206 protein-coding genes (2 of these 206 only partly in view) are annotated in these 230,686 nt (G+C 62.8%); 127 read left to right on the top strand and 79 right to left on the bottom strand.

Annotation, left to right across the window (positions count from 1 at the left end; all coding sequences use genetic code 11):
* From tssF to U5A65_RS14615, 13 genes are all read left to right on the top strand, one after another.
* Positions 1–1,523, top strand: the 3' portion of a protein-coding gene (tssF, locus tag U5A65_RS14675) for a type VI secretion system baseplate subunit TssF (RefSeq protein ID WP_321935729.1). It extends 202 nt beyond the left edge of the window; 1,523 of the gene's 1,725 nt are visible here — the last part of the coding sequence; the start codon falls outside the window, past its left edge; its stop codon occupies positions 1,521–1,523.
* Positions 1,520–2,470: a type VI secretion system baseplate subunit TssG gene (gene tssG, locus U5A65_RS14670; RefSeq protein ID WP_321946678.1), complete on the top strand. Its 951-nt coding sequence runs from the start codon at positions 1,520–1,522 to the stop codon at positions 2,468–2,470. Before tssF ends, tssG begins: the two co-directional genes overlap by 4 nt.
* A gap of 69 nt (positions 2,471–2,539) precedes the next feature.
* Entirely contained in the window at positions 2,540–5,179 is a 2,640-nt protein-coding gene (gene tssH / locus U5A65_RS14665; RefSeq protein ID WP_321946677.1) for a type VI secretion system ATPase TssH, read from the top strand.
* A gap of 98 nt (positions 5,180–5,277) precedes the next feature.
* Positions 5,278–7,929, top strand: a complete 2,652-nt coding sequence (locus U5A65_RS14660; RefSeq protein ID WP_321946676.1) for a type VI secretion system Vgr family protein — start codon at positions 5,278–5,280, stop codon at positions 7,927–7,929.
* Between the two features lie 2 nt (positions 7,930–7,931).
* Positions 7,932–10,634, top strand: coding sequence for a DUF2169 domain-containing protein (locus U5A65_RS14655; RefSeq protein WP_321946675.1), 2,703 nt, complete (start codon positions 7,932–7,934; stop codon positions 10,632–10,634).
* A gap of 29 nt (positions 10,635–10,663) precedes the next feature.
* Entirely contained in the window at positions 10,664–11,671 is a 1,008-nt protein-coding gene (locus U5A65_RS14650) for a pentapeptide repeat-containing protein (RefSeq protein ID WP_321946674.1), read from the top strand.
* 16 nt (positions 11,672–11,687) lie between these two features.
* Positions 11,688–12,353, top strand: a complete 666-nt coding sequence (locus tag U5A65_RS14645; protein ID WP_321946673.1) for a DUF3540 domain-containing protein — start codon at positions 11,688–11,690, stop codon at positions 12,351–12,353.
* 9 nt (positions 12,354–12,362) lie between these two features.
* A complete protein-coding gene (locus tag U5A65_RS14640) occupies positions 12,363–12,758 on the top strand; it encodes a DUF4150 domain-containing protein (protein ID WP_321946672.1) in 396 nt (131 codons plus the stop codon).
* Positions 12,759–12,774: 16 nt separating this feature from the next.
* Positions 12,775–13,551, top strand: a complete 777-nt coding sequence (locus tag U5A65_RS14635; protein ID WP_321946671.1) for a hypothetical protein — start codon at positions 12,775–12,777, stop codon at positions 13,549–13,551.
* A 142-nt stretch (positions 13,552–13,693) separates the two neighbouring features.
* Positions 13,694–14,470: a type VI secretion lipoprotein TssJ gene (locus U5A65_RS14630; RefSeq protein ID WP_321910610.1), complete on the top strand. Its 777-nt coding sequence runs from the start codon at positions 13,694–13,696 to the stop codon at positions 14,468–14,470.
* Between the two features lie 17 nt (positions 14,471–14,487).
* Positions 14,488–15,876 (top strand): type VI secretion system baseplate subunit TssK, encoded by a 1,389-nt coding sequence (gene tssK, locus U5A65_RS14625; RefSeq protein WP_321946670.1) that lies wholly within the window; start codon positions 14,488–14,490, stop codon positions 15,874–15,876.
* 1 nt (position 15,877) lies between these two features.
* Positions 15,878–16,576 (top strand): DotU family type IV/VI secretion system protein, encoded by a 699-nt coding sequence (locus tag U5A65_RS14620; protein WP_321946669.1) that lies wholly within the window; start codon positions 15,878–15,880, stop codon positions 16,574–16,576.
* Positions 16,573–20,457, top strand: coding sequence for a type VI secretion protein IcmF/TssM N-terminal domain-containing protein (locus U5A65_RS14615; RefSeq protein ID WP_321946668.1), 3,885 nt, complete (start codon positions 16,573–16,575; stop codon positions 20,455–20,457). The genes U5A65_RS14620 and U5A65_RS14615 overlap by 4 nt, the downstream gene beginning before the upstream one ends.
* Before the next feature lie 19 nt (positions 20,458–20,476).
* Here the strand turns inward: U5A65_RS14615 and tssA are convergent, their stop codons facing one another.
* The 7 genes from tssA to U5A65_RS14580 form a co-directional block, all read right to left on the bottom strand.
* Positions 20,477–22,063 (bottom strand): type VI secretion system protein TssA, encoded by a 1,587-nt coding sequence (gene tssA, locus U5A65_RS14610; protein WP_321946667.1) that lies wholly within the window; start codon positions 22,061–22,063, stop codon positions 20,477–20,479.
* A 143-nt stretch (positions 22,064–22,206) separates the two neighbouring features.
* Positions 22,207–23,508, bottom strand: coding sequence for an MFS transporter (locus U5A65_RS14605; protein ID WP_321946666.1), 1,302 nt, complete (start codon positions 23,506–23,508; stop codon positions 22,207–22,209).
* Positions 23,509–23,671: 163 nt separating this feature from the next.
* Entirely contained in the window at positions 23,672–24,676 is a 1,005-nt protein-coding gene (locus U5A65_RS14600; protein WP_321946665.1) for an AraC family transcriptional regulator, read from the bottom strand.
* A 323-nt stretch (positions 24,677–24,999) separates the two neighbouring features.
* A complete protein-coding gene (locus U5A65_RS14595; RefSeq protein ID WP_321946664.1) occupies positions 25,000–26,949 on the bottom strand; it encodes an alkyl/aryl-sulfatase in 1,950 nt (649 codons plus the stop codon).
* A gap of 193 nt (positions 26,950–27,142) precedes the next feature.
* On the bottom strand, positions 27,143–27,628 hold the full coding sequence (locus U5A65_RS14590; RefSeq protein WP_321910625.1) for a PaaI family thioesterase: 486 nt from the start codon (positions 27,626–27,628) through the stop codon (positions 27,143–27,145).
* Complete coding sequence (locus tag U5A65_RS14585) at positions 27,628–29,334, bottom strand: GMC family oxidoreductase (protein WP_321946663.1); 1,707 nt, start codon at positions 29,332–29,334, stop codon at positions 27,628–27,630. The genes U5A65_RS14590 and U5A65_RS14585 overlap by 1 nt, the downstream gene beginning before the upstream one ends.
* A gap of 273 nt (positions 29,335–29,607) precedes the next feature.
* A complete protein-coding gene (locus U5A65_RS14580; RefSeq protein ID WP_321946662.1) occupies positions 29,608–32,433 on the bottom strand; it encodes a LuxR C-terminal-related transcriptional regulator in 2,826 nt (941 codons plus the stop codon).
* A gap of 553 nt (positions 32,434–32,986) precedes the next feature.
* On the opposite strand from U5A65_RS14580, the gene U5A65_RS14575 reads away from it, so the two are divergent.
* Together U5A65_RS14575 and U5A65_RS14570 are read left to right on the top strand one after the other, a co-directional pair.
* Positions 32,987–34,108, top strand: coding sequence for a porin (locus U5A65_RS14575; protein WP_321935709.1), 1,122 nt, complete (start codon positions 32,987–32,989; stop codon positions 34,106–34,108).
* Between the two features lie 74 nt (positions 34,109–34,182).
* Positions 34,183–34,536, top strand: a complete 354-nt coding sequence (locus U5A65_RS14570; protein WP_321910630.1) for a BON domain-containing protein — start codon at positions 34,183–34,185, stop codon at positions 34,534–34,536.
* Positions 34,537–34,628: 92 nt separating this feature from the next.
* On the opposite strand, the gene U5A65_RS14565 is transcribed toward U5A65_RS14570, so the two are convergent.
* The 3 genes from U5A65_RS14565 to U5A65_RS14555 form a co-directional block, all read right to left on the bottom strand.
* Complete coding sequence (locus U5A65_RS14565) at positions 34,629–36,053, bottom strand: aldehyde dehydrogenase family protein (RefSeq protein WP_321946661.1); 1,425 nt, start codon at positions 36,051–36,053, stop codon at positions 34,629–34,631.
* Positions 36,054–36,199: 146 nt separating this feature from the next.
* Complete coding sequence (locus U5A65_RS14560) at positions 36,200–37,489, bottom strand: MFS transporter (protein WP_321946660.1); 1,290 nt, start codon at positions 37,487–37,489, stop codon at positions 36,200–36,202.
* Positions 37,490–37,526: 37 nt separating this feature from the next.
* Positions 37,527–38,519 (bottom strand): nitronate monooxygenase, encoded by a 993-nt coding sequence (locus U5A65_RS14555; protein ID WP_321946659.1) that lies wholly within the window; start codon positions 38,517–38,519, stop codon positions 37,527–37,529.
* A gap of 250 nt (positions 38,520–38,769) precedes the next feature.
* Between U5A65_RS14555 and U5A65_RS14550 the strand changes: the two genes are divergently transcribed.
* From U5A65_RS14550 to U5A65_RS14520, 7 genes are all read left to right on the top strand, one after another.
* Positions 38,770–39,588: an enoyl-CoA hydratase/isomerase family protein gene (locus tag U5A65_RS14550; protein WP_321910634.1), complete on the top strand. Its 819-nt coding sequence runs from the start codon at positions 38,770–38,772 to the stop codon at positions 39,586–39,588.
* 121 nt (positions 39,589–39,709) lie between these two features.
* Positions 39,710–40,462: a 3-oxoacyl-ACP reductase FabG gene (locus tag U5A65_RS14545; RefSeq protein WP_321946658.1), complete on the top strand. Its 753-nt coding sequence runs from the start codon at positions 39,710–39,712 to the stop codon at positions 40,460–40,462.
* A 42-nt stretch (positions 40,463–40,504) separates the two neighbouring features.
* Positions 40,505–41,653 (top strand): acyl-CoA dehydrogenase family protein, encoded by a 1,149-nt coding sequence (locus U5A65_RS14540; protein ID WP_321910637.1) that lies wholly within the window; start codon positions 40,505–40,507, stop codon positions 41,651–41,653.
* A 9-nt stretch (positions 41,654–41,662) separates the two neighbouring features.
* A complete protein-coding gene (locus tag U5A65_RS14535; protein WP_321935703.1) occupies positions 41,663–42,163 on the top strand; it encodes a MaoC/PaaZ C-terminal domain-containing protein in 501 nt (166 codons plus the stop codon).
* A 14-nt stretch (positions 42,164–42,177) separates the two neighbouring features.
* Positions 42,178–42,972 (top strand): citryl-CoA lyase, encoded by a 795-nt coding sequence (locus U5A65_RS14530; RefSeq protein WP_321946657.1) that lies wholly within the window; start codon positions 42,178–42,180, stop codon positions 42,970–42,972.
* 70 nt (positions 42,973–43,042) lie between these two features.
* The gene (locus U5A65_RS14525) at positions 43,043–44,236 is read left to right on the top strand and encodes an acyl-CoA dehydrogenase family protein (RefSeq protein ID WP_321946656.1); all 1,194 of its coding nucleotides are present in this window, start codon (positions 43,043–43,045) and stop codon (positions 44,234–44,236) included.
* Between the two features lie 9 nt (positions 44,237–44,245).
* A complete protein-coding gene (locus U5A65_RS14520; protein ID WP_321910645.1) occupies positions 44,246–45,397 on the top strand; it encodes an acyl-CoA dehydrogenase in 1,152 nt (383 codons plus the stop codon).
* A gap of 117 nt (positions 45,398–45,514) precedes the next feature.
* On the opposite strand, the gene U5A65_RS14515 is transcribed toward U5A65_RS14520, so the two are convergent.
* The 6 genes from U5A65_RS14515 to U5A65_RS14490 all read right to left on the bottom strand — a co-directional run bounded on the left by U5A65_RS14515 (position 45,515) and on the right by U5A65_RS14490 (position 54,191).
* Entirely contained in the window at positions 45,515–46,252 is a 738-nt protein-coding gene (locus tag U5A65_RS14515; protein WP_321935701.1) for an SDR family oxidoreductase, read from the bottom strand.
* A gap of 35 nt (positions 46,253–46,287) precedes the next feature.
* Entirely contained in the window at positions 46,288–47,058 is a 771-nt protein-coding gene (locus U5A65_RS14510) for an isocitrate lyase/phosphoenolpyruvate mutase family protein (protein ID WP_321946655.1), read from the bottom strand.
* 55 nt (positions 47,059–47,113) lie between these two features.
* Positions 47,114–48,289 carry an MFS transporter gene (locus U5A65_RS14505; protein ID WP_321946654.1) on the bottom strand — a complete coding sequence of 392 codons (1,176 nt, stop codon included), beginning with the start codon at positions 48,287–48,289 and terminating at the stop codon, positions 47,114–47,116.
* Positions 48,290–48,415: 126 nt separating this feature from the next.
* Positions 48,416–49,894 carry an efflux transporter outer membrane subunit gene (locus tag U5A65_RS14500; protein ID WP_321946653.1) on the bottom strand — a complete coding sequence of 493 codons (1,479 nt, stop codon included), beginning with the start codon at positions 49,892–49,894 and terminating at the stop codon, positions 48,416–48,418.
* Positions 49,891–53,079 (bottom strand): efflux RND transporter permease subunit, encoded by a 3,189-nt coding sequence (locus tag U5A65_RS14495; protein WP_321935698.1) that lies wholly within the window; start codon positions 53,077–53,079, stop codon positions 49,891–49,893. Before U5A65_RS14495 ends, U5A65_RS14500 begins: the two co-directional genes overlap by 4 nt.
* Complete coding sequence (locus tag U5A65_RS14490; RefSeq protein WP_321946743.1) at positions 53,076–54,191, bottom strand: efflux RND transporter periplasmic adaptor subunit; 1,116 nt, start codon at positions 54,189–54,191, stop codon at positions 53,076–53,078. Before U5A65_RS14490 ends, U5A65_RS14495 begins: the two co-directional genes overlap by 4 nt.
* A gap of 410 nt (positions 54,192–54,601) precedes the next feature.
* On the opposite strand from U5A65_RS14490, the gene U5A65_RS14485 reads away from it, so the two are divergent.
* Complete coding sequence (locus tag U5A65_RS14485) at positions 54,602–55,117, top strand: helix-turn-helix domain-containing protein (protein ID WP_321910864.1); 516 nt, start codon at positions 54,602–54,604, stop codon at positions 55,115–55,117.
* A 32-nt stretch (positions 55,118–55,149) separates the two neighbouring features.
* Here U5A65_RS14485 and U5A65_RS14480 read toward each other — a convergent pair whose 3' ends face one another.
* Positions 55,150–56,052 carry a LysR family transcriptional regulator gene (locus U5A65_RS14480; protein WP_321910656.1) on the bottom strand — a complete coding sequence of 301 codons (903 nt, stop codon included), beginning with the start codon at positions 56,050–56,052 and terminating at the stop codon, positions 55,150–55,152.
* 133 nt (positions 56,053–56,185) lie between these two features.
* Between U5A65_RS14480 and U5A65_RS14475 the strand changes: the two genes are divergently transcribed.
* On the top strand, positions 56,186–56,689 hold the full coding sequence (locus U5A65_RS14475) for a DUF1993 domain-containing protein (protein WP_321910658.1): 504 nt from the start codon (positions 56,186–56,188) through the stop codon (positions 56,687–56,689).
* Between the two features lie 101 nt (positions 56,690–56,790).
* On the opposite strand, the gene U5A65_RS14470 is transcribed toward U5A65_RS14475, so the two are convergent.
* From U5A65_RS14470 to U5A65_RS14450, 5 genes are all read right to left on the bottom strand, one after another.
* Positions 56,791–57,612 carry an SDR family NAD(P)-dependent oxidoreductase gene (locus tag U5A65_RS14470; protein ID WP_321946652.1) on the bottom strand — a complete coding sequence of 274 codons (822 nt, stop codon included), beginning with the start codon at positions 57,610–57,612 and terminating at the stop codon, positions 56,791–56,793.
* A gap of 28 nt (positions 57,613–57,640) precedes the next feature.
* Positions 57,641–58,057 carry a MaoC family dehydratase gene (locus tag U5A65_RS14465; protein ID WP_321935695.1) on the bottom strand — a complete coding sequence of 139 codons (417 nt, stop codon included), beginning with the start codon at positions 58,055–58,057 and terminating at the stop codon, positions 57,641–57,643.
* A 13-nt stretch (positions 58,058–58,070) separates the two neighbouring features.
* Positions 58,071–58,511, bottom strand: coding sequence for a MaoC family dehydratase N-terminal domain-containing protein (locus U5A65_RS14460; protein WP_321946651.1), 441 nt, complete (start codon positions 58,509–58,511; stop codon positions 58,071–58,073).
* 28 nt (positions 58,512–58,539) lie between these two features.
* Entirely contained in the window at positions 58,540–59,724 is a 1,185-nt protein-coding gene (locus U5A65_RS14455) for a lipid-transfer protein (protein ID WP_321946650.1), read from the bottom strand.
* A 155-nt stretch (positions 59,725–59,879) separates the two neighbouring features.
* Positions 59,880–61,793 (bottom strand): feruloyl-CoA synthase, encoded by a 1,914-nt coding sequence (locus U5A65_RS14450; protein ID WP_321946649.1) that lies wholly within the window; start codon positions 61,791–61,793, stop codon positions 59,880–59,882.
* Positions 61,794–62,378: 585 nt separating this feature from the next.
* Between U5A65_RS14450 and U5A65_RS14445 the strand changes: the two genes are divergently transcribed.
* On the top strand, positions 62,379–63,899 hold the full coding sequence (locus tag U5A65_RS14445) for a DUF1254 domain-containing protein (RefSeq protein ID WP_321946648.1): 1,521 nt from the start codon (positions 62,379–62,381) through the stop codon (positions 63,897–63,899).
* A 54-nt stretch (positions 63,900–63,953) separates the two neighbouring features.
* Here U5A65_RS14445 and U5A65_RS14440 read toward each other — a convergent pair whose 3' ends face one another.
* Positions 63,954–64,706 carry a hypothetical protein gene (locus U5A65_RS14440; protein ID WP_321935690.1) on the bottom strand — a complete coding sequence of 251 codons (753 nt, stop codon included), beginning with the start codon at positions 64,704–64,706 and terminating at the stop codon, positions 63,954–63,956.
* A gap of 18 nt (positions 64,707–64,724) precedes the next feature.
* Positions 64,725–66,185, bottom strand: a complete 1,461-nt coding sequence (locus U5A65_RS14435) for an amino acid permease (protein ID WP_321935689.1) — start codon at positions 66,183–66,185, stop codon at positions 64,725–64,727.
* 187 nt (positions 66,186–66,372) lie between these two features.
* On the opposite strand from U5A65_RS14435, the gene U5A65_RS14430 reads away from it, so the two are divergent.
* Positions 66,373–66,729: a hypothetical protein gene (locus tag U5A65_RS14430; protein WP_321946647.1), complete on the top strand. Its 357-nt coding sequence runs from the start codon at positions 66,373–66,375 to the stop codon at positions 66,727–66,729.
* Positions 66,730–66,821: 92 nt separating this feature from the next.
* Here the strand turns inward: U5A65_RS14430 and U5A65_RS14425 are convergent, their stop codons facing one another.
* The gene (locus U5A65_RS14425; RefSeq protein WP_321910865.1) at positions 66,822–67,118 is read right to left on the bottom strand and encodes a cupredoxin family copper-binding protein; all 297 of its coding nucleotides are present in this window, start codon (positions 67,116–67,118) and stop codon (positions 66,822–66,824) included.
* 86 nt (positions 67,119–67,204) lie between these two features.
* Positions 67,205–68,149 carry a metallophosphoesterase family protein gene (locus tag U5A65_RS14420; RefSeq protein WP_321910867.1) on the bottom strand — a complete coding sequence of 315 codons (945 nt, stop codon included), beginning with the start codon at positions 68,147–68,149 and terminating at the stop codon, positions 67,205–67,207.
* A gap of 187 nt (positions 68,150–68,336) precedes the next feature.
* Here U5A65_RS14420 and U5A65_RS14415 point away from each other — a divergent pair, with 187 nt between their 5' ends.
* The 3 genes from U5A65_RS14415 to U5A65_RS14405 all read left to right on the top strand — a co-directional run bounded on the left by U5A65_RS14415 (position 68,337) and on the right by U5A65_RS14405 (position 70,200).
* Positions 68,337–69,182, top strand: a complete 846-nt coding sequence (locus tag U5A65_RS14415) for a hypothetical protein (RefSeq protein ID WP_415764865.1) — start codon at positions 68,337–68,339, stop codon at positions 69,180–69,182.
* 6 nt (positions 69,183–69,188) lie between these two features.
* Positions 69,189–69,563, top strand: coding sequence for a DUF2158 domain-containing protein (locus U5A65_RS14410; protein WP_321946646.1), 375 nt, complete (start codon positions 69,189–69,191; stop codon positions 69,561–69,563).
* Positions 69,564–69,786: 223 nt separating this feature from the next.
* Complete coding sequence (locus tag U5A65_RS14405) at positions 69,787–70,200, top strand: hypothetical protein (protein ID WP_321910673.1); 414 nt, start codon at positions 69,787–69,789, stop codon at positions 70,198–70,200.
* Here U5A65_RS14405 and U5A65_RS14400 read toward each other — a convergent pair.
* The 3 genes from U5A65_RS14400 to U5A65_RS14390 form a co-directional block, all read right to left on the bottom strand.
* A complete protein-coding gene (locus tag U5A65_RS14400; RefSeq protein ID WP_321946645.1) occupies positions 70,197–71,246 on the bottom strand; it encodes a dienelactone hydrolase family protein in 1,050 nt (349 codons plus the stop codon). The genes U5A65_RS14405 and U5A65_RS14400 overlap by 4 nt on opposite strands.
* 4 nt (positions 71,247–71,250) lie before the next feature.
* Positions 71,251–73,215: a putative bifunctional diguanylate cyclase/phosphodiesterase gene (locus tag U5A65_RS14395; RefSeq protein ID WP_321910676.1), complete on the bottom strand. Its 1,965-nt coding sequence runs from the start codon at positions 73,213–73,215 to the stop codon at positions 71,251–71,253.
* Positions 73,216–73,348: 133 nt separating this feature from the next.
* Complete coding sequence (locus tag U5A65_RS14390) at positions 73,349–74,275, bottom strand: LysR substrate-binding domain-containing protein (RefSeq protein WP_321910678.1); 927 nt, start codon at positions 74,273–74,275, stop codon at positions 73,349–73,351.
* A gap of 126 nt (positions 74,276–74,401) precedes the next feature.
* On the opposite strand from U5A65_RS14390, the gene U5A65_RS14385 reads away from it, so the two are divergent.
* The 6 genes from U5A65_RS14385 (at position 74,402) to U5A65_RS14360 (ending at position 79,499) form a co-directional block, all read left to right on the top strand.
* Positions 74,402–75,061 (top strand): RraA family protein, encoded by a 660-nt coding sequence (locus U5A65_RS14385; protein ID WP_321910680.1) that lies wholly within the window; start codon positions 74,402–74,404, stop codon positions 75,059–75,061.
* Complete coding sequence (locus U5A65_RS14380) at positions 75,058–76,275, top strand: pyridoxal phosphate-dependent aminotransferase (RefSeq protein WP_321946644.1); 1,218 nt, start codon at positions 75,058–75,060, stop codon at positions 76,273–76,275. Before U5A65_RS14385 ends, U5A65_RS14380 begins: the two co-directional genes overlap by 4 nt.
* Positions 76,276–76,277: 2 nt before the next feature.
* The gene (locus tag U5A65_RS14375) at positions 76,278–77,081 is read left to right on the top strand and encodes an alpha/beta hydrolase (RefSeq protein ID WP_321946643.1); all 804 of its coding nucleotides are present in this window, start codon (positions 76,278–76,280) and stop codon (positions 77,079–77,081) included.
* Positions 77,082–77,203: 122 nt separating this feature from the next.
* Positions 77,204–77,434 carry a hypothetical protein gene (locus U5A65_RS14370; RefSeq protein WP_321946642.1) on the top strand — a complete coding sequence of 77 codons (231 nt, stop codon included), beginning with the start codon at positions 77,204–77,206 and terminating at the stop codon, positions 77,432–77,434.
* Positions 77,435–77,541: 107 nt separating this feature from the next.
* Positions 77,542–77,949, top strand: a complete 408-nt coding sequence (locus U5A65_RS14365; RefSeq protein ID WP_321910687.1) for a hypothetical protein — start codon at positions 77,542–77,544, stop codon at positions 77,947–77,949.
* A 197-nt stretch (positions 77,950–78,146) separates the two neighbouring features.
* Positions 78,147–79,499, top strand: a complete 1,353-nt coding sequence (locus tag U5A65_RS14360; protein ID WP_321946641.1) for an MFS transporter — start codon at positions 78,147–78,149, stop codon at positions 79,497–79,499.
* A 24-nt stretch (positions 79,500–79,523) separates the two neighbouring features.
* On the opposite strand, the gene U5A65_RS14355 is transcribed toward U5A65_RS14360, so the two are convergent.
* Both U5A65_RS14355 and U5A65_RS14350 read right to left on the bottom strand, forming a co-directional pair.
* Complete coding sequence (locus U5A65_RS14355) at positions 79,524–80,693, bottom strand: GNAT family N-acetyltransferase (RefSeq protein WP_321946640.1); 1,170 nt, start codon at positions 80,691–80,693, stop codon at positions 79,524–79,526.
* A gap of 35 nt (positions 80,694–80,728) precedes the next feature.
* A complete protein-coding gene (locus U5A65_RS14350) occupies positions 80,729–81,616 on the bottom strand; it encodes a class I SAM-dependent methyltransferase (protein WP_321910691.1) in 888 nt (295 codons plus the stop codon).
* A gap of 410 nt (positions 81,617–82,026) precedes the next feature.
* Here U5A65_RS14350 and U5A65_RS14345 point away from each other — a divergent pair, with 410 nt between their 5' ends.
* Both U5A65_RS14345 and U5A65_RS14340 read left to right on the top strand, forming a co-directional pair.
* Positions 82,027–82,266: a hypothetical protein gene (locus U5A65_RS14345; protein ID WP_321910692.1), complete on the top strand. Its 240-nt coding sequence runs from the start codon at positions 82,027–82,029 to the stop codon at positions 82,264–82,266.
* Positions 82,267–82,317: 51 nt separating this feature from the next.
* Complete coding sequence (locus U5A65_RS14340) at positions 82,318–82,602, top strand: hypothetical protein (protein ID WP_321910694.1); 285 nt, start codon at positions 82,318–82,320, stop codon at positions 82,600–82,602.
* 42 nt (positions 82,603–82,644) lie between these two features.
* Here the strand turns inward: U5A65_RS14340 and U5A65_RS14335 are convergent, their stop codons facing one another.
* Positions 82,645–82,842 (bottom strand): DUF3562 domain-containing protein, encoded by a 198-nt coding sequence (locus U5A65_RS14335; RefSeq protein WP_321910696.1) that lies wholly within the window; start codon positions 82,840–82,842, stop codon positions 82,645–82,647.
* 59 nt (positions 82,843–82,901) lie between these two features.
* Positions 82,902–83,939, bottom strand: a complete 1,038-nt coding sequence (pstS, locus tag U5A65_RS14330; RefSeq protein ID WP_415764858.1) for a phosphate ABC transporter substrate-binding protein PstS — start codon at positions 83,937–83,939, stop codon at positions 82,902–82,904.
* Between the two features lie 344 nt (positions 83,940–84,283).
* Between pstS and U5A65_RS14325 the strand changes: the two genes are divergently transcribed.
* Together U5A65_RS14325 and U5A65_RS14320 are read left to right on the top strand one after the other, a co-directional pair.
* Positions 84,284–85,654, top strand: coding sequence for a hypothetical protein (locus U5A65_RS14325; protein WP_321946639.1), 1,371 nt, complete (start codon positions 84,284–84,286; stop codon positions 85,652–85,654).
* The gene (locus U5A65_RS14320) at positions 85,597–85,992 is read left to right on the top strand and encodes a hypothetical protein (protein ID WP_321946638.1); all 396 of its coding nucleotides are present in this window, start codon (positions 85,597–85,599) and stop codon (positions 85,990–85,992) included. Before U5A65_RS14325 ends, U5A65_RS14320 begins: the two co-directional genes overlap by 58 nt.
* Positions 85,993–86,063: 71 nt before the next feature.
* Here the strand turns inward: U5A65_RS14320 and U5A65_RS14315 are convergent, their stop codons facing one another.
* Entirely contained in the window at positions 86,064–86,951 is an 888-nt protein-coding gene (locus U5A65_RS14315) for an NAD(P)H-binding protein (protein ID WP_321946741.1), read from the bottom strand.
* Between the two features lie 204 nt (positions 86,952–87,155).
* Here U5A65_RS14315 and U5A65_RS14310 point away from each other — a divergent pair, with 204 nt between their 5' ends.
* Positions 87,156–88,052 (top strand): AraC family transcriptional regulator, encoded by an 897-nt coding sequence (locus U5A65_RS14310; protein WP_321946637.1) that lies wholly within the window; start codon positions 87,156–87,158, stop codon positions 88,050–88,052.
* Positions 88,053–88,079: 27 nt separating this feature from the next.
* Here the strand turns inward: U5A65_RS14310 and U5A65_RS14305 are convergent, their stop codons facing one another.
* The 4 genes from U5A65_RS14305 to U5A65_RS14290 form a co-directional block, all read right to left on the bottom strand.
* Positions 88,080–89,063 (bottom strand): MDR family oxidoreductase, encoded by a 984-nt coding sequence (locus U5A65_RS14305; RefSeq protein ID WP_321910706.1) that lies wholly within the window; start codon positions 89,061–89,063, stop codon positions 88,080–88,082.
* Between the two features lie 46 nt (positions 89,064–89,109).
* On the bottom strand, positions 89,110–89,745 hold the full coding sequence (locus tag U5A65_RS14300) for a TetR/AcrR family transcriptional regulator (protein WP_321910708.1): 636 nt from the start codon (positions 89,743–89,745) through the stop codon (positions 89,110–89,112).
* A gap of 55 nt (positions 89,746–89,800) precedes the next feature.
* Positions 89,801–90,817 (bottom strand): SLAC1 anion channel family protein, encoded by a 1,017-nt coding sequence (locus tag U5A65_RS14295; RefSeq protein ID WP_321946636.1) that lies wholly within the window; start codon positions 90,815–90,817, stop codon positions 89,801–89,803.
* 134 nt (positions 90,818–90,951) lie between these two features.
* A complete protein-coding gene (locus tag U5A65_RS14290; protein WP_321910714.1) occupies positions 90,952–91,884 on the bottom strand; it encodes a LysR family transcriptional regulator in 933 nt (310 codons plus the stop codon).
* A gap of 127 nt (positions 91,885–92,011) precedes the next feature.
* Here U5A65_RS14290 and U5A65_RS14285 point away from each other — a divergent pair, with 127 nt between their 5' ends.
* A complete protein-coding gene (locus tag U5A65_RS14285; RefSeq protein WP_321946740.1) occupies positions 92,012–92,815 on the top strand; it encodes a putative hydro-lyase in 804 nt (267 codons plus the stop codon).
* A 48-nt stretch (positions 92,816–92,863) separates the two neighbouring features.
* Positions 92,864–94,159, top strand: coding sequence for an MFS transporter (locus U5A65_RS14280; protein WP_321910719.1), 1,296 nt, complete (start codon positions 92,864–92,866; stop codon positions 94,157–94,159).
* Between the two features lie 14 nt (positions 94,160–94,173).
* On the opposite strand, the gene U5A65_RS14275 is transcribed toward U5A65_RS14280, so the two are convergent.
* Together U5A65_RS14275 and U5A65_RS14270 are read right to left on the bottom strand one after the other, a co-directional pair.
* Entirely contained in the window at positions 94,174–94,761 is a 588-nt protein-coding gene (locus U5A65_RS14275; protein WP_321910721.1) for a flavin reductase family protein, read from the bottom strand.
* A 100-nt stretch (positions 94,762–94,861) separates the two neighbouring features.
* Entirely contained in the window at positions 94,862–95,896 is a 1,035-nt protein-coding gene (locus U5A65_RS14270; RefSeq protein WP_321935674.1) for a LacI family DNA-binding transcriptional regulator, read from the bottom strand.
* A gap of 156 nt (positions 95,897–96,052) precedes the next feature.
* On the opposite strand from U5A65_RS14270, the gene U5A65_RS14265 reads away from it, so the two are divergent.
* Both U5A65_RS14265 and U5A65_RS14260 read left to right on the top strand, forming a co-directional pair.
* Positions 96,053–97,090, top strand: a complete 1,038-nt coding sequence (locus U5A65_RS14265; protein WP_415764918.1) for a sugar ABC transporter substrate-binding protein — start codon at positions 96,053–96,055, stop codon at positions 97,088–97,090.
* A gap of 43 nt (positions 97,091–97,133) precedes the next feature.
* A complete protein-coding gene (locus U5A65_RS14260) occupies positions 97,134–98,132 on the top strand; it encodes a fatty acid desaturase (protein WP_321946634.1) in 999 nt (332 codons plus the stop codon).
* A 14-nt stretch (positions 98,133–98,146) separates the two neighbouring features.
* Here the strand turns inward: U5A65_RS14260 and U5A65_RS14255 are convergent, their stop codons facing one another.
* A complete protein-coding gene (locus U5A65_RS14255; RefSeq protein WP_321910726.1) occupies positions 98,147–99,097 on the bottom strand; it encodes a DMT family transporter in 951 nt (316 codons plus the stop codon).
* A 125-nt stretch (positions 99,098–99,222) separates the two neighbouring features.
* Here U5A65_RS14255 and U5A65_RS14250 point away from each other — a divergent pair, with 125 nt between their 5' ends.
* Positions 99,223–100,029 carry a helix-turn-helix transcriptional regulator gene (locus U5A65_RS14250; protein ID WP_321946633.1) on the top strand — a complete coding sequence of 269 codons (807 nt, stop codon included), beginning with the start codon at positions 99,223–99,225 and terminating at the stop codon, positions 100,027–100,029.
* A gap of 87 nt (positions 100,030–100,116) precedes the next feature.
* On the top strand, positions 100,117–100,335 hold the full coding sequence (locus U5A65_RS14245; RefSeq protein ID WP_321910728.1) for a hypothetical protein: 219 nt from the start codon (positions 100,117–100,119) through the stop codon (positions 100,333–100,335).
* A gap of 84 nt (positions 100,336–100,419) precedes the next feature.
* Here U5A65_RS14245 and U5A65_RS14240 read toward each other — a convergent pair whose 3' ends face one another.
* From U5A65_RS14240 to U5A65_RS14225, 4 genes are all read right to left on the bottom strand, one after another.
* Positions 100,420–101,613: a porin gene (locus U5A65_RS14240; RefSeq protein ID WP_321946739.1), complete on the bottom strand. Its 1,194-nt coding sequence runs from the start codon at positions 101,611–101,613 to the stop codon at positions 100,420–100,422.
* Between the two features lie 131 nt (positions 101,614–101,744).
* Positions 101,745–103,091 (bottom strand): c-type cytochrome, encoded by a 1,347-nt coding sequence (locus U5A65_RS14235; protein ID WP_415764853.1) that lies wholly within the window; start codon positions 103,089–103,091, stop codon positions 101,745–101,747.
* An 8-nt stretch (positions 103,092–103,099) separates the two neighbouring features.
* Positions 103,100–104,875 carry a GMC family oxidoreductase gene (locus U5A65_RS14230; RefSeq protein WP_321935671.1) on the bottom strand — a complete coding sequence of 592 codons (1,776 nt, stop codon included), beginning with the start codon at positions 104,873–104,875 and terminating at the stop codon, positions 103,100–103,102.
* Positions 104,876–105,625 (bottom strand): gluconate 2-dehydrogenase subunit 3 family protein, encoded by a 750-nt coding sequence (locus U5A65_RS14225; protein WP_321910731.1) that lies wholly within the window; start codon positions 105,623–105,625, stop codon positions 104,876–104,878.
* A 310-nt stretch (positions 105,626–105,935) separates the two neighbouring features.
* Between U5A65_RS14225 and U5A65_RS14220 the strand changes: the two genes are divergently transcribed.
* The 9 genes from U5A65_RS14220 (at position 105,936) to U5A65_RS14180 (ending at position 117,456) form a co-directional block, all read left to right on the top strand.
* The gene (locus tag U5A65_RS14220; protein ID WP_321946632.1) at positions 105,936–106,883 is read left to right on the top strand and encodes a dihydrodipicolinate synthase family protein; all 948 of its coding nucleotides are present in this window, start codon (positions 105,936–105,938) and stop codon (positions 106,881–106,883) included.
* A 32-nt stretch (positions 106,884–106,915) separates the two neighbouring features.
* Positions 106,916–108,496: an aldehyde dehydrogenase (NADP(+)) gene (locus U5A65_RS14215; protein ID WP_321946631.1), complete on the top strand. Its 1,581-nt coding sequence runs from the start codon at positions 106,916–106,918 to the stop codon at positions 108,494–108,496.
* 272 nt (positions 108,497–108,768) lie between these two features.
* Positions 108,769–109,869, top strand: a complete 1,101-nt coding sequence (locus U5A65_RS14210) for an ABC transporter substrate-binding protein (RefSeq protein WP_233886549.1) — start codon at positions 108,769–108,771, stop codon at positions 109,867–109,869.
* Between the two features lie 127 nt (positions 109,870–109,996).
* Complete coding sequence (locus tag U5A65_RS14205; protein ID WP_321935667.1) at positions 109,997–111,076, top strand: ABC transporter ATP-binding protein; 1,080 nt, start codon at positions 109,997–109,999, stop codon at positions 111,074–111,076.
* Positions 111,073–111,954: a sugar ABC transporter permease gene (locus U5A65_RS14200; protein WP_321910736.1), complete on the top strand. Its 882-nt coding sequence runs from the start codon at positions 111,073–111,075 to the stop codon at positions 111,952–111,954. The genes U5A65_RS14205 and U5A65_RS14200 overlap by 4 nt, the downstream gene beginning before the upstream one ends.
* Positions 111,954–112,880 (top strand): ABC transporter permease, encoded by a 927-nt coding sequence (locus U5A65_RS14195; RefSeq protein WP_321910738.1) that lies wholly within the window; start codon positions 111,954–111,956, stop codon positions 112,878–112,880. Before U5A65_RS14200 ends, U5A65_RS14195 begins: the two co-directional genes overlap by 1 nt.
* A 44-nt stretch (positions 112,881–112,924) precedes the next feature.
* Entirely contained in the window at positions 112,925–114,676 is a 1,752-nt protein-coding gene (gene araD / locus U5A65_RS14190; RefSeq protein WP_158759603.1) for an L-arabinonate dehydratase, read from the top strand.
* Between the two features lie 119 nt (positions 114,677–114,795).
* Positions 114,796–116,004 (top strand): porin, encoded by a 1,209-nt coding sequence (locus tag U5A65_RS14185; RefSeq protein WP_321910740.1) that lies wholly within the window; start codon positions 114,796–114,798, stop codon positions 116,002–116,004.
* A gap of 261 nt (positions 116,005–116,265) precedes the next feature.
* The gene (locus U5A65_RS14180; protein WP_321946630.1) at positions 116,266–117,456 is read left to right on the top strand and encodes an amidohydrolase family protein; all 1,191 of its coding nucleotides are present in this window, start codon (positions 116,266–116,268) and stop codon (positions 117,454–117,456) included.
* A gap of 76 nt (positions 117,457–117,532) precedes the next feature.
* Here U5A65_RS14180 and U5A65_RS14175 read toward each other — a convergent pair whose 3' ends face one another.
* From U5A65_RS14175 to U5A65_RS14160, 4 genes are all read right to left on the bottom strand, one after another.
* Complete coding sequence (locus tag U5A65_RS14175; RefSeq protein WP_321946629.1) at positions 117,533–118,159, bottom strand: GNAT family N-acetyltransferase; 627 nt, start codon at positions 118,157–118,159, stop codon at positions 117,533–117,535.
* A 153-nt stretch (positions 118,160–118,312) separates the two neighbouring features.
* Positions 118,313–119,686, bottom strand: coding sequence for an NHL repeat-containing protein (locus tag U5A65_RS14170; RefSeq protein ID WP_321946628.1), 1,374 nt, complete (start codon positions 119,684–119,686; stop codon positions 118,313–118,315).
* A 271-nt stretch (positions 119,687–119,957) separates the two neighbouring features.
* Positions 119,958–120,782 (bottom strand): NAD(P)-dependent oxidoreductase, encoded by an 825-nt coding sequence (locus tag U5A65_RS14165; RefSeq protein ID WP_321935662.1) that lies wholly within the window; start codon positions 120,780–120,782, stop codon positions 119,958–119,960.
* 69 nt (positions 120,783–120,851) lie between these two features.
* Entirely contained in the window at positions 120,852–122,108 is a 1,257-nt protein-coding gene (locus U5A65_RS14160; protein ID WP_321910877.1) for an MFS transporter, read from the bottom strand.
* 555 nt (positions 122,109–122,663) lie between these two features.
* Here U5A65_RS14160 and U5A65_RS14155 point away from each other — a divergent pair.
* The 5 genes from U5A65_RS14155 to U5A65_RS14135 all read left to right on the top strand — a co-directional run bounded on the left by U5A65_RS14155 (position 122,664) and on the right by U5A65_RS14135 (position 127,338).
* Entirely contained in the window at positions 122,664–123,398 is a 735-nt protein-coding gene (locus U5A65_RS14155) for a ribonuclease activity regulator RraA (RefSeq protein ID WP_158759609.1), read from the top strand.
* A complete protein-coding gene (locus U5A65_RS14150; RefSeq protein WP_415764848.1) occupies positions 123,395–124,357 on the top strand; it encodes an SMP-30/gluconolactonase/LRE family protein in 963 nt (320 codons plus the stop codon). Before U5A65_RS14155 ends, U5A65_RS14150 begins: the two co-directional genes overlap by 4 nt.
* Positions 124,358–124,394: 37 nt before the next feature.
* Positions 124,395–125,309 carry an aldose epimerase gene (locus tag U5A65_RS14145; protein ID WP_321946627.1) on the top strand — a complete coding sequence of 305 codons (915 nt, stop codon included), beginning with the start codon at positions 124,395–124,397 and terminating at the stop codon, positions 125,307–125,309.
* Between the two features lie 181 nt (positions 125,310–125,490).
* Positions 125,491–126,180 carry a FadR/GntR family transcriptional regulator gene (locus tag U5A65_RS14140; protein WP_254340484.1) on the top strand — a complete coding sequence of 230 codons (690 nt, stop codon included), beginning with the start codon at positions 125,491–125,493 and terminating at the stop codon, positions 126,178–126,180.
* 108 nt (positions 126,181–126,288) lie between these two features.
* Positions 126,289–127,338, top strand: coding sequence for an alpha/beta hydrolase (locus U5A65_RS14135; protein ID WP_321946626.1), 1,050 nt, complete (start codon positions 126,289–126,291; stop codon positions 127,336–127,338).
* A gap of 132 nt (positions 127,339–127,470) precedes the next feature.
* On the opposite strand, the gene U5A65_RS14130 is transcribed toward U5A65_RS14135, so the two are convergent.
* The gene (locus tag U5A65_RS14130) at positions 127,471–128,034 is read right to left on the bottom strand and encodes a phasin family protein (protein ID WP_321910752.1); all 564 of its coding nucleotides are present in this window, start codon (positions 128,032–128,034) and stop codon (positions 127,471–127,473) included.
* A 600-nt stretch (positions 128,035–128,634) separates the two neighbouring features.
* Here U5A65_RS14130 and U5A65_RS14125 point away from each other — a divergent pair.
* The 15 genes from U5A65_RS14125 to U5A65_RS14055 all read left to right on the top strand — a co-directional run bounded on the left by U5A65_RS14125 (position 128,635) and on the right by U5A65_RS14055 (position 148,145).
* Positions 128,635–129,252 carry a cytochrome b gene (locus U5A65_RS14125; RefSeq protein WP_321935658.1) on the top strand — a complete coding sequence of 206 codons (618 nt, stop codon included), beginning with the start codon at positions 128,635–128,637 and terminating at the stop codon, positions 129,250–129,252.
* A 21-nt stretch (positions 129,253–129,273) separates the two neighbouring features.
* Positions 129,274–130,740: a glycosyltransferase gene (locus tag U5A65_RS14120; RefSeq protein ID WP_321946625.1), complete on the top strand. Its 1,467-nt coding sequence runs from the start codon at positions 129,274–129,276 to the stop codon at positions 130,738–130,740.
* Between the two features lie 260 nt (positions 130,741–131,000).
* Complete coding sequence (locus U5A65_RS14115) at positions 131,001–131,171, top strand: hypothetical protein (protein ID WP_321910758.1); 171 nt, start codon at positions 131,001–131,003, stop codon at positions 131,169–131,171.
* A gap of 202 nt (positions 131,172–131,373) precedes the next feature.
* Positions 131,374–132,780 (top strand): circularly permuted type 2 ATP-grasp protein, encoded by a 1,407-nt coding sequence (locus U5A65_RS14110; protein WP_321910760.1) that lies wholly within the window; start codon positions 131,374–131,376, stop codon positions 132,778–132,780.
* Between the two features lie 40 nt (positions 132,781–132,820).
* Positions 132,821–133,774 carry an alpha-E domain-containing protein gene (locus U5A65_RS14105; protein ID WP_321946624.1) on the top strand — a complete coding sequence of 318 codons (954 nt, stop codon included), beginning with the start codon at positions 132,821–132,823 and terminating at the stop codon, positions 133,772–133,774.
* 52 nt (positions 133,775–133,826) lie between these two features.
* Positions 133,827–134,627, top strand: coding sequence for a transglutaminase family protein (locus U5A65_RS14100; RefSeq protein ID WP_321946623.1), 801 nt, complete (start codon positions 133,827–133,829; stop codon positions 134,625–134,627).
* A gap of 53 nt (positions 134,628–134,680) precedes the next feature.
* A complete protein-coding gene (locus tag U5A65_RS14095; protein ID WP_321910765.1) occupies positions 134,681–135,562 on the top strand; it encodes a proteasome-type protease in 882 nt (293 codons plus the stop codon).
* A gap of 114 nt (positions 135,563–135,676) precedes the next feature.
* Positions 135,677–137,374: an acid phosphatase gene (locus U5A65_RS14090; protein ID WP_321946622.1), complete on the top strand. Its 1,698-nt coding sequence runs from the start codon at positions 135,677–135,679 to the stop codon at positions 137,372–137,374.
* An 846-nt stretch (positions 137,375–138,220) separates the two neighbouring features.
* Positions 138,221–141,901, top strand: a complete 3,681-nt coding sequence (locus tag U5A65_RS14085; protein ID WP_321946621.1) for a type VI secretion system Vgr family protein — start codon at positions 138,221–138,223, stop codon at positions 141,899–141,901.
* On the top strand, positions 141,885–143,354 hold the full coding sequence (locus U5A65_RS14080; protein WP_321946620.1) for a hypothetical protein: 1,470 nt from the start codon (positions 141,885–141,887) through the stop codon (positions 143,352–143,354). The genes U5A65_RS14085 and U5A65_RS14080 overlap by 17 nt, the downstream gene beginning before the upstream one ends.
* Positions 143,347–143,637: a PAAR domain-containing protein gene (locus U5A65_RS14075; RefSeq protein WP_321946619.1), complete on the top strand. Its 291-nt coding sequence runs from the start codon at positions 143,347–143,349 to the stop codon at positions 143,635–143,637. Before U5A65_RS14080 ends, U5A65_RS14075 begins: the two co-directional genes overlap by 8 nt.
* A gap of 11 nt (positions 143,638–143,648) precedes the next feature.
* On the top strand, positions 143,649–145,118 hold the full coding sequence (locus U5A65_RS14070; RefSeq protein WP_321946618.1) for a hypothetical protein: 1,470 nt from the start codon (positions 143,649–143,651) through the stop codon (positions 145,116–145,118).
* Entirely contained in the window at positions 145,087–145,557 is a 471-nt protein-coding gene (locus tag U5A65_RS14065; protein WP_321946617.1) for a hypothetical protein, read from the top strand. The genes U5A65_RS14070 and U5A65_RS14065 overlap by 32 nt, the downstream gene beginning before the upstream one ends.
* Positions 145,558–145,570: 13 nt before the next feature.
* The gene (locus tag U5A65_RS14060) at positions 145,571–146,074 is read left to right on the top strand and encodes a hypothetical protein (protein ID WP_321946616.1); all 504 of its coding nucleotides are present in this window, start codon (positions 145,571–145,573) and stop codon (positions 146,072–146,074) included.
* 667 nt (positions 146,075–146,741) lie between these two features.
* Positions 146,742–148,145 carry a sugar efflux transporter gene (locus tag U5A65_RS14055; RefSeq protein WP_321946615.1) on the top strand — a complete coding sequence of 468 codons (1,404 nt, stop codon included), beginning with the start codon at positions 146,742–146,744 and terminating at the stop codon, positions 148,143–148,145.
* A gap of 68 nt (positions 148,146–148,213) precedes the next feature.
* Here U5A65_RS14055 and U5A65_RS14050 read toward each other — a convergent pair whose 3' ends face one another.
* Both U5A65_RS14050 and U5A65_RS14045 read right to left on the bottom strand, forming a co-directional pair.
* The gene (locus tag U5A65_RS14050) at positions 148,214–149,716 is read right to left on the bottom strand and encodes an MFS transporter (protein ID WP_321946614.1); all 1,503 of its coding nucleotides are present in this window, start codon (positions 149,714–149,716) and stop codon (positions 148,214–148,216) included.
* Positions 149,717–149,869: 153 nt separating this feature from the next.
* Positions 149,870–150,349, bottom strand: a complete 480-nt coding sequence (locus U5A65_RS14045) for a hypothetical protein (RefSeq protein ID WP_321910773.1) — start codon at positions 150,347–150,349, stop codon at positions 149,870–149,872.
* Between the two features lie 751 nt (positions 150,350–151,100).
* Between U5A65_RS14045 and U5A65_RS14040 the strand changes: the two genes are divergently transcribed.
* The 5 genes from U5A65_RS14040 to cyoD all read left to right on the top strand — a co-directional run bounded on the left by U5A65_RS14040 (position 151,101) and on the right by cyoD (position 156,847).
* Complete coding sequence (locus U5A65_RS14040; protein ID WP_321910775.1) at positions 151,101–152,645, top strand: NADH-quinone oxidoreductase subunit M; 1,545 nt, start codon at positions 151,101–151,103, stop codon at positions 152,643–152,645.
* Positions 152,646–152,983: 338 nt separating this feature from the next.
* Positions 152,984–153,871 carry a ubiquinol oxidase subunit II gene (cyoA, locus tag U5A65_RS14035; RefSeq protein WP_321910777.1) on the top strand — a complete coding sequence of 296 codons (888 nt, stop codon included), beginning with the start codon at positions 152,984–152,986 and terminating at the stop codon, positions 153,869–153,871.
* 7 nt (positions 153,872–153,878) lie between these two features.
* A complete protein-coding gene (gene cyoB / locus U5A65_RS14030) occupies positions 153,879–155,906 on the top strand; it encodes a cytochrome o ubiquinol oxidase subunit I (protein WP_321910779.1) in 2,028 nt (675 codons plus the stop codon).
* Positions 155,906–156,517, top strand: coding sequence for a cytochrome o ubiquinol oxidase subunit III (gene cyoC, locus U5A65_RS14025; protein ID WP_158759629.1), 612 nt, complete (start codon positions 155,906–155,908; stop codon positions 156,515–156,517). Before cyoB ends, cyoC begins: the two co-directional genes overlap by 1 nt.
* Positions 156,518–156,847: a cytochrome o ubiquinol oxidase subunit IV gene (gene cyoD / locus U5A65_RS14020; protein WP_158759630.1), complete on the top strand. Its 330-nt coding sequence runs from the start codon at positions 156,518–156,520 to the stop codon at positions 156,845–156,847.
* 113 nt (positions 156,848–156,960) lie between these two features.
* Here the strand turns inward: cyoD and U5A65_RS14015 are convergent, their stop codons facing one another.
* Entirely contained in the window at positions 156,961–157,611 is a 651-nt protein-coding gene (locus U5A65_RS14015) for an SGNH/GDSL hydrolase family protein (RefSeq protein WP_321910782.1), read from the bottom strand.
* Positions 157,612–157,741: 130 nt separating this feature from the next.
* Between U5A65_RS14015 and U5A65_RS14010 the strand changes: the two genes are divergently transcribed.
* The 4 genes from U5A65_RS14010 to U5A65_RS13995 all read left to right on the top strand — a co-directional run bounded on the left by U5A65_RS14010 (position 157,742) and on the right by U5A65_RS13995 (position 160,804).
* On the top strand, positions 157,742–158,344 hold the full coding sequence (locus U5A65_RS14010; RefSeq protein ID WP_321910784.1) for a TetR/AcrR family transcriptional regulator: 603 nt from the start codon (positions 157,742–157,744) through the stop codon (positions 158,342–158,344).
* 154 nt (positions 158,345–158,498) lie between these two features.
* A complete protein-coding gene (locus U5A65_RS14005) occupies positions 158,499–159,182 on the top strand; it encodes a type 1 glutamine amidotransferase domain-containing protein (protein WP_321935654.1) in 684 nt (227 codons plus the stop codon).
* A gap of 182 nt (positions 159,183–159,364) precedes the next feature.
* The gene (locus U5A65_RS14000) at positions 159,365–160,462 is read left to right on the top strand and encodes an NADH:flavin oxidoreductase/NADH oxidase (protein ID WP_321910787.1); all 1,098 of its coding nucleotides are present in this window, start codon (positions 159,365–159,367) and stop codon (positions 160,460–160,462) included.
* A gap of 42 nt (positions 160,463–160,504) precedes the next feature.
* Positions 160,505–160,804 (top strand): putative quinol monooxygenase, encoded by a 300-nt coding sequence (locus U5A65_RS13995; protein WP_321935652.1) that lies wholly within the window; start codon positions 160,505–160,507, stop codon positions 160,802–160,804.
* Positions 160,805–160,892: 88 nt separating this feature from the next.
* On the opposite strand, the gene adhP is transcribed toward U5A65_RS13995, so the two are convergent.
* Entirely contained in the window at positions 160,893–161,921 is a 1,029-nt protein-coding gene (gene adhP / locus U5A65_RS13990; RefSeq protein ID WP_321910791.1) for an alcohol dehydrogenase AdhP, read from the bottom strand.
* 228 nt (positions 161,922–162,149) lie between these two features.
* Between adhP and U5A65_RS13985 the strand changes: the two genes are divergently transcribed.
* From U5A65_RS13985 to U5A65_RS13970, 4 genes are all read left to right on the top strand, one after another.
* Complete coding sequence (locus tag U5A65_RS13985; RefSeq protein WP_321946613.1) at positions 162,150–164,504, top strand: tetratricopeptide repeat protein; 2,355 nt, start codon at positions 162,150–162,152, stop codon at positions 164,502–164,504.
* A 213-nt stretch (positions 164,505–164,717) separates the two neighbouring features.
* On the top strand, positions 164,718–170,627 hold the full coding sequence (gene uvrA / locus U5A65_RS13980; RefSeq protein WP_415764831.1) for an excinuclease ABC subunit UvrA: 5,910 nt from the start codon (positions 164,718–164,720) through the stop codon (positions 170,625–170,627).
* Between the two features lie 305 nt (positions 170,628–170,932).
* Positions 170,933–171,163: an H-NS histone family protein gene (locus U5A65_RS13975; protein ID WP_069267441.1), complete on the top strand. Its 231-nt coding sequence runs from the start codon at positions 170,933–170,935 to the stop codon at positions 171,161–171,163.
* Between the two features lie 303 nt (positions 171,164–171,466).
* On the top strand, positions 171,467–172,045 hold the full coding sequence (locus U5A65_RS13970) for an NnrU family protein (protein WP_321910796.1): 579 nt from the start codon (positions 171,467–171,469) through the stop codon (positions 172,043–172,045).
* A 169-nt stretch (positions 172,046–172,214) separates the two neighbouring features.
* Here U5A65_RS13970 and pcaG read toward each other — a convergent pair whose 3' ends face one another.
* Both pcaG and pcaH read right to left on the bottom strand, forming a co-directional pair.
* Complete coding sequence (gene pcaG, locus U5A65_RS13965; protein WP_321935648.1) at positions 172,215–172,802, bottom strand: protocatechuate 3,4-dioxygenase subunit alpha; 588 nt, start codon at positions 172,800–172,802, stop codon at positions 172,215–172,217.
* A gap of 3 nt (positions 172,803–172,805) precedes the next feature.
* Positions 172,806–173,510, bottom strand: a complete 705-nt coding sequence (gene pcaH, locus U5A65_RS13960; RefSeq protein WP_112177053.1) for a protocatechuate 3,4-dioxygenase subunit beta — start codon at positions 173,508–173,510, stop codon at positions 172,806–172,808.
* 140 nt (positions 173,511–173,650) lie between these two features.
* Between pcaH and pcaQ the strand changes: the two genes are divergently transcribed.
* The gene (pcaQ, locus tag U5A65_RS13955; RefSeq protein ID WP_321910804.1) at positions 173,651–174,667 is read left to right on the top strand and encodes a pca operon transcription factor PcaQ; all 1,017 of its coding nucleotides are present in this window, start codon (positions 173,651–173,653) and stop codon (positions 174,665–174,667) included.
* A 37-nt stretch (positions 174,668–174,704) separates the two neighbouring features.
* Here the strand turns inward: pcaQ and U5A65_RS13950 are convergent, their stop codons facing one another.
* Positions 174,705–175,367, bottom strand: coding sequence for an XRE family transcriptional regulator (locus tag U5A65_RS13950; RefSeq protein ID WP_321910805.1), 663 nt, complete (start codon positions 175,365–175,367; stop codon positions 174,705–174,707).
* 359 nt (positions 175,368–175,726) lie between these two features.
* Between U5A65_RS13950 and U5A65_RS13945 the strand changes: the two genes are divergently transcribed.
* Positions 175,727–175,930 (top strand): DUF6900 domain-containing protein, encoded by a 204-nt coding sequence (locus U5A65_RS13945; protein WP_321910806.1) that lies wholly within the window; start codon positions 175,727–175,729, stop codon positions 175,928–175,930.
* A 167-nt stretch (positions 175,931–176,097) separates the two neighbouring features.
* Here U5A65_RS13945 and U5A65_RS13940 read toward each other — a convergent pair whose 3' ends face one another.
* From U5A65_RS13940 to U5A65_RS13930, 3 genes are all read right to left on the bottom strand, one after another.
* Positions 176,098–176,604: a metal-dependent hydrolase gene (locus U5A65_RS13940; protein WP_321910807.1), complete on the bottom strand. Its 507-nt coding sequence runs from the start codon at positions 176,602–176,604 to the stop codon at positions 176,098–176,100.
* A gap of 142 nt (positions 176,605–176,746) precedes the next feature.
* Positions 176,747–177,112, bottom strand: coding sequence for a sugar ABC transporter ATPase (locus tag U5A65_RS13935; protein ID WP_321910808.1), 366 nt, complete (start codon positions 177,110–177,112; stop codon positions 176,747–176,749).
* Positions 177,113–177,296: 184 nt separating this feature from the next.
* Entirely contained in the window at positions 177,297–178,460 is a 1,164-nt protein-coding gene (locus U5A65_RS13930; protein WP_321946611.1) for a porin, read from the bottom strand.
* A gap of 669 nt (positions 178,461–179,129) precedes the next feature.
* Between U5A65_RS13930 and U5A65_RS13925 the strand changes: the two genes are divergently transcribed.
* Positions 179,130–179,651 (top strand): hypothetical protein, encoded by a 522-nt coding sequence (locus U5A65_RS13925; RefSeq protein ID WP_321910810.1) that lies wholly within the window; start codon positions 179,130–179,132, stop codon positions 179,649–179,651.
* Positions 179,652–179,669: 18 nt separating this feature from the next.
* Here U5A65_RS13925 and U5A65_RS13920 read toward each other — a convergent pair whose 3' ends face one another.
* From U5A65_RS13920 to U5A65_RS13880, 9 genes are all read right to left on the bottom strand, one after another.
* Positions 179,670–180,104 carry a hypothetical protein gene (locus tag U5A65_RS13920; protein WP_321910812.1) on the bottom strand — a complete coding sequence of 145 codons (435 nt, stop codon included), beginning with the start codon at positions 180,102–180,104 and terminating at the stop codon, positions 179,670–179,672.
* Between the two features lie 234 nt (positions 180,105–180,338).
* Positions 180,339–180,608, bottom strand: a complete 270-nt coding sequence (locus U5A65_RS13915) for a helix-turn-helix domain-containing protein (protein WP_321946610.1) — start codon at positions 180,606–180,608, stop codon at positions 180,339–180,341.
* A gap of 68 nt (positions 180,609–180,676) precedes the next feature.
* Positions 180,677–180,964 carry a hypothetical protein gene (locus U5A65_RS13910; protein WP_321946609.1) on the bottom strand — a complete coding sequence of 96 codons (288 nt, stop codon included), beginning with the start codon at positions 180,962–180,964 and terminating at the stop codon, positions 180,677–180,679.
* Entirely contained in the window at positions 180,951–181,628 is a 678-nt protein-coding gene (locus U5A65_RS13905; RefSeq protein ID WP_321946608.1) for a hypothetical protein, read from the bottom strand. The genes U5A65_RS13910 and U5A65_RS13905 overlap by 14 nt, the downstream gene beginning before the upstream one ends.
* Complete coding sequence (locus U5A65_RS13900; protein ID WP_321946607.1) at positions 181,625–182,404, bottom strand: hypothetical protein; 780 nt, start codon at positions 182,402–182,404, stop codon at positions 181,625–181,627. The genes U5A65_RS13905 and U5A65_RS13900 overlap by 4 nt, the downstream gene beginning before the upstream one ends.
* Before the next feature lie 5 nt (positions 182,405–182,409).
* Complete coding sequence (locus U5A65_RS13895; protein ID WP_321946606.1) at positions 182,410–183,162, bottom strand: hypothetical protein; 753 nt, start codon at positions 183,160–183,162, stop codon at positions 182,410–182,412.
* 19 nt (positions 183,163–183,181) lie between these two features.
* Entirely contained in the window at positions 183,182–183,502 is a 321-nt protein-coding gene (locus U5A65_RS13890) for a hypothetical protein (RefSeq protein WP_321946605.1), read from the bottom strand.
* A gap of 13 nt (positions 183,503–183,515) precedes the next feature.
* On the bottom strand, positions 183,516–184,211 hold the full coding sequence (locus U5A65_RS13885; RefSeq protein WP_321946604.1) for a hypothetical protein: 696 nt from the start codon (positions 184,209–184,211) through the stop codon (positions 183,516–183,518).
* An 8-nt stretch (positions 184,212–184,219) separates the two neighbouring features.
* Positions 184,220–184,882 (bottom strand): hypothetical protein, encoded by a 663-nt coding sequence (locus U5A65_RS13880; RefSeq protein ID WP_321946603.1) that lies wholly within the window; start codon positions 184,880–184,882, stop codon positions 184,220–184,222.
* A 62-nt stretch (positions 184,883–184,944) separates the two neighbouring features.
* Between U5A65_RS13880 and U5A65_RS13875 the strand changes: the two genes are divergently transcribed.
* Positions 184,945–185,184, top strand: coding sequence for a hypothetical protein (locus tag U5A65_RS13875; RefSeq protein ID WP_321946602.1), 240 nt, complete (start codon positions 184,945–184,947; stop codon positions 185,182–185,184).
* Positions 185,185–185,186: 2 nt separating this feature from the next.
* Here the strand turns inward: U5A65_RS13875 and U5A65_RS13870 are convergent, their stop codons facing one another.
* The 5 genes from U5A65_RS13870 to U5A65_RS13850 all read right to left on the bottom strand — a co-directional run bounded on the left by U5A65_RS13870 (position 185,187) and on the right by U5A65_RS13850 (position 187,884).
* On the bottom strand, positions 185,187–186,242 hold the full coding sequence (locus tag U5A65_RS13870; protein ID WP_321946601.1) for a phage Gp37/Gp68 family protein: 1,056 nt from the start codon (positions 186,240–186,242) through the stop codon (positions 185,187–185,189).
* Positions 186,239–186,469: a hypothetical protein gene (locus U5A65_RS13865; RefSeq protein WP_321946600.1), complete on the bottom strand. Its 231-nt coding sequence runs from the start codon at positions 186,467–186,469 to the stop codon at positions 186,239–186,241. The genes U5A65_RS13870 and U5A65_RS13865 overlap by 4 nt, the downstream gene beginning before the upstream one ends.
* Positions 186,462–187,382, bottom strand: coding sequence for a DNA translocase FtsK (locus tag U5A65_RS13860; RefSeq protein ID WP_321946599.1), 921 nt, complete (start codon positions 187,380–187,382; stop codon positions 186,462–186,464). Before U5A65_RS13860 ends, U5A65_RS13865 begins: the two co-directional genes overlap by 8 nt.
* A gap of 68 nt (positions 187,383–187,450) precedes the next feature.
* Entirely contained in the window at positions 187,451–187,642 is a 192-nt protein-coding gene (locus U5A65_RS13855; RefSeq protein ID WP_321946598.1) for a hypothetical protein, read from the bottom strand.
* 2 nt (positions 187,643–187,644) lie between these two features.
* On the bottom strand, positions 187,645–187,884 hold the full coding sequence (locus U5A65_RS13850; RefSeq protein WP_321946597.1) for a hypothetical protein: 240 nt from the start codon (positions 187,882–187,884) through the stop codon (positions 187,645–187,647).
* A gap of 491 nt (positions 187,885–188,375) precedes the next feature.
* Here U5A65_RS13850 and U5A65_RS13845 point away from each other — a divergent pair, with 491 nt between their 5' ends.
* The 15 genes from U5A65_RS13845 (at position 188,376) to U5A65_RS13775 (ending at position 210,375) form a co-directional block, all read left to right on the top strand.
* Entirely contained in the window at positions 188,376–188,669 is a 294-nt protein-coding gene (locus U5A65_RS13845; RefSeq protein WP_321946596.1) for a hypothetical protein, read from the top strand.
* Positions 188,670–190,106 carry a hypothetical protein gene (locus tag U5A65_RS13840; RefSeq protein ID WP_321946595.1) on the top strand — a complete coding sequence of 479 codons (1,437 nt, stop codon included), beginning with the start codon at positions 188,670–188,672 and terminating at the stop codon, positions 190,104–190,106.
* 1 nt (position 190,107) lies between these two features.
* On the top strand, positions 190,108–191,487 hold the full coding sequence (locus tag U5A65_RS13835) for a phage head spike fiber domain-containing protein (RefSeq protein WP_321946594.1): 1,380 nt from the start codon (positions 190,108–190,110) through the stop codon (positions 191,485–191,487).
* Positions 191,488–191,644: 157 nt separating this feature from the next.
* A complete protein-coding gene (locus tag U5A65_RS13830) occupies positions 191,645–192,352 on the top strand; it encodes a hypothetical protein (protein ID WP_321946593.1) in 708 nt (235 codons plus the stop codon).
* On the top strand, positions 192,349–193,116 hold the full coding sequence (locus tag U5A65_RS13825) for a hypothetical protein (RefSeq protein WP_321946592.1): 768 nt from the start codon (positions 192,349–192,351) through the stop codon (positions 193,114–193,116). The genes U5A65_RS13830 and U5A65_RS13825 overlap by 4 nt, the downstream gene beginning before the upstream one ends.
* On the top strand, positions 193,113–193,586 hold the full coding sequence (locus U5A65_RS13820; RefSeq protein WP_321946591.1) for a hypothetical protein: 474 nt from the start codon (positions 193,113–193,115) through the stop codon (positions 193,584–193,586). The genes U5A65_RS13825 and U5A65_RS13820 overlap by 4 nt, the downstream gene beginning before the upstream one ends.
* A gap of 66 nt (positions 193,587–193,652) precedes the next feature.
* Entirely contained in the window at positions 193,653–195,326 is a 1,674-nt protein-coding gene (locus tag U5A65_RS13815; RefSeq protein ID WP_321946590.1) for a hypothetical protein, read from the top strand.
* A gap of 12 nt (positions 195,327–195,338) precedes the next feature.
* The gene (locus U5A65_RS13810; RefSeq protein ID WP_321946589.1) at positions 195,339–196,115 is read left to right on the top strand and encodes a tail fiber assembly protein; all 777 of its coding nucleotides are present in this window, start codon (positions 195,339–195,341) and stop codon (positions 196,113–196,115) included.
* A gap of 57 nt (positions 196,116–196,172) precedes the next feature.
* Positions 196,173–196,436, top strand: a complete 264-nt coding sequence (locus U5A65_RS13805) for a hypothetical protein (protein ID WP_321946588.1) — start codon at positions 196,173–196,175, stop codon at positions 196,434–196,436.
* Positions 196,402–197,484 (top strand): hypothetical protein, encoded by a 1,083-nt coding sequence (locus tag U5A65_RS13800; RefSeq protein WP_321946587.1) that lies wholly within the window; start codon positions 196,402–196,404, stop codon positions 197,482–197,484. Before U5A65_RS13805 ends, U5A65_RS13800 begins: the two co-directional genes overlap by 35 nt.
* Positions 197,481–198,008 (top strand): hypothetical protein, encoded by a 528-nt coding sequence (locus U5A65_RS13795; RefSeq protein WP_321946586.1) that lies wholly within the window; start codon positions 197,481–197,483, stop codon positions 198,006–198,008. The genes U5A65_RS13800 and U5A65_RS13795 overlap by 4 nt, the downstream gene beginning before the upstream one ends.
* Positions 198,009–198,084: 76 nt before the next feature.
* Positions 198,085–200,397: a hypothetical protein gene (locus tag U5A65_RS13790; RefSeq protein WP_321946585.1), complete on the top strand. Its 2,313-nt coding sequence runs from the start codon at positions 198,085–198,087 to the stop codon at positions 200,395–200,397.
* Positions 200,394–203,030: a hypothetical protein gene (locus U5A65_RS13785; RefSeq protein WP_321946584.1), complete on the top strand. Its 2,637-nt coding sequence runs from the start codon at positions 200,394–200,396 to the stop codon at positions 203,028–203,030. Before U5A65_RS13790 ends, U5A65_RS13785 begins: the two co-directional genes overlap by 4 nt.
* Positions 203,031–203,116: 86 nt before the next feature.
* Complete coding sequence (locus tag U5A65_RS13780) at positions 203,117–209,971, top strand: SNF2-related protein (RefSeq protein WP_321946583.1); 6,855 nt, start codon at positions 203,117–203,119, stop codon at positions 209,969–209,971.
* The gene (locus U5A65_RS13775; RefSeq protein ID WP_321946582.1) at positions 209,968–210,375 is read left to right on the top strand and encodes a hypothetical protein; all 408 of its coding nucleotides are present in this window, start codon (positions 209,968–209,970) and stop codon (positions 210,373–210,375) included. The genes U5A65_RS13780 and U5A65_RS13775 overlap by 4 nt, the downstream gene beginning before the upstream one ends.
* 91 nt (positions 210,376–210,466) lie before the next feature.
* On the opposite strand, the gene U5A65_RS13770 is transcribed toward U5A65_RS13775, so the two are convergent.
* Complete coding sequence (locus U5A65_RS13770) at positions 210,467–211,261, bottom strand: RNA methyltransferase (RefSeq protein ID WP_321946736.1); 795 nt, start codon at positions 211,259–211,261, stop codon at positions 210,467–210,469.
* A 375-nt stretch (positions 211,262–211,636) separates the two neighbouring features.
* Here U5A65_RS13770 and U5A65_RS13765 point away from each other — a divergent pair, with 375 nt between their 5' ends.
* Entirely contained in the window at positions 211,637–212,437 is an 801-nt protein-coding gene (locus U5A65_RS13765; protein WP_321934887.1) for an inositol monophosphatase family protein, read from the top strand.
* Positions 212,438–212,448: 11 nt separating this feature from the next.
* Here the strand turns inward: U5A65_RS13765 and U5A65_RS13760 are convergent, their stop codons facing one another.
* The 3 genes from U5A65_RS13760 to U5A65_RS13750 all read right to left on the bottom strand — a co-directional run bounded on the left by U5A65_RS13760 (position 212,449) and on the right by U5A65_RS13750 (position 213,740).
* Positions 212,449–212,682, bottom strand: coding sequence for a hypothetical protein (locus U5A65_RS13760; RefSeq protein ID WP_321946581.1), 234 nt, complete (start codon positions 212,680–212,682; stop codon positions 212,449–212,451).
* Positions 212,679–213,056: a hypothetical protein gene (locus U5A65_RS13755; protein WP_321946580.1), complete on the bottom strand. Its 378-nt coding sequence runs from the start codon at positions 213,054–213,056 to the stop codon at positions 212,679–212,681. The genes U5A65_RS13760 and U5A65_RS13755 overlap by 4 nt, the downstream gene beginning before the upstream one ends.
* Before the next feature lie 123 nt (positions 213,057–213,179).
* Positions 213,180–213,740, bottom strand: a complete 561-nt coding sequence (locus tag U5A65_RS13750; RefSeq protein ID WP_321946579.1) for a hypothetical protein — start codon at positions 213,738–213,740, stop codon at positions 213,180–213,182.
* Between the two features lie 177 nt (positions 213,741–213,917).
* On the opposite strand from U5A65_RS13750, the gene U5A65_RS13745 reads away from it, so the two are divergent.
* The 19 genes from U5A65_RS13745 (at position 213,918) to U5A65_RS13655 (ending at position 230,433) form a co-directional block, all read left to right on the top strand.
* The gene (locus tag U5A65_RS13745; RefSeq protein ID WP_321946578.1) at positions 213,918–215,459 is read left to right on the top strand and encodes a hypothetical protein; all 1,542 of its coding nucleotides are present in this window, start codon (positions 213,918–213,920) and stop codon (positions 215,457–215,459) included.
* 1 nt (position 215,460) lies between these two features.
* Positions 215,461–216,348 carry a hypothetical protein gene (locus tag U5A65_RS13740; protein WP_321946577.1) on the top strand — a complete coding sequence of 296 codons (888 nt, stop codon included), beginning with the start codon at positions 215,461–215,463 and terminating at the stop codon, positions 216,346–216,348.
* Between the two features lie 2 nt (positions 216,349–216,350).
* The gene (locus tag U5A65_RS13735) at positions 216,351–218,768 is read left to right on the top strand and encodes a transglycosylase SLT domain-containing protein (protein ID WP_321946576.1); all 2,418 of its coding nucleotides are present in this window, start codon (positions 216,351–216,353) and stop codon (positions 218,766–218,768) included.
* 124 nt (positions 218,769–218,892) lie between these two features.
* Positions 218,893–219,339 carry a hypothetical protein gene (locus tag U5A65_RS13730; RefSeq protein ID WP_321946575.1) on the top strand — a complete coding sequence of 149 codons (447 nt, stop codon included), beginning with the start codon at positions 218,893–218,895 and terminating at the stop codon, positions 219,337–219,339.
* Positions 219,339–219,746, top strand: coding sequence for a hypothetical protein (locus U5A65_RS13725; protein ID WP_321946574.1), 408 nt, complete (start codon positions 219,339–219,341; stop codon positions 219,744–219,746). The genes U5A65_RS13730 and U5A65_RS13725 overlap by 1 nt, the downstream gene beginning before the upstream one ends.
* Positions 219,739–220,614 carry a hypothetical protein gene (locus U5A65_RS13720; protein WP_321946573.1) on the top strand — a complete coding sequence of 292 codons (876 nt, stop codon included), beginning with the start codon at positions 219,739–219,741 and terminating at the stop codon, positions 220,612–220,614. Before U5A65_RS13725 ends, U5A65_RS13720 begins: the two co-directional genes overlap by 8 nt.
* The gene (locus tag U5A65_RS13715) at positions 220,611–221,228 is read left to right on the top strand and encodes a hypothetical protein (protein ID WP_321946572.1); all 618 of its coding nucleotides are present in this window, start codon (positions 220,611–220,613) and stop codon (positions 221,226–221,228) included. The genes U5A65_RS13720 and U5A65_RS13715 overlap by 4 nt, the downstream gene beginning before the upstream one ends.
* Before the next feature lie 5 nt (positions 221,229–221,233).
* Positions 221,234–221,731, top strand: a complete 498-nt coding sequence (locus U5A65_RS13710; protein ID WP_321946571.1) for a hypothetical protein — start codon at positions 221,234–221,236, stop codon at positions 221,729–221,731.
* 110 nt (positions 221,732–221,841) lie between these two features.
* On the top strand, positions 221,842–223,476 hold the full coding sequence (locus U5A65_RS13705; RefSeq protein ID WP_321946570.1) for a hypothetical protein: 1,635 nt from the start codon (positions 221,842–221,844) through the stop codon (positions 223,474–223,476).
* 65 nt (positions 223,477–223,541) lie between these two features.
* Positions 223,542–223,883: a hypothetical protein gene (locus U5A65_RS13700; RefSeq protein WP_321946569.1), complete on the top strand. Its 342-nt coding sequence runs from the start codon at positions 223,542–223,544 to the stop codon at positions 223,881–223,883.
* A gap of 31 nt (positions 223,884–223,914) precedes the next feature.
* Positions 223,915–225,537: a hypothetical protein gene (locus tag U5A65_RS13695; RefSeq protein WP_321946568.1), complete on the top strand. Its 1,623-nt coding sequence runs from the start codon at positions 223,915–223,917 to the stop codon at positions 225,535–225,537.
* A gap of 12 nt (positions 225,538–225,549) precedes the next feature.
* Entirely contained in the window at positions 225,550–226,296 is a 747-nt protein-coding gene (locus U5A65_RS13690; RefSeq protein WP_321946567.1) for a hypothetical protein, read from the top strand.
* Positions 226,296–227,126, top strand: coding sequence for a hypothetical protein (locus tag U5A65_RS13685; RefSeq protein WP_321946566.1), 831 nt, complete (start codon positions 226,296–226,298; stop codon positions 227,124–227,126). Before U5A65_RS13690 ends, U5A65_RS13685 begins: the two co-directional genes overlap by 1 nt.
* Positions 227,123–227,899 (top strand): hypothetical protein, encoded by a 777-nt coding sequence (locus U5A65_RS13680; RefSeq protein WP_321946565.1) that lies wholly within the window; start codon positions 227,123–227,125, stop codon positions 227,897–227,899. Before U5A65_RS13685 ends, U5A65_RS13680 begins: the two co-directional genes overlap by 4 nt.
* 58 nt (positions 227,900–227,957) lie before the next feature.
* A complete protein-coding gene (locus U5A65_RS13675; protein ID WP_321946564.1) occupies positions 227,958–228,131 on the top strand; it encodes a hypothetical protein in 174 nt (57 codons plus the stop codon).
* 33 nt (positions 228,132–228,164) lie between these two features.
* Positions 228,165–228,623, top strand: coding sequence for a D-Ala-D-Ala carboxypeptidase family metallohydrolase (locus U5A65_RS13670; protein WP_321946563.1), 459 nt, complete (start codon positions 228,165–228,167; stop codon positions 228,621–228,623).
* A gap of 350 nt (positions 228,624–228,973) precedes the next feature.
* Complete coding sequence (locus U5A65_RS13665; RefSeq protein WP_321946735.1) at positions 228,974–229,720, top strand: hypothetical protein; 747 nt, start codon at positions 228,974–228,976, stop codon at positions 229,718–229,720.
* Positions 229,721–229,796: 76 nt separating this feature from the next.
* Positions 229,797–230,123 carry a hypothetical protein gene (locus U5A65_RS13660; protein WP_321946562.1) on the top strand — a complete coding sequence of 109 codons (327 nt, stop codon included), beginning with the start codon at positions 229,797–229,799 and terminating at the stop codon, positions 230,121–230,123.
* Positions 230,113–230,433: a hypothetical protein gene (locus U5A65_RS13655; RefSeq protein ID WP_321946561.1), complete on the top strand. Its 321-nt coding sequence runs from the start codon at positions 230,113–230,115 to the stop codon at positions 230,431–230,433. Before U5A65_RS13660 ends, U5A65_RS13655 begins: the two co-directional genes overlap by 11 nt.
* Positions 230,434–230,473: 40 nt before the next feature.
* On the opposite strand, the gene U5A65_RS13650 is transcribed toward U5A65_RS13655, so the two are convergent.
* Positions 230,474–230,686 carry the final stretch of a Bro-N domain-containing protein gene (locus tag U5A65_RS13650; RefSeq protein WP_321946560.1) on the bottom strand. It continues 606 nt past the right edge of the window, so only the last 213 of its 819 coding nucleotides appear in the window; its start codon lies off the right edge, out of view; its stop codon occupies positions 230,474–230,476.

Below are 230,686 nucleotides of genomic sequence, written 5' to 3'. Positions count from 1 at the left end.
AACTCACGAATCTGCTGTTTCCGCACTATCTGCGGCCAGTGCCGGCGTCGACCCTGATCGGGTTTTCGGCCAAAGGCCGACGCTCGGGGGCAGCGCGGGTTGCGGCTGGCAGCGAGCTCGCGTCGGTGCCAGTGGACGGCACGTCGTGCCGCTTTCGCACCACCCGCGATCTCGACGTCGAGCCGTTGCAGATCGCCGAAGTGAATCTGTTGAGCCACGCCGGCGCGGCGCCGGTGCTGATGATCGACTTCGAAATGGACGACGGTCTCAGCATCGCGCAGTGGAACGGCGACTCCATCCGTCTGTTCCTGAACGGCGGCTATGTCGCGGCGTCCCGCTTGCTGCTGCTGTTGATGCGCCACGTCACTGATGTGCGTATATCGAGCCATGGAGGCGAGCGGATCTCGGTAGGCGCAAAGAGCTTGCGCGCGAGCGGATTCGACACCGAACTGCTCGCCTGGCCGAGTCACGCGATGAGCGGCTACCGCACGATCCAGGAATTCTTCACGCAGCCCGAGAAATGTCTTTTCGTCGATATCGTTGGGCTCAAAAACTGGTCGGCAAATGCGAAAGGCACGAGCTTCAGCATCGTCATGACGCTCGATGCGCTGCATGGCTGGATGCCGGAGATCAACGCCGAAAGCTTTCTGCTCAACGTGGTTCCGGCAATCAACCTGTTCTCGCACGCCGCAGACCCGATCACGCACGATCATCGCGTCGCGGAATATCGGGTGAATCCGGAAGGACGGGACCGTCGTCACTTTCAGATCTATTCGGTCGATCAGGTGCTCGGGTATCAGCAGGGCAACGCGCGGGAGCGCGTCTACCAGCCCTTCAGCATGTTCCGCCACGACGGACGCGGCACGCAACTCAGTTATCGAACGACGCAGAAAAGCTCCAACGTCGAGCGGGGCAGCGACGTGTATCTGTCGTTGAACTATCCGCCGTCCGAAACGCCGCTGCCCGAGACGCTGTCGATCCGCGTTACCTGTACGAACCGCTCACTGCCGGAGGGTCTGAAAGCGGGCGACATCAACGTCGCGACCAGCACGTCGCCCGATCGGATGAGTTTCGCCAATATTCGCGCGATCACGCCAGCGCAGGATCCGCCGGCGGGCGAAGAACTGTTGTGGTGCCTGCTTTCGCACGTGTCGCTGAATCTGGCGTCGCTGGCGAACGCCGATAGTTTGCGCAAGCTGCTCGGACTTTATGTATTTGCCGGAACGCAAGGCCAGGAATTGGCGAATCGCCGTCGCATCGAAGGTATCGTCGACGTGGCTGCGACTGCAGAAACGCGTCTCGTGGGCCGTGGCGGCACCCGGCGCGGCCAGCTGATCCGCATTCGTTGCCGGGAGGACCATTACGCCGGGATTGGTGATCTGTATCTCTTTGGCTGCGTGCTCGAACGATTTCTCGGCGACCACGCCGGCATCAATTCGTATACACGCGTCGAGCTCGAAGACACGCTTTCAGGGACCGTATTCAAATGGCCACCGAGACTCGGACAACAAGCGATGCTGTGAAGGCGCTGCTTCTCACCAATGGTGAAAAGTACTCCTACTTTCAGGCGATCCGGCTGCTACGGTTGTACGACCGTCACACGGGGCTTCGTCAGGAGAACCTGCGCATCCGGCCGCGGCTCGCGCTCGGCTTTCCCGAGAACGACATCGATCGCATCGAGCCGACGGCGGAAGGCGGGTATCGCATTACGGCGAACTTCTTCGGCCTGTACGGCGTGGCCTCGCCGCTGCCGACCTATTACACCGAAGATCTGCTCGAAGAGGCGCGCGAGGGTCGTCACGTTACGCGTGAGTTCCTCGACATCGTGCATTACGCGATGTACCCGCTGCTCTTCGACGCGTGGGCGAAGTATCGGGTCGAGCAGCGCGTTGTCGAGGATCGTCACGAGGCGTCGCTCAATCAGTTGTATGCGTTCGTTGGCCTGCACGATCCAGACCTGCGCGCCGATCTGCTGCCGGGGAGCGCGGAACTGCTGCGCTACGCGGGCCTGTTCAACCAGCGGCCGCGCTCGGCGCTTGGGCTGAAAACGCTGCTTGCCGATGCGTTCGCGCCCGCCCGCGTCGAGGTCGTGTGCGGCGTGATGCGCCCAGTGCCGATTCCCGACGACCAGCGTTGGCGGCTTGGGGAGGGGCAGAGCTGCCTCGGCGAGGACGCGTGGCTCGGCTCCGAGGTCGACGACTACGAAAGCACGATCAGGGTCGAGTTCAGCGATCTGCCGCAAGCGCTATTTCAACAGATGCTGCCCGGCGGAACCGCGCATGCGCGGCTTGGCTTTTTCACGCGCCACTACCTGACGGATCCGCTCGATGTGGAAGTGGACCTTCAGCTGCGTCGCGACGAAGTGGCCGCTGCGCGCACGGGGCGTGGCCCGTGGTCGCGGCTCGGCTTCGACACCTGGCTCAATCCAGGCGAGGCGGAGCTTGCGACCCGCGTGCAGTACCGCCTTTAAACCGGGCTTCATGCAGGATTCCATTCCCTTTGCTGGCTATTGCTCGAAAGACTAAAAAAAGGACAAACGATGTTGCTCGTTGAACTGAAGCCGCTGGTGGGCCGCCTGAACGGCTTTTGCAAACAGGCGCTCGAAGATGGTGTCGGGCTGTGCGTGTCGCGCGGTCACTACGAGATCACCGTCGAGCATCTGCTGGTGAAGCTCTTCGACGATCATCAGGCCGATATCGCGTTGCTGTTGCGCCAGAACGATGTCGACGTTGCACTGATGCAGCGCGCCGTCAACTTGTCGCTCGAACAGATGAAGACGGGCAACGCGGGGCGGCCCGCGTTCTCGCCGCTCCTGCTCGAATTGCTGCAGGACGCCTGGCTCATCGCATCGGTGGACCTGCAGGAACCGCTTATCCGTTCCGGAGCGGTCTTGCTCGCCTTCCTCGCGCGCCCGACCTACTACGCGACCGGCGACTACGCCGCGCGGCTGCGTGCGTTGAATCGCGAAACGCTGATCCGTGCGTTCGACGCTATCTGCGGCGGCTCGGTCGAGGCCGGCGCGCGTGGGGCGTCGGGTGACAACCCAAGCGATGGTTCGGCGCCCGCGAGCGGCGACGGCAGCGCGATTGCGCGGTTCTGTGAGAACTTCACCGAGAAGGCACGCTCCGGCAAGCTCGATCCGGTGTTCGGTCGCGACGCCGAGATTCGCCAGATGGTCGACATCCTTGCGCGCCGCCGCAAGAACAATCCGATCTGCGTGGGCGACCCGGGGGTCGGCAAGACGGCGGTGGTCGAAGGGCTGGCGCTGCGTGTGATCGAAGGCGACGTGCCCGATTCGCTGAAGGACGTGACGATCCTCGGTCTCGACATGGGCTTGCTGCAGGCTGGCGCGAGTGTGAAGGGCGAGTTCGAGAACCGCCTGAAAGGCGTGATCACCGAGATCAAGGCGTCGGCCAGGCCGATCATCCTGTTCATCGACGAGGCGCACACGCTGATCGGCGCAGGTGGTCAGGCGGGCACTTCCGACGCGGCCAACCTGCTCAAGCCGGCGCTTGCGCGCGGCGAGCTGCGTACGATCGCCGCCACCACGTGGGCCGAGTACAAGAAGTACTTCGAAAAGGACGCGGCGCTCGCGCGGCGCTTCCAGCTCGTCAAGCTCGACGAGCCGGACGTCGACACTGCCGTGCTGATTCTGCGCGGCTTGAAAGCGAAATATGAAGACGTGCATGGGGTCGTGCTGCGCGACGATGCGATAGTCGCGGCCGCCGAGCTGTCGAGCCGCTACATCATGGGACGTCAGCTGCCGGACAAGGCGGTCGACCTGCTCGACACCGCCTGCGCTCGCGTCAAGGTGCTGCAAAGCGCGAAGCCGGACGTGCTGGAAAATACGGAGCGCCGCATCCAGGCCTTGCAGCGCGAGAAGCACGGACTTGAGCGCGATGCGGACAACCAGCAGCCCGTCAATCTCGCGCGCCTGGAAGAGATCGATACTGAGCTTGCGACGCTCACGGCGCAGGCGGACGAATTGCGCGTCTTCTGGGAAAAGCAGCGTGACGCGGCACGCGCGCTGCTGGAAGCGCGTGCGGCACGTCACGCGGCAAAGGCAAGCGATGCACCGGTCGATACGCTGCAAGCGCTGTCCGTGGCGATTACGTCCGCTGCTGAAGCGTTCAAGGCCGCGCAGGGTAGTCAGCCATTGGTCCACGTCGACGTCGATCCAGACGTGGTGGCGCGCGTGATTTCGGACTGGACCGGCATTCCGGTCGGCAAGATGCTGCGCGATCAGGCACAGAGCGTCATGCGCATGGCCGACACGCTGAAGGCGCGCATTCGTGGGCAGGATCACGCGATGGACCAGATCGCGGAAGTGCTCAAGACCGCCAAGTCGGGGCTGAAGGATCCCGATCAGCCGCTGGGCGTGTTCCTGCTCGCCGGACCGTCGGGCGTCGGCAAGACGGAGACGGCGCTGTCGGTGGCGGACATCCTGTTCGGCGACGAAAAGTCGACCACCGTCATCAACATGAGCGAGTTCCAGGAGAAGCACAACGTGAGCCGCCTGATCGGCTCGCCGCCGGGCTACGTGGGCTACGGCGAAGGCGGTGTGCTGACGGAGGCGGTGCGCCAGCGGCCGTATTCGGTCGTGCTGCTCGACGAGGTGGAGAAGGCCCACCTCGACGTGATGAATCTGTTCTACCAGGTGTTCGACAAGGGCATGCTTTCGGATGGCGAGGGCAAGGAGATCGACTTCTCGAACACGGTGATCTTCCTCACGTCGAATCTCGCGACCGATGTGATCACCGAGATGACCGCCGGTGAAGACAAGCCCGATGCGGCGACGCTGCTCTCCGCCGTGCGGCCGATCCTCTCGAATCATTTCAAGCCGGCGCTGCTTGCGCGCATGACGGTGATTCCGTACTTCACCCTGCAGGGCGAGGCGCTGGCGGGCATCGTGCGGCTCAAGCTGGACAAGATCGTGCGGCGCGTTGCGCGTAACAACAAGATGCGCTTCACCTACACCGAAGCGGTGGTCGAGCAGATCACGGCGCGCTGTACGGAAGTCGAAACGGGCGCTCGCAATATCGATTTCATCCTGCGCGGCACGGTGCTGCCGTTGATGTCGCAGGAGATCCTCACGCGTATGGGCGAGGGCTCGGCGTTGCCGGAAGTAGCGCTCGGCGTGGACGAGAGCGGCGATTTTGTTGTGAGTTTTCCGGGCTAGTCGCCGCGCGCAATCAGGCGTTGTCAACCCGACGCCATTGATGTTGGTCGGCGACTCAGCGCCACCAACACCGAAGAAGAACAGGACAGAAAATCAACATGGACTCAGCCGCCAGTCAGATCACCGCCAACAGGCGTTTCGATTTCAGATCGAGCGCATTCGCCAAGGACAACGACAAGTTCGAAGTGGTCGAGATGGAGGGGTTCGAGTCGATTTCGCGCCCCTTTCGATTTACGCTGACTTTGTCGTCCAGCGACGCGGCAATCGATTTCGACTTGATGCTCCGCAATCCCGCGACCTTCACGATCTACGGGCCGGAGAGAACGTTGAGCACGCCCTATCACGGCGTGCTCGCGGAGTTCGAACAGTTGCACCGTGCGGATGGGTACGTGTTTTACCGGGCGGTTCTCGTGCCGAGACTGTGGCGCTTGTCGCTGTACCGGCTCTCGGAAGTCTATCTGCAGGAGCAGACCATTCCGGAGTTGATCGAGAGCATCCTGAAGAAGGCGAAAACAGGCGGGCCTGACGACTTCGAGTTCAATCTGAAAGGAAGCTATCGGCAGCGTAGCTTCGTCTGCCAGTATGAGGAGACTGATCTCGACTTCATCTCGCGGTGGATGGAAAAGGAAGGCATCTACTACTACTTCGATCACTCCGGCAAAGCGGAGAAACTGCTCCTGATCGACGACAAGATCAAGCAAGCGCCGGGCGCGCTGAAGGTCAGCTATCGGCCCGACGACACGCTGGATACAGGTGTCGCGGCTGATTCCGTGCGCAACCTGGTCTGCCGGCAAAAGCCTCTTCCGGAAGCCGTTGTGCTGCAGGATTACAACTACTGCAAGGCTAATGTGGATCTCACCGCGAGAAAAGAAGTGTCGGCGGATGGGTTCGGTGAAGTGACCATATATGGAGAAAACTTCCTCGACGCGGACGAAGGCATTCGCTATGCGAGCCTGCGCGCTGAGGAGATCATTTGCGGCGCGAAGGTTTTTTCCGGTGAGGGAGTAGCGGTGGGATTGCGCAGCGGGTACGCGATAGAACTGACGGGACATTACCGCGGCAGCTTCAACGGCAGCTATCTCGTGACCGAAGTCCATCACGAGGGTTCGCAGGCCGGCGCCCAGCTCAATGGTGTGAGCAATCCGTCCAGTTCAAGCGGACGCAGCAATGAAATCGTGTACCGGAACAGCTTTCGGGCGATTCCCCTCGACATCCAGTTTCGCGCGGAACGGGTGACGGCCAAACCCCGTGTAGCCGGCACGATGAATGCAAAGATCGACAGTGAGGGGAAGGGAGAGTACGCGGATCTCGACGAGTTTGGACAGTACAAGGTGCAGTTGCTGTTCGACAAGACTGACAAGGACCCCAACAAGGGATCGGCACGCTTGCGTATGGCAACGCCGTATTCTGGTACCAACCATGGCATGCATTTTCCTCTGCATAAGGATGCCGAGGTGCTGCTGTCATTCATCGACGGTGATCCGGATCAGCCCGTGATTGTGGGCAGTTTGCCGAATTCGGAAAATCCGAATGTGGTGACGCAGGCAAATGAAAGTCAGAACGTCATCGAGACGGCCGGCGGGAATCGGGTCCAACTCGATGACGCAAAGGGCGACGAGAGTATCTGGCTTCATTCGCCAGCGGGGAAAAGTTCGATCGGCATCGGCTCAACGACGATGGCGGGAGGAGACGGAAGTCTGTGGTTCGGTACGGCCGGCAGTTCCGGAAGCCTGGCCGCAACCACGACGTCATCTATCAGCGGAATCGCGAACTCCGTAGTGGCGGGCGTTAGCAGTAGCGTGACGGCCGGATCAATCAGTCGCAGCTCGTTTGCCGAGAGTGCCATCAGCCGAACCTATACAAGGTGGGTAACCGAAAGCAGCGAGACGGTGGTTGAGGGGGAGTCCTATGAAGCCTGCGGCGATAAATTTTTGAAGGCTGATAAGGGTGTATTGATTTTGGGTGGGATAAAAAACGTCGCCGTAGCGAAAGAAAATAGTGAAATCAGATGGTGTTTTAAACATCTCTCCGGATTTTTTGCATGCTTTGATTTGTTAATGGCTGCGGCTTCGGTAATTGAGTACGCGGCGACAGAGTCTGTCCAGTGGGGAAAAGGTGACAAGGCTGGAGCAACGAGCAAATCGGTCGTCGGTGTGGCGAAGTTCGCTTTGGCACGCGCTCAAAATCTATTTCAACTTAAAAGAAGTTCTAGCGGTAGGCTCGTGAGGACTGGAGCGGAGAATTATAAAAGCAGCCTCTCGCTTAACGAAAATCGTGCGTCTTTAGTATATAAAGATGATTCAATGGGGGGCTCGTGCGCGTTAGCATTGGCATACGACCATGCTTCATTGGAGGTTAATAAAAGTTGGCTGAGGCTAAAAGAAAGTGAAATGTGTCTGCAGTCGTTTTCTCATGATGGTTCACGTTGGAGTGCTATTGATTTTGATAAAAAAGGAATAACTATACAATTCAAGGATCATGACTCATTTCGTAGTGGTTTGGATTTTAGAGAAAAAGAAGCATCTCTGAAGGTTTCAAGTGGTGGGCAGTTGTTTAGCAGCGGTCTTGAGGTCAAGGAAAATGAAATATCGATGGGTTTTAAGTATTTTGGTAAAGAAGTCCTGAGCCCGAGCTCGTTGAAGATCGCAACGCAGGAAGTGTCGATGAATTCGCAAGGGACTATGAATTTAAAAGCAGGCGCGGACATAACCGTGAAAGCCGGGGAAGGTAAGCTGATACAGCTAGGCTAAAGATGAAGATCCTCTGCTCCAATGATCTCGCGATGCATTATCGCAGCCTGCAGTTCGCCCAGCGTAACGCACTCGTGATCGGCATGATGGCGTGCTTCCGGTTCGCACAAACCGGCCGGAATGCGCTGATCCCTGGCAATGAGATGTGGCCGCTCGTCACGCAGGTGTTGGGCGAGGCCGGCCTATTGGATGAGGTATATCCGAAGCCCGCGGGAGAGTACGCGGTCTACGGGGCAGCGTACGCGCCGGAGGGCCGGGCTGTCGAACAACTTCGCGTCAGTGTTTGCCTCGGTTCGTTGAAAAAATCGCTCATCGTGACCGGCAATCGCCAATTCAATGCCATCGGGCTCATGTCGCGGCCGAAGCCGTTCATTCGCATGCCGATCGTTCCCGAGACAGCATTCGGCGGCGACGGCTTTGCGGACAACCCGCGCGGGAAGGGTTATGGCGAAACGGGAGACGCCGACGGCGCAACAGTCTGGCCATTGCCGAATATCGAATATGAATACGGTCGTATTGCAAGCCGTGGTGAACGTATTGCACCCGCTGGTTTCTGGGGGTTCGACATCGCGTCGCCGCCGCGCCAACAGTACCTTGGTACGTGCGACGATCACTGGCTCAAGCATGATTGGCCACACTTGCCAGCCGACACGCGCTCCGAATTGTTTATGAGTGCCGCCCCCGACCAGCGGCTGCGGACCGGCTATTTCTCGGGCAACGAGTCCTTTGAAATCGCCAACATGCACCCGGTGCGGCCGACGCAGAGAGGGGCTCTGCCGGGGCTTCGCGCACGATGCTTTGTCAACCAGAAAACGTCCACTGGCGATTTGCTGAGCGAAGTCACCGCCCATGCAGAGACTGTCTGCCTGTTCCCCGAACTCGACTGCGGGGTCGTAGTCTATCGCGCGATTTTCCATTGCGCGGACGACGAAGCGAGCGACGTGAAGCATATCAAGGCCGTATGGGAGACGTTGAACGAAGTGCCGCTGCCTTTTGAGCACTACCGGGCCGAGTTCGAGCGGGAAATCGGCACTGTGAATGCTGAAGCGGCATCCGCCCAGCCGCTAGCGGGAACCGGTGAGATACAAGCGGAGCAGGCCACCGCTGAGGCGCAGCCGCCCGGTAATGCAGCCGTGAACACGGATACGGAGGCGTCGGCCACGGTAGACGTGGAGCGCGACGCACAGTTTGCAGGCATCCATGCAATGGCTGAACAATTGGACGCGGAGATGCGTGCACTGATGCGGCAGCACAACGTCAGCGACGTTGACCTCGAGAAATTCATGCCCAAGCCGGAACCGGTTGGGCCTGCGCCCACGTTCGAGGAGCTGCAGAGGCAGGGTGACCAGTTGGGTGATGAGCTTCGGTCGTTGATGGAAAAGTACAACCTGACCGATGAGGACGTGAAGAAATTCATACCCGAACCGGAACAGGAGGACACGCCCTCATTTGCTGCAATGGGAAAAATGATGGCAGAACTGAGCGCCGAGACCCGGGCGCTCATGCAAAAGTACAACCTCACTGAAGAGGATCTTAAACGCACGCTGCCGCCAGAAGTCGTGGAAAGCCTGGGTGAAGGTTCGCTTTTGGAACCGCCCGATGTCGATTTCGCTGCGCTCGATATGAGGCAGCCGCCTCCAGCACCTGAGTCGGAACTCCGATCAGGGGCAGTTCCTCCGGCGCGTGCAGCCGCGGAAGATGCCGCCGCCGCTGCACTGACGCGCGAAGACGTTGCAGCCCGCCATGCAACGCGTGGCAGCTTTGCGGGCTATGACCTGACGGGGCTGGACCTTTCCGAACTCGACCTCACGGGTGCGGACTTCTCGGGCGCGACGCTAGATAGAGTCTCGTTTGCAAAGAGCCGGCTTGACGATGCCGTTTTTGCGCGCGCGTTGCTACGCGGAGCCGATTTCAGCGAAGCGACGCTTGAGCGCGCGAGGCTCGATGGCGCTAGCGCCGAGGGCAGCACATTCGCAAAGGCCAATCTGCAAGCCGCGCAACTTGTCGGGGGCGATTTCAGCAGCAGTGACTTTTCGGAGGCTTGCCTCGCGAAGACTGAACTGGATCGGGCAATATTCGACAAGGCCAGGCTGCCTGGTGTGAATGCCGCCTCTTGTCGAGCGCAGCAAACGAGCTTTACCGAGTGTGATTTGAGCGGTGCGAACTTCAGCAACGCAACGCTGCAGAGCGCGAGCTTCAACGAAAGTCGCCTTGCTCAAAGCCGCTTCTGCGGCGCGCTTTGCGAGCACGCCGAGTTCTATGGTGCCGAAGGCCACCAGGCCGATTTCACCGGCGCAGACCTGCGCAAGTCGCGTGCTGACGAGAAGACCTGCTTTGATGAAGCGGACTTTGCGAGCGCGCAGATCGCGCACGCGTGCTGGGACGGTACACAACTGCGCAAAGCGTCGTTCGAAAGTGCAAGGCTCGACCATGCCGACTTCACGCGCGTGCAGGCAAGAGGCGCACAGTTCCGCCTGGCCTCGGCCAAAGGTACCCGCTTTGAGCACGCCGACCTGAGCGGCGCGGAAATGAGCGCCATTAACATGTTCGGCGGCTCGCTGCGCAAAGCCAACCTGAGCGGCACCCGCATGCAGGACGCCAACCTGTATGGCGTGGACTTCGGCGGCACTCAGCCGACGTTCGCGAGCGTCGAGCGAGCAAACATCGACTGCACCATTCTTCAATACCGTCCGCCCGTCATATGAGCCCTACGAATCCAGGTACACGGACGCGCATGGATGCGAACGAGGCACGAGCGGCACTCGCGCGCACCCAACGGATTGACGATGCGGACCTCTCCGGCGCAGATCTGTCGGGTTGCGACCTGTCCGGGTGTCGCCTTTCTAACGTGACGCTCGAAGGCGCAAATCTGCGGCAAGCGAGACTCGACAACGCGGACTTGCGGCAAGTCAGTTTTGCGGGCGCACAGCTCGAAGGCGCGACGGCTCAGCAGGCCCGCTTTGAAGATGTGGACTGGAGTGGCGCTGTCGCGAGCGCTGCGGACATGAGCTTCGCCACCTTCGACGACTGCAACTTTACGCGGACGTCGTTCGCAGGCGCGCGCCTCGCGCGCTGCGACACGAATAGCTGCATTCACGTCGACACGGATTACACGAAAGCTGATCTGTTCCGCTGGTCGGCGTCGCAAGCGGATCTGAGCCGGGCGCAACTGGGCGGGGCATCGCTCGTCAAAGCCTTTTTGCGCGGCGCCAACCTGAACGGTCAGGACTTGCGCAGCTGCGACCTGACCATGACGAGTCTTGATGGGGCCTCCCTTCAGAGGGCGAATCTGGCCGGGATGACGCTCGATAGAACCAGTTTCCTCGGCGCGCAACTCCAGGGCGCGGATCTTCGCGGTGCGCGCGGCCAGTATGTTGGACTGATCCTCGCTGTGCTGACGCAGGCAGACATTGGCGACACGCATTTCGACGGCGCGAATGCGAGTGAAGCCGATTTCGGCGGCGTGCAATCGGGCGGTGCATGCTGGTCGAAATCCGTGCTGCGCCACAGCGTCTGGCGCGCAGCATCGCTTCACGGCGCAAGATTCATTTATTGCGATCTATCGCACGCCGATCTGTCCGACGCCGACTGCTCGGGCGCGGATTTCAGCGGTGCCAATCTTCACTCGCTCGTGCAGAAAGACACGCTCTGGAACGGGGCGAAGCTGGATGGCGCGCGGCAAACCGATCCCGTATTGGCGCGCGCCGAAGCGTGGCAGCCGCCCCACACCGATAAACGCTAAAGAGGGAGAGTCCTTTATGAATCCCGCACTCGTATCAATAACGCGCCCTGGCAGCGATCAAGCTGTCTCGATGACATACGCAACGGTAACTGGTCGTGCCGGTCAGTGGTATTTCCTGCAGACGGCCGATGGCGTCTCGACACGCGCCCTGCGCGCCGACAGTTGCCTGATCGATCCAGACTGCGGAGATCGGGTGCTGGTTTGCACGGGCGGTTCGCATACCGCTTCGTACATTCTTGCCGTCCTTTCGGGCGCAGTTCAGGGTGCCGCCGCAATCGTGCTGCCCGGCGAAGTTTCCCTGCACACGGACGACGGCGTCTTGAGGGTCGAGGCAGACCAGATCGACATGCACGCACGCCGGCGGGTGGAACTGGATGCGCCGGAGATCGGCATGTCGGGGTTGCGTGGCGAGTTCAAGTTTGCCCGGTTCGACGCCACCGTACAGCAGTTGCAAGCCAGTCTGGGTTCCGTGCGCACTCTGGCTCACACGATGACGAATACCGTAGGGCGGCTGATCCTGCGCGCTCGCGACAGCCTGCGCTGGGTCGAGGACACCGATGAAACTCGAGCTGGGCGCGTACGCATGCATGTGGACGAGCGTTTCCACATGTCGGCGCAGCACGCAACGGTACTGGCGGAAGGCCAGGTCAAGATCGACGCCTCGAAAATCGACCTCGGATAGGACGCCATCATGTTTGCAGTTACCGTGGAAGCCGGTCAGTGCATGAGCACACCGGACGTTTGCAAGACGCCCGCGCCGCCGGGGCCACCCGTGCCAGTGCCGTACCCGAACATCGCGATGCCGCAGATGGGCTATCAGCTGACGCAGAAGGTACTGATCGTGGGCAAGCCGGCACTCACGAAGGCGTCTCAAATCCCGAACTCGTCCGGCGACGAACCCGGCGTCGCAGGTGGTGTGGTGTCGGGCAAGGTGATGGCCGAGATGAAATTCACTGCGGGCAGCAAGACAGTCAAGTTCGAAGGCAATGCGGCTGTGCGCCTGAGCGATCCGACTCAGCACAACGGGGGCAACGCGACGGGCACGGTCCTCGCCCCGAGTCAGAACGTCGTAATGGTCATGAGTTGATAATCAGGAACGAGCAATGAAGACCATCTGGATCACAGCATTCGACAAAGAAAAAGACGCCACCCGCGTCGCCGCATTGTCGCAGTTGCTAAAGCAGTACGGCCTCGCGACGCAAGGCCACTTCTGGGTCGACGAACCCGAAAAGCTCGCGTGGCGAGCGGGGCTCGATGCGCTCAATGCCGCGCGAGCCGACCTCTGGCTGATCCTCGCCGACGACGACACGCTCGCCAAGCCTTCAGTCCGCTACGGACTATCGGTGTTCGCTTCGAGCCTGCGCGCAGCGCGCGGTTCGGGCTTTCCCGTTGTGGTGTCAGCGGTGAAGGGTATTGAGGACATGCCCACGCTACTCGGCGACGCGACCGTGCTCGTAGAAAGCCATGCCGCGTGGCCGGCGAAGATCGTCGCGCGCGCGAATCTCGCGAAGGCGAGCGAGCCGCAAGACCATCGCTTCGAGGTGGTCGGCGAAGAGCAGCTCGGCCAGTGGTTCGCCATCGGGCCGCGTAGCGGCGAGTGGCACGGCGTCGTGTTCGGCGTACACGGCGGTGATGCGAAGATCGATTTCCAGGCGGTGGGCCCGCGCGGCAAACTGCCGGAAAAGACTGTGCTCGAATACGCGCAGGAAGGTCTGACGTTGCAGGTCGGAGAGCGAGAGTACACGGCTTGGGCGGTGCGCAACCGGCTTGGCGATGGCGATGCTTACTACGCCCGGGTCAAGGGATCGCCGGAAAGCATTCTTTTCCTGCCCTACACCGAGGACAGCGAGGCCAGCGCAACGATTCTGCCGCTGGTTTGACGCGGCGTTCCCCAGATCGCTTTCGATTCAGTTTTGAATAATGCCGCATATTGGTCTTTCTTCACTGCTTCAGTACACCAGAATATCTGCAAAATTCGTGGCGGCGGGCAACGCTCCACTGCAAAAAAATGAGGCACTGACAATGGCCGAGTCTGTAAAGAAGAGCAGGGCCGCAAAGCGCCTTGAAGCTTGCGCGCGGGTTGCGCGGCCGCTAGCCGGGTTGGCCAGCATCGCGGGTGTGCTCGCGCTCGCCGCATGTGGAAGCACGCCGCCGAAAGATCCGCTCGCCGACGTGAACTGGAGCTATGCCGCCGACTCGATCATTCTGGAGATAAGTGCCGATCCGGCGCTCAACCAGTACGACGGCCAGTCGCACACGCTGCTGCTCGGGATCTACGAATCAGGCGATGCACAAGCCTTCCGCAATCTCACCGCCGAGCCCAGTTCGCTGGCGGATACGATGGCATCCGGCAAGGTGCCACAGGCCTTCAGCCAGTTTTCGCGCTACGTGGTCTCACCAGGTCAGCACTCCTGGCTCATTCTCGATCGAGCGCAGAACACACGCGCGATCGGCGTGGCCGCGGGTTATGCGCAGTTCGGCGTGGCCAATGCGGCTCGGCAATTCGACGTGCCAGTTGTCACCAAAACTTCAGGTTTCATTTTCCGTACGCACAGCCAGTTGCCCGGACCGCTCGTCGTGCGGCTCAACCTGGGCACGCAGGGCATCCTGAACGCCGAAGTCCAGTCCGACGGGCCAGACCCCGCAGCGTTTCAGCACGCGCAGCCGCTCGAAGGCGGCGGCAAGCAAATTCGTTTGAGTGGCGCCGCTCCGGCTAATCCGGATGCAACAGGCGCCACGACAGGCATTCTGGGCGCCGCGAGTGCGCAAGACATGTCGTTTCGCAAGCTCGCTAACTAGCATATCGATCCCATCACATGGACCATAACAAGGGTATCTATTGGCACCAGGGCATGTTCATGCAGCCCCAGCACTTCCAGCTGGCGGCGCTGCACGAACAGTCCCGTAACAAGCCTGTCTTCGAGACAGGCTTGCCGCACTTTTGGGGCGTGGGCGCGCTCGACATCGCGGCGGGCGCGATTGCACGCCAGACCATCGAGGTGCGATCGGCGCGGCTGATCTTTCCGGATCACACGTATGTCGAATTTCCCGGTAACGGGGTGCTGGCGCCGCGCTCGTTCGACGCAAGCTCGATCGGCGAAGGGCGCACGCTGACCGTCTATCTCGGTGTACGCAAACTCGCTGCCGAGGGCAACAACGTCACGTTGTGCGAATCACTCGACGCCGCTGCCGCCGTGCAGACGCGCTATGCGAGTCTCCAGCACCCGCCCGAGGTGCCCGATCTGCACTCGAACGGTCCCGCCGCGCCGGTGCATACGCTCCTGCACGTGCTCAAGATTTTCTTCGAAGGCGAGACCGCCAATCTCGGCCAGTACGATCTCATTCCGATCGCGCAGCTTGCGCGAATGGGCGATACCGTGACGCTCTCGGACCGCTTTGTTCCGCCGTGCCATGCATTGTCCGGGTCCGATACGCTGCTGCGCATCGTTCGCGAGATTCGCGATGACGTGGTCGGGCGCGCGCACCAGTTGCAGGAGCTGAAAAATCCGCGCGAGCTGCAGAAGGCCGAGTTCGATCCAGGCTACATGATGCTGCTGCTCGCCATGCGTACGCTCTCTCGCGCCGCCCCGAGCCTCGTGCATCTTGCGCAGACGGCAACAGTCCATCCGTGGCACCTGTACGGCGAATTGCGCCGCCTGGTGGGCGAACTCAGCGCGTTTTCCGAGCGCTTCGACATGCTCGGCGAGGCGCAGGACGGCACGCCCGGTCTGCCGTCTTACGATCACACCGATCTCTACACGTGCTTCTCGCGCGCGCAGGTGTTGATCGGCTTTTTGCTCGCGGAGATCGCAACCGGACCCGAGCATCTCACGGTGCTCGACTACCGCGATGGCATGTTCGCGGGCGATCTGCCGCGCTCGTTCTTCGACCGGCGCAACCGCTTCTATCTCGTGCTGCGCACAGAGCAACTGGCAGCCCAGGTTGTCGATGGCGCGCTGCACGATGCGCGCCTCGCCAATGCCGCCGACGTCACGCGCCTCGTCACCCATGCGTTGCCGGGGCTCGAACTCATCCATCTGCCGAACGCGCCTCAAGGCATGCCGCGTCGCGCGTCGTCGAATTACTTCCGGATCGAGCAGGTGAGCGAGCTGTGGGATGCCGTCGAACGCGACGAGAACATCGCGCTGCAGTGGCCCGATGCGCCGCAAGATCTGCGTGCCGAAATTGTCGTGCTGCGGAGATAGCGTGAAACTTGCAGACATCTTCATCCCCCTTTTCGCGCAGATGCGTGCATTCGCGCTGTCGCCCTCGTGCGATGCCGAAAGCCTGACCGTGCGGCTCGATGGCGCGATCGCGTCGACGCGGCGCGGCGCGCACGACGCCGGTTTTCAGGAAACCGACATCGACGAGGCGCTGTTCGCCTTCAACGCGTGGGCCGACGAGCTACTGCTCACCACGCAGTGGGACGGCGCCGCGCAATGGCAGCGTCATCTGCTGCAGCGTCGCTACTCGGACGTGAGCAATGCCGGCGTCGTGTTCTACGAGCGACTCGCCAAGCTCACCCCTGCGCAGTTGCCGGTGCGCGAGGTGTTCTACCTGTCTCTCGCGCTGGGTTTTGGCGGCCGTTACGCCTACGACCGCAACCAGAAGACGCTCACCGACATTCGCCGCACCAATCTTGCGATGCTGCTGCCGGACGCCGATCTGCTCAGTGCGTCCGCGCGCGCGTTTCTGTTTCCCGACGGCTATCCGCTCGCTGGCGTTGAGGGGGCGGCGCACGCGCAAACTGCGCGCACGCGTCTCGCCGCACGTTTTTCGCGCTTCTCGGGCCGCAAGCTGACCGCGTACCTCCTTCCGCTTTTCCTGCTGGCGTTGCTGTACGGCGTGTATCACACCGTCGTCGCGCAGTCCGCCGATACGCTTCTTGCGCAGATCCATCTATGAAACTGCTGGGCATCGCATTGCTGTGGTTGTTGACGCTGATCCTGCTGGCGCTCGCCAGCTGGGGCGTCGTCCTCTATTTCGGCTGGCCGCTGTGGGTCGCGCTTGCGATATTCGTCGGCGTATTCGCACTGTACTTTCTGGTGACCTACGTTCGCCGCATGATCGTGATGATGCGCTCGCGCAGCCGTCTCGCGGCCCAGGCGGCGGCTCTCAACAGCGAGGCGGCCGCTGCTTCCCCGGAAACGCTGCTGCGGCGCAAATGGAAAGCTGCCGTCGCCACGTTGCGGCAATCCAGTCTGCGCGGCCAGGGCGACCCGCTGTACGCGCTGCCGTGGTTCATGGTGATCGGTCAGTCTGGCACCGGCAAAACCACGGCCCTCACGCGTGCCCGTCTAGCGTCGCCGATCCAGAAGGTCAGCCAGCAAGCCAGCATTGGCCAGACAGCCAACTGTGACTGGTGGTATTTCGACCGTGCCGTAGTGATCGATTGCGCCGGTCGCTACGTGCAGGCGGAGGACATCGAGCAGGATCGGCGCGAATGGGAGGTCGGCCTCGATCTGCTGGGGCGCTACCGGCCGCGTGAAGGGCTCGACGGGCTCGTGCTCGCGATCAGCGCGGACCGGTTGAACGCTCCGAATGCCGATACCTTCGCCGATGAAGGGCGCATCGTGCGCGCACGCATCGAGCAGCTGATCCGCATGTTCGGCAAGCGCTTTCCGGTCTACGTGCTCGTCACCAAATGCGATCGCCTTTATGGCTTCGAGGAGTGGGCGAAGTCTCTGCCCGCCGACGCGCTCAGTCAGGCGATGGGCTATCTCGCGACGGAGAGCGAGACCGGCGAAACCGCGTTCGTCACTCGCGCGTTCGACTCCATCGGTGCGCGTTTGCAGGCGCTGCGCCTGGCTTTGGTGTCGCGCGAGGCGAAGCCGTCACCCGAATTGCTGATGTTTCCGAGCGAACTGGAGCAATTGCGCAGCGGTCTGACGATGTTTCTCGGCACCTGTCTCGCCGACAGCCCTTATCTCGAGAGGCCGCTGTTGCGCGGCATCTTCTTCAGCAGCGGGCGACAGGAGGGCGGCGCAATGTCGGCGCTGTTGGGGGCGGCCCTGCCACCGTCGCCATCGCACGAGGCCAGCACGGCAGGCGTCTTTCTGCACGATTTTTTCGGCCGCATCCTGCCGCAGGATCGTCACGCCGCCAAGCCGACCGTGCTCGTGCACCAGTGGCGGCGCGTCACGCAGCGCGTGGGCGTGATCGCGTGGACGCTGCTGCTTGCGACATTCGGGATTCTGATCTCGGTTTCCTACGCGGGTAACAAACAGACGCTCGATCTGCTCCGAAGCGCGCGGCCCGACAAAGTCGCCCTCAATGGAAGCCTGTTTCACGACGCAGCCGCGCTGACGTATTCCGCCAACGTTCTGACGCAGGCCGAACAGAATGACCAGCGCTGGCTCTCGGGGCTGCTCGGCAACGGCGCCGGAGTCGCTGCCGTTCAAGCGCGTCTGCATGCCGTGTTCGTGCAGCAGTATCAGCAGGGGATTCAGTCCGCCACGGACCAGACGCAGGAGGCGACGCTGGCGGCGCTATCCGGTTTGGCGCGGCAACCGGGGCAAGCCGTGCAATCGGCGGAGCAGGCGCAGCAGATCTTGAGCCTTGCCCGCTCGGTCGCCCTGCTGCAAGCACGTATCGATGGTGCGGATCGGGCCGCGCTCGAAGCGATGCCGCAGCCTGGCGGCAGTTCGCTCTATCCTGCGCAGCTCAACGAGGAACTCGATTCGCTCAGGCTGTCCTACCTCGCCTGGTCGCCGAAGGATGCCGGCTATCTGCGCGAGCGCCTGAAGCAGCGGCGCGCACTTCTGAATCAGGCAGTCGCGGCCGACCCTCAGCTGACCTGGCTCGTCGGGCTCGTGCCGGACGGGGGCGAGCTGGCGCCAGTGCGCGCGGCGGAGTTCTGGGGGGGCGACGCCCAGCCCGTGAACGCGCTGTACGGTCCTGGCCAGCACACGGTAACGGGCGGCGTAATTGGCGCTGGCGGTACGAGCAGCGCAAGCGTGCCCGAAGCCGCGGTGCCCGCGGCCTTTACCCTCGCGGGCCGCAAACAGATTGACGAACTTGCGGCGCAGATTCGCGCGGCCATTAGCGACCCGGCGCAATTCGACAGACAGCGCGCGGCGTTCGACGGCTGGTATCGCACGCAGCGCGTGATCGCGTGGCGGAACTTCGTCGAAGCGTTTTCGGACAATCCTGGCGGCTACATGGGCGAGGCCGACTGGCGCGCCGCGCTCGGCATGGTGAGCGGGCCCGTGAGTCCGTATTTCCGCCTCATCGCGCGACTCGACGAGGAATTTGCCGGTGAGGACGCCTCTGCGCCGCTGCCCGGCTGGCTGGCTCTCGCACGGCAATTCCAGCAACTGCGCGAGCAGGCGACGCGCGTCGGCGCGGCCAACCACATGGTCAGGGTGGCTGGCGCCATCAACGCGGTCGGCGGTTCGGCGATCAAGGACGTGCTCGCCGGTGCTCCCATGCGCGGTGGCCAGGCGGTGGCCAACAACCTCGGTGCAGTCGATGCGCTGGCCAACTACTTCGCAAACCTGAACAAGCTCGCCATCGACAGCGGCGTGGGCAGCGGCAAGGACTACCAGCTTGCGGCCGATTTCCATCAGTTCGCCGTCAGTGCGCAAGCACAGCCGTCGGAGATGATCAGTGTCTTGCAATCGTTTACGCAGCTTCGCTCGCTCGCCGGCGCGGGCGCGGGTGATGGCGATGGCGATGGCTCTGACGCGCTGACCTGGCGACTGATCCGCGGGCCGTTCGATTTCCTCGCGGCTTATATCGAGCGGCAGGCATCGTGCGAACTGCAGCACAGCTGGGAGTCGAGCGTCGTGTTTCCGTTGCAGGGCGCCACTGACGAGAGCGCGGCGAACGATCAGCTGTTCGGTGCGAAAGGTGCGGTCTGGGCATTTGCCGAGGGGCCGGCCAAGCCGTTCCTCACGCGCAACGCGAGCCGCTATGACGTCGTGCAGACGCAAGGGCTCAGTGTGCCGTTCACGACGGCATTCGTCTCGACGCTCAACGGCGCGTACGCACGCCAGGCCGCGCAGCAGCGGTCGGCCGCGCGCAGCGCTGCGGACAAACAGGCGCAGCAACTTCAGGCGCAGCGCGCCCAACTGGACGCGCAGGCGTCACTCGACCAGCTCGACCGGGCACTTGCGACAGCGAAACAACAGGCTGACGCGGCGCGTGCGTTGACGGTGCCGCTCACGCTCACCGCGCAGCCAACGAACGTCAATGCCGACGCGCAGGCGAAGCCGTACGCGACGATCCTTACCGTGCAATGTGCGTCGGGCCAACAGACACTGAATAACTTCAATTTCCCGGTCAGCACGAGCTTCGCGTGGACGGCTGGGCAGTGCGGCGACACACGCCTGCAGATCAAGATCGGCAACCTGACCTTGACCCGCAGCTATGCGGGGCCGCTTGGCGTCGCGCTATTCCTGCAAGATTTCGCGAACGGCCAGCATCAGTTCGGACCTGGCGATTTTCCGGCGAGTGAAAGCGCGCTCAAGACGCTCAACGTGCAGTCGCTGAGGGTGAGCTTTGCAGTGACAGGTGGGGACCAGGTGAGCGACGCCGCCCAGAAGATCGAGCGCTACGAGGCTCTGCTGAAGACCACGGCGCAGCAAAAGCAGCAGATTCAGGACGCGCTGCTGCAGCGTCAGCAACTCAATATCGCGGATCAGCTCGCCGCGACGAATCCGCCGCTTCCCGCGAACCTGCCGACGGTGGCTGGCAATCCGGTAAGTTTGGCGGAGTTGGGGTTGCCGAAGACGATCGGTGCTTGCTGGAGCGCCCAGGCGCCCCAGATGACGACCGGCTTCTGAGCCGGTCGAGCCCGGCTGGTCAGGTAATCAGGCGCACCGCGATGGCGGCGTTCAGCGGTGCGATGCGCGCGAGCAGGGCCGCCGTCTCCGCTTCGTTCTGCTCGTTGCGGCTGAGGATCGCATAGGCGGCGCGCAGTGCGTCGGCGGTGAGCTCCGGTTCCCACGCCGCCGCGCCGTAGCGATCGATTTCCTCCACGAGCGCGCGAGCGAACGCATCAAGCCGCGCGCCCGGGCGGTTCTCCAGCAGCAGGTCGCACAACGCCGTACGTAGCCGCAGGCGAGTGCCGACTGCCGTGCTCTGGGCAATCCCGTCTTGCAGGCATTGCGAGGCGGCGTGCAGATCGTTGTCAGCGGCGAGCGCACGCGCGCGCGCAAGCACTGCGGCGAGCGGGTCCGGCGCGGCGGCCGTCTGCGTTTGTCCTGCCGACGATGTGAGCGTGCCCAGCCACTCCACAGTGTCGGCATTGGCGAATGGCACCCCGTTGGCAAATTTCAGACGCTCGATGCCTTCCATGCGGGCGACGAACTTCGCGGTCTCATTGCAAACTTCGCGGTGCGCGCTATGCCAGGCGTCACCGAGTTGCGCGAGTGCCATTGCCGCCGCGTGGTTCAGATCGAGCCAGAATGGGTATTGCAGAATCTGTGTCTCGGCAAATGCAACGATGTCTGCATATGCCGCGCGCGACAGCAGCCCACGCAGCGCATCCTGCAATGGTGCAATCGGGCCGGCAAGCTGAGTCTCCGAACCGTTGGCGGCCGGCGCACGCTCGATGCCCGTCCACGCGGCGACGCGCCGTAGCCGGAAGCCAGGTGCGCTGGAAGGCTGGTTCTGCGCGTACCATGAGCCGATAGTCGCAAGGCGATCGAGTGCTTCGTCGATCGCACGGCTTGCACTGTCGATTGAATCGACGGCGAGTGGCGTGAGCGCTTCGGCCTGCAACGCGGGCGCAGGCGCGGCCGCTGGTGCGGCCAAAGGCGTGGGGGCAGGCTTGTACTCAGGCTCGGGTGCCGGTGGCGGCGCAGCGGCGACGATCGGTTGCGGCGCCACAGGCTCTTCCACGGCAACCTGCATGGTGTCCACGAGTGCGCGCAGCGGCTGCATCGACGGCGCGTCGTCGTCCTTTTCGGCTAGCACGCGGTCGATACTCGCGAGCGCAGTGCGCACGTTATCGAGCAGGGCGGGATTCTGCGGCGGCCAGCTCGACCAGTCGCGTTCCGCACCGTCGGCCTTCACCCGGTCGATCAGCCATTGCATGGCGTTGCGCCTCGCACGCATGCGTTGCAACGGCGGATACAGTTCGTCCCAGTAGGTCTGCAGCAGGTCGGCCACCACCTGCACGCCGTCCGCGAAACCCGTCAGGCCTTGGGTCTTGAGCAGGCTGGTCGCCAGATAGGACGCGACGAGCACGTCTTTGCCCTTGTTCGCCAGCAGCGTCGTGGACAGGTCGCTCACGCGGTTCCAGTCGACGCTGCTCGTTGCGGAGGGATTCGAGAGTTTGCCGATTTCGTTCTGCAGCAACTCGAACTCGGGTTCGTCGCGGACATCACTGCCGCACGGTTGCGCGGGAGTGACAGGCAGTTTGCCGAGGCTGGAAAGACTGGACATTGGGTCAGATATCGTTATTGTTCGGGGGCACAGGGCGGCTTACGCCAGAGCCGTTCACCTTTGCCGCCACTATGGCGGGATTTTCCCAGCTAGAGCGCGCAATGCGCCGATGGGACGCGTGACAGCCCAACACTCAAACGTCATCAATGGGTTTTCATGGCCATTTCCCGGTCTCGCTCGGGGAAGAACAAGAGTGCAATAAAACTAACAAGGCATGCAGGCGCGGCATACCAGGCGGCCGCCATGGGATTACCGGTCCACTTGATCAATGAAGTGATGATCAGTTGAACTGTGCCTCCGAACAGTGCCACCCCGAATGCGTATGAAATTGAAAAGCCGCTGGCACGCACCTGGACTGGAAAGGATTCCAGGACCAACACACTGCCCACGCTGCTCAACGGTGCGACAAACACGCTGATTAGCGCCACACCGGCCAGCACCGTGGTTAAGTCATGTGCATGGGTGATGATATGGAATACAGGGAAAATGAGAAGGGTGGTCGCGCCAGCTGCAAACAGCAATAAGGGTTTGCGATTCTGAAGTCTGTCAGCCAGCAGGCCGGTAAGCGGGGCGAATAGCATAAACACGAGACCAAAAACGACCGAGGCAAGAAACCCGGCGATAGCTGGCCAATGCATCACATGTGTCAGGTAACTCGGCATATAAAAGGCAATCGCGTAAGCCGGTATCGTGCGGCCAGCGATCATGAGCGTTGCCAAAGCGAGTGTCTTTCCATGGCTCCTGGAGAGTTCCGCGAGAGGAACCAGCTTGCGATTCGGCGATGCCCGACCAACCATGTCGTCGGGTAGCCGCCGCCGGACGTAAAAGCCGAACGGAACGATTAGCAGGCCAATCAGGAAAGGGACGCGCCAACCCCACGCGGCCAGATTCGCGGCAGACAGGCTGCTGGACATCACGACGCCTAGCGACGCCCCCAGGATTGCCGAGCTCGCCTGGCCGACCAGTTGCCAGCTCACCAGATAATTGCGCCGCCCGAACGGGCTCGCTTCCATGACATAAGACGCCGCGCTGCCGACTTCACCCCCAGCGGCGAGCCCTTGAACCAGACGGCTCAACAGCATGATGACGGGTGCCACGATGCCGACTTGTGAATAAGTCGGGCAAGCTGCAATTGCCGCCGTGCCTGCCGCCATTAGCCAGATGGTCAAGGTCATGGCGGCCCGGCGGCCTGAACGGTCGGCGTAGGCGCCGATGACGATCGAGCCGAGGGGGCGAAACAAAAAGCCGACTCCGAATGTGCCGACTGCCATCAACAGGGAGGACATCGAATTCGTTGATGGAAAGATTTGACCGCCGATCCAGCCCGCGAAGAGCCCAAAGGCAGTGAAATTGAAGATTTCGAGGCAACTGACAAAGGATGTCGCGATGACGACTCTCACAAGGCGACGAGAGGCGAGGGCGGGTGAGGGCAAATGGCTGGTCATTCTGGAAAGGGAATCAACTGATTTCGGCTTTTCGGGCGTCGAAGCATGATTTGCGAGCCGCACCGGGAACGGGTTCTCCGACGAGGGCTATCGTTGCGTTTCGCGTACTTGAAAGCGGGGAAGCAGCAGCAGGTGGAACTGGCGCTCGACTTGACCGGCATGCTCAAGCCGCTTTGTTCAGGGAAGCCTCCCGAAAATCGCGCGGAGCCATGTCAAAAGCGCGTCGAAAAGCGCGCGTGAAGTCGGAGGAACTGGTAAAGCCGAGTCCAAAAGCGATTTCCGTCACCGAAAGATGCTGGCAGCGGGCGAGTTCCTCTGCCGCCTGCTTCAGTCGAAGGTGCCGGATATAAGCGTTCAGTCCACCCTCGTGCTGGAACAGTCGGTACACGCTCGGTCGTGCAAGCTGCAATGCTTGCACCACGCTTTCGGGGGACAGTCCGTCGCTGCGAAGATTCGCCTGAATGTACCTGCGCACACGACCAAACATCGCCGCCCGCACTGCCGATCTCGCGTTTCCGGTTAATCCAGCGTCTTTGCCAAAGGCGGTGACCAGAAGTTCGGCGCCAGCAAGAATGGCACTTCTCGCTGCGCTCGGGTCCATGAACGGGATTTCCCTGCTTAGCGTGGCTGCGTGCTCGACGACCAGTTGGGTGAAGGGCGTTTCATTGCGCATCATCCGTCCGTGGACAGCCTCGGGATCGGGAAAGATCTTCGCCGTGAGCGTGCCCGGCACGAAAAACGAGAGCACATGACAGGTATTTCTGCGCATTCGCACCGGTTGGCCCAGGTCAAGCGCGAGGAACGTTGCTCGAGTGGCCGCTCCAGTGCGCGCAGATGGGCGTGCCGTCACGTTGTCCACGTCTCCTTCCAGAAAAACATGGAACATGAAATCTCGCTTGTTGTCGGTCGAGATACGCGCCAGTGAGCGCTCGAGAATCATCGTCTCGGAGCGGCAGTCGGTGAATGAAAGGTCGTCGCCGACGCCGTATCGGTCAATGGATGCGCGGAATGGCGTCTTGACATCGGATCGGGAGGGGAGAACGTCGATGACGTGGCTGACCCTTTCCCGCCAGGCAAGCAATTGGCGGCTGGGAGGGAGCGACATGACATCGAAATGGCTATGTGCAATACCACTCGAAGGCAATTCCGGCGGCACGTTGTTGGTCAATGTAGTTTACGAATCTATTATTACAATTCCAGTCGCTTGGTCCCCATAATCACCGATGGGAATTGTTAACTAATCATACCAGACCGCCTTGCGGCGACAGCGCATGTCCCGGTGGCTCGTACCGGGATGCACCCGGCGCCTCCTTTCGGAAGACACGGATGGACGGCAACCTGACGGCGGCATCTGAATTGCCTTGGACGGCTTCGAGCGAAGATCAGGGCGCGCTGTGCACTTCAATGCGACAAAAATTGATTGTCAAACCGCGGAGTTAATTCCTGAACTCCGCAGCGCCCCATATCGGCCAGAACTCGCACGAAAGCGAATCAAGGCTCGACAACATTGAACTGCCCGCTAAACGTGTCCAGCGATCCAAGAAGCGAATGAAACACGCTGGCGTCGCCGTTGATCGCCAGTTGGCCTTGCCCGATCGCTTCGGCGAAATTGGTCTCTCCCAGCAGGATGCGGTCGAGCGTTTGCCGCGACATCGACACTTGAGCCTGCACCTGGTGCGTATCGGTCGAGGTCGCGCCTGAACAGGTCAGTGCTCCGTGCTGGACATTCAGCGTATAGCGCCGGCCCGTGTCCGTGAAATGCCAGTCGATGCGGGCATGCATCGTCTGCACCTTCAACCCGTCCAGACGAATCGCCAGATAGTCGAAGAACATCGCGTCGGTCATCGCGCGAACCATGTCGGCGCTTCGCGAACCATAGGCCTTGTCGCGCGGGTTCCCTTCACGCAATTCGCGCGCGCCGAGCAGAAAGGCGTTGCGCCATGTCGCGGATTCCGCCTGAAAGCCCATTTGTTCGAGCGCTGCCGCGCCAAGCTCCCGCGCTTCGCGTAACGTTGGCTGCGCGAACACGAGATGATTCATGACCTGCGCCACCCAGCGATACTCTCCGCGCTCGAAGTCGCGGCGCGCCCGTTCCAGCATCGCATCGGCGCCGCCCATGTATTCGACGTAACGCGCACTGGCCATTTCGGGCGGCAGCGAATTGAGGTTGCTCGGATTGCCGTCATACCAGCTCAGGTAGTGCTGGTAAATCGCCTTGACGTTGTGCGAGACGGTGCCGTAATAGCCATGCGCGTGCCACTGCGCGGCGAGGCTGTCGGGCAAGCGCATATGCTCCGCGATTTCAGACGCGGTGAAGCCATGATTCATCAGGCGCACCGTCTGATCGTGCAGGTACTTGTACAGGTCGCGCTGCTGCTCGATGAACGCGCTCAAGCGTGCGTTGCCCCAGGTCGGCCAGTGGTGCTGGGCGAACACGACGTCGGCCTGCGGAGCATAGCGTTCGAGCGCCTGGGCCAGATAGTGCGACCAGAGCTTTGCATTGCGCACCTGTGCGCCGCGAAGCGGGCAGAGATTATGCAGCGTGCGTGTGCCGTTTTCCGCGAGATTCAGCGCGCGAAACTGCGGAAAGAAGAAGTGCATCTCCGCGGGCGCTTCGCTCTCCGGCGTCAGCTGAAAAACGATCTCCACGCCGTCGACCACATGTGTCTCGCTTTGCTCGCGGATCAACATCGTCGGTGCGATGAGCGTGAGTGTCCCCCGCGGGATGTTCTTGCCGAGGCCCGAATCGATCTGGCAGCAGGCGCTTTTCGCCAGCGTATGGCCGAACTGGAACTGGGCGCGTCGCGCCATCGCCGTGCCGACCATGATCTGTTCGGAGACGGTCTCTTCCATGAAGCCATCTGGCGCGATGATGGCCACCTTGCCGGCCTTCACATCCGCCTCGTCGACGACGCCCTTCACGCCGCCGAAGTGGTCCGTGTGACTGTGACTGTAAATGACGGCGACGACGGGCTTTGCGGGACGGTGTGCGAGGTAGAGGTCGAGCGCGGCGTGCGCGGTTTCCTTGCAGGTGAGCGGGTCGATAATGATCAGGCCCGTGTCGCCTTCGATGATCGTCATGTTCGCAAGATCGAAGCCGCGCACCTGGTAGATGCGCGAGGTCACTTCGAACAGGCCGTGATACCGGTTCAGTCTCGCTTGCCGCCAAAGCGATGGATGCGCTGTCGACGGCGCATCCGTCGCGTCGAGAAAGCCGTAGTCGGCAAGACTCCAGACGAGGCGGCCATAGGCGTCACGCACTTCGGCGTCGGGTATCGTCCCGATGAAGCCGCGTGTGGCTTCTGCTTCATCGAGGCCATCTTCGTGCGGCAATTCAGCAAGCGCTTTCTGGTGGGCGAGAAGGGTGGCTGCAGTTGCCGCGCCGTGTGGGAGCGTATCGGGCGCGCAGTCGGATTGCGAGGCGTTGGAGAGGGTTTGCATGTCGGTATCGCGAGGCATGGAGCGAGGAGGCAGCGAGCGGTCGCGACGCGCCTTCCGCCGGGTTGAATGAGTTGACGGTGCGCTGCCAGTTAGGCATGCCAGGGGGCACAGAGCGCTCGCTGTCGCAATTGCGCCAGGTAGTGCGGCATGGGCGACCCGTCTCCTGTGTGTCTGTGCTTTTCGCGCGGTGGTATCAGGCGTCTGTAGAAGCCAGCGCCGCCTGATGCGGCGCGCCCATATAGAAGACGCCGTTCGCGTGCAAGATGGTGCGGCCATTGGCGGTCGCGACACATGTGGCGTTCGTGAGCCGTCTGCCTGCCTTCACCAGGGTAACGTGCGCTTCGAGCCAGGTGCCGGGCCGTACCGCAGCGATGTAGTCGACGCCAAGGTGAACGGTCGGCGTCGCCATGCAGTTTGTCTCGCGGCGAATAATGGCGCCGAACGCCGTGTCGGCGAACGTCGCGAGGAATCCGCCGTGGGCGATGCCGAGCACGTTGAGGTGTTCAGGCTGCACCCGCACCGCCAGAACCGGCCGCTCGCGGTGCAGAAAAAATCCGCCGCAGGAGGGAATAAAGCCCGTCGACACGCGCAGCGGTTCGAAGCCCTCCGGTACGGAACAGGACAATGTGTCGGCGCGCGCGGGCGTTGCGAGCGAGCCCGACGTAAGCAGCGTGGTCATCAAAAATGCTCCGGATCGGGGAGGGTTAGCGCGGCTTGCGCGAGTGCGCCGACGTTCGCGGCGACTGGCGGCGCTTTGCCGAGCATCAGATCGGCGGCTTTCTCCGCGATCATGATGGTGGGCGCGTTCGTGTTGCCGCTCACGAGCGTCGGCATGATCGACGCGTCGACAACGCGCAAACCGGCCACGCCGCGCACGCGCAACTGCGTATCGACCACGGATTCCGGATCGTTGCCCATCCGGCACGTGCCGACGGGATGGAATGCGGTCTCGGCGCGCGAACGGATCAGCGCGCGGATTGCCTCGTCGCCGCTGTCGTTCGCATGCAGCCAGGCGTCGACCGGATCGCCGCCAAAGCGCCGCAGCGCGGGCTGATCGAGAATCTCTTTGAGCAGACGCACGCCGCGCACGAGCGTATCCATGTCGCGCTCGTCGGTGAGCATGTTCAGGTCGATCACCGGCGCCTCGCGGCAGTCGCCCGAGCGCAGCGTCACCTGGCCGCGGCTATGAGGGCGCAGCAGGCAGACGTGTGCGGAGTAGCCATGGCCGAATTTCATCGGCACGGTGATGGCTGCGTTGGCAAAGTGGACCTGCAGATCGGGCTCCGCCAAGTCGGGACGACTCTTGAAGAAGCCACCCGCTTCGGCGACATTGCTCGTTAGCATGCCTGATCGTTCTCGACGGTAACGCCTGAACTCCTGCCACATACGCAGGCCGCCGCGAAGCGAAACACCGAGCAGATCGCGGCTCGGCACGTTGCGTTGCACGAGCAGCACATCGGCGTGTTCCTGGAGATTCTGCCCGACGGCAGGCGCGTCGCGAACCACATCGATGCCGAGTTCCCGAAGATGCGCCGCAGGCCCGATGCCGGAGGCCATCAGCAGTTGAGGTGTGCCGATCGATCCCGCGCTCAGCACCACTTCGCGGCGTGCCGTGAGCCGCACTTCCTGACCGTCGCGCAAGATGATGACACCCGTCGCGCGACCGTCCTCGACCAGAACACGCATGACCTGCGTATCGATCAGCACGTTCAGGTTTGGCCAGCGGCTGTTTCCGGTTGCGGTGTTGCTGGTTTCGCCGCGATGAAGATACGCGCGCGCCGCGTTCCAGCGTTCGCCGTCGCGCTGCGTGACCTGGTAATAGCCAACGCCCAGTTGCGTCGCGCCGTTGAAATCGGAGTTGTAGGGGTACCCAGCCGCGAGCGCCGCTTCGATGAAGTAGCGCGAGAATGGCCCCGGCGAGCGCAGGTCGACCACCGACAGCGGGCCCGCGCCGCCATGCAGCTCGTCTTCGCTATGGCCGGCTAGGCGCTCGTTGCATTCGGCCCGCTTGAAGTAGGGCAGCACGTCTTGCCACGCCCATCCGCTGCAGCCTTGCGCGGCCCACGAGTCGTAGTCGGCGGCATTGCCGCGGACATACACCATGGCATTGATCGACGAACTGCCGCCGAGGCCCCGGCCGCGCGGCACGCGCACCTGGCGGCCGTCGAAATGCGGCTGCGGCGGTGTGCGGAAGCCGTAATTGAATGGCCCGCGCTTCGGCGCCGTCAACGCGAAGCCGAGCGGCGTGGTGACTTTCGGATGGTGGTCGTGCGTACCGGCTTCCAGCAGTGCAACCGTGTGCGTCGAGCCTTGTGCGAGGCGGCCAGCGATCGCGCAGCCAGCCGAGCCGCCGCCGATCACGATGTAGTCGTAACTAGTGTCCATTGAGCTTCCGCAACGTTGAGCGTGCCGCAACGCACGATTGAGTGAGGCGCCGTTGCGCCCGATACGGCGATGAACAAGTAGACCATCGCCCTGCGTGCGCTGGGCCCACCCGAAAAACAGGGGGCTTTGGCGCGCGTGCGGGTGCGAGTGGTTGTTGCGGGAGGGAGGCGTTGTCGGCCGCGCGGCGGCCGGATGGGTTTGCGCTTTCGGAGGACGCCGTAGCCGGAGCCGTATCACCGGCAGCGCGCAAGTCGGGGTGTCAGCTTCGCCGGGTCACTCTTGCGGCTTCGCGCGCACGAGACCGGGCCCGGAACCCCACTGGATATCGCGAATGCGGTCGAGCGCCTCGTCCCGCCCGCAAACGCCGAGCTTGCCGTAGATGTTCGCGAGGTGCCACTTCACCGTTTCGGGCGAGAGGCCGAGCGTGCGAGCGATCTTCTTGGCCGTGAAGCCTTCTGCGAGCAGGCGCACGACATCCGTCTCGCGCTGGCTCAGCTTCGCGATGCTCGACGACTGCGCGCTTGCGTTGGGCACGGGTTGCTCGCGCGTCGCGCCTTGCGCGGCTCGCGCTTCCAGCCGCTCGACATAGAACGCCACGACGGGATCGTCCGCGCTTTCCTGATTCACGGCGACGATCAGGGCCAGCGCGTCGGGCGCCGCTTCGATCAGCGTGCGGTAGAGCCCCAGACGGTGGCCGCGTTGCAGCGCGTCCAGCGTGTCGACACGCGCGGCGGGTTGCCTTCCCAGCCTGGCGAGCGTGACGGCGCGCTGCATCAACAGGCTGACCAGTTCGCGCTGGCGGCCGTGCGTTCTGCAATAGTCGATTAGCGGGGCGAGCTGCTGTGTGGCGTGTTCGAGGTCGCCCGTCGTGAGGCACCGTTGAATCTTCGCGTTTTGCGCGACGAAATGAATTTCGCTGAACGCAGGATGTGCGTTGCCATGGTGTGCCGCCTCGAGCGCGCCGAGGCGTTCGAGCGCCGCCAGTGCCGCGTTGGATTCGCCAATTGCGAGCCGGCAACTGGCCTGAGCGGCCAGGCTGTGCGCGATCAGACGATCGAGTCCGAGTTGGGTGGCGTATTCTTCGAGCCGTTCCAGATAGCCAAGCGCGTCGAGCCGGTGGCCGCTGCCCCAGTGCGCGGCGGCGAGCGTCATCATGACGCGCAACACAGCATCGGGAAGCGAAACGCGTTCGAGCATATCCACGCGCTGTTCGAGCAGGTCGCGCGCGGCTCGATATTCGTTGCGTTCGACGAGTATTTCGCCAAGCAGCGCGGCAGCGAGGTTTGCCGACTCGTAACAGGCTTTCCCCCTGAGTTCCGCATCGCGCAGCACGGAGCGGTAGATGGGTTCGGCCTGCGCGAAGTCGCCTTCGTATGCATAGGTCAGGCCTACGAAACAGCGTCCGAACAGTGAGCCGGCGATGCTGCCTATGAGCGGCGCACCTTCGACCGTTGCCACGGGTGTATCGAACTGCACATCGCGGGCGCGTTGATATTCGCCGCGTTGCAAATGGAGCCACGTGAACACGTGCCGCGCCATCGTTGCGATGACCTTTTCAGCGGACTCCGGCATCGCCTTGAGCGCTGCTTCGAGCGCCTGCACTGCGTGCACGTCGTCGCGATGTATTTCGAGCCCGGCGCGCAGCACGGTCGCCGAGAATCGCGCCCGCGCATTGCCGGGCGGCAGCGCGGCGTCCAGCGCGTCGAGCGTGGCGGCGCACGCGTCGAATTCCCGCCAGTAGATCTGCACGTGCGCCATCCACGTGCGCAGCGGCAGACTGGCCTGCACGTACTCGGTTGGCAATTCGCGCATCAGGCGCATCAATTTCGCGCGGTCGCCGCAGAGGAACAAAGTCTGCGCGCATTGCTCGAGCATGGCTGCGGCACGCGCTGGCTCGCCGGCGCTCAGCGCGTGGCGAATCGCTTCGTCGAGGTGGCCGTGCTCGTGGAACCACTGGGACGCCTTCGCGTGGACTTCGTGCCGCGCGGCTTCGTCCCAGCCGTTGAAGCGCTCGGTCAGCGAGTCGCGCAGCAGTGGGTGCAGCGCGTACCACGTTTCCCATTCGCTGCGATCGACCGTCGATACGAACAGGTTGTCGGCTTCCAGGCGCTCGAGGGTTTCGTTGACGTTTGCGCCCGCATTCGTTTCGTGGAGCAACGCGGCGCACAGCGAGGCACAAAAGCGGTTGCAGGCGCTGGCGCGAATCAGAAGACCCAGATCCTGGGGGGCGAGACGGTCGAGCACTTCCTCGTCGAAGTACTGGGCGAATGCGCGCGTGTCGCGCAACTGGTTGTGGAAGAACTTGCTCGTGGCGCCGGGCTTCGGTGCACCGCGGCGCCGACGCTTCCACGCGACGGAAAACAACTGGAGCCCCGCCGCCCAGCCGTCGGTCAGTTCGTGCAGGTGCCGCGCGCTCGCGTCGTCAATCGAGCCGAGTTGCCGGTTGAGAAAGAGCACGGACTCTTCTTCTGAAAATCGCAGATCGGCGGGGCCGAATTCGACGACCTGGGCTTCGACACGCAGGCGGTCGAGCGAAACGGGCACGGACGAGCGGGAGGCCAGGACGAGATGCAGGTTGTCCGGCGCGTATTCCAGCAACCACTGCAATGCAGTGTGTATCGCGCGGTCCTTCACGTAGTGAAGATCGTCGAGCACGAGCACGAGTTCGCGTTTATGCCGCGCGATACCGCGCACGAGCGCGATGACGGCACGTTCCGCCGCGGCTTCGCTGTCGCCCGTTTCTTCGAGTTCTTCCGCTTCGAGCGTCATCGTGGGCGAGACAGCAGCGATGCTCTTCGTCACATAGCGCAGCCAGACAGGCAGGCTGTCGTCCTCCGGCGCGAGAGACAGCCATGCCACGTCGTAGCCGAGCGGCATGAGCGAGCGGCACCAGGCGGCGAGCGTGGTCGTCTTGCCGTAGCCGGCGGGCCCCTGAAGCACGAAGCAGCGCTGACGGCGCGCTTCGGTCAGCCTTTTGAGCATCGACTCGCGCGTGACGACACCGCGCACGATACGCGGCGGCACGAGCTTCGTGTCGATGACGGATTTGAGCGGCGCGTCGTTTGCGGCAGACCAGGCGCCAGGTGGACTCTCAGGCATGCGCGAGGGGCGCCGGTCGTCGCGGCGCGGGTCATTCTGAGAAAGCAAATCTAGCATATCCGGACAGCTTTGAAGACCAGGCTTCGCGCGGCCTGGGTGAAGGCGCGGGGCGCGTGCGAGGTCCCGGGGCGGGCGTGCGAACGCGGCGGGACGGGCCTTGCGGACGGTCGTTGCGAGCGGCGGAGCGCCTGCGTGACCGGCCCGAATCATCGGCGCCGCCGTTTCCGAGAATAGGCCGGCTAGCGGTGCGCAAACACCACCGCTTTTTGGGGGGGGCGGCGTCGAGCGCTTGGCCTGCCCTTGGCGCTGGGGCGCAGGAAATCGTGTCAGAAAGGCTGGCTCGGGCGGCCAGCGCCGCGCCGACAGGGTTGGCGATCCGTGCAACGGTCGCGTCCCGCGGGTATTCCAGCCCCCTCACATCAGGTAGGTTTTTGCCGAGTGCTCCCTGAAACACTGCTGTCAGACGGGGCCGGTGCGCCGTAAAAGGGGCGCGCCGGAGGCGTCCGCTTTACCCGATTCCATTCGATGCGGCAAACATAAAGAGGAGACATGCATGCGAGGTTTCAGCAAGGGCAAAGGCATTTGCGGCGTTACGCTGGCCCTGGTGGCAGGCAGTGCGGCGGCGCAGTCGAGCGTCACGCTGTATGGCGTGGCGGACACGTTTTACCAGTACCTCGACAACGGCGGCAAGCATTCGTATTCGATGCGCAGCGGCGGCAACACGGGATCGATGGTGGGCCTGAAGGGCAACGAGGATCTCGGCAACGGCGTGAAGGCCGTATTCGATCTCGAGAATGGTTTCAACGTCAACAACGGTACATTCTTCGCGGACTCGACCGCGTTGTTCTACCGGCAGGCGTGGGTCGGCCTCGCCGCTGACAAATATGGTTCGCTCACTTTCGGCCGCCAGTATCAGCCGACGTTCTGGGCCGTCTATCCGACCGATCCGTTCCGCGCCAACGAGATCCTTTCTCCGCTGTCCGCAGCGGTGCTGGCGGTCGACCGCAACACGCTTTCGACGCAGTCCCCGACCGGGCGCACGAGCAACTCAGTGCTCTACAAGTCGCCAAATGTCGGAGGATTCCAGTTCTACGGCATGTACGGGCTGGCCGCGACGGTCACGCAGCCGGTGCCTGAGAGCATTGGCAACACGCTCGATCTGGCCGCGACCTATTCGGGCTATGGGCTCTACGCCGCCATCGGGTATCAGTTCCAGCATCCTGGCACGGAGACCGTGCCAGGCCTGCCTGCCGCGCTGAACCTCGTCGGTACCGAGCACTTCCTCGGCGCGCTCGGCTACCGCATCGGCATTGTGAATCTGCAGTTCAACTATTCGTACAGCAAACCGAAAGACCCCGCTGCGCATTCTTTGGCCGCGCTGCTGGGAACGGCCAGGTCGAACAGCATCATCGAGTTTGGCGCGACGATCCAGGCGAGCGCGGCCGACACCATCGAGATTGCCGGAATCGAGCGCGACGTGCGCGGCGTGCACGACAACACGATCGGCGTCCAGATCGGCGCGGACCACAGTCTCTCCAAGCGCACGTCGCTGTATATGCGCGCGGGCTACCTGAAGAACAATGGCCAGGCGACGATGAGCTGGCCGGGCATTTCGGTGACGACTGCAGGCACGAATCAGACGCTCGTCGTGCTCGGCATGACCCATCGTTTCTGATTCCGGCAAGTCAGGACTTCTGCCGCTTTGCGCGGCGGGGGAAATTCCAGAGCCAACCACAAGAAGAGACCTACATGAAATTCCATCGAATTGGCGGGTGCGTCGTGGGTGCGTTGATCGTCGCCGCGTCGCTTCACGCTCACGCGCAGAGCAGTGGCGCCGCGCCGGCTGTCGTTGCGTCGGCGGGCGCGTCTACGCCGGTGCAGGCGAAGGCCGCAGACAGGGCATTGCGAAAGCGCGTGCTGACTGCGCTCGGCAAGGCAAAGGGACTCCGTGCCAGCGGCGTGACGGTGCGGGTGAACAATGGCGCCGTCACACTACAAGGATGGGTGCCGGAACAGGCACAGATCGAGCGGGCCGCTGACATCGCGCAGAGCGTGCCTGGCGTGACAGCGGTGAAGAACGAGTTGACGCTGTCGACATTCTGATCGGGGCAGGCGTCATGCGCTGACGCAGCGAAGGGCGAAATGACGAACGGGACCGCGAGGTCCCGTTTTTCATGATCAGTGATCCTGATGAATCACGCCGACGTAATCGACTTGCACTCGAGGAATTCCGCGAGACCGGCTGCGCCGAACTCGCGCCCGTTACCCGAGCGCTTGTAGCCGCCGAATGGCGCGGCAAGGTCGAACGACGCGCCGTTGATCAGCACGGTACCGGCGCGCAGCCTTGCAGCGACGCGCTGCGCGCGGGCCGGATCGCCCGATGCGACGTAGGCGGCAAGGCCATATTCGGTGTCGTTTGCGATTTCGATAGCCTGCGCTTCGCTCGTGTAGGGAGTGATCGCGAGAACCGGCCCGAAGATTTCCTCACGGGCGATCTGCATGTCGTTGCGCACATCCGCGAACACGGTTGGCTTCGCGAAGAAACCCCGTTCGATGCCCTGCGGGCGGCCGGGTCCGCCTGCCACGAGGCGCGCGCCTTCGTCGATGCCGGTCTGAATCATGCGCTGGACTTTTTCGTAGTGCGAGCGGTTCGAGATCGGCCCGAGTTTCGTTGCCGGGTCGTCGGGGTTGCCGACCGCAATCGCGTTTGCCACACCCGCCGCAATCGCGACAGCCTGCTCGTAGAGGCCCGCCGGCACCAGCATGCGGGTCGGCGCGATGCAGGTCTGGCCAGCGTTCATCATGCATTGCATGACACCCGTCGCCACGGCCGTCTTGAGATCGGCGTCGTCGAGAATCACGAGCGGCGACTTGCCGCCAAGTTCCTGTGTCACGCGCTTGACCGTCGGCGCGGCGTTGATCGCGACTTCGACGCCGGCGCGCGTCGAACCGGTAATCGACACGACGTCGACCGACGGATGCGAGGCGAGCCGCGCACCAACGACGCTCCCTTCGCCGAAGATCATGTTGAAGACCCCGGGCGGCGTGTCCGCTTCATGCATGACTTCCGCGAGCATGATCGCGTCGAGCGGGGCGATTTCCGAAGGCTTCAGGACGACCGTGCAGCCCGCGGCGAGGGCGGGCGCGACCTTGGCCATGATCTGGTTCAGCGGCCAGTTCCACGGCGTGATCAGTGCGGCGACGCCGATAGGCTCGCGCACGACGACGCTCCTGCCATGGTCGGTGCTGAACGCGAAATTGCGCAACGTGTCGATGGCCGCGTTCAGGTGGGCGAGGCCGAGCGGCGCTTGCAGAGTGCGTGCGAGCGTGATGGGCGCGCCGATCTCCTTGCGTACCGCCTGTGCCATGTCTTCGAGACGGGCCTGATAAATCCCGGCGATGCGCTCGAGCAACGCAATGCGTGTCTCGCGGCTCGTGGCGGACCAGGCGGGGAACGCCGCCCGTGCCGCACTGACGGCGCGATCGGCGTCGGCGCTCGCGCCCATGGCGAGATAGCCTGCCGGTTCCTCCGTCACGGGGTCGACTCGTTGCAACGGCGTCGCGCCGTCGAGCGGCTCGACCCATGCGCCGCCGATATAAAACTGCTTGAGCGTATTCAAGGCGTACTTCCTTGTGGTTTGAGAAAAGAGGACATGCGCCGCCTTTGCGCGGATGCAAGGACAGGACGCGAAGTGCAGGCGTGTCGATCGCCCGCAAGCGATCGACACGTTCAAAGATGGGGCGCGTGCGGTGCGCGGCCGCCGAGTCAGACCGCCGCAGCGACGGCGACCGGATCGAGGGCTTGCCTCGAACGATCGGGATGCAGCCAGCGCAACGACACGAGCGCGGCGACCACGAGCAGCACGGCGCCGAGGGCGAAGCCAAGCTCGTAAGCCTGTGCCGCGCTGCCGCTGCGCGTCTGCACGAGGTGGCCCATGACCACGGGTGCGATGGCCGCGCCCAGGCTGGAAATGGCGGTCTGGATCGCAACCAGTGCGCCGCGCTGCCCTGCGGGCACGACTTCGGCGAGCAGGGGCGGTGCGAGCGAGAAACAAAGCGTAGGCAACGCGGCTGCGATCGCGTAGAGCATCACCTTCTGAACCGGCGAAAGCGCAGCGAGCAACAACACCGCGTAAAGCAGGCTGCCCGCAACAAATGCGCCCGCAATCAGTTGAGCCCGCGCGCGGCGCGTGGAGATGCCGCGTTCCACCATCCTTTGCGACACCCAGCTCAAGCCGATGTTGATGGGCGAAGCCGTGCCGATGATCAGCGCGAACCAGCGCCCGGAGGCGAGGCTGGAGAATCCCAGGCCTTTTTCGAGGTAGGTGGGCAACCACGCAATCCCCTGGCCAAGCGACCAGTAAGCCGCAAATCCGAGCAGAAGAATCGACAGCACAGAGGGGTCGGTCAGGATGCGCCGGTACGGAAGGCGTTCGCCCTGAGCCGCTGCATGGCCCGCGCGACGGTGTGCGTCGAGCGGCCCTTCTCGTCCGAAGCAGAGCCACAGCACGCTCCACGCCGCGCCGATTGCCGCGAGCAGCAGGAAATTGCTGCGCCAGCCCCACATCCGGGTGATCGCCGGAATGCCGAGCCCGGCCACCAGCAGCCCAAGCACGGCGCCCTGATTGACGACGGCCACCGGCAGTCCGCGCTTGGAGTCGGGGAACCACTTGAAGAGCGCGTGGACCGATGTCGGGAAGGACGGGCCTTCGGCGGCGCCAAGGATCACGCGGCACGCGAGCAAGGCCGAAGCGCTGGTCGTGAGCGCCTGCGGAATCTGCATCACGGCCCAACTGATGCCCATGGCGAGCAGCAGCCAGCGGGTGCGTACGCGATTGGCGAGAAAGCCGACACCAATCGTCGAGGCCGAGAACAGCCAGAAGAAGCTGCCGGCAATCACGCCGAACTGCTGCGGCGACAGATGCAGATCGGCGACCAGCGGCACGGCGATCATGCCGAGCACGATCTTGTCGAGAAAATTGATCAGCGCGAGGGCAGTCAGCAAAAGCGTCATGGTCCAGGCTGAGCGCGGCTCATAGCTGGGGGATTCGGTCATGGAAAGTCCCGGTATCAGGTTAGCGGCGCGACAGAGATCAGGCGTAGCTATCCGACAAGATGTCCGCCGCCTTGTGTGCTGCCCCGAGTACGGTGCGGCACTCCCTGACCATGCGCGACACCAGGTCCTCGCAGGACGGAATATCGTCAATCAAGGCGATCGCCTGGCTGGCGCAAATCAGGCCGCCGTGAACATCGCCGGAACCCATGGCCGCGCGCCCCCGGCTGCCGGCCAGCAGGTGCTGGAGATCTTCGTAGGTGGCGCCGCCGGGGCGATGCTCCATCGCGACGATCTCCTGAGCCACGGCGTTCCGGTAGAAACGACCCGTATGCTTCAACGTTCTCTTGATGAGGATGGTGTCGCGTTCGTTTGCCGCCAGTAGCGCCTGCTTCACGTTTTCGTGAATCGGCGACTCCTTCGTCATCATGAAGCGCGTGCCGATATTCACGCCGTCTGCGCCCAGAGTCAGCGCGGCCGCGATGCCGCGGCCATCGCAAATGCCGCCAGACGCGAGGATGGGGGCCTTCAGCCGGTCGGCCGCAAGCGGCAGCAGGACCAGTCCCGGCACGTCGTCCTCGCCTGGGTGGCCGGCTGCCTCGAACCCGTCGATCGAAACGATATCGGCGCCATAGCGCTCCGCGGAAAGGGCATGTCGAATGGACGTGCACTTGTGGATGATCGTGATTCCATGTTCCTTGAATGCTTCGATCAGTGCGCGTGGATTATTGCCCGCGGTCTCGACGATTTTGACGCCGCTGTCGATGATCGCGCGAATCCAGTCGTCGTACGTTACGTCTTTGGCTGAGAACGAGAGCGTGAGGTTCACGCCGAATGGCTTGCCGGTGAGTGCGTGGGTGCGGTCGATCTCGTGACGCAATGCATCGGGAGAAGGCTGGGTGCGTGCAGTGACCATGCCGAGGGCGCCGGCATTCGAGACCGCCGCAGCAAGCTCGGCGCGGCCAACCCACTGCATGCCGCCCTGGACGATCGGATATTCGATGCCGAGCCGTTCCGATATTCTGGTTTTCACCGTCTGTCTCCCTCATTTCGTAATCGGACTGATGAGACACGTCGAGTGCGCGCCCCTCCACTGCAATGAGCGTAGCAGCGAGCGGCTGCGCGGTTCCCACCCGCCTGCGGTGGGCCGGCGTGCAAGCCGCGCACCACGTTTCGTGCTGCGTGGCGTTCGCAATGGAGGGCCCCCATTCGCGGGTGGGGAGCGCGGCGGGACGCACGCCAATAATGGGCTCATCGCGTATCGCTGCAGCCCAGGATGCCTTATGAACGCTCGACCAACACCGCTTCGACACGCAACGCTCGTTATCGACGACGGCGTAGCCGTCTTCACGCATCAGCGCCCCGAGGCCCGCAATGCGTTGTCGGCGGAGTTGCTTGAAGACTATTCGGACATGCTCGACGCCGTAGAGGGCGACAGCGGCGTGCGCGTACTGGTTTTGACGGGCTCTGGCGGCAGCTTTTGTGCGGGCGGCGATCTCAAGTCGCTCAAGGCGGCGCGCGCCCAGCCGCCAGACGCCATTCGCCGTCGTGTGATGAACGCGCACGGCTGGCTGCAGCGGCTGCGCAACCTCGAAATGCCGGTGATTGCCGCGGTGGACGGCGCGGCCATTGGGGCTGGCTTTTCAATCGCGCTGGCTGCGGACTTCATCCTGGCGTCGTCGCGGGCGCTCTTTTCCTTGTCGTTCGCCAGAGTGGGGCTCGTGCCCGACCTGGGCGCGGCCTATATCCTGCCGCGCCTCGTGGGCCTGGCTGTCGCGAAGGAACTGGTCCTGACCGCGCGCCGGGTCGATGCAAACGAGGCAAAGCAGCTCGGCATCGTGCATGCGATTCACTCCCCCGAAGCACTCGCCGAGGAAGCCCACGCTTTTGCGCGCAGATTCGTCGCGGGACCACGCGAAGCGATGGGGTTCAGCAAGCGCTTGCTCAACATGAGTTTCGAATCGCCGTACCCGTTGCTCGCCGAACTGGAGGGGGCGACTCAGGCCCTCGCTTCCAGCCTTGCTTATCACACCGCGGCGGTCACCGCGTTTCTCGAAGGCCAACCGCCCGCCTACGACTGGGATCGCCAACGCGGCGCATGAACAAGGGCGGCATGTGCGCAACGCCGACGCGACGTCATCCCGTTCGCGTTCGCGACGACAAAACGAGCCCGCCATCGAGTTTCAGCGGCGGGCAGCAGACAAATAGGGAGGAGCAGACAACATGGATCTCGGATTAGCCGGAAAGGTGGCGCTCGTCACGGGCAGCGGCCGGGGGATCGGGGCTGAAATCGCGCGCACGTTTGCGCGCGAAGGTGCACGTGTCGTGGTTTCGGATATCGACCTCGCCGCCGCCCGGCAGGTGGCCGCCGCGCTGAACGCAGGCGGCGCGCAGGCCATCGCGGCGCGCTGTGACGTGTGCAGCAAGGACGAGGTGGCGAAGATGGTCGCGAACGCCACCGAAGCCTTCGGCGGTGTGGATATTCTCGTCAACAACGCCGGATTCAATAAGGACCGCTATCTGACGAAGATGGACGAGACCGAGTGGGACGCCGTCGTCGATACGATCCTCAAGGGCGCGTTTCACTGCAGCCGCGCCGTGCTGCCGGGCATGATGGCGCGCAAGTGGGGGCGTATCGTCAATATCTCGTCGCGCTCGGTGTTCGGTAATCCTGGTCAGACCAACTACAGCACGGCGAAGCTCGGCCTGGTCGGCTTCACGCGGGCGCTCTCGCTCGAGCAGGCGAAATTCGGCATTACGGTGAACGCCATTGCACCGGGCTTCGTTGAAACCGAATTGATGCGCGCCAACCCGACCTACGAAACGCTGCGCGATACGGCGGTCGCAAAGAATCCCGTCGGCTTCCTCGGCGCGCCCGACGACATCGCCTCGGCCACCGCGTTCATGGCCTCCGAGCGTGCACGCTACATCACCGGCGTCACGCTGTACGTGACAGGCGGACGCTTCTCTTCGTGATACGCCACGCGCGCATCAAGCTATTGAACAGGATGACTACCGATGGACTTCGAATTCGACGCGGATCAGATCACGCTGCGTGACAGCATTCGCCGTTACATGCGCAAGGAAGTGGCGCCGAGGATCGACGCGTGCGAGAAAGCGCGCGGCATCCCGCTCGACCTCCTTGCAGGCGTCAGCCAGTTTGGCTATATCGGCGGATTGTTGCCGGAAGAGGCGGGCGGAATGGGCCTCGACTTCGTCACGTGGGCGATGATGCTGGAGGAGGCCGGTTACTTCTGGGGCTCGTTGCGCACGATCGTCAACATCACGAACGTGTTCCTGCGGCTCGTGAGCGAATATGGCACGCCGGAACAGAAGACCCGCTTTCTCGAGCCCGTTCTCGCTTCGCAAAAGGCCGTGTGCGTGGCGTTCAGCGAGCCGAATCACGGCTCGAACCCGGCCGGCGTCGAAACGCGGGCGCAAGACAAGGGTGACCACTACCTGCTCAACGGCAGCAAGCTCTGGATCACCAACGGCGTAGCGGCCGACTACGTCATCGTGCTCGCGCGGACATACAGCGCGACGTCGGACGGCGGCCACACGCTGTTCCTGCTCGACAAGTCGGTCACCCCGATCGACGCGCGCCTGGTCGACAAGATGGTGCTCAAGGCGTCCGGCACGTCCGAACTCTTTCTGGAAAACGTTCGCATTCCAAAGGAAAACAGACTGGGCGACGAAGGAAGCGCACTCAAGTCGATGGCGATCGGCCTCAACTACGGCCGCATGAATATCGCCATGGGTGCGGTCGGCGCGGCACAGGCGGCGCTCGATCTGTCGATCGAATACGCGAAAACACGCAAGCAGTTCGGCAAGCCCATCGGGCAATTCCAGCTCGTGCAGAAGCATATCGTCGACATGATGGTTCGCACCGAAGCGGCGCGCGCGCTCGGCTACAAGGCGGCGGTCTCGCTGCAAAAAGGGCTGCCGTCGCGAGTCGAATGTTCGATCGCGAAGCTCTACGCGGCGGAGGCGGCGCACGAGGTTGCGCGCATCGCGATCGCCGTGCACGGTGGTCTCGGCTACTCGACCGAGTACCCGCTCGAGCGGATTTTCCGCGACACGAGCGGCGGTGTCATTCCGGAAGGAACAGCCGAAGTGCAGACGCTCATCGTGGGCCGCGAAGTGCTCGGCATGTCGGCGATCACCTGAGGAGCCGCGATGACAACGATGAACAGCGTCCATCCCGGCTCGCTTGGCGCCATGCGCTACTACTGGGAAGACATGGAGCCGGGCCTGCAGTTCGAGACATCGAGCCGGACCGTGACAGAAGCGGATGTCGTGAGCTTCGCCGCGCTGAGCGCCGACTATAACCGCGTGCACGTGGACGCCGAGTATGCGGCAGGCACGTCATGGGGCAAGCGTATCGCGCACGGCATGCTGGTCGCCTCAATCATGTCCGGGCTCAATACGCGCACGATCGTCAACCAGCTGCTCGAGCCCTCGCTCATCGGCATGCTGGAGGTGAGCTATCGCTTCCCTAAGCCCACGCTGATCGGCGACACCATCAAGGCGCGGATCGAAGTGACAGGACGGCGCGAAACGTCGAACCCTGCGCATGGGATCGTCGAATTTCGCCGCGTGGCCATCAACCAGCACGGCGACGCCGTGTGCGAGTGCCAGGTGAAGATGATGGTCGGCAGGCGGCCGGCCGCACATTGAATACGGAACGCATCATGATCAAGACGGAAATTGGCTACACCACGATCGACAAGATCACCGTGCGCGGACGCGACCTGTCGAACGAGATTCTCCCGACGATGGACTTCGTCGACACGATGATGCTGACGATCCTGAACCGCGTGCCGAGCGTAGAGGAGAAGCGGATGATCAATCTCATCCTCGTGACCGCTTGCGACCACGGCCTCACGCCTAGCGCGATGAGCGCACGCCTGACCTACCTCGGTGCGCCCGAGGCGATGCAGGCGGCTGTTGCGGCAGGCCTGCTCGGCGCGGGCAGCGTGTTTCTCGGCACTACGCAGAATTCAGCCGAACTGCTGATCGAAGCGGCGAAGCATCTGGCCGACAATGCGAGCGACGAGGCGATTCTCGAGTGCGCACGCGCAACCGTGCAGCGGGCAAAGGAAAAGAAGCAGCCGATCTATGGCGTGGGACATCCGATCCACGTGAACGGCGACCCGCGTGTGCCGACGCTTGCTGCGGTGTCGCGCGAGAACGGCTTCTTCGGCAAGCACTGGCGGCTCATGTACGCCATCGAAAGCGTGTTCCGCGAGGAGCTGGGCAAGTCGCTGCCGATCAACGCGGTCGGTGCGATCGGCGCGATCATCGGCGACATGGGCCTCGATCCGCTGCTGGCGCGCGGCTTCATGCTCGTGGGGCGCGCGGCAGGGTTGATCGGCCACCTCTATGAAGAGCGGCAGAATCCGGTCGGGCAGTCGCTGTGGGATCTCATTCTGAACCAGGACCCGCGCAACGAGATCCCAGTGCGCGCGCCGAAAAACGCGCGCTAGCGCAAGGCAGGCCGCCCGACAAGCGAGCGCAAGTGTCGAGTGTCGGCGCGCAATGAAAAGAGGAGTGCAAATGAGACTGAATTATTCGGCGGAAGACCTTGCGTTTCGCGACGAGGTCAGACGTTTTGTCCGAGCAAACTTGCCGGATTCGCTTCGCAACAAGGTGCTGGGGCACCATCATCTCGGGCGCGACGAGCAGGTGCAGTGGCAGAAAATCCTGCATCAGCGCGGCTGGGGCGCGCCGGGCTGGCCAACGTCGCTTGGCGGCACCGGATGGACGACGTTGCAGCGGCACCTGTTCGAAGTGGAATGCGCGATTGCGGGAGCGCCGCGGCAGTTGCCGTTTGGCCTGAGCATGATCGGCCCTGTTTTGATCAAGTTCGGCAATGAGGCGCAACAGAAGCGCTTTTTGCCGCGCATCGTTTCGTGCGACGACTGGTGGTGCCAGGGCTACTCGGAGCCCGGCGCGGGTTCGGACCTGGCCTCGCTGAAAACGCGGGCGGTCCGCTCGGGCGACCACTATGTCGTCAACGGCCAGAAGACCTGGACTTCGTTTGCGCAGCACGCGAACTGGATTTTCTGTCTGGTGCGAACCGATCCGCAGGCCAAGCCGCAGTCCGGAATTTCGCTGCTGCTGATCGACATGAGCACACCGGGCATTACCGTGCGCCCGATCACGACGTTAGAAGGGGCAAGCGACGTCAACGAGGTCTGGTTCGACGACGTCAAGGTGCCGCTCGAAAACCTGGTTGGCGAAGAGAACGCTGGCTGGACCTACGCGAAATATCTGCTCGGCCATGAGCGCACCGCGATTGCGGGTCTTGGCAATTGCCGTCGCGAGCTTGGCTTGCTGAAAGCGTTTGCGAGCCGGGTGCAGCAGGGCGGCGAGCCGTTGATTTCCGATATCCGCGTGCGGGAAAAAATTGCGCGAATCGAAATGGAAATCATGGCGCTCGAGATGCTGCTGTTGCGCGTCGCCACCGAGGCGCGCAGCCGGACTGCGGGGCCGGAGGCTTCGATCCTCAAGATTCGCGGCTCGGAACTTCAGCAGGAGATTTCGGCGCTTCAGCTCGACGTCATGGGCCCCGACGCGTGGCCGTATGCGCCCGCGTGGCTCACGGGCGACTTTGACGGCTGGACGCCCTCGACGCTCCACGGCCCGGGGGCGGCAAGCAGCTATCTGGAAATGCGCAAGCCGACCATTTATGGCGGCACGAATGAAGTGCAACGAGAGATCATCGCGAAGGCGATCCTCGAACAGTGAGGCATCCACATGGACTTTTCCTATACCGAAGAACAGCGCCAGCTGTCCGATAGCCTGCGACGCTTTGTCGAAAGCCGCTATACCGTCGAGCATCGTCGCAAGATCGCGCGAGAGCACGACAGCTTTTGCCGGGACGCGTGGCGCTCGTACGCCGAGTTCGGCGTGCTCGGGTTGACCATACCGGAGGCCTACGGCGGCTTCGACGGCAAGGCGACCGACACCTTTGTCGTGCAGTACGAGGCCGGTCGCGCGCTGCTGCTGGAGCCGATCATCGCGAGCAGCGTGGTGAGCGCGGATCTCTTCGCGCAATACGGCGGCGATGCGATGAAGGAGGCCTGGCTGCCCGCACTCGCCGACGGCAGCAAGATCGTCACGCCGGCCTGGCAGGAGCGCAACGCGCGCTACGGTTTCGATGCTCCGCAAACCAGGGCTTCGGCCGTGGAGGGCGGCTACCGGCTCGACGGTTGCAAGCTCCACGTCTGGCATGGCGGCGTGGCGGATGCTTTCATCGTTCCCGCATGGAATGCGGCGGTGGAGGCCGTCACGCTGTTCGTCGTACGGGCCAGCGCGGCGGGCGTGACGGTTCGCACGTATCCGACCGTGGACGGCCAGAGCGCAGCCGAAGTCACGTTCGAGTCGGTGTTCGTCGTGCCCGGAGATGTCCTCGGCGACCCGCGCGCGGGCGTCGAGATGCTGCAGGCTGGGCTCGATCGCGGCATCGCGGCGCTGTGCGCGGCTTCAGTGGGCGCGATGGACAAGCTGATCGAGGCGACGGCCGAGTATCTGCGCACTCGCAAACAGTTCGGACAACCGCTCGCGGCATTCCAGGCGCTGCGTCACCGTCTTGCGGAAATGCTGGTGCAGAAGGAGCTTGCACTCTCGATGGCGCACCTTGCGGCCGCGGCGATGGAATCGGCGCCATCGGAACGGCGCAAGATGATCTCGGCGGCGAAAGTGATCGTCGCGAAGGCGGGGCGCTTCGTGGGCCAGCACGCGATCCAGCTGCATGGCGGCATTGGCGTGACGGCGGAACTCGTGGTCGGCGACTACTTCAAGTTCCTGATGGCCGCGGGGCAGCTGTTCGGCGACGCCGATCACCACATGGACGCATTCGCGCGCTTGCCGTTTGAGGAGTCGGCCGAGGCGGCCAGCGTGGCGTGACGCCATGCGTGACACGATGTCGGCAACACCGGCATCTCGTGCGTCTGTGCGGCATGCGCTTTCGAGCTTGAAGACCCGTTGCACGCATGCCGCCCATACCGAAGCCTGTGTGGCCGCTCAAGCGTTGGCGCCGCCGTCAACGGTGAGCGTGGCGCCGGTCACGTAACTGGCGTTGGCGCTCGCGAGGAAGACCACGGCTTGCGCAATGTCTTCGCCTTTGCCGTAGTCGCCGGTAGCCGTCAGCGATTTCAGCGTCGGTCCGAACGGACCTTCCACCGGGTTCATGTCGGTATTGATGGAGCCGGGCTGGACGAGATTTGCGGTAATGCCTTGCGGGCCCAGTTCTCTCGCCAGCCCCTGGGTGAACGCAACAAGCGCGGACTTGGAACTCGCGTATACGCCGAGCAGCGAGGCCGGGACCCGGTCGGCGAAGTAACTGCCGATTGAAATAATCCGCCCTCCCGCCCCCAGGTGGGGGATTGCGGCCTTCGCGGCCACGATAGGCGCGCGCACATTGACGTTGAGCGTCGCGTCGATGTCTTCGAGGGAAATATCCTTGACATCGCCCATCCGAAGAATACCGGCGTTGTTCACGAGGATATCGAGCCCACCCAATGCTTCGACGGTCTTCTGCACGGACGCCTGGACTGCCGACGCATTGGCGCTATCCGCCTGGATGGCGACACCGCGCCGGCCTTCCGCCTCGATCGCCTTTACAACGCTCGCGGCCTGCTCTGCCGACTTTTCATAGGTGATCGCCACATCTGCGCCCGCGGCCGCTAGTGCCTTTGCGATTGCAGCACCGATACCGCGGCTTGCTCCGGTGACCAGAGCGCGTTTGCCATTGAGTGTCATTTCAATCTCCATTGCGTGATGGTTGATACAGTCAGTTATGCGAAAAGACCTTGGATCTCGGAATACGGCAGGGGATGGCTATCGAGAGCTTCAAAACGGCCGCTTTCCAGAAAGTCTTGTGCGAGGGTCTTCGCCTTCGCGAGCACGGCTTGCGAAATGGCGCTACCTGCACTTAAGCGCCGCACGCGCAGTTTTCCGAGCGTCGTTGCGTCGGCGAGTCCTGGTACGGCCATGACGTTAAGCGGCAAGCGAATGGCGCCGACGATCGTTTCGATATCGGATGACCGCGCGAGCGCCGGAAGGAAAAGACCGTCCGCGCCGGCTGACGCATACAGGTTGCCGCGAGCGATCGACTCTTCCGGCTGCTTCGATGGTTCAGCGAGCCGTGCAAGAAATACGTCGCTGCGCGCGTTGACGAAGAGATCCGAGCCCGATTTCGCAACGGCATTCCTGATCGTCTCGATCTTCAAGGCGAGAAGCGATGCCGGGTCTGTACCGTCTTCGATATTGATCCCGGCGACGCCAAGATCCACCAGCCGCATGACATGGCCTGCAACGGTTTTGGGATCGTCTGAATAGCCATGTTCGATATCGACCGACAAAGGCACGTTCAGCACGCGGATCATGCGTCGAACGCAAGCCGCGACCTCGTCGAACGGCAGCATGCGGCCGTCCGGGTATCCCAATGCCCATGCAAAGCCCGCGCTGGTCGTGGCGATTGCGGGGGACCCCAACGCCTCGATGAGACGTGCACTGCCGGCATCCCAGGCATTCGGCAGCCGAAGCGGCGAGGTATTGTCGTGCAACTGACGGAATGTGTTTGCGTAAGACATAGCTCTTTCCTTGTATCGGGATGGAAACTCAAGCCGCTACCGCGCGCTTTGCCGGGTTCGCAGACGCTGCAATGCGCCGCGTTGCGAGTTCGGAAACGAGAATCGCGATGACCACGGGAATGCTCGAGAGGTAGCCCAGGTTGTGACTGCCGATGACCGGGATCACGGCGGCGCCGAGCGCGCCCGCGATGGAGACACCCACATAAGTCGCCGAAGTATTCAGGCCTACCAGCACGGCGGTCATCGGCGGATTCAGGCTCGCAAGGCGGAACTGCTGCGGCACCAGCACGCCCCATGCACAGGCGCCCCAGATCGTGACAGCGATCGCTGCGCTCCAGAGGTGTGCTCCAGTGATCGGCATGGTGAGAATGACGATTGCAACAATGGCCAGCTTGATCATGACGACCTTGTGCGAACCGATCCTGTCGAGAATTCGCCCCGTCAGCAGATTCGAGCAGGTTCCCGCCAGGCCCCAAAGCACCAGCAGTCCACCGAGCACCGTGGCGCTGTGGCTAGTGGCACGGTCGAACACGACGGAGAAGTAGCTGAAGATGATGAAGGTGCCGATCTGGGCCAGCACCGTCGTCGTGAGCGTGAGTCCCACGCGGGAGTCGGTGAGCGGAGACAGGCGCTTGCTGAGGGAGATGGCCGGCGGCAGCGGCACTTCAGGCAAGAACGCCAGAATGCCGGCGAATGCGGCCGCGCCGAGTGCGGCGACGAGTACGAGCGTCCAGTGCCAGCTGGCGAGGCCGCCGATCACGGCGCCGATGGGCGAGCCCAGCGCGGTAGCGGTCGTCAAACCCGCCACGATGATGGACAACGCATAGCCACGACGCTCCGGCGGCACGAGCGATGCGCCCGTTCCGCTGGCAGTGGGCGAGAACATGGCTGCGCCCAGACCCGCGAGAGCGCGGGTGGCCAACGCGATGCCGAGATTCGGCGCCACGATGGTGCCGAGATTGGCGATCACGAACAAGCCGATGCCGCTGAGCAGCAGACGCTTTCGTGCGACGTTCGCGGCAAGCGCTGCAATGGTTGGGCCGAGCAGCGCATAGCTCAGTGCATAGACACTGATGAGCTGGCCCGCAGCGCCGATGCTGACGCCAAACGAGTGCGCGATTTCAGGCAGGATGCCCGCGAAGACGAAGCTATCGGTGCCGAGCGCGAACATGCCGAGTGAGAGTGTTAGAAGACGGCGATCCATGTCGACTTCTCCAGAAAAATGAGAACGTTAGTCTTGTGACGAAACTATAGGGAAGCCGCCTGGATCGCACTACGGGCCGCAAGCAGGAAGCTGTTCCCCATAAACCGGTTAAGTGGTGCCTTCGGCTTAGTTGGCCTGAGCCATCTGCTGGTGCGGGGCATCCCATCCGCCTCCCAGCGAGCGGAACGTTCGTACTGCCGCGCGGGCGGCGTCGGCTTTCGTTGCGTCGAGATCGTCGCGTGCGTCGAGAAGTTGCCGGTCGGCGTCGAGCACATCGGTCAGCGTGATCGAGCCCGCGCGATACGCTTTCTCCGAAAGGTCGCGCGCCTTCGTCAATGCATCGACTTCCTGTTGAATTTCCTGCGCGCGAATCTCCGTTTGCGAGAGCGTCATCAAGGCGTCTTCGACGTCTTCGGTCGCTTTGAGCGCGGCCTCGCGATACTGCGCCAGGGCTTGCGCGTACGCTCCGCGCGCATTCTTGACTTCTGCGTCCACCTTGCCGAAATCGAACAGACGCCATTGCAGCGCGCCGGTCCCGACCGGTTGGAACGACTTCGCGCTCAGGAAGTGGCTGGCCGAGATGCTGTCGAATCCCAATGCGCCAGAGAGCGAAATCTTCGGATAGTAGTCGGCGATTGCGACGCCGATGGCTTCGTTCGACGCCGCCAGATGGCGCTCCGCGGCGATGATGTCAGGTCGACGCCGCAGAACGTCCACGGGCTGATCCGCGCTGCCAATGGCAGGCACGTCGGGAATGGCACCAGGGTTCGTGGCGAGTTCCGCCGCATAGGTCCCAGGCTGCGCGCCCATCAGCACATCGAGCCGGTTCAATTGCGCTTCGAGCGCCACGCGCAAGGTCGGCACGGTGGCACGTGCGCCACGCAGCAACGCTTCAGCCTGAGCGACTTCGCGTTCGTCGGACGCACCGGCCTGTTTGCGCGCTTTCACGAGTTCCAGCAGGCGCGCGTCGGTATCCACCTGATCCTGGGTAACGGCCAGCTCCGCCTGCAGCCCTCTGATTTGCAGGTAGGCGTCGGCCGCGTCGGCGGCAACCGTCACGCGCGTTCCGAGTTGCGCGGCTTCGGCGGCCTGCTCTTCGTCGGTGGCTGCCGCGTGCGCGCGCCGCAGTCCACCGGCGAGGTCGATTTCCCAGCTGGCCGTTGCGCCCGCGATGTACTCCTTCTGATCGCGGCTGTAGTTGGGGAATGCGCTCGCAAGGGCGCCAAGCGGGCTCTGCACGCTCTGGTGTAACGCCGTGTACGACGCGTTGGCATCCACCGTCGGCAGCAGCTGGGCACCCGCTGCCTGGGCCGCAGCGCGCGACTGGGCGACGCGCGCCATCGCGGCCTGAATATCGAGGTTTTGATCGAGCGCCCGTTGCACCACCTTGACCAGTTCGGGGTCATTGAACCCGGTCCACCAGCTATCGAGGCTCGGGGCCGGCAACGTCGTTTGCCGGTCGGCCACGATCTTCGCGTTGTGAAACGGCGCCATCTCCGTAGTGGGCGCAACATAGTTCGGCCCGACAGCACAGCCCGCAAGAAACGCGCTGACGATCAGACTACCCACGAGCGCTTTCGAAGTCCTGGATACGAAGCCGTTCATTTCACTTCTCCACTGCGAAGTTGCCGCAAGGCAGCCGTGCCTTTCATGCCGAGCTTGCGAACGAAGGCGTAAAACGCCGGGGTGAAGGCGAGCCCGAAGATCGTTACGCCGAGCATGCCGAAGAACACCGTTGTGCCGAGCGATTGCCGCATTTCCGAGCCTGCGCCGCTGGCAATGGCGAGCGGCGCCACGCCCGCGATAAAGGCAAACGACGTCATCAGGATCGGGCGCAGCCGCACATGGGCCGCATGGGTGGCGGCGTCCTCGGCATCGACCCCGTCTTCCTCCTGGCGCTGTCTCGCGAACTCGACGATGAGGATGGCGTTCTTGGCGGCCAGTCCAACGAGCACCACGAAGCCAATCTGCGCAAGAATGTCGATGGGCATGCCTCGCATGTTCAGACCGATGGCCGCTGCGAGCAGACACATCGGCACGATCAGGACGATCGCAAGCGGCGTCTTCCAGCTTTCATATTGCGCGGCGAGCACGAGGAAGACGAACAGCGCCGACGCCGCGAAGATCACGAGCGGCGACATGGTCTGCTCTTTTTGCTGGTGGGCGAGATCGGTCCACTCGTACGTGATGCCGTTGGGCAGGACCTGTCCGGCGAGTTGTTCCATGTGTTCGATGGCTTCGCCCGACGAGAATCCGGGCGCGGCGGCCCCCATGATTTCCGCTGCGGGGTACATGTTGTAGCGCGGCACGCGATACGGCTGGGTGGTATTCCTGAACGTCGCCACACTGCTGATCGGCACCATGTCTCCCATCGCGTTGCGCACCTTGAGTCTGCCGATGTCGTCAGGTGTCCTCCGGAACGCTTCATCGCCCTGAACCCGCACTTGATACGTACGTCCCATGAAGTTGAAGTCGTTCACGTACTGCGAACCTAAGTAAAGATCCATCGTGGAAAACACATCCGTGGGGGTAAGGCCGAGCTTTTCTGCCTTGAGGCGATCGATGTCGGCGTAGACAGACGGTGCGCCCGCGTTGTAAAGCGTGAACACGCCGCCGAACACCTTGTCCTTGTTGGCCGCGGCCACGAGGGCGTGCGCGGCGTCGGCGAGCGCCTGCGGCCCCAGTCCGCCACGGTCTTCCAGCATCAGCTTGAAGCCGCCCGCCGCGCCCAGCCCCTGCACGGGCGGCGGATTGACCACGACGACCACCGCGTCCTTGACACCCGCGACGCGCTTGCGCAGTTCGATCAGTGTCGACGCGGCATTCACGCCGGGAACATGCTTGCCGTACAGCGAAGGCAATCCGTAGAACAGCGTGCCCACGTTGGGCGCGATCGTGCCCGTCGTGACGTCGAAGCCCGACACGGGCGACGTGTGAGTGACGCCCTTGAGTCCCGGCGTTTCGAGCACGATGTCGTTGATCTCGCGGATCACCTTGTCGGTGCGGTCGAGACTCGCGCCCGGAGGCAGGAACGCGATCACAGCCTGATAGCCGATGTCCTGCTCGGGAATGAAGCCGGTGGGCATTCTCGACATCTGCAAGGCCGTTGCGCCAATCAGACCGGCATAGACGATCAGCATGACGGTGGTCGCGCGAACGAAGCGGCTCGTCATCTTTCCGTACCGCGACGACAGCCAGTCGAACGAGCGATTGAACCGGCCAAACACCGCATGATGGAGGCGGCTCAGCACCGTCGAGCCGCCGTGCGGCTTCTCCATCTCGTGCGGCTTGAGCAGCACCGCGCACAGGGCAGGGCTCAGCGTCAGCGAGACGAAGCACGAGATGACGGTGGAGGCGGCGATCGTGATCGCGAACTGCTTGAAGAACAGCCCCGAGATGCCGGACATCAACGCAGTGGGCCCGAACACCGCACACAGCGTGAGCGCAATGGCGATGATCGCTGTCGAGACCTCGTCCATCGTTCGATGGGCGGCTTCTTTCGGCGACATGCCGAGCGCCATGTTGCGTTCGACGTTCTCGACCACCACGATGGCGTCGTCCACGACAATCCCAACCGCGAGCACCAGTCCGAACAGCGAAAGGTTGTTGATCGACGCGCCGAACAACGAAAGGACGGTGAACGTGCCGACCAGCGAAACCGGGATCGCGACAACGGGGATGATCGTGGCGCGCCAGTTCTGCAGGAACAGATACACCACACCGACTACCAGCAAAATGGCGATGCCGATGGTTTTGGCTACCTCGTGAATCGACTGGGAAACGAAAGTAGTCGGGTCGTAGATCTTGATGTAGTCGACGCCGGGCGGAAAGCGCTTTTTCAGCTCGGCCATTTTGGCCCACACGTCATGCTCGACCTGCACGACGTTCGCGTCGGGCGTGGCGATGACGAACCACGGCGTGGCGGCGTACCGGTCGGCATACGCCTTGGAACCATAGTCCACGGAGCCGAGTTCGACACGGCCGATATCGCGAATGCGTGTGACGCGTCCCTGTGCATCGGACTTGACGACGACGTCGCCGAACTGCTCGGGGGTCGAGAGACGGCCGAGCGCGTCGATGTTGATCTGATACGCGCCCGTCCCGTTGTTCGACACCGGAGGCTGATTGAGCACCCCGGCGGAAACGGCGGCGTTCTGCGCGCGAAGTGCGGCGAGTATTTCGCTGGCGCTGATGTTGTACGAAGCGGCTTTGTCCGGATCGATCCAGATTCGCATCGCGTACTGCCGCTCGCCGAACAGCTGAAAGTCCGACACGCCCGGCAAGCGCGCGATCTGATCACGTACCTTGAGCATGTAGTTCGACAGGTATTCGGGACTGCGGGAACCGTCGGGCGAATAGACGTGCACGCCAAGCAGCAGCGCCTGGATGGTCTTCTTCACCTGGACTCCCTGCAACTGCACTTCCACAGGCAGGCGCGACAGCGTGTCTTCCACACGGCTGCGTGTGAGCAAGAGGGCTGTGTTCGGGTCCGTGCCGACCTTGAAGATCACCGTGATCGTCAACTGACCGTTGCTGGTCGATTGGCTCGAAATGTAATCCATGTTCTCGACGCCATTGACGGACTGCTCGAGCGGCGTCGCAACGGTGCGCGCAATGGTGTCGGCCGACGCACCCGGATACGAGGTCGTGATCTGAATGGTCGTGGGCACGATGTTCGGATACTGGGCCACGGGCAGCTTCACCATGGTCGCCAGTCCAATGAGTACAGCGAATATGTTGAGCACCGCGGCAAAGCGCGGGTGCTCAATAAAGAAGTGAGTCAGTTTCATGATTTTGCTCCTTCGTCGCCGTGCTCTGCCGAGAACCGGATCGATCCTGCGTGCGGGGAAATCTTCGAGCCGGGGTGGACCGCGGGAATGCCGTCGATCACGATCCGGTCGGTCGGCGCAAGCCCGGACCGGATGACGCGCAGACCGCCTCGCAGGTCGCCGATTTCCACCTTTCTGGGCGTGGCCACGTTGTCTTCTCCCACGACGTACACCATGTGGTCCGTTTGATCTTCGAGCACGGCGGCATCGGGAACGAGCAGCGCCGGTTGCGGCGCAGTCGTCGCGAGGCGCAGGCGGGCGAAGCCGCCGGGCGTCAATGAGAGGTCGCCATTCGGGATCGTTGCGCGCGCATGGATCGTGCCGCTCGCCCGATCGAGCGTGTTGTCGATAAAGTTGAGCGTGCCCGTACGCGTGTACCCGCTGTCGCCTGTCGGCGAAAGCGTCACGGTGTCGGCCAGGGGGCCGCTCTGGTTTTCGCGTGAGCGCTGGAAGGCGGCGTAGTCGCTTTCGCTGATATCGAAATCGAGGTAGATCGGGTCCAGCGAAACGATGGTCGCAAGCAGCGTTGTCGGGCCCGTGCCGGCGCGGCTGCCGGATACCAGATTGCCCGTCGACACGAGGTGCGTGCCGATGCGGCCGGTGAACGGCGCCGTAATCTTGCAGCGGTCGAGGTCGAACCTTGCGTCGCGAACGAGCGCGTTCGCGTTGTCGACGGCCGCCTGTGCCGCGCGCTGCTCGGCGACTTTCTGGTCGACGTTCTCGGCCGTTCCCGCTTCCGAACGCTGCAGTTCCTGCGCTCGGGCCAGTTCCCGCGTGGCGAGTGCCAACCGGGCGTTTGCGGATTCGAGTTCGGCCATCGCTTCGCTCAACTTGATCTGATAGGGCTCCGGGTCGATTTCGAAAAGCAGATCGCCTTGGTGGACGATGTCGCCGTCCTTGAAGTTGATCCGCGTGAGCGTGCCCCCGACCTGGGCACGCAATTCAACGCGATTGACCGCTGAAAACTGGCCGAGAAACCCGAGTCGGCCCTCGATATTTCGCTGGAGTGGCGCGCTGATGCTCACTGATGGAGGAGGCGGAGCGGCAACGGACGCGGCACTTGACCCGTGCATATGAAACGCCGTAGCCGCGGCGGCGACGATCACAACGGTGGCAACACCTTTACCGACCCATCGAACGGAGCCGGACGTCGCCGAGCGCCGTGGAGTCGTAATCTCCACCTCGGTCTGATCAATTCGGTTATTCATGGCATTCCTAAGTGTTTGAACAGGCTGCACGACGAACAGAGGTGTCGCAGTTTGCCCGTCGGATGATCAATGTTTGCTATCTGGTATGACGATAGCGGGGTGATCCGGAGTGAGGCAGCGATCCGGGGTGACTTCCCCGGAACAACTGCCGGCTAAGTTTCGTGACGCAACTATAGGGAACGCCGTTGCGTCACGCTACGGGCCGAAACCGGGAAGCTATTCCCCAGAATCTGGTTAAGTTGCATGACGAAACTTCAGCTACGATGCGTTTCATCATGTACAGAAAACGCTTCGATGGAATGGACTGCTCGATCGCTCGCGCCCTCGACGAGGTTGGCGAGTGGTGGACGCTTTTGATCGTTCGGGAGTGCACGCAAGGCAGCAGGCGCTTCGACGAATTCCAGAGCGGGCTCGGCATCGCCCGTAATGTCTTGACGGCACGGCTCGAACGTCTGATCGAACTGGATATTCTTGAGCGGTTCCCGGTCGCGGAACGGGCAAACACGTTTGGCTACCGCTTGACCTCGAAAGGGGCGGACCTGTACCCGGTGCTGGTCGCGCTCATGCAATGGGGGGACAAGTGGCTTGCGCCGAATGGAAAGCCGCGGATCGCATTGGTAGAGCATGCGAGCGGGAACCCCGTCGAGGCGGTGGAGGTTCGCGCAACGACCGGGCAGGCGCTCACGTATCGAGACGTTCGGTTCGCTGCCGGTCCAGGCGCGACGCAAACAACGCGCGAGTTGATCGACGAGCGCAATGACCGGGTACTCGGCGATCAACCGGGCGAGTGATGAGTTTTGATGGCGGTCGTCCCTGGCCCGGCTTAGCGCCGCTTTTGCTTCCCGAATCTGGACATCGATTCCCTGAGCCTGGGCGCCGCGAAGTCGATGAAATGGCGAAGTTTTACGGCCATGAGGTTTCTGGACACATGAACCAGATGCACAGGCACAGGCTCAACTTCGAACTGAGGCAGGAGTATTTCGAGCTGGCCGTTTCGAAGCGCTTCATCGGCATCGTGCTCGAATACGAAGGTGATGCCCACGTTGTCCACGGCGGCGCTCACTGCGGCGTCGGGTGAAGTCACCTCGAGCCGAGGCTTCACTTCGAGCAGATAGACCTTGTGGGTGGCGGGAAGGCGAAAGCGCCACGGCGAAAGATACGGGCTGTTGAAGACGATGCACGAATACTTCACGAGATCATCGGGCTCGCGCGGCAGCGTGTGTTGGCCGAGGAAGGCCGGACTTGCGCAGACGACCGGCCGCAGTGAACCAATGCGCGTCGCGATCATGCTGCTATCGGCGAGTTCGCCGATGCGCACTGCGAGGTCGGCGTGTGAATCGATGAGGTCGATGTTTCGATCGGAAAGCAGGAGCCGAACGGTGATGTCCGGATACTGAGCGAGGAACTGATTGATGACGGGCAAGACATGCAGGCGGCCCAACTGCACGGGTGCAGTCACGACCAGTTCCCCTTTTGCTGTCGCAAACTCGCCCGTGGCTTCGCGCTCCTGTTCACGCACGAGGTCGAGGATGCGCCGCGCCGCTGCGACGTATGCGATGCCCGCGTCGGTCAAGGTCAGCTTTCGCGTGGTTCGTATCAGCAAGCGGGTTCCCAGCATCTCCTCGAGATCGGCAACTTTACGAGTGAGTGTGCTGACTGGAATCTTCAGTTCGCGAGCTGCTGCCGACAGGCTGCCCCTGTCCACTGCGCCCAGCAACATTTCCATGGCTTCTAGTCGGTCCAACGCGTTCGCCCACGTGGAATCAGGTCGCCCAATTGTATGGGAAGTTCAGGCCGGCGTGGCGGCTTGTTCAGTCCATCGCGTGACTTTACGAAAACATCTGTTCAAGGAGAGCCCGATGTATGCACAGGCCATTGCACAATGCGTGCAAGCAGTCAGAACCATGGAAACCTACCTCGACAAAGCGGAGCGCTTCGCGAATGCGAGAAAGTTCGATGTTGCCGTTCTGTTATCGACACGTCTCGCTCCCGACATGGGAGGATTGCTCTATCAGATACAAAGCGCCTGCGACTATTTGAAGGGTGGGGCCGCCTGGCTTTCAGGGCAGCAGCCACCGCGACATGAAGACAATGAGCAAACGCTTGACGAAGCGCGTGCGCGCATTCGCAAGACAATTGAGTTCGCTGAAAGCGTGCCGGCAGACCGGTACGACGACGCAGCCGCGCAAGTCGTAAAGGTATCATGGGTGCCGGGGAAGCTGACGGGAGAAAACTATCTGCTGCAGATCGTGATTCCGAATGTGTACTTCCATGTCGCCATGGCATACGCGATCTTGCGCACGAATGGGGTCGAGGTTGGCAAATTGGACTTCATTGGTCCGGTAAATGCGTTCGACGCCTGATTGGCGGGGCGCTTTTGCGTGACAAGAACAGAAGAAACGCTCCGGTTGGCGTTTCACCAACCGGAGCGAGTGCGAGAAGCGACGTTGTTGTGGCCGGCGCGTTACTGCAGATTGCCGGCTACGGCGATGGTCTGGCCGGTGATGTAGTTCGATTCGGGCGAGCAGAACAGGTACACGCCGCCCGCTGCCTCCTCGGGCTTGCCGCCACGGCCGAGCGGATTGCGCTGGGCATGCGCCTTGAAGAAGTCCGCATTCAGGCCCACGCGGATATCGCGGCCTTCGATCTGCACGGTTTCGGCGGCTTCGGTGCTGACCGTCATGCGCGTGTGGATGAGACCGAACGCCACGCAGTTCACGTTGACGTTGAAGCGGCCCCACTCGCGTGCGAGCGCGCGCGTCATGCCGATCACACCGGCCTTCGCGGACGAGTAGTTCATCTGGCCGGCGTTGCCGTTGAGCGCGGACGTGGACGAGATATTCACGATCTTGCGATAGACTTCGCGGCCTTGCGCGACGTCCGCCTGATGCAAGGCCTTGATATGCGGATAGGCGGCGCGCAGGATACGAAATGGCGCGGTCATGTGGCAATCGAGGATCGCGTACCACTGCTCGTCGCTCATCTTCTGGATCACGTCGTCCCACGTGTAGCCGGCGTTGTTGACGATGATGTCGATGCCCTTGTACGTGCTCATCGCCGTGTTGACGATGCGCTCGCCGAAGTCCGGCGCGCTCACGTTGCCGACGCACGCCACCGCCTCGGCGCCCATTTTCCTGAGCGTTTCGACCGTTTCGTGCGCCGGATCGGCGTCGAGGTCGTTGATGACGAGGCGCGCGCCTTCGCTCGCCAGCTTCTCTGCAATTGCGCGGCCGATGCCACGCCCCGATCCGGTGACGAGCGCCACCTTGCCGTCAAGCTTTCCCATCTTGCTGTCTCCTGTGAGTCGATGCGAATTACAAGGCGACCACGGCGTCGCCGACGACGCGCGGTTCACCATACTGATTGGATGTCTGGATTTCGAGGCGCACGCGCTTCTCGCCATCCACCTCGAACTTCTCGACCACGCGCCCGGTGCAGGTGATTTGATGTCCGAGATGCGTGATGCCGACGAATCGCACACCGAAATGACGCAGCTGCCGCTGATCGACCCACTGCGTGAGCAACCGGCCGAGCCACGCCATCGAGAGCATGCCGTGCGCGAACACATCGGGCATGCCGGCGCGGCGCGCGTAGTCGATATCGATATGCACGGCGTTGTGATCGCCCGACGCGCCCGCGAAGAGTGCGAGCGTCGTGCGGTTCACGGGCGGCAGCGTCAGCGGCGGGAGCGTGTCGCCGGCCTTGATGTCGTCGAAACGAATACTGTTCATGGTGTTCTCCCGTTCAGCCGTTGCGTTGCACGAGCACGCTGCGCAGATCCGCCACGTGTTCGCCGTGCTGGTTGGTCACGCGCGTTTCGCGCACGACGAACTCCAGCGCGCCGCCTTTCTTGTCGTAGATGTCCGCGATGCGGCACTGAAAGCGCAGCACGTCGCCGGCGTACGCCTGGCGGTGATAGGTGAAGGACTCCTCGCCATGCAGGATGCGCGCCATTTCGATGCCGACTTCTTCGCGCCATGCGGTGTTCGGCTGCTCCAGTTCCAGCGAGAACAGGAAAGTGGGCGGAAGCGGCAGGGCGGGATGACCCGCGTCGCGTGCCGCGGACTCGTCGAAGTAAACCGGATTGGTCTCGCCAGTCGCTTTCGCGAAAAAGCGCAGCTGTCCGGCTTCGGCCGTCACGCTGAACTCGGGCATCGTCTTGCCGATGAATTGCTTGTCGATCATGTCGATCGCTCCTCCCGTGCCTGGCAGATCAAGCCGACTTGTAGACCGTGACGACGCACGCGCCGCCAAGACCCACGTTGTGTGCAAGCGCAACCTTCGCGCCTTCCACCTGGCGCTGATCGGCGCGGCCGCGCAGTTGCTGCGTCAGTTCATAGCATTGCGCAAGGCCGGTCGCGCCGAGCGGGTGGCCCTTGGAGAGCAGGCCGCCCGACGGATTGACGACCCATTCGCCGCCATAGGTGTTGTCGCCGTCGTTGACGAGCTTCTCGGCTTCGCCTTCCGGGCACAGGCCCAGCGCTTCGTACGTGATCAGCTCGTTCTGCGCGAAGCAGTCGTGCAGCTCGATAACGTCCACGTCCTTGGGCCCGATGCCTGCCTGCTCATAGACTTGTTGCGCCGCGAGGCGCGTCATGTCGAAGCCGACGACGCGGATCATGTCGCGAGCGTCGTAGGTGCTAGGCAGGTCGGTCGTGAGCGATTGCGCCGCGATCATGACGTTGGTGCGCAAGCCGCGCTTCTTTGCGAATTCTTCCGACACGACGATCGCCGCTGCGGCGCCGCAGGTCGGCGGGCAGGCCATCAAACGTGTGAGCACGCCTTCCCACAGCATGGGGGCGGCCATGACGTCTTCGGTCGAGACGATGTTGCGGAACACGGCGAGCGGATTGCGCGCGGCGTGCTGGCTTGCCTTCGCGCGAATCTTCGCGAACGTTTCGAGCTTGGTGCCGTACTTCTTCATATGCGCGTGGCCCGCGCCGGCGAACTGGCGGATCGCGCTCGGCAGGTCGGGGCGGTCGACCAGTTCGTCGACGAGGTTCAGTGCACGCTCGAGCGCGCGCTCACGATCGTCCCAATGTCCTTTGAGCGCCCCCGGCTGCATGAATTCGAAGCCAACCGCGAGCGCGCAGTCGACCGCACCGCTCTGCACGGCTTGCCGGGCGAGAAAAAGCGCCGACGATCCGGTGGCGCAGTTGTTGTTCACATTGATGACCGGGATGCCGGACATGCCGACGTGATACAACGCCTTCTGTCCGCAGGTCGAATCGCCGTACACGTAGCCGGCATATGCCTGCTGCACGTCGCGATATTCGAGGCCCGCGTCCGCGAGCGCCTGACGCGTGGCGATGGCGCCCATCGTGTCGTACGTTTCGCTCGTACCGGGCTTCTTGAACGGGATCATGCCGACACCGGCAACATAGACATTTCGGCTCATGGAGCGACTCCTTCGGAATAACAGGTTAGGGTTAAGACTTGCGCGCGACGAAGTCGCATATGGCTATACAGTTCGCCATCCTTATCAAATATCATTCGACCGATCTGCAAGGCGGTGTCGCAAGACCATGAGCGACGCCGCTGCGGGCGGCTAAATCAGCGAATGCGGGCGATATGCGCGTCAGGCTCGGCGCGGTACAGGGCTTCGACGAGATGCGCCCGGCGCGAGCGCGTGACGGCCTGATTGACGTATCCCTTGTCGGCGATCTCGTTGGCGTCCATCGAAGGGGGCTCGTCCATCAGCATCAAGCGCTCGACGCTCAGGCTGGCTGCTCCGGTGCGGGTCTTGCCAAGCCGTTTGCGAAGTTCGGAAACGAGCACGGGATGCCGGACGAGCGCGGCGGCGTCGAGGCCGGCGAGTTCCGGAAATGCGCGCTGACACGCACCGACGTTGGGCCACGCAAGCGCCGCGAGAAAGTCGTGATCGTGGCCGCAGATCACGGCGTCGCTGAGGAGCGGCGCGCATTGCTCCAGCAGCGCGAGGCGCACGGCGCCGGTGCGCACCCATGTGCCGTTGGTGAGCTTGAAGTCCTCGACCACACGGCCTGCGAACATCATGCCGGCGGCCGGATTGTCCGGATCGACGAGCCGCACCGCGTCGCCGAGGCGGAAAAAGCCTTCTTCGTCGAACGCCTGCGCGCTCTGTTCCGGATTCCTGATATAGCCGCCGAAGATGTGCGCGCCGCGCATGCGGAATTCGAAGCGTCCGTCGCCGCCTTCCAGCGGGCAGAGCTTCACTTCGGCGCCGGGCACGGGGGTGCCGATGTTGCCGACTTGTTCGGTCGGCCAGCTGCAATAGGTGCCCATGCCGGTGGTTTCGGTCGCGGCGAGCCCCGAGCAAAACATGATGCGTGTACCGGTCGTCTGCTCGGCAACGCGCTGGATGCGCTGCCAGACATCCACGGGCAGGCTCGCGCCGCCGTAGCCAAAGCATTGCGCGTTCGAGAACACGCTGCGCGCCAGCTCCGGATCGCGCTCCAGCTCATTCGCGAGGACCGCCCATGCGGAAGGCACGCTCGTGAAGATCGTCGGCGAGACTTCACGCAGGTTGCGCACGGTGCGCTCGATGAGACCCGGCAGCGGGCGTCCGTCGTCGATGTAGTGGGTTGCGCCGAATTCGACCGAGCGGCCGAGGTTCAGCACGCCGCCAAGGGCATGATGCCAGGGGAGCCAGTCGAGGAACACGGGCTGCGCATCGTGCAGCCACGCGAGATTGTCCGCATAGTAGGAGGCGACTGCCCGGAAGTTGCGATAGGTCAGCGCCACGCCTTTGGGCACGCCCGTCGAGCCGGATGTGAACAGCACCCGCACGGTGTCGTCGAGCCGGATCGCGGCGTGCGCCGCCGCGACCGCGGCACGGCGCGCCGGCGTAAGCGACGTGGCCGCGAGGGCGCTCCACGCAAGCTGGTCGCCGCGCGGTTCTTCGACGGCAATGACGGGTGCTTCAATGTCCTTGAGCAGGTCCAGTGCACGCTCGAACACGCTCGCTGACTGTACGAAAATCGCGGCAGGCGGCACGAGCTCGACGACCCCCTTGAGCCTCGCAAAGTCCTTGCTGAGCATGGCGTAAGCAGGGCAGACCGGTGCAGTGGGTACGCGCACGTATTCGGCGGCGAGCAGCAACACGGCCTGCTCGAGGGAGTTGCCCGAAAGCAGCATGAGCGGCCGGTCCGGGCCCAGCCCCAGGTCGAGCAATGCGGCCGCAACGCATTGGACCTGCTCCCACAGTTGCCGCCATGTCATCGCGCGCCACGCGCCGTCTTCGCCGCGCTGGCAGAAGGCCGCCGTGTCGCCGCGCTGCTGCGCCCAGTGCGCAATGAAATCGGCAAAGCTCGTCTGGCTGATAGCGGGCGGCGGGTTCGCGGAGCGCAGAATCAGCGTGCCGTCAACGCGGCGCTCGACCAGCGTTCGCCGTTGAGGAAATCGGGCGGCGCGCCAGGGGGGCGCCGCGTGTTGTGGGTCGATGACGTGGGTCACTACGCCTGTCTCCTTGGCATCCAGACGCGGCATGTCGTGCTCCGCGCCTTGTTCTGTGGGCTCTACGGCTTCTAGGATAGACGGCGGCTCAAGGGGGCGAGCCCACCCTAAAGTGGTGGTGTTCGCCGGCGGGTTGCGCGGTGAAACGCCGTCCGGCGTGGCGGCGTTGCGGCATCGGGACGATACGAGGGAAAGCCGATTCGCTCCGGCGCGCTCGATAACGAGGTTGGGAAGACCCGCGAAGACAGACCGTCTGAGCCATTTCCGGCTGCGCCGAAGCGCGTGCAGGCGGGAATCACACCGGGCGCCTGGTCATGAATACGCGCTTCAGGCCATTTTCCTCGGCCCGGTAGACGGTCGGCGAGAACGGCGGGTCTTGAATGCGGATGCATCGAGGTGTTTTGCGGGGCGGTGATCGGGTATCAGAAGGATTGCAAACGACCGGCCCTGATCCAGAGGATTCGCCCGGTAAGCATACAGGCCCGGTGGTGACGGCGGCTACCGGTCACGCTCGACTATGCAGGAATCCGCCTGTGCTAGCCTCCTTGGTGCCCGTTGGATACAGGGCCTGCACGGCACACGATTTTTCCGGTAACCATCGCTTGGAGGAAAGCCTTCATGAAACGTCAGGGCCAGTGTTTCGCCTTTCTCACGCTTGCGGGTCTCGCGCTCGTCGGTGCAAAGGTTGCCTTCGGGCAAGACTCGCATTACGACGCGCTCGCCAACGCACCGTTCGACAAGGACTATCCGACCGCCGCCACGTCGCGCAGCATGCAAGAGGAACTGATCTTCCAGCGCGCCACACAGGCCTACCTGTGGGGGCTGCCCGCCATCAACATGTGGGCGATGAAGGAAGGCTCGGAGAAAATATTCGGTGCGGGCTATAACGTGCTGCCGGTGTGGAAGGAGCGCATCAAGGCCTCGACGCAGGTCACGACGCCGAACTCGGACGTCGTATACGCGATGGGCTATCTCGACCTGCACAAGGACGGACCGCTCGTGGTCGAGGTGCCGCCCGGCGTGCAAGGCATGTTCGACGACTTCTTCCAGCGTCCTCTCGTCGGCCCGACGATCGGCGGCCAGACCTGGACGGGCGACGTCGGCTTTGCCGGCCCTGACAAGGGCAAGGGCGGCACCTATGTGCTGCTGCCACCCGACTACAAAGGCGAGCCAAAGAACGTGCCGAAGGATGCGTTCATCTACCGCTCGCGGACGTATAACGTGTTCCTGTTCTGGCGCGCCTTCTTTAGCGATCCAAAGGATCTATCAAAACCGAATGCCGAAATCGCTGCTACGCATATCTATCCGCTCGGGCACAAGGAAACGGCAAAGCCGATGCAGTTTCCGAATGCCAACGAGAAGCCCGCCAACCTGCTGTTTGCGCACGATGCCAGCTACTTCGACATGATGTCGCGCTTCATCGACAGCGAATATGTCGACCCCGCCGATCTCGACATGCGTGGCTTCCTGCATACGATCGGCATCGACAAGGGTAAGCCCTTCGAGCCTTCGGCCGATATGCGCGCGCTGCTCGACAAAGCCGCTGCAACCGGCTTCAAGATGAGCAAGGTGGTCATCACGGACATGATCGCGCGCGAGCCAGGCGGCAAATACTATCCGGATCGTCAGTGGATCAACGTCTTCGCCGGCGAGAACACGGCATTCCAGTCAAGCGAGACGTTCACCAATCTCGAACAGCGCTCCGGGTACTTTACGAGCGCCTATTCGGCGAGCCCGGGCATGGTGAAGAATCTCGTGGGAGCGGGCGCCAAGTACCCCTTCACGTTCCGCGACAAGGATGGCCATTTCCTCGACGGCGGCCAGTCGTACACGTTGCGCTTGCCGCCGCATATTCCGGCGAAGAACTTCTGGTCCGCGACGGTCTACGACGCCACGACGGCCTCGGGTCTCGACAACGGCCAGCCGTTCCCATCGCTGAACCAGATGGACAGGCCGGTGCAGAACGCCGATGGATCGACCGATCTCTACTTCGGTCCCACGGCGCCCCCGGGCAAGGAGAAAAACTGGCTGCGCACGGTGCCAGGCAAGGGTTACTTCGTGATCTTCCGCCTGTATTCGCCGGAACAGGCGTTCTTCGACCAAACGTGGAAGCCAGGCGACCTTGAAAAGAGCAGCTAAGGTTGTCGGGTGGGCGTCGAGGCACGACGCCGCTCGGACATCGGCAAGCTCTCGTCACATGGTTCCGCTGCCGCTGCCCGTTCCGCCCGTGCCGGAAGAAGGGGCGGACGTTGCGGTAAGCGGATGGGCGAGGCCCGCCGCGGACAACAGCGAAACGGCGGCCGGATCGGGCATGCCATTGGCATCGATCGCTCCCGCTGCCGCTAGCGCGACCAGATCGCTGTCGACGCCTGGCTGGCCAACCGTGAAGGATGTCGTGAGAAACGCCGGTACCGCCAGCGTGAGCGCGTAGTGCTGCTGCAGATTCGTGACGACTGCGGATTGCGCCGCCTGCACGTCGGCCTGGCTAGCCAGCGCTTGCTGGTACTGCGAGTTGGTCGGGAAGCCCGCTATCAAGCCATTCTCGTTCGTGCCGAGTTGCGAAGCCATGTAGACAACCATCAGCTCGGTCTCCGGCGTCGTATTGAAGGTCCCACCGGCAAATGCCAGCGAGTGCAGGCTCACGCCGCCGGAGGTCACGGTGAGGATGCAGGGCGGCGTGGCATTGAACGCGATCGTGTAGTGCCCGCCACCGTCGGATAGGGCGGACGCCGAACCCTGCACACAACTGACGTTGAGCGTCGCGCTGGCGAGCGCCGAACCGGTGGCGGCCGTGCCGGAGAGGGTGAGGTTGGGTGTCACGGTTGTGCCGCCGCAACTGCCGAGACCGATGCAGGCGTTCCCGCCGCAAGCGGCAAGCGTTGCGAGGGAAGTCACGCAAATCGCAGCGAACGCCGGACGAACGAAACACGCGTGGTGAACGTTCATGATGGTTCGAGGCCCGCGTCAACCGCGCTCCGGATGGCGCAGTCGCGAATGATGGCGGCCATAAGACATGTAGATCAGCATGCCGATCAGCAGCCAGACGATCAGCCGTACCCAGGTGACGAGCGGAAGTCCCACCATCAGCAACAGGCAAAACGCGATCCCGAGAATGGGGACAATGGGCACGCCGGGCGCGCGGAAGGGGCGGTTCGCGTCGGAGTCGCTGCGCCGCAGATAGATGACGGCGCCGCACACGAGCACGAACGCAAACAGCGTCCCGATGCTGACCATTTCGCCGAGTACGCCGATGGGCGTGAGGGCCGCCACGATGGCGACGACTATGCCGATCATGATCTGGCTTCGATGCGGCGTGTGCAGGCGCGGATGGACGGTGGAGAACAGATGGGGCAGCAGCTTGTCCTCCGACATCGTGAAGAAAATACGGCTCTGCCCATAGAGCAGCACGAGTATCACGGTGGTCAGCCCCGTTAGCGCGCCGATCTTGATGAGCACCGAGAACCAGGTGAAACCAATGGCGTCCACCCCTTTGGCAATCGGATCGGGGACGTTCAGTTGTGCGTATGGAACGAGTCCGGTAAGCACGGCGGCCACGAGGATATAGAGCAGGGTGCAGATAACGAGCGACCCGAGAATACCGATCGGCATGTCGCGCTGCGGCCGTTTCGCTTCCTGCGCAGCGGTCGATACCGCGTCGAAGCCGATGAACGCGAAGAACACCACCGCAGAGCCGCGCAGAATGCCGCTCGCCCCGAAGCTGCCGAATGTGCCGGTGTTGGGCGGCACGAAGGGATGCCAGTTGGCGGAATGCACGAAGAACGCGCCGATGGCGATGAAGGCCACGACGACCGTCAGCTTGACTGCCACCATGATGTTGTTGATACGTGCAGACTCCCGCGTGCCGAGCACCAGCATCGTGGTGAGGATCGCGATGATCAACACTGCGGGGAGATTGATCGTGCCGGTGGCAGTGGTGCCGTCAGCAAGCTGGACGGCGGTGCCTGGAGCGGCAGCGAGCGTTGGCGGGATAGTGATGCCGACGTTATGCAACAGACTGACGATATACCCGGACCACCCGACCGCGACCGTTGCGGCACCCATGGCGTACTCGAGAATCAGGTCCCAGCCGATGATCCACGCAAACACTTCGCCAAGCGTCGCATAGGTATACGTGTACGTGCTGCCGCATACGGGGAGCATGGCGGCCAGCTCGGAGTAGCAAAGGCCCACGAACGCACACGCAATTCCGCCCAGCACAAACGACAGAATGATGCCCGGTCCAGCAAATTGCGCCGCCGCGGTGCCCGTGAGGACAAAAATACCGGCGCCGATAATGGCGCCGATGCCCATCGCCGTGATGCTGGGCGCCCCAAGGGTCTTCGAGAGCGCGCGGCCGCCTTCGGCATCGGCGCTTCCCACTATGTCGGCGACGGACTTGCGCGCCATGTAGCTCGTGTCGGCCATGATAGGTTGTCCCATTCAAATGCGACTGGAAACGACTCGATACGGCTTGCGTTACTTCTTTAGAATAGACACAGGCGCGTGCTCGCGAGGGCTAAGTTTTCAATTTGCCGAACGACGACTGGCGTGCGTGGACAGAGATGTTTCGGAACACTTCAAGTTCAGCCGGATGGCGGCTGGGAGAAGAGGGATGCAAGACGACAAACCGTCGCCACAGGGCGCGACGTACGAGAAAGGGCTCCGGATCGGCGGGACTGGATGGTTCGGGCGAATGGTGGCCGTCGTCGTGAGCGCAATCGTGCTCGTGGTGGCCGCAATGTTGTCGCTGGTGCTGCTTGCCGTGCTGTTCGCGGTGGGCGTGGTCGTGGCCGGCTATCTGTGGTGGAGAATACGCGCGCTGCGCCGGCAGGCGCGCGAGTTCGGCGACGATGGCCGCACCATCGACGTGGAGGTCGTACACAAGGACACGCGCGGCGACGATGGCCGCACCATCGACGTGGAGGTCGTTCACAAGGACTCGCACGGCGACGATATCGCGAAACGCTGACCTTCGATGCTCGCGCAAGCACGTTGAGCGAATGCGCGAGCGTATATCAGCAGTCCGAATAATAGTTGCGCAGAAAAGTTTTCGGCCAGGTGCTACTGCACCGTGATGGTGGCCTTCATATACGGGTGAATGCCGCAGAACACCTTGTATACCCCCGGCTTGTCGAACTTGAACTGATACGTATCGTTCTGGTCGAGCGCCGCCGAGTGAAATACGCCCGCGTCGTTGACGACCGTATGCGGTTCGCCGTCCATGTTTTTCCAGGTGACGGTCGTGCCCGCCTTGACCGTGATGGCCATGGGCGAAAACATGAAATTCTTGATGACGATCTCATTGGGCTCCTGCGCGTGAGCGGCAGGCATGCCAAGGGACGTCCCCGCCATGAGCATGCCGAGTCCGTAAAAGAGGGCGAACGCGCGACGATAGTGAAGGGAGAACATGGCTCGGATCCTTGTTGAATGAGCGATAAGCAAAGTCACGCGAGGGACATGTCGGACAGCGTCGCCGCGAGGGGATGGCGCGAAATCCGGATGCTGGTGACGCCAAGCATCTTCGGCAACTGGTCGCTTGCCACCTTGAGCGGCCCGGGTCCGGGGCCATCGCCGGCAGTCGGTTGCGGATACGCGGTCGAGCGTGCCGTGTGGAACGTGATATTGCCCTCCACCTTCGAAACGATCTGATGAATATGACCGTTGAGCACGGTCACCGAGCCAAAGCGCTTCAGATAATCCATTGCCTGGCCCGCATCGCCGGTACCCCAGCCCCACGGTTCATAGATCGTCCACATAGGCATGTGAGTAAAGACGACGATCGGCGTGCTGGACGTGCGGCCCTTCAGGTCGTTTTCCAGCCATGCGAGCTGGTCCTCGCCCAGATTTCCGAGCCCGTTCGGCTTGAAATGCATCACGTTGACGAGCGCGATGAAGTGCACGCCGCTGTGGTCGAAGCTGTAATAGCCCCGGTTGTCCGATGCCTTGCCGAAACGCTTGAAGTATTCGCCTTGCGGTCCGTCGGTCACATCGTGCTCGCCAGGCGTGGTGTGCAATTCCGTGATGGTGAGACCCGACAGCAATTGCGCCGCCAGATCGAATTCCGCGGGCTTCGAGAGATGGGTGATATCGCCCGTGTGAATGGCCAGCGCCGGTTTGACCGGCATGGCGTTGACGTAGTCGATCGTCTGCTTCAGCGTAGCCGCGACATCGGGATTCGCCTCCTTGTTAAAACCAATATGCGAGTCGCTGATCTGCAGAAAGAGCGGCACGCCGGAATCCGCGGCGTTTTCTTTGGTGCTGGCTGCCAGCGATAGCTCCACGGGTGTGAGGACGCCTCCGGCCAGAACAAACACGGTGCCCATGCCACCGAAGGCGAGGCACTTCAGGGCGTTGCGGCGTGACGGTTGGGAAGGAAGATCTGACGACATGATGTCCTCTCGACTGGGTTCAGGAAGTCGACCGCCAGTGCGATCTGGTGCGATCGGGAGCGCCTCCCGGGCGGGCTTCACGTGCAATACCGCAAACGCTGCTGTTTTATTCCCGGTTGTCGCACGGGAATAACCGGCGTGGGTGTGCGGTAGTGCAGGCGTGCGAAACGAGATGGCGGAAACGAAAATGGACATCATCGAGATGAGCCGTCGCCGCGCCGGCGAAATGAGAATCAAGCTGCAAGTCGTTCTACGTCGAATGCAACTCGCGACGGGCCTCGTGATGCTGACTTACCTTTTTCTGCATCTGGTCAATCACGCGCTCGGCATCTGGTCGCTCGAGCTTGCCGGACGCGGTCTCGTGCTCGCGCTGCGGCTTTGGCGCAGCTCGCCCGGAACGCTCGCGCTGTATGGCGCCGCATCGGTGCATTTCGTGTTGGCGTTGCGCACGATCTACGGGCGGCGTCACTGGGCGCTGCCGCCCGCGGAATGGATCCGTCTGTGGGCAGGGCTCAGCTTGCCGCTCCTGCTGATCCGCCATGCCGTGACGACACGGCTTGCGTCTTCGCTCTATGGTTTCGAGCCCAACTACGAGCGTGTCATCGTCGTGCTGCTCACGAGCGGCACCCAGGGGCTGCAACTCGCGCTGCTGGCGCCTGGCTGGATACACGGATGCCTCGGGCTATGGTTCCGGCTGCGCCACCATGCGTGGGCGCGTCGCATGCGGCTGGCGCTGCTGACACTCTTTGTCCTGCTGCCGCTGCTTTCCGCTGCGGGCTTCATCCACATGATGCGGGTCGTCGAGGGCAAACGCCACCTGCTTCCGCCCGTCGATGCCGCGCTCGTCGTTCATCAAGCCGCCCTCAACGGCGTGCGTCACGATCTCGTCACGCTGTATCTCGCGCTGATTGCCAGTACGCTGCTCCTGGGCCAGGTGCGCAATGCGCTCGAGCGACGAAGGCTGCGGAGATTCACGGCCAACGCCTGTTTGCTGGCACGCGGTCCGTCGCGCGAACAGGATGTTCGGGAATGACTTTCGATGGCGAATTTGTTCCGCCAGGAAGGCGAAATATTTATATTCAGCGCACGCGCGCTGGGGAGAAGATACGCGTTCCAGACGTTGTCGAGAGCGGGTGGCGCTTCGCCAACGAGTCGCGAGAATCCGGGAGGAGACATGTCCGCAGTGTGTGCGATCCACAGTGACTCGCGTTCCGGGACGCTGAGTTCGGTCGCTGAGCGATATAAAGGCAGGACGGTGCGCCTGTGTTCAGGCGGGCCGTTGATGACGGTGAACCAGGTCGTGCCTACGGCCTATGGGCCCCAGCTTTCTTGTGCGTGGTTCGATCCTCCCGGGTCGACGAAGCTGGTCAGGGCCGTGTTCAGCACCGAAGCGGTTCAGTTCGCCTCGGCGTAGTTGGGAACGCTGCCGCTATAGATGATTGCGTCGCGCATCGACTGGCGCGACATCGCGCCGCCCAGGCCTCGCGAATTGGTGCCAAAATAGGCGCACAACCCGAAACGAGGCGGCGCCGCACCGAATGTGCGGGACGATCCGCCCCTCTTTGCTGAGCCAGGCCTGCGCATCGAAGGCGCCCGGTTACGCTTGAGAACAGGACGCCGAATCCCATTTAGCTTTTGTGAACCAGCGCATTCGTCCCCCCTTGCCGCCTGAATGGCCTTTTCCGCCGTATCGCGACGTCTCCGGCCGCGCGTTCGGCGATCTCGTCGCGCTTCAATATCGCGGCGCTGGCGTGTGGCTGTGGCGGTGCCGATGCGGCGCGCACGTCACGGCTGCGCTCGAGGCGGTGGAGAGCGGCCAGACGCGGGACTGCGGCTGCCGTGAGCAGCGCCGCGTGTGGCGCTCCCGGCCGGGCTCGCCTGCGCTGAAAGGCGGCGAGGTGTTCGGCCAGCTGACGACCGACCGGTACGCCGGCGACGGTATGTGGGTGTGCCGCTGCGACTGCGGCAACGAGGTGACAGTGAGCGCGGGGCGCCTGCGCCTCGGCCAGGCGCGATCGTGCGGCCGCTGTTTTGGCGGAATGTCTGCTTAATGTAAGGAAAGACGAGGCGTGGGGTCGAACGCCGCCTTGAGAAACGCCGCGACTTCGGCAGGAGATTGCTGCTGGGCTTGCGGGTCGCCGCCCAACATGACGCCCCGCGTCAGGCAACGTTTCGATTCGGCCACGGCCGAGGAACCGGAGAGCGTCTGGCCGTCGCGGATCATGGTCAGCGTTCGGGTGTCGAGGTCGTAGGAGCCGTGGCAATCGCGTGCGCTGGTTGCAAGCGGCAATGCATGCAGGCGCGTCGGCCGGTCGAAACCATGATACGCATCCGGAAACGTTTGAACCGTGACCTGTGCGCCTTCCGCTCGCAACGTCTGGGCGTAGGCCATGCAGGCGGGCGCCGGCGTGTAGTTGTCCTTGCCGCCGAGCAGCAACATGACGGGCGCGCCGTCCAGATGCGCCGAGCTGTAAGCGATGCCGCACGACGGATAAAAAGCGACATGGGCGGCAAAGCGCAGATTGCCGTCTATTGCGGCCTGGCGGAAAGGCTCCAGCGACGAATAGAGTGCTGCCACGCCTCCACGCGAAAATCCCATGACGGCGATCTTCTCTTTGTCGATTCGAGGATCCGTGGCTAACAGGCGCAAGGCGGCATAGGCGTCTGCAATGTCGGCGCTCATGGAAAGCTGCGACTGGTCTTTTTCAGTATTCCTGATACCGCGGCCTGTGAAACTGTCCACGACGAAGCTGGCGTAACCCAGCGCGTTCATGCGTTGTGCCCAGATCCGCTCACCGGGATTTACGCCGCTGCTTCCATGCAGAATGATCACAGCGGGTACGGCGCGCGGCGCGTTGTCCGGCATGCTCAGATCCCCCGTAATGGCGACCTTGCGGGCACTGGCGTAATGCAGCAGAAAGTCGAGGGTATTCGCGGGCGTGATCGATTCGAACGTAATGTGTCCGCTACTGCCGTCGCCGAGCGATGTCGTGACAGGGGCGCTCACGTTGGCGGCCGACGTGCACGCTACCATCACGCTCGCGGCAATAGCAGGCGAAACGATTCGAATAGCGCGCCAAAGTGTGCCCTTCTTCATGGCTTTACCGGAACCCCGTAGGCGCTGACAATGCGCGCGTCCTGCCTGTCGTTTCGCGCTCGCACTCGCGCTCCAGAAATGCGGACACCGCAGACGCGTCCATCGGGCGGGAACAATAATATCCCTGAATCAGCGTTGCTCCGAGCGCCGTGACCGTTTGCAGTTCGGCGGCCGTTTCCACACCTTCGACCACGCAGTCGAGCGACATCTGCCGGCTGAGATTGAGCAGCGTGCGCACGACGGTGAATGCCGTCGTGCGTTCCTTCAGACCGCTCACGAACATCCTGTCGATCTTCAAGCGCGTGAGCGGCAGCTTGCACAGGTACGAGAGGCTCGAATAGCCGGTGCCGAAATCGTCGACCGACAAACCGCAGCCCAGCGCGCGCAGCACCTTGGCGGCTTTCTGGACCTGCTCGAAGTCCTTGGCCATTGCGGTTTCCGTGATCTCGAAGTCAAGCCGCGCCGGGTCGATGCCGCTGCTGACAATGCACTGCGCCAGTTCTTTCACCGCCGATTCGCTGGCGAAATCATGCGCGGAGAGGTTAAAGGACAAGCCGATACGCGCCGGCCATTGTTTCGCGCAGGCGAGGGCCTTGGCGAACAGCGCGAGGGTCAAGCCGTTGATGACCCCGTTGCGTTCCGCGGCAGGAATGAATTCGCCGGGCGGGACCGTGCCGAGCAAGGCGCTTTGCCAGCGCGCAAGCGCTTCGAAGCCGACAGTGCGCTGGCGCTCGAGCGAGAAGATCGGCTGGAAGGCGAGGTGAAGTTCGCCGGCGAGATCGGGGGAGCGCAGCGCCTGGGCGATCTGCGACTCGCGGATGATCGCGTTGCGATGGGTCTCCGAAAAGATCGTCACCGAGCCGCGCGAGCGGCGTTTGCCTTCGTAAAGCGCGTAGTCCGCTGTTTCGAATAGATCGGCCTTGTTGCGCGAAATGTGCGGATAGGTCGAGAAACCGATCGTCGCCCCGAGCCGCACGGAGATCTCGCCAACACGCACGGGATAATGGAAGACATCGCAAATGGATCGGCCCAGTTGCGAGAGGCCGGCGTCCGAGCAGTCGCTGGTGACAATGACGCCGAACTCGTCGCCCCCCAGCCTTGCAAGCGTGATCGTGCCGCGCGCCGCTTGTGCGAGGCGCGCCGCGACTTCGGCCAGCACGTGGTCTCCCAGTGAGTGGCCGTGAATGTCGTTGACGGACTTGAAACCGTCGAGATCGACGAGTCCCACCGCGAGCCGGCCACCCGACGCCATGGCGGCATCGAAATGCTTGTCGAGCGAAGCGAAAAAGGCCCGCCGGTTGGGCAGGTTCGTGAGACTGTCGATATTCGCGAGGCGCTTGTTTTCGCCTTGCGTGGCAACGAGGTCGGAGAAGTTCTTGAATTGCGTGAATGCCACGATCAGCATCGCCAGCGATACCAGTGACGTGTCGATGGCAATTGCCTGGAATACGCCATTGCCGGAACTCAGAAACGTGACGACGAGCGCGCCGTTGACAATGGCGGTAACGGTGAAAGCGGCCTTGACGACATTCATCAGACAGAAGATGACGCCGATGACCGTGATGGCCATGTAAAAGGCAACATGAAGCTTGAAGGCCGCGCCGCCATGAGGCAGAAGGGACAGTGACCACGCCGTGAACGAGATGGAGAAGACCCACGCGAGCCTGCCGGAATTGCGCAGGATCGTCACTGCATCGTCCGCGCTCACACGCATCCTCGCGAGGCGCAACCAGGAGAGGACGCGTACGAAACAAAATACCGTGAGCACGAGCGGACAGAACACGCCCTGCCATGCGGGAATCTCGTTCTCGTGAGGCAGCACCATGCCCCACGTGTTGACGACCAGCAGCCCATACATCATGGGAAGCTGATAGATCATCACGCGCAACTGCGCGAGCTTCAATGCTGCGCTGTTTCCGGCGACAGTGCGCCGAATCGTTCCCCAATACTGGGCCACAACGTTGAACATGGTCTTGCGAGTCGATGTCGTCCCGTTGCAGCCGCCGGGAACGAAATGTAATACCTCCGTTTACGACCGCCCGCATGATTTCTGGAGGAAACGCGCGTGCTTTTCATTGTCGTGTGCGCGGCCCCATTTTTCGTCAGGCTTTCAACGCGCCTGTTCGTGTCTTTCGTTTCTGCAGCGAAGCGACGACCTCGTCGACCATAGGGTGATGACGGTGCGTGTTCCACAGCAGCGCGGCCGTGACCACTGAGATTTTTTCCTTCAATGGCCGCACGACCACATTGCCGGGTGCGAGCTTGCGCATTGACGCCGGCACGAGCGCCACGCCCTGACCACAGCCGACATAGGCAATTTGCGAAGTGACGGTGCGCACCTCGTGGGTGACGTGCGGCGTCAGGCCATGCGAACGGCAAACCGAAGTCAGGAAGTCGAAGTACACCGGGCTGACCTGCCGCGACGACATCACCAGTTGTTCGCCGGCCAGCGACTGCAGCCGCACGCGGGGCAGGGCCGCCAGAGGATGGTCCTTCGGCAGCGCCACGGCCAGACGGTCCTCGGCCAGCGGCATGGTGGCGATGCCGCTGCCTACCTCGCCGTCGATGCGCACGAAGGCGAGATCGAGTTCGCCGGCTTCGAGCATGGGTATGGCGTCGACGCTATCGATCTCCTTCACGAGCACGGTCAGTTGCGGGTGAGCGCGTTTGAGCGCATCCAGCACGGGCGGCACCGTTTCGAGCATGGCGGACGTGATCGCCCCGACATGCAGCACGCCCGACTGACCGGCGGCGACTTCGCGCACGACCCGCGCGAGCCGCTCGACCTGGCCGGCGAATTGCCGAACGGCAGGCAGTATCGCGGCGCCCGCCGGGCTCAGTTGCGTGCCCTGCCGGGACCGGTAGAACAGTTCCAGCTTGAGCGATTGCTCGAGCACCTTGATCTGCTCGGTAAGCGGCGGCTGCGACATGTTCAGCCGCTGGGCGGCGCGCCCGAAATGCTGTTCCTCTGCAACCGCGAGAAACATCCATAGCTGCCGTATCAGCCTGAAGTCGATCGTAGTGTTCATGGTGCACGCATTTTCCGGTGGTCAATTGCTGTTCCGGAAATCGTATCACCGAGATACGAACTGCGAAATTTACATATCAGCCGCGCGGCGCGAGGATGGGCGGACTTTTCAACGGAGCCGAGTGTGATGACTACGCCTTCCTTCCTCGATCGACTCGCGTCGCTGGACACCAACACGGTGTCCGACGCGCTCGACTTTCTCGGCCTGCCCGGCGCGACTTACGGCCTGCGCCCGCTTTGGGACTGCCCGAAGATCGTTGGCCGCGCGAGCACCATCTTGCTCGGGCCCAAGCAAGACGCTGAACCCGGGGTGCACCTCATCTCTCCCGTTGTCGATGCGGTCACGACGAGCGATCGCGTGCTGGTGATCGCGGGCGGCGTGGAGGGCATTTCGTGCTGGGGCGACATTCTCGCCAATGCCGCCACGGCGAAGCAGATACGCGGCTCGGTCATCGATGGCGTGAGCCGCGATATCGACGGCAGCGAGGCGATTGGCTACCCCGTATACGGCCGGGGCGTCACGATGATCAGCGCGCGCAATCGCGTGGTGCAGGTCGAGTCGGGCAAGCCGGTGCAAATGGCGGGCATCACCGTGCATGAAAACGACTATGTGATCGCCGATCGATGCGGCACGGTGTTCGTTCCCGAAGGCGAGATCGAAGCGGTGCTGGAGCTTGGCGAGCGGATCGCGCGCCGCCAGGACGGCATGGTGGCGGCGGTGCGCGCTGGGCGTCCGGTTGCGGACGTCATGCACGACAAGGCGTTCGAGGCGATTGCAGTCCGATGAGCGAGAAAGTCCCGGTATTGAACCGCTTCCTCGCGGCCGCGAAGCCTTCGGCCACATACAAGGTCATGGACCGTGTGGCCGCACGGCGCGCGAGTGGCGCAACGGTCATTTCGCTTAGCGCGGGCGAGCCTGATTTCGACACGCCCCCGCACGTTTGCGAAGCCGGCATCGCGGCGATTCGGGCGGGCCATACGCGCTATACGCAAGTCGCAGGGTTGCGGGCCTTGCGTGAAGCGATCGCGGGAAAATTTCGGCGCGAAAACCGGCTCGACGTAAACTGGCGCGACACGCTCGTATGCAGCGGCGGCAAGCAGGTGATCTTCAACGCACTCGCGGCGACGCTCAATGAGGATGACGAAGTCATCGTGCCTGCACCGTATTGGGTCAGTTACCCCGAGATCGTGCAGTTGTGCGGCGCGAAATCCGTGATCGTGCCATGTGGCGCGCAAAGCGGCTTCAAGCTGACCGCCGACGCGCTGCACGCCGCGATTACGCCGCGTACGCGCTGGCTGATTCTGAATTCGCCATCCAATCCGACCGGCGCGATTTATCGTCGTGCCGAACTGCAGCAGCTTGCGCAAGTGCTGCTGGCCCACCCGCAGGTGCTGGTTCTTTCCGACGACATTTACGAGCATTTGATTTTCGATGGCCTCGAATTTTCCACGCTTGCGCAGGTCGAGCCCCGCATGCGCGAGCGCGTGCTGACGATGAACGGCGTCTCGAAGGCCTATGCGATGACGGGCTGGCGCATTGGCTTTTGTACCGGACCGCGATGGCTGATCGACGCAATGGAAAAATTGCAGGGCCAGCAAACGTCCGGGGCGTCGAGCATTTCGCAGCATGCCGCGCTGGCGGCGCTGAGCGGGCCGCAGGATTTCATCGAGCACGCGCGCAGGGTATTTCAGCGCCGACGCGATCTCGTGGTCGATCAACTGAATCAGGCGCCGGGGCTGCGCTGCGCGGCGCCGCAAGGCGCGTTCTACGCATTCGCCTCATGCGAAGGCCTGATCGGTAAAACGACGCGAGGAGGGGCATATCTCAAGGATGACGAAGCAGTGGCCAACGCGCTGCTCGACGAAACCGGCGTAGCAACGGTGCATGGCAGCGCGTTCGGACTTGGGCCCTATATCCGTATCGCCTATGCACTGGATGACGTGTCTCTGCGGCATGCTTGCACCGCAATCCAGAACTTCTGCCACACACTTGGGGAGTGACGATGCTTCAAGAATTTACCCGCTCGGCGTTTTCGTTCGATGTAGACGGCACGGCGATCGCGCTTTCCGCCATTCACCGTGAAGGCGACAAAGCGCCGATCGTGTTCCTTCACGGGTTCGGGTCCACGAAAGAGGATTACGCCGATATTGTGCGTTACGCCGAATTCGCGGGGCACCCGTTCATCGCGTATGACGCGCCGGGCTGCGGCGAAACGCAGTGTGCCGATCTCTCGAAAGTCGGTATACCGTTTCTCGTCGATACCGCACTCGCCGCGCTCGAACGCGTTGGCTTTGACCGCTTCCATCTGGTCGGTCACTCCATGGGCGGACTGACCGCGCTCATGCTCGCGCACCGGCACCCGGAGCGCGTGCTCAGCTTCGTGGATATCGAAGGCAATATCGCGCCCGAGGACTGCTTTCTCAGCAGGCAGATCGTGGACTATCCACACACGGACGCCGAGCGCTTCTTCAGCGATTTCATCGAGCGCACGCGCCACGCACCGGCCTATGCCAGTGCGCTCTATGCCGCGAGTTTGCGCTGCAAGGTCAGGGCCGAGGCGGTGGGGTCGATATTCCGCTCGATGGTCGAACTCTCCGACAACGGCGACTTGATGCGCAAATTCCTCGCTCTGCCGTTCCCGCGTATGTTTATGTATGGGCAGCAGAACGCGTCGCTTTCGTACCTCGATCACATTCGCGAGCAGGGTGTGGCCTTGGCCGAAATTGCGAATTGCGGGCACTTCCCCATGTATTCGAATCCGGTCGCGATGTGGCGGGCCATTGCGGGGTTTCAGCAGCGCGCATAGTGCGGGCGCAAACGTTTGGCGTCCTCATCTACGTGGGCGAAGGGTTGCGTACGTTTTTTAATTCGAAGGGGAGTCCACTGCGCCAGCCTAAAGTTCGTCTGGCCGTTGCCGAAATACCAGTCATGGCGCGCAAACATCCAGACTATCCCGACAAACCGCCCATCTGGGCCGAGGCGCGCGCGCTCGAGGCGAGCATTCGCGCCATTCGCCGCGCGCAAGGCAAGAAGAACCCCGAGGATTTCCCGGCAGGGAGCCCGGAGTGCACGGCTGCCATGGAAGAATTCGTGCGCGATGTCTGCCGTGTTCTCGAGATCGATATCGACACCCTCGGCAAGGCCTCCGGCGGCGTTTAACGCTCGCCACCCCGTTAGCCAGACTGGGCGGCCGTTCCTGGCCCGCACACGCAGGAATGCGGTTTGCGCGCGCCGTAGCGACTGGTGACGAGTTGACGAGGTGGCGCGTGAATACGACTCTTACGCTCGCGTTGTCGTCATGTCTTGGCCTGGCGTTGCTCGCGACCCAGCCGGCATATGGCGCAGATCCCACTCCCAGTCCTGATGCCGCGCCGCCGTGCGGCAGGCTCGTGGGGACGAACGCGGCGGGGGGCTTCGCCTTGCGCAGCGGCGAGCCAGTTGATTTCGTTTCCGCAGGACAGGCCACGCACGGCACGCTGCTCGTGTTCAGCGATGGCCCGGTATTTCGTGCCTATTGGCAGCCACAAGGCAGCGAAGAAAAATACGCACTCGCGAACGCGGGTCCAGACAGTGTGCGCCTCGTTTCAACGCCGCCACAGGGCACGCCGACCCCTGGCGCCCAGCCCGGTGTTGCCGCGCAGCCATTGCAAGTGCTTTCGTGTCCGAAGCTTTAATTCGGCTTTAATCGCGCTTTCGGCTTCGCGTTTGGCTCCGCGTTTGTCTCCGCGTTTGGCTCCGCATTTGGCTCATTTCCCACCATGTGAACCGTCCTTTCGTATCGCGCCGCGAGCGACTAGTCTGTATCGATACCAAACCGACCGGCCCGTGACTGGCGCACCGCGCCGCACCGCGGGCCTCGAAGGAGACACCTATGGAGCTTGAAGCCCGGACCATGGCGCGCGTGACCGCGAGGCTCGTGCCGTTCCTGATCGTTTGCTATTTCGTGGCGTATCTCGATCGGGTCAACGTCGGCTTTGCTGCACTGCAGATGAACAAGGCGCTCGATCTTTCGGCGAGTGCGTTCGGCTTTGGGGCAGGGATCTTCTTCATTGCCTATTTCTTTTTCGAGGTGCCTTCGAACCTGCTGCTCGAGCGCTTTGGCGCAAGGCGCTGGATCGCGCGCATCATGTTCACGTGGGGCATCATCGCGGGGGCGATGGCGTTTATCCCTGATATCGCCCGCATCACCGGCATGTCGAACGCGCATGTTTTCTATGGACTGCGTATCTTGCTGGGCATCGCCGAGGCGGGCTTCTTCCCCGGCATCATCTTTTTGCTCACGCTCTGGTTTCCCGCCAAATATCGCGCGCGTGTGGTGAGCTATTTCATGGCGGCGATTCCCTTGTCGACGGTCATTGGCGGCCCCGTGTCCGGCACGCTGCTTTCGCTGGACGGAAAAGGAGGGCTCGCAGGCTGGCAATGGGTCTATTTGATCGAGGCGATACCCGCGCTCGTGCTCGCCGTGGCCGTGCTGTACTACCTGACCGACAAGCCCGCCGACGCCGACTGGCTGGCCGACGACGAGCGCCGCTGGCTCGTCGAGCGCCAGGCGCAGGAGCGCCGTCATCGCGAGAAGGTGCGCACGTTCGGCGTGCTGGAGGCGTTGATCAATCCGCGCGTGCTGGCCGTGGCGCTGATCTATTTCGGTGCGAACGCAACCAATTACGGCCTGAGCTTCTTCCTGCCGCAGATCGTCAAGGCGTTCGGGCTCACGAATGTGCAAACCGGCTTCGTCACTGCGCTGCCGTACGCGGTGGGCGTCGTTTCGATGGTGCTATGGGGCCGGCATTCCGACCGCCGCATGGAACGCAAGCGTCATGTGGCATTTGCGCTGGCCGTTGCAGCGGCGGGTATCGCGGCTGCGGCGGGGCTCGACAATCCGGTGCTCAAAATGCTGGCGCTCTCCATTGCGGGCTTTGGCATTTTCGGTTGCCTGCCGGTGATCTGGACGCTGCCGGCCGCGTTCCTTTCCGGCGCGGCAGCGGCTGGCGGTATTGCCGCCGTCAACTCGCTCGGTAATCTCGCGGGCTTTTTCGGCCCCTATGCAATGGGCTGGATCAAGGACAGCACGGGCGGCTTCGGCGCGGGCCTGCTATGTCTTGCGGGAGCCGGACTCGTGGGCGCGGGCGCTGCGCTCGTCCTTCATCACAACCCGGCGCTCGAAACGCTCGACGAATCGGCGCTCAGCGAAACGCCCGGGGAGGGCGGTGTGGTGAGGCCGTGAACGGTGCGTATGCACGCTGTTGGCTCACTTCAAGCGCGCCATCACAAGCGTCGCGACTTTGCGATAGACGCGCTTGACCTGCGCCCATGACAGCGCCAACTCGACGAGCCGTCCGCGCGCATTGAGCACGACAATGCGCGACTCGTGGCGGGTTTCGCGATCCGCCCAACGCACCTTGTAGTCGCCGTGCAGCGGCCGAAAGTCGAAATCGCGGCCATGCGCGTGAGCCCATTGTGCGATGTATTCGATCAGCAGGTTGCCCACTGAAAACACGCTGAACGCCTCGTCATAGGTGGTGATCAAATACTCGACGCTGCGCGCACCGACGAGATTGACCGAGGCCGCCACCGGCTGCCCGTTGACCTGCACATAAGCGACGAGCGGCAGGCGGGCCAGGTCGGTTAGCTTGGCGAGGCCGATGAAGAAATCGCGTACGCGGTCGTCCATCAAATAGGGCGACTCGACGCCGCGCTTGAGCGCCCATTGACGTTTGTTCGCGAATAGCCATCGCAATACGCGTTCGGTGTCCTCGGCGCTTTCACACCACCCAAAACCGACTTCGCCTTCGCGCCGCAACCGTTTTGCGCTCGAGCGCAGCGCGGCGCGCAGCGTTGAGTGCCGCGTGGCGAGGAAGTCGGTCCATGTGGGTGCGGCCCGAAGATGGATCGAATAGCCGGGCATCACGCGCCAGCGCGGCGGCAGCGCGCGCTGCACCCAAGACTGTGGCGCGGCGTCGAGCGCGCGTTGCAGCGTGCTGCCGTATTCCAGCATCGGAATGTAGAGCACGTCGGCGTGTATTCGCGAGACTGCCTGGACTGCCGCGTCGTAAAGTTCCGCGCGCCGGGTGTCGGCGATCAGCGGGCCGCCGTATTCCTCGCCGCATCCGCAGCCCAGCGTGTGGGCCGCTCGCCACGCGCCTTGGCGCGTGATGGCAACGGGCCATAGCACCAGCAGGTCGCGCGCGTCGTGCACCGTCGCAACTTCGACCTTTGCGCCGCTCTTCAGTGCTGCCGCAACCGCCGCCTCGCAATAGGCAAAGCTGATGAAAGGCGACCAGGCCTCGGCGCCGGATAAAAGCGCCTGCCATTGCGGCTCGAAGGCGCGAAACGCATCGACGGTCTCGCACGTGCGTAACGCGTACCGCAGGGATGCGGCCGGCGACGACTCGTATATCGCCACGGCGGAGGTCGGCACTTGTGTCTCCTGAATCGATTCGTCGTGCTGATGACTCAGCTTTCAAAGGACGTGCTGAGCCGGTCTTTCGTTGTAATGCGGCGGTTGCGGTCCGCGAAAATAGCAGCGCGCGCGCCGCTCACGCTCTGCCAGACGACGACGTTCTCGTGGTCTTCGGGGCCGAAGCCGACTTCGCCATGATCGTACGGAAATACGCCAGCGAACCAGCGTTGCAACAGTTGCGATCTGTCGAAGATTTCACTACATACAGGGTTGTCGTAGACGATGAATAGATGCTGGATGGCGCCGCTCGAAAGGCCTGCTTCGAGTTTTTCCAGCAATGATGCCATCAACTCTGGACCGAACGGATTGAACAGAAAGACGACGACTTTTCCTGACGGCACCTGCAAATCGGCGACATTGGCGTGCAATGCGCGAATGGGCGGCCGTTGCGGAAAGCGCCGCGCCATGACGACCGCGTTCGCGTTCGCCGTTCTCACCAGGTCCGCACTGATGTCGTAGCCCAGCGCCAAAGCGAACGGATACTCGGAGGCGACGATCATCGGCCGGCCTTTGCCGCAACCGATGTCCACGAACGTATAGCCGCCAATCTCGCCCAGGGTGTCGAGCGCGCGGCGGATGATGCTCGGTTGCGAGCCCATGTAGGGCCTTAGCTGCCCGGCAAGGCGGGCGTCGCGCTGCAGCGCGTTGGAATCGACCAGACCGCTCGTGTCGGTGCCGTACTGCAGGTCGATGGGATGGCGCCGCAGGCAGCCTGAATACACGGCGCGCAATACCGGCACGCGAATGAAGATGCGGCGTATCGGCGATATGAACATCGCGCGCTGCACGCCGTCGGGCAGCCGGGCCACCGCGTTGAGCAGCGGTTGCTTCAGTGCGCGTCCGAGCGCGAATCGGGGGCCGCCGTGTGTCGTGGTTCGCATGGATTTGCGCGCTGTGAACCTTCTGGAACGAGGTTGCCGATTCATCATGATCGCGCGGCGCGACGTTAAGCCGCCGCCATTCATCGGTTGAATTTCGACAAAAAAAGGCATGATTCCATGGCTCACTGACGAGCCGAGTGGCATAGGTGTCATATGGCCGGCGTAACGTCGTTGGTGAATGGAGAGTCAGATCGCCGTGGGCTATGTGCCCTGATTCGCGTTGCCGGGCGAAAGCGCTTTCAGAAAAACCGCCCTCAATACTCTCCCTGATGTTTCCGCCTTTTTTTCCGTGCCTTAATGTGCGTTCACGCGAGGTTCAGCGCGAGTGAAGCAGCAGCTTCGCAAGGTATCGGTGCAGGTGGGTCTCCAGGCTTTTGTCTGCGCAATACTCAGTCGGAAAAGGCGAAACGATGAACGCGCGAATCGACACCGAAGCACGCCGCAAGCGGTACGCCATGCACCGCCTTGGTCTGGCCATGAAGCGGCTGATGAATGCCGAAGCGGCAACCGAAAAAATGATGGCGACGCGCTGGGTGAATGCCTGGAGCGCTTCCGTGGGCGAGCGATGGTTCGCAGCAAGCCCCTATGGCAGGCTTAATCATGCGGCTTTGATGCGAGTCCCAATAAGGGGTCGCGAAAGCCATATGTAATGCGCTATATCGGGACCGCAGCCGTTAATATGAAACAAAACGCATATTTAATTGACCAATGGGGGCGCGAAACGCTATTGTCATAATTTAGACATTTCCGCGTTTACCTTGGCTCTTGCAGAATACGAAACCGCGCATCCGTTGAATATCGAACTGGATGGCGTGAACTACGCGGGCACATACCGCGTGATGGCTGGAAGCGTCATCGTCTACTTCGAAAACGAAATCAAGTCGGCGCAGCACGGAACGAATCGTCCCGAGATCATTGCACGCTGGGTGTTGACCGACCTTTGCCGTAAAGCCGATCTCCGCAGGCGCAAAGCCGGCAAGCGCTGATTCGAGCATGCGCGTGGCATTGGCATGCTGCCGCGCAAGCGTTCAGTGCGCATTCTTGCGCATGTTCCGAAGGTCCTCCCGAACGCGCCGCGAGACGAGCACGGTCAGATAATCCATCACGCGTGCGCCGTCACTGAACTCCGCCCACGTTTGCTCATACATCTGCGCGACGATTTCCAGCGGCGTTTGCGTTTCGGTCGCGATCGCCTTCACGATCTCTTCTGCAGCTTCCTGTTTCATCAACGCCTCCCTGGCGCAAAGGCGCCTGGCGTGAGAACACTCGTGCACTGACGTGGAAGTTATTGCACGGCAACCGCTTTATTTGCGACGTCGTCGCTTTTATCTCCGTGCCATTGCGCGCGGATTTTTGCCACGACTACCGCGGGCAGCGGAATATAGTCCAGCGCCTGGATCGTCGGCGCGCCGTGCGTGAACGCCCAATCGAAGAACTTCAACGTTTCGGCGCTACGCGCCGCATGGTCCGGCGTTGCCTGCAGCAGCACATAGGTCGCGCCCATTACGGGCCATGCGTCCTTACCCGGCTGATTGGTCAGCACCTGAAAGAGCGAGCTCGACCAGTCCGCATTCGCGGCAGCCGCGCTGAATGTCTGGACGCCCGGCTCCACAACCGTGCCCGCCGCGTTGGTCATGGCCGTGTAGGTCAGATGATTCTGCTTCGTAAAGTCCCAGGCGATATAGCCTATCGCCCCGGGCAGATAGCCGACGAACGTGGCAACGCCCTCATTGCCCTTGCCGCCTATTCCCAGGGGCCAGTGAACGCTGGTGCCTTCGCCAACCTTGTGTTTCCATTCGGGGCTCACCTGCGAGAGATAGTGCGTCCAGATCAGCGTCGTGCCCGAACCATCCAGGCGCCGTACGACAGCGATTGGCGTGTCGGGCATCTTCAGATTCGGATTGAGCCGCGCAATCGCCGGGTCGTCCCAATACAGGATCTTGCCGAGAAAGATCTGGCCCAGCACCTCGCCGGTCAGCATCAACTGCCCGGCCTTGATGCCGGGAAGATTCACGACGGGAACCACGCCGCCGATCGCGGTGGGAAACTGCCGCAATCCTTCCTTGCTCAATTCCTCGCTCGTGAGCGGGGCGTCGGAACCGGCGAAGTCGACCGTGTGCGCGACGATCTGCTTGAGGCCGTCTGTCGAGCCAGTGCTGTGATAGATCACCTTGCCGCCGCCGGACTTCTGGTAGTCGGTAGCCCAGTGGGTGTAGAGGGGGGCGGCGAGCGTGCTGCCGCAGCCAGTCACATCTTGCGCGCGGCACGTCAGCGCACAAACACCGCAAATGAGCGCGGCAATCAGGGGGCGCAATGGTCTCACTAGCCTCTCCCGTTATTCATGTTCTGCGGGGCTTCACGGATGTCTGATCGCGTCCGCGTAGAGTCAATTACAGGATGATGACAGGCAGGATTCAAATTGAATCCTGCTATCGTGCCGCGGTTTTTGACGAAGCGTTGCACGCGCGATTCGCTAGATGATGAGGATAACAAACTATGTGATCTACGCCGAAGCCTGGCTGAAGAGACCGGTTTCCGCAGAGGAAATCGCATGGGCGAAGCGGAAACACTGCAACGAATCTTTCACAATATTTCGCTACGGTAAGCGGGATTGACCCCGAGTTCGTCTTGACAAAATGCTTGTAATTCCTTTCGGAGACGCTACAGATGGCCATCCATACCCTTCGCTCAGCCTTGTGCGGCGCCTGCTTTGCCGCACGTCCTTCGCGTCTTGCCATTGCCGCTGCCTTGGTCTGTACCAGTGCAGGAGCCGCCGCAGCCACGCAAAATACGGACGCGTTTTTCGGTGGTTCGGGCTTGCTCGTCGTGAGCCGCAGTGTGTACGACAATGTGTCGAGCAACGTCACCGCCGGTATGACGCTGCCGCCCAGTTGCAATAGCGCGCAGGCGAGCTGCCCCACGGGCGGCGCGCCGAGTGACGGCACCTACCCGGCAGTCTGGAACAACGTGCTTTACGATCCGAGCTTCGGTATCACGTCGCGCATTTTCCTCGACACCATCACGCCGGGAGGCCAGGTCGTCCGCACGCTGGAAGTGCCCAACAGCCTGCATCCGGGCCATGATCACGACCAGCTCGTGACGAGCTTCAGCTCCAAGTCCGAACTCGCGCTCAACCTCTCGAGCGACGGCCGCTACCTGACTTTCATGGGCTACGTTGCGCCGGTCAACGCGATCGACGTATCGAACTCGAATACGCCTGGCGCGATCGACCCGACGAATCCGGACGGTCAGGTGTTCTATCGCGCCGTGGCGCGGCTCGATGCCGAAGGGCACTTTTCCTTCACGGAGACTAATGCCTACAGCGGCAACAACGGCCGCAGCGCGCTGCTCAACAACGGCAACGGCAACGGCAACGGCGAAGGCAACGGCTTTTACTACACGGTGGGCAATGCAGGCAACGGCGCGAATCCGCAGCCGGCAGGCGTGATTCTTGGCGCGGGTTCGCAATTCATCGAAGCGACGCACCAGCACGAAGCGCAGCAAACGCCTGGCACGCCCACGCCGCTCGCGAGTTTTTCGGTCACGCAGCTCGGTGCGAAGGCCGACAAGGTCGGCAAGGACGACAACTACCGCGGCCTTACCGTCTTCAACAACGTGGTGTACTTCACGAAGGGCAGCGGCAGCAACGGCGTGAACACGGTGTACTTTGTCGACACCACGGGCAAGGCGTGTCCCACGAGCGGGGTAGGCGTGCCGGTGGCGGGCGCGAAACTGCCCACCAACCCGCTCGCGTACGACGCGTCCACGTTGACGACCAGCGGCTTGCCGAGCAATGTATGCGTGCTCGCGGGCTTCCCGGCCACGCCGAACAAGTCGGCAACGACGCTTTCGTACCCCTTCGGGCTGTGGTTCGCCGACGCGAATACGCTTTATGTCGCCGACGAGGGCGACGGCTATGCGGGTGGACGGACCTGTACACGCATGCGGCACAGCAGACCACTGCGGGCCTGCAAAAATGGGTGTACAACGCGGGCACGAAATCGTGGAAGCTCGCATACACGCTCCAGAACGGCCTGAACCTGGGTACGTCGTACACCGTGGCACGCTATCCGGTCGGCACGAACAGCGCGACCAACCTGCCGTGGTCGCCCGCCACCGACGGCTTGCGTAACATCACGGGCCACGTCGAGCAGGACGGCACGGTCACGATCTGGGCCATCACCTCGACGGTGAGCGGCAACGGCGACCAGGGCGCGGACCCGAATCGCCTCGTCGCCGTGCGCGACGTGCTGCGCAACAGCACGGCGACAAGTGCTGCGAACGAGCGCTTCGTGACGCTGCGCAATGCGGGCTTCGGCGAAGTGCTGCGTGGCGTGTCGCTGGCGCCGGGCGGCCCGTTCGGCAAGTGGTTCTGATCGCCGCGTAGTCAAGCGGGAACGGCCAGGCGTGTACGGCGGCTGGCCGTTTTTTCATCGCGGCGTGCGTATTATTGGCGGTTGAATTTCGCAACGAGCGGGCCGAGCACGTCTGGTAATGCGGTCGTGCCGAAACGCCGCTCGCTGCGGCTCGCTTCCACATCGATGCGGCCGGTGTTGTAGACGTCGTAAAGGTCGGTGATGAGCCGCGCGTGATTCTCGCTGAGTCCGGCCTTGAGCAGCATAGGCGTCCACGATTCGCGCGGCAGCGCATGAGGCGTGATCGTGCGACCGCCCGCTTCGCTGAGTGCCGCCGCGATGTCGTTCACACTGATTCTCTGCGGTCCCTCGATGCTCACAATTCGCGCCGTGTCCGACTGCTGCGAATCGAGCAGCAACTCGGCGCTCGCTGCGCCGACGTCCTGTGCGGCCACCGAGGGAAAGCGGTGCTCCAAAGGCAGATGGAGGCTTGGCAGCGTACCGCTGGCAAGCGCGCCGGGAATGAACGCCGCCCAGTTCTGCAGGTGTTCCGCTGAGCGCAGCAGCGTGAGTTGCGTTGCAACGGGCTTCAGCCGCTTTTCCAGGTAGTGATACAGCCGCGTAATACCCGTATTCAACGGCAGTTCCGCACCATAGTCGGAAATGGCGAGTAGCGCGGCGGGCGGATTTTCGCGCAAGGCGTCGGTGGCGACGTCGATCATCGCGCGCATGGTTGTTTCGGGATCCGTATCACCGGATGGAACGGGGCATAACAACTGAACGGCATGTGCGCCCTTGATCGCGGCCGCGACCGAGTGCGGGTCGGTGAGATCGGCGAGCGCGATTTCGCAGCCCAGCGCCGCGAGACTCTCGCCCTGGCGTGCTTGGCGCACCACGGCGCGTACCGGCTTGCCCGCACGGCGCAACGCGGCAGCGGTGACGCACCCGGCCTTTCCCGATGCTCCAAAAATCACGAACATAATCGCTTTCTCCTGGTTTGCGAGGTCTGCGTCATCGTAGGAAAACCAACGCACTGTGGCGCGCAGGAAAGGATGGCGTTGCGCAGAAACGGATGATTGAATACGTCCGCCATTGCACGGTGCGCGAGCGTTGCCGTAATCCAGTAAACTGGCCGCGAACATCACACGATTTCCCGCACGGCTTGAGCGTCGAAAAGGAATGTCATGAGCGCAGTGACTGCAGATTCGAACCAGCAGGCGGGAGCCAGCATCAGCCTGCGTTCGAGCGTTGGGTTGGGCTGGCATGGCGGCGGTGCCGAACTGCTGCGTGTGAGTGCGGGGCAGCATCGCCTTCCCGCGATGACGTATCACCGCGTCGGCATCCATATCGGCACGCCGGTGCGTGCGAGATGTGCGTGCGACGGCCGCCGGCAATCGCGGCTCCAGGCGCATGGCGACGCCGATGTGGTGCCGGCCGGGGTTGAAGGCGAATGGACGGACGATGGCGATTGCACGATTCTGCGCGTATGGTTCGACGACCGTTTCGTGAGATCGATTGCGCAGCAGATGGAGAACCCGTGGGGGCAGCGCGAGATCCGGCCGCATCTCCAGTTGCGCGATCCACGTATCAATGCGCTGGCGGGAGCGCTGCTGGCCGAGATCGAAGCGGGCACCGCTTGCGACCCGCTGTTCGCCGAGAGCATTTCCACCGCAATGGTCGTACGGCTGCTCAGTGGCGCGGATGCACCTCAAGGCCGGGCCGCCGTGCTGGCGGCACATAAAGCGGCGCGCGTGACCGATTACATCGAGAGCCATCTCGATCAGCGCCTCACGCTCGGCGAACTTGCCGCGCTGGTCGACTTGAGCGTGCCGCATTTCAAGGCGCTGTTTCGCGAGACGCTGGGCATGCCGGTGCATCAATATGTCGTGCGGCGGCGCGTGGAGCGGGCGAGGGCGCTCCTTATCGAAGGCAAACTCAGCCTGAGCCAGGTGGCGCTCGAAGCGGGGTTTGCGCATCAAAGCCATATGGCGCACTGGATGACGCGGCTTCTCGGCGTCACGCCGCGCGCGTTCGCGAAGGGGCGCGTGACTGGTTGGTTCGCGAAAGCGGCGAAATCATGAAGCGTTGAATCGCCGCTGCTGCGCCTGTTAGCGCTTGACGTCGACTACGAGCCGCCCGCGCACACGCCCGGCGAGCAGTTCGCTTGCGGCCGGAATGGCTTCGGCCAGACCGATTTCATGCGTAATCGTATCGAGCTGCTTGAGGTCGAGCGTTTCTCCCAACGCATGCCACGCTTGCTGCCGCTCCGCGAACGGACGCGTCACACTATTGATGCCGAGCAGGCTCACGCCGCGCAGAATGAATGGCGCGACCGTGGCCGGAAAATCCATGCCTTGTGCAAGGCCGCAAGCGGCCACTGCGCCGTCTGCGCGCAAGCTCGCGCACACGTTTGCCAGCGTGTGGCCGCCCACCGAATCGATCGCGGCAGCCCAGCGTTCTTTTTGCAGCGGGCGGCCCGGCTCCGATAGCGAGGCACGGTCGATGATTTCGACGGCGCCAAGCTGTTTCAAATATTCCGCCTCTTGCGGCCTGCCGGTCGAGGCCGCCACGCGATAGCCTCGGCGCGTGAGCATCGCAATGGCAAAGCTGCCTACGCCGCCGCTCGCGCCGGTGACGAGCACCTCACCATGCGAGGGTGTGATGCCGTGCCGTTCGAGCGCGAGAATACACAGCATGGCCGTGTATCCGGCCGTGCCGACTGCCATCGTTTGGCGCGGCGTGAACCCCGGCGGAAGCGGAATGAGCCAATCGCCCTTAACGCGCGCCTTTTGCGCGAGCCCGCCCCAGTGCTGTTCGCCAACGCCCCAGCCGTTGAGCACGACCGCGTCGCCCACCGCATAGGCAGGGTTGGCGCTGTGCGCGACCGTGCCGGCGAAATCGATGCCCGGAACCATGGGAAAGCTGCGCACGACCGGGCCTTTGCCGGTGATCGCGAGGCCATCCTTGTAGTTCAGTGTGCTGTAGCCGACATCGACGAGCACGTCGCCTTCCGGCAAACGTGCGTCGTCTAGCTCGGCGATGCGTGCCTCATACGATCCGGATTCCTTATCAATGAGAATGGCCTTGAACATGATGCATCCTGCTCCTGAAACGGTGAATGGTTGGCGTTGTCTCGGCTCACGCGCGAGGCAAGCCGGCGATGAAGCCTTTGAAGAAGGTGTCGAGGGGAGCCGCGCTGCGCACGAGTCGCGCTCTCAGCACGGCGCCTTCCCAGCCAATCCAGAAGAAAGCGGCGAGGGAAGTCAGGTCGATTCGCTTGGCGAGCACCCCTTCGCGCTGGGCCTCGCGCAGGCACGCCACGATACGCGCCTGCCAGCCCTGCAGAATGCGTTCGAGCGTTTCGCGAAAGTCGTCGGGCAGGATGTCCACCTCCACGCCGAGATTGCCGACGAGGCAGCCGCGCGTGTAGTGGTGGCGGGCCATGCCTTTGCTGGCGTCTTCGACAAAGGCGCCAAGGCGCTCCAAAGCGGGGCGCGTGTCGTCCTGCAGCCAGCGGTCGAGCTTCGCGCAGAAGTACGTATCGTACGCGCTCATCAACTCGCGCCCGAACGCTTCCTTGCTCTCGAAGTAATGGTAGAACGAGCCCTTGGGAATGTTCACGCGCTTGAGTACGGCGTCCAGCCCCGTGGCCGCGAAGCTCTGTTCGGTCAGCATTTCCATGCCCGCGCGAATGAGCGTTGCGCGTGTGTCGGCATGCGCGCGCGGGTCTTTCGGCGGCCTGCCGCGGCGCGGTTTGTCGATGGTCGGTTCCATGTCGACGATATTAGACCGATCGTCTATAAAATTCAAGCGCGGTCGTGCTGGCTCGCTAGTGGGCCAGTGCTTCGAGTTCTCCGCGCAGCACGCCCCACAACGTGCGGACGGCCAACAGGAGCAGCAGCGGCGTGACCGTTGCGAGCAAGAAGATCGCGATGCCATGCGTGACGGGACCCGGCGCATGGTCGGCGTAGCGTTCGGCGCAACTCACCGAGCCCGCAAGCGGAAAACTCACGGCCCACCACGAGAGCCGGAAAGGGCAGGTTATCGCGATGTAACGCAAGCGGCCCACGAGCACGGTGAGCAGGAACAGCGTGAGCATGTAGAGCGCGTCGGCAAAGCGATCGACTTCGCCCGTCACGGTGACATAGGCCGAGAAGCCCACGGCGAACGGCGCGAGCAGAATGAGGAGCGTCGGCTGCAGATTGTGGGGCATCGGCTCTTCGAACATCAGGCGCGAAAAGATGAGCGTGAAGAGCGGCACAGCGAAAAAGAGGCCTACCGCGAGCGCGAGCAGCAGGACGCCATTCACCCCCGTGATCTGAATGGCCGGCGTGGCGAGTGGAATGTCGATGAGCCCGACGACCGGCACGATCCACGCGGGCGTGGCGTGCGACGGCTGCTGACGCTGACTGAGCCAGCGCGTGATGACGAACCACGCAAATACGATCATGCCGATTGTGCCGGCGATCCACACCGCGCGCGCGAATGGCACGCTCAAGTCGGCAAGCGGGATGGGTAGCAGAAGCAGGCTGATGAACACGGTCCCAAAGAGATTGCCGGCAATGGGGTGGTTGAATTCGGCTTTTACGGCATGGGGGCCGGTGACCCATTTGACGGCGTAGCCGAAGCCGATCAACAAGAACGCCAGCAACGCAAGCACGCCGAAGGCCTGGGCGACCCACAGCGGCATGCCATACACGCGGTGCGCGAGCCGCCATGCGGAAGAGAGCCCGGCGAGCCCCATGACCGAACCGAACAGCGCAACGGGCAGGTAGCCGAGTCGTCCGGTCTGCGTGCTCGCCTGCGGACTGCCAAACGAGGTCGGCGTTTCGATGCTATCGCTCATGCGTGGCTCCTCGCCGTTCGAAAGACGCACCGCAGGATGTTTCTAAATGTTTGTCGTGCGAAGTATGGGTGGCTATTTCGCGCCACACGCGATCATAGCGGCCTGATGCAAATGCAAGCGCCAGGGCGCGCGACTCAAAGCCGCTCGATCAGCCGCTTTTCGCTGTGCGCGCAATAGTCGTGACACGCCGCACGCGCGGCGTTCGCCGCGCCGTGCACGAATAGCGGCGCGTCGGTGCGCCGCGACATCGAGACGACGATCGAAGGCGGCGATGGCTGCAGCGGCAATTCGACCACCTCGCCGCGTGCAATGAGATCGTCGACGAAGAGGCGCGGAATGGCGGCGACACCGAAGCCGTCGCGCACGAGCTGCACGATCACCGAGATCGAGGGCGACCCGGTAATGCGTGTGTCGGAGATGTTCACCCCGTTCGCGAGCGCGAGCTTGCTCACGATGTCTTCGAGTGCGCGATGCGGCGCCGTTCCGCGGCCGAAGGTCAGGATTGGATGCTGTAGCACGCGCCGCGCGAGCGAGCTGCGCGAGGGCGGAAAGAGGCCCGCGCGTGCGATCCAGTGCACGGGGTAGTTGGCGAGCGCGTCGCACACCACCGAGGCCTCGTCGCTGCCCTCCACGCGAATGATGAGGTCGAGCTCGCCCGCCATGAGACGCCGCTGCAACACGACGCTCACATCCACAGCAAGCTCCACTTCGAGTTGCGGATAGTCCTGGCTGAGCCGGCGCATGTAATCGGCGAGCCAGCTATGCACCACCGTTTCGATCACGCCGAGGCGCAGCTTGCCCCGCATGGTGCCTTCGGTGGACGCTGCGGCCTGCAACTGGCGCGTCGCCTCGACCACCGCTTTCGCGTAGCCGAGCAGATGTTCGCCATTGGGCGTGAGGCGGAATTCGCGGCTCTCGCGATCGACGAGCACGGTGTGCAGTTCGTCTTCGAGCGCCTTGAGACGCTGCGAAATGGCGGCGGGCGTGGCGTGCAGCGCCGTGGCCGTGGTGCGAAAGCTGCGCAGCTTCGCGAGCGTGACGAAGGTTTCGAGGAATCGCGTATTCATGGCGCGCGTGGGCGAGAGTAACGATGAAACCTCGGGAAAACCCGCGATTCCGTTAAGAAATTCTATTCGTCCGACTGAAGAAAAACTAGTTGGCGTCAATATTTTGTCTTTTCTATGCTTCGGCCTAATCCAGTCACGCCAGTCACGCCCCGAAGCCATGACCCCCTACGAATTCCGGCTTGCTGTACGCACACGCGACTTTCGCGGCCCCACGGCCGGACATTGCGGCGAGTACGCGCAGGCCAATCTTGCGATCCTGCCCGAGCCGTACGCGCACGACTTTCTGCGCTTTTGTCATGCGAATCCGAAGGCGTGTCCGTTGCTTGGCGTGGGCGCGCCCGGCGATTTCCGTGTGCCGGTGCTCGGCCGCGATATCGATATCCGCACCGACGTGCCGGCGTACAACGTGTATCGCCATGGCGAACTGAGCGAACGCGTGGATTCGCTCGAAGCGCTCTGGCAGGACGATTTCGTCGTGTTCGCCATTGGCTGCTCGTTCTCGTTCGAGCACATGCTCGCGCTCGAAGGCATTCCTTTGCGTCACGTGGAAGAGGGCCGCAATGTGCCGATGTACCGCACGCGCCGCGCAAACCAGCGCGCGGGCGTGTTCGGCGGCGATCTCGTTGTCTCGATGCGTCCCATGCGCGGCGCCGACGCCATACGCGCGGTGCAGATCACGAGCCGCTTTCCAGGCGTGCACGGCGCGCCGGTGCATATCGGCGATGCGGCGGAGCTGGGCATTGCGGACCTCGCGCGGCCCGAGTTCGGCGACGCGGTCACGATCCGCGCGGGTGAACTGCCGGTGTACTGGGCCTGCGGCGTGACGCCGCAAACGGCGTTGATGGACGCGAAGCTGCCGCTCGCGATTGCGCACGCGCCGGGCCACATGCTCATGACCGACATCACCAACGCATCGCTAGCGGTGTTCTGAGCCAGCCGCGCCCGTATTCATCAGCACGTCTATCAAAAGGAGCAACAGATGGACAGCAAGACACTCGCGTCGCCTGCCGCTGACTCGGCGCTATCTTCAGCGCAGGAGCGTTCCTGGTACGCGCACGCTTCGCCGCAGGCGCGTCAGGCGTTCTGGAGCTGCAAGGTCGGCTACATGCTCGACGGCATGGATACGCAAATGCTCTCGTTCGTGATTCCCACGCTGGTCGCGAGTTGGGGCATCAGCCTTGGCAATGCGGGCTTCATCGGCACGCTCACGCTGCTTTCGTCGGCGCTTGGCGGCTGGCTCGCGGGCATCCTCTCCGACCGCATTGGCCGCGTGCGCACGCTGCAACTCACGGTGCTATGGTTCGCGGTCTTCACGGGCCTGTGCGGCCTCGCGCAGAACTACGGGCAGTTGCTGGCCGCGCGTGCGTTGATGGGCTTCGGTTTTGGCGGCGAATGGACCGCGGGCGCCGTGCTGATCGGCGAGGTGATCCGCGCGAAGGATCGCGGCAAGGCCGTGGGCCTCGTGCAAGCGGGCTGGGCGCTCGGCTGGGGGCTCGCCGCGCTGCTCTATGCGGTCCTGTTCTCGGTTTTGCCGGCCGAACTGGCGTGGCGCTCGCTGTTCCTCGTGGGTCTCGTTCCGGCGCTGCTCGTGCTCGTGATTCGCCGGTATGTGAAGGAACCCGAAGTATTCCGGAGCGCCAAGGCGGCACAGGCCGAAGCGGGCGACGCGCCGCGCTTCACGGAAATCTTCGCACCGAAGCTGCGCTGGACCACCTTGCGCGCGGCGCTGCTCGCAACGGGGGCGCAAGGCGGCTATTACGCCATCACCACCTGGCTGCCCACGTTTCTCAAGACCGAGCGCCATCTCACGGTGATGGGCACGGGCGGCTATCTCGCGATGATCATCGCAGGGTCATACGTGGGGTATCTCTCGAGCGCCTGGCTCACCGACCGGATCGGCCGCAAGCCGAACTTCATCCTCTTTGCGGCGGGCTCAATGGTCATTGCGTTCGCCTACACCTCGTTGCCGCTCACGAATGCCTCGATGCTGTGGCTCGGCTTTCCACTCGGCTTCTTCGCGTCGGGCATTTTCTCGGGCATGGGCGCGTTTCTCACCGAACTCTTTCCCACGCGCGTGCGGGGCTCGGGGCAGGGCTTCTGTTACAACGTGGGCCGTGCAATCGGCGCGCTGTTTCCGTTTCTGATCGGCGCCCTCGCCAAGCAGTTCGGTCTTGGGCCGAGCATCGGCATCTTCGCGATCGCGGCCTATGGCGTGCTGATCGTGGCCGCGCTCACGCTGCCTGAAACACGTGGGCGCGAGCTCGAATCGGCTTGACGACGCTTGCGCGCTTACGCGAGTTCGCGCGCCTTGATCGTGTCGCTCGCGCGCACGAAATTGCCGGCGCCCAGATGGTGGATCGTGTGCAGGTCCGCGTTGCTGCTGTCGAGTTCCCAGTGGCCATTGCGGAAGGCGCGCGGATCGGCTGCGGCTGAAACCACTTCGGCGAAGCACGTGTCGTAGGCGTCTTCCGTGTGCCGCTCGGGAATCAGGCGGCATTCCATCCACGCGGAGCAGCCCGTTTCGAGCAAAGGCAAGCCGAGCTTCGGGCCGGTAATGGCGGCGATCTTGAAGCGCTCGAACTTGTCGGTCTCGCGGCCGCTCACACTGCCCACGGCATAGGTCAGATCGATGGCGGCGGCGCCCGGAATGATCACGCCGAACGTGCCGCTCGCATGGATCAGTTCGCGCGTGAACGTGCGCTTGTCGATCACAATGGCAATGCGCGGCGGCGTGAATTCCACGGGCATCGACCACGCGGCGGCCATGACGTTGTGGCGCTTGCCGTCGCTGCTGGTGACGAGCACCGTGGGGCCGTGGTTGATGAGGCGGCTCGCGTGTTCGAGCGCTACCGGCGTGAAAGTGGAGTGGTTTTCCATCGGCGTTGGATTCGCTGTGAGTCGGAACCCGAGCGACTTTACCTCAGAAAGCCGAAGCTTGCGGGGCGATGCCGTCACCGCTTTGCGCTTGAATCGCGCATTACGCCGTTGCTGGCGGTAAATTCGCCTGCAGATAAATCGACATCGGCGTTTGGAGCGGCAAGCTCGCGGCGGCGCCGCGGTTGTAGTGGGCGAGAATCACCTCGACGGCGCGTACGGCCTCGACGAACGGGCTTTGATCGAGCACCGCGTCCATCACGCCTTCGGCGAGCAGCGCACGGCTGATAGTCGTGAGTTCGTGGCCGATCAGGGTCGTTGCGTGCTCGCGCTTGAGCGCCTTGAGCGCACGCGCAATGCCTTCGTCGCCAACCGAAAGATTGTAGATGCCGCGTAATGCCGGGTATTTCTTGAAGGCGTCGCGCGTGAGGCGTTCGGTCGAGGCGGCGTCTTCGCGGCTTTCTACCGTGGTGACAACTTCGCAAGCCGGAAAGCGGCTGCGCAGCACCGAGCGGAAGGCGCCGTCGCGTTCCTCGTGCCCCAGGTAGGTGCGCAGGCCCGCGATCACCAGGACCTGGCCGCCCGTCTCGCCGAGAAAGCGGCCCATCAATTCGCCCGCCGTGCGCCCCGCGCAGCGGTTGTCGATGCCCACATAAGCAAGGCGGCCCGTGTCGGGCAGATCGCTCGCAAGGGTGACGAGCGGCATCTTGCGCGCCACGCGCGTGAGCGCATCCACGACCACGGGATGCTCATAAGCGACGACGATCATGGCGTCGGCCTTCTGCGCGGCGCGCTCGATTACGCGCGCGAGCGACTTCGGTTCGAGGTCGTCGAAAAACGTGAGCTGACACATCACGCGGTAGGTTTCGAACGACTTCTGCGCAAGCTCGAAGCCGTGCCGCAAGGCGACGTAGTAGGGCGAATCGGGCTGCTGCGTGACGATGGCAACGCGCAGCCAGCGCACGGACACTTCGTCCAGCGCGCGATCCATCTTGAGCTTGCGCGCCCATTCGAGCACGCGCGCTTCCTTGTCGCGCGCCACGCCGCCGCGCCCGTTCAACACGCGCTCGACCGTGGAATAGCTCACGCCCGAGGCCTTCGCGACGTCTTCCATCGTGGGTTTGCGTCTCGTGTTCATGCGCGCTTTCCGTGCTTTCCAGTAGACAAGTGATTCTGAGGAATTCTCCTCAAGAATCCGTTTGAGAGCGGAAATTCATTCAACTACATTTTAACCATCCAAACGGGCTGTCCGCGCGGACATCGACACGACACAAACTGGAGACACCCCATGAACATGACGAGATTTCGCGTGGGCCGCATGTGCGCGGCCGCGCTCGCGGCAATGGCGCTCTGTAGCGGATTCGCGGCGAATGCGGCGCATGCCGACGAGCGCTTCGTGATGGTGAGTCACGGCTCGGATTCGAACGTGTGGTGGAACACCGTGAAAAACGGCATGCGCGACGCGAGTGAAGACTTCGGCGTGCCGGTCGATTACCGCAATCCGCCCACGGGCGACACCGGCGACATGGTCCGCATTCTCGAACAGGCCTCGGCGCGCAACTACGCGGGCGTCATCACCACGGTGCCGAATCAGGAGATGATCCAGAAAGGCCTCGCGGGTGTGAAGGCGAAGCATATTCCGGTCATCACGATCAACGGCGGCCCGGAAGCGGGCATGAAGCTCGGTGCGATCCTGCACATCGGCCAGCCCGAATACGAAGCGGGCAAAGCCGCGGGCGAGCGCGCGAAAGCTGCCGGCATTCACGACTTTCTGTGTGTGAATCACGGTGCGGACATCCAGGCGCTGTGGGACCGCTGCAAGGGTTTTGCCGACGCCATCGGCGCCGACTACAAGAAGTCCACGATGGATAGCGGCGAAGACCCGACCGTCATCGAGAGCAAGGTGGCCGCGTATCTGCGCTCGCATCCGAACACCCAGGCGATTCTCGCGCTCGGCCCCGATCAGGCAGCGGGCGTGCTGCGCGGCGTGACCGACGCGGGCAAGGCCGGCAAGCTCTATGTCGCGACGTTCGATCTTTCGCCGGATATCCTCAAGGCCGTTCAGGCAGGGCAGATCCAGTTCGCAATCGATCAGCAGCCCTATCTTCAGGGTTATCTCTCGGTGGCGGCGATGGCGATCGCGGTGCGCGACAAGACCACTGACCCGGCCCATATCGTCGCCGCGCTCAAGGACGACAAGAAGGTGGCGGCGCGTCTCGCGAAGTACGACCTCAAGCCGGTTTATACCGGCTCGACGGTGAGTTCCGGTCCGAGCTTCGTTACGCGAGACAACCTTGCGCCCGTGCAGAAGTACGCGGGTTCGTACCGGTGAAGGCAGGCATGAAAGAGACAACCTCTCGCGCGGAGCACGGCAAATGAACATCGACATGAATGCGTGGTACCGGGTGGAAATCGACCGCAAGCGTCTCAAGGCATTTTCCACTCGCACCAACGCGCGGGGGCTGATGCAGGTGGGCGGCTTCCTCGCGCTCGTCGTGGCGACTGGCGTGCTCGCGTGGTATTCGCTCGGCACGGCCTGGGCAATTCCCGCTTTCTTCCTGTACGGCACGGTGTTCGCGTTCAGCGAGGCCGCCGCGCACGAGCTGGGGCACGGGACCGCGTTCAAGACGCGCTGGATGAACGAGACCGCCTACTGGATCATCTGCTTCATGTCGTGGCGCGAACAGGTGTACAGCCGCTGGCTGCATGCGCGGCACCACACCTTCACGCATCTGACCGCCGAACCTTATCAGGACCCCGAACTGGCGTTCAAGCGGCCGCTCAGCTACGTGAAGCTCGTGACGGATTTCTTGCGCATTTCGCATGGCATCCAGTTTCTCGGCGCGATCGTGCTGCACAGCTTCGGCATCGTGACGAAGGGCGCGAAGGACGTGGTGCCGCCAGCCGAGTACCGCAAGATGTGCGCGAATTCACGCGTGCTGCTCGCGTGCTACGTGGCCGTGTTCGCGTGGGCGCTGCTCGCGCATAGCTGGCTGCCGATCCTGTTCCTGTTCGTTTCGCGTGCCTATGGCACCTGGCTGCATGAGCTGTGCGCGCTCACGCAGCACACGGGGCTCAAGGAGAATGTGCTCGATCACCGCGTGTCGAGCCGCACGGTGCTGCTCAATCCCGTGGTGCGCTTTCTCTACTGGAACATGAACTATCACATCGAGCATCACATGTTTCCGAGCGTGCCGTTTCACGCGCTGCCCGGTTTTCATGCTGCGGTAGCTTCGCAAATGCCGAAGCCCTACGCGGGACTGTGGCCAGCGTGGCGCGAGATTCTTGGGATCTTCGCGCGCCAGCAGCGCGATCCGGAGTATGTGGTCGTGCGCGAACTGCCGATGGGCAAGCGCGGCGACGCGGTGGCGTAGTGAACGACTTCCGCTCAGGAAGCCTGCGCGCCGCGCGCGTTGGCGGCGCGGCGGCCGAATGCCTGGCGGACCCAGCTTTGCGCGTTCACCACCAGCAGACCCACCAGCACGAGCGCCGAGCCAAAGAGGAACGCGGGCTCCACGCGCTCGTGCAGCAGCACGACGCCGAACGCCACGCCGAACAGCGGCGTCATGAACGAGAGAATGCCGAGGCGCGCGGCCAGATAGCGGCGCAGCAGCCAGAACCACACGAGATAGCTGACGAACGAGACGAGCAGCGTCTGGAACGCGAGGGAGGCCAAGGCGAGCGGCGTGCCCCGAAAATGCGCCTGGCCGGTCAGAAACGCGAACGGCATCAGCACGACGAAAGCGCCCGCCAGTTGATAGAAGAGCGTTTGCGTGGCGGGGGCCTCGCTCAGGCGGCTCGTGCGCACGACAACGGTGGTGAGCCCCCACGCCGCGCCCGCGCACAGGCCCATGAAGTCGCCGAGCAGCCACAACGGCGAGCCCGGTGTGCCGTCGCCCAGCAGCGCGGGCCCGAGGAACGTGATGGCGATGCCCGCGAAGGCGATCGCAATGCCGACCCATTGCAGCCGCGCGAGGCGTTCGTCTGGCAGGCGCACATGCAGGCCGATGGCTGCGAACATCGGCGCGGTATAGAGAAACACGGCCATGTGCGAGGCATTGGTCCAGCGCAGGCCCATCGCCACGAACACGAATTCGATCGCGAACAGGCCACCCGTGACGAGCCCGGCGCCGCGCGCGACGCCCGGCAGCCAGCGCTCGCGCGAAACGAGCCGGTTGAAGAGCCACACGAGCGCCGCCGCCACGCCCGAGCGCAGCCCGATCTGCAGCATGGGCGGGATGTCCCCGGCCACCGCCTTGATCGCGGCCTGCTGCAGACCCCATGCGAGGCATAGCGCCACCATGATGGCCACGGCCGTTGCGTCGACTTGCTTTCTCATTGCGGACTCGCTGACTTGAAGGATTCGGCTGAAGTTTGTTGGCAGTGGGCGTAGTATTGATGCGTCGGGATGCGCGCATATAGCGCAAAACTGACAATCGATAGCCCCAGACCGCCATGCCGAACATGCCTAAAGTGCCTGACCGTGCGCGCCCGGCGCGCCATCTGCGCCTGCCGCCCTTTACCGACGTGCTGCCCACGCCGGTGTTCTTCCGCATGGAGCACATGCCTTCGCACGCCACTTATCCGCAGATGTGCCACCCGTGGGGCGAGTTCGTCTACGCGTTCAGCGGCACGACCGAGGTGAAGGCGGGCGACGAGCACTACATCACGCCGCCGCATCTCGGGCTCTGGATCGCGCCGGGCACGGAACACGTGGGCTTCAACGAGCAGGAGACGGTGCATTGCTCGGTGTACATCAGCCGCGACCTGTGCACGCGCATGCCGGCAACGAGTTGCGCGGTCATGGTGTCGCCGCTCGTGCGCGCGATCCTCGAACATCTGCGCGTGACGCCGGCGGAAGAAGAGGGGGAAGCGCCGCGCGCGCGTCTGTTGCGCGTGCTCGTGGATCAGCTGTCGACCTGCGCGACCACGGGCAGCTTCGTGCCGCATACCGACGACGCCGATCTCAACGCGATCCTCCAGGTGCTGCGCCAGAATCCTGCCGACAATCGCTCGCTCGCCGAGCTGGCCGATGCATTTCACATGAGCGAGCGCACGCTCATGCGCCGCGCGCAAAACGAGCTGGGCATGTCGTTGACGGAGTGGCGCCAGCGCATCCGGCTCGTGAACGCGCTGCCCATGCTGCACGCGGGGCGCAGCGTCGAGGCCGTGGCGCTGGATTTGGGGTACGCCACGTCGTCGGCTTTCATTGCAATGTTCCGACGATTGACGGGCACGAGTCCCGGGCAGTTCGTGGCGCGTACGCGTTAAGCATAGGGGCGCGCGCAACCATTACCAGACCTCACGAAACCCCACAAAACCCTAAAGATTCCCCGCGCGTGCGCCGTTAGAGCATGCATGAAAACCCTACTCACCCAGACCGACGCACGCTTCATCCTGTCGATCGCCCTCGAACTGGCCGAAAGCCAGGCCGCCGCGGCCGGGGTTCAGTTCGAATCGGCGGCAGGATCGGCAATTTGCGACGATGTGATCGCCGCCACGCTTTCGCAGTTCGCGCCTACCGTGACGATCGACGAGTTCTACGGCCTGCTGGACCGGCCCGAGGTGCTGCACTGAACGGCAGCGCCGCTGAAAAAAAGCGGGCGCTCACGCCATGAGCGCCCGCAGCTTCGTTGCATCGGCAACGAAGTCGAAGTTTGCTTAGAACTTCTGACGCAAGCCCACGCTCACGATGGCTTGCGACTGCGTGGCCGACGAGTGACCGTTGCCCTTGTCGGACACCGAAGCCGTCGCCGCGACCGGATTGCCGGCGGCGTCGAGCGTCATGCCCGATGCATGCTGGTAGCCCGCGAGCAGATACACCGTCGAGCGCGTCGAAAGATCGTAAGTCGCGCCTACCGAAACGTTGTGGTACTGCGCGTCCTCATCCACGCCTTCCACGGCGCTGCCACGGGTGTAGCTGTAGCCCGCGAACAAATGGGTGCGCGGCTGCACGTTCCACTGCGTGAAAATACCCGCGATATTGAAGATCGCGTTGCCCGAGAACAGCGAATTCGCGCCCGAGCGGTACTGCACGTTGCTGTAGTTCACGCCGACCACGGCCGGGCCGAAGTCCCACGTCGCGCCTGCCGCCACGACCTGCTGCGATTGCGCGCTCGCATAGCCTTCGTTGATTGACGAGTTGAAGGTGCCGTCGTACGTGCCCTGCCACTTGCCGTAGGTGGGGTCGTCGAGGCCGGTCTTGCTGTTGTCCGAGCGCTCATAGCCCACGCCCATGCGCAGCGGTCCGTTCGCATAGCCCGCGCCCACGCTCCACGTGTTCTTGCGCTTCATGCTGCCAGGCTGGCCGCCAAATCCGTACAGCGCGCCGAACGTGAAGCCCGCATAATTCGCGCTCGTGTACTTGATCGAGTTGTCCACGCGCGTGGTCTGGTCGAGGTCGTCGATGTCGCCCGGATGCGCGCCGAATCCGCCGATGAAGTTCACGGGCGCGACCGGCCCGACGAAGTCGTCGAGCGAGGTGTACTGGCGGCCCATGGTGAGCGAGCCGTAGCGCTGGTCCGCGAGCCCCACGAAGGCCTGGCGGCCGAACAGGCGCCCGCTTTGGCCCGAGGTGCCGTTCGTGATGTCGAAGCCGTCTTCGAGCAGGAAGATGGCCGCGAGCCCGTTGCCCAGATCCTCCTTGCCCTTGATGCCCCAGCGGCTGCCCGAGAGATTGCCGGTGGAGAGCGCCACGTTCGAATGGCCCGTGTACGCGCCCGTGGTGCCCGTACGCTCGTTGCTGCGATACGTGATGCCGGCGTCGGCAATGCCATAGAGCGTGACCGAACCTTGCGCCAGCGCGACGCCGGCCAGCGAGAACAAGACTGGTGCGGCGAGCAGGTGTTTTCTCATCATTTGTTGTTTCAACGTCTATAGATCGCCTCGTGAGCGATTTTCTGGTTATGCGCGCACGCGCTCGCGGCCTCGTAGACGAGACCGCAAGCGCGAAACGCGGGGGAGGAAAAGGGGCGGCGCTAAGTGCGTTAGCGCTTGAGCGTTGCGCCGGGCGGTGATTCCGGCGTGCTCACGGTGACGGTCTTGCGGACCTTCGCGACGTCTTCGGCGCTCACTGGCGCGCCGGCGTTGCCCCAGCTCGTGCGCACGAAGGTGGACACGTCGGCCACTTCCTGGTCGGACAGACGCCAGCCGAACGGCGGCATCGTGAACGACGAGGGCGCGGATTTCGTGCCTTCGAGCGCGCTGCCTGCGAGCAGCACGTGAATCAGCGAAGTGGGGTCCTTACCCTGCACGACCGGGTTGCCGCCGAGTGCCGGGAACACGCGCGTGTAGCCGCGTCCGTCGCTGCGGTGGCAGGCCATGCAGTTGTCGCGATAGACCGCCGCGCCGCGTGCGCTCGCATCGCCGTTTTGCAGCTTGTTCGCGGCGGCGGGATCGTAGGCGTACGACGTCTCCTTCGGGTCGCTCGTGGGCAGCGTCTTCAGGTAGCGCGCGATGGCGAGCAGGTCCGCGTCGTTCATGTGCTGCATGCTGTGCTGAACCACGTCGGTCATGCCGCCGAACGCGGCGGTATGCAGATTGCGCCCGGACTTGAGGAGCTGCACGATGTCGTCCTCGCTCCAGCTGCCTAAGCCCGTGCGCGGGTTGCCGCGCAGGCTCGAAGGCACCCAGCCGTCGATCGGGCCGCCGCCTGCGAGGAAGTCGTCGCCTTCAAGATCGGTGAGCGCGAGTTCCTGCATCGTGCTTGCGCGCGGCGTGTGGCACGCGCCGCAGTGGCCGAGGCCCTGCACGAGATACGCGCCGCGCGCGACGATCGCATCGTTGTAGTGCGCGCCGTCGAACGCCTGCACCTTCGGTGCGAACAGCATGCGCCAGGCGCCGAGCGGCCAGCGCATCGAGAGCGGCCAGGGAATGTCCACGGCGCGGTTCTGCACGTGTACGGGCCCGACGCCACGCATGAAGTACGCGTACAGCGCTTTCATGTCGTCGTCGCTCAGGCGTGCGTACGAGGGGTAGGGCATCGCGGGGTAAAGCGTCTCGCCGTTCGGCCGCACGCCTTCGCGCACGGCTTTGGCGAAGTCGTCGTAGCGCCACTTGCCGATGCCGGTGTTCGCGTCGGGCGTGATGTTGGTCGAGTAGATCGCCCCGATGGGCGTGTCGAACTTCAGGCCGCCCGCGAACGGCTTCCCGCCCTGTGCGGTGTGGCAGGCAATGCAGTCGCCGGCGCGTGCGAGGTATTCGCCATGCGCGACGAGCGCAGCGTTCGGCAGTTCGGCCGCGTGCGCCGCGAATGATGCGAACGCCGCGACAGCCGCACCCGATACCATTGCGCGTGCAACGTTCGCCCGCGCGGAGAAAAGATTCTTCTTCATGCGGCTCTTCACACGCTCACCAGCGGACCGGGGTTCTTCAGATACTGGTTGCGAATGGCTTTCGCGCTCCAGTAGGCGAGGGCGGCGACGAGGCCGGTCGGGTTGTAGCCGATCCCCTGCGGGAACGCGGAGGCGCCCATCACGAACACGTTGTGCACGTCCCAGCTCTGCAGATAACGGTTGATGACGCTGGTGTTGGGGTCGTTGCCCATCACGGCCCCGCCCACGAGGTGGGTGGTCTGGTAGCGGCGCGAGTCGAAGTGCGCGCCGAATTCGCGCGTGTACACGTTGATGGCCTTCGGGCCCATCGCCTCGGCAATCTTTTGCATCTGGCCCGTCACGTACTGCGCCATCTTGATGTCGTTGTCCTTCCAGTCGAAGGTCATGCGCAACAGCGGCTGGCCGTACGCGTCGCGATAGGTCGGGTCGAGGTCGAGGTACACGTCGCGGTAGGACATGTTGGAGCCGTGCGCATCCATCGAAATGGTGTGCGCGTAGTGGTCCTTCACTGCCTTCTTCCACCCGGCGCCCCAGTTCGGTGTGCCCGCGGGCGTGGCGATGCCGCTGATCGGCTTCACGCCCGCCTGGTTCACCCACAGCGGCGAGCCGCCCACGAAACCGAGCGGCCCGTGGTCGAAGTTGTCGGCATTGAAGTCGTCCACGGCCACGCCGTTGCCGCCCGCGCCGATGAACGGATTCGTCCACGTGTCCTTGTCGAAGAACGCCGTGATGGTCGAGAGGTTCTGGTACGCGAAGTTGCGGCCCACCACGCCCTCGCCCGAGACCGGGTCATAAGGCTTGCCGATGCCCGAGAGCAGCAGCAGGTGTACGTTGTGATACTGGAACGCCGAGACGATCACGAGGTCGGCGGGTTGGAACACTTCCTGGCCTGCCGGATCGATGTAGGTCACGCCGGTGGCGCGCTTTTTCGTGCCGTCGAGTTCCACGCGCAACACGTGGCACTTCGAGCGCAATTCGAAGTGCTTTTCCTGCTTGAGCGCGGGCAGAATGTTGAGATTCGGCGAAGCCTTCGAATACATGTAGCACGCGTAACCGCTGCAATAGCCGCAGAAGTTGCACGGGCCCATCTGCACGCCATACGGGTTCGTGTACGGCCCCGACGTGTTGGCCGAAGGCAACCGGTACGGATGCAGACCGAGGGACTTCGACGCGTCGAAGAAGCGCTGCGCCGAATACGTATTCAGTTGCGCGGGCAACGGAAAGTTGTCGCTGCGTGCGGCTTCGAACACGTTGCCGTCGCCAACCACATTGCCTTTGACCTTGTACGCCTGGCCCGAGGTGCCGAATACCTTCTCCGCGAAGTCGAAGTGCGGCTCCAGTTCGTCGTAGCTCACGCCGTAGTCCTGGATCGTCATGCCTTCGGGGATGAACTTCTTGCCGTAGCGCTCCTCGTAGTGGCTCTTCAGGCGCAGCTCTTCGGGCGTGATGCGGAAATGCACGCCCGACCAGTGCAGGCCCGCGCCGCCCACGCCTTCGCCAGGCAGGAACGCGGCGAGCTGGCGGTAGGGCAGCGCGGTGTCGTTCACACCGTGGCGGATCGAGACGGTGGTCTTCGAAAGGTCGAGGAAGAGCTTCTTGCGGATGTTGTACGTGAGTTCGTCGATGGTGTTGGGGTACGCGCCGTCCGGGTAGGTGTCGCGATACTCGCCGCGCTCGAGCGCGACCACGGTGAGGCCCGCTTCCGTCAGTTCCTTCGAGAGGATCGCGCCGGTCCAGCCGAAGCCGACAACCACGGCATCGACGTGAGGTTTCTTGATCGCCATTTACGTACGCTCTCCGTTGATCGAGACCGGGCCGTACGGGTAAGGCTTGCCGTTCTGGTTGACGAAATCCATGAAGTCGGCGCGCGCGCCGGGGAAACCGATCATCTTCCACGCGGCCATGTCGCGGTTGCCGCCGTGGATCGGGTCGCAGAAGTAGCCTTCGCGCGTGTTCTGCAGCAACTGGCCGAAGAACACGGAGGCCGGCACGCCGTCCAGTTCGACCTTGCCCGCTTCGAGCGCGCCGAGCACGCTGTCGCGCGTGCTGGCGTCGAGCGCGTCGAAGTCCTTGCCGTACGCCTTCGTGCAGTACGCGTTCACGGCCTGGATGCCGAGCCGGTAGATGTCGCGCGGCACGAGCTTCAACTGGTAGCCGAGTTCGGGCACGCCTTGCTGGAACGGCCCCTGCAGGTACCAGAGCGCGCCGTGCGCGTAGGGCGTGTCCATCTGCCGGTCGATGAATTCGGGCACGCCCGCTTCCAGCGCGCCGGGGCCTTCGGAATCGGCGGGAATCAGGCGGTCTGCGGCGGCTTCGACAAAGGCCCACTCGCGCGCGTCGAAGAAGCGCGGCTTGTAGGCGGCGGCCTGCCCGGCTTGAGGCGCTGCGTTCGGCGCAGAGGCGGCGCTGCCCGCCGTGGCGGTTGCGCCCGACGGCGCTTTGCCGCCCTCGCAGCCCGCCAGGGCGCTGGCCGGCACGAGCACCGCTGCCGTGCGTAGGAAGCCGCGGCGTGTCGTGAGAGGAGATTCAGACATTGTGGGATTCTGTATGAGTTCGGCGCGGCGTGATTCGATCGTGTCCGCGTAGCGATCTTGCCCGCTGCGCGCGACATGCCACCGCGACGGCCAAGGAACGCAGATGTTAAATGGAACCGGTTCCACGATTGGGACGCGATTCTACAATATTCCTTTACGGGGCCTGTACCGGCCGCGCAGGGGCGGGGCGGGCCCTGCAACGGGGCTCTCCGAACAAACCCTAACAAATGCAACAAGTTGTTTGACAACTAAGGCGGGCCGATGCTACTGTGCACGGTATTGACAACCCTCCATCCCAGCACGAGGCCTCATGAACGTGTCCCCGATTGTCGAGAGCGAATTCGCCTCGACTGTGATGGCAGTGCCGCCGCTCGCACGCCGCCCCGACTTCTCCCTCGACGTTGAACAGAACGGCAAGCTGATCCGCCATATGGAAGCGGGCGGCATTCGCACGCTGCTGTACGGCGGCAATGCGAACCTGTACCACGTCGCCGTGAGCGAATTCCGTGAGTTGCTTGACATGCTCGCCGACCTCACCGCGCCCGAAACGCGCGTGATCCCGGCCATCGGTCCCGACTACGGCAAGATGCTCGACCAGGCGCGCATCCTCGCGCAAACGTCGTACAAGACGGCCATGGTGCTGCCGTTGTCCGGCTTCACCACGCCCGCAGGCGTGGAAGCGGGCCTCACGCGCATCGCCGACACCGCAGGCATTCCGCTCACGCTCTATATCAAGAGCGAAGACTATGTCGACGTGGACACGCTCGTGCGCCTGATCGACCGCGGCACGCTCATCGCCGTCAAGTACGCCATCGTGCGCAAGGACCCGGCGAACGACCCGTATCTGCGCCGCCTGCTGCAAAGCGTGCCGGCTTCGAAGGTCGTCTCGGGCATGGGCGAGCGCCCGGCGCTCGTTCACGTGCGCGACTTCGGTCTGGCCGCCTGGACCACGGGCTCGGGCTGTATCGCTTCGAACACCATCATGGCGCTCTTGAAGGCCGCGAAGGAAGGCCGTGCGGAAGAAGCGCAACGCCTCTACGATGCCTTCATGCCGCTCGAAACGCTGCGCGACGACATCTCGCTGATCCGCGTGCTGCATGACGCCGTGACGCTCTCGGGCATCGCCGACATGGGTCCGATCCTGCCGCTGCTCTCGCAGTCGCCTGCTGAAGCACTGCCGGCGATCGGCGAGGCTGCCAAGGCGCTGCTCGCATTCGAGCAGAAGCTGGCCGCTTCGGCCCAGACGGCCAACGCGTAAGCGGCGGCGAAAAGCAATTGAACGGAGCGAACATGCAGATTACTGGAGCAATGCTGCTGGGCGCGCAAGCGGTGCGCGGCGAGGCGGGCGAGATGCGCGCCTTCGCGCCGGCGCTCGGTCAGGAGATCGAGCCGTCGTTCGGCCTCGGCGGTAAGACCGAAGTCGCGCGCGCTTGCGAACTCGCGGCGCAGGCGTTCGACGCCTTCCGCGCGGCCCCGCACGAAACGCGTGCGCGCCTGCTCGAAGCGATCGCCGAACGCATTCTCGGCATCGGCGACGCGCTGATCGAGCGCGCGCATCTCGAATCGGCGCTGCCCAAGGCGCGCCTGGAAGGCGAGCGTGGCCGCACGGTTGGCCAACTGCGTCTTTTCGCGTCGCTCGTGCGCGACGGTCGCTGGTGCGGCGCCGTGCTCGACTCGGCGCTGCCTGAGCGCAAGCCGCTGCCGCGCTCGGACCTGCGCGCGCATCGCATCCCGGTCGGCCCCGTGGCCGTCTTCGGCGCGAGCAACTTCCCGCTGGCGTTCTCGGTGGCGGGCGGCGATACGGCTTCGGCGCTGGCCGCCGGCTGCCCGGTCGTCGTGAAGGCGCACCTGGCGCACCCCGGCACCTCGGAACTCGTGGGCCGCGCGATCCAGCAGGCCGTGGCTGACGTCGGTCTGCCCGAAGGCGTGTTTTCGCTCGTCTTCGGCGGCGGCAATGAAGCGGGCGAAACGCTCGTGGCGCATCCGGCCATCAAGGCGGTGGGCTTCACGGGTTCGCGCCGCGGCGGTCTCGCGCTTTCGCATATCGCGGCTGCGCGCCCGGAGCCGATTCCGGTCTACGCCGAAATGAGCAGCATCAACCCGATGTTCGTGCTGCCCGCGGCGCTGGCCGCGCGCGGCGAAGCGCTCGCGCAAGGCTTCATCGATTCGCTCACGATGGGCGTGGGCCAGTTCTGCACGAACCCGGGCCTCGTGCTCGCGATCGACTCGCCGGAACTCGACCGCTTCGTGAAGGCGGCAAGCGCCGCGCTCACGCAGAAGCCCTCGCAAAGCATGCTGACGGCGGGCATCGCCTCGACGTATGGCGAAGCCGTTGCCGCGCGTAAGCAATTGCCCGGCATCGAGAACCTGGCCGAAGGCACGAAGACGGACGCGCATTGCGACGCGCTGCCGGTGCTCTTCAAAGTGAGCGCCGAGCAGTTCCTGGCGCAGCACGCGTTGTCCGACGAGATCTTCGGGCCGACCTCGGTGGTCGTGGCATGCCGCGACGAAGCCGAACTCGCGCGCGTGGCGGAGCACCTCGAAGGCCAGCTCACGGCGACCCTGCACATCGACCGCGACGACTACGCAATGGCTGCGCGCCTGATGCCGATTCTCGAGCGCAAGGCCGGCCGCATTCTCGCGAACGGTTTCCCGACGGGTGTCGAAGTCTCGTATGCGATGGTTCACGGCGGCCCGTTCCCGGCCACCTCGGACGCGCGCACGACTTCGGTGGGCGCGATGGCGATCGAGCGTTTCCTGCGTCCGGTCTGCTATCAGGACCTGCCGGCTGAACTTCTGCCGGTCACACTGCAGAACGACAATCCGCTCGCGCTGTGGCGTTTGCGCGACGGCGAGCTGGTGAAGCAGTAATCCCGCGAAGGCGGTCGGGAAAGCGCCTGCAGAAGCTTTGCAGGCGCTTTCTCCAAACGGATGCCGACAAGAGGCTCACAGTAGTCTCACAAAGAGCCTGACGTTGCTTGACAACTTGGTGCGTGGTTCGGCATCCTGTGTCCGGCTTGGGCAATACAAAAATGGCCGCGTTAGAACAAATTCCATAACAAGTGTGAGGAGATGCGATGTTCGATGGACGCTTGAAGGCCAGCGTGCTGGCCGTGTGTGTGGCGGCCGCCACGGCGCTCGGCATGAGCGCAGCCAAGGCCGATCCCGTTTCCCTGAACATTGTCGACGTGGCCGGTAACCTGCAGCTCACGCAGAAGGCCTTCGAAGCGTTCAAGGCGAAGAACCCGAACCTCGTCTCCAATATCACTTACACCAACGCGCCCGCGCCGCAGTTGCCTGGCAAGATCAAGGCAATGCAGGCCGCCGGCCGCGCCGACATCGATCTCGTGCTGACGGGCACCGACGCGCTCGCCGCCGGCATCGAACAGAATCTGTGGATGAAGCTGCTGCCGGATCAGCAGGCAGCGCTGCCGGGCGTGCTCGACAAGTACGCGCCGGGCCCGCGCAAGATGCAGGATCTCGCGCAAGGCTATGGCCTCGAAGTGTCGTACATGCCGGCCGGTCCGTTGATCGAGTACAACCCGGCCAAGGTCGCCAAGCCGCCGCAAACGCCGCAGGAACTGCTGGCGTGGTGCAAGGCGAACCCCGGCAAGCTGATCTATGCGCGTCCGGCCAACTCGGGCCCGGGCCGCACGTTCCTGATGGGCCTGCCGTACCTGCTCGGCGACAAGAACCCGCAAGACCCGATCAACGGCTGGGACAAGACCTGGGCGTTCCTGAAGGAATTGAACTCGTGTGTGCCCTACTACCCGGGCGGCACCTCAGCGGTGATGAAGGAACTGGGCGAGGGCACACGCGACATGACGGTGACCGTGACGGGCTGGGACATCAACCCGCGCGCGCTCGGCATCGTGCCGGCCGACTTCAAGGTGCAGGCGTTCAACAACATGACGTGGGTGAACGACGCCCACTTCATGGTCGTGCCGAAGGGCGTGTCGAAGGAGAAGCTCGCGGTGCTGCTCAAGCTCATGAACTTCATGCTCGAGCCGCAGCAGCAGGCCATGACGTATGACGACGGCTACTTCTACCCGGGCCCCGCGGTGAAGGACGTCACGTTGCAAATGGCGCCGAAGGAAAGCCAGGACGTGATCGCGAAGTACGGCCGCCCCGAATACGCGAAGTGGCTCACGGCTTATCCGCATGTCCAGCCGCTTTCTGCCCAGGCCATGGTCGCGGCATTCCAGAAATGGGACCGCGAAGTCGGTTCGCAGAAGTCGCAGTAACGAGAGGAAGGAAGAGGAAGACTCAGCAATGGACGGACGGTGCTTGTGTGGCTTCGCCGGGCGAGCGCCGTTCTCGATCCCTGCTCACGCAGGTTGATCTCATAGTCTTGTTGGTCAGGAACGTGTCATGAAGCATTCTTTCGATCGTCTGCGCCTCGACTCGGTATGCCGTAGCTTCACCAACGCGGAGGGGACGCAGCTCGCCGCGCTGCGTGATCTCGACCTCGACATTCGCCGCGGCGAATTCATCGCGCTGCTCGGCCCTTCGGGCTGCGGGAAATCCACGGCGCTCAATTGCATTGCAGGCCTGCAACCGCTGACGAGCGGCAGCATCTGGCTGGACGACCTGCGTATCGACGTGCTGCCGCCCGAGAAGCGCGGCTTCGGCATGGTGTTCCAGAACTACGCGCTGTTCCCGCACATGACGGTGCTGGAAAACGTCGGCTTCGGCCTGAAGATGCAGGGCGTGCCGCGCGAAGAGGCAAAGCGCCGCGCGCGCGAGGCACTGCAGCTCGTGCAGCTCGTCGGTCATGAAAACAAGCTGCCCGGCCAGCTTTCGGGCGGCCAGCAGCAGCGCGTGGCGATTGCCCGCGCCATCGTCATCGAGCCGCCGCTCGTGCTCATGGACGAGCCGCTCTCGAACCTCGACACCAAGCTGCGCATTGAAATGCGCGCGGAAATCCGCCGCATTCACGGCCAGCTCGAACGCGCCACCATCTACGTGACGCACGATCAGGACGAAGCGCTTTCGATGGCGGACCGCATCGTCGTGATGAAAGAGGGCGCCGTGCAGCAGGTGGCGACGCCGAAGGAAGTCTATAGCCGCCCGTCGAATCTGCATGTGGCGCGCTTCATGGGCTTTCGCAACGTGCTGCCGTTTGCGATTACGGGCGAGCAGGGCGACCATATCGCGATGTCGTCGTCGGGCATCACGCTCACTGGCGTGCCGATGGGCGAACTGAACGGCGGCGAGATCTCGGTGGCCATGCGTCCCGAAGATTTCGAGCGCGCGAACGCGGGCGACGCCAACGCGTTCGAGGTGGAAGTGGAAATGGTCGAGTACGGCGGCCGCGATTCGCTGCTGCTCGCCAACGCGCCGTTCGGCAAGTTGTGGGCGCGCGTGGAAGGCGAATTCGCAGCGGGCGAGCGCGCCACGCTGCGCGTTGCGCCTTCGCACGTGCTGGCCTATGCGGAGCGTGCGTCGTGAGCACGCTCATTGCGTCTTTGACCCGGGCGCCGCGCGATTCGCGCGGCTGGCTCATCACGCCTGCGCTCGGCTTCATCATCGCGATGTTCCTCTATCCGTTCGCCTACGGTCTCGTGCTGTCGTTCAAGCCGATGAACGGCGGCGGCATGTTCGCGAATTATCTGCAGTTCATTCACGACCTCGCGCTGTGGCCCACGGTATTCGTCACGCTCAAGCTGGCGGTGCCCGCGACCCTCATCAACGTCGGGCTCTCGCTGCCGGTGGCCTTTGCGCTGCGCCGCAAGTCGCCGTACCAGAAGCTCGTGACCACGCTGCTCGTGATTCCCGTCACGCTCGGCACGGTGCTGATCGCCGACGGCATGCTCAGCTACTTCGGCCCGAACGGCTGGTTCCCGCAGGCGCTGCACGCGCTGCATCTGTACACGAGCGAAGAGATCCGCCTCACGCACAACTACTGGGGCGTGTTGATCTCGCTGATCGTTTCGGGTTTCCCGTTCGCGTTTTTGCTCACGCTTTCGTACGTCACCGGCATCGACCCGACGCTCGCGCGCGCGGCGGCAACGCTCGGCGCAGGCCCGTGGCAGCAGTTCCGCCAGATCTATTTGCCGCTGCTCGCGCCCGGTCTCACGATGGCCGCGTGCCTTTCGTTCGTGCAGGCGTATTCGGTGTTCCCTTCGGCGGTGCTGCTCGGTGCGCCCGCTGGCCCCACGCGCGTGATCTCCATCGCGGCTTCCGAAGCGGCGTTCGAGAGCTATGACTACTCGCTCGCCTCGACCATCGCGATCGTGATGGGCTTCGTGCAGCTGGTCGTCGTGGCTGCGATGTTGAGCGCGAAGCGCTTCTTCTACTCGGGCCCGGTGAGTGGAGGGAAAGGCTGATGACCGCACATCAACGTAACGCGGCCGGCCTCGGTTCGGGTGCGCAGGTGGGCGAGGAACGTGCCACGCCCGCCGCCAATGCCGCGCCGGCAAAGCCCGCTTCGCGCCTGCCCGATGTGCTCTGGAAAGTGTTCATCTGGGGCGGCGTGGTGTTCTTCCTGCTCAACGTGGTGCTGCTCATCGCCACCGTGGGCGTGAACTCGATCGCCACGCGCTGGTTCGGCACGCCGTTGCCGCAAGGCTTCACGCTGCACTGGTATGCACAGGCGTGGCGCGACTTCCAGCTTTCGAGCGTGCTGTGGGTGACGTTCGAAGTGGTGGGCTCGGTCGTGCTGCTCTCCATCGCGCTGGGCGTGCCCGCCGCGTACGCTTTGGCACGCGCGCAGTTTCCCGGCAAGCGCATGGCCATGCTCGTGTTCCTGCTGCCGCTCATGGTGCCGCCCGTCACGTACGGCATTCCGATGGCGACCGCCATGTACCAGGTCGGCCTCGCGGGCACGCTGCCCGGCGTGATCCTCGCGAACCTGGTGCCCGCGCTGCCGTTCGTGATCCTCGTGATGACGCCGTTCATCGAGCAGATCGATCCGAATCTGGAATCGGCCGCGCGCATTTTCGGCGCAAACACGCTGCGCTATTTCCGTTATGTATTGCTGCCGCTTCTCGTGCCCGGGATGCTGGCGGCGGGGCTGCTCGTGCTCGTGCGCACGATCGGCATGTTTGAACTCACTTTCTTTACCGCCGGACCCGACACGCAAACGCTGGTGGTTGCGCTGTACTACGCCGTCTTTTCGACGGGCGTGCGTGCGCCGCAATCCATCGACGCCATGGCGATGATCTATATGGCCATCACGCTTGCGTGGGTGCTGGTCGCCCTGCAGTTCGTCAGCCCGACACAGCTCGTGTCGCGCGTGAAGGAGCAACGCTAGGCCAGTGCCGGCGGCTTTACTGGAAACACCTGGAGCAACGCAAGATGAGCAAGAAGCGAAAGACCCCCGAAGAACTGCGCAGCCACCGCTGGTATGGCGTGAACGACCTGCGGTCGTTCGGCCACCGCTCGCGCACCGCGCAGATGGGCTACAGCCGCGAAGAGTACGCGGGCAAACCGGTGATCGCGATCCTCAATACGTGGAGCGAGATCAACCCTTGCCATACGCACTTCAAGCAGCGCGTGGAAGAGGTCAAGCGCGGCATCTGGCAAGCGGGCGGTTTCCCGATCGAGCTGCCGGTGCAAACGCTCTCCGAGCCGTTCCAGAAGCCCACCACGATGCTCTACCGCAACTTCCTCGCCATGGAAGCGGAAGAGACGATCCGCTCGTACCCGGCCGACGGCGTCGTGCTGATGGGCGGCTGCGACAAGACCACGCCCGCACTGCTGATGGGCGCGATCTCGATGGACCTGCCCACGATCTTCCTGCCCGCGGGCCCGATGCTCAACGGCAACTGGAACGGCGTGACGCTCGGCTCGGGCTCGGACACCTGGAAGTACTGGGCCGACCTGCGCGCGGGCAAGATCACGGAAGAAGACTGGAAGGGCGTGGAAGGCGGCATCGCACGCTCGCCGGGCCACTGCATGACGATGGGCACGGCGTCGACGATGACGAGCGCCGCGGAAGCGCTCGGCTTCACGCTGCCTGGCTTCGCCTCGATCCCCGCGCCGGACTCGCGCCATGCGCAGATGTCCGCGAAAACGGGCATGCGTATCGTCGAAATGGTGTGGGAAGACCTGAAGCCTTCGGACATCATCACGCGCAAGTCGGTCGATAACGCCGTGACCACGTGTCTCGCGCTCTCGGGTTCGACCAACGCGATCGTGCACATGATCGCGCTCGCGCGCCGCGCCGGTGTCGATCTCACGCTCGCGCAGTACGACGAAATCGCACGCCACACGCCGGTGCTCGCGAATATCCGCCCGACCGGCAAGTACCTCATGGAGGACTTCTACTACGCTGGCGGCCTGCGCGCGATGCTCAAGGAACTGGGCGACCTGATCGACGGCACGCAGATGACCGTGAACGGCAAGACGCTCGGCGAGAACATTGCCGACGCCGAAATCTACAGCGAAGAGGTGATTTATCGCCGTGCGAAGCCGCTCATGCCGGATACGGGTCTCGCCGTGCTGCGCGGCAACCTCGCGCCGGACGGCGCGGTGATCAAGCCGGGCGCAGCGGAAAAGCACCTGCACGTGCATACGGGCAAGGCGGTCGTGTTCAAGGACTACAACGACATGGCCGCGCGTATCGACAGCGAAGATCTCGACTGCGACGAGAACAGCGTGATCGTGCTCCAGCACGCGGGTCCGGTGGGCGCGCCGGGCATGCCCGAGTGGGGCCAGCTGCCGATTCCGCAAAAGATTCTGCAGAAGGGCGTGCGCGACATGTTGCGTATTTCCGACGCCCGCATGAGCGGCACGAGCTACGGCGCGTGCGTGCTGCACGTGGCGCCGGAGTCGTTTATCGGCGGTCCGCTCGCACTCGTGCAGGACGGCGACCTGATCGAGCTGAACGTGCCGGAGCGCCGCCTGAACGTGCTGATCTCCGACGAAGAGATGGCGCGCCGCAAGGCCGCGTGGGTCGCGCCGGAACCGCGCTTCAAGCGCGGCTATGGCGCGATGTACCAGATGCACGTGATGCAGGCCAACAACGGCTGCGAATTCGACTTCATGCAGCGTGACGGCGTGGGCGGCGCGTGCGCCAGCGCGGGCGGCGAACCCGAGATTCACTAAGGAGACACCTTCGGCAAGGAGCGCTTCAGGGGTGTCGCGCTCCCTGCCGGACAGGAGGCAATGTAGCAACCAGGGTTTTAACGAGTATCAAACCACAACGACTAAAGATAGGACTACCGATGAAAAAAACTATCCTCGCTTCCGCGCTTGGACTCGCGGCGCTGGGCGCACACGCGCAAAGCAGCGTCACGCTGTACGGTATCGTCGATACCGGTATTGGTTATCAGAGCAGCTCGGCGAAGCTCGGCAGCAACGCCGGCGGCGCTTCCGTTGTCAAGATGGTGCAGGGCGTGTGGGCCGGCTCGCGTTTCGGCTTCAAGGGTAGCGAAGATCTGGGCGGCGGCACGCGCGCGATCTTCCAGCTCGAAGAGGGCTACAACTCGGCAACCGGTGCGCAATCGACCTCGGGTCTGATGTTCAGCCGCGCTTCGTGGATCGGTGTCGCGAACGCCAACTACGGCACGCTGACGGCTGGCCGCCAGTACGCGCCGTACTACACGCTGCTCTCGCCGTACAGCCCGACCACGTGGCTGACCGGCGCATACGGCGCGCACCCGGGCGATATCGACTCGATGGACACGATCTATCGCATCAACAACTCGCTGGTCTATACGTCGCCGAACATCGCGGGCCTGACCGTGAGCGGCATGTACGCGCTGGGCGGTGTGGCGGGCGCGACCGGTGCAGGCCAGTCGTGGAGCCTGGCCGCGCAGTATCTGCATGGTCCGGCAGGCATCGCAGTGGGCTTCGAGCGCCTGAGCAACGCGGCGAACGGCGGCGGCCCGTGGGACGCGAACTCGACGGCGAACAGCGCCGGCGAGCCGGGCGTTTCGGCGCTCACCAACGGCTTCCAGTGGGCGCAGACGCAACAACGCCTCGCCGTGACGGCCGGCTACCAGTTCAGCTCGCAGTGGGATATTTCGGTGGCCTACTCGAACGTTCAGTACATCCCGGGCGTGAATTCGCACTTCGGCGACACGCAGATCTGGAACACGGGCGGCGTCGTGCTGCACTACAAGCCGATCACCGTGCTCGACCTCGCGGCCGGTTTCGCGTACACGCGCGCGACCAAGGCCAACGGCATCCAGAGCGCCGCTTCGTACGCACAGTACAACATGTCGCAGTACTACACGCTCTCGAAGCGCACGGGTATCTACTTCGTCGAAGCGTACCAGCGCGCGGGTGGCCAGACGCTCGGCACGCCTAGCGCGACCGGCGCAAGCAGCATCATCAACGCGACGGCCGACATCGGCGACGGCCAGAACAGCGCGCCGTCCTCGTCGCGCAGCCAGGTTGCGGGCGCGATCGGTATCGTTCACCGCTTCTAAGTCTTTTCACGCTCCGAAAGCAGTATTTTCGGCGGTGCCGGGTTTGCCCCGGCGCCGCCGTTTTTTTTGTGGGGTGGGAATCGCTGCACAGCCACGCCGCTCATTGACGCTGCTGGCCGTCCGCTGCGTCAAAAGTCAAGACGAGATATGCTGGAGCCACATGAAATTTCGCTATTGGCTAACCGTCTTCGTCACGATCAGAGGCATTCAGCGCACACTGGTCACCCGTATCTCCGGCTCCGTAGAATCGGCACGACATTCATGACTTCCTCACTTCATCTCTCCAACGTTCGCCTCGCCGATGGCCAGCGCGTTTGCGTCGCGGTCACCAACGGCTGCATCGAGGCAATCGGACCGCACGTCGCGGCCCAGCCGGGCGTGCCGGTCGTGGACGGCGGCGCGGCCTTGCTCTTGCCGGGTTTCGTCGAAGGCCACACGCACCTCGACAAGAGCAACTGGGGCCGCCCGTGGTATCGCAACGAGGTCGGGCCGCTGCTCACCGATCGCATCGGCAACGAGCGCGAATGGCGCAAGACATCGGGCCACGACGCCGCTGCGCAGTCGCTCGCACTGTCGCGCGCATTCGTGCAGGCGGGCACGACGCGCATGCGAACCCATGTCGATATCGACACTGACGCGCGTTTGCGTTTTCTCGAAGGCGTGTTCGCCACGCGGCACACCATGGGCGATATCCTGGAGATGCAGATCGTCGCGTTTCCGCAGTCGGGCATGCTGATCCGGCCGGGTACGGTCGAACTGCTCGACAGCGCACTGGCGGCCGGCGCCGACGTGCTCGGCGCGCTCGACCCGGCGCTGATCGACGGCGATCCCGTCGCCTCGCTGAACGCCACGTTCGAACTGGCGGAGCGCCATCGCAAGCCGATCGATATTCATCTTCACGAGCCCGGCGAGGTTGGGGCGTTCACGCTTAAATTGCTGCTCGATCGCGTGCAGGCGCTCGGCATGCAAGGTCAGGTTGTCGTGAGCCACGCATTTTGTCTGGGCGCGTTGCCGGAGCGCGAGCGCGACGCATTGATCGAGCGCATCGCGCAACTGCGCGTGGCCTTGCTCACGAGCGCGCCGCCTTCGTGCCCGGTGCCGCCGCTCAAACTGTGCCGCGAAAAGGGCGTGACGGTGTTTGGCGGCAACGACGGCATTCGCGACACGTGGTCGCCATATGGCGTGCCCGACATGCTCGAGCGAGCCATGTTGATCGGCCTGCGCTACGACTTGCGGCGCGACGACGATATCGCGATCGCATTCGATTGCGTGAGCGATGCCGCCGCGCGTGGCTGCGGTTTCTCCGACTATGGCCTGCGCGCGGGCGCGCGTGCGGACCTCGTGGTCGTGGAGGCGGAGAGCGTTGCGCATGCCGTCGTCGCGCGGCCAAAGCGCAAGCTTGTCGTCGCGAACGGACGCGTCGTCGTGCGTGACGGCGAGTTGACCGTGTGAACAAGCGGCAGGACGTTCAGTATGTCGATGGGCCGATCGAGCACGGTTGCGTGATCGACGATGGCGCGCAGAACCATCAAATGTCGCGCCACTCCATCTCAACTATCTGGCGGCCATCCAGGTCGTTGGTCCGAAATCTGTCCAAAGATTGAAAGCCGTTTCGCTGATAGAACGATAGCGGCGGTCCTGTATGGCACCAGAGACGGATTCTCGCAGCATGCGAATCTGCTCTTGCCCATGTGACGACCTGTTGCACCAGCAAGCTGCCCAATCCTTTTCGTCGGTGAACCGGATCGACCCAAAGGCCCCCGACGCTATATGCGTCATCGTCCTTTTTAATGCCGAAAACGAATGCGGCAACGCTTTCAGGATGCTCGACGAGGAACATTCGGGACCCCGCCGGCGTCGTGACTATGCCGGCGCAGGTATTCCAGTACGCGTCGTCGCGAGCGCTGGCGTCTTCCACACTCTCCCAGTAAGACTGAGGGTCGCACGCAAGCGCCCTCAAACGAAGCGCCTTCAATAAACGCCATTCGTCTCGCTGTAGGCATCTGATTGTGAACTCAGAGGGGGGCACGGCAAGACCTCGCGCGGGCGTGCTTTTGGGGTCGGTCACGACGTCGGCGTATTCCACCGGCAACGTTGGAATAGTAAAACTAACAATACCAGGCTCATCAACGAAAATTCGCGAAAGCTGCGCCAAGCCTGTAAATCAATCACCGATACGACAGTGCTAGCCTGATGCGCACTTTCCGTTGACGGGCCGAGTCGTCCACGCGCGCATACCGTGGACGAATACGTCCGGAAGTCGCCAAACCGCTTATCGAGAACGGAACCCGGCCTGGCCAACGATTCGCTACTTGGCTGCGGCCGCTGGCGTGAGGAGGCGAATTTCACTGTTGCTGTAGTCGCTGACGTAGAGATTGCCGTTCGCATCGACGGCCACGCCGGTCGGGCCAGCAAACGAGGCAGCGGTTCCAATGCCGTTAGCTGAGCCGCGCGATCCCGAACCTGCGATCGTCGCGACGTCGCCGGTGGGCGTAATGTGGCGAATCGCATAGTTCATGGTGTCGCCAACGTACAGGTTGCCGCTCGCATCGAACGTCACCTTGTACGGCAGGTGGAATGACGCAGCGGTGCAGTTACCGTCTGCCGCGCCGGCAGTCGTGCTTCCGGCAAACGTTGTGACGACGCCTGATGCCGTGACTTTGCGGATCTCGTTGTTCGAGGAATCCGCGACATAGATGTTGCCGCTTCTATCGACCGCCAACCCAAACGGCGTGTTGAACGATGCAGCGGCACCCGCGCCGTCTGCCGAACCTGCAGTTGGCGATCCCGCGATGGTCGTGACGACGCCAGCGGAAGTGACTTTGCGGATCTCGTTATTGACAGTGTCCGCGACAAAGACGCTGCCGCCCGTATCCACCGCTACCCCAAACGGGGAGTTGAACGAAGCGGCCGTGCTCGTGCCGTCGGCCGAGCCCGCAGTTGTAGACCCCGCGAGGGTGGTGACGACACCCGCAGGCGTGATCTTGCGGATCTCATGGTTGAACGTATCGGCGACATACACGTTGCCCCCCGCATCAACCGCGAGGCCGTTAGGACCATTGAACGAAGCCGCTGCACCCGTGCCGTCGGCCGCGCCTGCGGCGCCTGACCCGGCAAGCGTGGTGACGTTCCCTTCGGGCGTGATCTTGCGGATCAGATTGTTTCCTGTGTCCGCCACATAGACGTTGCCCGCGGTGTCCACCGCGACGTCGTCAGGTAAATCAAACGAAGCAGCGGCGCCTATGCCGTTGGCCGAGCCGTGCGCGCCGGAACCCGCGAATGTCGCGACATCGGCTAGAGCCGTCGCGCACGCGATGTCCACGTTGGACACATTGGCTGTCGCGGTTCCGCTGCCGTTGCTCACCGCGCAATATTGCCAGAGAGGCTGCGTGCCAACAGTCACGGCGTAGGCAGCGTTCAAGGCGACCGGCGCGGCGAAGGTGAAGGCGCCGGAAGCGGCCAGCATCAGCAGATCGGTTCCGTTGTCCAGCAGAGTCAGCTTTGCGTTCGAGGACAGGCCGCTAACGGAACCGCCGATGGTATAGGAGGCAGTCACAGGGGCTGCCGCCGAGGAACCTGTTTTTGAGGCAGTCGAACCGCCCCCGCCGCACGCGGCGAGCAGCAGGCACAAGACGGAAGAGGCGGCCGTTGCGCGCGACGTTGAAGTTGCAGGGTTGATCACAGGGTTGGATGCGTTGTTATATGTTGGGTGTACCCGATAAGGTCGCCGAGGGCGTGCGCTGTCGACGAGCGTTCGCTGTTCCCAGTCAAGTGTCGACGCAGTTCCCGTGACGCTTGCCGATCGCGGCGTGATTCTCTGACTAACGGCGCAGCAGCGCAATTTCTTGAGTCGGAATCGTTCCCGTTGACGCGGTCTCCCCGAAAATCCGCGAAGAACCAAAAAAAAGCGCCCGCATGGGGCGCCAAAACGCAAACACCGGAGAAGCGGCGTTTCACGAATGCTTGCCGCGCTTGTCCACCGGCGTGAAATCGAAGCTGGCGAAACTGCCGCCTTGATAGCGCTGCGCCGTGGCGTCGAGCGGATTCTTTTGCGCGAGAATTTCAGCGGCCCAGTCTTCCGAGTTCTGCTTCGGCTCATAGCCGAGGCGCTTCGCGTCGTCGTTCGCGCCTTCCTGAATCCAGTAGCTGCGCGTGTTGTTCGACACGCCCCACACCACGGCAAAGCCGATCTCATCCACGTTGATCACGCGATCGACGAGATGGAACAGGTCCTCGTGGCCAAACCACGTGCTCAATTGACGGAACTCCGTGGGCTTCGGCAGGCAGCTGCCAATGCGCACGTTCACGGTCTCGATGCCGTGCTTGTCCCAGTACAGGCGCGCGAGCGATTCGCCCCATGCCTTGGAAAGACCGTAGAAGCCGTCCGGGCGGAACGCGCAGTCGAGCGTGAGCTTTTCTTCCACGGGGTACATGCCGATCGCGTGATTCGAGCTCGCGAACAAAATGCGTTTCGTGCCGTGGCGGCGCATGCCTTCGTAGACTTCGACGAGGCCGCGCAGGTTGTTTTCGATGATCTCGGGCAGCGGGCGCTCGACGCTCGTGCCGGCCATGTGGATCAGCACGTCCACGCCGTCGAGCAGGCGGTCGACCACGGCGGGGTCGCGCAGGTCGCCATGCATCACGTCTTCGCCCGCGACGAGCGGTTCAAGCGGCTTCGAGCCGGCCGCGCAACGCAGGTTCACGCCGCGTTCGAGCAGGCCCTTGCGCAACACGGTGCCGAGCTGGCCGGCTGCGCCGGTCAATGCAACTTTCTTCACTGTGATTGTCCTCACGTAGAAATGCCGAAAGCCGGCACCCTCGCAGGCGCCGGCCGGTGAACAGGGCGATCAGGCCTTCACTTTATGCGAGGACTGAAGCGCCGGGTTGGCCGCGTTGTCGTTCTGCTCGTTCGAGATCAGTCGCCATGCCACGCAGGCGCCGATGATGTCGAACAGCATGAGGCACACGAACAACGGGTTATAACCGATGGTACTGGCCACGATGCCGACGATGAGCGAGAACACCGTCGCGCCGAGGTAGCCGAACATGCCCGAGAGACCCGTGGCGGTGGCGACTTCGTGCTGGCCGAACACGTCCGAAGCCAGCGTGAACAGCGCGCCCGAAATGGTCTGGTGTGCGAACGTGCCGACGCAGAAGAGGGCGATGGCAGCGTACGGGCTCGCAACGAGGCCCACGCAGGCCGGTCCGATCATCAGCAGCGCGCCGGTCGTGATGACGAGCTTGCGCGAGGTGATGAGCGAGCAGCCGAACCAGCGGATGAACAGCGGTGCGAGGTAACCGCCCACCAGGCAGCCGAGGTCGGCGGCGAGGAACGGGATCCACGCGAACAGCGCGATTTCCTTCAGGTTCATGTGGCGCACAGTGACCATGTACAGCGGAATCCACGCGCCGAAGGTCTGCCATGCCGGTTCCGCGAGCATGCGCGGAATGCCGATGCCCCAGAAGCGGCGCGTCTTGAGCACTTCCTTGAACGAGGCGCGGCGGCCTTTGGTCGACTTCTGCGCTTCGGTCTGGCCTTCGCGGATGTAGTCGGCTTCTTCCTGCGAGAGCCGCGGGTGTTCGGCGGGCATCTTGAAGAACACGAGCCACAGCGCCACCCAGATGAGCGCGACGCCGCCGGTCAGCACGAACGCGAACTGCCAGTTGAACTTGAGAATGCACCACACGACGAGCGGCGGAGCGAGCATCGCGCCAATCGAGGTGCCGGTATTGAGCCAGCCGGTCGCGACCGAGCGCTCCTTGGCCGGGAACCATGCGCTGATGGACTTCATGCCGGCCGGGAAGATCGCGGCTTCGGTCATGCCGAGCATGCCGCGGAAAACTGCGAGTGCGGGCCAGCTGCCGGCGAGGCCGTGCAGCATGTTGGCAATGGCCCAGCCGAACGCGAAGATCGCGAAGCCGATCTTGACGCCCACGGAGTCGAGCACGAAACCGGCGACCGGCTGCGCGAGGGCATAGCAGGCCTGGAAAGCCGTGACCACGTACGAGTACTGCTGCGTGGTCATGTGAAGCGTTTCAGTCAGCGTGGGGGCGGCCACCGCGAGCGAGCTGCGCGCGAGGTAGTTGAAGATGGTGCCGATCATGATGAGGCCGATGATCCACCACCGCACCCCCTTGATTGTCTTGCGTTGCACTGCTCGTCTCCTGCTGTTGGCGGGCTCTGGCGTGAAGCTGTGCCGGAAGGTGAGCCCGAATGGCTGTGTTTCTGTGCGTGGCGTCCGTTGGTAGCCTGGTAGCCGCGTTGCTGGTCTCCCGCTGGCCGGGATGAAGGGCGGTGCCGGTGCGCATCGGGCCCTTCATGTAAGACATCATTCTATTTGGAGCAAAGTTGTAAAGCAAATATTGATGTGCTGGGGGTTTCCCTAGTGTGAAGTCGGGGTCGGACGCCCGCGGAGGCTTCTGGGCGCGGGTTTCTTGACCTGGATCGTGTTGTCTCCTGTCGCGCGCGCCGAATTTTACGATGTATTTCGCGCCTGTCCGAAGGCTGGTCGTCATACATCCTCGTGCGGGCCGCAGTGCAACGGCGGGTTGACAATTTCCGTGTTGTATTACAACAATGCGACCCATCCGCTCGACAGTTTTTTCGAGCCGCCGCCCGCGCCACGCGCCCCACGACACACGACAACGGACGAGACACGATGAATTCCCCCGCCATCCCCGTGAGCGACGCCGCGCTCGAACAACTGCGCCACGTTTCCAACGCCACGCTCACCACGCAGCTCTTCAAGCGCGGCCTGCGCAATGTCTTCCTGCAGGGCGTGAAGCCGCTCGCCGCACCGGCGCCCGGCGCGCCGAACCTGGTCGGCCCGGCCTTCACGATGCGCAACATCCCGGCGCGCGAGGACCTCGATCAGTTGAGCGCGTTCCAGAACCCCGAGCATCCGCAGCGCAAGGGCGTCGAGACCGTGCCCGCGGGCGCGGTGCTCGTGCAGGACTGCCGCGGCGTGACCGACGCCGCCTCGATGGGCTCGATCCTCGCCACGCGCATGAAGGTGCGCGGCGTGGCCGGCATGGTCTCGGACGGCCCGGTGCGCGACAGCGCGACCATCGCGGCGCTCGGCATTCCGGTGTTCTGCGCGGGCGCCTCGGCGCCGCTCAATCTGTGCAAGCACCACACGGTCGATCTGAACGTGCCGATCGGCTGCGGCGGCGTGGCCGTGTTTCCGGGCGACATCATCGTCGGCGACGCGGACGGCGTGGTCGTGATTCCGCGCCATCTCGCCGAGGAAGTCGCGCGCGACGCCACGGAGCAGGAAACGCTCGAACGCTTCATTACCGAGCGCATCGAGGCGGGCGCGGCGCTGCCGGGCACCTATCCGCCGAACGAGGCCACGCTTGCCGCCTACGAAGCCTGGAAGAAGGAGCAGCGTTGAGCACGCAGCAGGAAGTGACGGCAGACGCTGTGTCGACACCGCCAGTGCGTGCGCTTGAAGCGCAGGATGCGCGCCGCTCGTCGGTGGGCGAGTGCCCCGTGTGGCGCGCCAAGGAAGGCGCGCTTTACTGGGTCGATATTCCCGCGCAAACACTGGTGCGCTATGCGCTCGATACGGCGCGCCGCACGGAGTGGGCGCTGCCGGAGCGCATTGGCTGCTTTGCGTTTGCGCGCGATGGCGGCGTGCTCGCGGCGCTGGAGACGGGACTTTTCGCGGTGACGCTGCACGAACCGGCCACGAACGCGCGGGCAGGCGAGGTGAGCGCGCGGCCGCTCGCGAGCGTGGCGCACGAGGCCGCGCGCATGCGTTTCAACGACGGCCGCTGCGACCGCCAGGGCCGGTTCTGGTCCGGCACGATGGTGCAGGACGCGGCGGAGCCGAACCCGGCGGGCAAGCTCTATCGCTACACGGCGCAAGACGGCTTGTCGGCGCCGGTGGTCGAAGGCCTGTGCACGCAGAACGGCCTCGCATGGTCGCCGGACGGCCGCACGATGTATCTCTCCGATTCGCATGCGTCGAGCCGCCTGATCTGGGCGTTCGACTACGACATCGACGACGGCGTGCCCACCAATCGCCGCGTGTTCGCCGACCTGCACGACTACACGGGGCGCCCGGACGGCGCGGCCGTGGACGCCGACGGCTGCTACTGGATCTGCGCGAACGACGCGGGCCGGTTGCTGCGCTTCACGCCCGAAGGGCGGCTCGAGCGCAGCGTGGCCGTGCCGGTTGCGAAGCCTTCGATGTGCGCGTTTGGCGGTGCGAATCTCGACGTGCTTTACGTCACGACGATCTGCCCGCCGCAAACCGGCGAGCAGGATGGCCTCGTGTTCGCCATCGACGCCGGTGTGCGCGGTTTGCCCGAACCGGACTTCGCGGGCTCGTTGCGCGCGGCTGCCTGACCCTTGCCCCAGACTTTTGCTGATTAAGCGACACGATATGCCGCAATTTCAGAACCAGGACGTCGTCGAACTCGAGCGCGGCGCTTCGCGGCTGCTGCTCGCGCCGCAGGCCGGCGGGCGTCTGCTTTCGTGGACGATCGGCGGCGCGCCCATCATCCATTGGCCCGACGCGCCGGACTGGAGCAAACCGGGGCTGATCCGCGGCGGCAATCCGCTACTGTTTCCGTTTATCGCGCGGCAGTGGGTGGATGGTCAGGTGGGCCGGTGGCGCGACGCGCAGGGCGTCGTGCGGGAGATTCCGCTGCACGGCTTCGCACGTGATCTGCCGTTCGTGGCGCAGATCGAGCCGCAAGGCGACGCCGTGCGCATGACGCTTGGCGACAGCGCGGCGACGCGCGTGATGTACCCGTTCGGTTTTCGCTTCGAGGCCGCCTACCGCCTTGCCGACGAAACGACGCTCGACGTGGAACTGACCACGACGAACACGGGCGACGCCCGCATGCCGTACTACGCGGGCCATCACTTCTATTTCGCGCTGCCGCACGCGCAGCGCGGTGACACGACGATCACGCTGCCGCACAACGTGCATCGGCGTCAATTGCCGGACGGCACGACGACCGCAGCCGCGCCGGGCGCGACGCAATACCGCTTCGACGACGCGCAGATCATCGACCGCTTTCACTGTCTCGACGGCGAGCCGGAGGTGCCGGTGCGTATCGAAATGCCGTCGCAGCAGCGCGCGATCGAAATCGATCTGCGGCGGCCCGGATCGGCGTCGTGGTATGCGGTGACGACCTGGACGCTCGCGCCCGATTCGGACTTCTACTGCGTCGAGCCGTGGCTCGGCCTGCCCGACGCGATGCATACCGGGCTCGGCCTGCGCTGGCTGGAGCCGGGACAGACACAGAAAGCGGAGTTGCGCATCCGTGTGAGCGCGCTGCGGCAGGGCTAAGCAGTGCAAAAGCGGGACCGGCCGTAAATTGGCCACAAAGTGGTAAAGCGGGCCGCAACGGGCCCGAGCGGGCTGAAACAGCCGCAAAACGGGGCTTGCCGGGGGCGCAAGAGCGCTATCGGCCCGCCATATGACTTACAATTGACGACACTCCTGACAACCCAAAGTGCACCGTCCGATCATGTCTGAGCAGAAAGCGCCGAATATGCCGGCGCGGATTTACAGCGACATCCTCAATCGCATCATCGAAGGCGAGTACAAGGAAGGGGAGCGCCTGCCGACCGAGCACATGCTCGCGGAGCGCTTCGCGACCTCGCGCCCCACGGTGCGCGAGGCGCTCGCCCAGCTGCGCGCGGACGGTATCATCGCCACGCGCCACGGTTCGGGCACGACGGTCATGCGGCGCCCCGATCCGGACGTGCGCCGCTTCGCGCCGCTCGAAACGCTGTCGGATATTCGCCGCTGCTACGAATACCGCGTGGTGGTCGAAGCCGGGGCGGCCTCGCTCGCCGCGCAAAAGGCGGAAGACGAAGACATCGCCGCGATCCAGCGCGAGTGGGACAACCTGCAGACCATCATCGAGACCTCGGGCATTGGCGCGAAGGACGACTTCGCGTTCCATATGGCCGTCGCGCGCGCCTCGAAGAACCAGTTCTTCATCACGGCGCTCTCGGGCATCCAGGAACAGATGGTGTTCAGCATGAACCTGTCGCGCAACCTCTCGCTCGTGAAGTCGATCGAGCGGCAGCGCCTCGTGCAGCAGGAACACCTCGAAGTGCTCGAAGCCATTCAGGCGCGCGACGCCGAGCGCGCAGCGACCGCCATGCGCGCGCATCTCGAGCGCGCCGTGAACCGGATGTTCGGCTCCTGAGCTTTTTGCCGGCTTGTCAGGGCGGCGCGCGTGCCGCCCGTACGCGCTCGCGTGCTTCTCCTCTCGCGCGCAGCTTCCCTTGGGCTGAACTTCGCGGCGAGTGCCTTCATGCGTTCAAACGTTGTGTGGCGACTGGCAGTGGCGCTCGCGGCGAGCGCGTTCGCCGTTGCATCAGCACTCGCGCAGGCGCGTCCCGTGCGCCCCGTCAGCGTGATCGCCGACGCGCGCATGCCCGTCGATACCCCGCAAGGCCACGCGCAATTTCCGCTGTATGTGAGCGCCGACTGGAACACGCCGCAGCCCGCCGTGCAGCGCGCGGTGATCATCGTCCATGGGCGGCTGCGTAACGCCGATACCTACTTTCGCACCGCACAGCATGCGCGCGAGCGAGCGGGCGTCGATCCCGCTAGCACGCTGCTCGTTGCGCCGCAGTTTCTCGCCACCGACGATGTGAGCGCGCACCACGCGCCCAGCGATCTCCTGAGCTGGCGCGGCAACGCGTGGATGGCCGGGTCGAACGCCAGGAGCGGAGCGCCGGTGAGTTCATACGCCGTGCTCGACGACATTGCGCGGCATCTCGCCGACCGGCGTCTCTTTCCCAATCTGAAAACGATCGTGTTCGCGGGGCATTCGGGCGGCGCCCAGGTGTTGCAGCGCTACGCGATCGCCTCTCGCGCGGACGCGCTTGCCGCCAGGGGGATCGACGTGCGTTTCGTGGTGGCGAGTCCGTCGTCGTACGCGTATTTCGATGCGCAGCGGCCCGACGCGAACGGCGCGCCAGCGGCATTCGACGCCTCGCGCTGCGCGGCCTTCGACCACTGGAAATACGGTATGGAGAACCGGCCCGCGTTCATCGCCGACCGCACGCCCGCGCAGCTCGAAGCGGACTACGTGAAGCGGCGCATCGTTTATCTCGTGGGCGGCAATGACGACGACCCAGCCTCGGTCTCACTCGACAAGCGTTGCGCCGCGCAGGCGCAGGGCGCGCAACGCGTGGCGCGCGCGCAGGGGTTCTATCGCTACCTGCAATCCCGTCACACGGACGGCTTGAACCAGACGTTTCACGTCGTCCCTGGCGTGGGGCACGACGGCGCGCGCATGCTCACATCGAGTTGCGCACTCGCGACGATGTTCGATACGGCAGGCTGCGCGCCTTGACGGCTCACGCGGCGTCGCGCGGAGCCGAATAAACAAACGGGCGTGAACCTCGCATTGCACGAGGTTCACGCCCGTTTTCAGTCCAGCCGGCGGTAGGTGTTGCCGCCGCCAGCGGAAAGCGAAGCGTAACGCTTAAGCAGCTTGCTTGGTGGCGCGTGCCGACGCTTGGGCGACGGCCTTCGTGGCGGCCTTGCCGGCGGCGTCGAAGTTGCTTTCCGCGAATTCCACAGCCTGCTTCGCAGCCTTGTTCACCGACGAGTACGCGTTGTTGGCGGCGCTCAGTGCCGACTTGATCGCGGCGACAGCGGCTTCCGAGCCGGCCGGCGCATTCTTCGCGGCGTTGTCCACGAGCGTTTCGAGCGCGCGCTGCTGCGTTTCGTACTGCGACTGGGCGGCGGTAGCGAATTCGGCTTGCGCGGCCGAGACGATGCCGTAGACGCTGCGGCCGTAGGCGAGCGCCTTTTCAGCGGCGGGCTGGGCAAAGCCGGCTTGCACGGCGAAGAAGCCTTGCGGGTCCTTGGCCGAAAGCGCGCGCTGGGCGTGTTCCTGACCTTCGGCGAACGCCGAGCGGGCCGTTTCGATGTTGAGTTCGGCGAGCTTGATCGCGCCTTCGAATGCCTTGCTCGTCAGGCCGAAGAGGGCCTCGAGACCGGCTTTCTGGTTGGCGGCGAATTGTTCGGGGGTCGGCAGGTTCATGTCTCTTTCCTTTAGATGGACGCTACGCGTCGGTTTCGGTTACGAAAATGCGAAAACTTTCGGTTCGATCACCGGTTCGCGCAGAGAAGGTTTTGTGCGATGCAGCAATCGACTTCATGGTAACCCATCCATAAATCGTGTCAAGAAGTTTTTGTGCGTCGCAACAATTATGTAAACGCCTGATTTTGGGTGGAAATTTCCAACAGGGTGGCTCGCAACGTCTGCAACGACAAGCAGCGCGCCTGAATGGTGTGGGCAGGCCTGTGCGCGAGCGCGTGTTTGGCAGCTGGAAGACGATCGACACCGAAGTGGGGGCGGCCAGATCGAAGCTCGGGCTGCGAACGAACCGGAGCCGTCTTCACGACCGATCCGGCTTCTCCTGTGCGCCACGTCATTTCACCGGCGCTACATGACGGGCGACCACCGCCAAACTGGCAGAACCGCCATCTAGCGGATTCTGCAGCGTCAGGTACGAGGGGGCATAATGCGCGGGTCGCTGTGTGGGCAGCATTGCGCAACCCCGCCGGCGTGCCACGCGCGGCCGGAATAAATCTGCCGCGCCGTGCGTTATCCGTACTGATCCGCAACGGCCAAGCCCACGTGAAAACCTCCCTTTCCGCCGAATCCCCGTTTGTCGATGCCGCCACCCGCGCGCAGAAGTACACGCGCGTTGCCGTGCTATTGCACTGGTTGATCGCGCTACTGATTCTCACGAACGTCGCGCTGGGCCTGAGCGCCGCGCTGCTGCCCGACGGCGCGTTATCGGATACAGCCATCCGCTTCGTGATCGACACGCACAAGTCGATCGGCATTACCGTGCTCGGGCTGGCGATCCTGCGCGTGCTGTGGCGTTTCACCCATCGCCCGCCGCCGCTGCCCGCCGAGTTTCCAGGCTGGGAGCGCGCGTCGGCCCACGCCGCGCACGTCGCGCTCTACGTGCTGATCTTCGCGATGCCGCTCTCGGGGTGGCTGCACGACTCCGCCTGGGTCGCCGCCGCCTCGCATCCCATGTATCTGTTCGGCCTCGTGCAATGGCCGCGCATCGGCTTCATCATGAATCTCGATGCGGCCACGAAGGAACAGTTGCACAGCCAGTTCGGCGCGCTGCACACGGCGTGCAGCTACGCGCTTTATGGCGTGCTCGCGCTGCATATTGCGGGCGCGCTCAAGCATCAATGGATCGATCGTCATTCGGTGCTGCGCCGGATGATGCCGTGAGCAACACGAGAAGGGTACGACTTGAAAAACACGCTTGAAGAGGCGCTCGCCCGCACGTCGCCGCGCCTCGTGCCGCCTCGCACGCCGCTCGCGAGCATTGCGATTCATCTGGGCGTCATGGCGCTCTGGTTCGTGCTGTTCGCGCGCGCGTTCTTCCTGCAAGGCGTGGTGGCGTGGTCCACCGGCATTGCCTATGTCGTCTATGACACGGTGCTGCTGCTGTTCGTCGCCTGGAAAGCGCGCGTGCTGCTTGCGCCTGCGGCCACGCCGGCCGCCGCGGGCGAGGCGAAGCTGCCGACGCTCGGCGTGATCGTTGCCGCGCACAACGAAGCGGCCGTGCTGCCGATCACGCTCGACGCGCTGTTCGCGCAAACCCGCGCCCCGCAGCAGATCGTGATTGCCGACGACGGCTCGAGCGACGGCACGGCTGCCTTGCTCGCGCAGCGCTATGGACTGGCCGATCCAGGCGTTGGACAGATGAGCGCGCCTTCGCCCCAGTATCCGAACCTGCGCTGGCTGAAGCTCGCGCACGGCGGCAAGGCGCGCGCGCTCAACGCGGCGTTGCTTGCAATCGCAACGGAAACGGTCATGACCGTGGACGCCGACACGCTGCTCGAACCCGACGCCTGCGCGGCGATGGCGAGCGCATTTGGCCGCGAGCCGGCGCTGGTCGCAGCGGCGGGCCTGCTCACGCCGGTTTGCGACCATACGCTCAGCGGGCGCTTTTTCCAGTGGTTCCAGACCTACGAGTACATCCGCAATTTCATCTCGCGCTTCGCGTGGATGCGCGCCGATAGCTTGTTGCTGATCTCGGGCGCGTTTGCCGGCTTTCGCCGCGATGCCGTGATGGCCGTGGGCGGCTTCGATGCGGATTGTCTCGTGGAGGACTACGAACTGATTCACCGCTTGCGCCGTTACTCGGCGCGCAAGGGCCTGGGCTGGGACGTGCGTGTGCTCGGCACGGCCCGCGCGCGCACCGACGCGCCCGGCACGCTCACGACCTTCCTGCGTCAGCGCCGCCGCTGGTTCGCGGGCTTCCTGCAGACGCAGTACTGGTATCGCGACATGACCGGCAATCGCCTGTATGGCAAGCTCGGTCTCATGATGCTGCCCGTGAAGGCGTTCGACACCGTACAGCCCATCTATGGACTGACCGCGTTCGCGCTGTTGATCGGCTTCTTGTTCGACGGCCGCTTTACGATCGTGCTGCCGGTGCTCGGCGTGATCGTCGGCAAGATCGCGATCGACCTCGCGTTTCACATGTACTCGGTCCATCTTTACCGGCGCTGGAGCGGCGACCGCACTCACTCGAGCTTCGGCATGGCGTTCCTTGCCGCCATCTTCGAGCCGTTCTCGTTCCAGTTGATGCGCCACAGCGGCGCGGCGCTCGGCTGGCTGCATTTCCTGCTCGGGCGGCGCAAGTGGGGCGTGCAAAACCGCACGGGCCTCGCGGCTGCGCGCAACCGCGAGAGCGCGGCGTCGCAATGATCTGATTTCCGCGGCGTTCGGATTGCTGCTACGCAAGTTCCCACGTTAGCCGGCCGCGCCAGGCGCGCGGCGGCGTTCCACCACATACTGCTGTTCCCCAAAGCCGAAGCACAGAACCGTGGCGCCATCGAGGCCGCTCGCAAGGTCGGCGACCCGGCATCGACGTCGTGCGCACGCAAGCGTACGGGCGCGCTGGGCCATCGGCCACAGGGGCGATCGCGGCGGACAAGGGGCTGCCCACATTCGTGCATGCGCCGAGCATGAGCACGAACACGATCGCGCCAAACGCTTGCCATGCAGCGATTTTCGTAGGACGCTCGTTCACGCAGGTCGCTTCGGTCATGGGGGACCAGGGCGCGTTCGGTTGCCCGTCGTTCCTGCATATACCGTGCCGCGTAAGCGCGCTGCACCAGCGTGAAGCGCAAATGTGACACAGCATTGACATGCCCTGTTTCGATACTGCCGATCATGCCCGAGTTGCACCAATCGAGCGCATGAAACAAGGCCCGATCGCGATGGCATACGCCTTGCTTTTTAGCCTGTACCGCAGCGCGCAATGCCTCTCGCGTCAATCATGAGACGAAACGTGGCAGCGCCGCTGACGCAGTTGCACTCACGCGCGAGAACGAACCGATGCAAGTCCATGACGAAATGCGCGACGAGGGCGCGGTGCGCCCGCACTACGAACGCTTCCAGCAATGGCTGGAGAGGCAGACTGGCGAGACGATGGCGCGCAAGCGCGCCGAGGCGGACCTGTTGTTCAGGCGGGTCGGTATTACGTTCGCGGTGAATGGCGACCTCTCCGGCACCGAGCGTCTGATTCCTTTCGACCTCATTCCACGCATCATTCCTGCAGACGAATGGGCGCTGCTCGAGCGCGGATTGCGCCAGCGCGTGCAGGCGCTGAACCTGTTCCTGCACGATGTCTATCACGAGCGCGATATCGTGCGCGCCGGCGTGATTCCGGCCGAGCAGGTCTACACCAATGCGCAGTACCGGCCGGAGATGCAGGGCATCGACTTGCCGCTCGGCGTGTATGCGCATATCGCGGGCATCGACATCGTGCGCGATGGACGCGACGGTGCGTTCTACGTGCTCGAAGACAATTTGCGCGTGCCCTCCGGCGTCTCGTACATGCTCGAAAACCGCAAGATGATGATGCGGCTTTTTCCCGAGTTGTTCGTCCAGCACAAGGTGGCGCCCGTCGCGCACTATCCCGATCTGCTGCTCGATACGCTGCGCTCGGTGGCGCCCGAAGGCGTGGACGATCCGACCGTGGTGCTGCTCACGCCCGGCATGTACAACTCCGCGTATTTCGAGCATACGTTCCTCGCGCAGCAAATGGGCGTCGAGCTGGTGGAGGGCAAGGATCTCTTCGTAGAGGATAACTACGTATTCATGCGCACGACGCAGGGACCACGCCGCGTGGACGTGATCTATCGGCGCGTGGACGACGATTTTCTCGATCCGCTGGCGTTTCGTCCCGACTCCGCGCTCGGCGTACCGGGGCTGCTCACGGCGTATCGCGCGGGCCGCGTCGTCCTCGCGAATGCCATGGGCACGGGCGTGGCCGACGACAAATCGATCTACCCGTATGTGCCCGACATGATCGAGTTCTATCTCGGCGAAAAGCCGATCCTGAAGAACGTGCCGACGTGGCAATGCCGCCGGCCTGACGATCTCGCATGGACGCTCGAACATCTGCCGGACCTCGTCGTGAAGGAGGTGCACGGTGCAGGCGGCTACGGCATGCTCGTCGGGCCCGCTTCCACGCGCGACGAGATCGAGGCGTTTCGCGCGCGGTTGCTCGCGCGGCCAGGCAACTACATCGCGCAACCCACGCTGTCGCTTTCCGCTTGCCCGACTTTCGTCGAGGCGGGCATCGCCCCACGTCACATCGATCTGCGGCCCTTCGTGCTCTCCGGCAAGACGATCCAGATGGCGGCCGGCGGCCTCACGCGCGTGGCGCTCAAGGAAGGTTCGCTCGTCGTCAACTCGTCGCAGGGCGGCGGGACCAAGGACACCTGGGTGCTCGAATGATTTCCATTGCCATGATGCACGTACAAGAAGAGGTTCGATCATGCTGAGCCGCACCGCCGATCATCTGTTCTGGATGGCCCGCTACATGGAGCGCGCGGAGAATACCGCGCGCATGCTGGACATCAACCTGAAGGCGCTCCTGCTGCCTGGCAGCGCGGACGCGGAGGCGCGCACGCATCGCGCGATGCTGCGCATCTCGGAGCTCGAGCCCGCCTTCGACGCCCGCCACGAGGAAACGACCAGCGGCAATGTGCTCAAGTTTCTCGTTGCGGACCCAACGAATCCGTCGAGCATTTACTCGTGCCTGCAGGCGACCCGCGAGAACGCGCGCGCGGTGCGCGGCACGCTCACGACGGAATGGTGGGAAACGATCAACGACACGTGGCTGCAGTTCGTCGAACTGTTGCGCGGGAGCGAACTGGAGTCCCGTCCCGATGCGCTGTTCGAGTGGGTGAAGTTCCGCTCGCATCTTTCGCGCGGCGTGCGCCTCGGCACGGCGTTGCAGGACGACGCGCTGTTCTTCACGCAGCTCGGCACGTTCCTCGAACGCGCGGACAACACGGCGCGCATTCTCGATGTGCGTTTCGTCGACGTGGAGAACGCCGACTCGCGCTCGGCCGCGCGTCAGCTCGAAGACTTCTATTACTGGACTTCGATTCTCAGCTCGGTTTCGGCGCTCGAAATCTATCGCAAGGTGTACCGCGACGTGGTGACGCCCGCGCGCGTGGTCGAGCTGCTCATACTCAACCAGCAAATGCCGCGCTCGCTGCTGGCGTCGCTGGACGGTGTCTGCACGAATCTCGCGATGCTGCGCACGGATAGCTCGCGCGAAGTCGAGCGCACCGCGGGCAAGTTGCGCGCCGAGCTGCTTTACGCGGACCTGCGGCAGATTTTCTCGATGGGCGTGCATACGTTTCTCACGCAGTTTCTCGCGCGCGTGTACGAGCTGGGCAACCAGGTTGCGCGCACCTATTTGATGTTGCCGGTTGGTTAGCGCGATTGCGCGCTCATCGATATCCAGAACGTCTCGATGGAGGATTCACCTCATGCAGCTCGCAATCCGGCACGACACGGTGTACCGCTACGAAGCGCCCGTGCACTATTCGATCCAGCAGTTGCGGCTTTCGCCGCTTACCACGCCCACGCAGATCGTCAAGCAGTGGCATGTCGAGGCGCCGGGTAAGGTCGACGCGGGCCGCGACGCCTATGGCAATGCACTGATGACGCTCGTGCTCACGCGACCCCATCGGGAGATTCGCCTGAGCGTGCGCGGCGAAGTCGAGACGGTGGCGCTGCCCGATGGCCGCTTGCCCGAAGGCGAGGGCACGGTGCCGATGCACCATTTCACGTCGCCCACGCGTCTTACCGAGGCCGACGCGGCCCTCACGGAATTCGCGTTCAGCCTGCCGCCGCTGGACGACACAGCGGCGATTCTCCACGCGGCTGCGCGCATTACGGAGCGCGTGCGCTACGAAGCGGGTGTCACGGATGTGACGCACAGTGCGACGGACGCGCTGGCGCTAGGGCGTGGCGTGTGCCAGGATCATGCCCATGTGATGCTCGCGGTCTGCCGCGCGCGCGGCGTGCCGGCGCGTTATGTGAGCGGCTATATCGACCCAGGCGACGTGCCCGAGATGGCGAGCCACGCGTGGGTAGACGTGTGGCTAGACAATGGTTGGGTGACGGTGGACGTCACGCACGCGTGTTTCGCCAGCGAAAAATATTGCCGGATCGCGGTGGGGCGCGACTACGACGCGGCCGCGCCGGTTCGCGGCCGTCGCGTTGGCGGTGCGGGGGAAACGCTCGATGTCAGCGTGCAAGTGAGCGCGCAGCAGTCGCAGCAGTAGTTTTCCCGCTATAACAAATACAGCGGCGAAGACAGGGACGGGCAAGGAGGCGCATGACGTACTGTGTGGCAATGGCGGTGGAAGAGGGGCTCGTGTTTCTTTCGGATACGCGCACGAATGCGGGTGTCGATCACATCAGCACGTCGCGCAAGATGGCCGTGTTCGAAGAACCCGGCGAGCGCGTGCTGGTGTTGCTCGTCGCGGGCAATCTGGCCATTACTCAGGCTACGCTCCAGGTGTTGACCGAGCCACAGGAAGCGGGGCGCGCCACGCTCTGGAACGCGCCAACCATGGTCGAGGCGGCGCGCGTGGTGGGCGAAGCCGTGCGCGAAGTGCACCGGCGCGACGCGGAGGCGCTCAAGACGTTCAACGTCGACTTCAACTGCAGTTTCATCCTCGGCGGCCAGATCGGCGGCCATGCCATGCGGCTGTTCCAGATCTACGCGGCCGGCAATTTCATCGAGACGTCGAGCGTCAATCCGTATTTCCAGATCGGCGAGTCGAAGTACGGCAAGCCGATCATCGACCGCGTGCTGACGCCGTACACGCCGCTCGACGAGGCTGCAAAGTGTGCGCTCATCTCCATGGACTCGACGCTGCGCTCGAACCTTTCGGTCGGCCTGCCGCTCGACCTGCTCGTGTACGAGCGCGACGCGCTGCGTGTCACGCGATATGCGTCGATCGACCAGTCGAATGCGTATTTCCAGATGATTCATTCGACCTGGGGCGAGCGGCTGCGCCAGGTGTTCGGCGAGATTCCCGATCCGCTGTGGACCGACGAAGGCAACGTGCCGCGCCACGAGCGCACGACGCTGCCGAGCGCGCCGCGCCCCGCGCATGACGGGCACGTGAACGAACCGCGGCCCGCGCAAACGCTCGCGCAAGCCCAGCCGCAAGGTGCTTCGACCACGCCGCGCATGCCGCGCGACGGTTAAAAGGACGGCTTCCGTTCCCTTTTGCCGCGCTCACTGCCGAACCGGTATCCTCCTGCGTAATATTCGCGGTATGCCGCGCGTCATGCGCGTCCCCTCGACCATGGAGGCAGGCTGATGAAGCAGAACGACGACCCAAAGAACGGGCGCCCCGAAGAACCTTCCATTCCCGCTGGTCCGGACGACCCCGCGCGCCGCCGTGTGCTCGGCGGGCTGGCGGCGGTTGGCGTGGGCCTCGCGCTCGGCGGCTGCGAGACGCCGGTGCAGAGCGCGGCGAGCGCGCCGCGCAGCGCCGCCGACGCGCGTGTCGATGCGGCGCTGCGCGACCAGGTGCGCCAGATCGTGGTGATCTACGCGGAGAATCGCAGCTTCGTCAATCTGTACGGCAACTATCCCGGCGTGCAAACGCCGCTGGCGGGCGTGAGCGCCGAGCGCTACGCGCAGCTCGATCGCGACGGCAAGACACCGCTGCCGCAACTGCCGAAGATCTGGGGCGGCCTCGTGCCCCAGGCGCAGGAGCTGGACGGCAAGCGCTACATGATTGCGGAGCATCAGATCACGGGCCTCTCGAACGGTCCGTTTCTGATCGTGGATACGCACGGCAATCCGTTGCCGAACGGCATCATCACGCGCGATCTGGTTCATCGCTTCTATCAGAACCAGATGCAGATCAACGCGGGGCGCAACAACCAGTTCGCCGCGTGGGGCGATTCGGGCGGCCTTGTCATGGGCTACTACGAGAATTCCGCGCAGACGCTGCGACTCTGGAATATCGCGCAGCAATACACGCTCTGCGATAACTTCTTCATGGCCGCGTTTGGCGGCTCGTGGCTCAACCACATCTTCCTGATCTCGGCGCAGGTGCCGCAATATGCCGATATCCAGACGAGCGCCGCCAAGCATCTCGCCTCGGTCGTGGAGGGCGACGATCCCACCGGCACGCGCCTGAAGGTCGCGGCGAACTCGCCGGCGTCGGCGCTCGACGGCCCGCCGAAGTTCGTGAACGATGGTCTCTTCACGCCCGACGGCTACGCCGTCAATACGATGGCGCCGCCCTATCAGCCGAGCAACGTGCGCTCGGCGGAAGGCGGCAACCCCGCGCTCGCCGACCCGTCCAATCCGCGCGTGTTGCGCCCGCAGACCTACGCGACGATCGGCGACAGGCTCTCGGCGAAGGGCGTCGACTGGGCCTGGTACAGCGGGGCCTGGCAGTACGCGCTGGATCATCAGGACACGGGCGCGGTGCCCGACTTCCAGTATCACCATCAGCCGTTCAACTACTTCGCCAACTTCGCGCCCGGCACGGCCGCGCGCTCGCGCCACCTGCGCGATGCAGGCGTGGGCGACGATCCGTCGACCAACCGCCTGATTGCGGACATCGACGCAGGGCGGCTGCCTGCCGTCACGTTCTACAAGCCGCAGGGCAACCTGAACATGCACGCGGGCTATGCGGACGTCGAATCGGGCGACCGCCACATCACGGCCGTGATCGAGCACATTCAGCGCGGGCCGCAATGGGCGAACACGATGATCGTGGTGACGCACGACGAGAACGGCGGCTGGTGGGATCCGGTCGCGCCGCCCGTGGGCGACCGCTGGGGCCCGGGCTCGCGCATTCCGGCGCTCGTGATCGCGCCGTTCGCGAAGAAGGGCTATGTCGATCACACGTTCTACGACACGGTCTCGGTCCTGCGCTTCATCAGCCGCGTGCATGGGCTCGCGCCGCTCGACGGCGTGGCCGCGCGCGATCAGGCGTTCGTCTCGCGAGAGCAGACGCCGCCAGGCGATCTTACGGCGGCGCTCGATCTGGCCTGAGTGCTGCGCGCATCGATGGGGAAGGGGCGGTGGCTGCCGCGAAACGTTTGCGCCGCCGCCCCCGGTTGCCCATCGGAAACGCAAATTGATGCAAGCGCGACACAAGCGACGAACTTTCCATCCGATCAATGAGTTGGCGCGCTCTCCAGGCGGTTATCAACAGGTTTGTCACCAAAAACTGTGGACAACTTTGCTGCGCAAAAAACATGCATTTTCTGTGTCGTTTGCGAGCTTTCCGTTTCTAATCAGTGGGTTGGTGCGGATGTCCAGAAGTTGCCCACAGGGCTGTCAACGAAATCTGTGGACAACGCCCCGGCGTGTTTTTCGGGGATGTGCCGTCGGTGCTGCAATCGGCAACTTTGCGCGCAAACTGAGTTGAGTCAAGCACTTGGCGGAGTCGTCCCAAGGTTACGCACAAGGCTGTCAACGGAAGTTGTGGAGAAGTTTGGGCCGCGGCGTGTGGGTCCAGCAAACGTCTGCTTTGTTCAGATTCAGTTTGGCAAGCGAGCTCGCGCGTCTACATCATCTAGCCGAACGGCATCTCGTCTTCTTCGAACGCATGGCCTGCGGGTGGAATAGGTCGAACCCACCACGACCGATCCAGCGCGACGCAGGGCGCTGGAATGCCTTCTTGAACTCGTTCGTTTCTCTGCCGACACCTTCCTGGAATCCTCGCCGGACTTGATCGCCGCCGCATAGGCGGGCGCGTATGCCACGTGGGTATTGTGGCGCGCGCTTGATGCCGCGCCAGGCGCTGTGCTGCGCAAGCGGATAGCGTGGGGAGATTTGTCCATTTGCGCGCGCTGCGCACTCTCAAGTTAGCAGTCCATATCAAGGAAACGTCCTATGGCGGAATCAGACAATATCGGAAAGCTCATCACGGGCAGGCAGTCGGCCTGCATGGAAGTCGTCAGGCGGTACAGGAACTACCGCGCACCGGAGGGCGAGCGCAAGCCGATGCCTGTGGTGTCGGTGGTCGAGTGGGAAGTGCGTGAAGAGGTCTGCCAGCCGTACCGGATCAAGGCGCTGGTATCGACTTCGGGGCCGGTGTCACGCAAGGACATGCTCGGCCAGTGGGCGCGCTTTGCCGTCCAGCCCGAGCCGGATAGCGTACTGCGCGAGTTCACCGGCTTCATCGCGCGCTTTCATTCAGTGTCGCGCTCGCCGGACGGTTGCACCTACCGCATCGTGATCCGTCAGCGTCTCGCGCTGCTCGATGGACCGAGCAACTGTGCGACATACCAGAACAGGTCGTCCGCCGACATCATCGAGGAGGTCATCAGGCGCAGCGATCTGCATCCGAGACTACAGGTTGAGCGGCGGCTGCGTCGAGAGCATCCGAAGCATGCGTTCCGTTTCCAGTACAACATGGGCGACTGGAGCTACTGCCGTCTGGAGATGGAGCAGGCGGGGCTGTTCTGCTTCACCGAGAACGGCAAGCACGGCGAGGTGCTGGTCATTGCCGATGACATCGACGGCTATACGCGTCCCGCCATCGAACTGAAGGAACGGCACGGCGGGGGGCTGATCTCGTTTGAGGAATCGGTCTACTCGCTCAAGGTCAGGACGCGGGCGGTGCCGGACTCGTTCATCGTGGCCGACTACAACCCGGAGAAGGCCGTCGCCCTGTACCGCGAAGAAGGCCGTGCGCGGGATGAGTTCAGCGCCGAAGACGACGAAACGATGGTGGGCACGCCCTACGTGTGGGGCACGCACCATGAGGATGCGCAGGGGGCGAAGCGCGAAGCCCTGTTGCGGCACGAAGCCGCACGCTCGCAGCAGGTCACCTGCAAGGCGAAATCAACGATGCCTGCGATCCGTCCCGGCTGCATCGTCAAGCCGGACGCGCTCGAAGACTATGCGAAGGAGGCCGGCTCGGAGATTGATGCGAAGGAAGGGGTATTCGTATTCAAGGTGGTGCATCGCGGCGCGCGCAACCAGAACTACCGCAACACCTTCCATGCGATTCCGGCGAACCGTCCGTACCGGCTGCCCATTGACGAGTCGAAGTGGCCGCGTGTGCATACGCTCGGGTTCACGGTCACGTCACCGGACAGATACACGTATCCCTATCTCGACGCGGAAGGGCGCATCATCGTGCGCTTTCACTGTGACTTCGGCAACTGGCCCAAGGGTGGGGAGAGCGTGCCGCTACGCATGGCGAAGCCCTTCGCGAGCAAGGACCGTTCGGGCCTGAACATGCCGCCCGTGGATGGTGACCACGGGATAGCGGGCTTCTACGAGGGTAACCCTAACAAACCCTTCGCACTCGCGTTTTTGCCGAATTCGGTCAACCCGGACCACATCAACAGTTCGCGCCGTCGCATGTCGCGCGGCGAGATTGCCTCGCGCTCGGGCAACAAGCTGCGGTTTGACGATTGGGAGAACCAGCGCGGCGTCGAGCTGAGAACCGAGGAAGAAGGCCGTTCGCAGTTGAGTATGGGTTATATACCGGATCGCGAGCTGGCCGAGCGCGGGCGCGGTGTGGAGCTGCGCACGGCCTCCCATCTCGTGAACCGGGGCGGCAAGGGCGTGATGGTCACGGCCTACGACCAGGGCGGCGGTCAGGGCAAGGTGCTCGCCATGGACGAGACGGACGCCCAACTGAAGGATCACCAGGCACTCAGCAAGTCACTTGCTGATTCCGCCGAGGCGTCGAAAGCAACGCCCGCTGATCTGACTGCACAGCAGGGCATCAATGACGGCCTGCACGCGCTGAAGAAACCGGGTGTGCTGGTCACGGGACCGGGGCCGGTGGGCATCGCCTCGGGCGATGGCGTACACGTGGCCGCCGATAGCTCGCTCATCGCGACCACGAAGAAGGGTATGCATTTCAGCACGCTCAAGCGCTTCACGGTGGCGGCGGGCGGGATGCTCTCGCACTTCTCGCAGAAGGGCATGAACCTCATCACGGCAGCGGGCGACTTCGTGGCGCAGGCCCAGCGCGGCCGCATGCAGCTCGCCTCGCAGGGCGACATGACGGTGGAGACGGTGGACGGTGTGGTGCACGTGAAGTCGCAGAAGGAGATCGTGCTGAACGCGGGCGGCACCTACATGAAGCTCTCGCCGGGTGGGATCGAGTTCGGCTCGCGGGGCGGCGCAGTGTTCAAGACCACGGGCCTGAAGAAGATCGGCCCCGTGCAGATGGACCTGGGCGGGGCGGCCTTTGCGCCCAAGCTCGTGCCGTTTACTACCGGCTGTGAGGTGTGGCGGACCAACCCGAACTTCATCAAGGAGATCACCCCAGCGCCTGCACCGGCCCCGGTGCAGTGGCAGGGGCTGGTGAATACCGGAGCGGTGCCGCCTGCGCCGTCGCTCGATGCCGGGTCGATGGCATCGGCGGGTGGTGGTGCGTTGCAGGACGCGCAGCCGCTGGGACAGCCGCTTCCGGGGGTAACGGGTTCCGCTGGCGGGCCGGTCGGTAACGGCGGTCTGGTGATTAACGATCCAGAGAACGAGAAGGACTACTGCATCTCACCCGACCCGATCCAGTTGCAGCCTGCGGTGCCATGCAACTGGCAGCTTTCGGATTTTGTGGCGACGGCAACGATGCAACGGGAGACACCAACCTATCAGAAATACGGCTGGGGAAGGTCCGACCGGCTCGTAAAGGATGGCAGGCCGGAAATGTGCTCCGGTACAGCCCCAACTACATGCCAGTTCACTTATGACTCCAGCACGAAGACACTCACGGCAAAGGTGGTGACGGCGTTGGTTCCACGTCTGCTGGTGAAAATGAACCCCGCAACGAGGGAGCCATTGCGCGACGAGCACAACAACTATGTGGTTGTGCAGTACGAGACTTTTGGCAACGGAGCTAACTCTGGCAAGTCATTTGCCGAACAGGGGTTGATGTTGGTTGAGCGTGACCCGGCTGAGGTCGATGCATCGACGTATAAAAGCATGATCGAAAAGACGCTGAACCAGGGGAACTACAAGCTGATTCTCGATGGTTGCAGCAAAGGTGCGGCTTGTGGTTGCCGCGTCGCCGTCAAATTCAGCGCAGATGTGCATGTGGTCAGGAAGGCAGATGCCCCGGCACTCAATCCAAACATCACAATCAATCTCTATCCAACTACCGAGCGGGCTGACGCAGAAAATTGGCCCGAGTCTGAATATACTTGGTCCGCCGGTAGGTCTAGAGAAACCGTCACACAAACTAAAGCGCACGAGACGGGCCACCTGTTTAATTTCCCGGATGAATATTGGGAGCAAGGTGGATTCGTGCATTCGATGTATATCAAGAATGGTAGGGACATCGACTTCGCTCTCGCTGACGCAAACAAGACGGCGAATAAGGTTTGGGTGATTGAAACGAAAGACAACCTTATGGGCGGCGGATGTGCCAAGCCGACAGCCACCACTTCACCTTACTACCTCGAATATATTCGTAGGTGGTTTTCCGCACATACCAACAAGTTGTGGCGCGTTGGCTATAACGCTCCCGCCGTGTCTAACAAGAAAGCCGAAGGAACGGACAGCGGTTCGACTACGAAGACCGGGGATGCTCATGCCAAGAAAAAATAGTAGCCAGAAGTTTTTGAAAATTTCGCGAGTAGTTTTTTTGTGCCTGATGACGATATGGATCGGAGGTGGTTACGCGATGGAAAGTGATTCGAACAATGGTGCTTTGCAACCCGGTTCCTTTTCTCTTTCTTGGTCGGGTGGACTCGAATATGGTTCGAGAGAGATGAGTTTTGATGGTGTGGACAAATTCTATTTTGCCAAAGGCGACACCATCAACGACGACAAGCAAACAGGCGTGGGAACTTTCGTTTTGAGCCTGCAAAGGCGCGACCTGGAAGAACTGAAAGAGGTCGCGCAGACGTTGTGTGACAAGGATATCCAGACTGGCGGACCTGAAACGCATGACCCTGCTGCGACTTTCAGCGTTGTGTGCATGGATGACGGGAAGGCGATAAGCAGATCGGGTTCGCTGCGGCTGATTCCCGAGCAATACAGGCGCAAAGTGTTTGACGTTCCTATGAGGCTATCGGAACAGGCATGGATTGATGGCCGAAAACTCATCAAGCTCGACTTCAGGACGGAGAAGGTCGAGCAAAAAAATGGAACCTATATTGTATCCGTTCGATTCATTAATTCCGGTGATCGTTGGATAAAGTTCAAGACGCCGGATCAGTGGTCTGGAAATACAGTTGGAGGGGATTTGGGTGTTGCTCCGTTTAGCAAATTTGGAAAAATTGACCCCCGTGATGATTGGGGATTTGCCCTGGCTGGAAAGAAGCTAATCAATCAAGATGATTTCCATGATGGGGTTGTGTTCTTAAATCCGGGGGATAGTAAGACACTTATATTCAGCGTCATTCCTGACAATAAGATCGCTAAGGGAGTATATGATTTTTCCGGCGCTGCTTTTATGAAAATTGAATACGAGGGAAATGGTTGGGGGTTGTCTACGAAGGTGGATTTTCGACCGATTAGAAACCGTATCACCTTCGACCGCGACTACCCCTCGACCCCGCAGGAACGCGAGCAGTGGGAAAAAACCCACCGCGAGAACATGTCCCAACGGCCGGTCAAGCCAGGCGCAACGTTCGCGGAGGACGGTCTGTATCGCGCCGTGCGCACCAGCGGCAACTATCGCGGCCTGCTGCTGAAGCCGTACAAGGCAGGGGACGTGGCGACCACCGAGCCCGTCACGATGCCGATGGATTCGAAATATGCGGCAGGGGACAACATTAGCGGCCCGGTGCAGTGGGTGTGGGAGGCGAGCGCGCCGACGCCTGTCAAGCAGTGGTCGTTCGATCTCATCGATGGCACGCAGCAGTTCTGTGAACCCGGCGCGGCCTGTCCACGCAGTGGGCGGTGGGTGCCACGCGTAGCGGTTGGCGACTCGATCCGCTCAGAGCAAACCCACTACCAGCTCGCGAAAATGGTGACGCTTCGCCGGGGCGCAACGATGCCAGCCATCGAGGGCAGATACGGGGAATGGGAATGGGTGGGGGTGGCTCATGGCTGAACGAGCCAGCATCCTGCGCTTTGACCGCACCACGGCGCAGGGCACCGTGCTCGATGGCATCGAGGACACAGGCGTCGATGAGCGCGGCATGAGCTACCTCGGGGCGCGCGTGCAGTGCCCCGCCTGCGGGACCGTGGGGCACATCGAGGCCAACGGCGCGCGTAACCCCGAGGATGCCATCGGTGACAAATTGCCCGCACTGGAGAACGACTTCTGCCGCTGCGGCTGTAATCCCCCGCCAACGCTGATTGCTTCGCAGCATGACTGGACCTACGGAAGCTAGAAGGGCAGACAATGAGTTTTCAATGGAATACCCGTTTTTCGTCTGAATGCCCGGAGGTGCCCGGGCCTCCCGTCTGGTTCTTTTTGCTGATGTTCGTGGTTGTGGAGTGTGTCGCGCTTGTCACCGTGGACCCGTGGCATTCGAAGGGAGCAATCGACGTACAAAGCGTTGTCCGCTATCTCGTAGTCGTGCCGCTTCTTTGCTGGTTCGCCTTCTCCTGTCTGTTGTACAAGTTGTTCTACGACATCCCGGCTACGCAGGCTGCCGCTTACAACGCAGAACGGTGGCATGAGATCACCGGCTGGCAGCATGCGAGCCGTCGCGGTGTCGCGGTGCTTGACAGCGTGATCCTCACGCCCGAGCCGGACGTCGCCCAGCGCATGCTCAAGCTTGAGGGCACGCCGCCCGAGAATCCTGGCAAGGTGATGATGCTGGGCGACATCGGAACGGCTGACGGGTCACGTTTGCACGCGCTGCTGGTGGCGCTACTCGCGCCGTTGGCCGTCAGCCTTACGCGGGCTGTCGCCAGCGATTCCTTCGATATCGTGATCCAGTGTGACGACGGGGACATGCGTCCTGACGTTCAATCGGCGTGGAGCAAGGCCGGGTTACCGGGTCAGCCCCGTGTACGGTGGATCGAGAACAGCCTCGACGCAGGGTTTGCGGACCAGTGGTTCGAGGCCGATAAGCCACGCTACTGGTATGAGCATGACAAAACGCCCCGGTATCGCCTGCTCCTTGCGTGGCATTTGCACAGGGAGGATCAGGAAGTGACGCAGGCCACGCCGGAAAGCGAGTCCGAAGCGGCAGTTGCGCTGCTGCTGGGGTCGCCCACGCTGATGTACGAGAAGCCGAAACTGAAGCACCAGGCGTGGCTGCTGCGGCAGATCACCGGCGAGGCCGACCAGGCTGACCAACTGCTGGGCCTGCTGCTCAACGCCAAACAGGTGCCGGAGGGCACGATCCGCCACTTCTGGTACAGCCGCCTCAAGGGCCTCGCGCAGCATGCGAGCCTGGGGGCGGTGCGGGAATCCGCCCTCAAGGTGGAACAGCATGCGCTCGATCCTGCAATTGGTCCTCAGGCTCCGGTGGCGCGCTGGCTGCTTCAGGCGCTCGCCGCGAAGATGGCGCAGTTCGGCCAGGGAGCGCAGCTCGTCGCGCTGCCTCACAGTCAGGGTATTTCATTCAACGTGGTCGCGAAAGAACGCGCCCCGGTTGATGTGCCGTGGAAGGAACAGTACGACTACGACACGATGCTGATCCCCGAGTTGTTGGGCCTTCTGTCCGCGTGGGGGGCGTGCATGCTGGGGTTTCCAAAAGGCTGGAACGATGGCGATACCTTCATCACGTGCGTCTGTGCCGGTGCGTTCATCGTGCTGTTCCTCTACCGCTGTCGCGCGAAACTGCCCGCCGTGCTGGAAGGTATTGGTGATTTTATCGGAGGCGTGATTGAAGAAATATTTTTTTCCTGGAGGAGGTAAACGGCACCGCATCCTGCTGGTTCCACCTTTTATCAGGTTCCTGTGGGCGGCCATGTTCATCCTGGCCGCCTACGAGAACGTGGTGGGATGGTTTGCGGCCCAGGACCTGGGCGATCCTCGATGGGTACAACTCCCGCTGATCCAGCTCGGTTTCACGGTGGGGTTCATCGCTGATGACCTTTGGTGGCACTGGCGCGATGGTGTCGCCCACGCGCTGCACTTCGAGGACGTGATTGACGGGACCTGTCCCGATACCGAACAGGAAATCTGCGAAGCCGCCGTGTGGCGCTGGTACGAGAAGCAGGGCAGACCAAGGTGGATTAGTGCGCGACGGGACCGACCGCAGGTGCGCTTTGTGGATGCGTGGCGGCGCATGGAAGCCTACCAGCGGGCGATGAAGGCCGAATACATGCGGCGAAGGAAAAATCACAGGGTGTGAATATATGAGGACGATGATGAAGAAATGGATCGCTGCGGCATGCTTTGGAGTGCTAGTGAGTCAGTCAGCTTTTGCGTGCACGCCTCCGCTTATGCAATCTGCGTATTTCGGTGCGCCAGAATTTATGAGTCAAGAACTGGCAGCACGGATTCGGGAAGACGTGCAAAAGAACCACTACGCCGTGATCGAATACCGCGTGGGCTCGTGGTTTTTCCCGCTGGTGAAGAAAGGGGATGCCGTCTATCTGAACGGCAAACTGCTAGCCAAAAAGGAGGACTCTTTCTGGTATCTCGGTCATGGGTTCTACCAGCTCAATCACGAGGTATTTTTCATGGGTGAGCGTATCGGCGCTTATCCTGCCGATGGCACTGTGATTGCGTACGAAGAGGACAGGTCCGCGACCAGCAAACCTGATAACTGGCCAGCTAACGCCATGTGGTGCCCGATTAGCGTGCATGCAAACAAACTGGAAACGTCAAGTGGGCTGCGCTTCGAGCAACTCGTCTATGACAACTGATCGCCCTAGCGGGAAATCACAGGGTGTGATTCCCCTGTAGCCCTATCATCGCGCGCTGTGGGGGAAAGTCTCAGCCGTTCCCCACACCGTGTGCAGCGCAGCATGCACAAGTAACCCGTCAGTTTTTTTTCAACAAGTGACTTGTAAAAACGGCATTCGACTCGCCGTTAGCTTGAGCTTTTTACAAGACACATGTTTAATATGTAGACCGTCCCCGCCATGGGGAACGGGAAGTTTCCCCGTACCGAAGCGCGAGGGGAAACGTGGGGGAACGATGTTTGTGGGCGCGAAGGGAATGCCTTTTTTCCCCTCACGTGGCCCGCAAAGCCTTGTGCCAAAGGGTTCGGCGCTGTGGGCGAGAGGTTACCCACAGCTTTGTCAACGGAATCTGTGGACAAAGGTGCGGCGCGTTTTTCGGGGATGTGCCGTCGGTGCTGCAATCCGCAACTTTGCGCGCAAACTGAGTTGAGTCAAGCACTTGGCCCAATCGTCCCAGGGTTACGCACAACTCTGTCCACGAAACCTGTGGATAGCGCACCCAAATGTTGATCGTTGCCCAATCAACCTTGCACAGTGTGGGAGTTCGCCCCGATAATCTTCGTCGATATGGCCGTCGCGTGACCGCGCGTGCACGGGCAACTTTCTCCTCGCCACTACCCGCCGCGCCGTGCTCAAAAACTCGCGCTTTGCCGGTCTTCTGCATATTCCTGGTTTCCTGCCGCTCGCCGGCGCCACCCTGATGCTGGGCGTGGCGATGTCCTTCACCGCGCCTTATCTCTCGCTATTCGGCGTCGAGCGCGTCGGTATGACGCCGTTCCGCCTCGGCGTGTTCATGACCGCCATCGCCACGAGCGGCGTCATCGCGAGCACCGTCGCGGGCCGTTGGAGCGACGCCACCGGCAAGCATCGAACCTTGCTGCTCGTCTCGCTGTGCGCCGCCACGCTCGGCTATCTCTGCCTGTGCGTCGTGCGCGATTACCGGCTTCTGCTCCTGGTGGGCGTTGCGTTCATCGGCGCGGGCGGTTGCGCGCTCTCACTCGTGTTCTCGTTCAGCCGCGCGGCGCTGCCCGCAAAAGACGACGCTGAGCGGACCTTCGCGAGCGCGACGCTGCGCACGATTCTCTCCGCCGCGTGGGTGTTCGGGCCCGCGGTTGGCGCGCTCGTGCTCGCGGCCACCAACTTCTACGGGCTTTTCCTGTTTGCGGCGGCGAGCTTCGCGGCGTGCGGCACGATCGTCTGGCGCATGCGTGAGCCGCGCCACGACGAACACGCCACGCAGCATTTAATGGCGCGTCCCACCGCCACCGAAGTCGCGCAAGAGATGAGCGCCGAAGGCGCTGCGCGGTACGAGGGCCAGCCGCTGACGCAGGCCGAAGTGCAGCCGGGTGCGCCACGTGACTCTGCAACGCTTGCAACAGCGACGGGCACGCCAAAAGCGAAGGCCAAGGCCGCGCCCGCCGCGGAGGGCTCGCAGAAAGACATCATGCGCGCGATCGTTGCGCTCACACTCATCGGCCTCGCGGCCAATGCGACGATGATCGTGCTGCCGCTCTACATCGTGCATGGCCTGCACGGCACGCGCATTGATGTGTCGATCATGCTCGGCCTCGGCGCGTTCATGGAGATCCCGATGATGCTCGCGCTCGGCGCGCGCGCCTCGGTGCTGAACAAGACATGGTGGCTGGCCGCTTGCGCCGTGGTGCACGCCGTCTACTTCGTCGCGATGTCGCTGGCGCCCGGCGTGCAAGCGCTGATCCCGATGCAGATCCTCAACGCCTTCGTGGTGGCCGTCACGTCATGCTTGGGTATGACCTTCGTGCAGGATCTGATGCCCTCGTCGCCGGGGCGGGCGACGGCGCTCTTCTTCAATGCGTCGCGGCTCGGCTCGATTCTTTCGGGCGTGCTTTCCGGCCTGCTCGTTCAGGCGTTCGGTTATCGCGGCACGTTTGTTTTTTGCAGCCTGCTCGCGCTCTGTGCGCTCGTGTTGTTCGCCGTGCCCGGCGAGCAGTATCCGAAAATGGCGCGCGCGGTGCGGCGTTATCTGCGCGAGCGGTCGAGCAAGCGGGACTAGTGCCTGGCAAGTGCCGTACGGCCAAACAAAAAGGGCGGTGCTCCACATGCACCGCCCTTTATCCACCTTCACTGCACCGTTTCTACGTCCCGCCCGGCTAGCGCGTGCGCGGGCGTTGCGGCGTCGAAGTCTTCCGCATCGACGTCATAGCCCGAAGGCTCCCAGCGAATCGACAGCAGCGCCGCGAGTCCCGCAAGCGGCGCGACCGCGATGATCCAGAACACGCGCGTGCCGAGCGCGGCGGCGAGCACCGGGAACAGGAATAGCGAGACCGTGGAGCTGGCGCGCATCAGCGTCTGGTTGAAGCCGACGCCCACGCCGCGCAGCGAGGTCGGGTAGCTGAGCGAAGCGAACGTCATGCTGTGCGATCCGGCGCCGATGCCCTGGCCGAACAGGAAGGCAGCAAGCAGCGCGACTGCGCTGACGACTTCGGGCGTCGTCGCCGGCTTGCCGACGATCGCGAGGCCGACGAGCGCCGCGAACTGGATCGCATAGCCCCAGACGGTAAGCTTCCACGCGCCGAAGCGCGGCACGACCCGTACGGCGATCAGCCCGCCCACGAAGGCGAAGCCGAGATTGAGCACGAGCGAGGCGAGGATCGTCGTGAGCATGGACTGCGCGAGGAAGCTCGAGATGATCACGGGCAGGCCGAACGCAACCGCGTTGTACGCGAACGAAGAGGCCACGCCGATGACCGTGGCGAGCACCGTGCGCCGCATATAGACGCCGCGCAGCAGCGCACCGTAGTTCTTCCACGTCGCCACGCGCGCGGGTCTCGCCGAGGCGTTCGCGGCGGCTTCGGGCGCGACCTGCGCATCGATGCCGTACGAGCGCTTGAGAATGCGCGCCGCACCCGCGAGGTCGCCCTGGTTCGCGGCCCACACCGGCGACTCGCTGATATAGCGGCTGCGGATCGCGATGATGACGAGCGCCGGCACGGCGCCGAAGCCGAGCGTGAGGCGCCAGAGCAGGTGCGAGTGCGAAGCGGGCAAGCCTGCATAGAACGCGAGCACGAGCAGATACGACACGCTGATCGCCGCGTACCAGACGGGGCACCACATCGCCACGCGCGCGGCCTTGTTGCCGCGGCCCTTGAGCCGTGAGAACTCGGCGAGAAAGGCCATGGCCACGGGCAGGTCGATGCCGACGCCCAGTCCCATCACGAAGCGCGCGCCGCCGAGCACCCAGGCGTTGGGCGCGAGTGCGCAGGCAATCGCGGCCACGACGAAGAAGAACATGTCGGCCATGAATACGCGATAGCGCCCGATGCGATCGGTGAGGAAGCCGCCGAGAAACGCGCCGACGATGGCGCCGAACGTGATGGCCGAAGCGACGAAGCCGGTGCCCGCCGGCGTGAGCGAGAACTCGCGCGCCACGTCCTTGAGGCCGAAGGCGAGGGCGCCGAGATCGTAGGCATCGAGGAACACACCGCCCAGCGCGATGGCCACGACGATGCGCGCGTTGCTGCCAGTGGCGGCCCCCGCGTTGACGAGCTGTGAGACGTCGGCTGCGCTGCGGATCACCGGGCGGCCGGAAGGGCTGAACGAAGCGGGGGAAGCTGAGGCAGACATGCGAGGCGGCGCGAGCGGGCGCGCGATTAGCGGCAAAGCGCGTGATGCTAACCCCCGCGCGGTTCGCGCCCAAATCGTTTTTGGTTATGAGCTCATGCCGTGCCGCAGGTGTCCTGCAATCTTGTGCAAGTTTTCGTGCATGCCAGTGTCCAGTCAGTGCATGTAGGTGACGCGGCGCGAGCGGTCGCTCAACTGCAATCCCGCGTCGAGCAGCGCGATGGCGAACCAGCGCGCGGTCTTGAGCATGCCGCTTACGCTTTGCATCGGCAGCCAGTCGTTGAGGAGTTGCACGGCGGCTTCGCTGCGCGTGGACTGCAAAAGCGCGATTACCTGCAGCAGCGAGCCTTCGTCCTTCGCCAGTTCGGAGGCGCAGCGGCAGCGCGTGTCCAACGGGCGGCACGAGGCGCGGCACAGCGTGCCCATCAGCAGATCGAAATAGCCGAAGCCTTCTGCGCCGAGCCCGGCGTCGGCGAGCACGCCGCGCCAGCTTTCGGCCTTGGCGTAGGCGTCGCAATGCGGGCGCAGCCAGGTGCGCACTGCGCGCAGCACGGTTTGCTCGGCGGTGTCGGGGTGATGGACGAAGGTGTCGTCGATCAGCGTGTCATTTCTTGCGAAAGGGGCGGTGTAGTTCATGGAGCCTCCGGTCCCGCACAAATCATTCGGGTGGCGCCGGGTCGTCCGGCATGAGCGCTATTCTGGGACAAATTTCCAGTAAATGCAAATGATTCTCATTTGCGAAAAGAGATCGAGTGCGGCGAAAACACGGCCTGCCAGAACCGGGAAGGGACTGTTCCAGCCCGCGCCCTTAATGACAGGGACACAAGCCGCTAAAGTGCCGGCCATGCGTGTTCCAGTGTTCTGGCGCAACGTGAGAGTTGGCCCCGGCCCCATGAAGGCCGGGGCTTTTTTTTGCACCGCGCAAGGGCACGCGGGGCGGACCTGGCACGCGTCCTGAAGGCCGAAGGGGGCCACACCCCGATGCATAAGTCATTGAACCGAAAGAAACAAGTAAGGTATTATTCGGGCCGCGCAGCGCGACAGCCTGCCGCGCGTCATCGCGCCCCGGCGGTCGAAAGCGCTGTTTTCGCGATCAAAAATGGGCTGTAACGGCCTGTTTGTTGTTTTTTCTCTTAGTACGTTTCTGAATAAAAACAATGACTTGCGTCAATCATCGATCCGGCCCGTGTTGTTGCGCTGCAAAACTTCCGTATTCCGTTTACCCTCGTTAACCCTTGAACGTGTGTTGCATTTCGCCTCGTCGCTGACAAATACATTACAGCCAGCCTGGTTCGATTTTCACCCCGCGTCAATCTTTCAAGTTGCTTGCGCACCTGAACGTGCGCCGTGGAAGCTATTTGCTCCGCATTTTTGAGGTCCTGTTGAAATGCAATCCGTTCCATTCCTGAGTCTGGCGATCTGGATTCCCATCCTGTTCGGCGTGGCCGTGCTGCGCGTCGGGTCGGATCGTCATCCGCAGCGCGCCCGCTGGCTGGCGCTCGTTGGCGCCGTCGTCGGCCTGCTGCTGACCCTCCCGCTCATTACCGGCTTCGACAACCACGCGGCCGGCATGCAGTTCGTCGAATTCCGCGAATGGCTGCCTGAGTTCGGCGTGGCATGGCGTCTCGGGATCGATGGTATTTCGATGTGGCTCGTGGTGCTCACCGCGTTCACGACGCTCGTGATCGTGATCGCCTCGTGGGAATCGATCACGGTGCGCGTCGCCCAGTACTTCGGCGCGTTCCTGATTCTCTCGGGCCTGATGGTCGGCACCTTCGCGGCGACCGACGGCATGCTGTTCTTCGTGTTCTTCGAAGCGACGCTGATTCCGCTGTACCTGCTGATCGGCTCGTGGGGCAATGCGCGCCGCACCTACGCCGCGGTCAAGTTCTTCTTCTTCTCGTTCGGCGGCTCGCTGATGATGCTGGTGTCGATGCTGTACCTGTACAGCCAGTCGCACACCTTCGACATGTCGGTGTGGCACAACCTCACGCTCGGCTTCATCCCGCAGATCCTGGTATTCATCGGCTTCTTTGCGGCTTTTGCGGTAAAGGTTCCGATGTGGCCGTTCCACACCTGGCTGCCCGACGTCCACCTCGAAGCGCCGACCGGCGCGACGGTGATGCTGGCCATGCTGAAGCTGGGCGGCTACGGTTTCCTGCGCTTCACGCTGCCGATCACGCCTGATGCCGCGCACTTCTTCGCGCCGGCCATCATCACGCTCTCGCTCGTGGCCGTGGTCTACTCGAGCCTGCTCGCGCTCGCGCAGACCGACATGACCAAGCTGCTCGCGTACTCGACGGTCGCCCACATGGGTCTCGTCACGCTGGGCCTGTTCCTCTTCAACCAGATCGGCACCGAAGGCGCGATCGTGCAGATGATCTCGTACGGCTTCGTGTCGGGCGCGATGCTGCTCTCGATCGGCGTGCTGTTCGACCGCACCAAGACGCGCACGATCTCGGCTTACGGCGGCGTCGTCAACGTGATGCCGCGCTACGCCGCCTTCATGATGCTGTTCTGCATGGCCAACCTCGGCCTGCCGGGCACGTCGGGCTTCGTGGGCGAGTTCATGGTCATCATGGGCGCGATCCGCGTGAACTTCTGGGTCGGCGCGATCGCCGCGACGACCGTCATTCTGAGCGCTGCGTACACCCTGTGGATGTACAAGCGCGTGATCTTCGGCGCTGTGGCGAACAAGGGCGTTGCGAAGCTGGCCGACATCGGCCGCCGCGAAACGCTCATCTTCGCTTCGCTCGCAGCGTTCGTGCTCGCGATCGGCCTCTACCCGAAGCCGATGACCGACGCGATCGAGCTCTCGGCGGCGAACCTCGTCACCCAGGCCGGTCGCAGCAAGCAACCTGTCGACGAAGCAGCGCCTGCCGACGCAGTGCGCGCGGGCACGGACGTTCGTGCTCAGCACTCGCCGACGTGATCGCTAAAGATTGACGGCGCAACCAACGCGCCGCACCGCCTTTCGGGCGGCGCGGCGCGTTTGTGCGTCCAGATGGTTTCGAATTTCGGTTCGAAAAATAGCCGCGGCGGACTGCTGTCAAGGGCGGAGAAGGGCGCGATGTGCGTGTGTTTCCGAGGCGCGACAAACCTCGCGAACACATGCGACAAAGTGTCTCAATCTTCTTTTGACAAAGGTCATTTTCCACATTCATTGATTGCGAAATATCAAAGCGGCTGTATGATGCGGGCGCGCTTCCTTTGTCGGATGTCAGGGGACGCGTCCGGAACTATTCAATGAATGAAATTCAGGCAAACGTGATGAAAAGAACGACCTTTCAAAGGTTACTGCTTCCCGTAAGCGCCGGATTGGCCTTGTGTCTTTCCGGATGCAACATGGAGCTCCTCGACCCCAAGGGCAGTGTGGGCGTGGCGGAAAAGCAGCTGATCGCAACCTCCACATGGGCCATGCTGATTGTTGTGATCCCTGTGATCGTCCTGACGCTCTGGTTCGCGTACCGCTATCGCGCGTCGAACCGTAGCGCCACCTATGCGCCGAAGTGGTCGCACTCGACGGCGATCGAAGTCGTCGTCTGGACCATCCCGACGCTGATCATTCTGTTCCTCGGCGTGCTCACGTGGAACACCACGCACGAGCTCGACCCGTACAAGCCGCTCGAATCCAACGTCAAGCCGATCAACGTCGAAGTTGTGGCGCTCGACTGGAAGTGGCTGTTCATCTATCCGGATCTCGGCATCGCGACGGTGAACCAGCTGGCCGTGCCCGTTGGCACGCCGGTGAACTTCAGCATCACGTCGGACTCGGTGATGAACTCGTTCTTCATCCCGCAGCTTGGCACCCAGGTTTATGCGATGGCTGGCATGCAGACGCGTCTGCACCTGATCGCCGACCACGCTGGCGACTACGCCGGCCTCTCGGCGAACTTCAGCGGCGCGGGCTTCTCGGACATGAAGTTCCGCACGCTCGCCACGAGCCAGCAAGACTTCGACGCGTGGGTCCAGAAGGTGAAGGCGTCGCAGACGCAGCTTTCGATGGATCAATACGCGACGGTCGCAAAGCCGAGCGAAAAGGCTCCGGTTGAGTACTTCTCGACGGTCGACCCGAAGCTCTTCAACAACATCATCGCGAAGTACAACAACGGCCACGTCACGAATTTCAGTGACCCGTCGTGCGTGACCAAGGGGTAAACCAGGCATGTTCGGAAAACTTACACTGGACGCCATTCCGTATCACGAGCCGATTATCGTCGGCACGATGATCGGCATGGCAGTCATCGGCGCATTGGTGCTCGGTGCCATCACTTACCTCGGTAAGTGGAAGTATCTGTGGACGGAGTGGCTGACGAGCGTCGACCACAAGCGTCTGGGCGTGATGTACATCGTCCTCGCCTTCGTCATGCTGCTGCGCGGCTTCGCCGACGCCATCATGATGCGTACCCAGCTTGCGCTCGCGTACAACGCGCCGGGCTTTCTGCCGCCGCACCACTACGACCAGATCTTCACGGCGCACGGCGTGATCATGATTTTCTTCATGGCCATGGCCTTCATGGTCGGCCTGATGAACATCATCGTGCCGCTGCAGATCGGCGCACGCGACGTCGCGTTCCCGTTCCTTAACTCGCTGTCGTTCTGGATGACCGCAGTCGGCGCCATCCTGCTGATGATCTCGCTCGTCGTGGGTGAATTCGCGATGACCGGCTGGCTCGCGTATCCGCCGCTTTCGGAGCTTGCCTACAGTCCCGGGGTAGGGGTGGATTACTACCTGTGGGCGCTGCAGATCTCGGGTGTCGGCACGCTGCTGACCGGCGTGAACTTCTTCGTCACGATCATCAAGATGCGTGCCCCCGGCATGACGATGATGAAGATGCCGGTGTTCACGTGGACGGCGCTGTGCACGAACGTGCTGATCATGGCCGCGTTCCCGATCCTGACCGTGACGCTCGCGCTGCTCGGCCTCGACCGCTACATCGGCACGCACTTCTTCACGAATGACGGCGGCGGCAACGCCATGCTGTATCTGAACCTGATCTGGGCCTGGGGTCACCCCGAGGTGTACATCCTGATCCTGCCGGCGTTCGGTATTTTCTCGGAAGTCGTCGCGACCTACGCGAAGAAGCCGCTGTTCGGCTACAAGACCATGGTCTACGCGACCTGCTCGATCATGGTGCTCTCGTTCCTCGTGTGGCTGCACCACTTCTTCACGATGGGTTCGGGTGCGAACGTCAACGCGTTCTTCGGCATCATGACGATGATCATCGCGATCCCGACGGGCGTGAAGATCTTCAACTGGCTGTTCACGATCTACCGCGGCCGCCTCGAGTTCACCTCGCCGGTGCTCTGGACGATCGGCTTCATGGTTACCTTCACCATCGGCGGCATGACCGGCGTGATGATGGCGATCCCGGGCGCGGACTTCGTGCTGCACAACTCGCTGTTCCTGATTGCTCACTTCCACAACGTGATCATCGGCGGCGTGCTGTTCGGCTACCTCGCCGGCTTCAACTACTGGTTCCCGAAGGCGTTCGGCTTCAAGCTCAACGAAAAGCTCGGCAAGCGCGCGTTCTGGTTCTGGCTTTCGGGCTTCTATGTCGCCTTCACGCCGCTGTACGTGCTCGGCTTCATGGGCGCAACGCGCCGTCTGAACCACTACGACAATCCGGCATGGCATCCGTGGATGGTCATCGCATGGGTTGGCGCCGTGCTCGTGGCAATCGGTATCGCGCATCAACTGCTGCAGCTGTACGTGTCGATCCGCGACCGCAACCTGCCGGAAAACCGCGACCTGACGGGCGATCCGTGGGGTGGCCGTACGCTGGAGTGGGCGATGTCGTCGCCGCCGCCGTCGTACAACTTCGCGATCATCCCGCATGTGTCGGAACTCGATGAGTTCCAGCACCTGAAGGAAACCGGCCGCGAAACCGTGGACGTCGCGAACACGAAGTACACCGACATTCACATGCCCTCGAACACGAGCGCAGGTCTGTTTATCGGTTTCTTCAGCCTGGTGCTCGGCTTTGCTGGCATCTGGCACATCTGGTGGCTCATGATCGTTGGCTTCGTCGGCATTCTCGGCACGGCCATCGCCTACAGCTTCCAGAAGAACGAAGGCTATTACATCCCGGCCGCCAAGGTCCGGGCAGACGAAGAAGCGCGTAGCCGCGCACTGGTCAAGGCGTTCGCTGAACGCGGTGGCAAGGTTGAAGAAGCACTGGAGGCCAACTGATGTTGACGAAAACTAGTGCGGCCGCACTCGCGGAGCACGATCACCACGATCACCCGCCGTCACACTCGGTGTTCGGCTTCTGGCTGTACCTGATGACGGACTGTATTCTGTTCGGCTCACTGTTCGCAGTGTTCGCCGTGATGCAGAACCAGTTTGCAGGCGGCCCGACGGGCAAGGACCTGTTCGACATTCAGGGCGTCGCGATGGAAACGGCAGTGCTGCTGCTGTCGTCCATTACGTACGGCTTCGCGATGATCGGCGCGCACAAGCAGCGCAAGGGTCAAGTGCTGGTCTGGCTGGCGATCACTTTCCTGCTGGGCGCAACGTTCCTGTACTTCGAACTGCATGAATTCGCGAACATGATCGCCGAGGGCAACGGCCCGAGCCGCAGCGCGTTCCTCTCGTCGTTCTTCACGCTGGTTGCCACCCACGGTATCCACGTGACGATGGGCATGATCTGGATGATCGTCCTGATGGTTCAGGCCGTGAAGGCCCCGACCCTGGGCGAGCGTGAAATCCGCCGCCTGACGTGCCTGAGCCTCTTCTGGCACTTTCTGGACATCGTCTGGATCTGCGTGTTCTCCTTTGTTTATCTTGCGAGCGTGATCTAAATGAGTGCTCATTCCATCCATGAAGAAGAAAGCCACGGCAGCGTAGGCAGCTACCTGGCCGGTTTCGTCCTGGCGGTGGTGCTCACGGCCGCTTCGTTCTGGCTCGTGCTGCACGGCGGCTTCCCGCGCGAAACCGCGCTGCTCGGCCTCGCCGTGCTGGCTGTGGTGCAGATCGTGGTCCACCTCGTGTTCTTCCTGCACATGAACACGTCGTCGGGCCAGCGCTGGAACGTGACGGCATTTGGCTTTACGGTGCTGACGGTCCTGATCGTGGTCGTCGGTACGCTGTGGGTCATGCACAACGTCAGCATGAACATGATGTCGCGTTAAGCGCGCATCGTTGCTGGACGTGCGCTTCGCTCGCTGCGAGTGAAGCGCAAACGAAAAACGCCGCCAGGCCTTCGGGCCGGCGGCGTTTTTCTTTTTGGCGGCTTGGTGCGCGGTTAGGCGTTAAAGCGCTGGCGTACGACTTCCGCGACGGCCTTGCCGAGGCGATGGTGCTGAGAGGCTTCGTAGTGAATGCCGTCCGTCGTGCTGACCGTGGCGAACTCGCCGGCATCGAGGAACGCCGAGCCGTACTTCACGGCCACGCGCTCGTAGAGCGGCGCAAGCAGGCGCGACCTGGCCGCGCCGCCCGTGAAGATATCGCCGAGGAAGCCGATCTCTTCGATCGGCACCGGCGACATGAGCAGTACGTGTGGCGTGGCGCCGCCCGGACCCGCGCGGCACGCCACCAGCGTTTCGAGCAGCACGTCCACCGAGTTCGCGATGTCGGTGGGTGTGACGGAAAAGCGCGCCTTGAGGTCGTTGGTGCCGAGCATCAGTGCGACCACGTCCACCGGCAACTGGCTTTCGAGGCATGGGCGCAGATAAGCGTGCCCGTTCTTGTGGCGGCCTTCGATGGGGTCGTCGTGAACCGTGGTGCGCGCGGGCAGGCCTTCCTCGATGATCGTCCAGCCCGGGCCCAGCGCTTCGCGCAGCACGCCGGGCCAGCGGTCGGCGGGGCCGAATCGCTCGGACACGCCGGGCACGGTCAGCGGCTTCGTGCCGTGCGTATTGGAGTCGCCGTAACAGAGCAGGGTGCGTGACGTCATGGATTGCCTCTCTCTGGGTTGATGTGACCGGTTGCGATGCGATGCCCGCTGTAATGCCCGCTGTAATGCCATTACTCGTCATGGGAGATTACTAGACGACTGGTCTAATCGCTCTGTAAGATCTCATCTCATGAATGCAGCGGCAGCCGTTGAAGTGCGGCAACACATCCTCGATACCGCCATGCCCATCCTGCTGGGCAAGGGGTTTTCCGCGGTCGGTCTCAATGAGATCCTCGCGGCCGCTGGCGTGCCCAAAGGGTCGTTCTATCACTATTTCGGCTCGAAGGAAGCGTTCGGCGAAGCGTTGCTCACGTCGTATTTCGCCGAATATGCGGAGCGTCTCGACGACATGCTCCTGCGCGCGCCGGGCACCGCGGCCGAAAAGCTGATGCGCTACTGGGACGACTGGCGCCTGATCCAGTGCGCCGACGATCCCGTAGGCAAGTGTCTCGCGGTCAAGTTGGGCGCGGAGGTGAGCGACCTTTCCGAGGCCATGCGCGAGGCGCTGCGTCTTGGCACCGATGCGACGATCTCGCGCATTGCCGCGTGTATCGAGGCAGGGCGCGCGGACGGCTCGCTCGCGGGGGTGAACAACGCCGCGACGATGGCAGTGACGCTCTACGAACTGTGGCTCGGCGCGACGCTGCTCGAAAAGATCCACCGCGACCGCAAGCCGCTCGATGCGGCCATGGCGACCACACGAATTCTGCTGAACCTGCCTCCGGGCGGTTAATCGAACGCAAAGCGACGGTAGTGCGCAGCGCGTGAACTGCGCGCGATTGTCGCGCATTGTGCGGAAGTGCTAGACGACCGGTCTAATAGGTCATGAAGAGGCCGGTATCCAAAGGGTGCGCGAGCGCCCGAACCTCACCGATAAAGGAACGCCGATGAAGGTACTGATCGTTTTGACCTCGCATGAGGACCTCGGCAACACGGGCAAGAAAACGGGCTTCTGGCTCGAAGAATTCGCCGCGCCGTACTACGCGCTGCGCGACGCCGGCGCTGAACTCGTGCTCGCATCGCCCAAGGGCGGCCAGCCGCCGCTCGATCCGAAGAGCAGCGATCCTTCCGCGCAAACCGATGCGACGCGACGTTTCGCAACCGATACCGAGGCGCAAACGGCGCTTGCCAATACGAAACGTCTCGCCGATATCGACGCGAGCGCATTCGACGCCGTGTTCTACCCGGGCGGCCATGGCCCGCTTTGGGATCTGGCCGAAGATCCGGTTTCTATCGCGCTGATCGAAAAGACCATCGCCGCAGGCAAGCCTGTCGCCGCCGTCTGCCATGCGCCGGGCGTGCTGCGCCACGTGAAGGGTGCGGATGGCAAGCCGCTCGTGGCCGGCAAGTCGGTCACCGGTTTTTCGAATGACGAAGAAGCGGCGGTGCAACTGACCGATGTCGTGCCGTTCCTCGTCGAGGACATGTTGAAGGCGAGCGGCGGCCAGTATTCGAAGGCCGCCGACTGGCAGCCGCACGTCGCAACCGACGGCCTGCTGATCACGGGCCAGAACCCGGCTTCGTCCGAGCCGGTTGCCGAGGCTTTGCTCGCGGCGCTGCGCCGCGGTTGATGCCGCGCGAACGCGGTCGTCTTTCTCCGAGCGCGTTCGCTTCCCTCCATTTCCCTTCGGCAACGCTGCGAGCCGTGCTCGCCGCGCGTGTCCGGCTGCGCATTGCCGCAAGGAAATACCCATTTTGCCAACCGGCGCAGGCGCCGCGCGACGCGCGACCTGCGCCAAGAAAGGAGCTGTAGATGTCCGCATTGTTTGAACCGTTCAAGCTCAAGGGCGTGACCCTGCGCAACCGCATCGCCGTGCCGCCGATGTGCCAGTACATGGCCGTCGACGGCATGATCAACGACTGGCACCACGTCCACTATGCGCAGATCGCGCGCGGCGGCGCGGGCCTCGTGATCGTCGAGGCGACGGCGGTTTCGCCTGAAGGCCGCATCACGCCGGCTTGCACGGGCCTGTGGAACGACGCGCAGATGGAGGCGTTCAAGCCGACCGTCGCCGCAATCAAGGCGGCGGGCGCCGTGCCCGGCATCCAGATTGCGCACGCGGGCCGCAAGGCAAGCGCGAACCGCCCGTGGGAAGGCGACGACCACATTGCCGAAGGCGACGCGCGTGGCTGGCAGACCATCGCGCCTTCCGAGGCTGCGTTTGGCGCGCATCTGCCGAAAGTGCCGAAGGCGATGACGCTCGACGACATCGCGCGCGTGCGCGAGGACTTCGTGGCCGCGGCGAAACGCGCGCTCGAAGCCGGCTTCGAATGGCTCGAACTGCACTTTGCGCACGGCTATCTCGGCCAGAGCTTTTTCTCGACGCACTCGAACCATCGCGACGACGCGTATGGCGGCAGCCTCGAAAACCGCAGCCGTTTCCTGCTGGAAACGCTGGCCGCGGTGCGCAAGGTCTGGCCGGAGCATCTGCCGCTGACGGCGCGCTTTGGCGTGATCGAGTACGACGGCCGCGACGAGGAAACGCTGGCCGAATCGATCGAACTGGCGAAGGGTTTCAAGCGCGAAGGCCTCGACATGCTGGGCGTGAGCGTCGGTTTCTCGACGCCCGCCGCGCAGATTCCGTGGGCGCCCGCGTTCCTCGCGCCGATCGCGCAGAAGGTGCGTCGCGCAACCGGGCTGCCGGTGTCGTCGGCGTGGGGTATCGGCACGCCGGAACTGGCCGAGCGGTCGGTCGCGAAGGAGCAACTCGACGTCGTGATGGTCGGGCGCGCGCATCTCGCCAACCCGCACTGGCCGTACTACGCTGCGCAGGAACTGGGCGTCGAACGCGCTGCGTGGACCTTGCCCGCGCCGTACGCACACTGGCTCGAGCGCTACAAGGTCGGCTGAAATTTACCTGACGGCAAGACCGTTGATGATGAGGGAGTTCCGATGACTATCTATCTGATTGCAAGCATCACACCGAAGCCCGAGCATGTCGCCGAAGTGGAAGCGTTGACGCGCGACATGGTCGCGCAGACGCGCAAGGAGCCAGGCAATCTGCGCTACGACCTGCTGCGCCGCGCGGACGGCGCGCCGGGCTTTTACCTCTACGAAGCCTATGTCGATGAAGCCGCGGTGCAGGCGCATCGCGACAGCGCCCACTATGCGGCGTACCGCGCGAAGATCGGTGCGTTGGTGGCGCAGCCGCCCGAGGTGAAGACGTTGACGGGCGTGGACGTGGCGGACTGACGCCGCATTCGTCTTCGTGACCGGCTGGCGCCGGACAGCGCTACGTAGCGCTGTCCGGCGCTTTTTTCATTGGGCCGCCGTGCGCGGCCTAGCCTGCCATGTCGAGCACGACGCGGCCTTCGATTGCGCCGCGTTCCATGCGCGCGAACACGTCGTTGATGTTCTCCAGCTTGTCGGTGGAGACGGTCGCCTTGACCTTGCCTTCCTGCGCGAACATCAGCGACTCTTCGAGGTCGAGACGTGTGCCGACGATCGAACCGCGCACCGTCACGCCGCTCAACACCATGTCGAAGATCGGCAGCGGGAAGTCGCCGGGCGGCAGCCCGTTCAGCGACACCGTGCCGCCCCGGCGCACCATGCCGAGCGCCTGCGAAAACGCAATGGGCGAGACCGCGGTGACGAGCACGCCGTGCGCGCCGCCAATTTCCTTCTTTAGATACGCAGCCGGATCGGTGGTTTTCGCGTTGACCGTTACGGTCGCGCCAAGACGTTTCGCCAGTTCGAGTTTCGTATCGTCGACGTCGACGGCGGCGACGTTGAGGCCCATTGCGCGTGCGTATTGCACGGCCATGTGACCGAGGCCGCCCACGCCGGAAATGACGACCCAGTTGCCCGGGCGCGTGTCCGTCACCTTCAGGCCCTTGTAGACCGTGACGCCGGCGCAAAGCACGGGCGCAATTTCGATGAAATCGATATCTTTCGGCAGCAGCCCCACGTAATTCGCGTCGGCTTTCGCGTATTGAGCGAAGCCGCCGTTGACCGAATAGCCGGTGTTTTGCTGCTGCTCGCACAGCGTTTCCCAACCGCCGAGGCAATGTTCGCAATGGCCACATGCCGAATAGAGCCACGGAATGCCCACGCGATCGCCTTCCTTGACGTGCGTGACGCCCGCGCCTACGCCCACGACATAACCCACGCCCTCGTGACCGGGAATGAACGGCGGCTGCGGCTTCACGGGCCAGTCGCCGTGTGCGGCGTGCAGGTCCGTGTGGCACACGCCGCACGCTTCGATTTTCACGAGCAGTTCGCCGGGTCCCGGGGTGGGAACGGCCACTTCCTCCAGCACGAGGGGTTTGCCAAATGCGCGGACTACTGCGGCTTGCATCGTCTTGCTCATCGTCGGGCTCCTGTCGAAGCGAAATGGCGGCGCGCGGCCGGATGCGTTGCGCATCGCGGTGTCGCCGCACGCCCGCCTGCCTTTCAAGTTTGAAGGAAAGGGTTTTCGCGTGCGATGAACGTGCTCAATGGTTGGTAATAAAAATGAGCAGAAGTTTTCGAAAGAAACTGCCGTTAATATTGGGTAAGGTTTGGTAACGCCCTCTGTTGCACGAATTCAGTGAGCCCGATGCACAACGAGTCCCTCTACGAGCGCGCCAGCGAGAGCCATTTCGCAGGCGACCTGCCGCGTGCGCGTCAGTTGTACGTGCAACTGCTTTCCGTCGATGCAACGCACGCGAGTGCGATGTTTCGCCTCGGCGTGATCGGCTTGCAGGAAGGTGCGCCGGCCGCTGCGATTGGTTGGCTGCAGCGTGCGCTCGACGCAAACCCCGGCGAGCGGCGCTACCGCGAAGCGTTGGGGCAGGCCTATGCCATGGCCGCGCGTCATGCCGAAGCGGCGCAGACCTATCGCGGCCTGTTGACGGAAGACGCTTCGTCCGCCGATCTCTGGTGCGGGCTCGGCTCGGCGTTGCAGGCGCTGGGTGCGCACGCGGAGGCGGTGAAGGCGTGGCGAGGGGCGCTTGAGCGAGAAGTGAACCGGGCCGACATCTGGAACAACTTCGGTAATTGCCTGCGTTTGCTGGGCGACTCCGGCGAGGCTCAGGCGGCGTATCGTCGCGCGCTCGACTTGCAACCGGGCGATGTCAATGCCTTGACGAACCTCGGCACGCTGCTGCAGGAAGAGGGGCGGGACGACGAGGCGCTCGAACGTTTGCGGGCGGCGCTTGCTGTCGCACCGGACAGCGCAGTCGCGATGATCAACCTCGGTGTGCTCCTGACACGCCTCGCGCGTCTGGACGAAGCCGTGCCCTTGCTCGAACGTGCGGTGGCCATCGAACCGCAAATCGCGCATGCGGCCTACAACTATGGCGTCGCGCTTCAGGCATGTGGCCGTTTGCGCGAGGCCGAAGCGCAGTATCGCCGCGCGCTCGCGCTCGACCCCGCGCACGCGGAAGCGGCCAATAACCTCGGAAATGTTTGCCGCGATCTCGGCGAACATCGGGCCGCCCAGGCGGCGTACGAAACGGCCATGCGCGCGCGGCCCGATTTCGTCGACGCGTTCAATAACGCGGCCAACCTGATGCGCACGCTCGGCGGCCTCGACGAAGCGCAAGCGCTATTGCGCCAGGCCCTCGACCTCGATCCATCGCGCTCGGCCACGCTCAACAATCTCGGCAACGTGCTCAAGGACAGCGGGGGGCTGGACGAAGGCATCGAATGTTTTCGCCGGGCTGTGGCGAGCGAGCCCGGCAACCTCATCGCGCACAGCAACCTGCTCTATGCGTTGTCGTTTCAGGCTACAGATCCGCAGGTGATTCTCGATGAGGCGAGACGCTGGTCTGCGCATCACGAAGTGCCGCTCAGCGCGGAACGCATGCACGCGCGGGTCGAACCCGCGGCGGGAAGGCGCTTGCGCATCGGCTACGTATCAGGCGATTTTCGTGAGCATTGCCAGGCATTGTTCATGACGCCGCTCTTGACACATCACGACGCTGAGCGCTACGAGATTCACGCGTATTCGAGCGTGGTGCGGCCCGATGCGACGACGGCACGTCTCGCCGCACACGTCGAAAAGTGGCACGACGTACGCACGTTGAGCGATACGGCGCTGGCGGAACAGATCCGCGCGGACGGCATCGATATCCTCGTCGATCTGACGATGCACATGTCCGATGGCCGGCCTCTGCTGTTCGCACGCAAGCCGGCGCCGGTGCAGGTCGCCTGGCTCGCGTATCCCGGCACGACCGGGATCGGCGCGATGGACTGGCGGCTCACCGATCCGTGGCTCGATCCGCCCGCGCACGACAGCCACTACAGCGAAAAGTCGTGGCGCTTGCCGCATACGTTCTGGTGTTATGACGCGCTGGCTTCGGAGCCCGAAGTGAATGCGCTGCCTGCATCGAGTACGGGACACGTCACGTTCGGCAGCCTGAACAACCCTTGCAAGCTCACCGATTCGACGCTGAATGTGTGGTCTCGTGTATTCGCCCGCTTGCCAGATGCGCGCCTCGTGCTCATGGCCGCCGAGGGCGAAGCGCGGCGCCGCCTCGTGCAACGGCTCGCTCAGGCAGGCATCGACGCGGCGCGCGTGCGCTTCCTGCCGTTCAGGCCGCGCGCGGATTATCTGCGCAGCTATCACGAGATCGATATCGGCCTCGACACGTTGCCGTACAACGGCCATACCACGTCGCTCGATGCGCTGTGGATGGGCGTGCCCGTCGTCACGCGCATCGGGCCGACGGTGGCGGGGCGCGCGGGCTTGAGCCAGCTGGCGAACCTTGACCTGACCAAACTGGCCGCCGATTCCGACGACGCGTTCGTGGAGACGGCGGTGAGTCTCGCGAACGACCTGCCGCGCCTTGCGAATCTGCGCTCGACGCTGCGCGAGCGCATGGCGGCCTCGCCGCTGATGGACGGCGAGCGTTTCGCGCGCGGCGTCGAAGCGGCGTACGAAGGCATGTGGCGCGCCGCGGCAAAGTAGGGCGATCTGGCCCGTAGATACGGGGCCTCTGGCGTCCTGTCCTCGGCCAGATGGCCATCCAGCGTCCTGTATAAATATACAGTAGAATCCTAGCCTGACAGCCAGGGCCGCGCGCCGATTTTCCGCGCGCGCCGCGCTGCAAGTTTCCGGGCCGCGCCGGCATTTGCCCCAATTCGCGCGCCGCCCGGCCCCACGCGTGTGATCCCAGCCGGAATGCCAGCGCAAGTGAGCGAAAACCGATCTATCCGAATCCGTGGTGCCCGCCAGCACAACCTCAAGAACCTCGACCTTGACCTGCACACCGGTGAAATGACGGTCGTCACCGGGCCATCGGGCTCGGGCAAGTCGAGCCTCGTATTCGACACGCTTTACGCGGAAGGCCAGCGCCGCTACGTTGAAACGTTCAGCGCCTATGCGCGCCAGTTCCTCGACCGCATGGACCGGCCGCAGGTCGACCGCGTGGACGGCGTGCCGCCCGCCATCGCCATCGACCAGACCAACCCGGTGCGGAGTTCGCGCTCCACGGTCGGGACGATGACCGAGCTGAACGACCACCTGAAGCTGCTCTACGCGCGCGCCGCGAATCTGTTCGACCGCGTCACGGCGCAGCCCGTGCGGCACGACACGCCTGAGACGATCTACGCCGAACTGATGGCGCGCACGGCCGCGGGCGACCCGCGTCTCGTCGTCACATTCCCGGTCGAGTTGCCCGACACGACCACCGAGGAGGAAGTCGCGCAGTGGCTTTCCGCGAGCGGCTATACGCGCGTGCAGGCGCAGCGCGAGGTGAAGACCGCCGAAGGCACGCGCAAGCTGCTCGATGTGGTCGCCGACCGTTTCCGCATGCAGAACGTGGAGAAGAGCCGCGCGATCGAGGCGATCGAAGCCTCGCTCAAGCGCGGCAGCGGGCGCGTCAACATCTACGTGCTGGAAAGCGGCGACGCCGAAACGGCGGCCGAGCCGCAGATCTGGCGCTTCTCGACCGGCCTGCATTGCCCGGACAGCGATTTGCGCTACGCCGATCCGCAGCCCGCGCTGTTCTCGTTCAACTCGGCCTACGGCGCCTGTGACGCGTGCCGCGGCTTCGGCCGCGTGATTGGCGTGGACTGGGGCCTCGTGATCCCCGACGAGCGCAAGACGCTGCGCGGCGGCGCGATCAAGCCGCTGCAAACGCCGGCGTGGAAGGAATGCCAGGACGACCTGATGCGCTATGCCGCAAAGGCGGGCATTCCGCGCGATACCGCATGGTCCGAGCTGACGCAGGCGCAGCGCGACTGGGTCATCAACGGCGCGCCGGACTGGAAGGGAAGCTGGCAAACGCAGTGGTACGGCGTGAAACGCTTCTTCCAGTATCTGGAGTCGAAGGCCTACAAGATGCACATTCGCGTGCTGCTGTCGAAGTACCGCAGCTACACGCCGTGCGAAACCTGCGGCGGCGCGCGCCTGAAAACCGAGGCCTTGCAGTGGCGTCTCGGCACGCAGCAGAACGCCGACGAAGTCCTGGCGCCATCGGGGCGCTTCCTGCCGCACGGCGTGGACTGGACGCGCGCGCAGCTCGAGGCGCTGCCGGGCCTCACCGTGCACGACGTGATGCTGCTGCCGATCGAGCGCATTCGCCGCTTCTTCGACAATCTTTCGCTTTCCTCAGCATTGCTCGACGACGCGCTCAAGCTGCTGCTAGAGGAAGTGCGCACGCGTCTGAAGTATCTCTGCGACGTGGGCCTGGGCTATCTCACGCTCGACCGCCAGAGCCGCACGCTGTCGGGCGGCGAAGTCCAGCGTATCAATCTGACCACGGCGCTCGGCACGTCGCTCACAAAAACGCTGTTCGTGCTCGACGAGCCGAGCATCGGCCTGCATCCGCGCGACCTCAACCGCATTGTCGAGGCGATGCAGCGTCTGCGCGACGCCGGCAACACGCTCGTGGTGGTCGAGCACGATCCGTCCGTGATGCTCGCGGCCGACCGCCTTATCGACATGGGCCCCGGTCCCGGCGAGCGCGGCGGCACGATCGTCTACGACGGTACGCCGAACGATATCCGCTCCTCGGGCACCTTGACGGGCGAGTATCTGGGCGGCCACCGCGCCGTTGCCGACGCTTCGCACTGGGAGCGCCGCCCGGTCGACGCGTCCACGCCGCATCTTCTGCTCGAAGGCGCGAGCGAGCACAACCTGCGCGACGTGACCGTGCAGATCCCGCTGCAGCGGCTCGTTTGCGTGACGGGTGTCTCGGGTTCGGGCAAATCGACGCTCGTGCAGGACGTGCTATATCCCGCGCTCGCGCGGCATCTGGGCAAGGCGACGGAAGCGCCGGGCACGTTCCGCAAGCTGGGCGGCGCGGAGCAGATCAGTGACGCCGTGTTCGTCGACCAGTCGCCGATCGGCAAAACGGCGCGCTCGAATCCGGCCAGCTACGTGGGCGCGTTCGACGAGATCCGCAAGCTGTTCGCCAAGGCGACGCTCGCGAAGCAGCGCGGTTATACGGCGGGCATGTTCAGCTTCAACTCGGGCGAAGGCCGTTGCCCGACTTGCGGCGGCTCGGGCTTCGAGCACATCGAAATGCAGTTCCTGAGCGACGTGTATCTGCGTTGCCCCGATTGCGACGGCAGCCGTTATCGCCCGGAAGTGCTCGAAGTGAAGATCGAGCGCGCGGGCCGCTCGCTTTCGGTGGCGGACGTACTCGACCTTACGGTGAGCGAAGCGGTGCAATGCTTCGCTGAGGATGCCGAAGTATTGCGCGTGCTCCAGCCTATCGTGGACGTGGGCCTTGAATACGTGAAGCTCGGCCAGCCGGTGCCGACGCTGTCGGGCGGCGAAGCGCAGCGTCTCAAGCTCGCGGGCTATCTCGCGGAAACCGCGCAGTCGCGCGGCAAGGACGCAGGCGGCCGGCTCTTCATGTTCGACGAGCCGACCACGGGCCTGCATTTCGACGACATCGCCAAGCTGATGCGCGCCTTCGGCAAGCTGCTCGCAGGCGGTCATTCGCTGCTCGTGATCGAGCATAACCTCGACGTGATCCGCGCCGCCGACTGGCTGATCGATCTCGGCCCCGAAGGCGGCGACGCGGGCGGCGAAGTGGTGCGCGTCGGTACGCCCGCGGATGTGATCGCGTGCCCGCGCTCGCATACGGGCGCGGCGCTCGAACGCTACGAAGCGGCGCTCGGCAGCGGCGCCGAACTGCTCGCCGAAGAAGAGGGTGTGGCGCTGCAAACCGCGTTGCGCGCCGCGCAGGCGCGCCGTGAAGTGCAGGGCGAGGATGTGGTGCGCATCGTGAATGCGCGCGAGCACAACCTCAAGGCGCTCGACGTCGATATTCCGCATGGCCGCTTCAACGTCATTACGGGCGTGTCGGGCTCGGGCAAGTCCACGCTCGCGTTCGATATCCTCTTTCACGAAGGCCAGCGGCGCTACCTCGAATCGCTCAATGCCTACGCGCGTTCGATCGTGCAGCCGGCGGGCCGTCCCGAAGTCGATGCCGTGTACGGCATTCCGCCGACCGTCGCGATCGAGCAGCGCCTCTCGCGCGGCGGTCGCAAGAGTACCGTCGCCACGACCTCCGAGGTGTGGCACTTCCTGCGGCTGCTCTATGTGAAGCTCGGCGTGCAGCACTGCGTGCATGACGGCACGCCCGTGACGTCGCAAAGCGTCGATGCGATCGTCGCACAACTGCTGCGCGAACATCGCGGCCAGCATGTCGGCTTGCTCGCGCCGCTCGTCGTCAATCGCAAGGGCGTCTACACCGATCTCGCGAAGTGGGCGAAGGCGCGCGGCAACACGCATCTGCGCGTGGACGGCGAATTCGTGCCGGTCGCGCCGTGGCCCAAGCTCGACCGCTTCCGCGAACACACGATCGAGCTGCCCGTGGGCGATCTCGTAATCGAGCCTGAAAACGAGGCGCAATTGCGCGCCATGCTCGGCACGACGCTAGAAGCGGGCAAGGGCATCGTGCATTTGCTCGCGCCGCTCGACGGTCTCGATCATGTGATTGGCAATGGTGGTTCGACGGCGGGCATCGGCGAGGTGAAGGTGCTGTCCACGCGTCGCGCGTGCCCGGTGTGCGGCACGAGCTATCCCGAACTCGATCCGCGCATGTTCTCGTACAACAGCAAGCACGGCTGGTGCACGACCTGTGTGGGCACGGGCCTCGCGCTCACGCGCGAGCAGCGCGCCGCCTACGACGATACGATCGTGGCCGAAGACGGCCGTGGCCGCGAGCAAACCTTGCCTTCGGAGGAGCAGGAGCCCGAAGGCGTGGTCGACGAGCCGTGCCACGATTGCGGCGGCACGCGCCTGAATCCCGTGGCGCGCGCTGTGACGTTCGACGCGCATCCTATCGTCGACGTCGCGCAGTGGACCGTGGCGGACACGCGCCGCTGGATCGATACGCTGAAGCTTAACGGCCGCGATGCGCAAATCGCCCGTGACGTGGTGAGCGAAATCCGCAGCCGTCTGGAGTTCCTGGAGGAAGTGGGGCTCGGCTATCTGAGCCTCGATCGCGCCGCGCCGAGCCTTTCGGGTGGCGAGGCGCAGCGCATTCGTCTCGCGGCGCAGCTGGGCAGCAATTTGCAGGGCGTGTGCTACGTGCTCGACGAGCCGACCATCGGCCTGCATCCGCGCGACAACAAGATCTTGCTGGACGCGTTGCGCAGCCTCGGCGAGAAGGGCAACACGCTCGTCGTGGTCGAGCACGACGAGGACACGATCCGGCGTGCCGACCACATCATCGACATCGGCCCGAGCGCGGGCAAGCGCGGCGGCCGCGTGGTGGCGCAAGGCAGTGTCGCCGATCTCGCGGCGCAGGCCGATTCGCTCACCGGGCGCTATCTTGCACAGCCGATCCAGCATCCGCTGCAACCGCGCCGCGAAGTGCGCCCTGCGCGCGCCGGGCGTGAAGCGGTGCCGGGACAATGGCTCACCGTCCACGGCGGCAAGTTGCACAACCTGCGCAACGTGACCGCGCAAATTCCGCTGGGCCGCCTCGTGGCGATTACAGGCGTGAGCGGTTCGGGCAAGTCCACGCTCGCGCGCGACGTGCTGCTTTCCAATCTGCTCGACGCCGTGGGGCGCTCGGTGCTGTCCTCGCCCGCCGAGCGCCGCGCGCGCAAAGCGGTGAAGGAGAAGGCGCCGAGCGCGGCGGAGCGCCGTTCGAGCGTGCTCGCGCGCACGAGCGCCAAGCCGAAGCTCGAGGTTGCGCATGCGTGGCAGGGCTGCGATTCGATTAGCGGATGGGAAAGCATCGACCGCGTGCTCGAAGTGGACCAGACGCCGATCGGAAAAACGCCGCGCTCGTGTCCCGCGACCTATATCGGCGTGTGGGACGCGATTCGCCGCCTGTTCGCCGATACGCTCGAGGCGCGTGCCCGCGGCTATAGCGCGTCGCGTTTCTCCTTCAATACCGGCGACGGACGCTGCCCCGCGTGCGAAGGCCAGGGCGTGCGCACCATCGGCATGAGCTTCCTGCCCGACGTGAAGGTGCCGTGCGACGTGTGCCACGGCCAGCGCTTCAATCCGGAAACGCTGGCTGTGACGTGGCGCGGCCGGAACATCGGCGAAGTGCTGACGATGGAAATCGACGAGGCCGTGGAGTTCTTCGGCTCGATCACGAGTATTTCGCACCCGCTGCAACTGATGAAGGACGTGGGTCTGGGCTACCTCACGCTCGGCCAGCCTTCGCCCACGCTCTCGGGCGGCGAGGCGCAGCGCATCAAGCTCGTGACCGAGCTTTCCAAGGTGCGCGACGACATCACGCGTCGCGGGCAGAAGGCGCCGCACACGCTCTACGTGCTCGACGAGCCCACCGTGGGCCTGCATATGGCCGACGTGGCGCGCCTCATCAGCGTGCTGCACCGGCTCGCGGACGCGGGGCATAGCGTCGTCGTGATCGAGCACGACCTCGACGTGATCGCCGAGGCCGACTGGATCATCGACCTCGGCCCGGAAGGCGGTGTGGGCGGCGGCACCATCGTCGCCGCTGCCGATCCCGAAGCGCTCGCGAAGGTGCGCTCGAGCCATACCGGCGCGGCGCTCGCGCCCGTGCTGGCACGTGGCCAGGGCGACGCGAACGGTGCCGAAAGGAAACCTGCACCAGAGCGGCGCGCAAGGGATACAGCGGGTTCGCGATAGGAAAACGGAGCGGGCCGCAGAGGCCCGCTCCGCCTTGAAACCGCTTGATCTGTGCCGCGAGCGCAAGGTATCATGGGTTCCGCTTGCAGCAAACGTTCGCTCACCTGTAGCGGCGTCACCTGAGAGCGGAGCAGCGGACTGCAGATCCCCTCCGAACCGGTCGCGGGCTCCACACCCAGACCAACTCATCAGTGCAGCAAGGCTTCGCAGTCTGTTCGCGAAGCCTTTGTCTTTTCAGGGAAGACGATTCTTTGCCGATTGTTGAATCGGTGCCTTGCCCCAGATGAAGCGAGAGGAATTAATCGATGTTCGACCTCGATGGAGAGGCGCGCGAACGGCTCATCGTGTGGATTCGACGCCGCATGGAAGAGTACGGCATTACGTTCGAAGAGCTTGAAGCGTCTATTGCCGAAAGCGAAAAACTACCCAAGTACCGCGACGCATACGGGAATACATGGAATGGCGAGGGCGATATGCCGGCCTGGCTGTTGCGTTATAAGCACGCGGGACAGGATATCGAGCATTTTCGCTGCTAGCCGTGACGGTGCGTGAATGCGCGCCGGTGTTGCCGTTCGACCGCCAGACCGTACGCGGCGCATGCCGCAAAGCCCGCGCATTGGCGCGGCGCCCAGTATTATTCAGCATAGTTTTAAATTGCCTTTCGGTGCGAGCCGGGGATTAATTGCGCCCGCTAATGTGCAGCGCCGGTTTAGGCATTGTTTTTGTTGGCATTTGCACGCGCGTAATTAGTCAGTTTTTTTGAAAACTCGGGTTGGCCACGCGATCAACCTGCGCGACAATCTCGCCCATTCCGTTCTTGCTGCGGCAGGGAGGTTGTCATGGCGATACTCGTGCTGGGCCTCGTGATTTTCATTGGCGTCCATTCGATCCGCATCATGGCGGCGCCCTGGCGCGCCGCGCAGATCGAGCATTTCGGTCCGCGTGCCTGGCGAGGCGCGTTCGCGCTGCTCTCCATTCTGGGTTTCGTGCTGATCGTGTATGGCTACGGGCTGTCACGCCGCTACCCCGTGCCGATCTGGCTGCCGCCGTTCTGGATGGCCCACGTTGCGGCGCTTCTCACCGCCATTGCCTTCATCATGATCGTCGCGGCCTATGTGCCGGGCAATCACTTCAAGCGCGCGCTCGGCCAGCCCTTCGTGAGCGGTGTTGCACTTTGGGCGTTCGCGCATCTGCTCGCCAACGGCACGCTCAACGCCATCATTCTCTTCGCGGTTTTCCTCGTCTGGGCGCTGTTCGAGCTTAGAGGAGAGAATCGCCGCGATCGCGAGGCCGGTGTCGTCTATCCCGACGGGCAGGCGTCGCGCGATGTTATCGTCGTCGTGGTCGGGCTCGTGGCCTGGGCCGTGTTCGCCTTCTGGCTACACGGCGTGCTGATTGGCGTGCGGCCACTCGGCTGAGCGCGCCGCAGACCGCACACGCGCTGCAAAAAAAGAAGCCTGCGCATGGCAGGCTTCGCAAGGTACAGCTCGGAGTTCCGCGATCAGATCGCAGCGGCACGATCATAGGGCCAGTTCGTGAAAGCCCCGTGAAAGTCCGCGCGATTCGGCGCGTCTATCCGTCGATGCATTACAGATCGAAGAACACCGTTTCCTGTTCGCCCTGCATGCGGATGTCGAACGTGTAGACGATGCTGCCGGCCTGCTCGCTGCGGCGCGCGATGAGCGTGTCGCGGCGCGCCGCCGGTACGGCTGAGAGCACTGGGTCCGTGGCGTTGGCGGCGGCTTCGTCTTCGAAGTAGATGCGCGTGAAGGTGTGCGTGAGCATCCCGCGCATCATCACGATCACATTCAGATGCGGCGCTTCGCCGGCGTTCTCGACGCCCGGTTTCACGGTGTGCACGACGAAGCGGCGGTGCGCATCCGTGCCGGTGCCCACGCGCGCAAAACCGCGGAAGCCGTCTTTCGCGATTTCCTCGCGCGAAGCCGGATAGCGGCCGTTTGCGTCGACCTGCGAAAACTCGAGCATCGCGTCGAACACGGCGTTGCCGTCGCCGTCGATCACGCGGCCCATCAGCGTGATGTGCTCGCCCGGCGTTTCAGGCCCGACGACGTCGGCGGTGAAGAGGCTCTTCAGATCGAAATCGTATTGCTGCGGACACAGGCCGTAGGCGAAGTACGGGCCGACGGTTTGCGAGGGCGTTTCCTTGAGTGCCATGGTTCAACGCTCCGTAGGGGTTTGGTTCGGGCCGCGCAGCACGATGTCGAATTCGTAGCCGAGTGCGAAGCCTTCTTCGGTGGTGTCGAGCGAGAAGCGCGAAATCATGCGTTCGCGTGCGTCCTCGGGCGTGCCCTGATAGATCGGGTCGAACGCGAGCAGCGGGTCGCCGGGGAAATACATCTGCGTAACAAGACGCGAGCCGAAGTAGTCGCCGAACAGCGAGAAGTGGATGTGATTCGGTCGCCACGCGTTCGGATGATTGCCCCAGGGATACGCGCCCGGCTTGATCGTCAGGAAGCGATAGCGGCCGTCGTTATCGGTGATCGCACGGCCTGCGCCGAGGAAGTTGGGGTCGAGCGGCGCGTCGTGCTGGTCCTGCTTGTGCACATAGCGGCCGGCAGCGTTGGCCTGCCAGATTTCCACGAGCGTGTTGCGCACCGGCTTGCCGCCTTCGTCGAGCACGCGGCCCGTCACGATGATGCGCTCGCCGAGCGGCGCACCGTTTTTCGCGGCGTTGCGCGTGAGATCGTGATCGAGCGCGCCGAGGTCGTCGGTGCCGTACACGGGCGCATGCTGGTTGCGCAGCTTTTCCTTCAGGGGAATGAGCGGGAGCGTGGGGCCGCGTTTGACCGACGAACGATACGGCGGATAAACATACGCGGGATGCGAGTCGAAGTCGCGCGGCGACAGGATGGACTCGTCCATGGGGTGTCTCCTGGAGTGGATTATTGGGGGAAGGACTCGCCGCCGGAAGCGGTTGGCGCGGCGAGCCGATGCATGCACTTTATCCAAAGCGAAAAGTTATGCAAAATGATGTTTTTTCGCATCTCGTATAACGAACCGTTATGCAAAACCGGCTCGCGGACGGACGCGTCAAATTCCGCCATCTACAGTGTTTCCTTGCCGTGGCCCAGATGGGCAGCGTGCAGCAGGCCGCCGAGAGTCTTTCGGTCACGCAGCCTGCCGTGTCGAAGACGATCGCCGAGCTGGAGCTGGTGCTGGGTGTGAAGCTGTTCGAGCGCGGCCGCCACGGCGCCGTGCCCACGCGCGAGGGGCAGCTTTTCATGCCGCACGCGAGCGCCTGCGTGAGCGCGCTGCGCCAGGGCGTGGCTCTGCTTGCGCGCGACGAGGGTGCGGTGACCGCGACGCTCGATATCGGCGTGCTGCCGACGGTGGCGACGGCGCTGCTGCCCGGCGCGTTGCGACATTTCGGCGAGGAATGGCCGCGCGTGAGCGTGCGGCTCGTGACGGGAGCCAACACCGAGTTGCTCGAGCGGTTGAAGACCGGGGCGATCAGCTTTGCGGTGGGGCGGCTTGCCGACCCCGAACGGATGGTGGGCCTGAGCTTCGAGCAGTTGTATAACGAGCCGCTCGCCGTAGTGGTGCGCGCGGGGCACCCGCTTGCGCAGGGGGCGGGCCTGCCGGCGCAACTCGCATCGTTTCCGCTCGTGATGCCGCCGTTCGGCACGTTGATCCGCCAGGCGGCGGATAGCCTGCTCGCGGCGTGGGGCGCGCCGCCGCTGTCCGCGTTCGTCGAGTTGCTTTCGGTTTCGGTGGGGCGCGCGCTTGCGCTCCAGAACGACGCGGTGTGGTTCGTGCCCGCCGGCGCCGTCGAATACGACCTGCGGCGCGGCACGCTGGTGCAACTGCCGTTGCCTGCGGCTGGCGGCGAAGAGCCGGTAGGTGTGATTCAGCGGACCGATACCCAGCCTACGCCTGCCGGTCGCGCGCTGATCGAGGCCGTGCGGCGCGCGGCGCGCGAGCGTGAAGCGCGGCCGGATGGCTCCGCCGCGCCGCGCAAGCGGCGTGCGCGTGCCGCGAACGCTTCCGCTGACAAGGATTCACCCGGCGCGAAACGTTGAGGCTTCCTGTTCCTGCAGACGCGAAACCGCGCCAGATTCAGCCGGTAGAGAGCTTCGCCTTGGCGCGCGGCTTCGACGTAGCCGATGCTTCCGGCGCGACACCGGGCAGGCGCGCGCTCGTGGCCATCCACAGCACTTCAGCGTCTTCCGCGCTCGTCGAAATGGCTGCGTGGCCGGTGCGGCTGTCGAAGTAGAGGCTGTCGCCGGTCTCGAGGTAGGTGGGTGCGTAAAGCTCCGAATACAGGCACACGCTGCCGCTGATCACATACAGAAACTCTTCGCCTTCGTGGCGGCCCCAGTCGTCGAATGCGTCGAGCGAATGCGCGGTGATGCGGATGCGAAACGGCAGCATCGCCTTGTGTGCGAGATCGGTGGCGAGCAATTCCATTTGATAGCCGCGATAGGCGTGGCGCTGGCCGGCGCCGTTGCGCGTGAGCGCGCGGCGGCCGCCGGCATTGAGCTTGGGCGGGGTACCGAACAGCTCGGCCAGGTCGATCCTGAGCCCGCCGACGATTTTTTGCAGCACGTCGAAGGTGGGCGACATCAGCCCGTTTTCGACCTTCGACAAGGTCGAGCGTGAGACGCCGCACAGGCGGCTGGCGGAATCGAGTGTAAGGTCCTGGGCGACCCGAGCGGCACGCACGCGGCGGCCGAGGTCGGTGGTCGCCGTGCTGGCGGATGGGGTGAGCGTGGAGTCCATGGGCTGCGTTCGGAAACTGACGAAAAGCCCTGGTTGGGCCGCGCAATGTGTTACCGATCATATCAAACGCTTGCCCGCGTGAAAGCCATGTCTGCATCGCACGGTCCGGCCGGAGCCTCGGCGCCGGTGGGCGGCAGACGCTAGCCCGTCGCCCATTAATGCCCTAATTAATTGTGAATTAAAACAACTCGATTTAAAGATTTTTAAAACTTAATCCGCCGCTAATTTGACAAATTTTAAAGATTTATTGAGTTTGATATTAGAGTGGCACTTCAAAATGCGTCCATGCGCCGCGGCTCACACGGAAATTGATATTTATCATTGTAATCAGATGATGTAGATCAAGTGGAGAGAGCAAAATGCATGACGAACGACTCGAATTGTTGCTAGCCATCTCGCGAAGAACGCTTGGGATCGAAAGTTTCGAGCTGACCGGGAAGCCGACGGCCGACGTCCACCTCGTGAGCGTGGAGGACATTGGCCGCGCGCTGGAGTCGGCGTATGACGCCGGGCTGATCGTCGGCTACCGCATGGGCCGCGCGGAGTGCGAAGAGAACGCCTGAATACCGCGTGAAGCGATTTAGGGGGCGGCGTCCTTTAAACGGGACGCCGTTTTTCATTTCCGCCGGTATTCACTCGTTAATAAACCTGGTGCCGAATAGCACATCGGCGTGACTCAATCGCGAATGCGATTGTGCGTTCGCGGCGATTACCTGGGAAACCTGATCAATTAAACGAGCCGGCGCAACGGCGCGAGCGACCAGTCGTGCGGCACGCCGTGCACAGCGAAAAACCACGCGGCAATCCACGATGCGGCGACGACGATCAGGTCGCAACTTCCGCTGCGCCACCAGTTCAACGAGTGCCGCTGATAGATCCACGGCACACCGAGCGGATTGGGCCAGTCAGCGAACAGGTGGATCATGCCGCCGCAAGCGAAGCCGAACGCGGGCGCTGCGAGCGGCATGTGCCCGAGCTTGTGATACGACCATACTAGCAATGCAATCCAGCCAATGCCCCAGTGCGTGAGCGTGCGATGCGTGATCCAGAGGCGTCGCTTCTTGCGCCACCAGGCGACTTCCAGCCAGTCGGGAGCCGAACCGCCCGCGACACCGGCCGCGAATGCGAGCGCAGCGTAAAGATGCCAGGCGCTATCGGCGCCCTGATGCGTGACGATTGCGGCGGCGATGACGCCGGCGGCCCAACCCGTGGCGTGATGTGCGGTGCCTGATGCCATGAAGCGGTGTATTGCGAAGTCGAAGGGGGCGCAATCTTCGCAGATGTGTCGCCGTTATGACAGGGGTGAAACGCGGATGACATGCAGGCGACACGCGGTACGTCGTGCGGCGCGGGCGGTGCCCGCGCCTGCTACTTGCGCGTCAGGTCGTGCAGCGCGCTACGTCGAAGCGCAGTTCTTCTTCAGGCGGATCATTCGACGCGGAAGCGCCATGCGTTACGCGAATGACCGAGCCGTGGCCGTTCGGCGTGAGCGTGACGAAGTACGATGCATCCGAGCGCGAGCCCACGCTCAGCTCGGTTGTCGTGCCGTCTCGCGAAGCGTGAACGTGCGGCAAGCGGCCTTCGAGGCAACTCGCGATCGACGACGCCGAACGCGCCGACGAAGCATAGATCATTGGTTCGCCGTTGGAGGCCGTGCCGGACGGCGGCGTCGAACCGCAAGCGGCGATGAATGCGAGCGGGGTAGCGGCAAGAAGTCGTAGCGTGAGCGTTTTCATAAGCGGCATGACAGGATCGAAGCAGCGGATTATGCCAATGAGTATACGCACCCTGATCTGAATCAAGGTCCACGCAGACGTAAAAAGATGCAACAACAAGCAAGAAAAAAACACATGCGCTTGTGGCGCATGTGCGTTTCGCGAAGGAAGGGCAGCGCGGCGGGTCGCGCCGCGTTTGACCGAATCCCGGCGATCAGAAGCGGTGGCGCAAACCGACCGTTGCGGCCACCTGGTTGTTCGTCGAGGAAGGCGAGAGCGTATTGATCGCAGCCACGTTCCCGATGCCCGAGCCGTCGGCGTTGTAGCCGAGCGAGCCCGAAGCGTGCTGGTAGACGCCGGCGAGATAGACGTCCGTGCGCTTGCTCAACGAGTAGTCGGTGCCAAGCACGACGGTGTGCCACTTCGGGCTGTTGTTGTTGCCGTTGCCCGTGACCGTGCCGTCGGTGAACGTGTAGGAGCCGACGAACGCGAGTGCGGGCGTCAGATGGTAAGCGCCGTTGATCTCATAGTTGTCGACGTGCAGGTTCAGGCCGGAGAGGCCCGGCAGCGGCGCGCTGCCGCCACTCGAGAGACTCTGCATGCCGTCGATTTGCGAGTGCGTCCACACGAAGCCAACCTGTGCCGGGCCGTAGGCGTAGTTCACGCCCGCGCCGAACGAGCGCTGCAGCCGTGCCGAGATGTTCTGGTCAGCAGAAGCCGCGCTGTTCGCCGCGCCCAGGCCGCCCGAGTTGTTTTGCTGCGAGTAGGCGGCTGCGAAGTTCAGCGGGCCGTTGCCGTACGACGCGCCGACGCTCCATGCGCGGCCATTCGCAAAGCCGTTTGCGTCGTTGCTGAAGCCGTACAGGCCGCCGAACTGGAAGCCCGCGTAATTGGCGCTGGCGTACTTGACCGAGTTCTTGATCGAATCGCTCTGCGCGAGGTTGTCGTTGTCGAACGGGTGGCCCGCGAGGTTGTTGCCGAAGCCCGCGCCGGCTTCCGAGAGCGGCGAGAGGTAATCGACCATCGCGTCGTATTGCCGGCCGAGCGTGAGCGTGCCGAACTGGTCGCTCTTCAGGCCGACGTAGGCCTGGCGGTTGAAACCGTTGTCGCCGTTCTTGTAGCCGCCGTTATTGAGATTGAAGCCGCTTTCCAGAGTGAAGATCGCCTTCAGGCCGCCGCCCAGATCTTCGGCGCCGCGAAAGCCGAAGTAGTTGTTGGAGAGAGCGCCGCTGCCCTGAGCCCAAAGGCTGTGGCCGCCTGCGTTATTCGCGTAGACGATGCCGGCGTCGAGGGAGCCGTAAAGGGTGACGCTGCTTTGCGCATGGGCGCTGATGGCGAAGGCGCTGAGGACGCCTGCAAGAATGAGTGCTTTTTTCATGTTTTTCTCCGGTCAGAACCTGGGAAATCAAAGGCCGAATATTCTGAAAATCGATTTCGTGCCCGGTTGATTCGCAACGAAGTGTAGGTCTGGTAATCGGAGTATTTGCATGGATTGACGCAACAATGCATTCACCTCATTTCTCGAATGGCATTAATCGTCGTAAGTCGTTGCATTTAAAGAGATTTACAAAACGGTTATTCGGTGCGGCAAAATGATCCTCGGGAATAATCCGTTGCGCATTTGCGACGATGCGGCAAAGCCGCGCAGGAGCGGGCTTAGCGCGAATGCACTTCTTTTTCAAGCGTGATTCTCGTCGTTTGGTGAAAGGTACTGTTCCAGATCCTGGGCTGAACACATGCATCGCGCGGCGCTACAATTTCTTCAGCCCTCGACCAAGGGTGGTCTTTTTTCATCTGTTTTGCGCGGCTCTCGGGCCGCGTTTTTTTTGCCTGCGGAAAATCATTTTCAATTAATGCGCGCAACGGAATGGTGCGTTGCGGAAAGCGGAATGATTAAAATCGCGGCAGATATTCTGCTTCGGTGGCGGGATAATCGGAACTTTGCACGGGGAAGACTTGGCGTTCGACGCGCGGCGCGATGCGGGTAGAATCCTGCCCTTGCCCCGCGACGGGCAAGTCCCGCGCAGAACCCGATGAAAGCCCCGCCATGACCGATTCCTCTCCCGCAGCCGAACCCGATTTCCCCGCCGACGACACCGCCGCCGAGGCCGAGGTGATCCAGGAAGCGCGCCTGTGGCGCAAGGACGGCTGGACCGCGCGCGTGATCAAGAATGAGGACGACGATGGCTGGGCCGTCGAAATGATCAAGGACGGCGAGCCGGAGCCTGCGCTCGTCGGGCCCTGGACCATGGGCCGTGACAAGAAGAATCCCAAGCCGCTCGACACGTCGGCATTCAACACACTTGTGAAGACCGCTTCCGAGGTATTGCGCAGGCACGAGCAGCAATTGCGCGCGCTGCTGCACAAGCGCGTGAGCGTGCAGACCGCTGATGGCGATGTGGACGTGACGCTCGATATCGTTCCCGACGAGTACGAGCCTTATGCGCTCGTCAGCGCGATCGACGCGTTCGGCGAGCAACTCGCGCAGGCGCGCGTCGCGCCGAATTTCAAGCTGACGAAGGCGCGCGCCGAGGCCTGGGCTGAAGGCGGCTTCGGGCGTATCGAGTAACTATCGGAGGCTGCCCGCTCAGTCCTGCTGGCAGAAGATCGCGGTCAATAGCGGCCCCGCATGGTGGACGATGGCGGTATTGCCTGCCGCTGCGAGCGCCGCCTGCACCTTGGCCTGGGTGCCAACCACGACGGCCCCGTAGGCGGAAGGGGCGATGGGCTTGCCGTTGCCGGTCTTGAAGAGCGGGTCGTCTTTCTGGAAACCCACCACGGCGAACACACTGAAACCGTAGGCGGTCATGTGCTGGCCGTGCGCGGGCCAGAACGCGTTGATCGAATTGCTTTCGACCTTCATGGGTTTCGGATCGATCAGGTTTTGCGTGATCAGTCCCGAGATGAAGTCGTGGGCGGACTCGCTGCAGGTCAGTGAATCATCGATGACAGCGGCGCGGGCGGTGCCGGCGAGAAGCGTCAGCGCAGCGAGAAAAAGGGCGGCAAACGTAAAGCGTTTCATTGCATGGTTGGCGAAAGTGCGTGCGCGGGGCCGGATGCGGCAGGCGCACAACGCCCGGGCTGGCGCGAAAGGGTTGCACTCTACGCGTGTTCGGGAGATCTCGCTTGCGGCGCTGCGCGAGCCAACCTGGCCGGGCCGATCTGGCGCTTTGGCTTACAAAACGAAAAGTTAATGTGGCGCGAACGTCGGAATACCTGCAAGTTTTCTGGAAGGCGTATATATTGCGCGGTTATATCAGGAATTCAGTGAATTTCTTTTATTTTCAGTCACTTGTGCGTCTCCATCGGGGGTGTTTTCGGCTCTAGCTACCTGGCTGGCTACCACCCCGGAAGTCATCAGGTTTCGGATGCTCTCGTCAGTGATTCCGCTCGAATTGTCGCCGATTTGCACACGAACAAGTTTTCCGGCGCGCGCGAAGCGGTAGATCGTCTCGCGGGACACGCCGAGCAGCTTCGCCGCAGCGTTGATACGGTGGAGCTTCTGGATCGTCGTAGTCGTTTCCATCTTTCTGACCCCTTATTCGATTGGCGAGAGGCCGCCGTAAGTGGGGCGGCCCCGCGAGTAGATCGTTTTCAACCCTGACGTGCTTCCGATGCAAGTTGGCGCGGCAAGCGCTTGATCGTCAGCACTGATGTCCCGTTCCGGTAGTGCATGGAGTTGTCGACGTACATCTTCGAGCCGAGCAGCACGGTAACGCCGTGCGGATCGGCCACGTCGCGCCGGTTCCATTTCGCGAGCTCATCGAGCGGCACCTCGAAGCCGCCCAGGATGCAGACGGCCGGCGGGTGCTCCAGGTAACCGGGCGCGTCGGCCGGTGTGAGGCCGGCGCCGCAGAAGGGGCACGGGTCAACTTTGGACATTGGAGCCTCCAGCGACTGGCTGGGCGCGGTCAAGTCGCTCAATTTCGGCGATGCCGAGGGCGACGCTCTTGACGAGGTCACGGCGCTTCGTGGTCGGCTTCCACCACGACGGCGCCCACGGCCAGTACTCCGCGATCGTGGCGGGCTGCCAGCCGCCCGCATGGAGGGCATAGCAGGCCGAAGCGGCGGCAAGGTCGCCATCGGCGTGCTGATCGTCGTGCTGGGGCGTCCAGCCTTCCTCCGTGACTTGGCGGCGGCGCTCGGCCAGCACGTCATGCGCCGCCTGCGTATCGTGGTTCAGCCAGGCCGGCGCGCCAGCGTGCGGTGCTGACGCGCGCAGATACAGCGGACGGAACTGAATGTCGGGCTGATCCCTGTACCGTTCGCGCATCAAAGCGCCGCAATGACGCCATTTCGTCCATTCGCCCTCGTAGAGATCGCGGAACTGCCATCCCGCCGGGTCAACGTCGCGCGCTACTGCATCGCGCGTCTCGAACTCGACCGGCTGCCCCGCGACGGCGGCTTTCATGCCGACGATATAGCCATCGCGAAAGGCGAGTGCCGTTGCGACAGGCGTATTCGCATCGGCCCACGCTGCGGCGGCAATCGTGGCGCGCTCTGTGAGGTCTTCGGTCTGCGCACCTGAGATGTTGTTGGTGTTCATGCGTCGCTCCCGTGGTAGCCGATTTCTTCGTCCATGGCAGGCTCAACGGCCGGTTGCCAATAGCCGCTGTACTCATCGCAGTCGATGGCCTGGGTGATGCCGTACTGACCGATCGACACAAAGCACTTCCCCGAATGACCCGACCAGAGCACCGATAGGGGGATCGGCTTGGCATCGAGATCGCCGGTCCAGTGCCAGTAGATGCCTTGTTTGGTCGGTGGACCATTGGACCATTTGGCTTGCGGTGCTGAGTCATCTCGCTTACTGACGACTTCCTTTTGCCACGCATTCAGGCGAATCCAGTCGTGGTACAGGCGCCCAATGTCGAAGCGCCAGACCAGCGCCATTTGGTCCGGAATGGGCAATGGCTGCTGCACACAATACGCAGCCCGCAGTCGCTTAACCGAGTCTTCCAGCTTTCTGTCGCCGTAACGCATCGGGTCTTCGCCTTCCGGTGCCATCAGCACCGGCGCTGCCGCAGGAGGGGCGACGGGAACTGCGAGCGCTCGCAGGCACGTAGCCAAAGCATTCGCACACTCGTCGGAGCTAACGCTCTGGCACTTGCCGTCAAGATCTTCGACGACCCGCCAGTATTTCGCGAGTTGCTCGGCGGTCAGCGGCGCTTGCGCTGCGCCGGAAGGGAGAGCAGCGAGGGCTTCATTGACTGTCTTTTTCATTGCCGACATATAGCCGACGTCGTAGGCGTCGTTGCGGAGACGCGCGTTGTCGATGCAATTTTCGAGGCCGCCCATCAGCAGGTCCAGTGCTTGTTTCATATCCATTACGCCCTCTCTTGGCCGTCAGCGCTTGCGCGACGAAGCTTGTGCTGATTGATGATGTCAAGGACCGAACTGCGCCGAATGACGGGGTGTCCGTCGATATGGCCAACGACGCCGATCATTTGCACCGCATGTCTCAGTTCGTCGCAACCTTCGATGTCGGGCTCCACCTCTGTGGCTGGTGCGTTAAAAGCGAGGGGGGGCGTGGGCGCATTGTCGATCATCGCTTGATAGACCGCGTTCGCGGTCCATGGGCCGCCGCAGCCAGCGGGAAGCGAACCGTGTCCGGCGTCTTTCATATAGCCGGTCGCATGGACAGGGACGAGCTTCCAGCCATGCGGCGTTGTCGCGAGAGGGGCGGGTCTGGCGAGTCGGTACAGAAACATGTTCGGATCGCCTTCGAAGGTCGCCTCACCGTCTTCGAGAAGGATCGTCGCGTGGGCGTGCGCGGTCGATCTTTGATCGTCAGTCTGTGCGCCGTTGATGTACAGGTGTCGGCCGACGGCGATTTCGAGTTCGCCCTCGTTGTGACAGTAGGTGATACGAGCTCGGCCTTCGTCATCTGTCGCAACGAGCATCAGCGTTGCTCCGGCATCCGTAGGTGCGTCGACAGTCTCGCGAGGGCTTCTGCCCTTCATCAGTGCTTCAACGAACTTCTCTAACGAGCTTTCGTCGCACTTCAGGTCAACAGCAAACTCTTTTCCTAGGACTGCGAAATTTACAGATAACGTGGTCTTCGGAGCATCGATGTTCATCGCATTGTCTCCTATCCGATTAAGGGTTCTTGGTGGCCGCGATCTGTTCGCGATGGCACGTGAGAACACGGCGATTCGCGGCATCGAGCACAACTTCGAGGTGATCGAACGGTACGGCGTGCTCGATAAACGCCCGCAAGCCGATCGCAAAAATAGAAAGCTTGCGCGTCGTCATGTTTCGGCAGTTCGCCTCGTGTGCTCGAGCGCCCAGCCGATCCCGCCAGGCCGAGCGTTGATGCGCCGGCGGCATGACGATGGTTTCTCCCCAGAATACCGGCGAGCGATTCGAGTCGGCTCGAGCGACGAGGAGCCGCGTGTATCGCATCTGTTTGCTGTTCATTTCGATACCTCGCTTAGTCGTCGTGCATCGAGAGGTTGAAGTCGTGGTGGCTCGTGCCCGGTTCGATCCTCACTATCGTTCCGCTCACAAACATGCGGTAGAGGTCGCGCTCAAAGCCCCGGGCCGGGTGAATGAAGAGTTCCTTATTGACGTCCTCTTTGCCGATGCTCAGGCTGTAGATTTCACCCTGCTCATTCACGCCCATACGGAAGGCGCAGCGGTACTTCTCCACGCTGTGGTCCTTATCCATTGCGACGTACCAGTAGCCGTAACTGGCCTCTTCGACGTGCAGCGTGATTTCGTGGTCAATGTCGCCGCCGTAGGCACGATCTTTCACGTGTTGCTTGAAGTCTTCAACAAGTCGATCGAGTGTTATCTCGGTTGGTGCGTCCGCCAGCAACGCGGCCATGTGCGCTTCGATCTTCCTGGCCACGTCGCCCGTCAACTGAGCGTCGACGGTACGCGCGATGATCTTCTCGATGAAGTGCGCGTAGCTCGGGAGGTCCATCCGTTCGACGTCGATGTCCATGGCGGCGCCTACCTTTTCAGCGAGCTTCTTGCCGAAGTCGCCGTAGCGTTCCAGATTGTTGTTGATGACGGCGGTGACGGTCTTTTCGAGCTGCGCCTCTATAGCCTTTTCTATCGCGCCGGAGGCGACGATATTGGCGAAGGCGCTCTCGACTGCATTCGACAGGTCAGGATAGGTCATGGTTGTCCTCATTGTTGATCTGATGCTCGGGTGAAGGTCACGACCCATACCCAAGGATTGACGTCCCAGCCGAAGCCGCGCGTGGCGTTCAGGCTGTCCCACAGCGATGCATAGGAAGTAGTGGCGAACTCCACGGACGAGCCGCCGGTGTACGAGCGCCAGCCTTCGCCGTCGCGTTCGACGCCTTCGGCGATTGCGTCAGCCTCGCTGATGTCCTGCAGGCGCGCGACGTGCACGCCGGTGATTTCGAGCGTAAGGCGTGAAGCGCGGCGAGGCATGTGGATCGCGGGACGCTTCCACCAAGAGGGCGTCGCGCCGCCGTGCCGGCTACTCGTGACCGGCACGTCTGAGTTGTCGGCCGCGTATTGATACGCCCGGTCGCATTCGTGAGTCATGTCGACGAAGTGCCACTCGTCGCGGCCCTTCTTGGCGTTGTGGCGCGTCTCCCAGCGTCCGAAGGCAAAGAATGTCTCGCGAAGCCAGAGTCGATCGCGAGCGAAGCCGTATGGGCTCAGAAGGCTACCGGGCGACGCTACATATTCCGGAGTGAACATGCCCGGCTGCAGCCAATCCAAGGCCGTTCCCCTGGTCACGCGCCGAGTCTGCGTCTTGCGACCTTCGATGATCGCGCGAACCATAGAGGCGCTGAATAGTATCGGGCGTTCTGTCATACTAGGGCTCCATTTGTTTCGTATTGGAGGGCACCATGTCCGATAGGCATAAGGAGATCACGGTGCCGCCGCACCTGATCGTGATAAATGCCGATCGCGAGTACGTTCCGGGAGCCGCCGATCCCAACGGCCGTTTTTATGCTCGCGCTGTAATTACGAGGCTGGACGGCAGGCCTGTGTACAAGAATTTCGTCATGTACCAGATCGAAGAGGGTGCAAAATTCGACGAACTTCAGGACGCACTGGGCGACGCAGAGGTACGCGCTCGGACTGCGATCAACGATGGCTTTCCTGACTTCTGACATTACCGTTCCCCAGGAAATTCGTCATGCGTGCGCCCGTCGAGCAGGCGCCCGGCGAATACCTTGCCGACCTTTTGCATATACGTGTCGCAGCCTCCGTCCACATGCTCGAGGCGCGACCCGTCGTGGCCGGATTCGGTTAGCCGCACGACATACGGCCAGCGCTTGCAGTTCGGGTCTATATCGGAGCACGATGAGCCATCGCCGAACCGGTGATAGCAAGCGCTACGAGGAACCCACTCGCCCCATTGCTTGAATAAATAGGGCACACCCGCTTCTGTGCATTGATCGCGGATGTCGCGAGCCCATTGCGGGTGCATCGGGCGTGCGTGGGGGCCACTTTCGCCGCCGACTATCACCCAATCGATCCCAGGCGATTTGTAGCTGCTGCCCTCGTCGGCGTATTCAGTGGTCGGGCCGTGAATCCACTGTGCGCTGGCCGGACAATCCTCGCAGGACTGCATCTCTTGACCGCAGCACATCCCGGTGGGATCGAACCACGGTTGGAGGTCCACAGGTCCGAGTAGCGGCTCCATTGAGAGGAATCGGCGGCGCGCTGGCGTCATTAGCAGCTTTTCGATATCGCGGTTCGCTTCTTCTTGGTTGACGATCGTTGCGCCAAGCCAGACGTTCGGCGGCATATCACAGGGCATGCCGGTGTCGACGAGCATGCCGCGCACGTTGCCTATCCGTTTTGTCAGAAGCTGCCAGTCCAGGTTTGGCGTCTGCGCAATCAAGCGGAAGAGATCAGCTCGCCACTGCGGATCGACGGCGTTGTCGAACACGTCGGCTAGGCTAGAGCAGAAGACGCGCTGGCGTCGTCGATGCTGAGCATAGAAAACACCCGCGTTCCTGTTCCATTGCAGTGGCTTGCGCCAGTTGGCGGCCGACGTGCGCCGCCGCGGCGCGCCCGGTCCCCAATTGATCGCGATACCCCCTGCGAAGCGCGCGTTGCGCGTCTCGGCATAGCAGTGATCGCAACCGGGCCCGACCTTCTGGCATCCTTCCCAGGCGTTGAACGTGTGGTCAGTCCACTCAATCTTGCTGTTCTCGCTCATGTCCATACCCGCTCAAAAGTCGCGCCACGAACATACGTTCTAGCGCTCTTGTCATAGACGATGTTGCCCGGCGCCATCTCCATGTAGCTGGCGAAGTCGTGGCTTGCTGTCGGTTCTGACACGCCGAAGAAGTCGACGATGGCGCGCCGGTTCACCGCGCCGTACTGTGCGACGAGAAAATCGATCATGCGCAGACGCTGAACGACCGCGTAGTTGGGCTCAGCCATTTGGACCTCCGTCATCACTCGGGGTCGACGGACCGGCGTCCTCGAGCTGCTCGATGATCTTGGCCGCGCGGTTATAGCCGATCCGTAGGCGACGCTGGATCGCCGATATGGACGCCTTGCCGGTCTCCCTCACGATCTCAAGCGCTTCGTCAAAGAGCGGGTCTCGTTCGCCGGCGGCCGGAGCACTATCGGCTGTGTTGCGCAATGGCTTCGAAGGCGAAGGGGCCAGGTTGAACGGCGTGGGCTTCGGGAACCACGCGGGCAACTGCTCGAACGAGTCGCGGATTTTCATGATCCCACCGAAGACTTCGAGCTCGGACGCGCCCAGGCCTCCCACGACGAACAGCAGTGCGCTGTCCTGATCGCGAGTAAAGAATCGTATAGAGCCGAAGTGCTTTGCGATCGCGAGCGCATCCACGAGAAACGAGGGGTTCACTGCGCCGGAGATGCCCTCTTTGTAGCCAAGCGTCGATGCGACGCTCTCAATCCTCGGGAATTCGCCCTCAATCAACGAATTCCCCGGTTGGACGAACTGCGGCGCGCCGTGCTCATCATTGATGAACGCGGCACCGTTCGACATCACGTCAAACGTGCTCTTGGGGCCGGCTGCTTTCAGGCCGTCCTTGCGCGTTGCGACGATCAGTTCGCGCTCCGCGTAGCCTGCCGGGTCGTGAACCACAACATACCGGTGACCGTCGGTAGCAACGATCATGACGCTGCCGTCGTCCAGAGGGCGAACATTGATGCCGTTGAGATAAAACCGGACATCATCGTGAGCGACGAAGGGCGCCACAATCTTGACCGCCATGGCATTGAAGCGCGCGATCATGTGCAGTGGTTCGCCGGCGTGCGGGGCGTCAGTGGCGACGCCGTCGAGGGACAACTGTTCTGCCTTGTTTGTGTCCATTTCCATATTATTCGGATTCCTACAGAATTATGAAACGGCGGACTCGTAGAGAGCCCGTCAGCCAGTGATGCTAATTACGTCATTCGTTTGTGGAGCGCGTTGATGAACACAACTTCCTCATCGAGAAGCGGGCAGGCGTGCGCATCTGCAATGCGCTGAACACCATGGAGATATGCCCTGACTGCGGGCGACAGGGAATGCTCAGTGCGCAGGATCGCGTCCAGGCGCTGGCGAATGGTGAGATTGCAAACGTCGTCGTTCATCATGTTTATTCGTCGTCGTCAAAGTCGCCGCTTGCACGGCGCTTAAGATCGATGGTGTCCGCGCGCTGTCGCGCCAGCTCTTCCTCGCGAACCCGGCCCGCCAGCGCGACCGCTTCGACGGCCGGCGCGCTGAGCGTACTAGCCGAGGCGGCCATCTTCCGGCGATGCCACTCGACGCGTGCAAGCTCCCGCTGCGTGAGCGTGGTCAGGCCAAGTCGTTTCGCTCGAGTAGCAGGTACGCGCATGTGGCACCTCCGGAATGAATTGGGCCTGTGCTTACGAAGAGGCCCACACCACCACAATTACGAAGAGCACGATCAAGCCGAAGATGAAGCTCGGCCCGGGATGATCGTCGCTGTAGTCGAGAAGCCTGCGGACTCCGCGTCGGCGCGTAGCGCGACGGCTGCACGTTGATACGAGTGGGGTACTCGGCGAACCGCTATCCGAACCGGTGCCGTAGGCCACAAAGGCCCAAATGAGCACCGATCCGACTACAAAAACAAGGACAAGTACAACCAGCCAGGTTTTCACGTCTTCGTTTTCCATTTATAGGGGTCTGATCGGCGGGAAAATCCCCAGGAGACCTCAGTAAAGTTTCATTCGCCGATGCGTATAGAAATACTACTATTCGTATTTGAATTGAACAATAGATGTGTCTATGTTCTGTGTCAAGAAGCCGGTTCGTTTTGGAAAAGCGCCACTGGGGCGCCGGGCGATGCCGCAATACGATCGCGAGATGAACAACGTCACCGCATTGGACTTTCAGGCGATGGTCTCTCACTGGCTCGCAACGCCGGTGAACGGCTATCTGGGCAGCGACTACGGGAACGTGCTCCCTGATCTGCTGCAGAACCCACTACGCGCGGGCGGGGCGGATGTCGTGCTCAGTAAACTTCGCGCAGACGTGCCGCTCGCCGGCGCGTTGCCGCGAGCGGCCCTGAACATGTACATGATTGACGAGGGACCCGACAAGAGGCGTTTCTATATCGATGTATCGGGTAAGCCGATAGAGGTGGGGGGCGGGACTTAAATGGCTTACTCGCGCGACGATTTCGTAGCGGCGCTGTCGGCAGAGGCGTCGAAGTATCCGCTCGCGGCCCAGTATTACCAGGCTGGCGATCCGCGGCTCTTGATGAACCTTGGGGCGATGGCGACTATGCTGACGATGATTTCGCAGCAGGTCGATCTGGAAAGCATGGAGGTGTTCAATCGCGTTCGGGATACGACGGTCCTCGCAGACGCCTCCGTAAAAGGCATCCTTCCGTTCGCGCGCCCGCCGCGCCTGACGCTGGCGATCACGAACGATGCGGCGTCCGGCGCAACGCTGAGCGTGGTAGTCGGACGCCGCTTGCTCGACCAGCAGGGCCTGGTGTATGTGGCGGAGTCCGAAGTGACCATCGCGCCGGGGGCGTCAGGCAAGGTCAATGTTAAGCAGATGACCACGCGCACCTGGAGCCACTTCGTCCAGAACTCGACGCCGTTCTATGCCGTACAGGTGCCCGTTTCATCGGATAGCGATATCACGATCAGCGGGCTATTGGTGAGCGTCGACGGGGCGATGCAGCCTTATACGCCCGAATTTGCGAACCTCGCTCCTGACGAACCCGGCTATGCGCTCGAGACGGATCAGTTCCGGCGGCTCAACATCAAGTTCGGGTGGGAGAAGACGTTCGGCGTACAGCCGGCAAACGGATCGCAAATCGACCTGACGATCGAGGAGACACACGGGGCGACAACGCTGGCCGTCAACTCGACATTCACGTTTGAATCGGTGAACTCTGCGGCGGACAAGTTCGCGACCATCAAGCTCGCCTCGGTCATCTTCCCGGGCGCGGATCAGGTAGACATCGAGACGATGCGCGAGTGGTCCCGCTACCCGAGTACCTATGACGCGACAGCCGTGTACCTCGGCAATTTCGATTTTCTGATTCGTCGCAACATCTTCCCGTTGCGCTTCCTGTCAGTCTGGAACGAGCAGATTGAAGAGGCAGTGCGCGGGCCATCGGTGAGCAACATTAACGTGTTGTTCATCGCGGTGCGCATGGATGGCGTCGATACCGCTTGGCTCAAGCGGGAGATTGCACGGGTGGTGGCCGCCGCTGACAATTCCTACCGCTTGCGCTTCGTCAACGCGATCGATAAGCCTCTGCCGCTATCGATCACCGCCTCGGTGTCCATTGTCCATGATCCCGCTGACGTTGAGGCTCAGATTCGCTCGGTGGTGTACAGCCTGTACGGCAGTGACGCGCCGGCGGCGAAGCAAGGGATGCTGGCATTGAACGTCAAGCGGATCGCAGACGCATTGCGCTCCGGGGTTGTCGCATTGCAGGACGACGCCAGCGACGTTCAGATTTCGGTGCAGGCGGCCGGCGTGGCGTTGCCCGAGCAGTATCGCTACGTGTCGCCAACGTCGCTCGTCGTGCAGGTGACGCAGTCGACATATAACGATGGCCTTTGGAGCCACTAGCATGACCAGCATCGTCAGTCTCAGCGAAGTCGCTGCGCCCGAACTGGCTCCACTGGTCGAGAGTTTCGAATATGACCAGCTCGAGGCGGAACTCAAGGCGATCTTTCTCAGCGTCTTCGAATCGTTGATCCGGCCGCGGGAGCGCCGACTGAACCTCTACGGCATGCCGCATCTTGGTGACACCGAACTCATCGAGCGCGCACTAAAGAATGCGGGGCTCGCGCTCGTCAAGCGCACCGATACGCGGTCCTCGTTTCTCATGAAAGCAATGGCCCTCAATCCGCGCCGAGGGACGATCTTTCTAAAGCAGTATTTGCAGTCGGTGTGGCCGAACGTCTGGGAGGTTGAACAGCTATGGCATCCGATCGCGAGCGCCGCACGCTATCCGCAAGATTGCAAGGCCCTGGTGCCCCTGACGCTGGGGGGCGGGATTACCGTCGAGTACGACGGCGAAGACGCCGCCAACCCCGCTATCTATCAAACGGGGTGGCAGGGAAAGCAGCGCCTCTATTCGACGCCTCGCACCAACCTTTTGAAGAATTCCGGAGCGTGCGACAAGTGGACGTGGTTCGACGTAGCGGTTAAGACGGACGGCACACTCGCGCCGGACGGAAAGACCCTGGCCAGACTGATCGTTGAGGATGACGTCAACTATCAGCACGCCGTGTCGCAAACGGTCGTGATGGCGATCGCTCCTGGCGAGGTGTTCACGCATACGACTTTCTTGCGGCCTCGTGAGCGAACCGTGGCACGGGTGTTTCTCGCAGACGGAGGCACCAAAGCATATTGCGGGGTCTTTGTCGATTTATTGACTGGCAACGTCGTGAGAACTGAGCAGACAGGTGTGTGGCATCTCGTGTCTGTTCAATGTGACCTACTAAGCGATGGATGGTGTCAATGCCGCCTGACCGGGTACGTGGAGCAAGGTGTCGAAGTGCGCAGCACGGTCTACGTGACAAATGGCGCGACTTCCGGTTACAAGGGCGACGGTAAGTCAGGCTTCTATCACGGCGGCTCGCAGCTCGAGAGAGGCGCGATAGCCACGAGCTACATTGCCACCGACGCACAACAGAAGACCGTCACGGACTACGTGCTTGACGCCAAAGGCGTGGCGACCTTTCCGCAGGGGCAGACAGCGCCGGCGGTGGTTGGCTATTTCCCGACAGGTCGAATCAGTGTGACGCTGCCGGTGACCTCAGACAACGGCATGGGCTTGCTGGAAATCGGAAAGGCATTCCGCGCGACGCTGGCGGCGCGGCTCATGCTCGAACTGCATCTGTTGCTCACGTTCGAGAATATCGGAGCGTCCGGCGGCCTGGCACTCGCGAACGGTGCGACGGGCGTCATGCCGTTTATGGCAACCGGGACGCTGAAGAAGTAAAAGGAGCACGTTTATGGGAATCAGGACGGAGCGAATCCGCTTCAACGTGGCAGATCGCGGTCGCCAGCACTACGGCAGTGATCGGAATTTCGATATCAAGGCGCTCACGAAGGTGGTGAACAGTCCGCTCGTTCAGGAGCGGGTCAAGAACCGCGACATGGTCGGCTACTACGGCCACTGGGTGCGGCGCCGGTTTGGCCTGGATCCGGTCGAGGTAGGCGTGGTGAACGGAAAGCCTGTCAACTTCGAGCCGGCGCTCGTTACGACGCATCTGAGCGCAGATGCAGATGGCAACATCGAGCACCAGGCCGAGTTTCTTGATACGGCAACTGGCAAGATCGCGGCACGACTGTACGCGAGCAAGCAGGGGGGCTTTTCGAGTGCGATCGGTGCGAATGCACGCGGCGGCCTTGACGTTCCGTTCGCCTTCGCCGGTTTCGATTACGTGCTTGAACCGAACTACACGACGAATCGCGGCTATGTGCTGGACAGTGCTCACGCACCGGAGGGCATGATTCTGGACTCAGCGCTTGTTGAATGGAACGGTGCCGCTGCGGCCATGAATACGGTGTACGAGGGGCTTCAGGCGGACCATGCCCGGGTGCTCGAGGTCGTCGCACACCTTCGCGAAGAAAACGAACAGCTTCTCTCGATGATCGCGAGCGGGAACACCACGCTAGCGCTCGATAGCGCCACGGCGGCGAGCGAGCGGCCGACGTTCATCTCGAACATGCGGACCGAATTCGCGCAGCGTGTCGACAGTTTCGCGACGGCCGATCTCGCGGGCTACGAGCGGCAAAAAGAAGACACGCCGGTCGACCCCACCCTCGAGCCTTTCCTGCAGCGCTACGGGGTACGTTCATGAGCTTGCGCACGCCGCTCGAACTGGGCTTCGCCCGCTACCTGGCCAGCTACTACGAGACGATCTTTGCCGATACGCCGGGTGTCGAGGAGTTTGTTCGACGCGGCTTGGAGCGGGCGATCGTCTGGGCACCCGGGCGGATGATCGACCAGTGCGAGTTGATGCTCGAGCAATGGCGCAAGGTCGCAGCCGAAGACGGCCCCGGGCTTTCATCCTTCCTGCCTGTCATCATCGTGTCGATTGCCAAGGACTTCACGCCCGTGCCCCCCGACTGGGGCTTGTCAGTCGGCACGCCGGTCGATGTCGTGGTTGATGGCGACAAGTACGGCCGCATGTACAAAGCGCGAATGTCTTACAACGAGTACCGCGGGCAGGCAGTGATTTTCGCAGCCGAGGGCCAGACCGCGCATAGCCTGGCGATGCAACTCCATCTTTATGCGAACGGACCGCATGGGCGACGCTTTAAGCACATGCACGAGGTTGCGGGAACGACTGCGGAATTCCCCGCGGTGTTGGAGCAGATCGATCTGGCTGGAGGCTTGAATCCCCTTGAGCAGCGAAACATCACGGGCCTGGTGTTCGATCTCATGATTCGCGCGGCGATGCCGATCTTCCAGGCGCCGAAGGAAGGCGAGCCGAACGACGGGCAACCGGCACCGGCCGGCTATCCGGTCGTGCGCGAGGTGGATGTCTTTCGACGCCGTGAACACGCCGGCGTAGCCGTCACTGTGGAGGGGGTGAACCCTATCGTGAGGGATGACGTATGAGTCTGATCAAGATCCAGACAGCTATCACCGGATATCAAGGTTTGCCGGTCAGTCTCCTCGGTGGTCTCGACACTGAAACTGGCCTGCTGATGGTCGCGAAAGAGATGCCATACGGGGACCGTGAGGCGACGGCAACTTTCATCACGAACGATCCTCGCACGGACGAACGTGACGGCCTTTTTATCGACGACGAGAAGCTGCAGCGCGCGCTACGCCTCTTCTTTCGCATGCGCCGCACCGGGCTGATCGATCTCATGAAGACAGTGTCCAAACACGATCCTGAGAACCGAATCGAATCGGACGGAACCACCGAGCGGGGCGTTCGATATCGCTTGGCACCGGATATCAGCAACGGCAACGTGGCGGTGCTGGCAATGGTTGAGGCGGCGGACACAGCGTATCGGATCGAGGAAGCTTCCTCGTTCGCCGACGAACTGAGTTCGATGTTTTTCACGATCGGCGGCGAGTAGGAAAACCGCGATCGAGCTACCTGCTTCGAGCATTGAACATATTGCGATCCGTTTCTCGAGGTCGCAATGGCAGATACCGCATCTTCCGAGCCGCTAGTTCTTAATCCCAAGCTGACAGCTGGTGGGCTAGCGATTGCGCCGTCGGCAGATCTGCCCGGCGTGAAGATCGTGCTGACGGACATTGCGATCGGCACGGGGCTATACGAACCGACCGGGCAGGAGAAGGCGCTTCGCGCCGAGGTCGCGCGCTACCGCATCACGAGCGGGTCCGTGCTGCCGAATGGGCAGGTTCAGGTCGGCACAACGATCAAGGACACGGACAACAACGGCAATACGCCGAACGGCAAGGACATAGGCGAACTCGGCTGGTTCTCTGGTAACACTCTGATCGCGGTCTGGAGCCGTGGCACGGGCGGCGCCTTGTTTCGCAAGGCGGTCGGCTTTGATGTGCCGTTTGCCTATACGCTCGATGTCTCGGCGCTGCCTGCCGGATCGGTAACGATCACGACGACGACCGATCCGGACGGGATGGCGGCGCTCATTCTGAAGCATGAGGCGAAGCGTGATCCGCACCCACAATATGCGCGACTGGATGGCGCGACCTTCACGGGTGCGACGAAGGGCGCAACGCTCGGATTCGGAACGAGCAGCAAGGACTTTGCAACGACGGAATACGTGCGCCAGAATGCGCTCCCGCTGCAGCCCGCACTCGGATCGTATGTCGATCTAAATACGGTTAAGGACTCCGGAATCTATCATCAGCCGCTTAACGTGCAGGCGGCGAGCGGCACGAATTACCCGGTTCCGCTGGCGGGAAAGCTGGAAGTCTATTCGAGCGGCGTGATGGTCTACCAGACTTATCAGTTGTACAACGCCAGCGACTCGTGGATTCGTACATATTATTCGGGGGCGTGGTCACGTTGGAGGCAAGTCGCGTTTCTTGATGCGCCTGCATTCACAGCGTCGCCCACCGCACCTACGCCTACCGCTGGAGACAAATCTACAAGACTCGCGACTACCGAGTTCGTGATGTCAGCAATCGGCACCGCTTCGATCGGATCGATCGTGTGGGAACCGCGGACTTCTACCCGGGCTGGCTTCCTCAAGGCCAACGGCGCGGTCGTTAGCCGCACGGACTATCCACTTCTGTGGGCCTACGCACAGGCCAGCGGGGCGCTCGTCGCAGATGCCAGTTGGCCCAGCCGTCCCGGTTGTTTTTCGTCCGGCGATGGAGCTAGCACGTTCAGAATTCCCGAACTGAGAGGCGATTTTATCCGCTGTTGGGACGATTCCAAAGGCGTCGATTCGGGCCGCGCAATTGGTTCCTGGCAGGACAGCGCGAACCGCTCCCACGCTCACGGAGCCTCTTCTGCTGCTGTCGGCGATCACGCGCATAGTGCATGGACGGACGGTCAAGGTTGGCACGGACACGGTGTCACTGATCCGCAGCACTCGCACCCCGCGATCGACATATCGTCTAGCGGGCGCGGCCCTTACTTTGGTAACGGAACCCAGGAGTTTTCAGGCGGTGGTAATACCCGTCTCGGCGTTGGCGGATCCGCGTTCCCAACTTACAGCTCACCAACGCGCATCTCGATCAACGCCGACGGCACACACGGGCACAACGTAGGTGTCGGAGGTGCTGGTGCTCACGCTCACGGAATTACTGTCAATGCGGATGGTGGCGCAGAGGCACGTCCGCGCAACACAAGTCTCCTTGCTCTCATTCGCGCGTACTGAAGGAAGCGAAAAATGTTTGTGCATCAATACGATTCCCTGACGGGCCAATACACTGGCAGCCGGCTGGCTGACCCCGATCCGCAAAACGCGGATCGATGGCTTATACCGGCCTTCGCAACGGATGTGCCGATGCCGGAGGTGCCGCGCAACGCGTATCCGTTCTTCATCGACGGAGCGTGGCTGCTCCTGCCCGACTACCGCGGTCAACGTCTCTATCGAATATCCGATGGTTCACCGGCAGAGATTGGTATTGCGGGGATCGGTCCGGAGCAAGTTGACTTGACGGAGCACGCGCGGCCGTCCGCAGACCACACGTGGAACGGAAACGAGTGGGCGCTCGATCCCGAACTGGCGAAGGCGCGCGAACGAGCTGAAGCGTTGGCGGAGTTCGAGAAACACATGGACGCCGCTCGCGTTCACACAATCGGGATGGCAGATGCCCAGGCAACGGGCCTGTTGTCCGTTGGCGAAGCTGCGGTGTTCAAGGCATGGTCCGCATACCAGTTGGCGCTTGTGCGCGTGGTCAATGGCCAGAACTTTCCCGGCGAACGTGAGTGGCCGGCCGAGCCGGACGAGTCCGCAGTGATCGCAGAAGCGGAGGCCGCGGAGGCGCGCCGCCTCGAAGAGGAGGCACAGCGGGCCGCGGAAGAGGAATCCCGGTTTGCACCAGTCGAGGTGGAGGAGGTGCCCGCCGACGCCAGCGAGACGAGTTCCGAGACCGATGCTGGCGGGCGACCGGACGACGAGCCGCCGGAGAGCGAACCGGCCGCGGACGAACCCGCGGTTTAAGCGATGTATAGCCCTCTTGCGACTGCAACGTACGTTCGCGCGGTTCGAAAGTTTGCTGTGCAAACGCCGGGCTGGAGCCCGGCGATCCGCTATTTCACGAAGCCGGATGAGCGCTTTGATATCACGCTCATCGCGCAGCGCGTCTACAGCGACCGAAGCGAATTCATGGCGATCTTCGCCGCAGCGGGCCTCGACACCGTTGAGCAGGAGGTGCCCGAGCAACTGCTGACGCTCCCGACGTACGCGCAGTTGCAGACCATCAAGCGACAAACCGGATACCTGACAGATGCCGAGCAAAGGGCGTACGAATCCCTTGGCTGACCTTGCCCTTGCGCGCCTGACTTCGGCGCGCAAGGAGTCGGACGCGCGCCACGCGCGGGACCTGACGCGTCGCCAAAATGCCCCAACGATTCTGCAGCCGAACGAGGTCTCCGGCGAGTATGACGCGGCGCGCCTGCTGACAACGACGTTGCACGGCGAGCAGCGTCCGCTCGATCACAAGGACCTGCGCGCGTTCCAGCAATCTGTATCGCGCCTCAAGAAATCATTCAAAGGTGGAATTTCTGCTCAGCAGGTCATCGACCTGTCGCTGGCGGTCGACCGCCAGAGGGCGAACGACGAAATCCGCATGGCGGTACCGGTCTATATCCGCGGGAATCTCGTCCATTTCGTCACGAACGCTGGGCCAGAGTCGGATCGCTCGAGGCACCACGTACACGTTAGCTTTCTTGATTTCGAAGCGGCTGTGGCTGCGTCTCCGAACGACAAGGCGAAGATCGGGCGACTGGTGTGCAAAGGCCGGCTTCTCTTTGACTGCGACTGCGGACGCCACACATTCTGGTATCGGTACATCGCGACGATCGGCAAGTACAACTGGGGGCGCGCGGAGACAGGCTACCCGAAGATCCGGAACCCGCGCCTGTACGGCGTGGCCTGCAAACATGTGCTGCGCACGATGCACGTGATCCTGAAGGACAAAGGCGCGCAACTTCGAATCGCCGATTCCGTGCTCGGCATGCGCGAAGTGCTTGACATGCGCAAGCTTGCGACGACGCGCCTGAAGGCGACGGACGTCAAGGAAATGGCTGGCGCGCAACTGCGAAAGCGCAAGAGCACGTCGAACCTCAAGACATCGGCACAGAAGCAGCAAGACACGGCGCTGCGCAAGGCGCGCGAGCAGATGAAGAAGGCAGCGAACGAGGCGGCAAGCGGTCAGGCGCAGAAAGTCGCGCCGGCGACATCGCCGCCAGCAGCAAAGTCTGCGCGAGCCAGGACGGTGAAGTCCGTCGAACGTCACGCACGCAGCTTGCTTGAACTGGGGGCCATCACCCAGGAGCAGTACGATACGATTGTGAAGGGGGCTGCATGATCAATTCGATTCCCGAACAAATCATGGCGGCATCGCGCGCTGTGACGCTCAAACATCCGAATTCCATGGATTGCCAGGTGTATCGACGGGTGGTGAAGGGGCGGCCGGGTCCCGCGCATCCGGCGAGCGGCATGGCCACACATGGCGGACTGGGCATGCTGACACCCGAAGACGACGAAGCGATCGAATATCGCCCCCTGGGTGCGGGGAAGATCCTCATAACGTCTCGATACGAGGGGACGCTCTCGATTGTGGATCGCGGCGATGGGGTGGCGCCAGACACGACGCTCCAGGAGGCGCTGATCGAGCCGCTAGGGCTTGCCGGTGCATCAGGGCGGCCGGACGCTAGTCCCGGCTTTACGCCGGAGAGATACGACCTTGTCGGCGTCATGCCCGGCGGTGGCGTACTGATCGGGTTCGAAATCATGGACGTCACGGGGAGCGTCGCAATCTACCCGTACACGCGTCGCTACATCATCGCGCCACGTGACCAGCTTCACGACCTGACGCCGTGGCAGCCGTAACGGGCCGCCAGCCGAGGACCAGGGCGTTGGAAAAGCCTTCACGCTGAGAACTCGAGCCGCCCGACAGAATGGGCAAATGACCACGTACGCCGATATTGACGAGGCCGCCCATCGCGGGGCCTTCGGACTCAACACGCGCCCCACGCCGAGCCCCGCTCAGCTTGACGCGGGCAACTACGCGAAGGGGCGCTTGAGCGTTCAAGGCCTGCAGATCGTGATCGAGAATCCGCGCGGGTCGGAGCGATCGTGGTGCGATGAAAGTGGCCGCACTGGCGTGAACCTCTCGAAGTTCCACTATGGGTATTTCGCGGGCGTCAAGGGTGCCGACGGTGACGAGCTTGATTGCTACGTGGGGCCGTGGCCCGAGGCCGATCGCGCCTACGTGGTCAACCAGTGCCTCGACGGCAGGTTTGACGAGCACAAGGTGATGCTGGGCTTTCCGGACGCCCGTACCGCGCAGGCCGGATATCTCAGCAATTACTCGCCCGGCTGGACAGGGCTAGGCAGCATCGTCGACTGCTCGATTGCGCAGTTGAAATTGTGGATAGCGAATGGCGATCTCTCGCGCCCGCTTACCCGTGAACAACTCCCCATTGAAGAAACACGCAAGCATATGGACAAGGTCATTTGGGATAGCGCGAATCAGCCGGTGGGGCAAACAATCGGCCAACTCCTCTACGCGATCCGAGCGCACGACGCAACGGACGGCCTGATCTTCGATCCGGTGCGGACCGAAGACATCGAGGCCGATGCGGATTCCGTGCTTGTGTTCGATGCGCTGATTGTTCCGTATCTCAAGCTCAATCAGCGCATGGAAATACTGCGCAAGGTGCTGGACCGCTCGGGCGGCGATCTGCATGTTCTGGAAATGCAAATCACAAAGCCGTACACACAGCGCGGGACGACCAACGTCGCAGTTGTCTACGAGCTCTCGGACGGGCAGACGCTGAGCGTGTTTTTCCACAATCCAGACATCTCGCCGAAGCGCATCATGCCGGACGATGACCTCGTTTCGTGGAAGTGGATGCTCAACAAGAAGGACATCACGATTGCGGTCGCGCCGGAGCGCGGGCGCGATCTCAATGTACGAATCGTGGCTGCGCGCGTCATGATGCTTGCCTCGAAGAATAGCGCGCGGTTCGTCACTGCGAATGCGAAGCGCGCCGACAGGATGCAGGCGATCACGGACCTGAAGGGCGAACTATCGCAGAAGCAGGCCGAACTTGAAGCGCTGACGAAGCATATCGACGAACTCACTGTAGCGCTCGAGTCGCAGTTTCGAAGTGCTGTGCTCGCGTCGAGCGATGCCCAGTCGGCATATATCCGCGCACAGGACGCTGACGGCACAGACCCGACTACAGGTCAGTCTGCTGATGAACTGGGTGCCGCGGCAGATGTGGCGGCAAGTCGCGCAAAGGTCTTGCAGGCAGTACTGAACGAGGAACCGCCGCCCGAAGCGCCAGAAAGTGCACCCGAGGCTTCAGCAGTGGCCGACGTGGGGACAGCCGCCGCCGAAGCGGCGGCAGAACCCCCCATCGGCTCTGATGTTGCGCCGTCGTGGTCGGACGTCGCGGATGCATTCGGGAAGCAGCAAGAGCGCTACATTGGCGCGTTCCAGAGCACGGAAGAGGCCGAGAGCGTCAAGGACCATCCGGCGGGTACGTGGGCGTTCGAGAAGATGGGGGATAGCTACCTGGCAGTCTATTCGACTGGCGTTGGGACCTATGCTGGCGGCGACATGATGCCGACGCCTGAGGAAGCGTACAGAAGCATGACGGTCACAGAGCGCTACCAGCAGATCATGATTCCGCCGGCGGCGGAGGTCGATCCAACGTCGCCGGACGAATCGTTGCCGGTTGGTGCGGAGCCTGCGCCACCCGAACCGGAGCCCAACACCAAGCCGGAAACAGTATTTGAAGCGGCAGGCTTCATCAACGTGTCCGCCAACATTTGGGTCCGGGCGGTGACGACAGACGATGGGAAAAAGCTGCAAATCAACGTCAAAGTTTCTGACAGCGGGTACAACGTAGTCAAATCGGTCACGTTCCCCGGCATCAGTGGCGCTAGTCAAAGTGTCGGCACGTTTGACACCGCTGAGGCGGCGATTGCTGCTGCTCGGTCCGAGTTCGATGCGTTCTCTCCGCCCCTGCAACCGGAAGCGGTAGCCGAGCGTGTTGTCGAACCTACTGGCGAGAACGAGGCGTATCTGCTAAGCATCATCGACGGGACACGAGAGCTGACTGATCCGGGTATTCCGGCGACGATGAAGGCCATGTACGAGCAGCGAAATGACGAGCCGGAATTCCTCGATCTGTTTAAGCAGGCCGCGGCGGCTTACAAGACGTTCGCACTTGCCAAGGCGCGCGCAGCGCTCGAGCAACCAGCATGAACGTGCACGTGGTCGCTCAGATTCAGGGGCTGCGCGTTCTCCTTGACGACAGCATGGGCGATGCATTTGCCGAAGCGATGCTCTCCGGGCAGGTCCTCTCAGCCGTAGGCGATGTCGAGGCCGCGCAAGACCCTGTCGCAGAGGTGGCCGCGACAGAAGTTCTACTCGCGTTGCTAATGCGCCTGCAGGCTCCGCAGCGTGCCGTCATCCTCCAGAATCGCGATCGCGGCACGCCGGCGATGATCGCGCAAATGAACGCCATTGCGGCGGCCCCAGACTATTTTCGCGTTGCGCCTTCTCGCGAGTTTGCGAGCGGCGCGCCGATCGTGTTCGGTAACGATGATCTGTGGCCGTCGAAGCTCGCGCTCGGGCGAAAGGACAAGGCGGTCGCGGCGAACGGTCAGCGGTTCCGTATCCAGTACGCCGTGGTCGAGGCGGCCGACGTCATTACCAGCAATACAGCGGACGGAGTGGCCGATTCAACATACGCGGCCGGCGTCGCGGGGAAGTTGCGCGCCATCGCGGGCAACGGGCGCTTGGCTGGGCTCAAGGCGGCATTCGAGCGCGGCACCGCCGACGAGTATCGCCGCGAGCTCGCTGAGGATGAACTGACCGGCATTCCGGCGGAAGCGATCGAACGGTTCGACGCCCCGGTTCTCGTACGCATCATGTACGCCGAGGACGTCACCGAGAACATTGGAGATATCTCGAACCAGCGCGGCACGTCTGATCTCTCACCGGTCGAACAGGCGCAGAACGACGCCACACGCGTGAACCTCGCCGATCTCGATATCGCCGACGACGGCAAACCAACAGAAACCGCGGCGCTGGCGTTCATCGCGGCAATGCCGGAGAGCGAACGCAACAATTTGATGGACGGCAAAGTGCCGGGCGCGAAGGCATACGAGCGCCTGATGGCCGCCGTGTTTTGGAAGGCATACACCGACGCCGAACTTGTCCGGCTATATGCCCAATCCGTTGACGCGGAGGTCAAGACAATCCTTGGTGGGATGGCGAGCGCTGCCGCGGATCTTGCGCGTCTCGATGGCGCTGGGGCTCTCGATATCCGGGGCGTAGTGACTGAGGCCGCGAGTCTCGCGGTCAACGCGAAGCGGCAGGGGGTAAAGCTTGCGGATTTCGCGCGGCAAACGGATATCACGCTCTCGCCCGATGTCATGGAGGTCGTGCGGATGTTTGTAGAGAATGTCCGCAGCGCGAGAAAAATTGGCGAACGCTTGCGCGATGCGTCGCGCTTCGCCTATGAGGAATTCACGAAAGAGGACTCCGACATGTTCGGCACCGTTGAAAAGGCCACACGAGCACAGGTACTCGAGAAACTGCTTACGCCCGTCGATACCGTAGTATCGCTGTTCGATTCTGTTGACCCGCTGCGCGCGATCGAATTGTCGGCTGAGCTACTGGCGAAAACGGGCGCGCTTGACGCCGTCGGCGACGACGATCCTATCGGGGCTGTTTCGCTCTCTGAAGAGATCATCACGATCATTCGCGAACTGGAGGCTGACGCGCCGCCAGCAGCGGTTCCAGGCGTGGTAGTGAACGGGAGTGACCTCGGAGACTTCCCCGATTCGCCGGAGGGCAAGGTGGCGCTACGTGCTGCCGCAAAGGCGGCCTACGAGTTGATGCTAGGTCAGTGGGTGCCGTGCCCGGCACTTGGTGGCGATGTTGAATTGCGCAAGCAGGGGATGAAGAAAACGCTCAGCATGTCAGGGGACGTGCGCAAGCTGAAGCTGATTCCGATGATCAAGGAACTCATCACCGCCGGACAAAGAGTCGGCACACAAAACGCATACGATCTCCCCGAAACGATGAATGTGGTGCGCTATCACACGATGCGCTCCCTCGTAGAACTCAACGGGCAACCGTTAGCGGTCCGCTTCGTCGTCAAGGAAGACGACAAGGGAATGTTCCACTACGACCACACGGTCGCGAAACAAGATGCGATTTTTGACGATGCAAAAGCAAACGGGCCAACCGAAGTTGACCCGTCTGCTGCCGCAAATTACGAACCTGGCGCTTCTTCGGGAAGCATTCCTGGTGGCTTGCGGTCCGACCCTACTCGCCCGAGCGAGACTCCTAGCGGAATGCTCGCTAGTGTACGCAATTCGAAGGACGTCATCAATCCTGCGACAGACATACTCGACGATGCAAAAGCAAACGGGCCAACCGAAGTTGACCCGATCACTGCTGCCAATTACAAACCTGGTGGTCGACCGGCACCGATCCTGGTGGCTGGCAGTCCGACCTTACTCCCCGGTCAGGAGGACGCCGCTTGCGCGACTGTCCTTGACAGCGTAACGCAAGGCACAGAGATGATCAACCTGTGGTTCGAAGGGGAGGATTCGGAGATCGTTGTGGACGATGAAGCCGCACCTTCCGCGCCGGAATTGTCACAGGACGACGCGCAGCGCGCGGCGGACCTGCAGTATTTCGCGACGGTTGTCGCGGGCACCGTGGACATGTGGGACGACGATCTTGCGGATCGTCTCGAAACCATGATTTCGCGCTACTCCGGCGACAACGAGATGGAAGAAGCGTGGCGCGCTGCCGTGAACGCCTATACCGATTTTATGGCGAGGGAGATCGGCGCATCAGCGGGTATCGCGAGCACGTAGACGCGCTTGTCTGTAGGAAAACGCGAGCCGGGAAGGGCGATTGGCGAAGGGAGACTGAGCGGCATTCCTCCCTTCGCTTCGAACCGATGAGCCTCCACCAACTACTCGATGACGTCCGCGGCGACCATGGCGCGCTTCTCAACAGGCTGAAGCTGGCGGGCGAGGCGGCCCGGCTCATTACCCAGCGCTCGAAGCTCTCTCGCGAGAGTACGGCGGATGTGCTGGCGGCTCTAAAGATCGGCAAGCGGCTTCGCGAACTCGGGATTGCGCTAGGCGTGCGAGTTGGGCCAGTGCCCGTCGAAGCCCCACAAGAGCCCGCCAGCACCGCACCAGATGCGCCCACGGTCGCGTTCTACCCCGACGCGGGCACTAAAACACTCACGCAGCGCCAGAAAGACAATAACGCTGCGATCGAGTTGCTTCGAAAGGTCCAGGCGGGTGAAGTGGCCGTTACGGACGCCGAGCGCGCGATTCTCGCGAAGTACACTGGTAGCGGCGGCGGGCTAATCGCCGCTGACGGGCTGACCGGCTCACCTCACGAGTATTACACCCCCAAGCCGGTTGCAGAGGCGGCATGGAGCATGCTCAAGGATCTCGGATTCGAGGGCGGTACGGTGCTCGACCCGTGCGCCGGAACGGGCATCTTTACGGCGACGCGCCCGCCAGCGGCTGTTATGACACAGATCGAGCTCGATGCGACGTCAGGCGCGATCAATGGGGCCATCAACGATGGTCCCACCGTTTCGACTACCGTTTCCCCGTTCGAGGCGATCGCGGCGGTGACGCCCGACGAGATCTACGACGCCGTTATTACGAACGTACCGTTCGGTGACCTCGCAATGCGGGGCGATAACCCGCTCAAGGACAAGCGCTTCCAGAAGCGAAACCTGCAGGAGTACTTCATCCTGCGCTCACTGCAAAAGCTCAAACCACGCGGGCTGGCGGTCTTCATCGTGCCGCCGTCGATCGTGGCCGGTAAGGGGGCGAAGCAGCGCAAACTGCGCCTCGAGGCATCTTTGATGGCGGAGTTCATTGGCGCATATCGGTTGCCGAACAAGGTTTTCTCCGAATCGGCATCAGCGGACACGATCACCGACGTGATTGCCTTTCGAAAATTCAGCCGCGAAACGGTTCAGAAGCTTGATGAACTGCAGGCGCAAAACCCGGCCGTGCTCACCGAGGCGCGCGTGCTGTGGGACGAATTCCTCGACGGTCAGTATTTCAAGGGGGAGGGAAAGCGCTTTGTGCTCGGCGAGTCGGCGCGCGGCATGGGCAAGTTTGGCGAGGTCGAGAAAGTCATCAACGACGACAGCGTCGCGAACATCGCGCGCATGATCAAGCGGTTCCCGAAATCGCGCATCGATTGGGCCTTGCTCAACGAAGCCGAAACGTCGCCGATCATCTACGCCGATGGCGACGTGATTCACTCCGACGGCCGTACGCTCGAATGGAAGGACGGCTCGTGGAACCCGATCGAAACGGACCTGGCCGACGATAAGGTGATGACGGAAACTGGCGTGCGCGTGCAGACGCCGCTGGACGCGGTGAACACCGGGGTAACGTGGGAGCAGGCGAATCGATGGTACGACCAGCAAACAGTGCTGGGGCGGCACGTCGATATTCCGCCGTGGTTTTCGGCCGCGTATCAGGGCCTTCGGGCGATTGGCGCCGCAGACCGCGAAACTTCGTGGGAGGCGATCGCAGCCGGCATGGCCGCGATGGACCTCATGCAGGCGGCGAGCAGTACCGAGCCGTTCAATTACCGCGACGCCTATCCAACGCTGTCCGCGCAGCTCGCGAAGCTGCAGGCGTACGGTAACAAGTCGATCGGCGGCGCGCCGAAGCTCGTCAAGGACGCACTGCTGAGCATCCGGAATGCGCGCCTGAAGGGCGAGTTCACGCCGTTTTGGCTCGGTGAGATTCTGGCGAACCCCGAAGCGGTCGCGCTGACGCCCACACAGCTCTACGAGAAGATCAAATACGAGTCGGAGGACGAAACCGGGTATGTGCCGATCGAGCGCCTTCGCGAAGCATTCTCGGACTTCGATCCGCTTACCTCGAACGAATGGTGCCTTTCTCCGGACGGCAAGAGCGTAACGCGGCCCAGCGACTACTACAGCGGCAACTATGCGGATTTCCTCACGCGCGCGAATGCGGAGCTCGCAGCCGCGGCCAGTGACGAAATCAAGGCGAAACTGGTAGGCCAGATCGAAGCTGCGAAGCAACGGTTGAACACGGTCGACGTATCGACCATGACGTTTAACCTGTTCACGCCGTATATCACGAACCTTCAAAAGCTGGAGTTCCTGAAGCAGTACGTCTCGAACGATATTTTCCTCACGACTGACGCGACCGGGCGCGAGATCTTTGACATCAAGCAGTCGGCGCCGGGCAAGTACGCGAGTGCGGAAGAGCGGGACCAGTACAAGGCGCTTCAGCGCTTTGTGAAGGGGTACCTGCGCAATCAGAACATCACCTCCATGAGCAAGTCGGATGATGTCGAAGCCGACCCAGCGCGAGAGGCGGCGCTGCTGCGCCGTATCAAGGAGATCGCGGACAAAGCGAAGGCCCAGTTCGATGCCTGGGCGCGCGCGAACGAAGAGATTCAGGTCGCACTGCACAACAAGTTGAACGCGCCGGAGGCGTTGCGCTTTGTCGAGGAACCGGACACTACTCCGGTTGATATTCCGAATTTCAATGTCGAATCGTTCCGGCCGCACCCATACCAGTACGCGGCAGTGAGGCACTTCTCCCGGCGTTTCGGCGGCCTTTTGGGCTTCGATGTGGGCCTCGGCAAGACGATCACGGCGCTCGCAGCCGCGCAATACGCGCAAAGTATCGGCGTCAAGCACAAGACTGTATTTGTCGTGCCGAACAACACGCTGACGAACTGGGCGAAGGAAGCCGGGCGAGCATACCCCGACACGAGCGATTGCCTGTTCGTCGGCATCAGCAAGGGGCGGGACGGCGCGGATCGCGTCGACAACGATCAGGTTCGGATTGACCTCAATGCGATACGCGAGAACCGACACGCCAAGATCTTCATGACGCTTGAAGCGTTCAAGATGATCCCGCTGCGCGATGAAACGATGCAGTCCTACGTCGACTACCTCAGGGCGAACGACGACGCTTTCGCGCTGGCGGAAGAAGACGAAATGAAGAAGCGCGCCAACATCGCAGCCGCCAGCAAGGCGGCCAGTGTTGGCGCAACCGGCACGAAATCGGGGGCGGTGCCGTACTTCGAAGACATGGGGATCGATTCGCTTGTCCTTGACGAGGCGCACAACTACAAGAACAGCAAGACCACTTCCTCCGAGTTCAAGGGTGCGAAGTACCTCGCGGACCCCTCTCGCTCACAGCGCGGCATGGACATGCAGGCAAAGGCCTGGTATGTGCGCGGGCTGTCGCCGCGCAATGACGGCGTGCTTAGTTTGACGGCCACGCCTGTGACCAATTCGCCGCTCGAAGTGTATTCGATGCTTACGCTCTCACTGGGCGAAGAAGAAGTGAACCGCATGTACGGCGTGACTGGCGCGGATTCGTTTATGGCTGCCGCGTGTGATATCGAGGAGCGCGAGGAAGAGAACATCGTCGGGATGATGCGCTCCGTGCGCGTTTTCACGGGCCTGCAGAACGCGGGCTTGCTGCGCCGAATGATGCGAAGCGCCGCGGTCATCAAGACAGCGGAAGACGTGAAGGCCGACGGCGTCGATATCTCTGTACCCGAAGCGGAGGAGATCGCGACATCGGTCGACATCGGCGCCGCGTCGTTCAATCTCATCCTGAAGTACAAACAGGACTACCTCGACGCGACCGAGCGCGTAATAGAAGGGAATGCGGACGATGGCGACAAGCTGACCGCGAGCCCGTTTAATCTCATTCGCAAAATGACCCGGGTTATCAGCGACCCGGAACTCGACGCCGGCGTGATGACATTCACGTCCGGGGCGGATAGCGTCGAGGCGGCAGATGCTGCGATCGCGGCATTCAACGCGAAAAACATCGTCGAGGAGCGCGACTACGACGATCCGAACGCGGCGCCCGCAGACGTACGCACGAAGCTGACGAAGGACGTCGAGACGGGCGACGCTGTCACGAAGTTCCTCATTACCGTTCGTGCGCGCCGGGCGAAGTCGGGCTTCGCGGTGGAATTGCTGTCGACGGACTACAAGACGCAAGACGCATTGCTCAAGCTGCTCGACGGGAAGGGCATAACGCCCACGGTAAAGGTGAGCCCAAAGCTCGCGGCGTTGATTGCGAACTTCAAGAAGGAGGCCGCGAATCCTCGCCACAGGGGGCAGGCAAAGCAGATCATTTTCTGCGATGAGCTTTCGCTGCACCACAAGATCAGGCTCGCGCTGACGCAACAGGCAGGTGTGCCGGCGGGCAAGATCAAGATCGTTAACGCCGTTTCCGTTGACGTTGCGGGCATGCAGGCGGTGCAAGACGGCTATAACGCGGATGGAGACGAAAACCAGTTCACGGTCATCATCGCAAACAAGAAGGCCGAGGTGGGTATCAACCTGCAAAAAGGCACTCAGGCGATCCACCATTTTACGATCGGGTGGACGCCTGACTCGATACACCAACGCAACGGGCGCGGTGTGCGCCAGGGCAATCCGCTCGAGACCGTGAACGTGTACCACTACGATGCGGATGGCACTTTTGATGCCTACAAGCGGCGGCTCGTGTGCGTGAAAGCGGACTGGATTGGTTCGCTTATGTCAGGCGACTCCTCGAAGATCGCCATCGAAGGCGACATGAGCAAGGAGGACTATGAATTGCTCGCGAGTGCCGTAGGCGATGCTGCGGCCATGGAGCGCGTCAATACCCAGATCGCCGCGCGTAATCTCAGGCAGCGGGAGGCCGCGAACAAGACCGCCCAGGTCCAAAGCCTGCGGATTATCGAAGCGCAGCGCGACTGGCTTGCGAAGTTCGGCGCCGACGTGCGAGGGCGCGAGGAAGTGGGCTTCTCGGCGTGGATCGGCAGCAAGCGATCCGCGGCAGCGGGGACGCGCGCAAAGATCAACGAATTGAAGGATCGCCTCGACGGCGCCAAGGCGGATCTGACGCGCAATCGCCTGAACCGGCAGATTGCGGACCTGACCGAAACGCTCAAGGCGCAAACTGGCGTGCTTGAGGGCCTGCCGGTTGATTCGGTGGGGTTGCCGACGGTTCGTAGCGAGTACACCGCGATCAGCGAGGCCGAGCACGCAACCAAAGCATACGAGAACTGGATGCATGACCTGACGATCGCGCAGCGTATGCGAGACGAAGCCGCGGTGAGCTTCAATGCCCGCGCGCGTGACGGGTACTCGTCTGAGGCGCTCGCCGCCTTCAACGACAACAGCGCGGCGATCGTGGCGGGGCAACTTGCGGTCGTAGGGACGTTCGTGGAGGACAAGGGCAAACTGCTTGTTGTGGCGAAGCCGCGCATCGGGCGCGTGACTGCGCTCGTGGGTTTTGATCCGGCCACGCAGAATGAAACGGAACTGCTTCGGATGTCGGGTGCGACTTACATCGTGCCCGGCAGTTCAGCATGGTCGGACGCTGTGCGGCGCGCCGTTGCGGCGGACGAGCAGACAATCCGGAGCGCCACTGAGGGCTTCGGCGAGAGTAGCCCGAACCTTTATTCGTCGATGGTGGCGGACGTGCGCGATGGTTTGACGATCCCGATCCCTTCGGCCTCGCTGTACAGCGATTCGTTTTGCTTCAAAGACCCGTATTTTCCGTATTTCGTAAGTTCGACCGACATCGGCGATGCGTTGGCGAACAGGATCCGCGCGGAGCAGGGCGAGCTTGTAAAGTCGCGCAATAGCCGGTACGTCACGCTAAACGATCTGCGGGACCTCGGCCCGACTCTCAGGCGCTCCGAAGCCGACATGTACAAGGCGGTCAACAAGTATTGCCTCGCGCACGGACTGCGCGCGACGGAAGATGACCTGAAGGCTATCAGCTATCCGCTGTCGCTGGCGGGTGCCGCGAAGGAGCTTGGGCTAACGCAGGAATTCTTCAACGCATTGCCGGATGGCGTGTCGCAGAGCAAGTCGCCTGAGGATCTCGATGCATGGGCGCTCCAGTGGTTCAATTCCGCGCATGTTTGGCTGACCGTGCCGAGCCTTGATGACGTTCTCAACGCAACGGAGATGCGCCGATATCGCGAACAGGCAAACAAGCTCGACGATGGAAGAGCGAGGTGGGTAGCATTGCCGGACGATGAAGGCTATGCGTTGCGTGAGCCGGCCAGGGAGGCGATCAAGGCGGCTGTGACGGCTGGCCTGCTTGTTGAGGAGATCAACGCGGCGTCGCTCGAATCTTATGGGGGCTGCATGCCCGCCAGTTTCAAACCGCACCTGCGTGAGCTTGCGAATACGATGTTCGCCGAGCTGGATGCACATATTGAACTAAAGGTGGGCGTCGAAAAGGTGAGGGCTTCGATGTTGCTTCCGCAGTCGACGCGCATCTACGTCGCAGATTGGAATCGCGCGGCAGATGTCGTGATGCGCGTAGTCTCCAACCTGTGGCCCAGCATGCAGCAGTGGGCTCGCGCCACAGCGGCGGCGAGCGCTGTGAAAAGCGCTGGCGCAGACGCGCAGGCCTACGTTGCGGCGCTCAACGACGTATCCGGCGTCTATGGCGCAAAAATCGGCACGGAGAGTTTGACCAAGTACGCAGACCGATACACTGGCCAGTATCGCTACGAGGCCGGCACGTATATCCTGTTTGGTCTGACGCGCGGAAGCGATGCGTTTCGCCAGGTCGCATCGCCCGGCGCGTCTGGCCTGCAAGGCCGGACATTCGATCAGCAGCGCAAGCTTTTTCGTGTGACGCTACTTGACGCACAGACCTTCTCGGACGGTCAGCACGTGGCGACCGTCGCGGACCTGTTCAAGAAACTCGGTGTCGACCTGCCGACATCAACAACTACGGAGTCAGCATGACCACGGCGTACAAACTGGATCCCGCGTATCTCGACGCGCGCATGAGTGCACTCAAGGAGCAGGTGGGGACGAACGACGTGCTACCGATCTTCGTCGAACAAACGCGGAAGGTACTCGCATCCGATCGTCTCAACTACCGCCGCTATGGTCCGTACTGGTGGGCGATGAAGCGGGTGCTGCATGAAGAGGGGATTGACATCGGCGCGTTCGAAGAACCTGCCTGGGCGGATGTCTACTTCGAACGTGACGCATCTGGGAATGTTGATCGAGCGCGTACGCTGCTGGCGGCGTGGGAATTCGGCGACGACAACATGGAAGCATACGGAGTGCAGTCGAACGTCTATGACATCGACGACACGACATTCCAGCTATACGACCCAGACCAGGAAGAACGCGACCACTGAACTTGCGGACAAAGACATTAAGTGATGCTCCCCGTCGCCGATGAGAGTCGGTGTTTTCAAGCCTCCTTCGGGAGGCCTTTCTTTTGGCACTTTAGCCTTTGTCTTTGCCCGTGTGCTTAAGGATGTGCTTGGCGATGCCGCGCACAATGTTGACCTCCTCACGCTCGAGGCCGGAACGGGCGAAAAGCCGCCGCAGACGCGACATCAGTTTCTTCGGATTGGCGGGGTCGAGAAATTCGAGCGCGATGAGCGCGTTCTCGAGATGCACGTACATGCGTTCAATATCGTCGCTCGTGGCGAGCGGAGTGCCTTCGCCCGCAGTCCCGGCGGCTGGCAGCGCAGCACCGGGCGAACCCTCGCCAAGGTATGCGAGCCGGAGTTCGTACGCGAGCACCTGCACAGCCTGAGCAAGATTGAGCGAGCTATAGGCAGGATTGGCCGGAATGTGCGCAAGCGCGCTGCAGCGCTCGACGTCGTCGTTCGAGAGGCCGGTGCGCTCATTGCCGAAGACCAGCGCAATGTCGCCGCCGTGCGCCACCTGGCGACAGGCATCCTCCACTGCCTGGCGGGGCGCGGCGGGCGGCGGCCCGTACTCGCGCGTGCGCGCAGTGAGCGCGAGCGACCATTGCACGCCCGCCAGCGCGTCGGCGAGCGTCGGCACGATGTGGGCGGCCGCGAGCACGTCGTCGGCCCCGCTCGCCATCGCGACGGCTTCCGGGTCGCAGTGGACCTGCGGCACCCGCGGCGCCACCAGCACGAGGCGTGAGAACCCCATCGTCTTCAGCGCGCGCGCCGCCGCGCCGACATTGCCGGGGTGGCTCGGCTCGACGAGCACGAAGCGGGTGGACGTGAAACCGCCGCGCAGCGGATCGTGAGCGGGCGTCATTGGAGTGGGCTGAACCAAGATGAATCTCAAACGGCGATTAAGGGGACGAGTTATGTTAGCGCGCCGCGGTTGTTCGGCCTATCCCGGCATCGCGAATTACAACCGATTTTCCGCGAACAACGGAAAAATTGGGGTGTGATCGTTGTGTCTAGGAGGGAGTTAGGGCGCCGGGGCGTCCTACAATCGGGTAGAATTGCAGCCCTGCGCGGAAGCCAACGCGGCGCGCGCATCGCTCTTTTTCAATTCGACTCCCGTTGACGGGGCAGAACCCGCAAGCCGATCCGGCTCGCGCGCTGCCCAATCGTTAGACGCTTTATGTTCTGCACCGGCACTACGCGCATTCGCGCGCACGCTGGACAACAAGGATCCTGGCTCATGCACCCCATGCTCAACATCGCTGTCAAGGCCGCGCGTCGCGCCGGACAGATCATCAACCGCGCGTCGCTCGACCTCGACCTCGTGCAGGTCGCGAAGAAGCAGCACAACGATTTCGTCACGGAAGTCGACAAGGCGGCCGAAGCCGCCATCATCGAAACGCTCAAGACGGCCTACCCCGACCACGCCATCCTCGCCGAGGAATCGGGCGAATCGGACAATGAGTCCGAGTACCAGTGGATCATCGATCCGCTCGACGGCACCACCAACTTCATCCACGGCTTCCAGTACTACTGCGTCTCGATCGCGCTCGCGCACAAGGGCATCGTCACGCAGGCCGTAGTCTATGACCCGACGCGCAACGATCTCTTCACCGCCTCGCGTGGCCGCGGCGCGTTCCTGAACGACCGCCGCATCCGCGTGGGCCGCCGCGACCGTCTCGCCGACGGCCTGATCGGCACCGGCTTCCCGTTCCGCGAAAAGGACGGGCTCGACAGCTACTGCGAACTGTTCGCCGAAATGACCAACGCGTGCGCGGGCCTGCGCCGCCCGGGCGCGGCCGCGCTCGATCTGGCCAACGTCGCCGCCGGCCGCATGGACGGCTTCTTCGAGCAGGGTCTCAATCCGTGGGACGTCGCCGCGGGCGGCCTGCTCGTGACGGAAGCCGGCGGTCTGATCGGCAACTACACGGGCGACTCGGACTTCCTGCACGTGGGCGAAGTCGTCGCGGGCAACCCGAAGATCTACGCGCAAATGGTGCCGATCCTCTCGAAGTACACGCGCGTCACGAAGGCGGCCTGATTCGGCGAACTTCAGTCAATAGTCACACAAGCGGCTTCGGCCGCTTTTTTGTTTTGTTTTGACTGGTGTGTGGAATTGAGCGGCTCGCGCGCGCGGTCAATCGCGTCCTCAAGCCACTCGCGGCCGAGCCGCTGCAGCTTTGCCCATTGCTCATCGCTCAAGCGCACTGAGCGCGGGTGCTTGTCGGAGCGGATTGCGCCTTCGGGCAGCGGTGGACGCCCCCGGCGCTTCGGTTCCTGAGTCACGTTTGTTTCTCCTGTGCTCGCTTTTTGCGAGGAGCATAAAAAATCCGCTCGCGATCTTCGGCGCTCAGCGAGTGATACCAGGCGCGTGCTTTAAATTTATGAGCCTCCCAGGCTCCGGGTTCAGCCAGCATTCGCGCGCGCCACGACGCGCGCTCAGCGCGTGCCGCAACAAGCAGTTCTTCGCGGCGTGCCGGATGGTCCTGCATCACGCGTATGCGCCATTGTCTGCATCTCTCGCGCGCATAAGCGCGAAAGATTGCTGCGAACTCCGGGTCTTCAGCAAGCCGTGCTTTGAGCCGTTGCAGATAGTCCACTCGCTTCGCCTTCCACTCATCGCTCGCCTTCCGTTCATTGTGATAGCGCGCCTTTTCCATTCGCCTTCGCCGCTCAGCGGCGCAGGCTGCGCCACAACTTTTCGCCGGCATCCCGGGCTTATGAGGGATCAGAGTGCCGCAGATTTCGCAGTGCCTGCGCTTTTTCGGACTGGACATTACCGATCAAGCCTTCGTCAATTCATGCTCGTACCCGAGCATGTCGATCATGTACGTAGCACCTTGCTCATCCGTCACTTGCACGCCGCGGTAGCCGAGCAGCTTCGCGGCACGCGCGGTGAAGTGCTGAACGTCCCACGATGCGTCAGCAGCGTCGTCTGCTTCGATGCTGCCGATGTCATACACCGATTTCGATCCTTCGATCAGCGCTTCCGCATCGTCTTCGCTCACGTCAAGGAGCGTTGCGAGTTCAGCAACAAGCGGTTCAAGCTTCGCCGCATCTTCGTGGAAGAAAAGACGGCCGTCGTCGATGATCTGCTCGTCGTCGATCTCGATGCTGTACGTCACGAACTTGCCAGCCGTCATTACGTAGACCTTCGACGAGAAGAATAGGAAAGCGCCGAAACGGCCGTTGTTGTTGATGGCTTCAATTTTCTCGGGGCTGGTATGGAAGAGTTCCACGTCGTTCTCCTGTCGAGCTTCCGCGCTCTGGCGATTTAAATGTAATACAAAAAATGCACTGTGCGGATCGCTTGATGTAATACATTCGAATTGTTTGACGGACATCAAGAGGCAGAGGATGTACGCCTGATCGTTGATCCGAATGCATTGGTGTGAACACTTTTCGCCAAGCGCGCGGATTGCGCGGCTAAAACTCGTTTCCAGGCTTGCAAGGAAAACGACACAGCTACCAGGTCTCCGGCGCGCCGGATAGTAGACGCTGTCTCTAACCGTCCGCGCGCTATGCCTACAACCGTACAAGCCGAAGAACCGCACAAGCTTCGAGGCTTCCTGAAGCGCCTTTTCGGAAATTCAGCGCCGCCCGTCATTTCCGAAACCGAACAGACTGACGCGCTGGCCGACGGGGCGTCGGTGGCGATGCTTCTTGGTGGCGGCAAGCGGGTCGCGCGCAACAGGATCCAGATCTATGAGAAGTGGATCGAGATGGTGGGTGACCCCATCATCTCGACTGCCTTGCGGCTGCACGTGACCGCGGCGCTCGGCGGTCACGAGACTTCAGGGGACGTCGTCTTTATTGAAACCGCCTCGGATGCCTCGGGGGACAAAGGTGCGCAGAAGCTTGCGAAAGAGCTGACGGCGGATCTCGGAGACCTCTTCAACCGGATAGCTTACACCGTGGGATTTAACGGCGCGGCATACGGCGATGCTTATGGCCGCGTTTATCTCGGTCGTGAGGGGGTAGCGGACGTCTACGTTGATGAACTCGTATTGCCGCCGATGGTGATCCCGTACGAGCGCGCAAACACGACGTGCGGCTATGTTGTCGCGAGCGGCACGCGGGCAATCGAACGCTTGAGTGTGGCTCAGATGGTGCGCCTCAAGATGCCGCGTTGCGTCTACATCCCCCAAGTCCGTGCGATGGAAAAGGCGATTCGCACCTCACTCCGCGAGGATCGACTCGAGGCGTTGCCGCTCATGCCGTCATCCGTGGGCGGTTCGTTCCTGGAAGGCGCCGAGGGGCCATACGATCAGCTCAGCGCCGCACTGGTTGGTCTCGTCGGCCAGCGCGTGCTCGATTCGATCGACGAGACGATGATCACCGTCAACATGGACGGGATGAACAAGGAGCAGCAGAAGATCTTCGCTGCGAACATCAAGAAGATGCTGCTGGGGAGTCAGAGGCGCGCGCAGGATGCGGTCAAACGGGGGCGCCCCGTGCTCGAGCGCATCTTCCACATGATCCCCGTCTGGGGTGACAAGCAACTCGCGACGATCGCGGGGAGCGCTTCGAATGGCTCGGGCCGCGGGCCCAGTGGCAGCCTCACAATCGAAGACGTGATGTTCTACGCCAAGCTGCTTGCCGGCGCGCTTGGTACCGACCTTTCGATGCTTGGGTTCTCGGAACTGTTGTCCGGAGGCCTCGGCGATGGTGGATTCTTCCGCACCTCCGCTCAGGCTGCAGAGCGGTCGCGCCTGCTACGCGTCGGCATGACCGACTTCTTCAACTCCATCATCGATATCCACACGTACCACAAATACGGCAAGGTTTATCGGCCGGATGAGCGCCCGTGGACGATCAATTTTTACGGCACGATCAGCGCGCTCGAAACCGAGCGTCAGCGCACGAAAACGGAGGCGATGAATACCGCGATCACCATGGCGCAGGCGCTCGACCAGATCAAGGGAATTGGTCTCGCGCGGCGCGCGCTTATGATGTTCCTGACGAAGATCATGCTGCTCGACGAAGACCAGGCCGCGCTCATCGCGGAAGATCTGCTTGCAGTGCAGGATCAGGGCGGCGGCAATGGCGAGGAGGACGCCTAACATGTCAATCTTCGACGACGTGGTCGGCAAGGTTTCGAGTGGCATGTCTTCTATCGCATCGTCAGCGAGCGGGATGGTCAACGATCGCGCGTCGGCACTTCAGGAGCAAATAAGCGATTTCACGCTCTCCAGCGCTGGCACGGCGCTCGCGGAGCGTGCGATCGGCCAATATGCACCGTCGATGTCCGGAGCCTTCTCGCGCGCAATGGCGGGCGATTTTGCAGGGGCGGGACTAGACGCGCTCAAGCAAACGGAAATCGGCGCGAAGTTTAATCGGCTTCTGTCAGGCGATTTCCTCACGAGCCTGCTCTTCGGACGGATGCGCAACCCGTTGCTTGGCGGCATTACGCCGACGGAGGCCCGTCGAATTCTCGACGAGGTGCAGGCCACGCCATACGCCCGGCGCAACCTTTTTTATATCGAGGTCCAGAACTGCTACGGCATGGCGGCCGCGTGGCCGCGTATCGGTGCCGATAGGTTCAACCTGTTCGTCACCGGTGTCTCATTGACGCCGCGAGTCATCTCAGGAGAGGGGCGGCAGATTGGCTCTGGGTCCTTTGATGCGCTTCACGGGACAGAGCGCCTTGAATTGCGCATCACGACGCTTGATGACGCTCACGGAACTGTCAAGCGGTGGTTCCAGGGGCTACTGGATCAAGTCGCTCGCAAGGACGGCACATTTGGCGTACCGGCGGACTATCTCGTGAAGATCCGGATTCTCCACGCGGCAATAAACGACGAGACGATGAAGCTTTTCGGCGGGTATCAAAACAAGTTTGTCGTACGGCCCACGCAAATGGACACGGAGCTATCGCGCGCGGAGAACGCGTTGCAAGAGCTTCAACTGTCGTTCAGCCAGTTCGATACATTCATGTTTGACCAGACCTGACCATGCAATTCGATTCGCAGGGGTTCCTCATTGTCGACAAGCCGACCAAACTCGGCGACCTTGGGAACGAGCTCACCGGCATTCATGCCGACACGAGCGCGATTCTCGACATACTGAAATCGGGAGTGCGAACCGGCCGTGGGCCCCGCGGCCAGCGCGCGCCGGCGAGCGATGTTCCGCGCGCGAATTCGGTGATCGCGCGCACGCGCGACGCACGTGGGCGCTTCGTCGCGGTCGGCGGTGCGAGCGCAATTGTCCCTGCTACCGCGGTGGCGCCCGTTGCCAAAGCCGTGCAGACACTAACCCGGCAGCAGGCGGAGCAACACGCAGAGGTGAAGCGGGAGGAAGCGGCGCGCCGAAGTCGTGAGGGCTCGGCACCTGTCAACGGCCGTGACGCGCGGGGCCGCTTTGTAGGAGGCGGTGGACGCTCCGGAGGTTCAGGGCCAGGCGACTTGTCGTGGTTCAGGCGAACGTTCGCCAAGCTGCGTCACGGTTTCGGCGCAGCGGAGGGCAAGCTGGCCGCCGCGGTGAATGTTGGTGAGATCGAAAAGGTGGACCCCGCGATTGAGGCGGCGAAGGAGGCCGCGCGCGTTGTGAAAGGACCGGCGGGCCTTGTCGCATCGGTGGGTAAGGCAGTGCTCGGCCGCGGCTTTGGGTTCGCGAAAGACAAGTCGTCGTCGTGGCTAGGACGCATCTGGTTCGAACTCCGGTTCACGCGCCGCCAGCAGAGCGCGTTCGATACCGCACAGCTTCGGACACTCAAGTCGATCGACAAGCGTACCGGTCAGGGCAGGGGCGGCGGGCTGTTTTCCAGCTTGCTGTCCGGTATCCGGTTGCCGGGACTAGGGATGGGCGGGATTCTTGGCGGGCTGTTTGGTCTCATCGGTAAGGTAGGCAAGCTCGGATGGCGGGGCTTGACGAAGCTGTTGCCCGGCCTCGCGAAGGGGGGGATGAAGTTTCTCGGGCCCGTTGGCAAGTTGCTGCGGCGCATACCGGGTCTCGGCGCACTCATGGCGGGCGGTAGCGCGGTGATGAGCCTGTTCGGGCACGACGACCCGAGCAAGAGCCCCGAGCAGAACCGCCGAGACAAGTTCGTGGGCATTGGCCGCGGTTTGGGTGGTGTCCTGGGGGCCATCGTCGGCGAAATATTCGGCCCGATCGGCGGCGTGCTCGGCGCGATGATGGGCGACAAATTGGGGAAGCTGGTAGGCAACTGGCTGGCGGATGTCGACTGGACGAAGGTGGCCAAGTCGATAACCGACATGTGGGACACCTGTGTCAAGACGCTGGGGACTGCTTGGGACGATCTCGTTAAGTCTGCGAAGGATTGGTTCAAGGATAAGTTGGGCATTGACGTCGAAAAGGTGCAGGAGACGGCAAAGACGGTACTTAAAGACAGCGTCGAGGTTGTGAAGGACTGGGGCGGGAAGGTTGGCGCGTGGGGGGCGGGCCTTGTTGAGGCGGGGCGCATGAAGTTTGATAAAGGCTATCGGGGTAAGGCCGATTGGAGCGGCATCAAGGGAGGAGAGGGGCTAGCCATGGGCACCTACACCGGCGATGAAGCCGAGCGCATCCGGCAGCTAAAGGCAAGCGGCGCGAACACCGATGCTTCGCTCAAAGGCGGTATGCCTCGCGAGATTCAGCAGAAGATCGTCAATCAAGCACTCGCAGCCGGCCTGAACCCTGTGGAAATGCTCAAGATCGCCGCGATGGAGAGCGGTGGCAATAGCAATGCAGTATCCCCGACTGGCGCGATTGGTATCTATCAATTCGTGGGTAGAACCGCATCGGGCGTGGGGATCAAAGATCGTTTTGACGCAGACCAGAACATCGCTGGAGGCATGTCGCTCGCACAGGAGAATGCGAAGCGGTTGCGTGCGGCGAATCTGCCGGCGACGTCTGAGAATCTCTATCTTATGCACCAGCTCGGTCCGGGGGCGATTGAAGTCATCAAGGGGGCGCAGCAGGGCAAGTCGATCTCGGATCTGTCGCCGGACATTCAGAAGGCCATTTCGCTGAACTATGGTGGCAACAAGGCAAAGACTGCTGCAGAGTACATCGATCTCAACAGAAAGGCACTCGACGACCGATTCAAAAGCACGGTTGCGGGTTCCGCCGGCGGGTTCATCGGGATACCCGATAAGGCGGTTGCGCAGAACAAGACCGCCAGCACAGCCACGTCTGCGCCCGCAATTGGCTCAATGCCCACGATAGGAGTGGCGTCAATGCCGCCGTTGAGGCAGCCTGTCTTCTCCATGCCTACGGCAGTGGCGCCGCCGCCCGTGGCTCAAGCGTCGTTCCAGATGCCTCTATCGCCCTCTTATCCGATGCAGGTTGTGCTGGCGGACAATCGGCTGATTGGTCAGGACGTAAGCGACCGCCGCATGGCACATATCGCGTCCGGCGGGATCTCCGGATAGCTGATAGGAAAAACCGCGCGCGTGCCGCGCGCACCTCCCCATAGAGTGAGCGAATCGAAACTTGCTCAGCGGGAGCACGCCCATGGTCGTCAAGAGTGGCACGTATCTGCAATCGTCCTACCGAATGGTCAAGGCGATGGGCGATAAAGCAGTCTCTTCGGATGCGATGTTCGTCATCGACAACCACGAAGACCTGCGTCTGCTTTGCAAGCAGTTCCCATGGCCAATCCTTTCGCCAGCCGGCGAAATCGAGGTGCCGATGCCGCTTGGCGCAGCAGCCTGGCAGCCCCAACAGCTGAAGATCAATCAGCAAGGCCAGGTGACGTTCCTCGAGACCGTAGAGGGTCACGTGGCAGCGTTCGTGCAGGCGGTGGTGGCCGACGGCGCGAAGTTCAACGCGACGGTCTATGAAGGCACGATGGAGGAGTACAAGCGAAAGGTCCGGATCCTGGACGCTTTCTTTGTATTCGACAACCCCGACCGCGATTGGGAAAACCGTGGTCAGGTGCTCAACATCTCCGGCACGCTGTTCTTTCACTACTTCGGCGAGCAATCGAAGGGCAACATCTGATGAGCGACTGGCCGAGCCTGCGATCGCGTGCGGCGACGTGCGCATGGTCTTTCAGCCTCGTTGTCAGCGACGAGGACGTCGAGCGTCAAGCATCGAATGCACTTCGCCAGTACCTCGGGTGGGCCGACATCGCGAAGCCGCCGAGTCGCGCACACCTCGACAGCAAAGCAGGCGATCTATGCGAGACGGTCCTTTCCGATTCGGAATGGTCGCTTGTGAAGCCCCTGTTCATGTTGTACGTGGAGCGCGAGAACGCCCGTGGGTGGGAAGCGTCACGCGGCCAGGGCGTCGATGTGCCCGGCCGATCAATCGATCAGATCGAATCTGATATCCGCCAGTATGAGCTCTCGGACCTTCCCCGGTTCGCGTTCATTCAGTTGCCGTTCACGGTGAGCCCTGATGATTGACGTGAACGGTCTGCGCGGCGATCTCGTGGTGTCGGCGTGCCTACGTTATGACCTCGCACCGATTCCGCTCACATTCGAAGCTGGCATCCGCACGACTCAGGCGACCGCAACGGACTTTCAGCAGGACAAGATCATCACGGTCAACGAGGTTGAATTCCAAATCGTCAAGACGGAGCCGTTGCCCAACGCGATAGGCGTACAGGGTAGCGAGCCGATTTCGGCGACACGCATCATCGCGTTTCCGCGGGGGTGTGTGGGCGTGGCGCGCCCGCGCAGTTCCGCGGTCGTGTTTGGCAGTGCAACGCTCGGAGGGATCTATCGCGCGTGCGGGGCAACGATGCCCGTTACCGGTGATTTCCCCGTCGGGCGTTTCGCTTGCCTCGTCGGCGACGTGCCGACGTTCCACATCGGGCGCCTGCTTCAGGAAGAGGCGGCGGTGATCACATGGCGGAAGCAGCAGCTAGCCGCCATGCGGGTGCAAGATATCTTCAAGCAGACGCCGAGCACCAACATCGACATCGAGGTCTCCGAAGATCTGCGCAGTGAGTTCCTCGAGGCTGACCAGATTCCCGTTTATGTGTCGACTGGCCCAGACGGCAAGTTTGTGTTCGGGGCCGCGCGCGGGCCTTCGCGGACAGTGCACTACACGCCGTCCAAGACCGTGCGGGAGCTCAACTATATGAGCGCGATCCTCGTGCGCCGCAAGGTCATCAAGGCAGCACCGAACCTGACTGTGCGCGCGGGCGACGTGCTATCGATTCGCGGCACGCCCTATGCCGTTATCACGGCTGCGCACTACGAGCAGAACGATACCGACGGCTCTGGTGCGCAACAGTATTCGCGGTTCTGGCTCGGAGTGCTCGCATGATCGGTCTCATGCCCGCGGAGGTGGATTCCGTATCGCTCGATGACCGGAAGCGGCGCATCTACCGGGTGCGCATCCCTGGTTTAACTGACGGGGCCGCGGAGATGCCTCAGGCGAAGCTCTGCAATCCGATGGGCGATCGCAGCGAGAACACGGAAATCCGAATCAAGCCCGGCGACCGGGTATGGCTTGCGTTCGAATGTGGAGACACGCGCTATCCAGTGATCGTGGGCTTCAGGCCGCGCAACGTGGAAAACGACATTGATTGGCGACGGTTTGAGCACGCAAACTTCCAGTTCAACGCGGACAACACGTTTGAAGTCATCGCCAATACAACGGTACACGTGAAGACCCAGCAGGCAGTGATCGAATCGCAAACCACGCTTATCGACAGCAAAGACACGCGCATCACCGGGACGCTGACTGTCGAGAAGCTTCTGACGTTCAACGGCGGAATGGCGGGCAAGGGCGGGGAAGGTGGTGGCGATGCCGTTAAGGTCGACGGTGGGGCGTACTTCACGAAGGATGTTATGGCGAATGGCGTGAGCACGTCGGGCCACAAGCACAACACGAATGGCGACCACGCTCCGACGGACGCTCCCACCAAATCAGGGTGAACGATATGGCCGAAAAGAACCTCGTATTCGATTTTTTCAACCTTTCAAACAAGGACGCCGCGATCAAAAAGGCATCGCGGTATTTCCTGCGCGCCGGCGCGACGGTCGCATCGGTGGACGTACTGCCGACAGTGAAGCGGCTCGCGGGCGTCGAGTACCGAGAAGTGCAGTTTGGTTTCGCGGACAGCCAGACGGTACTGGTCGGCGTCACTGCGACGGGCGATGTCGGCCAGGTGAAGCTGAACAGCAAGGCGCTCCCAATCAAGGCACAAGACGACCATGTGGCGGCGATAAGCGAAATCGTGGGCGCAATGGATCGTGGTCGAAAGCGGTTTCAAGCGGCGCTGACTCGCGTGAAGGTGGCACTACCGCCGTCAATCCGCACGGCGGCGCCCAAGATCGAACAGGAACTGCGCGAGCGCATCGCGGTAGTAGACGAAGCGATCGAAGGCGCGAAGCAACGTGTGGTTGTGCTCGAGGCACAAGTCGCGCAAGCCGCTTAGGAAAAGCGCAGCGAGGCCACGTATTCGCGGCTCGGAGAATTGCAGTAGCTGAAATTGCACGGCGTTCCGTGCATGGATCAGGACCATACCATCACTATCAAGGTAGCCATATGAACGGAACCAGCCAGAAGTACACGCTGCAAGACCAGAACTCGCTCGAAAACTACGTCAATCGCGCAATGGCAGCGCAGCCGAAACCCGGGCTGATTCTCGACTCGGCCGCCACCGCGAAGGATCTGCTCGATTCCGCAAAGAACGAGGCCGGAGCGGAAGTGCCCAAGGTACTCAATGAACTGCTTGGCAAGGCTCCGGAAGCCCAGGAGTCGGCACTGATCAAGGCAGTTCTGGACGGCGCGACGGTTCACTCACGCGAACACGGCTTCCTGCCGCACGGTGATCTGCTGCTCTCGGCGCTGCATCAATGCCGGTCGGTATACGACTCGGCGACAAACTCGCACCACGACCAGATCTCGCTGACCACTAACGCACCGGTCATCGCGATCCTGAGCGCGCTTTCCGAGGCTACGCCTTTCGCGGGCTATCTGCCGGTCGATCAAGGCAGCAACGAGGCGCGACTGATCGTCGTGGCGCACCAGGCGGCAAGCGACTGGGGCGACTACAGCCGCGGCGACCTGATGGACGGTGTCAAGTCGGGTGGCGTGTATCTCGGCGCGCCTCGCACGCTCGAACTCAGCGCGCCGAACTCGGGGAAAGACTACAAATTCGCGTTCCTGGCGCAGACCGAAGCGGGCGACGCAATCATCCTTCTGCGTGGGCGCACGATCATCTACGTTAATGGCCTGATGGCTGCAATGGAAGTGGCAAATGCGCCCTCGACCTCTGCGCAGGTCAACATCGGCGGCATCGTGCGACTTGACGGCCAGGACTACGCGCTGGCGGGCACGGTGAAGCCGGATACCGGTGAAATCGTTGTTACACCGACTCCCGCGCTGCCGAATGGCTCGATCGTGACCGTGGAAGCCTTCGTCGACTACGAAGCTGACGATACGAAGACGCCAAAGATGGCAGTGCAGGCAAGTGCGTTCTCGCTGTTCGCCGCGCCGTTCCGTGCGGTCTACCAGGTCACGCCGGAAGCGCGGTCGCAGTTCGCGAACGAAGTCGGCGTGGATGCCGGTGCAGAGGCGATGCTGGCGGTCAGAGCCCAGTTCGCCATGGAACGCCACTACAACGCGCTGAAGAAGGTGCGCATGATCGGTCGTTTTGCGAACAAGTCCGAGTTCGACTACGACTACCAGGACCAGATCAAGATGAAGTCGCAATCGCAAATCTGGCAGAACTTCTCCTCGCACGTCGGCGCGGTGTCGCAGCAAATGGCAGAAGACACGGCCGACCACGGCGTGACGCACCTCTACGTTGGCAAGAACGTGGGAACGCAGTTCCAGGCGATGCCGGGTGAACTGTTCGAACCTTCGGGCATCACCGCGCGCCCGAGCATTTACCGTCTCGGCAAGCTCTTCGGTCAGTACGAGGTGTACTACAACCCACAGGCGAACGAGACCGCGGACGGCACGGCATCGGAAATCGTTGCAGTCGGCCGCAGTTCGCAAACGGCGCGCTGTCCGATCATTTTCGGCGATGCGCAAGCGCCGTTCTTCGAGCCGCTGGGTACGACTGAGCAACTCAAGTCCGGCTACGGCTTTAGCTCGCGCTGCTTCACGCACGTGAACCCGCACCAGATGTCCGCGGTGGGCTGCGCAGTCATCAACGTGAAGAACCTCAAGTAAAGCCGACGGCGGCGCGCAAAGCGCGCCGTCTTATTCACCATTCAGAAACACAGAGGAAGGCCTCCATGACCACGCCGGAAACTCCCAAAGCCGATCCGCAGGAGCCCCAGGGGGCAAAGCAGGGCACGAAGCTGCAAACGTCGAAGAAGGTAGCCGCTACGCGGGAGGACGCGGCGCCAGAATTCCCGCGTCAAATGCAAATCGTCAACGACACGGCGATGCCCTACGTCATTGCACGTGTCTACGTCGAGCCGGGCAAAGCGGCACCTGTTACGGTTCGCGACGCAGACGAAAAGGCGCGTATCGAAGTCGATTGCGAGCATCTGCTCGAGCTGAATGGATCGTACGAGGATCGCGAAGTGCCCGCTCTGCGTCTTGTCGATGCAGACGACACCGAGCAGCAGTAAGCGCCCCGCATCCGGTTAGAAGGGAGTCAGCATGTTCTATTCGCACACGCGCCAGCTAGGGGCGCAGCCGGGCGTCCAGCTCAATCCGGTGCAGGACAACACTGAGGGGTTTGCTCCGGATCAGGGCGACCAGACGATTGCGCTCGTGGGGCGTTTCAAGCGTGGGCGCATTGACGCGGCGTTCAAGGTTGACCGCGGCACGCTGCGCGAGCGCCTTGGCGCTCCCGAATCTCTGCGCGTTTCCGCGCTCAACGAAGCGTACGTCCACGCGTATGAGGCGGCAAACAACGGAGCGATTGAGGACGTCGTCGTGCGGCTGAGCACGCCGGCCGCCGTGAACAGCTATGCGGTCTTCTCGATCACTGGCAGTACCTGGAAGTTTGCCGCCAGCGCGACTGCGCCAACCACGGGCTACGTTTTCTATTTGCGCGACCTCGAGTGCTACAACGATGGTGTCAAGATCGAGGTCAACGGCGTCGAGAAGTACGACGCGAACAATCAGCGAGTCGCGACTGACATGGTGACCGTACGCGTACGTCAGCCAGACGGGACGATCCGCGTGGAAGCGACCGGTTCGCTCGACCACACCGCGATTGACGACTACGGCCAGGATGCGTACATCGGCACGTTGATTGCCGCGCAGCTCGACAGCATCGAACTGACCTCCGTTTCTACCGCGCTCATTCCGGTCGCGGCTGACTTCTACGGGAAGAATGCGGATGGCACGGAAAAGCTCGCGTCGACGGGCGATACGCCGCTCATCCTATTTCAAGAGGGCGGTACCGCATACACCGCGGACGATTACGACCGAGCGGTATCGATGCTCGAAACCTCGCCGTACGACTACGGCTACGGGATCAGCGCAGGCACGCAAGCCGTGGCGCTCATTTCGAAGATGGCGACGATGCACATTCGCGCCAATCGGCAATTCATCGTCGATATCCCGGGCGGCCTGACGCCTGAGGCGGCGGATGTATTCGTGAGTCAGCTCAACTGCGATACGCACTATGTCCAGTTCTACTGGGCGCCCCTCCAGACGGACGATCCGGTGAACGGCGGCAAGGCCGTTATCGGTCTTTCCGGCTATCAGGCGGGCCTGCGCTGCGCGCGCAACGCTCAGGCGAACGCTTATGGGCTCGCTCCGAAGAACTATCCCATCGCTGGCAAGGAATGGCCGTTACGCCGCACTGGCGTGCGTCAGCTTTGCACTCCCAGCGACCCGCAATTGAACAGTCTCGCGCTCGCGAAGATCAATCCGGTGCTGTTTGTGCGCTACAACGGCGGCGGCAAGTACGCATTCACCGATTCGCTCACGAGCGCGAAGGTCGCGACATCGTACCGAAAGCTGATCACCGTCGCGGAGATGTCATCGTCGATCGACGACATGGTGGTCAAGTACGGACGTGAAACCCTTCAATTGCCCATGGATCTCGCGATCGGCCGCATGGAGCGCTTTCTCGAAGATCTCTTCGATGCCGCTGGATCCTCGAAATGGCTCGTACCGTCTGACAACGATGCGCTGGGCGAGAAGGGCTATGTCTTTCAGGTGGCCCGGCACAAGCTCCGACCGGCCGATGCCTACGTGGTGACGTACGGCCTGCACTACGACGGCGTTGCGCGCGCGATCTTCGTGACGCAAACCATTTCCCGATAAGGAGAATTCAAAATGCTGACGCAATATCCCGGGTCCGATTTCATGCGCCCGCTGCTCGAGCCCGCGCCGAAAGCGAAGCCCGCACCGAACCGGCGGCTCGTGCTGGATGGCGCGAACGACGACGACGAAAGCGATGCGCCGAATGGCGCGACGTATGCATCGACGGACCTTCGCCTTAAAGCCGCTTCGATCGTGCAGGAGTTTGCCGCCACGCCGAACGACGACCTCGGCGACGGCGAAACGCTGTCGGACCGCCTCCAGATGCTCGTCGTCGGCGCGATCGACGGCGATAAAGACGGCGAGATCGACGACGACGAAGCGGCAATCGGCGAACAACTGCTCGACGCGATCTGGGACTACATGGCTGCGAAGGGCATCTCGGACGATGACTGTGATGCACTGCTGAACGATTGGGACGACGACACGGCCGCCCGCGTGAAGGACGCACTGGTGGAGGCGATTCCCACTGACGAGGCAGATGCGGAGGAAGACCTGGACGATTTCGCGTTCGATGATGACGCGGAACAGTCGATCTTCGATTCCGCTGGCGAAATGGTGCTCGACGCTGTGTACAAGAAGCGCATGGTCATTCGCAAAGGGAAGAAGGTCAAAATCCGCAAGCGCATCTCTGGCCGCGTGCGCCTGAGCGCGAAGCAAAAGCTGGCGGTCCGTAAGATGCTGCGCAAGGCACATTCGGCGCGCGCGATGATGCGACGCATGCGCTCGATGCGCATCCGTCGGCGCGCGGGCCTCAAGTAATGGCCGGAGCCGATTCGGCGCTCGACAAGGGGGAAGTTCGCATCCTGTCTTCGGACTGGACCGGTCTTTCCCCTTTTCTCATCGCGAAGTTCTACCCGGTCAAGCGCGTGGAGGGCGGCGGGGGGTGGCAGCAGGACACGGGATCGCGCGAAGTTTCGCAATCCGAGAACTACACCGTCGACAACGGGTTTGAGGTGTGGGCGCCGATCACGGACGGCGCGCGCGAAATCTCGATGAACTGGCATTCGCCCTTCGAAAATTCAGGTTCAAACGCGCTATTTCCAACGCTGTCCGCGCTGCTCCAGGGCGGTCAAGCCCAGGAGTTGTACCAGACGATCACGGGTAAGTCGATGTCGGAGGACGCGGGATCTGTCGGCGGCCTGCTCAAGCAGGCGGAAGGGCGCACGGGCATTACAAAGCTGAATTCAACCCAGGTCTTTCTGGGTATGCAGCCCGTGAAGATCTCCGTCACTGCGCATTTTCGGGCGCTCAAAGATCCAGTTTCGGAGGTTCAGGATCCGATCGATCAACTGCTCGCATGGTCTGTTCCGCAATATCTGGCGGCCGAAGGTCTGGTCGCGAATGCGATCAAAGGCGGCGGGCAGAGCGCCGTTGAGACCGTGTTTCCGTCGGTTTCCCCGCAGCTCATCGCGATGCAGTATGGCAACAAATCCTATCTGCCGCTTGTGGTCGAGAGCGTGTCCGAGCCGATAACGGTTCCCCGTTCGAAGGGCGGCGTAATTCTCCAGAGCAGCGTACAGATTGGCCTTTCGTCGCTGACGGCGCTTGACCGCCGCGACATTGCGGCTGCCTACAACACCCGAAAATGATCACCTTTGCCCCCATCAGAACGCGCCGCCTCGATGTCCGCCTCCGTGAACTCACGATCGGCGACGAGATCGCGCTTTGCCACGTTCCGCCGGCCGCTCACGAGAAAGCAATGTCCGAATTCCTCGCGCGCTGTGTCGAGCGTGCGGAGACGCCGTCGAAGCGGCACGTTGCCGACCCACGCGCCTGGACGGTACAGGAGCGCACGCTAGTGCTTTCGCACTACTGCACACACGTACGCGACGATGGACCGGACTATTCGGTGACGGAAACTTCGCGCCTTTCTGACTATCTGGACATGGCGATCGACCCGGCGGATCCGAGCACGTTTGAGGCCTGCGAAGACAACTGGGCGCTTCAGCCATTGACCGGCGCCGCCGCCGAGACATTGGAGACGCTGCAGCTCGAAGCAGAGTACCCGGGCCGCGAGCACTGGATGATTGGCGTGATGGCAGCGCAGCTCGTGCGGCCGGGAAAGGACGAACCACCGGACGCGATCGGGGAGCCGTCGGGCTACACGGACTGGGTGCGCCAACGAATCGCGCACTTGCAGGCGATGCCGGCGAGCGAGATGGATCGCCTCTACGCCGGCTATCGTGCCGCGCTCGAGAAGGATTGCCAGTTCTTCCGGATCTGGTTTGACCAGGAGGGCGTCATCGTTCTCCCGAAGCTTGGCCTGGTCGTAGAGGGCGGGGGCGCTGTCGTGCCCCCGGCGCGATTTCTCGTTGACGCCTGCATCGGAGACCTGGCGATTTCAGTCACTGGAAAATCATAACGAGCTTGTCGCGAACTTGTTCTTAAACTTCGGTCGCGACTTTGAGACGGCGCTGTCAATGCACCGATCCGACCTCCAGATGCTATTCGCGAGCAAGGCATTCAAGGAGTGGGAGAAAGCGCGCGACTCGGGTACGAAGCTACAGCTAGCGGTCGTTGAACGGCTCGATGCGGTCATACGCGCGTTCGGCAGTCTGGGCAACGTGATCGTGGGCGTGCTTCGCCGTCGCTAGCGATTGCTCGCGTCATCGACGCCAGGATCCGCCATGACTGCAGAAGCCAAGCTCTCCAAGAATTTCGCTCTTTCCGAATTCATCATTAGCCAGACCGCGGCGCGGAAGAGCATCGACAACACGCCGACGCCCGATATCGTCGCGAACCTGACACTGCTCGCAAATGCGCTCGAGGACGTGCGTGTACTACTTGGCAATCGCCCGATCCTGATCTCGTCCGGGTATCGCTGTCCGGTGCTAAACAGGGCCGTAGGTGGTGCGCTGTCCAGCGCGCACGTCCAGGGGCTGGCGGCCGATCTCACTTGTCCAGGCTATGGTACGCCGCTAGCGATTTGCAGGGCGCTAGCGGGTAGCAAGATTCCCTACGATCAAATTATCTTCGAAAGCACGTGGGCGCACTTCGCCATTGCGGCGCCCGGAAAGTTGCCGCGGCGTCAGGTACTCACCGCGCATTTCGGCTTCGGCGTTACGACATACTCGATTGGTCTTTGAGCGCCTTTGCGCCGGCGGTTTGACGTAAGCCGAGGCGCTGCGTTTCTCCCTCTGCGATACTGCTGCGCCGGTTTGGCTGCACAACGGATACATCGTGAGCCGAATCTCTCGGATATTTCTTAGTTATCCGAGCAAATTACAGAATAGAGGGAGCAAAAATGAGAAAAGCGATTGGCTGTATTGCCGCTTTTGCGTTGATCCTGACTGGGTGCTGGAAGGGTTCTGATACCTCGACAGCGGCGAGTACTCAGGCGCCTTCATCTGCACCGGCAGCGTCAGCACCTCCAGCGACAACACCGCCGGCGCCAACACCGCCGGCAGCCGAGGCTGCACCGAGTCACAATTATTCGATGGCGGAATCGGATGGGACTTACGGATACGAGCCAGCGCTGAGTGAGGATGATGTGCGCGCCGGGAAGGCGACAAAGGCATTGGAGATGATGCGCTACGTCGGCAATCGCAACGGCACCTACGTCATCCTGCTTCTTGGTACTGATGCAAGCGACACGGAGATATCCAATCGTGTGAGTTGTCAGTCGCCATGCAATTATGCGAAATCGGAGACTCTCGCCCGAGTTGTGTTCGGAGCGTTGGTGACAACTGTGGTGCGGAAGACGGAGACAATTCGCGTGGCGCCGGACTCGATTATAGGCGCGATGCTCGCCGATGCTATCTCGGGACATCTCAAACCATACGGACAGGGGTCAGGCAATACGATGCCACAAGCTCAGTTTGTGCCGTCCGCGACTACGCCAACAGCCACAGAGGCGAACGTGCCAGCGCAGGCACAGCAATCTGTCGGCGGGGACGCTAGCGCGCCGCAAACGAGCTTCGACTGCAGCAAGCCCGGGACGGTTGCGCAATACCTGATCTGTGGCGACTCCGCGTTGGCGACGTCGGATCGTGAACTCGCCGACCTCGTTCAGCAGGCCCGCAACGCAGTGCAAGACCAAGCGGGCTTCGGAGAGCGCATTAAGAAGCAATGGAACTACCGGGAGAAGAACTGTAAGGACAAGCCCTGTCTTGCGGCTTGGTACGCCTACGAGAAGGACATCATGACGAAGATCGCCCAATCGGGTGATGTGAACGCGAAGTAGTTCGGTTGACGCCAGGACAATCGGCTTGCTTCTGATGTGTTCGTCATGAACTCCAGGGTGCCGAGAGGATGCGACTATGGAACAGCAGATGGAAGACAAAGATGACGAAGCCAAGCGCATCGCAAAGCTGACAGAGTTCTTTGGCGAACGAGGCGTGAAAGAAATATGTGATGCGTGCGGACATCTAGATTGGACCGTTGCTCCAATGACTAGCTTGTTTGCGCTAACTATGTTTCCAGTCCCGCGACTCGGCGGAAAAGATGGATCGGTACTCGACGGTCGTCACTTTCAGCCGGTCATCGTTACTGCCTGTCAGAACTGCGGCTTCGTCAGATTGTTTAGTGGCACCGTATACTCTCAGTGGCAGGCGCAGAAGGTGATGGAGGAAGGCGATGGCGTATAATTCGCCGCACACCAATGTTGTCTCGTTCCCTGCCGGAAAGCGCGTTGACTCCGGCGGCGGAGGGGGAGATGATCAAACTATGGAAGCCCGAGTCAAAGCACTGGAAGACGCGAATTTCGAGACGCGAGATCGCCTCGCGCGTATTGAAACGCGCCTTGACATTACAGCAACCAAGGCGGATCTGTCAGATCTTCGGGTTGAATTGCACAAGGCGATAAACGCGCAGACGTGGAAATTCGTCACGTACGTCGCGACGATATGTTCGGCCTTGGTCGCCGCGACATACTTCCTGGTAAATCACGGTCACTAGTTCGACTAGAGGGGGGAGTGCTCAACTCCCCCGGCCTACGTTACGCAACCAGTAACGCCCACATTTCTCCACGCGCCCACAGTCCAAGGCGCCGGATCGTCTGCTCACGGTATGACGATATCGACTCCTGGTATTCCTGCTTCATCTCCCGAATGACACTCGTGATTTCTTCGCCACGTCCGATTACGCGCCGAATGAGCATTGTTTCGGCCTCACCGAGCGCTTCACGGCCGTTGGCGATGAGCACGAGCAA

This window comes from Paraburkholderia sp. J10-1, from assembly GCF_905220165.1.
Classification (GTDB): Bacteria; Pseudomonadota; Gammaproteobacteria; order Burkholderiales; family Burkholderiaceae; genus Paraburkholderia.
The sequence above is the reverse complement of the archived record's forward strand: the minus strand, read 5'-3'. Positions and strand labels throughout refer to the sequence as shown.

What these genes read in the sequence shown, in the direction of transcription:
- U5A65_RS14580 (WP_321946662.1), bottom strand. Translation starts at nt 32,433, where the DNA reads ATGCCTGAGAGTCCACCTGGCGCCTGGTCTGCCGCAAACGACGCGCCG.
- U5A65_RS14270 (WP_321935674.1), bottom strand. Translation starts at nt 95,896, where the DNA reads ATGAACACGAGACGCAAACCCACGATGGAAGACGTCGCGAAGGCCTCG.
- U5A65_RS13725 (WP_321946574.1), top strand. Translation starts at nt 219,339, where the DNA reads ATGAGCGACTGGCCGAGCCTGCGATCGCGTGCGGCGACGTGCGCATGG.
- U5A65_RS13700 (WP_321946569.1), top strand. Translation starts at nt 223,542, where the DNA reads ATGACCACGCCGGAAACTCCCAAAGCCGATCCGCAGGAGCCCCAGGGG.
- U5A65_RS14605 (WP_321946666.1), bottom strand. Translation starts at nt 23,508, where the DNA reads ATGACCAGCCATTTGCCCTCACCCGCCCTCGCCTCTCGTCGCCTTGTG.
- tssA (WP_321946667.1), bottom strand. Translation starts at nt 22,063, where the DNA reads ATGTCCAGTCTTTCCAGCCTCGGCAAACTGCCTGTCACTCCCGCGCAA.
- U5A65_RS14310 (WP_321946637.1), top strand. Translation starts at nt 87,156, where the DNA reads ATGAGCGCAGTGACTGCAGATTCGAACCAGCAGGCGGGAGCCAGCATC.
- U5A65_RS14530 (WP_321946657.1), top strand. Translation starts at nt 42,178, where the DNA reads ATGATCAAGACGGAAATTGGCTACACCACGATCGACAAGATCACCGTG.
- U5A65_RS13780 (WP_321946583.1), top strand. Translation starts at nt 203,117, where the DNA reads ATGAGCCTCCACCAACTACTCGATGACGTCCGCGGCGACCATGGCGCG.
- U5A65_RS14060 (WP_321946616.1), top strand. Translation starts at nt 145,571, where the DNA reads ATGATGAAGAAATGGATCGCTGCGGCATGCTTTGGAGTGCTAGTGAGT.
- U5A65_RS13820 (WP_321946591.1), top strand. Translation starts at nt 193,113, where the DNA reads ATGAGTCTGATCAAGATCCAGACAGCTATCACCGGATATCAAGGTTTG.
- U5A65_RS14135 (WP_321946626.1), top strand. Translation starts at nt 126,289, where the DNA reads ATGCGTTCAAACGTTGTGTGGCGACTGGCAGTGGCGCTCGCGGCGAGC.
- U5A65_RS13890 (WP_321946605.1), bottom strand. Translation starts at nt 183,502, where the DNA reads ATGAACAGCAAACAGATGCGATACACGCGGCTCCTCGTCGCTCGAGCC.
- U5A65_RS14315 (WP_321946741.1), bottom strand. Translation starts at nt 86,951, where the DNA reads ATGTTCGTGATTTTTGGAGCATCGGGAAAGGCCGGGTGCGTCACCGCT.
- U5A65_RS13985 (WP_321946613.1), top strand. Translation starts at nt 162,150, where the DNA reads ATGCACAACGAGTCCCTCTACGAGCGCGCCAGCGAGAGCCATTTCGCA.
- U5A65_RS14630 (WP_321910610.1), top strand. Translation starts at nt 13,694, where the DNA reads ATGGCCGAGTCTGTAAAGAAGAGCAGGGCCGCAAAGCGCCTTGAAGCT.
- U5A65_RS13720 (WP_321946573.1), top strand. Translation starts at nt 219,739, where the DNA reads ATGATTGACGTGAACGGTCTGCGCGGCGATCTCGTGGTGTCGGCGTGC.
- U5A65_RS13770 (WP_321946736.1), bottom strand. Translation starts at nt 211,261, where the DNA reads ATGACGCCCGCTCACGATCCGCTGCGCGGCGGTTTCACGTCCACCCGC.
- U5A65_RS14255 (WP_321910726.1), bottom strand. Translation starts at nt 99,097, where the DNA reads ATGAGAAAGCAAGTCGACGCAACGGCCGTGGCCATCATGGTGGCGCTA.
- U5A65_RS14140 (WP_254340484.1), top strand. Translation starts at nt 125,491, where the DNA reads ATGTCTGAGCAGAAAGCGCCGAATATGCCGGCGCGGATTTACAGCGAC.
- U5A65_RS13685 (WP_321946566.1), top strand. Translation starts at nt 226,296, where the DNA reads ATGGCCGGAGCCGATTCGGCGCTCGACAAGGGGGAAGTTCGCATCCTG.
- cyoD (WP_158759630.1), top strand. Translation starts at nt 156,518, where the DNA reads ATGAGTGCTCATTCCATCCATGAAGAAGAAAGCCACGGCAGCGTAGGC.
- pcaG (WP_321935648.1), bottom strand. Translation starts at nt 172,802, where the DNA reads ATGGCACTCAAGGAAACGCCCTCGCAAACCGTCGGCCCGTACTTCGCC.
- U5A65_RS14160 (WP_321910877.1), bottom strand. Translation starts at nt 122,108, where the DNA reads ATGATCGGCACCATCTTCAACTACCTCGCGCGCAGCTCGCTCGCGGTG.
- U5A65_RS14640 (WP_321946672.1), top strand. Translation starts at nt 12,363, where the DNA reads ATGTTTGCAGTTACCGTGGAAGCCGGTCAGTGCATGAGCACACCGGAC.
- U5A65_RS14000 (WP_321910787.1), top strand. Translation starts at nt 159,365, where the DNA reads ATGTCCGCATTGTTTGAACCGTTCAAGCTCAAGGGCGTGACCCTGCGC.
- U5A65_RS14575 (WP_321935709.1), top strand. Translation starts at nt 32,987, where the DNA reads ATGCGAGGTTTCAGCAAGGGCAAAGGCATTTGCGGCGTTACGCTGGCC.
- U5A65_RS13975 (WP_069267441.1), top strand. Translation starts at nt 170,933, where the DNA reads ATGTTCGACCTCGATGGAGAGGCGCGCGAACGGCTCATCGTGTGGATT.
- U5A65_RS14040 (WP_321910775.1), top strand. Translation starts at nt 151,101, where the DNA reads ATGCAATCCGTTCCATTCCTGAGTCTGGCGATCTGGATTCCCATCCTG.
- U5A65_RS13930 (WP_321946611.1), bottom strand. Translation starts at nt 178,460, where the DNA reads ATGAAAAAAGCACTCATTCTTGCAGGCGTCCTCAGCGCCTTCGCCATC.
- U5A65_RS13925 (WP_321910810.1), top strand. Translation starts at nt 179,130, where the DNA reads ATGACCGATTCCTCTCCCGCAGCCGAACCCGATTTCCCCGCCGACGAC.
- U5A65_RS14430 (WP_321946647.1), top strand. Translation starts at nt 66,373, where the DNA reads ATGCAAGACGACAAACCGTCGCCACAGGGCGCGACGTACGAGAAAGGG.
- U5A65_RS14655 (WP_321946675.1), top strand. Translation starts at nt 7,932, where the DNA reads ATGAAGATCCTCTGCTCCAATGATCTCGCGATGCATTATCGCAGCCTG.
- U5A65_RS13830 (WP_321946593.1), top strand. Translation starts at nt 191,645, where the DNA reads ATGGTCGGCTACTACGGCCACTGGGTGCGGCGCCGGTTTGGCCTGGAT.
- U5A65_RS13710 (WP_321946571.1), top strand. Translation starts at nt 221,234, where the DNA reads ATGGCCGAAAAGAACCTCGTATTCGATTTTTTCAACCTTTCAAACAAG.
- U5A65_RS14290 (WP_321910714.1), bottom strand. Translation starts at nt 91,884, where the DNA reads ATGAATACGCGATTCCTCGAAACCTTCGTCACGCTCGCGAAGCTGCGC.
- U5A65_RS14515 (WP_321935701.1), bottom strand. Translation starts at nt 46,252, where the DNA reads ATGACACTCAATGGCAAACGCGCTCTGGTCACCGGAGCAAGCCGCGGT.
- U5A65_RS14470 (WP_321946652.1), bottom strand. Translation starts at nt 57,612, where the DNA reads ATGGGAAAGCTTGACGGCAAGGTGGCGCTCGTCACCGGATCGGGGCGT.
- U5A65_RS14345 (WP_321910692.1), top strand. Translation starts at nt 82,027, where the DNA reads ATGAACGCGCGAATCGACACCGAAGCACGCCGCAAGCGGTACGCCATG.
- U5A65_RS14550 (WP_321910634.1), top strand. Translation starts at nt 38,770, where the DNA reads ATGAACGCTCGACCAACACCGCTTCGACACGCAACGCTCGTTATCGAC.
- U5A65_RS14045 (WP_321910773.1), bottom strand. Translation starts at nt 150,349, where the DNA reads ATGAACTACACCGCCCCTTTCGCAAGAAATGACACGCTGATCGACGAC.
- U5A65_RS14205 (WP_321935667.1), top strand. Translation starts at nt 109,997, where the DNA reads ATGAAGCATTCTTTCGATCGTCTGCGCCTCGACTCGGTATGCCGTAGC.
- U5A65_RS14110 (WP_321910760.1), top strand. Translation starts at nt 131,374, where the DNA reads ATGCAAGTCCATGACGAAATGCGCGACGAGGGCGCGGTGCGCCCGCAC.
- U5A65_RS14305 (WP_321910706.1), bottom strand. Translation starts at nt 89,063, where the DNA reads ATGTTCAAGGCCATTCTCATTGATAAGGAATCCGGATCGTATGAGGCA.
- U5A65_RS13795 (WP_321946586.1), top strand. Translation starts at nt 197,481, where the DNA reads ATGATCAATTCGATTCCCGAACAAATCATGGCGGCATCGCGCGCTGTG.
- U5A65_RS14240 (WP_321946739.1), bottom strand. Translation starts at nt 101,613, where the DNA reads ATGAGAAAACACCTGCTCGCCGCACCAGTCTTGTTCTCGCTGGCCGGC.
- U5A65_RS13730 (WP_321946575.1), top strand. Translation starts at nt 218,893, where the DNA reads ATGGTCAAGGCGATGGGCGATAAAGCAGTCTCTTCGGATGCGATGTTC.
- U5A65_RS14570 (WP_321910630.1), top strand. Translation starts at nt 34,183, where the DNA reads ATGAAATTCCATCGAATTGGCGGGTGCGTCGTGGGTGCGTTGATCGTC.
- U5A65_RS14280 (WP_321910719.1), top strand. Translation starts at nt 92,864, where the DNA reads ATGGACAGCAAGACACTCGCGTCGCCTGCCGCTGACTCGGCGCTATCT.
- U5A65_RS13735 (WP_321946576.1), top strand. Translation starts at nt 216,351, where the DNA reads ATGCAATTCGATTCGCAGGGGTTCCTCATTGTCGACAAGCCGACCAAA.
- U5A65_RS13705 (WP_321946570.1), top strand. Translation starts at nt 221,842, where the DNA reads ATGAACGGAACCAGCCAGAAGTACACGCTGCAAGACCAGAACTCGCTC.
- U5A65_RS13870 (WP_321946601.1), bottom strand. Translation starts at nt 186,242, where the DNA reads ATGAGCGAGAACAGCAAGATTGAGTGGACTGACCACACGTTCAACGCC.
- U5A65_RS14650 (WP_321946674.1), top strand. Translation starts at nt 10,664, where the DNA reads ATGGATGCGAACGAGGCACGAGCGGCACTCGCGCGCACCCAACGGATT.
- U5A65_RS14095 (WP_321910765.1), top strand. Translation starts at nt 134,681, where the DNA reads ATGACGTACTGTGTGGCAATGGCGGTGGAAGAGGGGCTCGTGTTTCTT.
- pcaH (WP_112177053.1), bottom strand. Translation starts at nt 173,510, where the DNA reads ATGGACGAGTCCATCCTGTCGCCGCGCGACTTCGACTCGCATCCCGCG.
- U5A65_RS13895 (WP_321946606.1), bottom strand. Translation starts at nt 183,162, where the DNA reads ATGAACATCGATGCTCCGAAGACCACGTTATCTGTAAATTTCGCAGTC.
- U5A65_RS14265 (WP_415764918.1), top strand. Translation starts at nt 96,053, where the DNA reads ATGACGAGATTTCGCGTGGGCCGCATGTGCGCGGCCGCGCTCGCGGCA.
- U5A65_RS14245 (WP_321910728.1), top strand. Translation starts at nt 100,117, where the DNA reads ATGAAAACCCTACTCACCCAGACCGACGCACGCTTCATCCTGTCGATC.
- U5A65_RS13670 (WP_321946563.1), top strand. Translation starts at nt 228,165, where the DNA reads ATGACTGCAGAAGCCAAGCTCTCCAAGAATTTCGCTCTTTCCGAATTC.
- U5A65_RS13785 (WP_321946584.1), top strand. Translation starts at nt 200,394, where the DNA reads ATGAACGTGCACGTGGTCGCTCAGATTCAGGGGCTGCGCGTTCTCCTT.
- U5A65_RS14440 (WP_321935690.1), bottom strand. Translation starts at nt 64,706, where the DNA reads ATGAACGTTCACCACGCGTGTTTCGTTCGTCCGGCGTTCGCTGCGATT.
- U5A65_RS14050 (WP_321946614.1), bottom strand. Translation starts at nt 149,716, where the DNA reads ATGTCTGCCTCAGCTTCCCCCGCTTCGTTCAGCCCTTCCGGCCGCCCG.
- U5A65_RS13860 (WP_321946599.1), bottom strand. Translation starts at nt 187,382, where the DNA reads ATGGAAATGGACACAAACAAGGCAGAACAGTTGTCCCTCGACGGCGTC.
- U5A65_RS14490 (WP_321946743.1), bottom strand. Translation starts at nt 54,191, where the DNA reads ATGCACGGGTCAAGTGCCGCGTCCGTTGCCGCTCCGCCTCCTCCATCA.
- U5A65_RS13695 (WP_321946568.1), top strand. Translation starts at nt 223,915, where the DNA reads ATGTTCTATTCGCACACGCGCCAGCTAGGGGCGCAGCCGGGCGTCCAG.
- U5A65_RS14220 (WP_321946632.1), top strand. Translation starts at nt 105,936, where the DNA reads ATGAACGTGTCCCCGATTGTCGAGAGCGAATTCGCCTCGACTGTGATG.
- uvrA (WP_415764831.1), top strand. Translation starts at nt 164,718, where the DNA reads ATGCCAGCGCAAGTGAGCGAAAACCGATCTATCCGAATCCGTGGTGCC.
- U5A65_RS13815 (WP_321946590.1), top strand. Translation starts at nt 193,653, where the DNA reads ATGGCAGATACCGCATCTTCCGAGCCGCTAGTTCTTAATCCCAAGCTG.
- U5A65_RS13665 (WP_321946735.1), top strand. Translation starts at nt 228,974, where the DNA reads ATGGCGGAATCGGATGGGACTTACGGATACGAGCCAGCGCTGAGTGAG.
- U5A65_RS14380 (WP_321946644.1), top strand. Translation starts at nt 75,058, where the DNA reads ATGAGCGAGAAAGTCCCGGTATTGAACCGCTTCCTCGCGGCCGCGAAG.
- U5A65_RS14445 (WP_321946648.1), top strand. Translation starts at nt 62,379, where the DNA reads ATGAAACGTCAGGGCCAGTGTTTCGCCTTTCTCACGCTTGCGGGTCTC.
- U5A65_RS14105 (WP_321946624.1), top strand. Translation starts at nt 132,821, where the DNA reads ATGCTGAGCCGCACCGCCGATCATCTGTTCTGGATGGCCCGCTACATG.
- U5A65_RS14535 (WP_321935703.1), top strand. Translation starts at nt 41,663, where the DNA reads ATGACAACGATGAACAGCGTCCATCCCGGCTCGCTTGGCGCCATGCGC.
- U5A65_RS14155 (WP_158759609.1), top strand. Translation starts at nt 122,664, where the DNA reads ATGAATTCCCCCGCCATCCCCGTGAGCGACGCCGCGCTCGAACAACTG.
- U5A65_RS14235 (WP_415764853.1), bottom strand. Translation starts at nt 103,091, where the DNA reads ATGAAGAAGAATCTTTTCTCCGCGCGGGCGAACGTTGCACGCGCAATG.
- U5A65_RS13755 (WP_321946580.1), bottom strand. Translation starts at nt 213,056, where the DNA reads ATGGAAAAGGCGCGCTATCACAATGAACGGAAGGCGAGCGATGAGTGG.
- U5A65_RS14115 (WP_321910758.1), top strand. Translation starts at nt 131,001, where the DNA reads ATGAGCACGAACACGATCGCGCCAAACGCTTGCCATGCAGCGATTTTC.
- cyoA (WP_321910777.1), top strand. Translation starts at nt 152,984, where the DNA reads ATGAAAAGAACGACCTTTCAAAGGTTACTGCTTCCCGTAAGCGCCGGA.
- U5A65_RS14005 (WP_321935654.1), top strand. Translation starts at nt 158,499, where the DNA reads ATGAAGGTACTGATCGTTTTGACCTCGCATGAGGACCTCGGCAACACG.
- U5A65_RS13675 (WP_321946564.1), top strand. Translation starts at nt 227,958, where the DNA reads ATGCACCGATCCGACCTCCAGATGCTATTCGCGAGCAAGGCATTCAAG.
- U5A65_RS13680 (WP_321946565.1), top strand. Translation starts at nt 227,123, where the DNA reads ATGATCACCTTTGCCCCCATCAGAACGCGCCGCCTCGATGTCCGCCTC.
- U5A65_RS14100 (WP_321946623.1), top strand. Translation starts at nt 133,827, where the DNA reads ATGCAGCTCGCAATCCGGCACGACACGGTGTACCGCTACGAAGCGCCC.
- U5A65_RS14585 (WP_321946663.1), bottom strand. Translation starts at nt 29,334, where the DNA reads ATGGACACTAGTTACGACTACATCGTGATCGGCGGCGGCTCGGCTGGC.
- U5A65_RS14495 (WP_321935698.1), bottom strand. Translation starts at nt 53,079, where the DNA reads ATGAAACTGACTCACTTCTTTATTGAGCACCCGCGCTTTGCCGCGGTG.
- U5A65_RS14210 (WP_233886549.1), top strand. Translation starts at nt 108,769, where the DNA reads ATGAGCGCAGCCAAGGCCGATCCCGTTTCCCTGAACATTGTCGACGTG.
- U5A65_RS14595 (WP_321946664.1), bottom strand. Translation starts at nt 26,949, where the DNA reads ATGCAAACCCTCTCCAACGCCTCGCAATCCGACTGCGCGCCCGATACG.
- araD (WP_158759603.1), top strand. Translation starts at nt 112,925, where the DNA reads ATGAGCAAGAAGCGAAAGACCCCCGAAGAACTGCGCAGCCACCGCTGG.
- U5A65_RS14615 (WP_321946668.1), top strand. Translation starts at nt 16,573, where the DNA reads ATGAAACTGCTGGGCATCGCATTGCTGTGGTTGTTGACGCTGATCCTG.
- U5A65_RS13750 (WP_321946579.1), bottom strand. Translation starts at nt 213,740, where the DNA reads ATGTCCGTCAAACAATTCGAATGTATTACATCAAGCGATCCGCACAGT.
- U5A65_RS13885 (WP_321946604.1), bottom strand. Translation starts at nt 184,211, where the DNA reads ATGACCTATCCTGACCTGTCGAATGCAGTCGAGAGCGCCTTCGCCAAT.
- U5A65_RS14500 (WP_321946653.1), bottom strand. Translation starts at nt 49,894, where the DNA reads ATGAACGGCTTCGTATCCAGGACTTCGAAAGCGCTCGTGGGTAGTCTG.
- U5A65_RS14520 (WP_321910645.1), top strand. Translation starts at nt 44,246, where the DNA reads ATGGACTTTTCCTATACCGAAGAACAGCGCCAGCTGTCCGATAGCCTG.
- U5A65_RS14525 (WP_321946656.1), top strand. Translation starts at nt 43,043, where the DNA reads ATGAGACTGAATTATTCGGCGGAAGACCTTGCGTTTCGCGACGAGGTC.
- U5A65_RS13840 (WP_321946595.1), top strand. Translation starts at nt 188,670, where the DNA reads ATGGCTTACTCGCGCGACGATTTCGTAGCGGCGCTGTCGGCAGAGGCG.
- U5A65_RS13800 (WP_321946587.1), top strand. Translation starts at nt 196,402, where the DNA reads ATGCCGAGCAAAGGGCGTACGAATCCCTTGGCTGACCTTGCCCTTGCG.
- U5A65_RS14195 (WP_321910738.1), top strand. Translation starts at nt 111,954, where the DNA reads ATGACCGCACATCAACGTAACGCGGCCGGCCTCGGTTCGGGTGCGCAG.
- U5A65_RS13905 (WP_321946608.1), bottom strand. Translation starts at nt 181,628, where the DNA reads ATGAACACCAACAACATCTCAGGTGCGCAGACCGAAGACCTCACAGAG.
- U5A65_RS14480 (WP_321910656.1), bottom strand. Translation starts at nt 56,052, where the DNA reads ATGGAAATGTTGCTGGGCGCAGTGGACAGGGGCAGCCTGTCGGCAGCA.
- U5A65_RS14325 (WP_321946639.1), top strand. Translation starts at nt 84,284, where the DNA reads ATGGCCATCCATACCCTTCGCTCAGCCTTGTGCGGCGCCTGCTTTGCC.
- U5A65_RS14015 (WP_321910782.1), bottom strand. Translation starts at nt 157,611, where the DNA reads ATGACGTCACGCACCCTGCTCTGTTACGGCGACTCCAATACGCACGGC.
- U5A65_RS13855 (WP_321946598.1), bottom strand. Translation starts at nt 187,642, where the DNA reads ATGATGAACGACGACGTTTGCAATCTCACCATTCGCCAGCGCCTGGAC.
- U5A65_RS14560 (WP_321946660.1), bottom strand. Translation starts at nt 37,489, where the DNA reads ATGACCGAATCCCCCAGCTATGAGCCGCGCTCAGCCTGGACCATGACG.
- U5A65_RS13970 (WP_321910796.1), top strand. Translation starts at nt 171,467, where the DNA reads ATGGCGATACTCGTGCTGGGCCTCGTGATTTTCATTGGCGTCCATTCG.
- U5A65_RS13845 (WP_321946596.1), top strand. Translation starts at nt 188,376, where the DNA reads ATGAACAACGTCACCGCATTGGACTTTCAGGCGATGGTCTCTCACTGG.
- U5A65_RS14300 (WP_321910708.1), bottom strand. Translation starts at nt 89,745, where the DNA reads ATGGAACCGACCATCGACAAACCGCGCCGCGGCAGGCCGCCGAAAGAC.
- U5A65_RS13810 (WP_321946589.1), top strand. Translation starts at nt 195,339, where the DNA reads ATGTTTGTGCATCAATACGATTCCCTGACGGGCCAATACACTGGCAGC.
- U5A65_RS14295 (WP_321946636.1), bottom strand. Translation starts at nt 90,817, where the DNA reads ATGAGCGATAGCATCGAAACGCCGACCTCGTTTGGCAGTCCGCAGGCG.
- U5A65_RS13935 (WP_321910808.1), bottom strand. Translation starts at nt 177,112, where the DNA reads ATGCCGCTTATGAAAACGCTCACGCTACGACTTCTTGCCGCTACCCCG.
- adhP (WP_321910791.1), bottom strand. Translation starts at nt 161,921, where the DNA reads ATGAGCAAGACGATGCAAGCCGCAGTAGTCCGCGCATTTGGCAAACCC.
- U5A65_RS14395 (WP_321910676.1), bottom strand. Translation starts at nt 73,215, where the DNA reads ATGTTCAACGTTGTGGCCCAGTATTGGGGAACGATTCGGCGCACTGTC.
- U5A65_RS14545 (WP_321946658.1), top strand. Translation starts at nt 39,710, where the DNA reads ATGGATCTCGGATTAGCCGGAAAGGTGGCGCTCGTCACGGGCAGCGGC.
- U5A65_RS14130 (WP_321910752.1), bottom strand. Translation starts at nt 128,034, where the DNA reads ATGAACCTGCCGACCCCCGAACAATTCGCCGCCAACCAGAAAGCCGGT.
- U5A65_RS14390 (WP_321910678.1), bottom strand. Translation starts at nt 74,275, where the DNA reads ATGAACACTACGATCGACTTCAGGCTGATACGGCAGCTATGGATGTTT.
- U5A65_RS14645 (WP_321946673.1), top strand. Translation starts at nt 11,688, where the DNA reads ATGAATCCCGCACTCGTATCAATAACGCGCCCTGGCAGCGATCAAGCT.
- U5A65_RS14435 (WP_321935689.1), bottom strand. Translation starts at nt 66,185, where the DNA reads ATGGCCGACACGAGCTACATGGCGCGCAAGTCCGTCGCCGACATAGTG.
- cyoB (WP_321910779.1), top strand. Translation starts at nt 153,879, where the DNA reads ATGTTCGGAAAACTTACACTGGACGCCATTCCGTATCACGAGCCGATT.
- U5A65_RS13660 (WP_321946562.1), top strand. Translation starts at nt 229,797, where the DNA reads ATGGAACAGCAGATGGAAGACAAAGATGACGAAGCCAAGCGCATCGCA.
- U5A65_RS14420 (WP_321910867.1), bottom strand. Translation starts at nt 68,149, where the DNA reads ATGTCGTCAGATCTTCCTTCCCAACCGTCACGCCGCAACGCCCTGAAG.
- U5A65_RS14375 (WP_321946643.1), top strand. Translation starts at nt 76,278, where the DNA reads ATGCTTCAAGAATTTACCCGCTCGGCGTTTTCGTTCGATGTAGACGGC.
- cyoC (WP_158759629.1), top strand. Translation starts at nt 155,906, where the DNA reads ATGTTGACGAAAACTAGTGCGGCCGCACTCGCGGAGCACGATCACCAC.
- U5A65_RS14185 (WP_321910740.1), top strand. Translation starts at nt 114,796, where the DNA reads ATGAAAAAAACTATCCTCGCTTCCGCGCTTGGACTCGCGGCGCTGGGC.
- U5A65_RS14475 (WP_321910658.1), top strand. Translation starts at nt 56,186, where the DNA reads ATGTATGCACAGGCCATTGCACAATGCGTGCAAGCAGTCAGAACCATG.
- U5A65_RS14080 (WP_321946620.1), top strand. Translation starts at nt 141,885, where the DNA reads ATGCCAAGAAAAAATAGTAGCCAGAAGTTTTTGAAAATTTCGCGAGTA.
- U5A65_RS14635 (WP_321946671.1), top strand. Translation starts at nt 12,775, where the DNA reads ATGAAGACCATCTGGATCACAGCATTCGACAAAGAAAAAGACGCCACC.
- U5A65_RS14230 (WP_321935671.1), bottom strand. Translation starts at nt 104,875, where the DNA reads ATGGCGATCAAGAAACCTCACGTCGATGCCGTGGTTGTCGGCTTCGGC.
- U5A65_RS13900 (WP_321946607.1), bottom strand. Translation starts at nt 182,404, where the DNA reads ATGAAACAAGCACTGGACCTGCTGATGGGCGGCCTCGAAAATTGCATC.
- U5A65_RS14010 (WP_321910784.1), top strand. Translation starts at nt 157,742, where the DNA reads ATGAATGCAGCGGCAGCCGTTGAAGTGCGGCAACACATCCTCGATACC.
- U5A65_RS14485 (WP_321910864.1), top strand. Translation starts at nt 54,602, where the DNA reads ATGTACAGAAAACGCTTCGATGGAATGGACTGCTCGATCGCTCGCGCC.
- U5A65_RS14425 (WP_321910865.1), bottom strand. Translation starts at nt 67,118, where the DNA reads ATGCTCATGGCGGGGACGTCCCTTGGCATGCCTGCCGCTCACGCGCAG.
- U5A65_RS14075 (WP_321946619.1), top strand. Translation starts at nt 143,347, where the DNA reads ATGGCTGAACGAGCCAGCATCCTGCGCTTTGACCGCACCACGGCGCAG.
- U5A65_RS14455 (WP_321946650.1), bottom strand. Translation starts at nt 59,724, where the DNA reads ATGAGCCGAAATGTCTATGTTGCCGGTGTCGGCATGATCCCGTTCAAG.
- U5A65_RS13950 (WP_321910805.1), bottom strand. Translation starts at nt 175,367, where the DNA reads ATGGACTCCACGCTCACCCCATCCGCCAGCACGGCGACCACCGACCTC.
- U5A65_RS13690 (WP_321946567.1), top strand. Translation starts at nt 225,550, where the DNA reads ATGCTGACGCAATATCCCGGGTCCGATTTCATGCGCCCGCTGCTCGAG.
- U5A65_RS14400 (WP_321946645.1), bottom strand. Translation starts at nt 71,246, where the DNA reads ATGAAGAAGGGCACACTTTGGCGCGCTATTCGAATCGTTTCGCCTGCT.
- U5A65_RS14180 (WP_321946630.1), top strand. Translation starts at nt 116,266, where the DNA reads ATGACTTCCTCACTTCATCTCTCCAACGTTCGCCTCGCCGATGGCCAG.
- U5A65_RS14505 (WP_321946654.1), bottom strand. Translation starts at nt 48,289, where the DNA reads ATGGATCGCCGTCTTCTAACACTCTCACTCGGCATGTTCGCGCTCGGC.
- U5A65_RS13880 (WP_321946603.1), bottom strand. Translation starts at nt 184,882, where the DNA reads ATGACAGAACGCCCGATACTATTCAGCGCCTCTATGGTTCGCGCGATC.
- U5A65_RS14085 (WP_321946621.1), top strand. Translation starts at nt 138,221, where the DNA reads ATGGCGGAATCAGACAATATCGGAAAGCTCATCACGGGCAGGCAGTCG.
- U5A65_RS14660 (WP_321946676.1), top strand. Translation starts at nt 5,278, where the DNA reads ATGGACTCAGCCGCCAGTCAGATCACCGCCAACAGGCGTTTCGATTTC.
- U5A65_RS14215 (WP_321946631.1), top strand. Translation starts at nt 106,916, where the DNA reads ATGCAGATTACTGGAGCAATGCTGCTGGGCGCGCAAGCGGTGCGCGGC.
- U5A65_RS14415 (WP_415764865.1), top strand. Translation starts at nt 68,337, where the DNA reads ATGGACATCATCGAGATGAGCCGTCGCCGCGCCGGCGAAATGAGAATC.
- U5A65_RS14410 (WP_321946646.1), top strand. Translation starts at nt 69,189, where the DNA reads ATGGCGAATTTGTTCCGCCAGGAAGGCGAAATATTTATATTCAGCGCA.
- U5A65_RS14145 (WP_321946627.1), top strand. Translation starts at nt 124,395, where the DNA reads ATGCCGCAATTTCAGAACCAGGACGTCGTCGAACTCGAGCGCGGCGCT.
- U5A65_RS14335 (WP_321910696.1), bottom strand. Translation starts at nt 82,842, where the DNA reads ATGAAACAGGAAGCTGCAGAAGAGATCGTGAAGGCGATCGCGACCGAA.
- U5A65_RS13865 (WP_321946600.1), bottom strand. Translation starts at nt 186,469, where the DNA reads ATGGCTGAGCCCAACTACGCGGTCGTTCAGCGTCTGCGCATGATCGAT.
- U5A65_RS14070 (WP_321946618.1), top strand. Translation starts at nt 143,649, where the DNA reads ATGAGTTTTCAATGGAATACCCGTTTTTCGTCTGAATGCCCGGAGGTG.
- U5A65_RS14275 (WP_321910721.1), bottom strand. Translation starts at nt 94,761, where the DNA reads ATGGAAAACCACTCCACTTTCACGCCGGTAGCGCTCGAACACGCGAGC.
- U5A65_RS14225 (WP_321910731.1), bottom strand. Translation starts at nt 105,625, where the DNA reads ATGTCTGAATCTCCTCTCACGACACGCCGCGGCTTCCTACGCACGGCA.
- U5A65_RS14350 (WP_321910691.1), bottom strand. Translation starts at nt 81,616, where the DNA reads ATGCGAACCACGACACACGGCGGCCCCCGATTCGCGCTCGGACGCGCA.
- U5A65_RS14090 (WP_321946622.1), top strand. Translation starts at nt 135,677, where the DNA reads ATGAAGCAGAACGACGACCCAAAGAACGGGCGCCCCGAAGAACCTTCC.
- U5A65_RS14460 (WP_321946651.1), bottom strand. Translation starts at nt 58,511, where the DNA reads ATGATCGACAAGCAATTCATCGGCAAGACGATGCCCGAGTTCAGCGTG.
- U5A65_RS14260 (WP_321946634.1), top strand. Translation starts at nt 97,134, where the DNA reads ATGAACATCGACATGAATGCGTGGTACCGGGTGGAAATCGACCGCAAG.
- U5A65_RS14250 (WP_321946633.1), top strand. Translation starts at nt 99,223, where the DNA reads ATGCCTAAAGTGCCTGACCGTGCGCGCCCGGCGCGCCATCTGCGCCTG.
- tssH (WP_321946677.1), top strand. Translation starts at nt 2,540, where the DNA reads ATGTTGCTCGTTGAACTGAAGCCGCTGGTGGGCCGCCTGAACGGCTTT.
- U5A65_RS13715 (WP_321946572.1), top strand. Translation starts at nt 220,611, where the DNA reads ATGATCGGTCTCATGCCCGCGGAGGTGGATTCCGTATCGCTCGATGAC.
- U5A65_RS14465 (WP_321935695.1), bottom strand. Translation starts at nt 58,057, where the DNA reads ATGAACAGTATTCGTTTCGACGACATCAAGGCCGGCGACACGCTCCCG.
- U5A65_RS13910 (WP_321946609.1), bottom strand. Translation starts at nt 180,964, where the DNA reads ATGTCCAAAGTTGACCCGTGCCCCTTCTGCGGCGCCGGCCTCACACCG.
- U5A65_RS13940 (WP_321910807.1), bottom strand. Translation starts at nt 176,604, where the DNA reads ATGGCATCAGGCACCGCACATCACGCCACGGGTTGGGCCGCCGGCGTC.
- U5A65_RS13745 (WP_321946578.1), top strand. Translation starts at nt 213,918, where the DNA reads ATGCCTACAACCGTACAAGCCGAAGAACCGCACAAGCTTCGAGGCTTC.
- U5A65_RS14370 (WP_321946642.1), top strand. Translation starts at nt 77,204, where the DNA reads ATGGCGCGCAAACATCCAGACTATCCCGACAAACCGCCCATCTGGGCC.
- U5A65_RS13825 (WP_321946592.1), top strand. Translation starts at nt 192,349, where the DNA reads ATGAGCTTGCGCACGCCGCTCGAACTGGGCTTCGCCCGCTACCTGGCC.
- U5A65_RS13995 (WP_321935652.1), top strand. Translation starts at nt 160,505, where the DNA reads ATGACTATCTATCTGATTGCAAGCATCACACCGAAGCCCGAGCATGTC.
- U5A65_RS13655 (WP_321946561.1), top strand. Translation starts at nt 230,113, where the DNA reads ATGGCGTATAATTCGCCGCACACCAATGTTGTCTCGTTCCCTGCCGGA.
- U5A65_RS13835 (WP_321946594.1), top strand. Translation starts at nt 190,108, where the DNA reads ATGACCAGCATCGTCAGTCTCAGCGAAGTCGCTGCGCCCGAACTGGCT.
- U5A65_RS13915 (WP_321946610.1), bottom strand. Translation starts at nt 180,608, where the DNA reads ATGGAAACGACTACGACGATCCAGAAGCTCCACCGTATCAACGCTGCG.
- tssK (WP_321946670.1), top strand. Translation starts at nt 14,488, where the DNA reads ATGGACCATAACAAGGGTATCTATTGGCACCAGGGCATGTTCATGCAG.
- U5A65_RS13765 (WP_321934887.1), top strand. Translation starts at nt 211,637, where the DNA reads ATGCACCCCATGCTCAACATCGCTGTCAAGGCCGCGCGTCGCGCCGGA.
- U5A65_RS14385 (WP_321910680.1), top strand. Translation starts at nt 74,402, where the DNA reads ATGACTACGCCTTCCTTCCTCGATCGACTCGCGTCGCTGGACACCAAC.
- U5A65_RS13920 (WP_321910812.1), bottom strand. Translation starts at nt 180,104, where the DNA reads ATGAAACGCTTTACGTTTGCCGCCCTTTTTCTCGCTGCGCTGACGCTT.
- U5A65_RS14360 (WP_321946641.1), top strand. Translation starts at nt 78,147, where the DNA reads ATGGAGCTTGAAGCCCGGACCATGGCGCGCGTGACCGCGAGGCTCGTG.
- U5A65_RS13740 (WP_321946577.1), top strand. Translation starts at nt 215,461, where the DNA reads ATGTCAATCTTCGACGACGTGGTCGGCAAGGTTTCGAGTGGCATGTCT.
- U5A65_RS14540 (WP_321910637.1), top strand. Translation starts at nt 40,505, where the DNA reads ATGGACTTCGAATTCGACGCGGATCAGATCACGCTGCGTGACAGCATT.
- U5A65_RS13775 (WP_321946582.1), top strand. Translation starts at nt 209,968, where the DNA reads ATGACCACGGCGTACAAACTGGATCCCGCGTATCTCGACGCGCGCATG.
- U5A65_RS13790 (WP_321946585.1), top strand. Translation starts at nt 198,085, where the DNA reads ATGACCACGTACGCCGATATTGACGAGGCCGCCCATCGCGGGGCCTTC.
- U5A65_RS14450 (WP_321946649.1), bottom strand. Translation starts at nt 61,793, where the DNA reads ATGCCGCGTCTGGATGCCAAGGAGACAGGCGTAGTGACCCACGTCATC.
- U5A65_RS13945 (WP_321910806.1), top strand. Translation starts at nt 175,727, where the DNA reads ATGCATGACGAACGACTCGAATTGTTGCTAGCCATCTCGCGAAGAACG.
- pcaQ (WP_321910804.1), top strand. Translation starts at nt 173,651, where the DNA reads ATGCAAAACCGGCTCGCGGACGGACGCGTCAAATTCCGCCATCTACAG.
- U5A65_RS13850 (WP_321946597.1), bottom strand. Translation starts at nt 187,884, where the DNA reads ATGCGCGTACCTGCTACTCGAGCGAAACGACTTGGCCTGACCACGCTC.
- U5A65_RS14590 (WP_321910625.1), bottom strand. Translation starts at nt 27,628, where the DNA reads ATGACCACGCTGCTTACGTCGGGCTCGCTCGCAACGCCCGCGCGCGCC.